Genomic DNA, 227,145 nt, shown 5'->3' with positions numbered 1-227,145 from the left:
CGCTGGGATACCCCACGAGGACACTTCGTCCATCAGGTGCCTGCCGTTGACTTCGTCGATGTGCACGCCGGCGCCTACGTGCAGGGACAGCTCGCGGTCGGCGTGCTCCCATGCTGCGGTGGGGACCACATCGTAGGCCGGCGCCAGTCGCACGGTTCCGCGGTCGATGGTCAGCCCGATGTTCCGGGCGTGCATGTCGCAGTTCCCCAAGGCCAAGTTCACGGTCAGGTATTTGAGCAGGAGTTCGCGCTCTCGCGGAGGATTTGAAGCGTTGTCGGTGAGGACCTGGGCGATTAGCTTCAGCGTGGGGGATTTCTCTGCGGGTTTCTGGTACTTCTGCTTCATGCCGAGCGCTTGGCAGAAGTCCTCCTGGTGGATGCGCCGCACAGGTTCGGATTGGGCGTCGCGGTCGTAGCGTTCAACCAGGATTGCTTTGCGGCCTTGGACGGTGATGACTTCGGCGGCGGCGGCGATTTGGCGTTTGGAGCGGCTCAGGCGCACGGAGGCTTCGACCAGCCTCAGGCCGAACAGTTCCAGCTCGGCGATGGACGGCCATTGTTCGGTGCCGTCTTCGTTCAGCCGCGCGGGTTTGAGGATGTGGGTGGTGGGGCTGCCGTCCAGGGGCATGCCGATGCGGGGTCCGTCGCGGACTACGAGCAGCTTGCCTTGGAGTCCTCCCAGGCTCACCCGGATGGAGCTGTCGATGCCGATGCCCAGGGGTGCTGTGGGCAGGTTGGTGATGGCTTTGGCCAGTTCCTCGGCGGTGGTCCAGCGGATATTGTGCGGTTCGTTGTTGGGTTCTTCGCCCAGGGGGAGCACTTGGACGGCGCCGGCGCAGTCCTTACCGTAGGCGCCGAGCATCATGAAGGTGTCCACGTGAGCGATTCTCGCCTTGTCGGCGAGCATTTTGCGGATGTCGTCTTCTGGCAGCAGGCCGTCCAGGAAGTGGACGCATTCGACCCAGGGGTAGGGTTCTTCCCGGATGGGCAGCTTGGTGGACAGCAGTGCGCTGCTGTTTTGAGCTTCGGGGGTGTACTGCAGGGAAATGGTGCCGAAGCCGTGATCGGTGATGGTGGCCGTGTGCACTCCATCGAACCATAGTGCCAGCTGTGGGTCCGCCACCTCAGCTCCTCTTGACTCGGTGGTGGATGCTGCGGGCGTTGTGGGCCATGCTGTTGCGGATGGCGTTGGTCTCGCCGGAGTGGCGCGGGGCGATGAGCAGATCCAGGCCGAGGATGGACATGATTTCGAGCAGGATGTTGGCGTTGCCGAGCTTGCCGTTTTCGATCGCGCTGATGGTGTTGCGGGAGATGCCGAGCTGGTCGGCGACGTCCTCTTGGCTCAGTCCGAGGTCGATGCGCTGTTTGCGCAAGGTGCTTCCTATGGCTTTGGGGTCGTTTCGCATGCGCCCGCCTTTCTCTTAAAGCCCATTTTATCGTGAATTAACCCCGATGACATCATAATGTACTGATTTTTGCGCTTTAGTAGGTCAGTGGCTTTAATGAGCAGAATCTTGTGCATTAGCGCATGGTGAGCATTAATGCCCAGAAATTTGATCTTTAATCACTGTGTGCCACTAAAGACCAAAAAACTGCGCATTACCGCTAAGGTGCCAAAAGGCCAGCACCACCAGCAAGCTGGTCGTGCTGGTGGTGCTGGCAATCATCATGATCGGCCTGGGTCAGCTGCCACACCATCTATTTCGGGTGATGAAAATATGAGCATCAACGACAGATCAGAAATAAAGGGTTTCAAGTCTGCGGGAGCGATAAAGAAGCCGAGATGCCAACGCTGCAATACTGCCGTTTCTAAGTTCCCGTGCGGCAAAGACGCGTCCTGCTGAATTGTGAACTCATAATTTCATGTTCCGCTTGGATTCCTGCGCAGCCTATTCTGGGGCGCTGGATGTCGAACAGAAAACGAGTACTGTGCCCAGCGGTTTTCACCGCTGGGCACAGGGCTCGAATCTTATATGCTCCACTCGGTATTCTTGGCGGACTAGAGCGTAGGCTCTTGTGCCGTGGCATTGACCGGAGCGTCCTGGATCTTGCCCGCAACGCGCAGGTTCCAGTGCTCAATCACCTGTCGGTCCGTCGACTTGGTCAACAGCGAAACAGCAATGAACGCTGCTGCCGAAGCGATCAGACCGTAGTAGATCGGCTCATTGGCGTAGACGCCGTCGAACTTGTTCTCAGCCTGGATCTCCAAGATGATCATCGTGCCCAAAGTAGCTATTGATCCTGCCGCCATGGAGGCTGTGGCCCCAGCGCCATTGCCGCGCTTCCACAGCAGGCCGCCGATGATTGCCACCAGCAATCCGCCCACCAGGATGTCGTAGGCAATGGTCAGTGCTGCGACCACGTCGTCCACCAGGATCGCCAAGGTGACCGTGACGACGCCCAGCGCCATCACCCAGATGCGGTTCGCGCGCACGTCATGCTCGGGGTTCTCATCGGTATTCACTTCCACGCGCTTGCCGAACCAGCTGGCGACAAATGGGGTGACATCGGTGCGGGCCACGGTTGCGGCGGCGATCAGCGCTCCGGAGGCGGTGGACATCATCGCGGCCACGGCTGCGGCCATGACCAAACCTCCCACCGCAACTGGCAGCAGCTGAGTGGCGACCTCGGCATAAACCACGTCCTTGTTCTCCGCCGCGCCCGCGATGTTCGGCAGCGCCACCTTCGCGGCCATGCCAATCAGTGCGCCGGCAGCTCCGTAGAAGATGCAGTAGATGCCGGCGGTCATCCCGCCCCAGCGGGCGGCCTTCGGGGTTTTGGCGGTGAAGACGCGCTGCCAGATGTCCTGGCCGATCAGCAGGCCCAGGGTGTAGACCACGAAGTAGGTGATGATCGACTGCAGCCCCATGCCGGTGAAGCTGAAGAATTCGGCGCCCATGCGCTCGCGGATGCCATCCAGGCCGCCGGCGGCATGCATGGAGAAGGGCAGCATCAGGGCGAAGATGCCGATGGTCTTGATGATGAACTGCACCTGGTCGGCCAGGGTGATGGACCACATGCCGCCGATAGTGGAGTAGATGACTACGATGGCGCCGCCGATGGCGATGGCCAGCCATTTCTCCCAGCCGAAGAGCACCACGAAAATGGTGGCGTAGGCGCTGGTTGAGGTGGCGCAGAGCATCAGCGTGTAGGCCAGCATGACGATGCCGGAGGTATTGGTTGCCGCCGCGCTGCCGTAGCGCAGGGTCAGCATCTGCGAAACGGTGAAGACCTTGAGCTTCTGCAGCGTCGGGGCGAAAGCCAGCGACAGCAGGATCACGCCTGCGCCAATAGCCACCACGAGCCACATGCCGGAGATCCCGTGCTTGTAGCCCAGGCCAACGCCGCCCACGGTCGAGGCTCCGCCGAGCACCACCGCCGCCATGGTTCCGGTGTAGAGGAAGGGGCCCAGGCGCCGGCCGGCCACCAGATAGTCGCTGCTGTTCTTGGTGCGGGATTTGCCCCACCAGCCAAAGGCCAGCATTGCGGCCAGGTAGGCGGCGACAATCGCGCCGTTGATGAATTCCATGGAGAACCTCGATGTCCGGATAAAAGCAGCGCTTACCTTAAGTAAACTTTTGTTGCATCACAGGCTACTAGCGCTGGCGCTGCCGATCAATGGAAATCGCGAACATTGCCCACCGCACTGCTCTGGCCAGCCGCAATGTGACGAAGCAAACCGTTCCATTCAGTGAAACTTTCTAGACATTTTGCACTCAAATATGATTCACATACGGCATCGTGTCACATATGCGTAGCATTCGATCGGCAATGTGTGCAATCGCAGCTTGTTTAGTACTGTTTCACGTTGACGCAGCGTTGCATCATTGGCCAGCAGGGCCGTTTTCTCCGCCGTTGCGTCAGACGATTTCTCGAAACCAGAAAGACGCCTAGAAGATGAGTGAAAATGGTCAGGGCCTGACAAAGAAGTCGGCCGGACACGTCATTGTCGACACGCTTGCCGCGCACGGCGTGGAACGCGCCTACGTGGTGCCGGGTGAAAGCTACCTGGATGTCCTTGATGGGCTGCACAACTCGCCAATCGAAACCGTGGTCTGCCGCCACGAAGGTGGAGCCACCTACATGGCCGAAGCCGAAGGCAAGATGCACCAGCGCCCCGGCATTGCCATGGTGACCCGTGGCCCGGGAGCTGCCAACGCCCACGTCGGCCTGCATACCGCATGGCAGGATTCGACCCCGCTGGTGCTATTCGTGGGGCTGATCCCGTTCGAGCACCGTGAAAAGGAAGCCTTCCAGGAATTCGATCCCAAGGCATGGTTCGGCACCGGCGCCAAGCGCGTGATGATCCTGGACCACGCCGATCGCGCCAGCGAAGTCGTCGCCGAGGCCATGTTTGCTGCCATGTCCGGACGCCCGGGCCCGGTGGTCGTCGGCCTGCCAGAAGACATCATCCGCAACGAAGTTTCCGCCGAAGTCCATCCGGAAATCCCGGTGGCTACCGGCGGCATGACCGTGACCGACTGGAAGGCGCTGAATACTGCCTTGCAGGAAGCGGATAAGCCGCTGTTCATTTTCGGCGGCAACGACTGGTCCCACGAAGGCGCCGCGGACTTCACTCGTTGGCTCGAGGAACACGACCTGCCAGCCGCTGCCGAATGGCGTTGCGAGGGTACCGTGCCTTTCAACTCGCCATCCTATGTTGGCCCGATCGGCTACGGCCGCCCCAAGCCGACCTATGACCTGCTGGAAGAGACTGATCTGCTGATCTTCGTCGGCACGGTTCCAGGCGACGTCATCACCGACGGCTTCAATGTCCGCCAGAACTGGGACAAGAAGAACTTCCTGGTCACCATCGACCCGTCGCTGCGCGGACGTTCCGGCCCGGTATCGCACCAGATTGTCGCCAAGCCCGATGTCTTCGTTCGCGACCTGCTGCTGATGGATTTGCCGGTCAAGGAATCCTGGAAGGAGTGGACTTCCCGGATGCGCGGCGAGCAGGAGAAGTTCGCCGAACTTCCACCAGCGCAGCCTTCCGCGGGCCAGGCGAGGATGGCGACCATGATGGCTAATCTGGTTGGATCCCTGCCCGAAGACGCCCTGGTGACCTTCGGCGCTGGCGAGCACACCAACTGGGCCCACCGCTACTTCCCAACCAACGGCTACGCTTCGATGCTCTCGGCACGCAACGGTTCCATGGGCTACTCGATTCCTTCCGCCGTCGCCGCTTCGCTGAACTACCCGGGGCGCCGCGTGGTGACCATCGCAGGTGACGGCGAGTTCTTGATGAATGGCCAGGAGCTGGCTACCGCTGCCCAGTACGGCGCCACCCCGCTGGTGATCGTCATGGACAACCAGCAGTACGGCACCATCCGCACCCACCAGGAACGCCAGTACCCGGAACGGGTTTCCGGAACCCAGTTGGCCAACCCCGACTTCGCGCTGATGGCGCAGTCCTTCGGCGGGTTCGGCGTCCGCGTCGAGAATGATTCAGATGTCCCGGCTGCCCTGGAAAATGCGCTGAAGGCCATTGACGAGAACAAGAAATTCGCGTTGATCCATTTGGTGGTAGAGCAGGGAGTCAAGGCCTACTAGGCACTGGGTGCGCTCAGCGAACAGTCGGGTCTGCGACGTATAATTCCAGCGGGTGTCGTTTCTAGCGATACCCGCTGGATGCTTTAACCAGCAGAGGCAACAGACCGAGACCTTCAACCGTGGAGCGGCCCTAGAATGAACGATGCCCTTATTGCTAGCCTTCTCCGGGCCGTAGAAGCAGCGCCGGACGACCATGCCCTGCGATTGCACCTGGCTGAACAGCTCGATGGTGCCGGCCGATCCGCCGAAGCGCTGTCCCATGTCAGCATCGTGCTGCAGCAGGATCCGGGGAACGCGTCCGCGCTGGGAAGGCTTGGAACGATCAGCGCGTCGATGGCCGCAGCGATGGCCCCGCAGGCGCCCGTCGAACCCGCAGCGGATGCCGCGCCGGCTGGAAACCAGCAGAACGATACGCCACCAGGCTACGACTGGGAAGCGGGTTCCAAGGAACTCGGCAGTTCGCTGCCGGCGCCCTTTATTGAAGGACGGGTCCCGCTGCGCTCAGATGCGGGGTCCGATGCCCCGGAAGCTCCCATCGAGAACCCGGCCGGAACGGGTGTCACCCTGGATGATGTGGGTGGCTTGCAGGCGGTCAAGGACCGCCTGGACGAATCCTTCCTGGCACCGATGCGCAACGCCGCAATTGCCAAGGCTTTTGGCAAATCATTGCGCGGCGGGCTGCTGCTGTATGGGCCACCGGGATGCGGCAAGACTTTCCTGGCTCGCGCGGTGGCCGGTGAGCTGAAAGCCAATTTCATGTCTGTCACCATTACCGATGTGGTTGACTCCTACATCGGTGAAACGGAAAAGCGGCTCAAGGCGATTTTCGACCAGGCCCGCAAGAAGGCTCCAACGGTTCTCTTCATCGATGAGATTGATGCCATCGGCATCCGCCGCGGTTCGCTGACTGGATCGGGCGCGTGGATGCGCCAGATGGTCAATCAGCTGCTGATCGAGATGGATTCGCTTGCGGGAAACAACGATGGCCTTTACGTTCTGGGGGCTACCAATCACCCATGGGATCTGGACGAAGCACTGCTGCGTCCAGGCCGGTTGGACCGGACCCTGCTGGTGACTCCGCCGGACGCGCCGGCACGTGAGTCCATCTTGCGGTACCACTTGAAGAACCGCCCGATTGCCGGAATCGACCTGGAATGGATTGCGGCACAGACCGACGGGTTCTCGGGTGCGGACCTGGAGCACGTATGCACCACTGCCGCCGAGAAGGCAATGATGCAATCCATCGAGCGCAACGAGGTTCTCCCCTTGGACATGAGCCATATCAGAACTGCCCTGGCGGAAATCAAGGCGTCGACTTTGCCGTGGCTGGAATCCGCGCGAAATGTGGTGCGCTTCAGCAACCAGCATGGCCGCTACGATGATTTATCCGAGTATCTGGTTTCGCAGAACATGCTCTAGAAAGCACCGGGGGAGTACACCGCATGGAATTCGAGCGACTGCATCACCGGATCACCCACCACCTGGCGATCGGACGGGAAACCGAAGCGATTGCCTTGCTGAAGGATAACCTCAACGAGCACCATCAGGTCCCTGCCTTCTGGATCCTCTATTCGTCATGCCATTTGAGCCTCAAGCAGTGGGCCGAAGCGGAGTCCGCTGCCAAAGCCGGGCTGAATTTGGATCCTGCCAACCCGGTGGCCGGGGAGTGCCTGGCCGTCGCCCTGATGCGCCAGCATCGACGGGAGGAGGCGCTGCTGGCGATCCGGCAGGTAATCGAAAAGGAACCGGAATACGGCAACGGGCACTACTGGCTGAGCATGATCACGCTCAGCGATATTCGGAGCAACGATGACAGGGTGCTGGCCCGCCAAGCCATCGAGCACGCGATTCGGCTGGAGCCGGGGAACCCCGATTACTACCAGGGCGCGGCAATTGCTGCCGAAACCCAAGATGACAACCTGGCGGCTCTCGGATTCCTCCAATCCGGGCTGCAGATCGACCCCAATCACCAGGGGCTGTTGCGGGCGGCCGGAAGTATCGGCAATGGCGAAAAAATCGTCGGGGAACAAGGCGATGTGCTGCGTGGATTGATATCCATGGATCCGATGAACGAAGGCCTGCATCAGGACTACGCGGAAACCTTCGTTGCGAAGCAAACTGCCTACGCTAATCGGTTCTGGCTTTTCACTCCGGTGCTGGCAGTTGCCGCCGCCCTGGGGCAGCGGGCTGGTGGAACCGGGGCGCTGCTGGCGATTGCCGCCACTGCCATCGTGGCCGGGCTCTTTGGATGGTGGAACAAGAAGGCGTACAGCAAGGCGGCCAGGTCGTTGCCCGCCGGCTACGCCAAGGACATTGATGCGCGCTTCCCCAAACTGCCCCGAGCCATTCGCTCCTACCGGATTGGTTGGCTCCTGAGCACGAGCGGAGCGGTCCTGGGCTGTTTCCTGCCGGTGGCTGGCATCATCGTGATGCTGCTCGGTGTGCTGGCAAGCCAGCTAGGAGCACTGTGGATCCTGCAAGAAAATGCTGGCCCGCCAAGAAAGGGCTCCGACCGCCACGAGCAACGCCGGTACCTGGTCCGGTGCAGCGGCTTGCACGCGGCTGGCTTCTGGAAGCGGGCGTGCCTGGCGCTCATCCAGCTAGTGCTCTTAGGGATTTGCTTGGCCAATGAAAGCAGGATCGCTGCCGTGCCAGCCGGATCGGTGGCCGCCGGACTGCTGGTGCCTGGCATTTCCTTGCTGGCAGCCCAAGTCCGTCTTGGATTCAAGGAAAATGCCTTTGCCTACGGGCTGGCTGTCAGCTCCTCGGCCAAAAACCGGAACTGGGCCATGCTGCGCGGCAATATCGGCGGCCTGTATTTCATCGGAGTGCATCTGTTCGCCGGGCTGTTTGCCGCAGCTGCTTCGCTGGGGCTGCTCATATCGGGAGTGGAGGGTTCGCTGGATTCGCCACCGGAGCCCCGTCATCCAAGCCAGGATAGCGTCCTCGACGAAGACTTGCTGAATCAGCTCAAGGATGTGGAAACTCCGGATTCCCAGCCCCGTGAATACTCGATCCCTTCGCTGCCGGACATGCCCGATATTCCGTCCCTCGGCGTCCCGAACCAGTGAGCAGGAACCTACGCGGAAAAGATCACAACGCCGTGGGCCTTTCTGTCTTGGCACGCGCCCGCTGAAGAAATAAGATGAATTGCTACCGATTCCCGTGAGCACTAGAACCCCAACCACGAGGTGGATAATCTGATGGCACAGATGAGCGAAGAGCTCATTGAGCAGTGGGCTGACGCAACTGCTGAAATCTACAATGAGTCCCTGACTGGCATTAATCTGAGCCGTCTGCCCGAGGCAGTGGCTCAGTACGTCGACCTATTCGCGCAGAGCGAGAACTTGACGTTCAATGGGGAGGCCACCCCCACCGATTACTTCGATAATCACCCATTCCTCGCGGTGACCGCAGTGCTCAACAGCCCAGAGGCGCTGGAAGCCCTGGATTCCGATGCGCAGGACGCGTTGGATGCGATGGTTGACTTCACCGAGGCCTGGTACAACTTCGACCTCGAGAATGAGCCGGAACTGGGTATCTCCGAGGCGGATGGCGACGACGAAGAAGACTGGTAAGCCTTCTGCCGCCCAGGGGCCGGCACCCAGCAGCGTACGCGCGCTGGGTGCCGGCCTTTGCTGCGGGCGGCCGGAAACCGGATTGCATGCCAACAGCCATGAAGCTATTCCATTTGGCCGCCGAGGGTGGCACTATGCGGATATGAGCCAGTTCAGCGTTTTCGAGAGCACCGTGGTCATTCACCTGCCGGTGCACCGTGTCTGGGAGCTGCTTACCGATTGGGCAGCAACACCCTTGTGGATCCATGGGATCGGCTCCATGCATTCGGACGACCCGCAGCTCAAGGTCGGCACCCAGCTGGTATACCGCGTTGCCGGCCATGAACGCGTGTATCGCGTCCATGACCTGATCGAGAACCGCTTGCTGATCCTGCACACTTCGGAGAATCCCGATGGGCTCTCCTACCGCTACGACCTGAAGGACGACGCGGGGCATACCGAGGTAGTGCTGCAGGTGGCAATCATCAACCCGGATCTGACGGTGGAGCAGTGCGAGGAGCTGGCGGCAAATATCCGCGAAAGCGAAGGGGACAAGCTGGACCAGCTGCGGCTGTACGCAGAGCAGGCCCCCTGAGCACCTGCGCGGCGCAAGACTATTTCGTCGCGCCGGGAGCAGGAGCCGAAGCATAGGCCGTCGAATTCTCCAGCTGGCCATTGAATAGCTGGTCCACGGTGACCGGGGTGTAGCCCTCGGCCTTCAGCTTCTCCACGAGATCCGGCAGTGCCTTGACTGAGCTCTCATGGATGTCATGCATCAAGATGATGGAGCCCGGATGGGCTTCGTCCATGGCGATGCGCACCGTTTTCTCCGGATCGTGGTGCTTCCAATCCAGGGTGTCAACATCCCACAGCACCAACGGGTAGGGCACCAGCCGGTCATAGACGGCACCGTGATTCCCATAGGGCGGGCGGAAGACGGTGGGCTCGTGGCCGGAGGCCTTTTCTACCGCTTCGCTGGTCCATCCCAGCTCATGCTGGATCTGTTCTCTGGTCAGCGTCGTGAGATCCGCATGGTCCCAGGTATGGCTGCCCAGCTGGTGGCCTTCGGCGGCCATGCGCTTGACCGCGTCGGGGTATTTGGCAATGTTCTTCCCGACCATGAAGAAGGTGGCTGGCGCCTCCGCGGCCTTCAGCTCGTCGAGCAGCCGCCCGGTGTACTGGCCAGGTCCGTCATCGAAGGTCAGCGCCACGCATCGAGCCACGGCGCAATCCACCTGCTCGCTTGCCGCGGAGCCCGTGGGCTGCGCATCGGGAGCAGGCGCTGGTGCAGGGGAACAGGAAACCAGGAATGCCGGGCCCAGCGCCAACAGCGCCAACAGGGCCAGGCGCGCCATGTCGGGCAATCGAGAAGTCATCCTTCCACCTTCCCGTCATGCCCGGTCCGTGCCCGGGAACTACACGCGAAAATCTGCTGGGAGTTTGATCAGTGCCGGCCCAGCGCCAGCTGGTCGCAACCGGTCAACTGCGCTCGCCGTCCAGCTCCGCCGGAACGGGGTCCGAGAGCGGATGCGCTATTTCGTCGCGGGCAAATTTCCCGGCCCACCATGCGATGATTCCGAACAGCGGCGAGGCGAGGCCGGCAATGACGAATATCGCCTGCAAGCTGAGCACCTGGGTCAAAGGTCCCGCCGCCGCCATGGACAGCGGCATCAGCGCCAGCGAAACGAAGAAATCCAGGCTGGAGATCCGCCCGAGCAGGTGTCCGGGAACCCGGCGCTGGAGCAAGGTGCCCCAGATGACCATGCCCACGGCGTCGGTGATGCCGAAGGCCAGCAGGATCGCGAAGAGCATCCACGCGGCATCGACGTAGCCCACCAGGGCCAGGGGCAAGGTGCCCAGGCACCAGCAGGCGGTCATCAAGCTCAAGTAGCGCCGCGGGAATTTCGCGGACGCGACCAGCAGCGAGCCGATCGCCGAACCGAGGCCGAAGAAGGCCAGTGCGAAGCTGAACAGTTTCGCGTCCCCGTGCAGGTTGCCGCTGACGATGAAGGGCAGCAGCACCTCGAAGGGCCCGATGAAGGTGAACACCGAAATGACCGAGAACAGCAGCGTCCACAGCAGCCAGCGGGTGCGCACCGTGTAGCCGATGCCTTCGCGCAGCTGCCGGAACATCCCGGGCTGTCCCTGGCCGTCAACGGGGCCTGGCGCGTTGTACGCCTGGCGGTTGGGGATCCGGCGCAGCATCAGCAGCGCCGCGAGGTGGATTACGCAGATGCCGACGATGGCGTGCGCCGGCGAGAGTCCCGCCACCACGAATCCGGCGGCCATCGGGCCCAGGGCGGTGTGCACCACCGGCCGGGCTGTCCCTTCCAATCCGTTGGCGGCCAGCAGCTGCTCGGCGGGCAGCATCTTGGGCAGCAGTGCGGAGTAGGCGGGGTAGAAGAAGGCCGACCCGGCCCCGCCGCAGAAGCCCGCGAGCATCAGGTGCCACAGCTCCAGGGCACCGGCCATGGCCAGCACCGCGGTGATGCCCATGACCGCCAGCGATAGCGCCTCGACCAGCATCACGATCCGCCGGCAGGAATGGCGGTCCGCCATGATCCCGCCGAGCAGCACGAAGCAGAGCAGCCCGGCGGCACTGGCGGTGGCCACGGCAGAAAGCTGGATGGGCCCGCCGCCCAGCTGGCGCACCTGGTAGACCATTGCCACGGCCCACATGCCGGCGGCGAAGGTGGAGAGGACAAGTGCGCTGGCCAGCAGGGCGTAGTCGCGGTAGGCGAACGGCTTGATGAGGCGCAGTGCAGAGGTTTTGAGCGCGCTCATGGAAGCTCCTGCGGTAGTGCGTAGGAACTATCATCCATCCACTGATTGAGCTTTGTCAATCAGTGGATGGTAATTAAATAACTCCGGGGACCACGCGATGGCGCGTGGTCCCCGGAGCTCGGCTTCGTGCTACTCGGCGTCGTGGTCGGTTTCCAGGATGGCCGCCAACTGCTCCAGGGCAGCTTCGGCTCCTTCGCCCTCGGCACGCAGCACTACGGTGGTTCCGTATTCCGCGCCCAGGCCCATCAGCGAGAGGATGCTGGACGCGTCCAGCGCCTCGTCCACAGGCTCGCCCTGAAGGGCGATGGTGACCTCGACCGGCGCCTCGGCCGCGGCCTCGGCGAAGATGGCTGCCGGGCGGGCGTGCAGGCCGACGCGGCTGCCGATGATTGCTGTACGTTCTGCCATGATGGCTCCTTCAGGATCTCTTGAACGGTTGATTACGGTAAATTCGGGGGGCCTAGAGGCCGAATCGGTCCAGCTCGCCCAGCTGCGCGCGCACGGCAGTGCGTGCCGCCTCGGCCGACTCGGCGTCCAAGGCCAGCTGGGACAGGCGCTGCGCAGTGGGCAGGTCTACGGTGCGCAGCACCGCGGCAACCGGTGCCAGCGCCCGCTTGTTCATGGACAGGGTGTCCACTCCCAGGCCCACCAGCACCACGGCCAGCGCCGGGTCGGCGGCCGCTTCGCCGCACACCCCGACGGGTTTGCCGCCGGCCGCCTGCGCACCGGCGGCGGTGGCGGCCACCAGGTGCAGCACTGCCGGCTGCCAGGGGTCGTTGAGCTCGGCCAGGGCACCGAGCTGGCGGTCCGCGGCCATGGTGTACTGGGTCAAGTCGTTGGTGCCGATGGAGACGAAATCGCAGCGCTGCAGGATCTGGCCTGCCAGCACCGCCGCCGAAGGGACCTCGATCATGGTCCCGGCGGTGGCCAGGCCAGCGGCCTTGGCCAGCTGCGCGAATTCCTGCGCTTCGGACGCAGTGGAAATCATCGGCGCCATCACCCAGATTTCGGCCTGGTGCTCGCCGGCGGCTTGCGCGATGGCCTGCAGCTGGCGTTCGAGCACGCCCGGGCTGGACAGGTCGGTGCGGTAGCCGCGCACGCCGAGGGCCGGATTCGGCTCGCTGGCATCGGTCAGGAAGGGCAGCGGCTTGTCCGCTCCCGCATCCAAGGTGCGCACCACGACCTTGCGGCCGGGGAAGGCGGCGAAGACCGCACCGTAGGCTGCCACCTGCTCGTCATGGGAGGGCTCCTTGTCCTTGCCCAGGAAGCAGAACTCGGTGCGCAGCAGGCCCACGCCCTCGGCGCCCGCCGCGGCGGCCAGCTGCGCGTCGTCGCCGCTGCCGACATTGGACAATAGCGGCACGCGGTGCCCGTCGCGCAGCTGCCCGGTGCCGGAGAACTCCGGCAGCGCCTCGCGGTTGGCGTAGGTGGCGGCCAGGTGCTCTTCGGCCTCGCCGGGACCGGTGATGACCAGCCCGTCGATGCCGTCCACGAAGACATGGTCCCCGTCGGCCAGTGCTGTGGTGCCGGCAGCGGCCACGATGGCCGGAAGGCCCAGCGAGCGCGCGATGATGGCGGTATGCGATTGCGGCCCGCCATCGGAGGTGACCAGCGCCAGGACCTTGGCCGGATCCAGCGTCGCGGTATCGGCCGGAGCCAGGTCCACCGCGGCGAGGATGAAGGGCTGGTCCGAGTCCGGGATGCCCGGGGCGGGCACGCCGCGCAGCTCGGCGACGATGCGCGAGCGCACATCGAGCACATCCCCGGCGCGTTCGGCCATGTAGCCGCCGAGCGCCGACAGCTGCGTGGCGACCGCGTCGGCGGCCTCCCAGATGGCCGATTCGGCGCAGGTACCCGATGCCACCAGCTTGGTGGCCGACTTGAGCAGCGTGCGGTCGCTGGCCATCAGCGCGGTGGCCTTGAGCACGGCTTGGGCATCGCCGGTGGCCTGCGCCGCGCGTTCCTTGAGCTGCGCGGCGACCGCCTGCGTGGCCTCGGCCAGGCGCAGGGATTCGGCTTCCGCGCTGGAACCTGCTGGCAGGGGCGCGCCGTCGGCGGGCGGGAGGATGGGGTCGGGCATGCGGCGCACGGATCCGATGACCCGTCCGGCGCTGACGCCTACTCCGGTGAATTTCTGGCTCATGCTGCGGCCTTTGCCTCTTCAGCGGCCCGTGCGGGGGCCTTGCGGACATATTTCTTCAGGATGATCACCAGCGCCGCGGAAACCAGCGTGCCGATCACGGTGGCCACCAGGAACATCGGCCAGGTGCTGTCCATCGCGAAGAAGACGAAGATGCCGCCATGCGGTGCCTGGGAGAGCACATCGAAGCTCATGATCAGCGAGCCGGTGACCCCGGCACCCACCATGGAGGCCGGGATGACGCGCAGCGGGTCGGCCGCGGCGAAGGGGATGGCGCCTTCGGAGATGAACGCGGCACCCAGCAGCCAGGCCGCCTTGCCGTTTTCGCGTTCCGCCCCGGTGAACAGCTTCGGGGACACCGCGGTGGCCAGGGCCATCGCCAGCGGCGGAACCATGCCGGCAGCCATCACGGCTGCCATGATCATCAGCGGGGCCGGGTTCTCGGCCACCGAACCGGCGCCCAAGCCGGCTACCGCGAAGGAATAAGCGACCTTGTTGATCGGCCCGCCCAAATCGATGGCCATCATCAGGCCCAGGACCAGGCCGAGGATCGCCGCCGCGGTGCCGGACATGCCCGCCAGCCAGCCGTTGAGGGCTTCGGTGAGCTGGGCAATCGGCCCGCCAAGGAACAGGAACATCAGGCCCGAAGCGATGATGGAACCGAGCAACGGCACGATGACCACTGGCATCAGCCCGCGCAGCCAGCGTGGCACGGTCCAGGAATTGATCCAGCGGCAGGCCAGGCCAGCGATGAGTCCGCCAATGATGCCGCCAATGAATCCGGCACCCATGAAGCCTGCCACGGCACCCGCGGTGAAGCCCGGGGCGATGCCCGGACGGTCGGCGTAGGCATAGGCGATGTAGCCTGCCAGCGCCGGAATCAGGAAGGACATGGACAGGGAACCGATCTTGAACGCGACGGCGCCCAGATAGGCGCCCAGCGGACCGAACGGGGTATCGAGCTGCGCCATGATCTCGGCACCTGGCAAGTTGAACAGGGTGCTGGAACCCAGCACGCCATCGGCCACGTTGCTGATCGAGTACCCGCCGAGCAGGAAGCCCAGCGCGATGAGCAAGCCGCCGCCGGCGACGAACGGGATCATGTAGGAGACGCCGGTGAGCAGCGCGCGCTTCAGGCCTGCGCCGAAGGATTCGCTGCCGCCGGATTCCTCGCCGGATGCGGCGGCACCGGCGGGAACGCGGCGCGCCTTGGGATCTTCGGAGGCGGCGATGGCGTCATTGATCAGCTTCTTCGGCTCGTCGATGCCGCGCTTGACCGGAACCTGGATCACCGGCTTGCCGGCGAAGCGGCCGCGGTCGCGCACATCGACGTCTACCGCGAAAATCACGGCGTCGGCGGCTTCGATGACCGCCGGGTCCAGCGGGGTGGAACCCGAGGAACCCTGGGTTTCCACCGCGAAGCCGACACCCATTTGCTCGGCGGTCTGGGCCAGCGAATCGGCGGCCATGTAGGTGTGGGCGATGCCGGTGGGGCAGGCGGTGACCGCGACGATCGACTTCTTCTTGGGGGCGGCCGGAGCAAGGGAGGCAGGAGCCGCGGCCGGAGCATCGGAAACCACCGCGCGCACCAGTTCCACGATCTCGGCTTCACTGGCTGCTGCCCGCAGGGAGGCGGTAAAGGACTTCTTCACCAGGGCGCGGGCGAGCTTGGAGAGCAGCTTGAGGTGGGCCTGGTCGGCGCCATCGGGGGCGGCAATGAAGAACACCAGGTCGGCTTCGCCGTCCTTGGCGCCGAAGTCCACCGTCGGTTCCAGGCGGGCCATGGCCAGGGTCGGCTCGGTCACCGCAGCCGAACGGCAGTGCGGGATGGCGATGCCTCCGGGCACCCCGGTAGCGGTCTTGGCTTCGCGGGCCTTGGCATCGGCGGCCAGGGCGGCGGCGTCGGTGGCGCGCCCCTGGTTGGCCACCAGCAGGGCCAGCTTCTCGATGACCTCGCTCGTGCTGTTGCCAAGGTCGGCATCGAGCAGCACGAGCTCTGCAGTGATTAGTTCACTCATGACTCGGTTCCTTGCGTTGAAGTAAGTTCGTGGACGGTGACGGCGCCAACGGTGAGATCGGATTGGGTCGGGATGGTGGAGCCGGGCAGCTGCGTGGCGGCGGCCCCGTAGGCGACGGCATTGCGCAGCCGTTCAGGGGCGCTGGCCCCTGCAGCATCGGCCAGCAGGTAGCCGGCCAGCGAGGAATCGCCAGCCCCCACGGTGCTGCGCGGGGTGATCGGGGTGTGCGATCCGTGCCAGACACCGGCCTTGGTGACCAGCAGTGCGCCCTGCGCCCCGAGGGTGGCCAGTACCGCGCCGACGCCTCGGTCCAGCAGCTGCTGCGCGCAGCCGGTGGCCAGCTCGCGGGAGCCTTCCAGTGCCGCCTCGCCGTAGCCGCCCGCCAGCTGCGCCAACTCCTCGGCATTGGGCTTGACCAGATCCGGGATGTGCTGCTGGCTGTGGGCGAAGAGCTCCAGAAGCGGTGCGCCGGAGGTGTCCACGGCGATCTTCGGGCACTTCCCGCCCAGGGCCGCCCTCAGCTTTGCGGTCAGCTGCGCATAGAAGCTGGCAGGAACTCCCGGCGGCAGCGAACCGGCCATCACCATCCAGCTGGCGCCGGCGGCGGCCTCGGCGACCAGGTCGCCGAGATCGGCCAGCTGCTGCGCGTCCAGGGTAGGGCCTGGCTCATTGATCTTGGTGGTGGTGCCATCGGGATCGGTCAGGGTGGTGTTGGTGCGCAGCGCTTCGGTGATCGGCAGGTTCCGGTGCGCCAGCTGGTCGCGGGACAGCGCGGTAATCAGCGGGTCGGTGCCGGCTCCGGGCAGCACTGCCAGGGTGGGAACACCGGCCGCGGCAATGGCGCGCGAGACGTTCACTCCCTTGCCTGCCGCCTGGACGTGGCTGGAAGCCGCGCGCTGCACGGCGCCGGGGGCCAGTGGCGCGCCTAGCTCGATGGTCTTGTCCAGCGCCGGGTTGACGGTCAGCGTGATAATCATGCGATCACCACCTCGACATCCGCCGCTTCCAGCGCAGCGGCAAGTTCAGTGCCGGGTTGCTGGTCGGTGACCAGGGTGTCGATGTCTTCGAGCCGGGCGAAGCAGACCAGGGTTTCCTGGTCGAATTTGGATCCGTCGGCCAGCAGCACCACGCGGCGGGCACTGGCGACCAGGGCGCGCTTGACGGCAGCTTCCAGCGGGTCCGGGGTGCTCAGGCCGAATCCTGCATGCAGCCCGTTGGTGCCGATGAAGGCGATGTCGGCCCGGTACTGGGAATACTCCTGCACGGTGCGGGCTCCGCTGGAGGCGCCGGTGATGCCGCGGACCCGCCCGCCGATCAGCTCCAAGGCGACATCCGGGCTGTGGACCAGCACCGAGGCAATGGGCAGGGCGTGGGTGATAACCACCAGTCCGGTGCCCGCGGTGCTCTTGAGCATGCGTTCGGCCAGGATTTCCGTGGTGGTTCCCGCGTCGATGATGACCGAGGCATCGGAGACCGGCAGCAGGCTCAGGGCGCGCTGGGCGATGCGGGCCTTGGACTCGGAATGGATGGCGGTGCGCACCACGTAGCTTTCCTCGCGGGTGCTGGCTTCGGTGATGGTGACCGCTCCGCCGTGGACGCGGCGCAGGTAGTTCTCGGATTCCAGCTGGGCCAGATCCCGCCGCACGGTTTCCCGGGTGATATCGAAGCGCTGCGCGAGCTGGGCGACGGTTACTTTCCCGTCAGCTTCCAGCTGCTCAACGATCAGCCGGTGTCGTTCTTCGGCGAACATTCTTGCCTCCGCAATTCCTCATGACCTGCAACACATTGATCTGTGTTTCCATGACTTTATGCCCGATTGTGTGGCATCGTCAAGTGAAAATCCGGGGAATATTTGGCTTTAGTTGGTTTTGAGTGGGTTTGCTAGGGGTTATGCAGAATCAACGGTGGGGGATACGCGCAACCCAAGCAGCGTGCGACTTGATTCTGTCCTCCTGAAATCGCCATCTGTGCGGCCTCAGTTGACTGGAAACCCAGCTAATGAGCAAGACGTCTGTACGGCCAGGAACCAGGGCGGGCAGTTCATGAATTCGACAGGAATCATAGGTTGCTGGGCGAATGAGTTGCGTCAGGACGACGTGCCTGGATCAAGCCATGCCACTCTCCGCGCTTGAATGCGTTCGGTCGAGTTGGCTGAAATGCAACAGCCCTTTGTGCATTCCTTTTCTCCTCGGATGTTACTCTGCCAAGGTATAACTTCGACCGGAACAGCATGGGGGCGATCTGAGGTCAGCTCTGATATTTGCACTAGTGGGCGTCTGTTAAAGTCTTTCCGTTGGATTGGCATTTGGCGATGGATTCGTTATTGCGTTCTTGCAGGCTTCCTAGTTGCATTGGGGTCGAATTTACCATGACGGTGAAAACCATGGGGCCCACCGGCAATCTCGGATCGGCGTCACTGCCGTCGAAGCCAGAGGCCCGCAGCTCGAGGTTGTATTCGCGAACTTCGTCGGAGAGTTCGATTGTTATCTAGTTCGAGCGTTCCTCCCAAACCAAGTACATGATCACCGGAGTAGCATCGGGGAAGTATCGCGTCGAGGGCTGTATCGAATTCGGGCCGGCCTACCAGAGCACCGAATAGCTCGTGATGAATCCAGTGGTCATCGCAGCGGAATCGAATGACGAGGAAGCCCTGGACTTGGCGATCGGCGGCCTTAGCCTTGATTGATCCGCGAGGGGATCCGAAGAGACTGGTTATGGAGTCCTTGAAAAGCCTCTCGCGACTAATAGGGCCCGCATGATCCAACGATATTAGTGCGACACATAGTTGGGAGATTCTAGGACTAGTGAGTTCTCAAGGATTCTCGGCTGGGGAGCGGTGCCCGGCGAGACTTCTCGCAACCATGGAGTTGCAATATGTCTCTGGATGGGTGTCGAATTCTTTTGTCATTGACGAACTTGATTGGTGATTACTGAGCACTCTCAGTCAGAATTAGCGCAGCTCGATAGCCATCTGACTCGAGACAAGACATTGCTTCTAGTTGCTGGAAAGCTATCGGTAGGCAGGTAGCATCCACCCAGCTCTCCCCGCTACTAACATCGACCCAAGAGTCCTCGATGAGAATGACGGGACGTTCCGTGGAACCAGCCGTTCCATGGCAGAGTAGCCAGTGCGGAACATCGTAGCCGAGCATCTGCTGCAATGACACCAGCAACAAGACGCGGGCACCCTGACTTAATACTTTGTGAATCTGTGAGATTTCCATACGCATAGAGGTCACCGGCAACCCGGTAGCTTCTGCACGGCGGCGCGAGTCAGCCTGCAAGATGCCCCGCCAACCACGTTCAACCTCGGGATAATAGTCGACGATTACTGGCTTATCGGTATCCAAAGACACCTGAACTGAGCTTGCTGGCCAGCGCTCAGCGATGGCCAGCCCGAGCCCCACGGGTTCGCAAGCCATGAAATTAGTCGCTTGACGCCACAGTAACAACTCGGCGGTACGTAGGCGATCCATCGTTGCAATGCTCATCGTTTCCCCGTGCGCGGCCAGCGCGGAAACCGCCGCGCAGGTGAAGTTCTCGCTTTGCTGGTAGTGCGAGGTACGCAGATATCGGGCTGGATGTGACCAGTGCACATAGCCGAATTTTGGAATCGATACCGAAGCATCTGTGGTGAAGCGTGGAGCAGGCAACGACTGGAAACCCATTTGTTCAGCCAGGTCTGCTAGCCACGGTTCTCCCGACCAGCTTTCCCATTTCACGCAGGCCAGATCTTTTTCCCTGGCATAGTCCAGCACCGCACGGACGAGCTCTTCATATGCAGCTGTGTCGCGGGCAAGAACCCCAGAGATCTTCACGTATGCAGTCGCCGAACGGGCGGTAAGCAATGCGGCACCGAGTATGGTGGCATCTGATGACTGTATCGTGAGCAGCCGAGCGTTGACCGTTGCCATGAGACTTTCCCACGGACCTGATATGGAACCCAGATGCCGTAGTTGCGCCGGGTGCTGCTCGGGGTCAAAGGCCTGGATTCTCGTTTGCCGGGCAGAGCGTTTCGCCATGATTCCTTACTATTAGGTGGGGTGGAGGCGGAGTCGGTTAGGATCCTCGCTTAACACCTAGCCGCGTGATCGGTACAAAAGCCAAATGAAGTACGGGGAGCCGAGCAACGACACGATCAGACCGGCGGGAATCTGTGCCGGCGCGATTGCGGTACGGCCCAAGGTATCGGCCAGGCAAACTAGCAAGGCTCCGAAAACCATGGACACCGGGATCGCCCGGTGATGGCGGGAACCCACCAACGACCGCGCCAGATGCGGGGCGATGAGTCCGACGAAGCCAACCACACCTACGGCCACGACGCTGAGTGCCGCAAGCAGCGCGGCAATGGACAATGAGACTAATCGGATGCGAATGGTCTTGACGCCCAGCACCCGGGGCAGGTCTTCGTCGATGGCTAGCAGGTCCAGTTTGCGTCCCATGAGCAGTACGACCGGAAGAGCTAATGCCAACACCGTCAGAACAGGTAACACGTCTGCGAACTGACGTCCATAAGTTGAGCCAGACAGCCAGGTGTAGATGCGCGGAGTTTCCCACGAATTAATGCTCAGCAGCAGGTAGGTGGTGACCGCAGAGAGCGTGTAGCCTGCACCGATGCCGATTAGCACAAAACGTTCAGGGGAGAATCCTCGACGCCAGGCTAGGGCGGTGATGGCAGCGAAGGTCGCGAGCCCGGCAATCACCGCAAAAATCACCAGTAGCGAGCGGGAACCGCCAAAGGCGGTGACCACTACACCCGCGCCCAGCCCTGCCCCCGCGGTAATACCCAGGATTCCGGGCTCGGCCAATGGGTTGCGCACGGCGCCCTGCACCAAACAACCAGCCAGTCCCAAGGCGGCTCCGGCACCCAGCGCCGCGCTGGTCCGTGGTGCACGTTCGGAGAAGGCGCGGGCAATGAGCTTGGGCGCATCATCCTGGAACCACAAGGCGAGATCTCCCAGCTTGAGTAACATGCTCCCGGCCAAAAGGCCTAGAATCACCGCTCCCAACAGCAAACTGAATCCCAGCGTCATGGTGAGAATGAATCGGCGGTTGCTACGCAATTTGCTTGCTACCTGTAACGGGTTGCGAGAGCTGGAAGCTTCGGGCAGTCGCATTGCCAAGATGATGATCAGCACGCCGCCCAGGATCGCGGTGGGAACTCCAGTAGGAATGGAAGCCGCACCTTGCGCACCGAGCGAGGCACGAAGCGAAACATCGGCCAGCAGGATCAGTAGCGCACCAATCAGGCCGGTGGCGGGGAGCAAGAACAGTTGACGGCGCAACACTACCAGGCGGCGCGACAGCAGTCGGGCGAGCACGGGGGCGCCAAGCCCTACAAAAGCAATCGGGCCGGACAGCGAAACGGAAACGCCGGTGAGCAGAACAGCACACAGGACGGCCAGAGCGCGGGTTGAGCGCACCGGGATGCCGAGCACCGCAGCGTTTTCATCACCCAAGGACAGGACATCCAGTCGGCGAGAGAGCAAGAGGCAGATGGCCAGCACCACCAAGATCACTGGCAGACTGCGCAAGAATGCATCGAGATTTAGTTGGGCCAGCGACCCTGAACCCCAGGCATACAGTCCAGTCGTATTTTCCTTGAACAGCAGCAAGATGATTCCGCTGCCTGCTTCCAACGCCATGGCGATGGCTGAGCCAGCGAGGATCAACCGGGTGGTGGCGGTTCCCGCGCTGCGCCCAGAGATAGCCAATACGATCCCGGCGGCGAGCAGCCCGCCAGCGAATGCGAGAGTGCTGGAAGCCAGCGTGGACATGCTTATTCCCAAGGCAGCAGCCACGCTCAACGCGAAGAATGCACCTGAGGTGACAGCCAATGTGTCCGGCGAGGCCAGCGGGTTGCGGGTGACGGATTGGAGCAGTGAACCTGCTACCCCCAAAGCCAGACCAACGGCGGCACCCGCACAGAGGCGCGGTAGCCGGGAGCCGGTGAAGATCTCGGCGGCTCCCACCCCTCCGATACGGGTGTCATCTCCGGTGAGTGCGCGTAGCAGTTCACCCAAACCAATACCAGAGGTCCCCTGGGTGAGGTGCCAAGCACCCACCAGCAGTACCGCTGCCGCTAAGGCGGCTAGCAGACCTAGGCCAGTGGCGAGACGGGTACCGGTGACCGGCGCGGGGGAATAACCAAGGCCGGTCATTTGGATGCCGACCCCGCTGTCCACGATGTGTCGCTCTGCTGATTTTTCAGCGGTTTTCATTTCAGTTGTACGCTACTTGGCTTCCGAGGCGGAGGTCAGTGCATCGGTGAAGGCATCTACCGCTTGACTGGTGGATTTCGGCCCGCCGGCACCCCAGATGTTTGGGAACTGGAAGGTCCGGCCTTCCTTGACTGCGGTCAAGTTGTTCCAGATCTCGCTGGATTCCAGCTCGGTGGTCCACCCGGTGCCTGCGTCGTTGGAGTAGAACAGGTTGACGTCGCCAACGCCCGCTAGGCCTTCTATGTCCGTCTGGGCCAGCCCGTATTCTTTGTTCACGCCGCCGGATCCGAAGGACTTGTTGATGTCATCGTTCCAAGCTGGGCTCAGGCCCAGTTCCTTGCCAAGCTCTGTGAACAGAGCCCCATCAGTGTATGGGCGAATCGTCAGGTTGGAGCCGTCAACCCAACCGTCGAAGAAGAGGAAGTCGGTGGTTTCCAACTTCACCTCGGAGACTTCCTGTTTTTTCTGCGCCAAGTGGGCGTCGAATTCGTTGAGCACTAAGGCAGCACGCTCGGTGCGGCCGGTGGCTTCGGCGACCTGTGAGAAGACATTTTTCATGTTGCCGATGGGATCCGCAGAATCGTTGCCCTTGACCGCCAATACGGGAACGTCGCCCTTATCAAGCTGCGACAGCACGGGGTCTTCTTCACTAAAAGCGTCCACGATGATTAAGTCGGGGTCCAGCGCGTAGATCGAATCCAGATCTGGCTCGCCACGTTCACCCACCGAAGCGACACCCTCAGGCAGCTCCTCTGCAGTGACGTAGGTGCTATATCCATCTGGGGAAGCGACGCCCACCGGAGTGACGCACAAGGTCAGTACATCTTCAATTTCCTGCCATTCGAGCACCACCACGCGCTCGGCTGGTTTATCCAATTCAAGTGTGCGACCCAGATCATCGGTCATAGATACCGGATCTGTGCTAGTGGCGGTGGTGTCATTCGCGCAACTTGCGGATGCGGCAGCGGGGCTCCGTTCGGCACCAGCGCTGCTAATGTCCGTGGTACCGCAAGCGGTGGCTGAGAACAACAGTGCTAGAGCGGCCGCTGAAGTGACTGCATTTCGAGCGAGTGTAGGCATAGGTTTTCCCTTGTAATTATATGTTTCGGTGGTAGAAAGAAAGTGGTCAGCTCATCCGGTGGCGGCTAACCGGTTCGATGCGCAACAATCCATTCTGCTTATCAGAGAGGACCTGCACAGGGATCTCATAGACCTCCGAGAGGTTATCTGCTGTGAGGACCTCAGCGGGGGTTCCTGAGACGTATACCCGGCCGTGTTTCATCAGCACCAGCCGATCAGCCAACGCGGCGGCTTGATTCAGGTCATGCAGGACGATGCCGATGGCTAGCCGATCTTGACGGGCCAGATCATGGACCAGATCTAGGGTCTCGACCTGATATCTCAAGTCGAGGTGATTGGTCGGCTCGTCGAGAAGCACCACATTGGTTTGCTGTGCCAAGCACACGGCCAACCAGACACGTTGAAGTTCTCCACCGGATAGTTCCCCAGCTGCCTTCCGGGACATCGAGGTAGTGCCAGTCAGTTCCATGGCCGAGGCAATCGCCGCATGATCCGCATCGGATAGCCCCGAGAAACCGCGCCGATATGGATGGCGACCGAAGGCGACGATATCTGCCACGGCTAACCCTTCCGGGGTGGCGTGGGACTGCGCGAAGAGCGTAACTTCGTGGGCGAATGTTCGTCCATTCAGCGTGCTAATTTCGCGGGCCTCCCCGTGAGAATTGGAGAGCGTGATCACCCCCGCGGCGCGCTCATGCAACCTTGCCATGGAACGGAGAAGTGTGGATTTCCCGCTGCCATTGGGTCCAATGAGTGCGGTGACTTCACCCGGGGATAAACGGATGGAAGCACCGTCCACTACAGTGCTTTTGCCGTAGCGCAGTACTACCTCGTGGGCGAGCATCGTTCCGGCTGCGGCGGATGCTGCTCCGGACGCCACGTCTAGCATGCGTAAGGAACGGATTGAATACGTCCGATTTGAATAGGTATTTTCACTTAGGTAAGTCTAAGTTAACTAATCGATGTCAGCAATCGATGATTTCTGACAGTGCATCCGGCTTTTCGGTCACCTATTCACATTTGCTAAGGCGAATGTGCCAGGTGTGGAGCCCAAGGTGCGTCGAAAAGCGTCGATAAAAGTACTCGGCTGCGCGTAGCCCAGCATTTCAGAGATGTCTTGGACGCCTTCACCGTTGGTGAGCAGCTCCAGGGCGCGATGAATTTTCACCGCTTGACGCCACTGGGCAAAGGATAAGCCGGTTGCTTCGCGGAAGACTCGCGTGATGGTTCGTGAGCTGATTCCAGCATCTACCGCCCATCGCTCGAGAGATCGGTTATCCGCAGGGTTGGCTAGTAAACGGTTGGCAATGCCATGGATACGAGGGTCATCGGGCAAGCGCAGCGCTAGCTGATGAGCTGATGGTTTGAGTACGTCGAAAACTACAGCCTCCGCACGCGCTCTGGCTTCTTGGCTCAGTTCCCGACTGGATAAATGGACCAGCAACGACTTAAGCAACGGTTTCATGTCGATCACTGTAGGGGTACTGAATGGGGTGGTGGTTCGTTCAGGGGAAAAGAACGCGCTGAAAAGTTCTACATTTGCGGTCAGGCGTCCACCGTGCAGCGCTCCGGACGGAATCCACAGACCATGACCCTCGGAGACCGTAAAAATCTGTCCTTCGATTCGAGCGGTGAGTGTCCCATCTTGGGTCCATAAGAGCTCATGGGCCAGGTGCGAATGAGGCTCCCACTCCGTAGAGACATCAATGGTGTGCGTTTCGCTCAGAATCACAAATGATGAGGTCGCATCGCTAGGCAAGGCAGTTGCTTGCACTAGAGCAGTACCTGGTTCACGGGACCAAGTACCAAGCCCGATGGTCGAGGTAGGAGGGGAAGTCATATTTGCAGTATAGAAAGTATTCGGCATGACATAGCAGGTTTCATGTTAGTTCTACCGAACCCCTTGAAGAACGGTTCAATAATCGCGTGCCAAAATTCTACGGATCGGCTACTAAACCAAATACATTTCACCCCCAACTGGTTCAATCAGGAATCTAGGCTGCGTTCGGTTACCCACAGAAGGCTATTCCAGTGTGTAGTACTCAAGCATGTCATCACGTTTTTCCAGTCTGAATCCTCGACTGGTGAGCAGTCGGGTTGAAGCAGTGTTAGCCGGAGCTACGCGGGCACTGAATTTCGTAATTCCGTATATCTTGGGAATTGAAATCAGGGTGCTATCGAGCACGGCTCCACCAACTCCTCGCCCCCATTGATCTGGAGATACCCAGTAACCGACCTCCACGCAACTTTCCTGCCGGGTGCAAAACACGAGGCCCACTGCTGCATTTGCTTCAGTAGCTAGGAACCATCGAGAGCCCCCCACAGTGTCGAGTGGTTCATGTTGGAGGGATTGCTTAACGCAGGCGTTGATGGTTTGCCGGTCCCATGGCTCCCCATACCCAATAAAACGAGCTACACGTTCATCCGAGGCCATGCTGGCAAAGAATTCGGTGTCTGCGCTGCGAAATGGACGCAGGGTAATTGATTGTGAGCGCGACATCCAAAGCCTTTCGATGTCGTAAATTTAAAAAACTCTTAAATGCATTAAACAGTACTAGACGTACCTATGGCGCTCTTATTTCAAATAGAGGTCAATGAGCGCTCAGAATCCCGCGCCGACCGCGCCGAGCGTCCCATAGCGGAAACCGAAGAACACGGCCCAGTGAAACGGTCCACAACGAGAACCTGCGCAAAGAACTGTTGAAGGTGAAACGGGAGAACGGCTTCATAAAAGTTGTCGGTGCCTATCGCGCCTCGAACAGTAAGGAGTAAGCGCGGTCTTAGACTTCATCGAAGCCCACATAGGCGAGTATCCAGTGAACTGGATGGGCAGGAAACCCAGAATTCCAGGGGCAGTCACTACCGATGTCTGAACGCCTGCCAAGAGCTGAGCGAAGCCTAAGTCCTGCGAGCACACCGCACGAAACTGCTCCAGGACGAGTGTGAGGCGTCCAACCAGGTCGCCGGTGGCGGACAATTAGTGGATTTGATCCGCAAAAACCATGAGGAAGACATCTCGACATCCACGGTGATGTCGCTCATGAAAGAGCTGAGAATCCGGGCCAGGCGGATGAGCGCCTTCAAAACCACGACCGTGCGTGAGCGCCAATCCCGGACGGTGCGTATAGAAAACCATAGGGTCGACAATCTCGGCATGCCTGACTTCCGCTCCTCGCGGCTTGCGGCGAAACTGTTAGGCGATATTGCCTGCCTGCGCGCCGGTGAAGGCTGGTTGTATTTGGCGACGGTGATCGATTTGAATTCGCGACAGATCGTGGGCTGGTCAATGGGTAAGAACATGTAAACGTAGTTGGCCATTGACTCGAGGGGGCTTGCTGCGTCGCAGGCGTTCATCCAGTTTGGTAGTGTGTTCCATTCAGACCGAGGCCCCAATGTACCTCGGCGCGTTCCAGAGGTGGTGTGCTGCGCACAGGGTGCGGTAGTCGACGGGACGCGCCGGGGTGTCCCTGGGATAATTCCGTCGCCGAGTCAGCCTTCTGGACGACCAAGAAGGAAATGTTCCACCACAGGTTCTTCAGCAGCAGGGTGGCTGCGTGTGCCGCAGTGAAGGAGTGCATCGCGGTTTGGTACAACCGGAAGCGCCCGTATACGGCAAATGGCGGAGTTAGCCCCAGGCGGTTCTGGACTCATATCAGGAAAGGGATCCTCTAGCTTTGACGGCTTGAGGAAATGTACAAAAAGATCAAAGTTCGTGTCCCAAAAACTTGACCAGCTCAGGCGCAATGCTATTGCGAGATGCTGGAATGTTCTCGGGCCAGGGGAATTGAGTTTTCATATAGCAGTGCGGGCGGGATTTTTCTTCTTTCGTTCGCGCTCGTAGCGAATCGAAATCGATTCTCTCTGCCTGTTTTAGGGTTTGGGTCGTTTGGCCTTGCGTTGCAGTGCTGTGGTTTGCAGATTTTTCGATCTGTGATTGAACGCGTCGAGCACTTCGGGGCCACACCCACGGCATGCCGTGGGCCAATTGCGTCGACCATGGTTCGTTAGAGGTCTTGTTCTTCCTTCGGAATGCTCCGTGCAAAAGTTCAGCGTCGTTGACCAAACCGGCCGATTCCGGGGAATTGCCGCAGAAAAATGGGTGCATGCAACGCAATGTTGCATGCACCCATTTCCTGGAATCTTGGACTCCCTAGGCAAGTACCTGGCGCTTGGAAGAAATCACGCCGGTGTTGAATCCAGCCAGGCGCAGGCCGCCGTGGAAGCGCGCGTGCTCGATCTTCACGCAGCGGTCCATGACCACATTCATGCCCGCGGCCTCGGCGCGCTGGGCCACTTCCTCGTGCCAGGATCCCAGCTGCAGCCACAGTGTTTTCGCGCCTACGGCCAGAGCCTCGTCCAACACGGTAGGCAGGTCATCGTGCTTGCGGAAGACCTCCACCAGATCCGGGGTTTCCGGCAGATCGGCCAGCGACTTGTACACCGGCTGGCCCAGGATCTCATCGAGTACCGGGTTGATGAAGTACACCTTGTACTTGGAGGAGGAGAGCAGGTAGGTAGCCACGAAATAGCTGGCGCGCGATGGCTTGTTCGAGGCGCCGACAATGGCGATGGACTTGGTGTCGCGCAGGATCTCCAGGCGCTGTGCGGCTCCCGGGCCTTCCCAAGTGGTTTCAACGGCAGCCATTAGATTGCTCCCTTCGAAGCGGTTGGCAATGCGCAGGCGGAACCGTCATAGGCCGGTGCCTCGAACCCTGCGGCGGAACCGGCAATCACTTCCTGCGAAGCGGCCAGCGCCTGGTCCAGATCCCAGAGAATATCCTCGACATCTTCCAGCCCTACCGACAGTCGGATCAAATCTTCTGGCACGCCCGCGGAGACCAGCTGCTCGGCGCTCAGCTGCTGGTGGGTGGTGGAGGCCGGGTGCAGCACCAGGGTGCGGGCATCGCCGATGTTGGCCAGGTGGCTGGCCAGCTGCAGGGCCTCGATGAACTTCGAGCCGGCTTCGCGCCCGCCCTTGACCCCGAAGCTGAAGACCGAGCCGACGCCCATGGGCAGCAGCTCCTTGGCCTGCGCGTGCTGCGGGTGGGACTCCAGGCCCGCGTAGTTCACGTAGGTCACGCGCTCATCGGCCTGCAACCAGGCCGCGACCTGCTTCGCATTGGACAGGTGGTTGTCCATGCGCTGCGGCAAGGTCTCCAGGCCCTGGAGCAGCTGGAATGCGGACTGGGCCGGCAGGGCCGGTCCGAAGTCGCGCAGCTGCTCGCTGCGCAGCTTGGTCAGGAAGCCGTACTCGCCGAAGTTGTCCCACCAGGAGACGTTGCCGTAGCTGGCTACCGGTTCGGTCATGGTGGGGAACTTGCCGTTGCCCCAGTTGAACTTGCCCGACTCGATGACCACGCCGCCCAGGGTGGTGCCGTGCCCGCCGATGAACTTGGTAGCCGAGTGGATCACGATGTCCGCGCCGTGCTCGATAGGGCGCAGGATGTACGGGGGAGTGAGCGTCGAATCGACCACCAGCGGGAGATTGTGGCGGTGCGCCACCTCGGCCAGGCCCTTCAGGTCAGCGATGTCGCCGGACGGGTTGGCCACAACTTCGGTGTAGACGGCCTTGGTGTTCTCCTGGATCGCCGCTTCGAAGTCGGCGGGATCATTGGAGTCGATGAAAGTGGTGTTGATGCCGAAGCGGCGCAGCGAGACATCCAGCTGGGTGATGGTGCCGCCATAGAGCTTGGAGGATGCCACGATGTGGTCGCCTGCCTGGGCCAAGGCCGCGAAGGTGACGAATTCCGCGGCCATGCCCGAGCCGGTGGCTACCGCTCCGATGCCGCCTTCCAGCGAAGCCATGCGCTCTTCGAAAGCCGCCACGGTCGGGTTGCCGATACGCGAGTAGATGTTGCCGTACTTTTGCAGGGCAAAGAGGTTGGCCGCATCGTCAGCGTCCTTGAAAACGAACGAAGTGGTCTGGTAGATCGGCACTGCGCGTGAGCCGTGCTCGGCATCGGGGGTGCCTCCGGCATGCAATGCGCGGGTGCGGAAACCAAACTTGTGATCTGCCATGGTGGCTTACGACTCCTTGTCGACTGGGGTTTCGCGTGCACCGCAGGGCGGGCCGCGATCGAGGCAGGAATCCCGGAATCAATGTCGCTTCCTGCCGTGGTCCAACGGGTAAGCGGCTGCATCGTTTCTGGCGGTAGCACCGTATCCACCGGATGTGGCAGGTTGCTGCGGCGTCATCGAACCAGATCTCTCAGCCGCTCGGGATGGTGTAATAATCTTCGCAACATGACCGTTCGTGACCCAACTATGAGTCGTAACGTTGCGTATTGGAGCTGATATCGGAGATTCTTCGATACCTGTTGCCCCGGTTAGGCTGGATTCATGGATACTTCTCTGGCATTGGTTCGACACGGGCAGACAGACTGGAACCTTGCAGGACGCTTGCAGGGACGAACCGATATTCCGTTGAACGATACCGGGCGCGAACAGGCTCGCGAGGTCGGACGCAGGCTCATCGGCCAGAATTGGTCGCTGGTACTTGCTTCACCCTTGGAACGTGCCCAGGAAACTGCCGCGCTGATTGCCCAGCAGATCGGGGCTGAGACGGGGAACGCTGTTCCGGAACTCATTGAACGCGGCTTCGGCCCGCTGGAAGGCCGGATCATGGCCGAGGTCAGCGAAGCGGAATCGGCTGCTGCCAAGGACCTGCGTGAGCCGCGTGCCCAGATCTTGAGCCGTGCAGTGCCAGCGCTGCTGGACTTGGCCAGCAGGCATGCCGGGCGCAAGGTCATGATTGTCAGCCATGGGGCCACCATGCGCACCATCCGCGACGCATTGGCCGGAACCACGGATCCCCAAGGCGTGGAAAATGGCGAAATGCTCCACTTGGACTTGATCCGCCTTGAGCAGATCGCCAGCGAATTGGATCTGGTGGCATTCTAGGAATCCATGGGGTCTCTGCGAGAAGTAAATTTTTTTTCGTTCACGCCTCACAAAATGGTCTCCTCGTACGTTTACATGGTGAGAAGCCATGAAGGCGCAAGAATTCCAGGAGAGCCATGCAAGCACCGTTCGAGCGGATAGTCCAGGACTATGGACTGAACGTCCTGCGCGTTTGCCGTGCCCTGCTTGATGAGCACCGCGCGCAAGACGCCTGGTCCGAAACGTTCCTCGCCGCGCTCAAGGCGTACCCGCAACTGCCTGAAGACGCCAATGTCCTGGCATGGCTAGTGCGTATTGCCCGGAATAAAGCCATTGACGAGTTGCGCAGGAACAAGCCGGAAATCCTCGTCGGCCAAGACGTGGACAGCCTGGCCCCATCGGCCCAACGGCCGGATCTGCAGTTGGAAAACCTGCAGCTGTGGCATGAGGTGAACCAGCTTCCTGGCAAGCAGCGGCAGGTGGTGGCCTACCGCTACCTGGGCGGAATGAGCTACGCGCAAATTGCCGGAATCCTTTCCGGCACCGAAGCTGCCGCCCGGCGTTCGGGGGCCGATGGGATCAAGAATCTGCGGGCCCGGATGGATGACCAAGAACTATGGCGGGAGCAGCCATGAACGGAAAAAATTATCGGCAGCAGGCTACGGCCGCTGAAGCGCAAATCCTCGACTCGCTGCAGGGCCGGCTCGTTGAACGGGCCCGTGCACTGGAACTTGTTGATGTTGCCTATCGCGTGGTCGATAGCCCCGTGGGGGCCTTGCTGCTGGCCAGTACCGATGCCGGGCTGGTGCGGGTCGCTTTTGAATCCGAAGGCCATGACCGGATTCTGGAGGTGCTCTCGGAAAGGCTCAGCCCGCGGATCCTGCGCGACAAGTCGAGCTTGGATGGTGCCGTCCGGCAACTGGATGAGTATTTCGCGGGCCAACGGCATGGCTTCGATCTTCCGGTGGACTTGCAGCTCTCCACCGAGTTCCGCCGCCAGGTGCAGCTGGAACTGGGTCATATCGATTACGGGCGTACCTTGAGCTACGCCCAGCTGGCGCAGCAGATCGGCAAGCCGAAGGCGGTGCGGGCCGTCGGTTCAGCCTGCGCCACCAACCCGATTCCCATCGTGCTGCCCTGCCATCGGGTGCTGCGCACCGATGGTTCATTGGGCGGCTACCTGGGAGGCTTGGAAGCCAAGTCCGAGCTGCTGAAGCTGGAGAACCCGGACTTCGCCAGCGGCGCCGCGACGCTGTTCTGACGGGCAGTTCCCGCATGAAACAAGTGCTGGGCTGCTGCCTCCCTTGCGGGAAGCAGCAGCCCAGCACTAATTGCTACGGGCTTGCAGCCCAGCAGCTGCTACTTGCTGCGCAGTTCGAAGCGATCTGCGTCCATGAGCTTGGCCCAAGCGGAGGCGAAGTCATTGACGAACTTCTCCTTGGCATCATCCGAAGCGTAAACCTCGGCCAGTGCACGCAGCTCGGAGTTGGCACCGAAGACCAGATCCACGCGGCTACCGGTCCAGCGGCCATCGGTGGTGGTGTAGGTCTGTTCGTCAGCGGACGGGGTCCATTCCAACCCCAGCTCCAGCAGGTTCGCGAAGAAGTCGTTGGTCAACGCGCCTGGGGTGTCGGTGAAGACGCCCAAGTTGGAGCCGTCCCAGTTATTGCCGATGACGCGCAGTCCACCGAGCAGTACGGTAGCTTCCGGTGCCGAGAGGCCCAGCAGATTCGCGCGGTCGATCAGCAAGTACTCGCTAGGCAGCTTGACGAAGCCCGAGTCGTAGTTGCGGAATCCGTCGGAAACTGGTTCCAGCCATGCGAACTGGTCAACGTCGGTTTGCTCCTGGGTTGCGTCTACGCGGCCCGGGGTGAATGGAACCTCGACCTGCTGGCCAGCTGCCAGGGCTGCCTGCTCGACTCCGACGTTGCCGGCTAGGACAACGACGTCCGCGAAGGAAGCCTTGATCCCGGAAGTGGCGTTGAAGTTGTCAACAATCTCTTCCAGCTTGGCAATTACCGGCTTGAGCTGTTCAGGCTGGTTCACGCTCCAGGAGACCTGTGGTTCCAGGCGGATGCGGCCGCCGTTGACGCCGCCGCGCTTATCCGAGCTGCGGAAGGTCGAAGCGGCCTTCCAAGCCGTGGATACCAGCTGCTGGACGGTCAGTCCCGAATCGTTGATCAGGGCTTTAAGTGCGGCAACTTCAGTTGCACCCAAGGTGGTCTGCGGAGCTGCTGGCAGTGGATCCTGCCAGAGCAGGTCCTCAGCAGGAACCTCTGGGCCGAAGTAGCGGGACTTCGGGCCCATGTCACGGTGGGTCAGCTTGAACCATGCGCGGGCGAAGGCGTCTGCGAACTGGTCTGGGTTCTCCTTGAAGTTCTTGGAGATCGGGCCGTAGACCGGGTCGAAGCGCAGGGCCAGGTCGCTGGTAAGCATGCGTGGCTCGCGGTGTTCCAAGGTCTCGAATGCAGGCTGGACCAAGCCGGCTCCGCCATTGTTGACCGGGCGCCACTGCTTGGCGCCTGCTGGGGATTCGAACAGTTCCCATTCGTAGGCGAAGAGGATGTGGAAGAACTCGTTGTCCCAGCGGGTTGGGTGGTAGGTCCAGGTGACTTCAAGACCCGAGGAGACGGTGTCCGCGCCCTTGCCGGTGCCGTGGCCGTTCTTCCAGCCCAGTCCCTGCATTTCGAGCGGAGCTGCTTCTGGATCCGGGCCGATCTTGTCATCGGCATGCGCGCCGTGGGTCTTGCCGAAGGTGTGGCCACCGGCGATCAGCGCGACGGTCTCCTCGTCGTTCATGCCCATGCGGCGGAAGGTTTCGCGGATGTCTACGGCCGAGGCCAGCGGATCCGGATTTCCGTCAGGACCCTCAGGATTCACGTAGATCAGGCCCATCTGCACTGCTGCCAGAGGAGCATCCAGGTCTCGCTTGCCGGTGTAGCGTTCGCTGTCCAGCCAGACCTTTTCAGGGCCCCAGTAGACATCGTCATCTGCTTCCCAAACGTCCTTGCGGCCGCCGGCGAAACCGAAGGTCTCGAAGCCCATGTCTTCCAGAGCCACATTGCCAGCCAGCAGGATAAGGTCGGCCCAGGAAATCGACTGGCCGTACTTCTTCTTCACTGGCCACAGCAGGCGGCGAGCCTTGTCCAGCGAAACGTTGTCAGGCCACGAGTTCAGCGGAGCGAAGCGCTGCTGGCCTGCGCCGCCGCCGCCACGGCCGTCGTGCGAGCGGTAGGTGCCTGCGGAGTGCCAAGCCATGCGGATGAAGAACGGGCCGTAGTGGCCGAAGTCTGCTGGCCACCAGTCGTGCGACTGGGTCATGATTTCGGTCAGGTCGGCTTTTACTGCCGACAAGTCGAGGGCATTGAAGGCTTCAATGTAGTCGAAGTTCTCGTCCAGCGGGTTGGAAACCTGCTGGTTCTTGGCCAGAATCCTCAGATTCAGCTTATTCGGCCACCATTCGGTGTTGGCATTGCCCTGGGTAGGGTGAATTCGACCCGCGCCGCCAACTACTGGGCACTGACCTGCAGTCATCTCAGACATGTGCTCTTTCCTTCCGGATTGTTTAGGGTTTATCTGGTTTTATCCATCGCACAGCAGCTGCGCTGATGACGATGGCAAATCTAGGGGTTTACTTAGACAGCAACTATGCGTTCGCAGCCTGGCAACCCGGGCAGGTGCCCCAATAGATCACTTCGGCTTCATCAATGCTGAACCCGTGGTCATTGGAAGCATGCAGGCACGGGGCGCCGCCGACAGCGCAGTCGACGTCCGCCAGCTTTCCACACTGGCGGCACACCACATGGTGGTGATTGTCGCCAACGCGGGCTTCATAGCGGGCGGTATGGCCCTGTGGCTGTATCTGCCGAATGACACCCAGCTTCGTGAAGAGCCTGAGTGAATCGTAGACAGCTTGGTGCGACACATTGGGGTGATCTTCACGGACAGCCGAAATGATGGTTTCGGTATCCGCGTGCGGGTGCGCTGCGACGGCGGAAAGTACCGCAACGCGCGGTTGCGTGACCCGCATCGATGCCGCCTTCAGCACCTGCTCGATCCCTGCCTGTGATGTCATGTACCCAGCATGCCTGCTTATTTTGAATCAGTCAAGATAAGTTCCAGTGTATTTCACGTTAAAAGTTGGTGGACCCCGGTTCGCTGGTTGGATCAATGGCTCATTAGTAAGTATTCCGTAACCGACATGTTCAGGCATGACGTGCTTCCGGGGAGAAAAATTGCGGAATCATAGAGATTTCACCAGGAATAGGAAAGGCAATAATGAGCGATTTTGACTCCAAGAATATTTCCGGTCATTTGATGATTTCGCGGGGGCAAGGAGTGGAAAACTCCATGGGGCGAGGAAGCTCACATAGATGGTGATGCCAGCGTAAACAACGTGATCCTGGGGCGGCGGAGGTCCGAAAATGGCGAGAAATCAAGGAACAGATTTGACCCTTGATGAGATGTCGACCATGCTGGAAAAGGCCCATTTTGGGATTTATCGTGTCAAATTCGTGCTAAATCGGGTCAACTCGCAGAAATAATTCGCGGGATATCAGCGGAGAATAGCTGTTTCTTTCAGGCTGCTCCAACGCTAGATTTAGACACAACGGACCGACACCCGAAAAGCAATTCGCAATCAATCACACTGCATGGCGATCGTTTACTCGAGAGGCGATGGCTCGGCAGATTCCGCCCGGATCTTCTCCGCGGGATCTCACCAGTGAAGGAAGAACGCAATGAAGCAGACGGATCAATCAATCGTAGACCTCGTCGAGGAACTGCATTCAGTTCGTCACAGACGACCTAAGAAGTACTCACTTTCCGGTACGGATTACTGGGTATTCGGAATTGCCGGCGTTCTAGCGCTGGCATTTATCATTTGGGGTTTCGCTACCCCGGAAGGGCTGGGCAAGGCCTCCAGTGCGGCCCTTGATTGGGTTATCACCAACACTGGCTGGCTTTTTGTCATCGCTGCCGCGGTTTTCGCGGTCTTCGCCATCGTCGTAGCGGCCAAGAACTTCGGACGCATCCCGCTGGGCAAGGACGGCGAGACGCCAAAGTTCTCCACGGTCTCGTGGATCTCGATGATGTTCGCAACCGGCATGGGCATCGGCTTGGTCTTCTACGGCGTAGGCGAGCCGCTGTACTTCTACATGTCGCCTCCTCCGGGAACGGTGGAAGGTTCCACCAGTGATGCCCTGAGCACCGCCATGGGCACCACGCTCTTCCACTGGACCCTATTCCCATGGGCCATGTACGCCATCGTTGGCTTGGGCATGGCTTACGGCAGCTTCCGGCTGGGACGCCCCCAGCTTTTCTCAGCCATGTTCAGCTCGATCTTCGGCGACCGCGCCATCCATGGTTGGGGCGGGCGCACCATCAATATCCTGGCCATCATCGCCACCCTCTTCGGCTCGGCTTGTTCGCTGGGTCTGGGCGCATTGCAGATTGGCGGCGGCATCCAGGCCATCGGGATGATGGAGAAGGTCGGCTCCGGCGTTCTGGTTATCATCATTGGCATTCTGACGGCATTGTTTGTCGCTTCTGCCGTTTCCGGCATCGAGCGAGGTATCCAGTGGTTGTCCAACACCAACATGGTATTGGCATTGATCATCGCATTGATCGTTTTCATTGGCGGCCCAACTCTGTTCATCCTGAACGTCATTCCCAATGCCATTGGCGCTTTCATCGGCGACTTGCCGGAGATGGCTTCGCGTACGGCTGCCGGCGATGGCGCAATGTCTGATTGGCTGTCCTCGTGGACTGTCTTCTACTGGGCATGGTGGATCTCTTGGAGCCCATTCGTAGGCTTGTTCATCGCCCGCATTTCCCGTGGCCGCACTATTCGCCAGTTCGTCACCGGCGTGCTGCTCGTTCCATCCAGTGTCACCCTGATTTGGTTTGCAATCTTCGGCGGTGGCGCAATCGGTATTCAGGAACGCGCTGAACGCTCCGGGGAAACCGGGGAAAAGCTGGCCAGCATTGTTGACGGCGTACCAGATATCGACTTCGATTTGATCCTCTTCGACATGCTTGGGCGCCTCCCGCTGTCGGGCTGGATGGCTACCGTGCTGATGGTCGTCACCGTGCTGCTGATTGCAATCTTCTTCGTGACCGGCGCAGACTCGGCCTCGATCGTGATGGGTGCGCTCAGCGAACGCGGCGCTGAAGAGCCATCCAAGAAGGCCGTGATCTTCTGGGGCGTGGCCACCGGCGCTGTGGCCGCGGTGATGCTGCTGGCTGGCGGCGATCATCCGGCGGAGGCATTGACCGGGCTGAAGAACATCACCATTGTTTCGGCGCTGCCATTCGTGATTGTGATGCTCCTGCTCTGCGTGGCGTTGTGGAAGGACCTGAGCAAGGATCCGCTGGTGCTTCGCGGCAAGGTGGCTCGAAAGGTCCTGGAGCAGTCCGTGGGCCAAGCGGTTGACCGCCATGAGGGCAGCCAGTTCAGCTTGATGACCACCGAAATTCCTTTGGTCAGTGCCGAGGGCAAGGCCTCCGAAGGGAAGCTCTTCGCCACCGAAGCCGCCGCTGACCCGGTGCAGGACGGCAAGAACACTGCGGCCGATGGCCAGAGCCAGAAGCCAACGACCGGGGATTCCTAACCGGCAAATCAAATGAAGCTTCTTCCCCCGCCGGGGAAGAAGCTTCATTTGTTTAACCCCAAGGGGCCTGGGAGCAGCGATTAGCCGCGCGCGCGGCAGATCGCGTTGATCTCCGGAATGCACGGCTCATTCTGCAGGCTCGTTGTGTCGCCGAGCGTGGTGCCCTCGAACAGCTGGGTGAGCAGGCGGCGCATGATCTTGCCCGAACGGGTCTTGGGCACATCTGGAACCAAGACGATTTCCCGCGGCTTGGCAATCGGGCCGATCTGCACCGCGACGGTATTGCGGAGTTCAGCAATGAATTCGGCCTGCCGTGCAACGAGCTGCTCGTCAGGCGACTCGGCAACCAGGGTCTTGTCCAGCGGTACCACGAAGGCAGTTGCAGCGTGTCCGGTCTTGGAATCCGGGGTGGGGCAGACGCCGGCTTCCACCACGCCGGGGTGGGTGACCAATGCCGATTCGATTTCAATGGTGGAAAGCCGATGGCCGGAAATATTGATCACGTCGTCGGTGCGGCCCAGGATGTAGATATCGCCGTCCTCATCGAAGCGGGCACCGTCGCCAGCCAAGAACCAGCCCTGCTCTACGTATTGTTCCCAGTAGCTGGTGTAGTAGCGCGTCGGGTTGCCCCATACGGTACGGGCCATCGACGGGCCAGTGCGCGTGATGACAATATTGCCCTGCTGGTTGGCCGGCACGCTCAGGCCGCCATCGTCAACAATGTCCACCGAGATGCCCGGCAGCGCGCGTGCGGCGCAGCCTGGCTTGAAATGTCCATCGGTCGGCAGGGGGGAAAGCACGGTCGCGCCGGATTCGGACTGCCACCAGGTGTCAACCATCGGCAGTCCTGCTTCGCTGTCCCGGCCGATCTGCTGGCGGAACCATTTCCATGCCTCGGGATTGACGGCTTCACCCACAGTGCCGCCGATCTTCACCGAGGACAGATCGTATTGAGCGGGGATGCCGTCCGGGAACCAGCCCATCAACGAGCGGACCAAGGTGGGAGCGGTGTAGTAGCTGGTGACCTTGTAGCGTTCAATGACCTCGAAGTGGCGGCCCGGGTGCGGGGCGTTGGGGACGCCCTCGTAGATTACCTGGGTGACGCCATTGGCCAACGGGCCGTAGATCTCGTAGGTATGCGCGGTGACCCAGGCGAGGTCGGCGGTGCACCAGTGCACGTCCTTGGCGCGCTGGGATTCGTCCGGGTTGGCGAACAGCAGGTTGTAGCTGGTGGCCGCCTGCGTCAGGTACCCGCCGGTGGTGTGCACCAAGCCCTTCGGCTGGCCGGTGGTTCCCGAGGTGTACATGATGAACAGCGGTGTTTCCGCATCGAATGCCTGCGCGTGGTGCTCGGTGGACTGGGTATCAACCACCTCATGCCACCAGATGTCGCGGCCTTCGGTCCACGGGATTTCGTCGCCGGTGCGGCGGATAACCAGGACCTTTTCGATTTCGTTCTCGCCGGCAACGGCCGCATCGGCGTTGCCTTTGACCGGAACCGAAGTGCCGCGGCGGAACTGGCCGTCGGTGGTGACCAGGACCTTTGCCTTGGTGTCCTCCACGCGGAACCTCAGCGCTTCGGCGGAGAACCCGCCGAAGACCAGCGAGTGGATGGCGCCGATGCGGGCGCAAGCCAAGGTGATGACAATTGTTTCAATGAGCACCGGCAGGTAAATGACCACGCGGTCGCCCTTCACCACACCCAGGGATTCCAAGGCGTTGGCTGCCTGGGAGACCCGCTCCTGCAAATTCTTGTAGGTGACGGCTACCCGGTCTCCGGGCTCGCCTTCGAAATACAGTGCGACCTTCTGCCCGCGTCCCGCAGCTACATGGCGGTCGGCGCAGTTCACTGCGGCGTTCAGCTTGCCGCCGAGGTACCAAGAAATTTCCGGTCCGCGCTTGGCATCCGGATCGGCCGGAATGATGCGGCTGGTGGTGTGCCACGGGATGTCCCAATCCAAGAGGTTCGCCGCTTCGTCCCAGAATTCCTGGCGTGCTGCCTCTGAAACTTGAGTTGAGGTTGTTGCCAATTCGGTGGTCATCGCAAACTTTCTTTGGTGAGGGGTAGCTTTGTCAGCGGGTACTAGCGGGTACTAGCGGGTATTAGCGGGTCCGGTTTCAGGTCCAGCGCTTGATAGCCCAGCGTTCTGCTATCGACAGCAGGGCATCGGTGATCTTTCCAAAGACGGCCAGCAGCACGATGGTCATGATCAGGCGGTCCAATCGGCCGTTGTTCTGCGAGTCGGTGAGCAAGAAGCCAAGGCCCATTGACGCGCCGAGGAGTTCGGCTGCGACCAGGAAGAGCCAAGCTTGGGCTAGTGCCAAACGCAGGCCGGAGAAGATCGAAGGGACCACTGCGGGCAGCTGGACGGTGCGCAGCAGCTTCAATCCCTTCAACCCGAAGGAGCGGGCTGCTTCGACCAGGTGGGCATCGACATGGCGCAACGCCAAGGCGACGGTGGTAAAGACCGGGAAGAAGGCACCAATGATCACGAGTGTGACCTTGGAATCTTCACCCATTTTCATCCAGAGCACCAGCAGCGGAACCCAAGCCAAGGAAGGGACTGCACGCAGGGCGCTGATGCTCAGTCCCAGAAATGCATCTGCCAATTTGGACAGTCCGACAAGCGCACCCAGCGCCAAGCCCAGCAATGATCCGAAGGCGAAACCGAGAAGAACACGCTGAGTGGAGATGCCGATGTGCTTTCCGAGTTCGCCATCCTGGAAGAGCTCAATGGCAGCAGAAACCACTGAACCCGGAGTTGGCAGTGTCCACGGAGCAACGATTCCGGTAACGGTGACAAATTGCCACACAGCCAGGGTGGTCAGCGGCAAGACCAGCGCAAGCAGCCATTTCGGGGCACGCAGGATCGTTGCGGCCATGCTGGCCTTCTGCTTGGCAGGTGTTTGGCTTCCGCGGGTTCCAGCCACGTTAGAGGGACTCATGGCTGGTTACTCTCCGGAGATCTTTGTTGCGTCTGCCTTGACGGCAAACTGGTCATCGATGAGGGTTTCCAGAGCTTCATCAACGGATTCCTGCTCCGAGACATCGCCGCTAGCGACCAGCGTGGGAGCAATCTTGCTCAGGACTCCAGTGAATTTGGCGTCGGGAACTGCCGGAACGTCCAGATTGGAGCGTTCCTCAATGACGGTGGCAGCAACTCCTGGTTCGAGCCCTGCTACGTCGGCCAGGATTTCTGCGGTTTCCTCGGGATTGTCAGCTGCCCAGCCACGAGCCTTTTCGTAGGCATCGACAACGAGCTGGGCGAGTTCGGGGCTCTGCTCAATGAAGTCTTCGCGAGCGTTCAGCGCACCGTAGGTGTTGAAATCCAAGTTCCGGTAAACCAGTTGCGCGCCGTCTTTTTCGGCAGCGGCCATGATCGGATCCAAACCGCTCCAGGCATCAACCGAGCCGTTGGCCAGGGCGGTACGTCCATCGGCATGCTGGAGGTTCTGCAGCTTGATGTCAGCTTCACTCAAGCCCGCGGATTCCAGCGCCTGCAGCAGGAAGAAGTATGGGTCGGTGCCCTTTGTAGCGGCCACGGTCTTGCCAGCGAGATCTTCAACGGACTCGATTTTCGAGTCCTTATCCACTACCAGGGCCGCCCATTCCGGCTGCGAATACAGTGCGATGGTCTTGATGGGTGCACCGTTCGAACGGTTCAGGAGCGCAGCGGAACCGGCTGTGGAACCAACATCGATTGCGTCGGCGCGAAGAGCTTCATTGGCCTTGTTGGAACCAGCGGACTGGATCCATTCGACATTTACGCCCTGCTCCTTGGCGGCTGCTTCCAACCATCCCTTTTCCTTGAGTACCAGGCTCAGCGGGTTGTAAGTGGCAAAGTCGATGGACAGGGTCTGACCATCCGAGGAGGCTGTAGCGTTTTCGCCAGCACAGCCGGTCAGGGCAACTGCGCCAACGATCAAGGCGGCGGCGGACAATGCAGTGCGGCGGGTGAGACGGTTCAAAAGCATGGAGAATCCTAGAATTGTGCGTGCAAGCGGTGTAGGTGAAAAGGCAAAGGGGACGAATGGTTCGGGACCCACGGCGTGGCCGGGACTAATGGTTGGTTGGGTCGACGCCGAGCAGGCGCAATAGGTGCAGGCGATCTGCAACGAACTTTTCATCGGTATGCCGGCGTGGATGCACAGCTGAGATGGACAGATCCTCGATGACGCCCGCTGCACTATGCCCAGCGCCTCGCCCCAGAACAATCACGCGGTCAGCCAAAGTCAACGCCTCGTCCACATCATGGGTCACCATGAGAACAGTGGTGGGGAACGATGCGTGAATCGAGAGCAGCAGATCCTGCATCTTCAAGCGTGTCAGCGCATCGAGGGCGCCGAAGGGTTCATCAAGAAGCAATACACCCGGGCGCCGAGCCAGCGCGCGAGCCAGCGAAACCCGTTGCGCCATGCCTCCGGAGATCTCGCGTGGGCGCAAGCTGGCTGCATGGCTCAGACCGGTCAGCTCGATCAACTCATCGATCAGCGAGTTGCCGGCGCGCTTATCGGTTTCCGGTGCCAGGCCCAGTGCAATGTTCTGGCGAACCGAGCGCCATGGCAGCAGCCGGGGCTCCTGGAAGGCAACGGCGCATAACTCGTTGATGCCGGTGACCTCGCGGGTGCCGGTGCGGATGGTGCCGGTGGTGGGGTGGTCCAAGCCCGATACTGAACGCAGCAGCGTGGATTTTCCGCAACCGCTGGCTCCAAGAATGGCCACGACTTGACCTGCTGGAATTTGCAGGTTGATATCGGTCAGAACGGTGCGGCTTTCCATCTTGGTGGTGAAGGTTCGCGACACGTTGCTGAACTGCACGTCCAGGGCGCTTGAAGCTGAGGCAACGGGAGCTGCCTCGGGCGCTGCAAAGGAAAGAGTCATGTTCATCTCCATCGTTCCTGGCGGTAGCACCGGCCTGCAGAGCAAAACTCCAAAGGTGGTTGCTGCGGCGTCGTGGAGCCAGATCTCTCGGCCGCTCGGGATGGTTACGTGTCCATTACAACGAGTCGAACGATTTGAACGCAAATCTTGCGTAATATGAAAAAATCTTCGACAACTACGTCACATTGCCCAGAAATTTCGTTATTTATTTTATTGCAGGCCGGTTTGCTCGACATTAAGCAAAACTTTGCAACTCATCTTCGGCAGGACGCGGATTAGGCTGTGAAATTTGAAGATGGGCACTGCCGGCACTGGGACGAAATGTGACTTCGCGGGTTGGAAACGCCGGTTTATTACCGTTACAAATGAATTACGACCCATCCAGAGCGGCTGAGAGATCTGGCTCCACGACGCCGCAGCAACCACCCCAATAGCGGGACGGTGCTACCGCCAGGACCGATGGAAAGAATTGAGAACCCTGATGCCTATTGGTGAATCGCACAATGCCCTCGGACTGGACTTCAACCAGCTCAGTGACCCTTCGCAGGCCACCACAATGGACCTGGACAAGTTTGAAGAACAGCTGCCGACCAGGCAATTGCTGAAAATCACCCCCGGACCAAGTGCGGATGAGCAATACGACCGGCTGGCCGAAATTTTCCGTCCCGTTTTTGCGCAGATCGCCGCGACAGCCAAGGACCGCGACTTGAACCGCGTGCTTCCTTTCGAGCAGGTAGGCCTGCTGAATCGCGAGCGTTTCGGTGCGCTGCGCCTTTCCGTTGCCGACGGGGGCTACGGCGCACGGCTGGTGGATGTCTTCCGTCTGCTCATCGAGCTGTCCGAGGCGGACTCCCACGTAGGCCAGCTGTGGCGTGCGCATATCGCATTCGTCGAGAACGTCTTGGCGCTGGAGGACGAAGAGCTGCGCAAGAAGTGGGTCGCTCGCATCGCTGCCGGGCAGATTATCGGCAACGCCTACACCGAACGCGGTGGCAACGCCCTGGGCACCTTGAACACCAAGGCCAGCACCGTGGACGGGCGCTGGGTGATCGACGGTGAAAAGTACTACTGCACCGGCACCATTTTTGCCGACTGGACCACCGTTGCCGTGGCCCACCCGGAGCTCGCCGGCCGCCAGATCGCCGTGGTCTCCACCCAGCGCAGCGGCGTCAAGATCCTCGACGACTGGGATGGGTTCGGCCAGGGCCTCACCGGAACCGGCACTACCGAATTCCACCAGGTCCCGGTGGATTGCTTCATGCCGCAGCAGACCAATGACTCCGAAGCGGCGATCTTCCAGCTGGTGCTCATGGCCGTGCAGGCAGGCATCGCCCGCGCCGCATTGAACGACCTGCGTCACGCGGTGCAGGCACGCACCCGCATCTTCACCACTGGAACCGGGGTGCCGGTATACCAGGAACCCCAGGTCCTCCAGCTGGTGGGCGAAGTTTCCGCGGAGTCCTTCGCTGCCGACTCCGTGGTGATCGGCGCAGTCCTTGAAGTTGAAGCCGCCTTGGGCGATCCGGGACTGAACGACGAGGAACGCTACGCCGTATGCGAGCTGGCCGCCAACCGCGCGCAAACCGTGGTGCAGCCACTGGCCATCGGCGTGACCAGCAAGCTCTTCGACGCACTGGGAGCCTCTTCCACCAGAAGCGGCTGCAACCTGGACCGGCATTGGCGCAATGCGCGCACCATCGCCACCCATAACCCGGCGATCTACAAGGCGCGCATCGTCGGGGACTACGAGATCAACGGGGTCCAGCCGCAGCGGCTGTCCGTCACCGGCGAAGATTCGACCCAGCGGGCTTGAGGGCCTGCGACGTAAACCAGCAACTTTCCACGATTACCGACCTATGGGGGCAAAGCCATGAGCGAGAACAAGCGCGAGATCCTATTCAACGCATTCGACATGAACTGCGTGGTGCACCAGTCGCCGGGCCTGTGGCGCCATCCGCAGGACAAGGCCTCGACCTACAACACCCTGGGCTACTGGACGCACCTGGCCAAGGTGCTGGAAAAGGGGAAGTTCGACGGACTGTTCCTCGCCGACGTGCTGGGCACCTACGACGTGTACAAGGGCACCAACGTCACCCCGCTGGGCTCCGGCGCCCAGGCACCGGTCAACGACCCGATGATGCTGGTTTCCGCCATGGCCGCCGTGACCGAGAACCTCGGCTTCGGCGTCACCGCGGGCACCGCCTATGAGCACCCGTACGCTTTCGCCCGCCGCCTGGCCACCCTGGACCACCTGACCAACGGCCGCGTGGGCTGGAATGTCGTCACCGGCTACCTTCCCTCGGCCGCCCGCAATATGGGCCAGGAAGACCAGATGGAGCACGACGAGCGCTACAACCACGCCGATGAGTACCTCGAGGTGGTCTACAAGCTGCTCGAAGGCTCGTGGGAAGACGACGCGGTGCAGAATGACAAGGCCACCGGCGTCTACACCGACCCGGCCAAGGTGCACCCGATCGAGCACGAAGGCAAGTACTTCAAGGTTCCGGGCATCGCCATCACCGAGCCGTCCACCCAGCGCACCCCGGTGATCTACCAGGCCGGCGCCTCCAAGCGCGGCACCGAGTTCGCCGCGTCGAACGCCGAAGCGATCTTCGTCAATTGCCCCACCCGCGACCTGCTGAAGGAAGCGGTCAGCAAGATCCGTGACGCTGCCGAGGCCGCCGGGCGTGGCCGCTACGACATCAAGGTCTTCGCCATGCAGACCATCATTACCGCCGAAACCACCGAACTGGCCCAGGCGAAGTTCCAGGACTACAGCTCCTACGTGGATATCGAGGGGTCGCTGGCACTGCTGTCCGGCTGGACCGGCATCGACATGTCCGTCTACGGCCCCGACGATGTCATCGGCGACGACGTGAAGTCCAACGCCATCCAGTCCTCGGTGGAAACCTTCAAGAAGGCCAGCGGCGATACCGGCAAGCCGTGGACCATCCGCCAGCTGGCCGAATGGATCGGCGTGGGCGGATTCGGCCCGGTCTCCGTCGGTTCCGGCGCCGAGGTAGCCGAGAAGCTCATCGACTGGGTGGAGTACACCGACGTGGACGGCTTCAACCTCGCCTATGCTGTCACTCCGGGCACCTTCGAGGACATCGTCGAGTACGTGGTTCCCGAGCTGCAGGCGCGCGGGGTCTACAAGACCGAATACACCGAGGGCTCGCTGCGCCACAAGATGTTCGGCGCCGGCGACCGCGTGAAGGACACCCACCGCGCAGCCCGGTACAAGATCTCCAACCGGATGGCCGCGCAGGCCTGATATGTGCCCGTAATTGTCAAGTAGGCATGGGTTAGCACCCGCTCGGCTGGATTGCCGAGCGGGTGCTTTTCACCTCCCTGATCGACCCGGTGGTGCGGCGTGTCTTGGTGACGCGTGGTCAGTCTGACATACGCGGGTTGGTTACCGCATGACCCTGTTTCGGCGAGAGCAACCAGCTTGTCTAGGATCGAGCGTGGCACCTCTTGGGATGCTGCTCATAGGCCTTCCGCTGATGCGCTCTTCACGCTGCATGCTCCACTTGGCATGATATGAGAGGCGAGTCTTGCAGAATTATTCGTCCATCACGGCCAATGACCAGCACCAACCGGCAAGTTCACGGGCAATCGCGGTGCACGCGACGGTGTGCTTCTTCTTGTGGCTGGCCAGGGTATTCCACCGCTGGTTCAGGCGCCGATTCCCGGCATCGCCCCGTGCCGCTGCCTGGGCCGATGCCTTGGCCCACCGGTCGGTCATGGTTTTCCCCGGCTGGTACCGCGGTTTGTGATGCCATGCAGCCTCGACGAGCAGCCGGCGGGCATGGGTGTTCCCGGTCTTCGTGATCCCGCCCAAGGACCTGCTGGTCCCCGAGGAATATTCGCTGGGCACCAGGCCAAGATAGGACGCAATGGTGCGGCCGGTGAATCGATCCCAGTCACCGAGCTCGACTGCGAGAGCGAACCCGGTCAGGGTGTTGATGCCACGCAGGCAGCACAGCCTGTTGGTCACGGCAGTGAACTGGGATTCGGCAGCCATCTTGCTGATCTGCTCATCGAGCCGGTCACGCCGGGCAAGACCGAAAGTGGCCGCATCGAAGGCAGCGTCGAAGGCCGCTAACGTTCCGGTGCCAAGGCTCGCGAGCTCGTTCTTCCTGATACGCCGCAGCCATGCCTCATGCCTGGAGCCCCAGCACGTACTGCCGTCATAGATGAAGCTATGGCGCAGCAGGAGCTTCGAGAGCCGATGCCTGCACATCATCAGCTCAACTCTGGCGTCCTCGCGTGCTCGGACGAGGTCTCTGGCGGATTCCTCGGCGAGCGTCGGCACGCGCACTGCCACGAGTTCATCGACTTTGATCAGTCGTGCCAGCAGCAGGGCATCGCGGGCATCGGTTTTGACCTTGTCCCCGGAAGGGCGCAGGAGCTTCGACGGGGCCGCGACGGTCACCGGGTAGTGCATGCCCGCGAGGGTGCGTGCGAGGCTGAATCCGGTAGGACCGGCTTCGTAGGCGACCGCGACGGGTCCGTGGTCGGCAGCGATCCCGTTGATCCATGTCGTGACGGCTTCGTTCCCGCCGGGGAGTTTCGCTTCGAGGACTTCACCCGTGCGGGTGTCGAGGGCTGTTGCGCGGATGGATCGTGCGTGCACATCCAGTCCGATCGCAGTACGCTGGGTAAACATCAGGGCCTCCGCTGCATGTCGGCATCCCCGAGCCGTTCTCGGGGATGATCCACGAATCTGCACCGTGAGGCCCTGATCCGCAAGAGGCCTGGCGAAAAAACCTCTTACTCATAGGGTCTAGGGGCATCGCCTGCTAGCGCAGCAGACAGCGGCCCCCGGCACCTTCGAATGAAGTTGCCGGGGGCCGCCGTCTGCCTGCGGGCCTATTCGGTTGGCTGCAGCACCATGGCTGAACCGCCGCCGCGCCTCGTGGGCTCGGCCGCGGCGGTGAGTGTGCCGTCGGCAGCGATTTCCACCGCTTCAACCGCCCCGATTTCCGCCTGCGGAGTGAAGGAATCCCCAGCTGGCGCGAGCTTGTGCCCGAAGGCTTCGAGCGCCGAACCATGGACTTGGATGAACTCCGGTTCCGCGGTGACCACTGCCGTATTGCGCTGGGAAGCACGTGGAGCGGCGATGGCTTCGCTGATGTCCATGCCCAGATCAATGCGGTTCACCAGGGTCTGCAGCACCGTGGTGATGATGGTTGAACCACCGGGGGAGCCGATGGCCAGCACCGGCTCGCCGTCCTGCAGGACAATGGTCGGAGCCATCGAGGAACGCGGGCGCTTGCCAGGTTCAATGCGGTTCGGATCCTGCGGGTCGTACACCGTGGAGAAGTCGGTCAGCTCGTTGTTCAGCAGGAAACCGCGATCGGGGACCACCATGCCCGAGCCGCCGGTCTGCTCGATGGTCAACGTGTAGGAAACGGCATTGCCCCAACGGTCCACGACCGACAGATGGGTGGTGGAGATGTTCTCCGTATCCTGCTCCACTACCGGTTCGCTGGTGGCCGCAGGGCATTGGCCATCATAGTTTTCCAAGTCGCCCGGAGCGACCGGCTTCGTTGCGGCCTGATCCGGATCAATGGCGCAGGCACGATCCGCGCCGAATAACTTGTCCGTCAAGGTCCGTGTCGGGACGCTGGTGAACGCGGGGTCGCCGACGTACTTGCCGCGATCAGCGTAGGCGAGCGCAGTTGCCTCGAAATAATGATGCAAGGCATCGGGTTCTTCCATGGCTGGCAAATCGAATTCGCCCAGAATGTTCAGAGATTCGCCGATGGTCGTTCCGCCACTGGAAGAAGGAGCCATGCCGAAGACGTCGTAGCCCCGGTAGTCCACCTTTGTCGGTGCCTGCTCCACCACTTCGTAGCCGGCCAGGTCGGCGGTGCCCAGCTGCCCTGCGGGAACCGGGAGGGTGGTGTCTTCGCTCTTTGGCGGCGCCTGTACCGTTTGGGCGATGTCGGCAGCCAGTTCGCCCTCATAGAATCCATCAATGCCTTGCTTGGCCAGCATCCGGTAGGTGTGTGCGAGATCCGGATTCTTGAAAATGCTCCCGACTTCCGGAGCATCTCCGCCGGGCAGGAACAATTCGCTCGTGGAGGTGAACGCGGCGAACCGTTCCTTGTTGTCCAGGGTCTGCTCGCGGAACGTCTCGTCGATGACAAAGCCGCGTGAAGCGATCTGGGTTGCCGGCCGCAGAACCTGTTTCAGGTTCTGCGAACCCCAATTATCCAGTGCGCGCTGCCAGGTGGCCACTGTCCCGGGCACGCCTACTGCCACACCACTGGTGACCAGTTCCGGGGTGAAGTTATACGGTTCGCCGGTTCCAGGATCGATGAAGGCATCATGCCCAATGCCTGCCGGGGCGGTTTCGCGGCCGTCGATGGTGCTGACCTTGCCCGACTTCGCATCGTAGTGCATGAAGTATCCGCCGCCGCCAATGCCTGCGCTATAGGGTTCGGTGACGCCCAGTGCCGCCGCGGTTGCCACAGCCGCATCGACAGCGTTGCCTCCCTTGCGCAGGATTTCGATGCCGGCAGCGGTGGCTTCCGGATCGACCGACGAGACTGCGCCTCCAGTGCCGATGGCGGTCGGGTCCTTCTGGGTGTGCCGTGGTTCGGCGCTCGCCGGAAGCGCTGAGAAAGCTCCCAGGCCCAAGGCGATGGCTGCCGCGCAGGCAACTGATCTTAAACGTACTCGTGGCATGCTTTGATCTCCTCTGCAGGTGGGGATGAAGTATGCGCAAATTTACGGGAGCGGGAACTCGCCGCGCGGTTGTGACACGCAGCACCATGGGTTTGCGCGGCAATTTCGGCATTGCCGCGCGAATATTCCGGGTTGTGACGCGTTAAAGCGGCGGGCAGGCACCGCGGCCTCGATCGCCGCCAATGCCTGCCCGCTGGAACCCTAGTGCACCTGGGCTACTTGTCCAGGTTGTCCTTGATGACTTTGCCCAAGGAAGCCGGGGCGCGGCCGATCAGCTGAGCCAGCTCCCCGGAGTCCACTTCCAGCGCTCCTTCTCGAATGCGCATGTCGGTATCGACGAGGATGTGCGCGAACGGTCCGGGGACGCCGGCATCAGCGTAGATCTTTTCCAGTTGCCCTGGATCCATTTCCTGGTAGGCGATGTCCTGGCCGGCGGCAGCGCCAACCGCGCCAGCAAGCTGGGCGAGGGTGAATGGCTTATCGCTGCCCAGCTCGTAGATCCTGCCGTTCTGGTCCTCCTCGGAAAGCAGCACGGCCGCAGCGGCATCCGCATAGTCTGCACGGGCGGCAGCGCTGATCTTGCCATCGCCGGCGGCACCGAGCACCGTGCCGCTGTTGAGGTAGCCCATCAGCTGGTCGGTGTAGTTCTCGATGTACCATCCATTGCGCAACAGCACGTAGTCGATGCCGGATCCGGCCAGCAGCCGTTCGGTGGCGATGTGCTCGTCGGCGAGCTTCATGCCGCCGGACAGGGCGTTGGCAATTGAGGTGTAGGCGATCAGCGAGACATCCACGTGCTTGGCCGCGTTGATGACGTTCTCATGCTGGGCAACGCGCTGGCCCACCTCGCTGGCCGAAATCAGCAGCAGCTTGTCTATGCCTTCGAGTGCGGACACGAGAGTTGGCTGGGCGTTGTAATCGGCAACGCGGGTTTCCAGGCCTTTGCCTGCCAGTGGTTCCAGCTTCTGCTCGGAGCGGCCAATGGCGACCAGATCACCGGCATTCGCCCCGCGCGCCAGCAGCGCGTCGATGACTAGATTTCCAAGCTGTCCGGTGGCACCGGTAATTGCGATCTTCATGGGGTCCTCTCGTTGGTCTGCATCTGCTACAACCACCGTAGGCATCGCTGAATTCCCCACCCAAGATTGCTGGCACAAGCCAGCGAGAGATGGGCAGAAACTGCAAGGCTTTCGTCACAAAGAGGGGAAGTAGCGAAATGTGTCAGATTGCTACGTGGATTATTGCGTGATTTCAGCGTGGATCCGTCCGGACTATGACTTGATGACGCCGATTGAAGTAACGTTTGCCGGCCTGCGGGCGTGGACTCCAGACTTGAATTGTTCGGCTCGTACAACCGAACGCACACCATCCAGAGCGACTGAGAGATCTGGCTCAACGACGTCGCAGCAACCACCCGAGAGGGAGCGGTGCTACAGCCAGAACCGATGGAGTACTTTCACTTCGCGACGGAAAATCTGTGGAACGCAGATGATTTTCGCGAAGTGCGCTCCGCATAACCAAGCACCAAGGGAGCGATGATGATTCGTCTTGAAAACGTAACGACCGCCTTCGGCAAGGGCCAAGATCAATTCACGGCCGTCAAGGATGTCTCGCTGGAAATCCAGGCCGGAACCATCCATGGAATTATCGGATTTTCCGGTGCAGGAAAGTCAACGCTATTGCGCAATATCAATTTGCTGCAGCGTCCCACGTCGGGCCAGGTCATCGTGGATGGCGTCGAACTGACCGGGCTCAGTGAAGGAGACCTGCGAAAGCAGCGTCATGAGATCGGGATGATCTTCCAGCACTTCAACCTGCTGAACAATCGCACCGCGCAACAGAACGTCGAGCTGAATCTGAAGTTCGCTGGTGTTCCGAAAAAGCAACGCCGTGAACGTGCGCTGGAAGCGCTGTCCATAGTGGACCTCGCTGACAAGGCTGCCGCCTATCCAGGACAGCTTTCGGGCGGCCAGAAACAGCGCATCGCCATTGCCCGCGCGCTGGTCACCGAGCCCAAGGTCCTGCTGTGCGATGAGCCAACCAGTGCCGTGGATCCTAGAACGACAACGTCGGTGCTGCAATACCTCAGTGACATCAACGCCAGCCTTGGCATCACCACAGTCATCGTCACCCACGAGATGAACGTTATTAAGGCCATTGCCGACAAGGTTTCGGTCATGGAAGACGGAGCGGTAGTTGAAGAGTTCGCCCTGAGTTCGTTGCGAGAACCAGGCTTTGAACCAGTGACGCCAATCGGCCGCTACCTGATCAGTGACGAACTCACGCTTAACCGCCAGCCAAAGCAGGACCAAGCCGTCGCTGCCACCGTAGCCCGCGTATAGAGAACCTGGATTACCAATGAATTTCACGTCAGTAGTGCTAGCCACGAGCAACGGCAACGCAGCAGCTTTCAGTTTTGACCGCATCATCGAACTTGCCCCGGAAATCTGGGTCGCCATGGCGCAGACCTTTGCGATGCTGCTGGTTTCCATCCCGATCGCGATTCTCCTGGGAACCCCGCTGGGCATTTGGCTTTACTCGATGTCTCCCAACGGTTTGCGCCCACGTCCGCGACTGCACCGAATCGTTGACGGGCTGGTCAATACAATCCGTTCCTTCCCATTCCTCATCCTGCTGATCGCCATCATCCCGTTCACCCGATTCGTTGTGGGAACTACCATTGGCACCGCGGCGGTTATCGTTCCGCTGACCATCAACGCGATCCCCTATTTCGCCCGGTTCGTGGAGCAGAACATCAGCCAGCTTGGCAATGGCGTTGTCGAAGCAGCACAGGCCATGGGCGCCACCCGGGGACAGATCATCCGTGAAGTGCTGCTGATCGAAGCCAAGCCTGCACTGCTGTCTTCCATCACCATCATGACCGTCAGCTTCATCTCGTATTCGGCCATGGCCGGACTGGTCGGCGGAGGCGGTATCGGCGACTTCGCAATCCGCTACGGCTACTACCGCTATGAAACCGGAGTCATGCTGCTAGCCATCGTGTTGATGATCCTGCTGGTGCATGCAGTTCAGTTCGTCGGAACTCGGCTATCGCGCGCCGCTGACAAGCGCTAAACACAAAACCCGCTCAACTCGCATTTCAGCAAAGGACAACACCATGGCATTCTCTCGCCGCACCTTCTTAACTTTCACCGCCGGCTCCGCCGCACTCCTCGCGCTGGCTTCTTGCGGCCTGGCAGGTGGACAGGCCGCCGGCACCGGTGACAAGACCATCAAGGTTATTGTCACCGAATCTGCCCCATCGCAGGAACCAACCAAAATCGCACAGAAGCTGCTGGCCGAAAAGGGCTGGACTCTGGAGGCTACCTATGTCACCGACATCGTGCAGCCGAACCACGTGGTGTCCAATGGCGAATACGATGCCAACTTCTTCCAGCACGGCGCTTACCTGGAACAGTTCAAGAAGGATCAGAACGTCGACGTGGAGCCGGCCTTCTACATGTACAGCTCGCCTGCCGGCGTGTATTCGAAGAAATACGACGACATCAAGGACCTGCCCAACGGTGCGACCATCGCACTGCCTGTGGATACCGCCAACAACGGACGCGCGCTGGCCCTGTTGGATAAGGCCGGTGTCCTGAAGGTAGCTGAGGGCAAGAGCGTGATTCACTTGTCGCAGAACGACATCCTGGAGAACCCCAAGGGCTTCAAGTTCGTTGAGGTAGATCAGCAGTCGCTCTCAAAGACCCTGCCTGACGTGGATGCCGGGTTCCTTTTCGCCCGGCTCGGCGCCGAGATCGGACTGAACCCGAAGGACGCACTGCTCTTTGAAGAGGAAGAAGAAGCGCTCCCGTACATCAACATCATCGGCGCAAAGCCAGGGTTTACGGACACCGAAAAGGGCAAGGCGCTGGAAGAGGCCTACCACTCCGATGAGGTGCGCGAATGGTACGCGAGCTACCTCGACGGTGCGTTGGGCACTCCTTGGGACCGCGATCTCGAAGCGGACTTCGCCACCTGGAATAAGTAGGCCCTTGGCCCCACGACGCTGAACTTCGGCGTTGTGGGGCTCCACATTTTCCGACTCCTTTACTCAAAGTATCGACGTTCTGCAGGGAGAACCCATGACGATGATCGCCGCGCCCGCAATCGAAAGCCGCTACCAGGAACTTCTGGAGCGATTCCAAGCGGTCTTTGCCAGAATTGCTGAAGGAAGCTGTGAACGCGAGCAGCAGCGCATCCTGCCGTTCGAGCAGGTGCAGTGGCTCAAGGATGCCGGTTTCACCACGCTGCGCGTGCCAGAAAGCCATGGCGGTTCGCCTATCAGCCACGAGCATCTGTTCCGCTTGCTGATCGAGCTGGCCGCGGCGGACTCGAATGTGGCGCACCTGCTGCGCAGCCACTTCTCCTTCGTCGAAACCATCTCCCTGCAGTCGGCAGAGTTCCAGGACCGCTGGTTCCCGCGTGTGCTTGCCGGGGAAATCTTCGGCAACGCCGCGACCGAGCGTGGCGGCAATGCCCTTGGCACCACCAATACCAAACTGGTCCGGACCGGGCAAGGCTGGGTGCTGCGCGGCGAGAAGTACTACACCACTGGCTCGATCTTCGCCGATTGGGTAGTGGTCATGGCGACCACCGACGGGATTGAGGGGCGCCAATACGCCATCGTCGATCGCCATGCCGAGGGCGTGGAGATCCTTGACGACTGGGATGGCTTCGGCCAGCCGCTGACCGGTACCGGCACCGCGATATTCACTGACGTTGCGGTGGAAGAAGCCAATATCATTCAGCGCAAGATAGCTTCCACCCTCGAACCTGCCTTCTTCCAGCTGTGCCTGCTCGCCGTACTGGCAGGTATCGGCAAGGGGGCCCGCAATGCCGCAGCAGGCATCGTTGCCAACCGCACGCGAACCTTCAACACCGGCTCCGGTGCGCTGTTCAAGGATGACGTGCAGATCCAGGAACTTGTCGGCCGTTTGGCGGCCAATGTCTTCGCTGCAGAGAGCATCGTGGTCACCGCAGCCCGGGAACTGGATTCGGCGCTCGACGAGGATCTGGGTTTGGACCCGCAAGCGGCCTACCTGCGCGCAGAGCTTGCCGTCCAGCAAGCCCACGTGGCCACGCCGAAGCTGGTCCTGGACGCCACCAGCGAGCTCTTCGACGTCACCGGGGCCTCGGCGATTTCGACCTCCAAGTCGCTGGACCGCTTCTGGCGCAATGCCCGCACGGTGGCCACCCACAATCCGGTGGCCTTCAAGGCACGCTCGGTGGGGGACTACTTCATCAACGGCACCATTCCTACTGGTTTGAACTCGATCGGCGAAGCAAAGGCAGGAAAATAATCATGGGTACTTTCAACGAACGCCCGCGCTTGCTGCTTTCGGCCTTCTTGATGAACACCTCTAGCCACATCCTTGGCGGAATGTGGCGCCACCCCGAAGCGCAGCAGCATCGGTTCCATGAACTGGGCCTATGGGTTGACTTGGCCAAGAAGCTGGAAGAGGCCAAGTTCGATTCGCTGTTCTTCGCTGACGTGGTTGGCCTTTACGGCGAGCATGAGGGTGGTTGGGCATCGCACGTACGAAAGGGACTGCAGGTCCCCAGCCATGATCCGCTGGTCCTGCTTTCGGCATTGGCCGCCAGCACCAAGGACATCGGCCTGGCGATGACCAGCTCGGTCATCCAATCCCATCCATTCCAGTTTGCCCGGCAGATCTCCACCCTGGATCATCTCTCGCAGGGGCGTGTGGCCTGGAATATCGTCACCAGCGTACTGGAAAATGCGCACCGCAATTTCGGCGGGAAAGAACTGGTCGGGCATGATGACCGCTACGGTTGGGCCGAAGAATACGTGGACGCCGCCTACAAGCTGTGGGAGGGCTCCTGGGAAGAGGATGCCTTGCTGGCCGACAAGATTTCCGGAATCTACGCAGATCCGGCCAAGGTCAACAAAATCAACCACCGCGGCGACTACTACTCCATTGACGGTCCGCACCTGGCACTGCCAAGTGCCCAGCGCACCCCGTTCCTGTTCCAGGCTGGTTCGTCGGCACGCGGTTCGCAGTTCGCGGCCACTCACGCCGAGGCGACCTTCCTCTTTGCCCCGCACGCACAGTACGTGGCGAAGAAAAATGCCCAGCTGATCGAGCACCTGGCTGCTGCCGGACGCGGCCGCGATGACATCAAGGTCTTTGCCGGCTTGTCCTTCCTCGTCGGTTCCACCGAAGCTGAAGCCAAGGCATTGGAAGCCGAATACGAAGAGTACCTGGACTTGGACGCCATCATCGCGCACATCGGCGGCGGTATCGGAGTGGATCTGGGCGGACTGGATCTGGATACCCCGATCGGCCAGATCCAGACCGAGGGTGCGCAGGGAGTACTTGAAGCAGCCCGGGCTTCGGTGCCCGGCGGCAATCCGACCCTGCGCGACTTGGCCTACTACCGCGCCAAGGCACAGCAGATTTCGGGGACCCCGGAACAAATTGTCGATGAGCTCGAACGCTGGCAGGATGCTGGTATCGATGGCCTGAACGTGATGAATCATGTTCTTCCCGGCTCCTACGACAACTTCATTGAAGGAGTGCTGCCCGAACTGCGCCGCCGTGGCCTGGCCCAAAGTGGATATGCAGAGGGCAGCCTGCGCCAGAAGGTCTTTGGCCGTGGCGATTACCTGCCCGCGCATCATCCGGCGGCTAAGCACCGCGGGGCGTTCTCGCAGAACAGCGCGGCAGCCACTGGGAAAGCGGTTCAGCTGCAGCAGTGAATTCCGAACGCTTGGAAGGCCAGCGGTGTGAGCGGTTCCTGCCAATTGGACGTACTTCAGTACCTGGACGCCAAAAGTGCCAGCAACGCGGTATCGTGTCGTGCATGGACACGCAGCACGTAAATAATTCGGCAACAATCCGCAGGCTGTTGAGCACGCCTGGACGCTGGGCGGTTGTCGGGCTGACCAACAACCCAGCTCGCGTAGCTCCGACCATCGCCCGTTTCCTGCGTGATGAACTGTCGATGCAGATTATTCCCGTGTCGTTAGGCGCGGAAACTGTAATGGGCGAACCGGGCTTCGCGAAGCTTGCTGGCATTCCAGGCCCCATTGACGTGGTGGATTGCTTCGTGAACTCTTCCAAGGTGGGAGACATCGTTGACCAAGCCATTGCCGTAGGAGCGAAGGCGGTGTGGTTGCAGCTGGGCGTCATTGACGAAGCTGCCGCCCGACGGGCCAAGGATGCGGGACTGGACGTAGTAATGGATACCTGCCCCAAGATCGAGTACCCATTTCGCTAGCGAGGCATTGATGGCAACAACAGCTGGGCAAGAAGAATTGGAAAATGCGTGGGCGCAGCTGTGCCTGCGCATGCCGTGCGCTTACGCCGATTACCCCTTCGGCCCTGACAGCACCGTATTCAAGGTGGCGGGCAGTGATCCGGGCAAAGGCAAAATATTTGGGCTGCTCATGCACCTGCAAGGCGAATTAGTGCTGAACCTGAAATGCGAACCGGCTCTGGCAGACCAGCAGCGCAGCGAGCATCCGCAGATCACCGCGGGCTATCACATGAATAAGAAGCACTGGAATTCGGTTCGTGCAGGACTCGACCCGCAACTGATGGGCGAGCTCATCGAGGATTCATACGATTTAGTGGTCGACGGCATGCCCCAAAGGGATAAAGAATACATTCGTTTGCAAGGCGCAATTAACAAGGGAACCCTAGACTAGAGACATGTACTTCATCGTTGTTAAATACCAAGTAAAGCCAGAATCCACCCCGAACTTCATGGGCCATGTCGCTGAATTCACCGCGGCAACCCGCGCCGAAGAGGGCAACATCTTCTTCGATTGGTCCGTGAGCGTCGAAGACCCCAACGAATTCGTCCTGGTTGAGGCCTTCCGCGATGACGAAGCCGCGGCAAACCACGTGAACTCCGCCCACTTCGCAGCCGGTCTTGAGTCCATGCGACCACACCTGGTCTCCACCCCGAAGATCGTTTCCCGCAAGGTAGACGGCGAAGGCTGGGATTCCATGGGCGAACTGGTCATCGACTAAGTTATTGGGACAAAGGCAAAGGGAAGAACCTCTTGGTTCTTCCCTTTGCCTTTATCTTTGCCCTTGGGCTCTAGCGTCCGGCCTTGTTGCCGAAGCGGCGTATCAGTACCAAGGCGATGCCTGCCAGGACAACGACACCGGCGACGATGCCGATCCAGCTGGTGCCGAATCCGGTATCAGCTAGGTCTTCGGAGTCCCGGTTCTGGGAATCATCCTTCTGCTCATCCTTAGGCTCGCCAGACGAGTCAGGGGACCGGGTCGCGTCCCCAGTTGGCACTGGCGAACTGGTAGGTTCTTCGGTCGCGTCGTCGGTTGCATCCTCAGATGGTTCCGGCGAATCAGTTGGATCCCCGGTTGGCTCATCCGAAGGATCCGGCGACTGCGTTGGCGCAACAGGCTCTTGCAGGACCGCGCGGCCCAGCGGAGCCGGCTCAACAACGTCATGTGCCTTGAAGTAGTTCACGGTGGCGTCCAAATCGATCTGGCCGGAGTCAGCATGATCGGTGCCGGCGGCAAACGCGGCGAAGTTATCGCCACCGGTAGCCAGGAATGCATTGGCTGCGACACGGAAGGTTGCTTCCTCGTCCAGTGGCTCGCCCTTGAAGGTGATGTCCTTGATGTGCTCGCCCTGGGCAGCGTCCTCGACGTAGGTGTAGGCGAGACCCTCGGAAATACCCAGATGCAGCTTGTTGCGTTCCGATCCTGCAGGCTGCCACTGCTGCTCCAAGGCCTCGCGGATCTGCGCCCCGGTGAGGTTGAAAGTGATCAGGGTGTTGGCGAATGGCTGGACCTCGGCTGCGGCCTTGTAGGACACTGTGCCATCTTGGCCGTAGAGCAGGTCGGCACGCAGGCCGCCTGGGTTCATGAATGCGATCTCGGCTGGTTCGCTGGCGAAATCCTCATTAGAGGTAGCCCATAGGTGGATGTCGGCTACGGTGTTGCCCAGGGTGGATTCAACGCCTCGGTCCTGGCCGGGTTCTTCTCCACCACGAAGGATGTCTTCAGAGATGGCGCCGATCTTCACGCTGCCGACCACTTCAGCTTCCGCTTCAGCGGCGCTAACGATTTCTGCGACCTCGGCATTGGCATCAAAGTTGCCCACCCATTCGCCGTCAGCGCCCTCGGTTGCCAAGGCGATGCGCTCGGTAGCGGCCTCGGTGACTTCGCCAGTCTCAGGATCTACCTGCAAGGAAACCTTGCCCAAAGTGGTGCCGTACTGGTGGGACTGGATCACCGGGCGGCCCGCGATTTCGCAGTCGTAGGACTGGTGGGTGTGGCCCGAGAAGATCGCGTCGATCTCGTTGCTGGCCTCGCGAACGAGCTCGCCATAGGCGCTGTCTTCTTCGGCAATATCTGCGCACTGATCGCCAGCGGAACCGTTGTGGGTCAGCAGCACCACTACATCTGCCTCGCCGTTCGCTTCATCGCCATCGGAGAGCTGCTCAGCTACACGGTTCGCTGCTTCCAGTTCGCTGCCGAAATCCAGGTCGGCGATGCCAGCTGGGGAAACCAGTGAAGGCATGTCTTCGGTAACGGTGCCAATGAAGCCCACGGAAATACCGGAGATCTCGCGGATCGCGTATTCCTGGAGGGCAGGAGCCGTGGTGCCCTTTTCATAGACATTGGCGCCCAGTGCGAAGTCTGCGCCGTTGACACCGCTGGAATCGGCGTAGCTGTCGATGACGCGTCCGGTCAGGTCCGCGAATCCCTTGTCGAACTCGTGGTTGCCTACTGCCGAGACATCCAGGCCGCCAGCACCCAGGGCAGCGATGGTTGGTTCGTCATCCTGCGAGGCGGAAGCGAAGGTTGAGGCGCCGATGTTATCGCCGGCGGAGACGAATAGGGTGTTTTCGTTTTCTGCACGCATTCCATCTACAGCACCGGACAGCACAGCAGCGCCGGCAGAGCTTCTGTCAGCAGAAATGCGGCCATGGAAGTCATTGATGCCAACTAGATCAATGGTGACGGCTTCAGTACCCGCAGCTGGCGACAGGGAAGCACTGTGCGTGGATGTAGCCTGAGCTGTTGCGGCACCGGTGGCGGCCAGCGAAATCGTTGCCAGCGAAGCGAGACCGAGTTTTCTTATCTGCCTGAATGCAGGCATGGGTACTCCTAAAAGTGACGAGTGTGACAAGACATATGTCTATCGCATCTGAATGAACCTGTCGATGCTTTGGCGTTAAATTTAGGTGCAGAAGTACAAGTACTGTCGGTTATTCAACAGAAGCAACCTCCCAGCCATAGGCCAAGAGGTTGCTTCTGATTAGAGGAGTATGCAGTTATTGCTGACGCTTATGCCGCGGGTCACCTGCGGTGACGGTGGAAGTTCCAAGGATCGCACTCAGCAGCAGCATGGCTGCTCCAATGAACATGAGGGTGGAGACGACCCAGCAGGCAGTGGCTGCCTCGCGCTGCGTGGTGGTCAGTGCAAAACTGAAGATGCACACGCTGGAAACCAGTAGGAGGACTCCGGGGATTCGTGTCTTCATCATGCGCCCTTGCAGTAGAGGATCAGGCCAAGCCATCGCAGAACATAATCGCTAACGTGTTGAATAATATCCATTTTGCCACAAGTCCATCGATTTGACGATAAGCCTTAAGGTGGATGTTTCCGTGCGATGTCCTGCGTACGGCTATGAGGCCCGGCGAAGCTGCCTGACTGCTAGATGCAGGATTTGAGGATGTTCCCGATCGCGGTGTGCTCTGCCTTGGTCATCCAAACGTCGTATTTGGCTTTTACCTGGGTCTGCCGCGAGACGTAAGTGCAACGGAAGCTCTTGTTGGGTGGCAACCATGATGACGCGTCCTTGTCGCCTTTGGAAGCATTAGTGGGGCCATCGGAAGCCAGCAGATTCAGCGGGTCATTGGCAAATTCCAAGCGGGTCTCGGCATCCCAGCGCTGCGCGCCCTTTTGCCAGGAATCGGACAGGGCGACAACATGGTCGATTTGCACGGAGGTGCTGGTGCCTTGGCCGCGCTTGAATTCGATGGTCTTGCCCGTGTAGGGATCATCGAACGTTCCGCTCAATACAACGCAGGGTCGCGTGGCCGGTTTATATGTCACGTCCACCAAATCGCGCGAGAGGATGTCGTTGCGCGCATCGCATCCATTGCGGTCCGGATCTTTCCATCCCTTGCCGAATTCCGCTCTGTCGTAGCCGGTTTTTGGTGCGCGGCCTTTGACCGTAACTTCATTGAGCAGTTCAAGGGATTCTGCGTAGATATCAAGTTGTTCTGCGGTGCTTGGCGTCGGTGCGGCTTGGGCATCAGGAAGGGGCGGGAACTCAATGGTCTCCAATGAAGAGCACGAGCTCAGAGCCAGGGTGGACAGGAGGGCGAACAAAGATAAGGTGCGACGCAGCGAACGCATGCGGTAGTACTACTCCTAAGGTGGCTGGTGCTTGAGCTAGAAGATGCTCTGACTTGAACTATAGGCAGTGGAGCGGACCATTTAGCCGTCCATGATCCGTGTTGTGGCGTGAGGTCGGATGTACCGGCTTCAAGGAATGCTGCTACTCGAGCTCAGAAGAGCCCAGACCTGGAAAATCGTGTTCGAAATAGTCCAAGATCTTCTGGGTTGCGTAGTAGTCCAGAAGGTGGGCAGTGGTGAGCGGGAAGACGCTGCCGCTCTGCACCGATGGCAGCTGGGCTAATGATTCATCCGAGGTAAATGCCGTGGTCGCTTTCTTGTTTGCGGCCAAGAGGAAGGTGGCATCTCCAGTGAGCGTTGCTGGCAGATCCCTGTAGCTGACGAAACTGAAATCTTCCCTTGGCTGTGTGGAAGTGTCGAACTTCTTTGGCGTGGATACCACCGTGAAGCCGAGTCCTCTGAACAGCTGCGCATGCGGCCCGGTGGTTTTAGCGATCGGGGATATGCCATGGGCTGCGTAGGAAATGATTGAAGCCGTGGTTCCGGATGGGATTGCCAGCATGCTTCTCAGTGCTGAAACCCGTTCGTTAATGGCTGCAGTGTTCTGCTCTGCTCGTTCTTCGGTACCAGTGGCTTCCCCGAGCAACTTTGAAAGTTCGTTCCAGTCCTTATCTGCGTAGTCCACGACAATGGTTGGTGCAATCTTCCTCAGCGCACCTACGTTGTCGACTTCGGAGTCTGCTCCTGTTGCCGCCACGATGATGAGGTCGGGTTTCTGGTCCTCGATTTCTTCCAGATCGAACTTCCCGATCTCGTAGAGCGGATCAACTTTGCGGTCCGAGGCAACATCAGCCCAATGCTTGAAGAAACCGTCGCCATCGGTATCAGGCCCCGCCGGCGCCGTTGCGCTGGCAATGACCGGCGCGTCCAGGGCCAGCAGTGAACCCGTGAGTCCTACCGAGGTCGAGACGATACGTTCAGGTTTTGCCTGGATCCGTATGGGGTCATGCATTGAATCAGTCAAGGTGCGTGGCCAATGCCCGGCTTCAAATGCCGCGGTGCCCGCATCTCTCCCTTGCTCGTCAGGTAACGCCGCGCAAGAGCCAAGGGAAAAGGCCAAGATGCCAAGGCACAAGGCAACTGCGATTCGGGACAAGCTGGGACGCACTAGGATTCTCCTGGGCCGACGGCCAGAAAATGGCTAGGCGGCATTGAACGGCAATGAATTACTGGAAGTCTTTCCGAACCTATTTTATGTTCCACAGACACGGGCCCGTGCGCTGGTACAAGAACAAAAGGAATCAGAGTGGCATCGCAAACGGTTATTTCCTGCACAGGGTGGAGCCTTCAGGGAAAGCTGGCTTCCCCTCAAGCAGCGAGTGGGTGAAGGCGACAAGATCTTCATTGAGTGCCGAGTCTGCCCCGACGAGCGGCATGTGGTCCAGTCCGGAGTACTCGAGGTAACCAATCTGGGCATCCGGGGTGCAAGAACTTCTGAAGAACTCGCGCTGCATCGAGGGCAAGACCAATGAATCAGCAGCGCCCTGGGCAATGAACGCCGGGTAGCCCGCCGGAACGATGGACGAATTGCGTTTCAGCACCGAGTGCAGCTGGCCGTCGAGAGCCTCGGAACTGAGAATCGGTTCGAAGAGCTGGCTGGCCTGGGCCAACCCGGTCAGCGCGCCCGTACCGGAAAAGCAATTCTGGGATAGCTGGTTTACCGCCATGCGAGAACGGGTCGTCAACCGCTCGTCGATGCCCAGATCCGGATACAGCTGGTTCCAGCTGGCGGCAATGTAGCTGGAAATGATTTTTCCCGCCGCGGTATCAGCAACCGACTCGGCCAATTCCGGAAGGTTGGTTGCCGGGGCCATGGCGGCGATGCCGAGAATCTCCAGGTTCGGAGCGTAGTCCCCGGCGGCTTCAGCCGTAGCCAGAGCCGCATGCCCGCCCTGGGAATGGCCCCACACTACGCTGGACTGTCCTAGCCGGACTCCTCGTGAATGCAGGTCTTGCAGCTGACCTGCAGCAAGAGTCGCGTCAAGCACCGCGTACGCCTCGGCAGCCGGAATCAAATAGGGATGAGGGCCGGCGGTGCCCAAGCCGACGTAATCGGTAGCGACTACTGCCCATCCGCCAGCCAACATGGTTTCACGGGCAGCAGCTGGACCATCATCATAAGGATTCGGTCCCATGGACAGCGCGCACTGGGACATGACGCCCTTGGTCCCATTGGCCCATGAGATGACAGGTAGGGTTCCCGTGGCGGACTCGGCCACGGTCACCACGCCCGAAGCTATTGCAGGAGAGCCATCGTGACCTTGCGTCGTATACAGAATTCGCCAGGCGAGAGTGTTCGGCGGAGTGCTCTTGGCCAGCGGTTCAGCGCGCAGCAACTGGCCATGGGCAGCAGGAACGCTAGCTGGCGGCAAATAGAAATCATCCGCGGCGGCCGTATCGCTTTGGCTATGCAGAAAAGCGGTGATCGTTCCGAGCCCGAGCACGGCGACGAGGCCAATGGCGCTCAATCCTGTCAGGCTAGCGCTACGCGCAGTGCGGAGCCAGCCAGGAATTGCCGGAAGGCGAGGCCGGAGAAAAGACCACAAGCAGTGGACTCCCAAAAGGAATAACCAGCCGCCGAAAGCGACGCCGAGCACCCACAAGGAAAGCCTGGGCCAAAACATCACCAGAGCCGCGCCAAAGACACCGGCAAGTGCTGTGAGAGCGCCGCGGAAGGAATACTGCCGCTGCCCGCGGAGCACCGCTGCCAGTCTGAGCACTCCGCCCAGGAGAAGAACCAGTGAAGTCGCCAAAGCCAGGACCGGCAAGCTGGCGCGATGCCAGAGCGGGAGGGCGACCCCGCTGAGCACCAGCAGGCCGCCCGAAAGCATCACTGGCCAGCGGCGAACGGAGTCCTGTTGAGCCTCGGCAAGGCGCACCAGGCCCGCAATCAACAGGCCAGCGCCCAGCAGCCAAATGATCAGCCGGACCGCGCTCGCCGAGTTGAGCATCAGGACGAGTCCGAGGGCAATCAGCAAAACACCGCCGAGAAAGCGCGCGAAATTGCTGGTGCAATCGGGCTGAGCCATGGACACTCCTCGGATAACCAGTGCGGATGCGATGCTTCCAAGGTTATCCGGAGTTAAAGAGCTTGTCCCTGTGCGTGCCGTTGTGATGCTGCGGATCACTCTGATCCAGCTTTTAGCGGCGTAATCTCCCCTCGCGCAGGGTCCAGTAAGAGGAAATGTGGGAGGAACGCTTGTCGAGGTGCCAGTGCCGCGCAACTTGGCTGATCTCTTTAACCGTGGAACGCTCGGCATGAGCGATTAGCCCAAGCCGCAGAGGGGGCAGCGGCAAGGAACGGAGCTCATCGGCCAGCAGTGAGCTGCGGCCCGCCGGAACGCCGTCACGCGGCAGCCAGCGTAAATCAACGCCTGGAGGATGTTTCACGTCAAACATTGCGTTCTGATCGGCAACTTCGAGCAACGCTAGACCGCGCGCATCCGAGGGCAATGCTTCGAGGGCTTTGCAGATCGCCGGGATGCCTGCTTCATCCGCGGCCAGCACGTAGTAGTCGGCATTCAGCGACAATGATGACTTGCTCCGTGAGGGGGAAATAACCAGTGGGTCCCCGGGCTGCGCTGTCCCGGCCCAATGGCCAACAGTCCCAGGCTCCCCATGAACTACGAAGTCGATCGCAATTTCCGGCACAACCGCGTTGATCCAACGTATCGTGTACGACTTGGAACGCGGAACCTGGTCGCGGGGCAGGCGCTGCCGCAAGGCGCGCAGATCATAGGGAGGCTCTAATCCGAGGGCGGGGTCAGCGGCAAAGACTTTCACGTATTCATCAATCGCCCCGTTGGAACGGTAGCCATCCAGATCGGGGGCGCCAGCGATGATGCGCACCATCTGGTCGTTCAGCTGTTCTACCCGGGTGATGGTCAGAATGTGCTGATCCACCTTTTCCCTTGACGGATCCAGATATCCCAAGGCGGGGGTGTGCTGGGCCAAGGGCTCCTCGTAGGTTTCCGAGTAGCTGCGCGTCTGCGCAGGAGCAAATGGCTGCGGGGCAAGCTGCTGCGCGGGCCCCTGCGCCGTTGAGTGGTGGTAGTGCTTGAACGAGGTGCGCAGTGTCTTATCCAGGACTTTGCGTGCCGCGGTGAGTGCCGCCGCGGCGCCGGCACGTTCGGCAGCGGCCAGCAATTCGTCGGTTTCCTGCTCGTTGATCACAGAGCTGTTGCCGATGTTCCGGTACAGCTGCTCTTTGGCCATCGCGTATCCTGCCTTTGCCCCGGCCTTTTCGGCCTGAGCGAGGATTTCCAGGGTGAGCCCTTCCCTTGGCGTCACCGTGTACTGCGGACCGTAGCTCTTGTACTTGTGGTGCTTAGACATGGTGTGCCCCTAACCCGGCCGGTGTGGGCACCAGCCTGTATGCCTGAGTATGGGGTATATCCGGCGTGGAAAACAAGTAATTTCAAGCTGGAGGGCAGGAAGTGTTCAAGGCCTGGGGTTCGTGCCATTTCCAGCGCGGAATTCCGGGGATTATTCGATATCCGATTCATTCGACATGGGGCATATCCGCTCACTAAAATCAGCTTCATGTCTGATACCTTGCCACCGTGCCCTGAATGCTCCAGCGAGTACACCTACGAAATGGATGCCCTGCTGGTCTGCCCAGAGTGCGCACATGAATGGAACGCTGAGGCCGAAGTAGCCGAAGCTGTCGAAGCAGTGATCAAGGATGCTGTCGGCAATGCGCTGCAGGACGGAGATACCGTCAGCATCACCAAAACCATGAAGGTCAAGGGCGCGCAGAGTGCGCTGAAGGCCGGAACCAAGGTGCGCAATATCCGCTTGGTCCAAGGCTCTGGCGACCATGATATCGCCGCCAAGGTGGACGGCTTCGGCCAGATGGAACTGAAGTCTTCCATCGTCAAGAAGATCTAGGCGTTCCGCCCGCAGTTCCTCAGGCTCCCAGCATCTACGGATGGTGGGAGCCTTTAGTGTTCCATGCTGCTTGGCACGTGCCGCGGCATGCAAGGTGCTCGGCTGCGTCGCCGGCGGGAATCCTCAGGCCATGGGCTAGGCGGCAGAAGAATCCTGCTGGCTCTTCTTCTTGGCGTACGAACGGGCCGCCCGCACGCGATCACCGCAACGCGTGGAGCACCAATGCCGGCGGCCATGGGTCTTGAGCAGGTAGCGGGTGCATGGCTCGGCTTCGCATTGGGCCAGCAGGCCCGCTTCTTCGCTGCTCAGAAGTGCTGCGGCGTCCTCGGCAAGTCGCGACATGGCGTGCTCGGTCAATTGCGTGGCGGGGTGTTCCAATGCGCGGAAGAATCCCTTGCCCGGCTCATGGTGCAGCAATGGGGTGCTCGGTGCTGCCAGCAGTGCGGCGTTGATGCCCTGCAGCACTTCCCGGGCCACGGGTGTGCCCGTGGCGATGGCATGGAAAGCTTTCCTGATCTGGCTGCGAAGGGTGACCAGCCGATTCTGGCAATAGCTTTGCAGCGCCGCTTCCTGGGGCACGAGACCCCGCACGATGAGCCATTGCGTGGTGTCCGCCGGGCTAGCCAGCGCGTCGAAGCTCTTGCCGCCAGGCAGCTGGATTTCGCTGTTGGCCAGATCGATGCTGCAGTGCTGCGCGGTTCCGGGGCTCGGGGGAAGGGGCATCTGGGACATGTTCCTCATGGTATCAGTATTGCTTTACCGTGATCACCTGCTAGTGTGTGTATCACGGTAAAAAGTAGAAATAACATGAGAAAAGAGGTTGGCCTTGCAGCCAGTGCCACGATTCGGCTCCGCTCCCTTCGCCCTGTCGGTTCACACCGGAGGCGGACCCGGTGTAGGGCAAACCGCCCAAGATGGCCTGCAGGACACCATCGATATCGCCAAGGCTGCGGATCAATCCGGATATCACCGTTTCTGGATGTCCGAGCACCATGCCATGCCCGCGCTGTCCGTGGCATCGCCGCTGCTGATGATGGCCCGGCTCACCGCCGACACCCAGCGGATCAGGTTGGGCGCGGGTGGAGTGATGCTGCCCAACCATGCGCCGCTGGTGGTCGCGGAGCAGGTTGGCATGCTCGAAGCGCTGGCTCCGGGGCGCATCGACCTGGGTGTCGGGCGCGCGCCAGGTACCGATGGGGCCACCGCGGCCGCGTTGCGCCGCGGAACCGGAGCCAACGAAACCTTCGACGAGCAACTGGCCGAGCTGGTGGGATTCCTGAATGATGATTTCCCTGCAGGGCACCCCTACAGCGAAGTCCATGCAGTGCCCGGCCCGTGGCAGAACGAGCAGAACCGCCTGCCCGCACCGGAAACGCAGACCCCGTTGTGGATCCTGGGCTCCTCGCCGTATTCGGCGCAGCTGGCCGCGCGGCTGGGCCGGCCCTACGCCTTCGCCTTGCAGTTCGGCGATGCCGATATCGACACCGCGCTGCGCATCTACCGCGAGAACTTCGTGCCTTCGGCAGTGCTCGACCGTCCGTACGTGCTCATCAGCCAAAGCGTCATCGCGGCCGAGGATCCAGAATACGCCCGTGCCGAGGCCTCGACCATGGCGATGGCCATGCTGCGGATGTTCAAGCGTGAACCCTTTGCACTGCTATCCGCCCAGGAGGTCGCAGGATATCCGGCCACGCTCAATGAGCGAGCGATCATTGACATGTACACCAACCGCACCCTGGCCGGCACGCCTTCCGAAGTGGCCCAGCGCCTGGAAGCGCTGCAGCAGCGGACCGGAGCGGATGAGTTGATGATGGTCCTTGGCAGCCACACCCCTGGCGCAGCGGTGCAAACCGTGCAGCTCATGGCCCAGCACTACCGGCCGGCTAAATAAAACCTGAAACACCCGGTGCCGTATGGCGCCATCTCGACACATCGGAAAGAGGAACTCACTATGTCCGCACCACGCAGAGCACTAATCGTCATCGACGCACAGCAGGAATACTTTGATGGCCTGCTGCAGATCCAGTACCCGGATCGCGAGCAGTCGGTAGCCACCATCGCCAATGCCATGGACGAAGCGGCAAAGGCCGGGATCCCGGTGGTTGTCGTGCAGCACCAAGCGCCCGAGGGATTCCCCGTCTTTGCCCCGGAATCCGCTACCTATGCCCTGCACCCGCAGATCCAGGATCGGATGGAAGCTGCAGAGCACCAATTCTCCAAGAACTATGCCAGCATCTTCGCGGGTACAGGCCTGGAAGAGTGGCTTCGCGAGCGTGAAATCACCACGTTGACCCTGGTGGGCTACATGACCAATAACTGCGTGATCGGTTCTGCCGCGGCTGCCGAACCGCTGGGGTTCACCGTGGAAGTGCTCTCCGATGCTACCGGCGCGATCGAAATTGTCAACGCTGCCGGTTCCATCCCCGCCCAGCAGGTGCATGAAACCCTGATGGCCGTGCTGAATTCCAGCTGGGCTGCGGTGGCCCCGACCGCTACCTGGATCGAGGCAGTGGCCTCGGGTGCTGCACTGCCCGGCGATAACCTCATCGAATCAGCTGCTCGTGGCCGTGCCGGCCAATAGCCAGGTGAGCGTCCTGTAACTGGCGGATCGCATCTTGCAAAGGGTGTGGTCCGCCATTTTTCATCTCCGGGCTGTCCGGGCAAAGGTTGACGGAAGCGGCCTGCGGGAACAAGACTCGTGCTAGGACAAGACGGCGACAGCTAGGGGATTATCGTGGGTTCGGCAAACGCGGACGGAAAGCTCGATGCGATCGTGATCGGGTGGGGCAAAGGCGGCAAGACCCTGGCAGGTACCCTGGCCAAGGCAGGACAGCGGGTGGCGGTGATCGAGCAGTCCTCCCAGATGTATGGCGGCACCTGCATCAATATCGGTTGCGTGCCGACCAAGGCCTTGATCCATGATGCCGAATCCCGGGATGGCGCCGGATACGACCAGCAGGTCTTCCAGGAGGCCGTCCAGCGCCGGGACAAGCTCACCGCCATGATGCGCGCCAAGAATTTCTCCATGCTCGACGACCTGGAGTCGGTGCTGGTGGTCAATGGCAAGGCCGCATTCACCGGGCCTCGAAGCATCAAGGTCAGTGCCGGTTCCGAAGAGCTGGAACTGAGCGCAGGGAAGATCATCATCAACACCGGCGCGCTACCTGCGATCCCGGACATCGAAGGAGCGCAGATCGGCGGGCGGGTGCATGACTCCACAACGATCCAGCATGCCCAGCTGCCCAAGGCCCTGGCTGTGGTGGGCGGGGGATATGTCGGCATCGAGTTCGCCTCGATGTTTGCCCAGTTCGGATCGAAAGTCACCGTGCTGGATCGCGGGAGCCGTGCGCTGTCCAAGGAAGACCCGGATGTGGCCGGGGAAGTCCAGGCCTGCCTGGAAGATGCCGGAGCCGAGATCATCAGTTCGGCTTCGGTGCGTTCGATCAGCCAGGACGAGCAAGGCGCCACCGTCAGCTACGAGCGTCGGGGCGAGGTGCACCAGCTGCAGGCGGATGCCGTGCTGATTGCGCTTGGGCGCGTGCCGAATACTGCCGGTCTGGGGCTGGAAGCCGCCGGGGTCCAGACGGGCTCCCGCGGGGAAGTCGCGGTTGACGAGTTCCTGGCCACCAATGTCGAGGGCATCTATGCCCTGGGCGATGCCAACGGCGGACCCCAGTTCACCTATGTCTCGCTCGATGACCACCGGGTCTTGGCCAGCCAGTTGCTGGGAGACGGATCACGCAGCACCAAGGACCGGGTTGCTGTTCCGTACACCATCTTCACCACTCCGCCGCTGGCTCGCGTTGGCTTGAGCCAAGAGCAGGCAGCGCAGCAGGGGTTCCAAGCCAAGATCGCGGTGAAGAAAGTTTCCGAGATCGCCGCGATGCCGCGCCCCAAGATCGTGGGCGACCCGCGGGGCATCATCAAGTTCGTCATCGATGCGCGCAGCGACCAGATCCTCGGAGCGGCGCTGATGCACGTGGACTCCCAGGAGGTGGTCAACCTGGTGGCATTGGCCATGCGGCAGCACATGACTGCCGCTGAACTGCGCGACCAGATCTTCACCCACCCCTCGTCCACCGAAGCGCTGAACGAGGTGCTCGCGCAGCTAGGCTGAGGCCTGGACCTGCGCGGCATCGATGAGTTCGGCGAGCTCGGCCCGCGGCTTGTTCGCGCCGAAAGCAGGCTGGCCCGGCTGCAGGCGCAAGCCTTCAGCCAAAGGGCCGATCGGCAGCGGATCAAAGCCGAAATCATCAACGATCAGTGCTACCTGATCGACGTCGGCGCCCAGATCACCGGCGATCGCGATGGCCTTGCGGCGCTCGGCGCCGGCTGGACGGGACTCGTCCTCGAGGTCGTGGTAGCCCATGTGGTTGAAGGCCTTGACGATCCGCGAACCTGGCAGGAACTCCTGGATCAACTTGCTGGTGGACACCGTGGGGTCGTTCAGGTCCTCGTGGATGCCGTCGGTTTCCCACCAGTAGTTCATGGCATCGATAACCAGCTTGCCTTCAAGCTCGGCAGCCGGAATATTCTGGTACTTTCCCAGAGGCAAGGCCAGTATGGCAATGTCGGCTTCCCGTGCGGCGGTTGCCGGATCCACGGCCACGGCACCCGGAGTCAGGATCTCAATGGTCAGGGCAATGGCGCCGGGGTCGCCGGAACCGGCGATGAGCACCTTGTAGCCGGCCTGCAGGGCGCGGCGGGCCAGGACCGTGCCGATCTTCCCGGCGCCCAGGATGCCGATGGTCTGCTGTGTCATTTTCTCTCCTTCAGGCATGTCTTCGAATCCGGGTTTAGCTCTCGGCAAGCATTTCGCGCACCAACGGGATGACCTTCTCGCCGTAGAGTTCCACTGCACGCAGGCGGGCGCTGGCTTCTACTGCGCCGCCCGAGTAGATCAAATCGAAACGGCCGATATCCAAGGTCTTGATGGTCTTGGCGATCTTGCGCGCCACGGTTTCCGGAGAGCCCACGTACAGCGATCCTTCGCTGATTTCGTGCTCGAATTCGCCGCGGCTCATTGGGCTCCAGCCGCGGGTGGCGCCGATGCGGTCGCGCTGCTCCTTGTAGGCGTCGAACATGTGCTCGCGGGCCAACTCGTCGGTTTCTGCGACGAAGCCAGGTGAATGCAGGCCCACCGGCAGGGTTGGGTGCCCGAACTGGTCGTTGGCCCGGCGGTACAGGTCGATGTAGGGTGCGAAACGCTCGGGGGAGCCGCCGATGACTGCTAGCATCATGCGGAATCCGTAGTGCGCCGTGCGGATGACCGACTGCGGGGAACCGCCCACTCCCACCCAGGTGTTCAGGCGGCCGGACTCGGTCTTCGGGAAGACTTCCATGTCGGTCAGCGCTGCACGCTTGGTTCCCTGCCAAGTCACCGGCTTTTCGTCGAGCAGCTTGTGGAACAGGTCGATCTTCTCGTCGAAGAGCAGTTCGTAGTCAGCCATGTCATGGCCGAACAACGGGAAGGACTCGGTAAAGGAGCCGCGGCCCAGCATGACTTCGGCACGGCCGTTGGACAAGGCATCCACAGTAGCGAAGCGCTGGAAGACGCGGACCGGATCGTCGGAAGACAGCACGGTCACGCCGGATCCGAGGCGGATCCGCTCGGTCGCCGTGGCAATGCCCGCCAGAACGGTCTCGGGGCTTGAGATGGCGTATTCGGGGCGGTGGTGCTCGCCGACAGCGATCACATCGACGCCGGCCTGATCGGCCGCGATGGCTTCCTGGACCGTGGCGCGGATGCCCTGGGCATGGGTTACCAGCTTGCCTGACTTGTCGCTGGGTACGTCGCCAAAGGTGTCGAGGCCGAATTCGATGTTCTCGAAGGCGTTCATTGCGTGCTCCCTGTAGTCCAGAACTTTGTTGATGCATCAATCATGACTCAAAGTTATTGACGTGTCAACTATATCCGGAGATTGCGCCTCGACCGGTCTCCAGCCCAGCCGCACAGGCGCCAGAACGCATCGGACTCGGGGCTGGAGCAGACCTTGGAGCACTGCTTAGCGCCACATCATCCAGGCATGCAAAACGGCGGCTCTCCTCGATGAGGAGAACCGCCGTCCAGGGGTGGGCCAGAAACTAGCCGAAGTACTTCTTCATGGTGCCCTCGGAAGCCTCGCGCAGCTCGTCCACCGAAACGGTGAACTCGCCCTGGACTTCCAGGACGCCGGACTGCGCATCGACAATGCCCATGCGGGCCACGGTGACACCGCGGGCACTGGTCATGTCGTTGAAGCGGACCTCTTCGCTGCGTGGAACGGCAACCAAGGCGCGTGCCTGGGACTCCGAGAACAGCGCGGTGAAGGAATCGATGCCGTCACGCTGCTTGATCTCGTCCAGGGCCACGCGGGCGCCAACGCCGTAGCGCAGGACCATCTCGGACAGCGCTGCAAGCAGGCCGCCCTCGGACAGGTCGTGCGCGGCGTCGATCATGCCGTCGCGGCTGGCGTTGATCAGGATTGCGCCCAGTGCCTTCTCGGCAGCCAGGTCGACCTTTGGCGGCAGGCCGCCGAGGTGGCCGCGCAGGTTGGCGAACTCCGAGCCGTCCAGCTCATCGGCGGTGGTGCCGATCAGGTAGATGGCCTGGCCGTCGGCCTCTTCGCGCCAGCCCGAAGGGGTGCGGCGAGCGACGTCGTCGAACTTGCCCAGGGTCGCCACCACAGGGGTTGGGTGGATGGCCTTGTCGCCGGTCTGGTTGTACAGCGAGACATTGCCGCCGGTGACCGGGACGCCGAGCTCCATGCACGCATCGGACAGGCCGCGGATGCCCTCGGCCAGCTGCCACATGACATCCGGGTCCTCTGGGGAGCCGTAGTTCAGGCAGTCCGAAACCGCCGCAGGGATCGCACCGGAGGTGGCGACGTTGCGGTAGGACTCGGCCAGCGCCAGCTGGGCGCCGGCATACGGGTCCAGGTAGGTGTAGCGGCCGTTGGCATCGGTGGCGATGGCCACGCCGAGTCCGGTGGACTCGTCGATGCGGATCACGCCGGCATCATCCGGGGCGGCCAGCGCGGTGTTGCCGCCGACGTAGCGGTCGTACTGGTTGGTGATCCAGGACTTGTCGCACATGTTCGGGCTGGCGATCAGCTCCAGGGCGGCGGCCTTCAGCTCTTCGCCGGTAGCTGGCAGGTTGGCGCCGGCTTCCGAGGACTTGAAGGTGTCAGCCTGCAGCGCATCCTGCCACTGCGGGCGGGCATACGGGCGGTCGTAGACCGGGCCGTCGTGGGCGACGGTCTTCGGGTCCACATCCACGATGACTTCGCCATTCCAGGTGATGATCAGCCGATCGGTGTCGGTGACCTCGCCCAGCCAGGAGTACTCCACGTTCCACTTGGCCATGACGGCCTCGAACGCTTCGATGTTCTGCGGGGTGACTACGGCCATCATGCGTTCCTGGGACTCCGACATCAGGATTTCGCCCGGTGTCAGGGTGGAGTCGCGCAGCAGCACGTTGGTCAGCTCGACCTGCATGCCGCCTTCGCCGTTGGAAGCCAGTTCGCTGGTGGCGCAGGAGATGCCTGCGGCGCCCAGGTCCTGGATGCCCTCGACCAGCGAGGCCTTGAACAGTTCCAGGCAGCACTCGATGAGCACCTTCTCGGCGAACGGGTCGCCCACCTGCACCGCAGGGCGCTTGGAGGGCTTGGTGTCGTCGAAGGACTCCGAGGCCAGCACCGACGCGCCGCCAATGCCATCGCCACCGGTGCGCGCACCGAAGAGCACGACCTTGTTGCCCACGCCCGAGGCGTTGGCCAGGCGCAGATCCTCGTGGCGCAGTGCGCCCACGGCCAGTGCGTTGACCAGCGGGTTGCCCTGGTAGATCGGGTCGAAGACGGTTTCGCCGCCGATGTTCGGCAGGCCCAGCGAGTTGCCGTAGCCGCCGATGCCCGAGACCACGCCGTGCACGACGCGCTGCGAGTCCTCGTGGTCGATCGCGCCGAAACGCAGCGGATCCATCACGGCGATCGGGCGGGCGCCCATGGAGATGATGTCGCGCACGATGCCGCCGATGCCGGTAGCGGCACCCTGGTACGGCTCGACGTAGGAAGGCGAGTTGTGGGACTCGATCTTGAAGGTCACGGCCCAGCCGTCGCCCAGGTCGGTGACACCGGCGTTTTCGCCCATGCCGACCATCAGGTCCTTCTTCATTTCCGGGGTGACCTTCTGGCCGAACTGGCGCAGGTGGTTCTTGGTGGACTTGTACGAGCAGTGCTCGGACCACATGACCGAGTACATGGCCAATTCAGCGGCGGTCGGACGACGGCCCAGGATCTTCACGATCTCGGCGAACTCGTTGTCCTTCAGGCCCAGCTCTGCCCATGGCAGTTCTACATCCGGGGTGCCCGCTGCGTTATCGACGGTGTCGATATTGAATTCCTTAGTGGCTTCCTGGCTCACTTTTTGCCTCCAACAAGGTGGGTCAGAACGCTGGTGAAGAATGCCAGCCCGTCGGTGCCGCGGTGGTCCGGGCCGAAGCCGGCCTCAATGGCGTGCTCCGGGTGCGGCATCAGGCCGACAACGTTGCCGGCCTTGTTGCTCACGCCGGCGATCGAGCGGCGCGAGCCGTTCGGGTTCCAGCCCACGTAGGAGAACGCGATGCGGTTTTCAGCTTCGAGCTCGTCCAGGACCTTCTCGTCGGCCACGTACTGGCCATCCTGGTTCTTCAGCACGATGGTGATTTCCTGGCCTGCTTCGAAGCCGTTGGTCCATGCGGTCTGGTTGTTCTCCACGCGCAGCAGCTGATCGCGGCAGATGAACTTCAAGTGGTCGTTCTTGATCATCGATCCGGGCAGCAGGTGCGACTCGGTGAGGATCTGGAAACCGTTGCAGATGCCCAGCACGGGCAGCTTGGCATGGGAGTTCGCGGCATCTGCGATCTTCGCCATCATCGGTGCGAAGCGGGAGATCGCGCCGGCGCGCAGGTAGTCGCCGTAGGAGAAGCCGCCGGGGATCACCACGGCGTCGACATCCTGCAGGTCGGTGTCGGCGTGCCACAGGGACACCGCTTCGGCACCGGCTGCGCGCACGGCGCGAGCGGCGTCGCGGTCATCGAGGGTGCCCGGGAAGGTCACCACGCCGATGCGCGCTCCGGAAAGTTCAGTGCTTGGCGTTGAATAGTCGCCAATCAGGGGAAGTTCGGCGCTCATTAGTCTTCGAATACCTCGACGTTGACGACATCTTCGATCACCGGGTTGGAAAGCAGGGTTTCTGCAGCCTCGCGAGCCTGGGCGAGGATTTCTTCGGTCACCTCGCCGTCCACGGACAGTTCAAAGCGCTTGCCCTGGCGGACAGCTTCGAAGGAGGTGAAGCCTAGGCGGGGAAGAGCTCCCGCGATGGCCTTGCCCTGAGGGTCAAGGATTTCTGGCTTGAGCATGACATCTACAACGATGCGGGGCATCCGGCATATCTCCTGTTGGCGAGGTTAAGTTAAATGCCACACGGAGATGCCGTCTCACACCAGGGGGATTTGGCGCTCCGCGAGCTTGCCTTCATAGTCTACCCGTGAATGTGATGGGGAAAACGTCCCTGTGCGCGATAGCACCGATATCCTGCGGTTTAAGTCATGTGATCTTAGGCTCACGGGTTGTCGAAGCGCGCTCGACGCGTATGCTGAAACTGTGAAAAATGCTAGTCAAACCGTCTGCGCCTGCCGAGCCCTGGACGCTGTGAAGCCGTCCTACGAAAACTGCTGCAAGCCCTTGCATGACGGAAGGGAAGATGGCTCCTTGCTGCCGCAGACCGCGGAGCAGCTGATGCGCTCACGCTACAGCGCCTTCGTGCTGGGGCTGTCGCAGTATTTGCTGGCGACCTGGCATGAGAGCACGAGGCCCAAGGAACTGGACGTGGATTCGCAGATGCGCTGGACCGGCTTGGAGATCATTTCAACCCGTGCTGGCGGCGCGGCGGCCTCCCGCGGGGTGGTTGAATTCGCTGCCAACTATCGCGACGGCCGGCATGAAGCGCAGCAGCATGAGGTCAGCACCTTCGTGAAGCAGGACGGCGCCTGGTTCTACCTCGACGCCCTCTAGGACTCAGCGCTTGGCTGCGGCCTGCAGCATGGTCAGCATCTGGCTCTGTTGGCGTTCACGCGCTAGCTTGAATGCATCAGAACCGGAGTGGTCCTCCAAATGCGGGTCTGCCCCGTTGATAATCAGCAAACGCGCGATGGTGATGGCATTGGCGGTGCCCTGGCCCAGGACAATGGTTTCGTGCAGGGCCGTCCAGCCCAGGTCATTAACCTGGTCTACCGGGATATCGGTGCGGAGCAACTGGCGCACGGCCTGAACCCGGCCATTCTCGCTGGCGACGGTCAAGGCGGTCCCGCCCATGCGATTTACCGCCGTGAGGTCGGCCCCGCCGTCAATGAGAAGCTTCAGCGTTTCAACCTGGCCATTGGCGCTCGCGCGCAGGAACGGCGACTCGTAGAAGTCGTCCTTCTTGTCGGGATCCGAGCCTGCTTCGAAGAGGGTCTTGGCGATGGCAGGGTTCTTGTTGATGACTGCACGCATCAGCGCGGTGCGACCGGCCTCGTCCTGCGCGTCGAGGTCAGCTCCATCCTTGAGTGCTGACTTGACGTCCTTCAGCTTGCCTCGATTCACTGCAGCGAACAGCTGCGTGGTGGCCTTGGACATTTCGGCCGCTGAACTGGGAAGCGCCTTGATGGAGGCACCAGTGTTGGCACCCGAGGCCAGGGGCGACAGCGATGTCTTGGAGCTTTCGGGCTTGGCCGGAGTGCCGGCGGGCTGCTTGGCTGAATTGCTCGGAGTCGTGGTGGGAGCAGTGGCATTGTTCCCGGTTGGAGCCGGAAGCGGGACGCTGGAGCTTGCTGCGGCCTTGCTCGGAGCGGGCAGGGATTTTTCGGTGGCACTGCTGGAAGACGGGGCGGGAACCGGGGTGGAAGAAACTTCATGAGCCTGGGGTGAAGAAGCGGCGCAACTCGTGCAGGCGCCGATCACGGCAGCAAGGGGGAGTGCAAGCAATGCAATGCCACGGCGATGCGTGGATAGCCCGGTATGAAGTGCCATCTGTCCTTTCGCGGTTAAACAACCCTTCCCCGTATGGCTTTCGCATCATGCAGGGATTCTGCTCAGTAACTTTTGATCAATTGAGAGCTTAGCGGCCAAAGCTGAAAATTTGCGGTCAATCAGCGCCAAGATTTCTCTGTGCTCGGTGCCGGCCGATCTTCGCTAAAATCATAAGCACCATGGAATGCCTTTACTTTTCTGCCTCCCGTTGCCGCTCATGCACCTTGATGACGGTGCCTTACGCCCAGCAACTGCAATCTAAGGTGGCGGATTGCCAGCAGCTGCTGGCCGGCTTCCCGGGCCTGGAATTCCTTCCGCCCCAAGCCAGCAGCGAACAGGGCTTCCGCAACAAAGCCAAAATGGTCATTTCCGGAACCACCGGCCAGCCGACCATCGGCATCCTGGATGCCGACGGCCACGGTGTCGATCTGCGCAACTGCGGAGTCATCGCAGCACCGCTACGTGCCGTATTCCCGGTCATCGAGCAGTTCATTCATGATCTGAAGCTCATTCCCTACGACGTTCCCAAGCGCAAGGGCGAACTCAAGCATGTGATTCTCACCCTGTCGGATACCGGTTCGGTGATGGTCCGTTGGGTATTGCGCACCAAGAAGCATTTTGTGGCACTGCGTGATTCGCTGCCGCAATTCCTTGAGCAGCTTCCACGCCACAGCGTGGTGTCGGTGAACTTCTTGCCTGAGCACAAGGCAGTGCTGGAAGGCGAAGAAGAAATCATTCTTACCCGCCGAACCACCTTGGAATTCGGGCTGAACGGCGTACCGATGCACCTGCGCCCCCAGGGCTTCTTCCAGACCAACAGCGAGATCGCTGCCGCCTTGTACCGGCAGGCCCGCCAATGGATCAACGATGCCAACCCCGAAAGCGTTTGGGATCTGTACAGCGGGGTGGGTGGTTTCGCACTGCATTGCGCTACCGAGGACCGTACCGTGTACGGCATCGAGACCAGCGGGGAAGCCGTTGAATCGGCAAAGACCAGCGCCAAGACCATGGAGCTGGATGACATCCATTTCAGGGTCCAAGACGCAACCGAATTCGCGCTGGGTGCCGGCTGGGCGCCAGAGGCGGTAATCGTGAATCCTCCGCGCCGCGGTATCTCCGCAGAGCTATCGAAGTGGCTGAACGAGTCCGATGTCCAGCACATCATTTACTCCAGCTGCAACGCGAAGTCACTGGCCAGGGACCTGGAGCGTTTGGAGAACTACGCTCCGCAGCAGGCTCGCGTCATGGACATGTTCCCGCAGACCAGCCACTACGAAGTCATCGTGAAGCTGGAGCGCAAGGCCGCCTAGCGATCCAGGGTTGCGGTGCGTCGGTCAAGGCGGCCGACAATCTCGTCAACGATGTGCGGGTCGATATTCGGTTCGCGGCGGGCCTTGAGCAGCTCGTCGCGGGCGGCTTCCAGGGCGATGGCCTGGATCGAATCGGCCTTGGCGATCACCGCGCGAATCTGCGTGTACTTTTCGTCCGAGATCGCATCGTGCGGATCCGGGTCCTTGGCCAGGATGGTATGCAGCGAGTTCATGCGCCGGCGCACTGCCTGCTGGTAATTCTCCGGCAGCTCTTCGAGCTGCACGTTCTTGCGCAGCGCCGCCAGTGCGACAGCCTCGGCGCGGCGGGCCAGGGCCCGGCGGGCACGCTTGGCATCTTGCTCGTTGTTGCGCAGCTTCAGCACGCGCATCAGCGCTGGCAAGGTCAGGCCCGGGAGCACCAAAGTGCACAGCAAGACGGAGCAAGCGGCGACCACCACGAAGTTGCGTCCCTCGATGGCCGATCCATCCGCTGCGACCTTGGGCAGTGCCAGGGCCAAGGCCAAAGTCGCCAGCCCGCGCATGCCGCACCAAGTGAGCACCAGCGCATCCTTGCGCGCAGGAATCTTGGGCTTGCTGCGGTTGGGCAGGTAGTAGGTCGCCAGCATCCACAGCGCACGCACTGCGATGACCACGAAGCAGATCGCGGCGATGCCCGGGATGAAGCCGATCAGGTTGCTGCCTTCCTCCTGGATCACCTGGTTCATCTCGATGCCCATCAAGCCGAAAGCCAGGCCGGTGGCCAGCAGCTCGAGCACTTCCCAGAAGGATTGCCGGGTTAGGCGTTCGGCAGAGTCCTGGGGGCGGTCCCGCCGCACCATTTCAAGGGCCGTCACCACCACTGCGATGACCCCTGAAATATGCAGCTCCTCCGCAATCATGTAGACCGCATAAGGTGCCACCAAGGTGGCCGCGCAACGCGCTGCCAGGTTGGGAACGAAGCGGTTCAAGGCGCCGATGGCCCAGCCCATGGCCAGACCCAGGACTACCGCCCCTGCGGCACCGAGCAGGAACTGCGGAATGATTTCGAGTCCGACTTCCGAGCCATTCAGGGTTGCCTGGACGGCCAACTGGAAGATCACGATGGCCATTGCGTCGTTGAACAGGCCCTCGGTTTCCAGCAGGGACGTCAGGCGCCGCGGCATTTTCACCTTGGTGGCAATTGCATCCACCGCGACCGGGTCAGGCGGGGCCACTACTGCGCCCAACGCCAATGCCAGCGGAATGGAAGCGATGGGGGAGAAGGCCAGCGCGGTAGCGGCCACGGTGCCTGCTGTCACCACGATGAGCACCACGGCCAGCCGGATCAGGGCCTTCCAGCGGAAGCGGAACACCGACCAACTGCTGCGCTGGGCCGTAGCGAAAAGCAAAGGCGGCAAGAAGATCGGCAGGATCAGCTCGGGCTCAATATGCATTTCGGGCATGAACGGCAAGAAACCTGCCAGCGTCGCGAAAATCAGCATCAAGATCGGGTAGGGCAATTTAATGCGTTCCCCGATGCCGACAATCAGGATCGTGGCGAATAGCAGCGCGATAACCAGCAGGAAAAACTCCATAGTCTTACTATTCTAGTTTCTCCGCGCAGTTATTCAGGGGTTATCGACTCATGTTTTCACGGAACCGAGTAGAAACGAGGCGGCATCCCAACGATCGATGGCGCAGCCGTTATGCCGGGAAAAGCTCGTATTCACCGTCTCGCCGTGCAGGGTTCCGCTTATTTCGGCCCGTTGCGGTCCACCGTATATTTCGGTGCAGATTTCCTGGGGATCAACTTCTCCGGCAATGGCACCGGGTTCAAGCTCGAGCTGCAAGCAAGCTTTGGATGCGTTCGGCAATGTGCTGGATTCAGCGGCTTGTTCGCCGGTGCATTCCAGGGAGTACTGCTGTGAAATTTCGCTGCCGTCATCGCGAATGGTGATTTCCAATTGGGTCTGCGGCCCCTGTCCGATGCTGGTGGCGCAGGAAGCCAGCGAGAGGCTCACGCAGCCGAGCGCGATACCGGCCGGAATCAGGCGAAGGCCCCGTGCAGTAACCATGGATCAATCTTGCCTGCGGCCGCGAATAAGTTCTAGTCTTCCGGGAAGATTGGCAGGTTGTTGGCGACTTCCAGCAATTGATTGCGCAGCGAGTCGGCACGCTGGGCAAATTCCTTTTGCAATCTCACGTACGCGGCCTTGCCCTCGGGAGTTTCAATGCGGATGGGTTCATGGCCCCAATCGCCCAGATCATAGGGGGACGCCTGCATATCCATGGTGCGAATGTCCCAGGCGAGCTCGAAGCAGTCCATGACCAAGTCGCTTGGCACCGCAGGGGAGAGCTTATAGGCCCACTTGTACAGATCCATGTTGGCGTGCAGGCAACCGGGCTGTTCCAGGTCGCGCTGGGTTTCCCTGGTCGGCTGCAGCTCGTTGAGCTCGATCGCCTGGGGAGTGTAGAAGCGGAATGCATCGAAGTGGGTGCAACGGATCTTGTGTGTTTCCACCACTTCGTCGGTTCCCTGCGCACCCAAGCGCAGCGGGAGGTATTCATGGCGGATGCCGTTGGCCTCGGATTTGTAGGCCATCGCCCATTCATGCAGGCCGAAGCAGGAGAAGTTTCCTGGCCGCTGCGCGGTGCCGGCCAGAATGATGCGGGCGAACTCGATGGCCCGGGCACGCGCCTTGCCGAATGCCTCCGCATCGAAGTGGTATCCCGTACCGTGGCCGGTTTGGACTCTGCGGTAGAACTTCCACTCGCCGCGTTCTTGGGCCGCGTCTCCGGCTAGAACCACGTTCATCCCTGGATGCCAGCGGTAGAGCTGGCCCGGCTTTTGCGTGTAATAGGTGAACAGGAAGTCCTCGATGGGATGCTTCTTGCCCTTCATCCGCCGTTCCACGAAAGGTTCGCCAAAGGCCCGAGCCCGTGCTTCATGCTCAGCGGCATGCGGCATCCACTGCGAGGGTTCCAAAATGGCGGCGGTCAGAGGCATACTTCTAATTATTCAATTCATGGGCCGATGAAACCAGTTTGGTACGCCAACTCACACTTCTCGCAAAGGGGTACGCCATGGAAATCCTGCCTCCCTGGGAACCGCCAATGAGCGGCTCCGACCAGCAGCATCTGTTCGGGATGCTTGACAGGCTGCGCGCCACTTTCAGATACAAGGCCGACGGGCTGGACATCGAACAGCTGGCAACCAAGTTGCCCAGCAGCCAGCTCAGCCTGGGCGGATTGCTCCAGCATCTTGCCCTTGTCGAAGATGAGAAATTCACCTACTTCATTGCCGGGCAACGACCTGAAGTCCTCCTTGGGTTCACTGCCAACGGGCGCGAGCACTTCGTGGTTGATCTGGAAGAGGATCCGGAGAATCTTTATCAACGCTACGACCGGGCCGTGGCCAAAAGCCGAGGAATCCAGCAGTCCGTTATCGAGGAAAGGAAGCTGGACACGGGCTCGGGGTTGGCCTTCGAAGGCAAGCATGCGTCGATACGCAGAATCATCTGCGACCTGATTGAAGAGTATGGGCGGCATGCAGGGCATGCGGATCTCTTGCGTGAAGCCATCGACGGGCGGGTGGGCGAGGATCCTCCCTTCGACTATCTTCCTGCATGGTATGCCTAGCTTTCTGGTTGCATTGGCAGCCGCTTCGGGCAACAGCCGGTCCGTTAGTTGTCCGCAATCAAGCTCTGTCCAGAAGTTCTTGTTCCTGCTCCAAGTCTGCCGGGATAGCGTGCTGCAGGAAACCGAGGGATTCATTGCGGCGCCGGACCAGACATTGCGACGGAATCCAGCAATTTCCCATCCTCGGGAACCGGCCTGCCTGAAGCCTCTAGGATGGGGCCATGAACACTGAGCGCTCCAGCCAACTTCCGGCATCTGCATCCGTTGTCTTTGACTGGTTCTCGCGACCCGGGGCCATGCAGCGGCTCTTGCCACCGTGGCTTCCGCTGAAGGTCATTGAAGAAGCCGGTTCGCTGAAGGACGGGACGGCCGTGCTGGGCCTTCCCGGCGGAGTGCTGTGGAATGCCAAGCACCAGCCTGAGGGGTTCGCGGAGAACCGCAGTTTCGTCGACCAGCTTGAACCCGAAGGGGTTCGCGGCCTTCCTGCCCGGGTGGTGCAGTGGCGGCATGAGCATTACTTCGAGCCCGCGGGCGCGCAGTGCACGACCGTGGGTGACTGCATCCAGTCGAATATGCCAGGACGGCAGATCGAATCGATGCTTGCATACCGCCACCGCCAGCTGGCAGACGATTTTGCCGCACACCAGCGGGCGGCGCAGGCCGGGTTGAAGCCGCTGGTGATAGCGCTGACCGGTTCAAGCGGATTAGTCGGACAGGCTTTGTGCGCCTTCTTGTCCACCGGCGGGCACCGGGTCGTCAAGCTCGTGCGGCACGAGCCGGAATCGGCAAGCGAACGGCGCTGGAATCCGCTGGATCCTGACCCGGGCCTGCTCGATGGCTGCGACGCGGTCATCCATTTGGCCGGAGCCAGCATCTTCGGCCGGTTCAGCCAAGCGCATCGGCAGGCAATTCTCTCCAGCCGCATCGAACCGACCCGATCCCTTGCCCTGCTGGCGTCACGTTCAGGTGTCCGGACCTTCATCAGCGCTTCGGCCATCGGATTCTACGGTGCTTCAGCCGGACCGCACCCATTGGACGAGACCGATTCCCCGCGGGCCGGGACTCCGGATTTCCTGGCTGACGTGGTGGACCGCTGGGAACGTGCGGCGAATGCCGGGGACAGCGGCATGCGCCGGGTGCAGATCAGGACCGGTATCGTGCTGAGCCCCAAAGGCGGGATGCTCGCCGTTTTGCGTCCTGTATTCTCCGCAGGCCTGGGCGGTCCCCTTGCAGGGGGAAAGCAGATGCTTTCGTGGATCGGGCTTGATGACCTGCTGGACATCTACCATCGCGCGCTCTGGGATTCGCAATTGGCAGGTCCGGTCAATGCGGTGGCACCGCAGCCGGTGAGCAACGCCGAATTCACCAGGGCCTTGGCGCGCGCAGTGCGGCGGCCTGCCATCATTCCGGTTCCTGCCGCGGCTCCCAAATTGCTGCTGGGAGCCGAAGGGTCCCACCTTCTGGCCATGGCCGATCAGAAAATTGTCCCGCGCAAATTGCTCGATGCCGGTCATCAGTTCCGCAATGAGCGCATTGAGCTGGAACTGGCTCATAGCCTGGGCAGTCGTTAGGGGTCGGCGACGCCCGCTGGCGATTAGGAGGCAAAGCAATTATTGTTAGCTTGGCTAGATAAAAGCTAATCTAGGTAATTGCTTGCGACTGCCAGCTCCGGGGAATTTTGCCCATGGCGGCAGTTGCCCGAGAAGAAAGCGTGGACGATCCCGATGGGAAACATGCAGGTAGCGCCGTTTGATGCAGTTGTGCTGATGTCCTTTGGCGGGCCGGAAAAGCCCGAAGATGTTCTGCCCTTCCTGCAAAACGTTACCCGGGGACGAGGGATTCCGGACGAGCGCCTTGAAGAGGTGGGCGAGCACTACTACATGTTCGGCGGAAAATCTCCGATCAATGAGCAGAACCAGGCTTTGCAGCAAGCCGTTCAAGAGGAATTCGCAGCCCGCGGCATCGATACGCCACTGCTCTGGGGGAACCGGAATTGGGAACCGTACCTCACCGAAGTGGTCGGAAACCATGCGCGCAGGCACGGCTCGAGAAGGTTCCTGGCCATCGATACGTCGGCCTACTCCTCATATTCCTCGTGCCGGCAATACCGTGAGGATTTCGCCGGAACTGTGGCGGCACTGCAAGAAGAGGGCCTCGAGGTGGTGATCGATAAAGTCCGGCAGTACTACAATCATCCGGGATTCGCTCATGCGCAGTTGGACTGCGTGCGGAAGGGATTGAAGGAATTCAAGCAGCTCGTCGGCGGCCTGGACCGCAACCGGCACAAGATCCTATATGTCACCCATTCGATCCCTACTGCGATGCAAGAATCATCGCAGAAGTTCACCGCCGGCTACCAGCGGCAGCATGAGGAGCTCATGGCCTGGATTGGCGGGGAACTAGCTGGTGAGGAGCAGCTGGATGCCGAACTGGTGTACTGCTCCCGTTCTGGATCCATGCACACTCCCTGGTTGGAACCGGACATCAATGACCGCATGCGCGAGCTTGCGGAAACTGGAACTGAGGGCGTTCTGGTTGTACCCCTCGGATTCGTTTCGGACCACATGGAGGTCAAATTCGATCTGGATACCGAAGCGGCAGATACCGCGCGCGAGTTGGGGATGGCGTTTCTCCGTGCCGGCAGTGTTGGCACCTCACCGTCGTTTGTCAGCGGCTTGGTCGATCTGGTCCTGGAACGGGCAGCGCAAGTGCGTGGCGAGCAGCCGGAGTCATCGACCATCGCCGGAAGCAAAGCGCTGGGCCCGGGCAGTGGCGCCTGCTCCCTGAATTGCTGTGAAGGCACTACTAGGAAAAATACCGTTCCGAATTGGAGCGCCGGCATGCCTGCAAGCTAGGCCGGCAGCAGGCTGGTGGCCGATCCCGGGAATCCTTTTTCGCCGGCCATCACGGTTGGCCGGCGAATCAGCGAAGCTGGACCGGTTGCGGATAGATGCCGGAATCCGTGCGATCCGGATGAAGGAACCGGGTGGAGCTTTGGGGACTGCGATGAATGAATCCTGTCCACCGGATCCGTATTCACTGCTCGCGCGGCCAGCGGACACTTGCGGCAAGGAGCAGTGGCGTCCTAAGTGCTTTCGTCGTCAAAAGGGGCCGGACCGGAGGGTTCTGGCGGTGATGATGAACTCCTGGTCTCGGGTCCCCTTGAGCGGGCAGAATCCGGGAATCCTTGGGCAGGCGGCTCTTCGAGTTGATCTCGCAGCGCTTCGCTGATGATCCTTCGAGGATCATATTGCCGCGGATCGAACTTCTTCAGATCCATGTCCGCGAAATCCTCGCCAAGCTCCTCGCGGAGTTGTTCCTGGGCACCAGAGGCGAGTCGGCGCAACTCGCGAATCAGCGTGGCTAGTTTCCTTGCGTAGTCCGGCAATTTTTCAGGTCCGAGCAGCACGGCCGCCAAAATGGCCAGCACGATGAATTCATTGCCATTGATGCCTGCAATGCTCACTGTGAATCACCTCGCTGCAAGGGACGCGGTCAAACGGAATTGGCAGGTGCAGCCCAGCCGGAATACGAAGGCCAACAGCCGCGGGCAAACGGAGATTCGCCTGGCAGCCATCGCGGCATGGCAGGATTTTCCGGTGGCGCGGCCTGCCCTTGGGGCCGGCTCAGCCGCAGAGTTTCTGGTCTGCTTTGCGGCTGTTCACCTTGACGGGCTGCTTTTCTGGCCGCCCCAGGTTTTGGTAATCCTGGCCCAGGATCAATTCGATGCTTTCGACATCGGCGACTGTTGCCTCGATGTCGAGATCGACTGCCTTGGCGAATGCGTCGGCTGTTTTCCTGGCTGCATCAGTATCCGGAATCAGCAGCCGTGTTTGCGCCTGCAAGGACGCCGCGGTAGTGATTGAAGTGACGGTGAAGCCTTGCTCCGTGGCTTCGTTGGCGAATTTGCCGGCCAGTCCGCTCACTCGCGCTGCGTTGGCTATGCTGACAGGAAGCTGCCGGGCGGAGGTTTTCGCCGTGGCAGTTTCTCCTGCATCGGATTCGGAGCCGGATTCGGACTCGGAATCCGGATTCACCGGGATGTCTTGCTTGATGCGTTCAAAGATGAGGGTCGCGTCGGGAGCCGGGACAACCCGGTTGGCGTTTGATGGTGCAGGCTGGGTCGGCATGGTCATGAAGGTGATCTTGTCCGTGGGAACGTCCTTGACCCGCGCAGCCAATCCTGCAAGTTCCGGTAGCGAACTCAGTTCCGGGTCAACGGTCATCGAGGAGGTAATCGCGTCAAGGAAAGAGTAGAGCCGGTCCGGGCGTGCGAGAACTTCCTTGCTGGTGGCACGCTGGACTATTGCGGACATGACCTTCTGCTGGTTTCCGAGCCGAGCGAGGTCGCTTCCATCGCCAACGGCATGGCGGGTCCTGGCCAGGGCAAGCGCATCGGTTCCGTCCAGCTCCTGCAGCCCGGCTGGAAGATCCAGGTTCGCTTTCGGATCGGTCATTGGCTGGGCCAGGCACACGCTGACTCCGTCGAGTGCGTCGATGATTGAAATGAATCCCTCGAAATCCACCTCAATGAAGTGGTTCAGGTGAACTCCGGTGAGCGTTTCCACCGCGGCGACAGAGCATGCGGGACCGTAATTCAGCGCAGAATTGATCATGCCGTATCCTCCGGCATAGGCGCCGGACCCGGTATCCGCGCAGGCCGGGCGCTGCAATACGGTATCGCGTGGGATCTGGACCGCCTCGATGCGCTCGTTGCCTGGCGACAAGTGGACAAGCAGCATGGAATCGCTGCGTCGGGAACCGTTATCCGTGCCGAAGCCGGTGGAGCTGAAATCCCGGCTATCGGAACCGAGCACCAGCAGATTCAGGCCTTCGCTGGAGTCCGGGACATCCGCTTCAGACGCCCTGAGCGCCGAGACGGAAATATTTCCCTGCAGGCGCAGGAAGGCAATGCTGGTCGGCACAACTACTGCTAGCACCAGCGCCGCTGCAATGATGGCAGCTACCCGGCGCCGCGGCCGTTTGGAACTACGCCTGGCAGAGGAAGGTGTTCGTTGGGAATTCACGATCTTGCTCTCCTTGGTAGGACCATGGCCGGATTACCCATCAAGCTGACCACGTGGAACGCCGCTGGAACCAATAGCATGATTGATTAGAGCCATGCATGCAGCGCATGAAAGGCCGATTTCGCGCGCAGGTTCAGGAGAGCGGAAACCGCCTGGAGATCTCTGTCTCAGAGGTATTCGAGGAATTCGCCCAGCGCCGGATTGCGGTATTCTTCGCGGCGGTAGATGACGCCCAGGGGCCTGCTGGCTGGCAAGCTCAGCGGGACCTGCTTGCCGCCGAAGATCACTGCGGTGCTGGCCATGATCCGTGGAACCAAGGTGATGCCGCCGGCGGCGATGCCCAGATGGACCAATGCGTCGCGTTGCGTTGTGGTGATGAGCCGCGGAGCGGTGGCCTTCAAGCTCCGGTAAACTTCGTCGGTGATCTTGCGAATCGACGTGCCCTGGGGGAGGGTGGCCAGAGTCAGGGAATTGAGCAATTCAGTGCTTAGCCCAGTGTCCGGGTCCACCTCGGTATCCTCGGATACGACCGCCGAGAATTGCTGATCGCGCAGGGATTTGCCGATGAGGTCCGCGGGGATGCGCTCGTTCACGCCAAAAGCCACATCGGCGCGATTCAGGCGAAGCGCATCGGCAAGCTGCTCGTCGTCCTCCACGCTCAGGATCTCTATCCGGACACCGGGGTGCTGGCGATGGAAGGGGCCGATGTATTCGGGCATGATTCCTCCAACCAGGGAAGGCAACCCCGCGATGCGCAGGGATCCGGTGGCCAATGCACGCGTGGAAGAGGCAATGGTTCCGATCGCGGCGACTTCACGCAGTGCGCGGCGGCCGGCAGGAATGATGCTCCGGCCAACCTCGGTCAGCACCATGTCCCTTCCAGCGGCCCGGAACACGGGCATGCCAAGAGTGCGCTCCAACGCACTAATGCGCCGGGACAAGGAGGGCTGGGAGATACCAAGGATATCCGCGGCGGCGGTGAAGGAACCATAGTCCACAATCATGACAACCGCTTCGAGCTGGGCCAGGGAGATGCTGTTGTCCAGAGGTTCTCTTTCCATGCGCTGGAGCCTTCCTTTGCGTCGGGAGAAGACGGTCGAATTCGCGGTGTGGCCCAGTGGCGTGTCCATCCGGTCCAGGGGAAGCACGCGCTGTGCACGTCTTGCCCTGCCTCCAGTTTTTCACGGGAAACTGTGCTTGCTGAACCGGCGCCCTGTGCAGACCGTCAATGGCTGGCGGGAAGAAGCAACTGGGTGCTCGAATAGCTGGATGCGGCAGCCTCCGGCGGGCTGCCAACAGGGTCAGCCCGGGTTAAACACCGGACTCCGTGCCACCCGCTTGGAAATGTCCGGGTGGCACGGAGCCTGGCTGACGACGGACCTTTGGTCCTGGGGCGTTAGCCCATGTGGATGACACCAAGGAGCATGCCCGAAGCGAGCATGACCAAGGAGACCACCAACGCACGCCACAGCACCTTTTTGTGGTGATCGCCCAAGTCCACACGAGAGAGCGACACCAGCAGCAAGATGGCTGGAACGAGCGGAGACTGCATGTGCACTGGCTGTCCGGTGATGGAGGCGCGAGCCATATCCACCGCTGGTACACCGAAATGCGCGCCGGCTTCGGCGAGAACTGGCAAGACACCGAAGTAGAAGGCGTCATTGCTCATCAGGAAGGTAGCTGGAATCGAAATCAGCCCGGTCAGTACTGCCATGTATGGACCCATGGAGGTAGGAATGACATCCACCAGCCACTGGCTCATGGCATCAACCATGCCGGTGCCGGAGAGCACGCCGGTGAGCACTGCCGCGGCGAGCACCATGGAGACCACGGCAATGATTTCGCTGGAGTGCGCGGCGATCATCTTCACCTGGTCGGAGACCTTGGGGAAGTTGACGATCAAGGCGATCGCGGTACCCACCATGAACAGGTAGGGCAACGGAGTGACATCGACTACCAGCAGCACCATGATGGCGACGGTCAGTGCCAGGTTGAAGTAGAAGGTCTTGGGGCGCAGGGTCTCGCGATCCGGATCCAGGACGGTGCCGTCCAAGGTGGAAGCTTCGGTGCCATCGCCCTTGCGAGCCACGGATTCCAGTACGGCCAGGTTGCCTCCGGCAGGGGAAGTGCCAGCAGGGCTCTTTCCTCCGGTTGGGGTGGAAACGTTGCCGCCACCGAGTTCGGTGCCCCAGATTTCCGGACGCTCGCGCTGCAAGCGGCGGCGTTCGGATACGCCCATCTGCCATGCGAACAGGGCAATGACAATGAGGGAAATTCCCAGCGCAGGGAGCATCGGCACGAAGATTTCCGAGGCGTCAACGCCAAGTGCCGCTGCCGCGCGGGCCGTTGGGCCGCCCCAGGGAACGATGTTCAGCGTGCCATTGGTCAGGCCTGCAACACAGGTCAGGACCACAGGGCTCATGCCCAGGCGCTGGTAGATCGGCAGCAGAGCCGCGGTAACCACAATGAAGGTGGTCGAGCCATCGCCATCGAGGGAAATTACGCCGGTGAGCAGCGAAGTGCCCATGACGACCTTGGCGGGGTCGTTGCCCACTAGCTTCTGGATGCCGGAGACCAATCGGTCGAACAAGCCGACGTCGATCATGATGCCGAAGTACATGATGGCGAACATCAGCAGGGCTGCGGTACTGGACATGTCCTTGACCGCGTCCATGACCATGTCGCCAAGGCCGAATCCAGCACCGGTGAACAAGCCGAAGATGGTTGGAACCAGAATCAATGCCAGCAGCGGCGTCATGCGTTTTGTCATGATCAGCACCATGAAGGTGGCGACCATGAGGAATCCGAGTACAACGAGCATTGACCCGACCTCCATTTCAGTGTGAGTGAATCCTTAGTCCCCACAAGCTAGGAGGGGCACCCATTCAAGGTACGTGTCGGTGCTCACTTTGCGCGTCTTGTGCTTATTGTTGAAGGCTTAAGTTCTTTGCCAACTTTTTGCTCATTAAAATCACGAGAGTGGAAAGATGGGTTTATGCTGGGTGGCATGTTCCGTTCTGGCGCCGGCACCCGGCATTTCGCATCACGCATCATGCGGCTTCAATTTCTGGTCGTAGGTGTTCTGATTGTTCTCGTTACCGCCGGAACGCTTTTCGCCAGCTATGACCGCGTCTATTCAAAAGCCGAAGATACCTCGCTGACCATAGCTCGTTCGGTGGCCGTCTTGCCGGAAGTAGTTGAGCAGGTCTCGCACTATGCAAAGCTGGACGAGCTGGATGCCAAGGCGCTCGCCGATGGAAAACTGCAGCAACTGGCAGGCGCTGTCATTGGGCAAGAGCAAGCGTATTTCGTGGTGATTACCGAGGACCGCGGACTGCGCTTGAGCCATCCGAACCCCGAGGAACTGGGCCAAATGGTTTCTACTGACCCGGTGGCGCTGGAAGGCATTGAAGCGGTCTCCCGGGAACACGGAACCCTTGGTGAATCGGTGCGCGCCAAGGTCCCGGTCTACAGTAACGCGGGTGCGGTCATCGGAGAGGTTTCCGTGGGCGTGACCACTGACTCCTTGACCGGGGCACTGCTTGGGTCCTTCGCCTGGATTGTATTGCTTGCGGTGATTTGCGCAGCCTTGGCAGTGCTTGCCGGACGAGTCACCGTACGCCGTTTGAAGCGCCAGACCCTTGGGCTGGAACCGGCCGAAATTGCCCAGCTTGTCAGGGACCAGCAGGCCGTGCTCTACGGTGTTACCGAAGGTGTCATGGGCATTGGCGCCGATAGCCGGATTACCGTGCGCAACAGGGCCGCCAGGCAATTGCTGGGACTGCCGCACCGCACCGAATTGGAAGACGTGGTCGGCCGCCACTTTGAATCCGCTGGTTTGGATCACCGGCTGGTCAGGGCGATCAAGGAATGCGACCCGGCACCGGTGCGCTTTGCGGCCAATGGCAACTCGCTCATAGCCCGCGTGACCAAGGTCGACCGTGACGGAGTGGACCTCGGACTGGTCGTGCTGCTCCATGATGTCACCACCCTTGAAGCGCTGGGCACCAAACTCGATGCAGTCCAGGACATGGCCGATGCGCTGCGCGCCCAGCGCCATGAATTCGCCAACCGGATGCACGCAGTCCTCGGGCTGATCAACTTGGGCAAGATCGAACAGGCAGAAGACTACCTGCGTGAGGTGATGGAATCCGGGCCGAAGATCGCTCAGGTTCCCGGGCTGGAGGCCATCCAGGACGCTTACCTCTCGGCGTTTATTTCGGCGAAGGCGGTGCGCGCCCACGAACAAGGCATAGAACTGAGAGTGTCTGCCCAATCCATGCTTTTCGGACACATCGCCTCGGCCCACGATGCCCAAGACGCCACCGCAGTCCTGGGGAATCTGCTGGATAACGCCTTCACTGCAGCTCTTTGCACAGATGCAGAACCCTGGGTGGAAATCGACTTGCTCTCCGAAGGGAACACCTTGCACATAGCCGTGGCCGATTCTGGACCCGGCATTACCACCGACGAGGATATCTTCACCCGGGACGTCAGCACCGGATCCCATCTGGGCGGTGATCATGGCCATGGCGTCGGATTGCCGCTGATCAGACGGCTCGCCCAAGCCCGCAGCGGGGACGTCTGGATAGCGGACCGCGGGACGGATGGTTCCGGGGCAGTTATCGCAGCAAGATTGCCGGCCGTACTGGTCGAGCCAGCCAATACGGAAAACGACGAGATTGAAGGAGCGCAACATTGAGCGAGAATTCCAGCGGCAACTACCGGGTGCTAATTGTCGATGACGATTTCCGGGTAGGAGAGCTGCACGCTGAGATGGTCAACGCCATTCCCGGGTTCCAGGCCCTGGAGCCTGTGCAGGATCCGCGTGTTGTGCCCAAAATGGTGCAGAGCCTGAAACCTGATTTGGTATTGCTGGATCTCTACCTGCCGCATGTCAGTGGAATCGAGCTGCTGAGAGAACTCGATGTTGATGCGATCATGATTTCCGCGGCGATTGAACCGAAGAACATTGACAAAGCGTTGCGCTCGGGCGCACTGGCGTTCATCATCAAGCCCTTTGAGGCCAAGACCCTGGCCGCCAAGCTCAAAGGCTGGGCTCGCTATCGTCGCCAATTGACCGGGACCGCGGAGTTCAACCAGCAGGGCGTGGACCGGTTGTACCGGGCGCTCCAAGGGGGCGAAGAAACCAACGCATCGGTGGGTGCCGCCCCCACCGAACAGGCAGTTCTTTCCTGCGTCAAGGATGCTACCGAACCCATGAGCGTCGCCGAGGTCGCGGAGGCAATTGGGGTTGCCCGTGCGACAGCGCAACGGTATTTGGCGGCGCTGGTGGCCAATGAATCCCTGGAGCTGCAGCTTGGATACGGAACTCGTGGCCGTCCCGAGCACCGTTACGTGGCACGCTAGCGGCTCGGCCTCCTAGGTTGCGTCCCAGACCTTTCGGTAGAACGACGCCTTCCGCTCATCGGGTTCGATTCCGTACCCGGCGTAGACATGTTGTTCGAAACCAGGCCCGTAATTCCACTCGGTGCTCCATGCGGCAACGGCGAGATCCGCCCAGCGGTCTCCAAGACCCAATTTCCCCATATCCACATGCGCGCTGAAATCATGGCTGTCGGTGATGATCGTGTTGGGCAGGCAAGCATCGCCATGGCAGACCACGAGATCAAGCTCCGGGACTTCAGCCAGCAAAGCAGCTTGCTCCCGGGCAGGCAGGTGCTGGATGCGGGATTCCAGATCCCAGCTGAAGGGGCACTGGTCGACCGGCAGCCGATCGTGCAGGTGGCGCAGACCGGCGCCCACTGCAAACGCGGATCGCGCCGGATCGCTTTTGCCAAGCTCGCTGACTGCACTGTGCCCGGGCAATGCTGCCGTGACGAGCAGCTGGCCGTCAGCATATTGACTGCAGGAGAGCACTTCAGGAACTCTGATGAATTGTCCAGCCCACCTCATGCGCTGGGCTTCAGCCAGGAGATCGCCGTCCTCTGCGGGAGGGCATCCCGGCGACCACTTGGCGAAGCGCATCTGCTCGCCCTGTCCAATCCGGTATGTTATCCCGCCTAATGCGTTCTGCCAGATACCCTCGATTTCCGCCTGGCCGGCTGCAGTGCGCACAGCCGGAGGAATTGGGTGGCCAGCGGCCGCCGGGCCAGAAATGACTTGAGGTGAACTCATTTTTCCAGTCTGCCAGTAATGGGCGTGCTTTGGAGTTCAGGATCTCTGGATTCGTGGCGTGGACTGGACACGAATGATTTCTCTTGGTGTTCATCTGGGCTCAAGGAAATGGCTGATCAACTCGTGAACACTGAATCCCATGAATAATATTTCGCGACGCAAATTGCTCACCGGCGCCATTGGCGCAGGTGCATTGACCTTGGTTGGGCCCACTGGAGCAGCGCTGGCTTCCAGCAGTCCCCGACTCGTGCGTTCCCGCCTGGGATTGACCAGCGGATTTTCCATGGGGGATGTCTCTGCCAGCAATGCCGTACTCTGGGCTCGCAGCTCCGGGGAAGGCCGCTTGCGCGCGCAGCTGCGTGCGGTGGACGAAGCAGGGGAAATCATCCGCGGCCGTGGATCCTTCGCCAAGACTTTGCGCGGTGCCTACGCCCGCGAGGCCACTGACTTCACTGCAAAGATCAATGCCGAGCATCTGCCTGCCGGTACCCGTTTCGCAGTCAGCATCGGTTTCGAGGACGATAACGGCACCCTTGGCGAGACTCAGAACGGCTGGTTCAGCACCGCACCGGCGTTGACCGGTCGCCGCAACCACGACGCCTCCCGTGCCCAGAGTTTTGTGTGGTCCGGCGACACCGCTGGCCAGGGCTGGGGCATCAACGAAGAAATCGGTGGCATGCGCGCCTACGCGGCCATGCATGCAACCAAGCCGGACTTCTTCGTGCACAGCGGCGACACCATCTACGCCGACGGCCCGATTGCCGCAGAAGTTGTGGAACCGGACGGTCAGATCTGGCGCAACTTGGTCACCGAGGAAGTCTCCAAGGTGGCCGAAACCCTGGCCGAGTACCGTGGGCGGCACCGCTACAACCTGATGGACCACAACGTGCGTGCCATGTATTCCGAGGTTCCGGTGATTGCCCAGTGGGATGACCACGAGACCCATAACAACTGGTGGCCGGGTGAGATCATCGAAGATGAGCGCTATACCGTGCGCGATATCAACACCCTTGCCGCCCGTGGCCGCCAGGCCTGGCAGGAATACCAGCCGATCGCCGACCCGCGCGCCATGCGCGCAGGCACCGGATTCGAGGCGGCACGCATCTACCGCAAAATCTCGCGTGGTCCAGCAATGGACCTGTTCGCATTGGACATGCGCAGCTACAAGTCCGAGAACACCACCGGAATGGAAGAGAAGTCCACTTCAATTCTCGGCGAAGAGCAGCTGAATTGGCTAGTCGATTCCTTGGCCAAGTCCAAGGCAACTTGGAAAGTCATTCTCAATGACCTGCCGCTGGGCATCATTGTTCCGGACGGCAAGGCGCAGGAATCAATTTCCAACGCAGACCACGGCGCACCACTAGGCCGCGAGCTGGAACTTGCCCGCCTGCTCAAGGCCATCAAGGACCGCGGCATCAAGAATGTCGTCTTCCTGACCGCGGATGTGCACTATTGCGCGGCGCACCACTACTCTCCAGAGCGTGCTGCCTTCAGCGAGTTCAATGAGTTCTGGGAATTCGTGGCCGGTCCAGTCAATGCCGGTTCTTTCGGGCCGAACCAAATGGATGGCACTTTCGGACCACGTGTGGACTTCTCGCTGGCTGGCAGCACCAACCAGTCGCCGCGCGATGGCAAGGGCCAGTTCTTCGGCCACGTCGAGCTGGATGAGCAGGACCTGTTCACCGTCACGCTGCGCAATGGCTTGGGCGAAATCGTCTATACCAAGACACTGGAACCGAATAAATAGCAGTTAACTAGGGAGAACGCCTGCGAAACAGTAATTGTTTCGCAGGCGTTCTCCTTATCAGCTTGGCGGCGCTTAGCGGCCGGTGCCGCCGTAGACGGTGGCTTCCACATCGGTATCCAGATCGAACGCGGTGTGGATAGCGCGTACTGCATCGTTGAGCTTGTCGGCGTCGGTGACCACGGAGATGCGGATCTCTGAAGTGGAGATCATGTCCACGTTCACGCCCGCGCGGTGCAATGCCTCGAAGAAGGTGAAGGAGACTCCTGGATTCGAGCGCATTCCGGCACCGATCAGCGAGAGCTTGCCAACCTCGTCATTGTGCTCGATTTCCTCGAAACCGATCTCCGGCTTCGCGGTGTTCAGTGCTTCAAGCACATGCTTGGTCTCGGTCATCGGCAGGGTGAAGGAGATATCGGTGGCACCCGAACCGCGGGTCGAGATGTTCTGCACAATCATGTCGATATTGGCCTGCGCAGCGGCGATAACCCCGAAAATCTGTGCTGCTTTGCCGGGGATGTCCGGAACGCCAATGATGGTGACCTTGGCTTCGGAGTGGTCGTGGGCGACACCTGAGATGATTGGCTGTTCCAAGGGTTCTCCCTCTTGAATTTTGATTTTGTCTTCGGGATCCGGGAGCACCCAGGTGCCCTCGTTGGTGCTGAATGAAGAGCGCACGTGCAGCGGCACGCCGAAACGGCGGGCGTATTCCACGCAACGCAGGTGCAAGATCTTCGAGCCGCTGGCGGCCATTTCCAGCATTTCTTCACTGGTGATCTTCTCGATCTTCTTGGCCGAGGCGACCACGCGCGGGTCGGCGGTGTAGATGCCGTCCACGTCGGTGTAGATTTCGCAGACATCGGCGCCCAGCGCTGCGGCCAGCGCGACGGCGGTGGTATCCGAGCCGCCACGGCCCATGGTGGTGATGTTCTTGGATTCCTTGCTCATGCCCTGGAACCCAGCGACGATGGCGATGAATCCGCGGTCGATAGCACGGCGTACGCGCTGTGGGGAGACCTCCATGATGCGGGCTTTGCCGTGGGTCGAGTCGGTGATCAATCCTGCCTGTGAGCCGGTGAATGAAGCGGCCTGCTCGCCGAGCTGGTTGATCGCCATCGCCAGCAGCGACATCGAGATGCGTTCGCCAGCGGAGAGCAGCATGTCCATCTCGCGGGCTGGTGCATCATCGGTAAGCTGGCCTGCCAGGTCTAGCAAGTCATCGGTGGTGTCGCCCATTGCGGAAACAACGACAACGACGTCATGGCCCTTGGACTTAGTATCAATAATTCGGCGCGCTACACGCTTGATGCCTTCGGCATCTGAAACGGAAGAACCGCCAAACTTTTGAACAATTAGGCCCATGGGCACTCACTCCACCTGTTGAAAGCTGTGCCTCGCCGCCGGTGCTTTTTGATGGAACTGTGGCGCGAGACATCTACCAGATAAATATTGTGACAGCTACGGGGCGACATGTCCTAGTTGTGAAGGTAACCATTGGTCATATTGCCTAGGAACCTCAATGCAGGTTGTTGAAAAACACTGGCTACCCCTTGAATTCAGCCAAAATTTGTCGCCAAAAGCTCTTCCATCCAGACACCTGTTCAGGTGTTCCAGCCTTAGTAATGTTTATGGCAACCGAGGTTTTTCCACCTTTGAGGCCAATGTCTACCTGTGTCTTGGTTCCGTCGCTGAAATCAGCTCGCCAATAGCGCCATCGCTCTGAGCCGCTGGTGCGTGCAGGTTCGGAAAGCTGGTGGCCGTTGAACTCCTGGCGCCCCTGGACGCAGGCGATCCAGCGTTCCAGCGCGGTATCCAAATCAGCATCGATGGTGCTGCTCACCGAACCTTGGAAGGTGCCGTCTTGGGATTGGCCGGGCAGGCGTCGGCCAATGTGCTGCTCATAAGCTACAGCCACGGATTGAGCCCACCAGCCCGGAGTATCGACGGTTGGGGGCATGTGGGTGAAAGCCAGTTCGGCTATCTGCTTGTGCGTAAGTTGATCGGCTCCGCCAGCGCGCAGTTTGGCGCACCACTGATCCCATTCAATGCCGGTGGCCTTGGCGATGGCCGGGAGGTTGCTGCTTTTTGTTGCCATGAGGACAGTCTAGGGCGGACTTGGAGCTGTCGGTACTCCGAAGCGATGCGCCGGGCCCGCAGGAGCCTGCCGCTTTCCTGCGGGTCCTGCATCAGCGGAAGCAGCCTCTGAATCCATTCGTTCTGCGTCATGTCGCGCAGGCCCGCGGCATCCATGATGCCTGCCCATTCCTTCCACTCTTGAACCAGTGCGGATTTCGATTTTCCCTGATCTGCCCAGTGAAGTGCTCATGTGCCGAAACCTGGCAAGCTCCAACAACAAGGTGGCCGCGGCGCCGCTGTTTGGCGCCGGGGAATGGGCCGTGAGCGAGGGCGCTGTGCGAAGCCGTGAACTGCCGGTGCATGTAGTGGGCTTTAAAAGCCCCTGGCCGGTCTTCTCGGTAATTCCGAGAAGACCGGCCAGGGATTGGACTGCTTTAGAGGGACTTGATTTCCAAATTCAATCGGCTCAGGAGGTCGATGAGTGCCGACAGATCCTCATTGTCCCAATTGGTCATGCGCGAGCGGAGCTCTGTACGCCACCCTTGGAAGCATTCATGCCACCTTTCAACCGCAAGCTCGGTAGGCAGGATGTGGAACACCCTCCGGTCTTCCGGGTCGACTTCACGCTTGACCAGCGCCAGCTGTTCCAGCTTGGTGATCATGCGCGATAGCGCAGCTTTATCGACCAGCAAGTGTTCGCAGATTTCAGACTGGGTGATGCGTTGGCTGCGCAGAATCATCCCGAGCACGGGCAGGTATCCCGGGGTGAGCCGGCTGTCGAGCCGAGTGGCCAGTTCCCGCTTGGCACGCGCCGTCAGCGCGATCAGTGAAAATAATTCCTGTTCGGCTGACGCATAGAGATCGGGGCGTTGAGCGGCGGGAACGTCTTCGGCTTTGCTTGAAACCTGCACCGGATCTCCTAGTTGCCAGCTGGCGTTTCTGCCTTGGCTGCGTCCTGGTCCTCAGCAGCCAGCTCCTGCATGCGTTCACTTGCAGTCTGGGTCTTCAGCGACTGGTTGGGGATCAGGCAGACAGCCACGACGATGAGCAGCGACAGCGGAGCGGCAATGGTGAACAGCGAAGGCACTGCGTCGCCGTAGATGGACTCGAAGATCACGCGGACCGGTTCAGGCATCGCTGCAACTGAAGGCAGGGTGCCCGATCCCAATGCTGCGGTCAGCTCCTTGGCTTGGTCGCCCAGGGAAGCCAGGGCTGCGGCCAAATCGGATTGCCGGTCGGCGATCATGTTCGGCACAGTGGTCGCCAGTATGGCGCCCAGGCCTGCGGTACCCGCAGTGCCGCCCAAGGTGCGGAAGAAGTTCACGGCCGAGGAGGCTACACCCAGTTCCTTGACGTGGACCGAGTTCTGCACCACCAGCACCATGTTCTGCATGACAAGGCCCATGCCGGCGCCGAGGATGAACATGTAGGCGGCGACCAACGCGTAGTTGGTGTCGTAGTGGATGGTTCCCAGCAGGAACAGCCCAACGACGATCAGCACCGAACCGGTGACTACCAGTGCCTTCCACTTGCCGGTGCGCGAGATCATCGCACCGCCGATGGTGGAGATGACCAGCAGGCCGCCCATCAGCGGGAAGGTCATCAGGCCGGCCATGGTGGCTGATGCGCCACGGGCCATGATCATGTACTGGCTGAGGAACACCGAGGTGCCGAACATCGAGACGCCAACGGCCAGCGAGGCGATGACCGCGAAGGTGAAGGTGCGGTTCTTGAACAGGCCCAGGCTCAGCAGCGGCTCGGAGGACTTGGCTTCGACCAGAATGAACAGCGCCAGCAGGATTACCGCACCGGCAATCATCAGGTAGCTGGTCGTCGAGGCCCACTCGAACTGCGAGCCGCCCAGCGACATCCAGATCAGCAGCAGCGAGACGCCGGAGGAAAGCAGGACGATGCCCCAGTAGTCGATCTTGACCTTGCGCTTGGCCATGGCCGGAAGGTGCAAGGTGCGCTGGATCAGGATGACCGCAGCGATGGCGAAAGGCAGGGCGATGAAGAAGTTCCAGCGCCAGTTGATGGTGTCAGTAACGAAGCCGCCGATCAGCGGGCCGCCCACGGTGCCAACGGCCATGACCGCGCCGAACAGGCCCATGTACTTGCCGCGTTCGCGGGGGGAGAGGAAATCGGCCATGACGATCTGCGCCAAGGCGCCTACGCCGCCACCGGCCAGGCCCTGGATAACGCGCATGGTGATCAGGAAGCTGGTGTCCTGCGAGAAACCTGCGGCGGCCGAGGCCAGCACGAAGATGCCAAGCGAGATCTGCAGCAGCAGTTTGCGGTTGCCCAGGTCGGCGAGCTTGCCCCAGATCGGAGTAGAGATGGTGGTCGCCAACAAGGTGGCGGTGACCACCCAGGTGTAGGCGGTCTGGCTGCCGTTGAGATCGGAGACGATCACTGGCAGCGAGCTGGAAACGACGGTGCTGGCCAAGATGGAGACGAACATGCCCATCAAAATGCCCGTGAGGGCAGTGAGGATTTCGCGGTGAGTCATCTTGGGCTTGGCGACCGGTGCGGTTGCGGTCATGGAAGCTCCAAAAATTTAGGGTCAGGCATAGAGGGCCTGAATGGTTGATTGATATCAACTATACGGCGATAGTTGACTATTATCAACTAAGCGTGTTTCACCCCACATCACCGTGCTGGCATAGAAAAACGCCCTGCGCTCAAGCCGGCGAACCGGAAGAGTGCAGAGCGTTCCAAGGCAACCAGAACTACTGGCTGCGACGGCTATCCATCTCGGGGACTACCGGATGCGAAGGCCCTTCGCCAGCGTTGCTGGAAGAAACCGGCGCACCGCCAACGTGCAGCAGGCGAGGTTCGGATAGCTGGGCTTTCGGCTTCTCTGCAGCTTCTCCGGACTGATCTTGCGGCGCCTGCTCCTCGGATCCCTGCTTCTGGGCCTTGGCGCGGGCCGGACCCGGCGCGGTGCGGCCGGCAGCGCGACGTCCCTCGAAGGCGCGGGCCAGGGTCACTTCATCGGCGTATTCCAGATCGCCGCCCACCGGCAGGCCGGAGGCCAACCGGGTGATGTGGATGCCCAAAGGGGCTAGCGCGCGCACCAGGTACACGGCGGTGGCTTCGCCCTCGAGATTCGGGTCGGTGGCCAGGATCAGTTCGGTGATCGAGTCATCGGCCAAGCGGGTTACCAGCTCGCGGATGTGCAGCTGTTCCGGGCCAATGCCTGCCAGCGGATTAATGGAACCGCCGAGCACGTGGTACTTGCCGGAGAACGCCCGGGTGCGCTCAATGGCCAGGACGTCCTTGGACTCCTCCACGATGCAGATCTTGGTGCCATCACGGCGTTCATCGCGGCAAATGGCGCAGGTTTCCTGCTCCGAGATGTTGAAGCAGATCTCGCAGAACTTCACCTTTTCCTTGACCAGCTGGATCGAGGCGGCGAGCCGGGTCATGTCCTCGGCATCGGCGTCTAGAATGTGGAAAGCAATGCGCTGAGCCGACTTCGGGCCGATGCCAGGCAAGCGACCGAGCTCGTCGATCAGTTCCTGTACAGCACCTTCGTACACGTGCGCCTACTTTCTAGCTTGCTTCAATACCGTGAAATTGTTCCGTGGTACACCCTAGTGTCTCACTCCGACAGTTCGCCGTGGTGCCGGCTACAAGCTTCGTTTGATTTCCACTACATTCCCGTTGACGTCGCGCTGCTCGATGACCATGCCGCCGAGCAGGCGTTCCACGGCTGGAACACCGATCAGTGCCGAATCCTCGACCTCGATATCATCGTCGCTCGGGACAAATTCCTCGGGCTCTTGCACCGGAGCAGGCGCGGGAGCCGAAGCAGGACCGCCCCAGCCGCGCGCCGCCTGGGCAGGCGCCGGGGCACTGGGTGCGTTCTTCGCCTGGTCCATCAGCTGCTGGTATCGGCTCATGCGGCCTGAGGCCGCCGGTGCCGAGTCCGCAGGATCCGGTGCCGGTTCAGCCTGTGGAGCGCCCCATCCCGGAGCGGATTCAGGGGCCGGCTGCGGGGCTGCCGGGGGTTGCAGCGGTGCGGCCGGCTCCTGGCGAGGCTGTTCCTGATGCTGGGGGCGGACCTGCGGCTGCGTTTGGGCAGTCCGCGGCGCCGGGGCTTCCGGAACCGATGGAGCTGATGGCGCCATAGCTTGTGGAGCCTGCTGCCCGGATTCGCCAACCGCTAGATTCCCGAAGGAATCGGTGGTGCTTTCCGGGTGCAACGGGGTCGAAGAAACCGGACGTGCAATGTTCGGAACACCGCCCTCAGCCTGGCGCGCCGTCATGCCAGCAGTCATCCGGGGCTTGGGAGCCACCGGAGGCCCACCGAAACTCCGTGGTGCACTAGCCGCCGGCGCTGGCACTGCCGGGGTCGGCTGCGGAGCCACGGCCGGGACCGGAGCCTGTTGCTGCGGCTGCACCTGCTGCGCTTCCGGAACAGAACCAGCTGGCACGTAGTACGGGTCATCTGGGAACGGTGGCTCGTCGAAGTAGGGTTCATCCGCTGGAGGCGGGACGTCATCGTAGGAGCTGTCGTACCCGTCATGGGCGCGTGGTGCAGGCGCGACTGGTGCCGAGCTTGGCACAGCGGATACCGGACGCTGCTGCGGTGCCGGAGCGGCAGCTTGGGCCCGTGCCGCAGCGCGCGCAGCCGCCCCAGCAGAACTTACAGCCTTGGTGAACTTAGTTGGTGCTGGGGTTGGCGCCGGGATTGGCCGGCGCTCACCTTTTGGGGAACCACCACCGTTGGGGTTGGAGCCGCCTTCGGTGAGGACCACTTCGATCGGTGCACCGGTGACCTGGGACAGAACCCCGGTCAGCGTATTCATCAGATCCGGCCGGTTGCGCAGATTCACGATTGGGCCAGTATTGCTGAACGCCAAGGTGAGGGTGCGGCCATCGAAGCCTGCCACAGAGCCATAGGTGGCAACCATGGAATGCAGGACGCGCGAGCTGCCCTGCAACTGCTGCAAGATCGTTGGCCACGCTTGCTGGAACATCGCCACCGGTGAGCCGGTGTCCTGTGGTGCTGGCTGGCTCTGCGGCATCCCGCTAGGGGCACCATGTTGAGGTTGCTGAGCACCCTGTTGTTGCTGTTGCTGTTGCTGTTGCGGTGTTTGAGCGCGTTGGGCTTGTTCTTGTGCGGCGCGCTGTTGTGCTTCGCGTTCAGCTTGTTCGCGTTGGGCTTGTTCTTGCGCCTGGTGGGCAGCATGGCGCTGGGCATCCACGCCAGCCTGGCTAGCTTCTGGTGCCTGTTGCGGCTGTGCCGACTGCGGCGCCTGCTGTGGCTGTGCCGACTGCGGTGCTTGTGGTGTTCGGTTGGCAGCTGCACGACGTGCGAATTCGGCCATGGCAGGATTTTGCTTCACGTCATCAATGGAGACCCCGGTGCCGAATGACAGGTCTTCACCGCTGGAAGGATCGGGAACCAAGCTGAATGGTGCCACGCCTTCCGGACGAGCTGCCGGAATACTCGGACCAGGCTGCACCTCGGTGGTCACCGAGTAGTTTTCGCCCTTTGGACCCCAAGTTGCGCCCCAGTCAGCGGCTTCACCAGTGTTCAGCGACGCTGCCGCGCCTGGATCCAGCGGAGCATTTGGATCATCATCATGTGGCTGTGGCTGTGGCTGTGATGGCGCGGACTGCTGAGGATGCGTTTCCTGCGGGGCAGGAACTGGCTGCTGCATTTGCGCTGGAGCCTCGGGAGCCTGCGGTTGCGGCTGGGCATGATTTGGCTGAACCTGGGGGGCCTGTTCGCCAGCCACTGGTTCGCCCTGCGCTTCAGCCGGTTCGGGTGCACCCTCACGACGGGATTTGGCGGCGGCCAGGGCTTCGCGTACTGCGGCAGCACCCTGACGCGCGGCGCCCGGGTTAGGAGTGGCGTTCATTGAGGCACCAGCACTTGCAGCGTCGTTCTCATCAAGCGCAGGCAGCGCTCCACCGGTCATCGCATGGCGCTCCAACCGATCCAGCCGAGCGGCAAAAGCGCTGTCGGAATTCTGCGAACCGGGCAGCATCAAGCGCGCGGCCAGCAATTCCAGGTGCAGACGAGGCGAAGTTGCGCCGGTCATCTCGCTCAGGGCCTTGTTGGTGACATCGGCCCATCGCGATAGTTCGCCTGCACCGATCAAGCCAGCTTGCAAGCGAAGGGATTCAAGCTGGTCTTCTGGTACGCCGCGCAAGATCTTCTCCAGGCCTTCTGGCATGGCCTTGGCGATGATCAGATCGCGGAAGCGCTCCAGCACATCTTCAACGAAGCGCCGGGGATCCAGACCGGTCTGGATGATGCGGTCAATCGCACCGAACAGACCAGCGCCATCGGATTCGTGCAGCGACAAGGTGACCTCATCGAGCAGTGTCGAGTGGGTGTAGCCCAGCAGTGCAATGGCCGTCTCGTAATCCAGGTTGCCATCGCGGGCACCAGCGATCAGCTGATCCAGCACCGAAAGGGTGTCGCGGACCGACCCGCCGCCAGCACGGATCACCAGTGGCAGTACGCCTTCGGCTACCGCGACGCTTTCGCGTTCGCAGAGCACTTGCAGGTACGCCAGCAATGCCTCTGGCGGAACCAGGCGGAATGGGTAGTGGTGGGTACGCGAGCGGATGGTGCCGATGACCTTTTCCGGCTCGGTAGTCGCGAAGATGAATTTGATGTGCGCCGGTGGCTCTTCAACGATCTTCAGCAAGGCATTGAAGCCTGCCGCCGTGACCATGTGGGCCTCATCGATGATGAAGATCTTGTAGCGGTCGCGAGTCGGCGCGAAGGTTGCGCGCTCGCGCAGATCGCGGGCATCATCGACGCCGCCATGGCTGGCTGCGTCAATCTCGATGACGTCCAGCGAACCCGGGCCACCATTGGCAAGGTCCACGCAGCTTGGGCAGGTGCCGCAAGGAACGGGCGTAGGGCCCTGCTCGCAGTTCAAGCAACGGGCCAAAATGCGGGCAGAAGTCGTCTTGCCGCAACCGCGCGGACCGGAGAATAGGTAGGCGTGGTTGACGCGGTTCTTCTCCAGCGCCGTCATCAAGGGCGCAGTAACGTGCTCCTGGCCGATAACGTCGCCAAACGTATCGGGACGATATCTGCGATATAGCGCTGTACTCACACCGGTTCCCTATCAGTTGCCTGATGCTTTAGGCATCAGCTGTTGGACAATATTCAATGGTTCGACGGTCCACGGTTCACGTGGCAGATTCGCCGGATCGAAAGCTTCCAGGGCTGCCTGCAAACTTGTGCTGGGCAAGCCCAATGACTCTAGCAAAATCGCCACAACGTTGGCTGGATGCACACCTTGTTCGGTGATCTCTTCGAGTGTTACTGCACCGTCGCGTTTAGCCAAGCGCTGGCCCTTGGTGTTCAGTGCCAGCGGTACGTGCGCGTAGGCCGGGACCGTGTAGCCCAGTAGCGTTGCCAGATAGGCCTGCCGCGGCGCAGAAGAGAGCAAATCATCTCCGCGCACGACCTGGTCGATGCCTGAGAACGCATCGTCGACGACAACCGCAAGGTTGTAGGCGGGAGCTCCATCGTTGCGGATCAGGACGAAATCATCTACCGCACCGGTGTAATCGCCGAATAGTTCGTCATGAACAGAAAATTCGTTCACTTCTGAACGCAGTCGCAAGGCGGCTGGACGGTTCTGTGCTTTAGCCGAGCGTTCGCTGGCGCTCAGATCGCGGCAGGTTCCCGGGTAGGCGCCGGGCGCAGCATGCGGAGCACTTCCGGCTTCGGCGATGTCCTTGCGCGAGCAGAAGCATTCATAGACCAAGCCGCGGGCCTTGAGCCGTTCAACGGCCTGGAGATAAATCGGAAGGCGGTCGGACTGTCGGAGAATTTCGCCGTCGAAATCAAGGCCCAAGGACGATAATTCAGCAATTTGGGTGGCTTCGGCGCCGGAACGAACACGATCCAAGTCTTCAATGCGCAGTAGGAATTTGCGTTGCGAGGAGCGGGCGAAAAGCCAAGCGAGGATGGCCGTGCGCAAATTGCCAAGGTGGAGTGGCCCCGAAGGGCTAGGGGCGAAACGGCCAGCGCCCACGTGGACTCCATTCGGCTTGCGTAAGAAAGTAAAAGACCCCTCATGCACCTGCCAGAGCCCATCTACCCTTGCTACCTTCCGGTCCTGGGGGAGTTCAACAGGATGACACCACACGAGGGGTCACCAAAAATACTACCCGAGGTTGGCGCTTGGATGAAAATCGGCAGGCGTGCGCTTGCTCTCAGCTTGCAAATCATGGCTCGGAGATCTTGACCAAAAATGCTGTTCGTCCTCAGCCGGTCGCTTCTTCAGGCGGTTCTAGCCACCCAAGTACGCGTCGAACGCGGTCATTGAGCTGGACGGTAGGCAACATGGGCGTCTGCTCCTTCTCGAAGTCGAAGTTCTGGACGCTGGTGACGCTGCCGGGAAGCTCAACACAAATCATGCCGTTGGGGGAGCGCCAGTTCACTGAACCGTCCGGAAGATAGGTGGCTTGCCATCCCAGCACGTGCTTGAACATCTGATGCCGCTTGCACAATAAATGCGTATTGCTGCGCGTGGTGTGCCCGCCTTTTGCCCATGCATCGATGTGGTCAATCTCGGATGCTTCGGCGGGCCGATTGCACCCGGGGAAGCGGCAGACGATATCCCGATTTCGCAGCAGATCACGCAGCGCCTTGGACGGACGGTACTTTTCGCGGCCCACGTCTATAGCTGCCCCTGACCAAGGATCGGTGAGCACCTTGATGAAAGACGGGGCGTCTTTTGCGATTAGCAGCGCTGTCCCTACTGGGATCGGCCCGTAGCCCTCAAGGTCAGCTAGTGCGCGTTTAGGGTTGGCCAGCATTTCCAGCGCAGGAATCGTGACAGCTACACGAGCTTTGAGCGGGGTCCCTTCGGTTGCGGGCCAACCATCGAGCAACGCATCGCAAACAATGTCCAGCCGTCGTTGCTGTTCGGTCCGATTATCAGCTGGATCAACATTGCGTACGGCATGCCAATTGACGGTATTGATAATGCCCAACGCCTTTTCCACCGGCAGATGCAGCTGAATCACGCTCATTCCATTGGCCTCGTGCCAATAGGTGATCTTGCGGTCCTCCGCACCTTTCTTGTGGCGTTCTTCAATGGGCTTTGGATGCAATCGCTCACGCATTTTCCTGGCACGTAGGGCTATCGCGGAGTCAGCGGCCTGCCGCGCTATCGGCAGCAAGGTTCGTTGCATTAGTGCCACGTCCTCGGGTGCCAGATCCTGAGAGTGCTTGACGATCTCCTGCGCGGATCTGGTCGTGATCTCACCGACGCTCAGGGCGTCCAAAGTGTCTGCGGAAAGATGGCGCAGTCCTTCGGCGAAGAACAACTTGTCCTGGACTTTCTTTTCCGAGGAGCGCATTGCCACCGATGCCTCGGCAACAAAGGAAGAACGGATCAGCGACTCGTCGGAGCGATTGACACCGTAGAAGTAGGCAGAATGAGTTTCAGCTGTTTCTTCCGTTGTGCCGGGGTCATCCAGCAGCGGCTCTTGGGTTCCGTGGCTGATCGTCTCGGCGACCGAATACTCGTAGCTATCGGCCAACACCGCTGCCTCGGCAGCATCCAGCATGCTGTGCAGCCGGGCAATGGTCTTCAGCCGCTCCAGGCCCTGGGCGGATGCAGTGACCGGCGACTGGTCATAAAGGTTTATGGCGGTAGCGGCGATCTGGGTAAAGAGATTGTCTTTGTCCAGGTTCGCGGCCCAAAGACCATCGATTCCGGGGATACTCCTTGTCCCGGGCGGGCTGATAGGCAGTCGGCGAGGGTCGTCTTGGCTGTGAAATACCTCTCTTTTACTCATGTTTACAGTATTGATCTGTTCAAACGGCAGCCTTTGGAGAAAAGATCGGGATGGTGAAAAGGTGCAAAATTACCGAATTTCAGGGGTTTGACGCCTCAAGAATGAGCTGGGAAGCAACGTGGAAACGTCCGATTCGTGATTGAGCGAGAATTTAGATATGCTTGATCCTGCTCCACGGAGCAAACTGAGGAGGATTCGCCTAGCGGCCTATGGCGCACGCCTGGAACGCGTGTTGGGTTAACGCCCTCAGGGGTTCAAATCCCCTATCCTCCGCCGAATGTAATGTCCCGGCTCATCGTGAAAACGATGAGCCGGGACATTATTTTTTTGCGCTTACCGGCATTGCCAGAACCTGGCGGGTAGTATCCGTGGCAACTGTTCAGCAATCTTTCAGCAAGGTAAGACTATGGCAAGTGTATTGAGCGAAATCGCCGTCGACTGCGCGAACCCGATGCTGGTGGCGAGGTTCTGGTGCGAAGCGCTGAATTATGACGTATTGGAAGAAGAAGCCGGCTTGGTCAGTATTGGGTCCAAATCCCAAGGCCCGGGCGGGCTGAAATTGACGTTCGCGCAAGTGCCCGAAACCAAGAGCATCAAGAATCGCCTCCATCTGGACCTGCGTCCTCAAAACGCCCAGCAGCAAGAAGAAGCTGATCGCCTGATCTCTTTGGGGGCCAGCTACGCCGATGTGGGCCAGCGGGAGGACGAGAGCTGGATCGTGATGGCTGATCCTGAAGGCAACGAATTCTGCGTGCTTTCCGGCGTCGAATAAGCGAGGCGCTTTAAATGCCTATTGGCGCCGGGCCGGTAATCTCTCACCAGCTCGACGCCAACAGGTTTTGCGTGTGCAGCTCCTGATCCCTGCAGAAGCTCACGGCCTAGGCGCTTTTGCGCCCCTTGGCCAGCTCTGGGTAGTGGATGGCCGCGGTCTGCGGGTGGGCTCGCAGCCATCCCTTGAGCACGTTGGCGCCGTAGGAAGCCAGCATTGGGTTTTCCGGATCATCGGAGACGCCGCGAGCTTCGGCAGCCAGCTCGGCTGGCAGTTCGACCTTGTCGATCACTGCATCCAGTCGAGGGGAGTAGAAGAACGGCACCGAGTAGCGGTCAACGCCAGCTGGTGGCGCAATGACGCGGTGGATGGTGGCCATCAGGTAGCCGTTGGTCGCGACTTCGAGCATCTCCCCGAGGTTCACTACCAATGCACCCGGGGTCGGCGGCACCTCGATCCACTCTTCCTGGCCGTAGGGTTGCACCTGCAGCCCTCCAACCTGGTCCTGCAGCAGCAGGGTGACGAAGCCGTAGTCGGCGTGCAGGCCAACGCCCTGGTTGCCCGACTCTGGTACGACGTCGCCCGAAACGTAGTGCACCAACTTGCCCATCCATGACGGGGTGTTGGCGAATGGCTCGTCGAAGTGGCCTTCGGGCAAGCCCAGCCCCACAGCGATGGCCGAAAGCAGCTCGTGGCCGGTTTTGTTCATCAGCTCGGCCCACGCCATGGCGCGCTCTTCGAGCTGGGGGAAATCGGCAGGGAACTGGTTCGGGCCCTGCAGGTTCAAGTACGGCTTGTCCTCGGGAACGACCGCCAACGTCTCGCGTTCCGGTCCGTAGTCGATCTGTTCGCGGGCATCGGCGCGGCCGCGGGTGATTTCGGTGCCCATCCGGGTGTAGCCGCGGAACTGGGCGCTATTGCGGTTATCGAGCTTGATTTTCTGCTCAACGGGCTTCTGGAAGAATTCTGCGATGGTGTCGAGCAGTTCCTGGTCCTGCCCGGCATATGCGCTGTATCCGACGATCTGGAAGAAGCCGACGCGGTGTGCGGCGTCGCGAATCGCGGCAACGAAATCCTTGTTGAAGGAGCCGTCAGCATTGCGTGCGGTAGAAATATCGAGCAGTGGGATCTCGGTGACTACGTTGTTCATAAACCCAGAGTGCACCTTATGACGCGATTGTTACCAGCTAAAGTTACGCCCGGTTCCTCCAAGTTTCCCTTGGCGTAACAATCCTTGCTTTTTCGCACTGCGTGTCTGATTATTCGCATTCGCGTGTAGCATTCGCCCGGCAACTGCGCGGCGAGTCCGGCTGCCACCCGGCTCAATCGGCGCCGTCTCGGGAGGTGGCCTTCCTGCGGCCTGCCAACTAGCGCCTGATCTGCAGGTCTGTGGGTCTGGAGAGTTTGTCCGTATGCTTGAATAGTGATTTTTCGAGCGGTAGGTGAAGGCCGTCCATACCCGGACCACGGCTATTCTTCGGCGCGTGATTGGAGCGGACTTCCCCCGCAGCAAGTGAAACTAGCTGACTTGGTCACCACCAAAGCCACCTTGGATCTTGAAACATTGCTCTCTGAGGATTCCACCTTCTATGGCGACTTGTTCCCGCATGTAGTGCGCTATCGGGGCGTGTTGTATCTGGAGGATGGGATGCACCGCGCGCTGCGCTCGGCGCTTCATCATCGCTCGGTAATACACGCACGCATATTGGATCTGGACGCTAGTTAGATAAGCTAGCGCCACGAGGATGACGATGACGTCGCCTTCAGGCCAGCAGCTGCCGAAGGCTGACCAGAGCAAGGTGGAATGATGCGTGATCGCGATGACCCGGGGCAATGGCACGGTGCGCATATTGTCGACGAGCAAGAATTAAGTTTCAGCTCGGACGGCCAGGCTAAGCGGCGTGCCCGCAAACGCCAGAACATTGTTTTCTCCGTGATGGCCCTGCTGGTGATCGCGGTTTTGGCCGGCGCCGTACTCGTTTTCAATGGAACGCTGAAGTTGGGTGGCGAGCCTGTCGCCGTTGCGAGCCCGAAGCCAAGCGAGACGAAAATCGAAAACCCCAAGTGCCCGGCCATCGATTTCAAGTACCAAAAACCTTCAGATGTCGAAATACGCGTGCTGAACACTACCGATATTTCGGGTCTTGCGGGTGACACTGCCGAGGCACTGGAAAAGCGCGGCTTCAAGATTTCGTCGCTGACTTCCGGGTGGAAGTCGCTCTCCGAAACCACTGGCGCGGTCATTGCCGGGCCTGATGGCTATGCCCAGGCTTTCACCGTGCAGCGCCAGATCCCCGGCATCGTTTTCATCTACGACGAAAAGAAGTGGGGCAGCCGGGTGGACCTGGCGCTGGGGGAGAAGTTCGACGGCCTGGAAAAAGAACGCAAGCTCGATACTTCTGAAGGCAAGCTGGTCTGCAGCAAATAGCTGGCTACGGGGTCTGCACATCTCCGGAATGCACTTGGGCCAGCGCATTTGCGAAGACCTCGGCTGGCTGGGCGCCGGAAATGCCGTACTTTCCATCAATGATGAAGAAAGGAACACCGCTGATGCCCAGCTCGCGTGCCTGGACGATATCTGCGTTGACTTCCTCAACGTAGGATCCGGACGAGAGCTTCGCACGCAGTTCCCCGGTATCCAGCCCCAGCGTTCCGGCCAGTTCGAGCAGCGTTTCTAGGTCTCCAGTGTTCAGGCCCTTCTCGAAGTGGGCAGAAAGCAGCGCTTCCTTCATCTCGTTTCCGGCACCATGCTTCTTGGCGTATTCCAGTACGCGTAGTGCAGTGAAGGAATTAGCGACCTTCAAGTTGGCGAAGTCGTAGTTCAATCCTTCAGCAGCAGCCTGGGCGGTGACATGGTCAAGCATTTGGGCGACCTGTTCCTGGCCCAGTCCCTTCATCTTGGAGAGGTATTCGGCCTCGCTGCCGTCATAGTTCTCAGGCAGGCTCGGGTCCAGCTGGTACGAGTGCCAGTAGACATCCACGTTCTGGGAGTATTCGAACGCCTCGACACCCCGCTCAAAGCGGCGCTTGCCGATGAAGCACCAAGGGCAGGCAATATCGGAGAAGATATCCACGCGGATGCGCTTGTCTTCCGGGGACTGGACAGCAGTATTTTCGCTCATGCTTGAGGTAACAACTTTTGCTCACCGGGCATTCCTTATTCGCAGCTGCTGATTTCGGGGGAGATAATGGCAGGGCTCCTACGGAAACCGGATGGTGCTGATGGCGAGAGAAAGCAGGGCAAGTGGCAAAGAACCTTCGATGGCGCGGAATCCTCTTCGCCGGAACGATTACGGCGATGGCAGGCTTTGTTGATGGCGTCGGATTCGTGCACTTCGGCGGCTACTTCCTCTCCTTCATGTCGGGAAACTCCACGCGTTCCTCCGTGGCGCTGATGACAGGGGACCTTGCCGGATGGGCGATGGCGATGTCCTTGGTGGGCTGCTTTGTCGCAGGTGTCATCCTCGCAACGCTGGTTACCTTCCGGCTCGATAGGCTGCGCCGGCCAGTGGCCATGTATTCCAGTGCGGCACTGCTGCTCGCTGCGGCCATCTCCGGGAATTTCTTGCCGCAGCTGACGGCTCTTCTGCTGGCCGCCGCGATGGGCGTGGTCAATGTTTCCTACACTCGTTCGGGAGAGGTTTCCCTGGGCCTGACGTATATGACCGGCACGTTGGTCAAGCTCGGGCAGGCACTCGGTGGAGCAATCATCGGGTTGGCCACCGGGTCGGACCGCGGCGGCTACCGGATGCTATGGATGCGCTACGCAGTGCTTTGGCTGATGATCACCATGGGTTCCCTGGGTGGCGTCTTGGCCTACCTGCGGCTGGGGCTCGGCAGCTTGTGGATCGTCGCAGGCGGCATGCTCGCGTGGGCCAGCCTGGCGTTGTTCCAGGAGCTGCGCACACCCCATGGCCTGGAGTCGCCCTCGGAGCCTCAGGCCGGAACCTCCACCGGGACCAAGTAGAAAGACATAAAAAATATGCCTGGCTTCGCTTTATGCGAAACCAGGCATATTTTATTGCGCGGTGGCTAACTCAGCAAGGAGTCGCTGTCCTGCTTGATTGGCGCCGCTGGGCGTACCAGCAGCTTGAAGAGCACGGCCAGAAGCACGAGCCATGCGATTCCGGTGTACAGGGCTACACGCGTCGTCGGGCTCAGGGCCAAGAGCACGACAACGAAGACCATGAAGGCCAAGGCGATCCATACGGCAACGGTGCCGCCGGGCACAGCGTATTCGCGGGCAACGGCCGGTCCGCGGCCCGCCGCGGCTTCCTTGCGTCGCATGGCCAGGTACGAAGTCAGAATCATGATCCACACCCAGACGGTGGCGAAGGTAGCGATGGAAGCGATGATGGTGAACAGCGACTCCGGGAGCAGGGCGTTGAGCACCACGCCGACCAGCAGCACAATGGCCATGATGACCACGGTCATCCACGGCACGCCGGTACGCGAGATGCGGCCAAAGGACTTCGGAGCATGGCCGATCTCGGACATGGCGTAGAGCATGCGGCCAGCCCCAAAAGTATCGGCGTTGATTGCCGAAACGGCTGCGGTGATCACCACGGCGTTGAGCACGTGGGCGGCGGCCGGGATGCCCAGGCCGTCGAAAATCTGCACGAATGGCGAAGCTGAGCCGTCGATCTGGCGCCAGTCAAAGAGCATCATGACTACGGCCAGCGAAGCTACGTAGAAGAGCAGGATGCGCCATGGCACGGTATTGATGGCGGCTGGAACCGACTTGGCAGGATCAGCTGCTTCACCAGCGGTGATGCCGATGGTTTCGATGCCGCCGAAGGCGAACATCACGACGGAGAACGAGAGCAGCAGGCCCACGAAGCCGTTGGGGAACAGGGTGCCAGCGCTCATCAGGGTAGCGATGCCGGTTGCGGTTTCGGTCTCAGGGGCGTTGAAGCCGAAGATGATCAGGGCGGCGCCGCCAATGATCATGGCGATAATTGCGGTCACCTTGATGATAGCCAGCCAGAATTCGGTTTCACCGAAGACCTTGACCTTCATCAGGTTGATCGAAGCGATCAGCAGGACGACCGCCAGCACCCAGATCCACTGCGCCACCTGCGGGAACCAGAAGCCCATGTAGATGCCGAACGCGGTCACATCGGCGATCGCGACAATGGCCATTTCAAAGGCAAAAGTCCAGCCGGTGACGAAGCCGGCGAAGCGGCCCAGGTAGCGCGAAGCGTAGTGAGCGAAGGATCCGGAAACCGGATGCTTGACAGCCATCTCGCCCATGGCACGCATGACGATGAAGACGGCAGCGCCGCCAATCATGTATGCGAAGAGGACGGCAGGGCCAGCAGCCTGGATAGCAGAAGAGGAGCCGTAGAAAAGGCCCGTTCCGATAGCTGAGCCGAGGGCCATGAAGCGGATGTGGCGGGCAGTCAGCCCGCGGGCGAGAGACGCCTTTATTTCGTTCACGATAGTAATGCTCGGATCCTATAAGGGGTGCGTTCGATGGGGACGGGCCCGCGCCAAAGGCAGGGCACAGCCGTGAAAATCCTATGCGCTCCAGGCAGCCATGACGCGCTTAAGTGTTGCAGATCCATCGTGAGCTTGGCCACCAGCGGTTGCTGTTGGCCACCTGCCGGGTGGGAGAATGGGCCTATGAAACTAGGATTCGTCCGCCACGGACAGACGCAATGGAACCTCGAAGGCCGCTTGCAGGGTTCCAGCGACATCCCCCTGAACGATACCGGGCGAGCCCAAGCCCGCGAGGCTGTCTCGGTGCTGGACGGCGGCCAATGGGACGCTATCGTTTCCTCGCCGCTCTCGCGGGCACGCGAGACGGCACAGATCATTGCCGACGGGCTGGGACTGGAACTTGGTCCTAGCTACGACCTGCTGATCGAGCGCGACTACGCCCAGGGCGAGGGCATGGTTGAGACCGAAGCGCTGGCGCTATGGCCGGACAAGAACGGTGGTGGAATTGAACCACTGGAATCTGTAGTTGACCGTGGCCTGCGCGCAATCAACCAGATTGCAGCAGACTACCCGGGCAAGAACGTCGCGGTAATCTGCCACGGCACCATTATCCGCTACACGCTCTCGCACTTCGCCGGCTACAAACTGGACACCATCCGCAATGGCTCGGTTGCCATTATCGGCAATGAGCCCGGCGATTGGCAGCTGGAACTGGTCAATGACCAGGTGCCCAGCAAGGTCGCGGGCTAAGCCGCACTAGATGCCGGAAGGAACAATCCGGCGGATGCTGGAGGCCACCAGCGAATCACGCTGCCGGTTCTTGACGACCGCAAGCCATGAGCCCAACGCCATGTAGGCCTTGGAGCGGATCTTTGGCGAGGAGAGGAACACGTCGTGCAGCGCGCCGGGCAGGCGCACCAAATGCAGTTCCCGGCCTAGGTCGATGCTGCGCTGGGCGACGACCTGCACATTCAAGGCCACGTCGGCGCGGGTGGCGGTGTCGTGCCAGCGAGGCAGCAAATAGTCTTCCGCCGAAAGCATCACCAGGGTGGGCATCTGGAGATCCAGCCCCTTCTTCACCTTGGCTTGCGCATTGAAGACGGCAGAGATGAAACCCGCGGTGAGCTTGAAGCCGTTGACCGGGCGCCAACCCAGATCGTAATCCCATTCGCCGGAAAACTGGCTGGAGACCGTGCGGGTGTAGAACCCTGGATCCACCGTCGGCAAGAAGCGGTGGGGGTTGCGGCTGCTGGCCGCCTGGACGATCCTCGCCAAGGCGGTGCGCCCGATCTCGCTGGCCTGGAATTCCAGCCACGGGCTGTTCAGCGCCAGCGCATCAACTTTCTGCGGGTTGGCTGCCGCATACAGAGAAGCGCTGAGCCCGCCAGTGGAGTGGGCGAGCAGGACAAAGCGGGTGCCCGGATGCGCGCTGGAAATGATGCGGTGGGCCGCGTCGAATTCCTCGAAGTACTCCTCCAGATCGGTGGTGAAGCCCGGGCTTCTGTGCTCGGCGATTTTGGTGGCCTGGTCTACCGGCAAGTTCCGTCCATAATGGCGCAGGTCCAGTGCGTAGAAATCCGCTCCGGCTTCGCTGAGGAACTCGGCGAGCTCTTCTTGGAAGAAGTAGTCCGACCAGCCATGCACATAAAGCACCGCGATCCCGCGCAATGGCGGCGGCAGGCGCAGCGTTCTGCGCGGACGGTGCCTGATCAACGTCGCGGTCGAACCGTCCGACATCGGCAGCGGCCGTTGCGAGAAATCCTCGCCCAGCAGATCGGGCTGCCACAGGTCCTCGGCCGGGTTCTTGAACTGGAAAGCCATGGCTACAGCCTAGCCACCGCACACGCAAAACGGCATCCACCCGCTGGACTGGTTACCAACGGATGAATGCCGCTTTGCGTGGCCGACGTTCAGGGACGACTGTTTTCTATCGGCCGGGTCTCGGGTACTGCCTAACCTGCCATTTCCAGGGTGCGGGCTGGCGCATCCAGGTAGCGCAGGTAGGCGTTCTTGGTCAGGAAGGTCGGGAAGTCATCGCGCAGGGCGCAAGCTTCGAAGATTTCCACGGCTTCCTCGAAGCGATCGCCCTCGAAGCGCTCCAAGCCCTCCATGGTCTCCTCGGCCAGTTCCTGGACCCAGCGACGGGTGATGATCTCGCCCTCATCGGTGATCGCCGACTGGTGGATCCACTGCCACAGCTGCGAACGGGAGATCTCGGCGGTAGCAGCATCTTCCATCAGGTTGCGCAGCGCCACAGCACCGTTGCCGCGCAGCCAGGACTCGATGTAGCGGATGCCGATCTCGATGTTGTCGCGGATGCCGCGTTCGGTGATCTTGCCGGTGACACTCTCGATGTTCAGCAGGGCCGGGCCGGAAACCTCGACATCTTCGCGGGTGCGCTGCAACTGGTTGGGGTTCTCGCCGAGCACCTCGTCGTACACCTCCCGGGCAACCGAAACCAGGTCGGGATGGGCAACCCAGGAGCCGTCGAAGCCATCAGCTGCTTCGCGGGCCTTGTCCTCGCGGACCTTGCCGAAGGCCAGCTCGTTGATCGAGGCGTCCTTGCGGTTGGGAACGAATGCGCTCATCCCGCCGATGGCCGAAGCCCCGCGGCGGTGGCAGGCACGCACCAGCTGCTCGGTGTAGGCCCGCATGAACGGGGCGGTCATGGTCACGGTGTCGCGATCCGGGAAGACGAAGCGCGGTCCGCGGGAACGGAAGTTCTTGATAATCGAGAAGATGTAATCCCAGCGGCCAGCATTGAGCCCCGAGGAATGCTCGCGCAGCTCGTAGAGGATCTCTTCCATCTCGAATGCGGCGGTGATGGTCTCGATCAGCACGGTGGCACGGATGGTGCCGCGCTCGATATCCATCAGATCCTGGGCCATGTTGAACACGTCGTTCCACAACCGTGCTTCCAGATGGTTCTCCAGCTTCGGCAGGTAGTAGTACGGGCCGCGTCCGGCTGCCAGCAGGCGCTTGGCGTTGTGGAAGAAGTGCAGTCCGAAGTCCACCAGCGCACCGGACATCGGGGTGCCGGCAACCAGCAGGTGCTTCTCCGGCAGGTGCCAGCCGCGGGGACGAACCACGATGGTTGGCAGCTGCTGCAGATCGTAGCTGTTCAGCTTGTACTCGCGGCCATCCGGTGCGGTGAAGTCCAGGTCCTGATCCAGCACCCGGATCAGGTTGACCTGGTTCTTGATGACGTTCTGCCAGGTTGGCGAGGAAGCATCCTCCATGTCGGCCAGCCAGACCTTGGCCCCGGAATTCAGCGCATTGATAGCCATCTTGCGTTCGATCGGGCCGGTGATTTCCACCCGGCGATCTTCCAGCCCCGGTGCGATCGGGGCGACCTGCCATGAATCGTCTTCGCGAATAGCGCGGGTCTCGTCCAGGAACTTCGGATCGCGGCCATTGGCAATGCGCGCCCGGTTGACCTGGCGGCGCTGCATCAACTCGGCACGGCGCGGTTCGAATGCGGTGTGCAGGGCCGAAAGGAAGTCCAGGGCCTCGCTGGTCAGGATCTGCTCCTGGTAGCGAACGGGGGTAGGGGTAATGGTGATGTTGTTCAGGGTGATGGGGGAGTTCATGGCAGCGTCCTTAAAAATCTTGGAAATGGTGCTGGTGCTAGCCGGCGCCTTTGCCAGCTAGCACCATCGACCCATCAGGGTCTAATGGAATTGGCCTTCTTCGGTGGATCCCACCAAGGCCAGGGTTGAGGCGTTAGGGTTCAGCGCCGTGGAGATCGCATCGAAGTAGCCGGTGCCGACTTCGCGCTGGTGCCTGGTGGCGGTGTAGCCGGCGGCCTCGGAAGCGAATTCGCGTTCCTGCAATTCGACGTAGGCGCTCATGCCGTCCTTCGCGTAGCCGGAGGCCAGGTCGAACATCGAGTGGTTCAATGCGTGGAATCCGGCCAGGGTGATGAACTGGAAGCTGAAGCCCATGGCGCCCAATTCGCGCTGGAACTTGGCGATGGTCGCATCGTCCAGGTGCTTCTTCCAGTTGAACGACGGCGAGCAGTTGTAGGAAAGCATCTGGTCCGGGAAGTCCTTTTTGACCGCTTCGGCGAACTTGCGGGCCAGCTCCAGGTCAGGGGTGCCGGTTTCCATCCAGATCAGGTCCGAGTACGGTGCGTAGGCCTTGGCCCGGGCGATGCATGGCTCGATGCCGTTGGTGACCTTGTAAAAGCCCTCCGGGGTGCGCTCGCCGGTGATGAACTGCTGATCGCGTTCATCGACATCCGAGGTGATCAGCGTTGCCGCTTCAGCGTCGGTGCGGGCGATAACTACGGAAGGGGTGCCAGCCACGTCGGCGGCCAGGCGGGCCGCGTTCAGGGTGCGGATGTGCTGCTGGGTCGGGATCAGCACCTTGCCGCCGAGGTGGCCGCACTTCTTTTCGCTGGCCAGCTGGTCTTCCCAGTGGACGCCCGATGCGCCAGCGGTGATCATGGACTTCATCAGTTCGTAGGCGTTCAGCGGGCCGCCGAAGCCGGCTTCTGCATCAGCGACGATGGGGACCATCCAGTCTTCGACGGTCTGGATGCCTTCGGAGAACTCGATCTGGTCTGCACGCTGCAATGCGTTGTTGATGCGGCGCACGACCTGGGGAACCGAATTGGCCGGGTACAGCGACTGGTCCGGGTAGGTCTGGCCTGAAAGGTTGGCATCCGCTGCTACCTGCCAGCCCGAAAGATAGATGGCTCGAAGGCCGGCCTTGACTTGCTGCACTGCCTGGTTGCCGGTCAGTGCGCCCAACGCGTTGGTGTAGCCGCCGGTGGGGGTTTCCTCGGTGAGCTGCTTCCACAGCTTCTCGGATCCGCGTTTGGCCAGGGTGTGCTCTTCCTGGACCCGGCCCTGGAGCTTCACGACGTCGGCAGCGCTGTAGTCGCGGCTTACGCCGTTCCAGCGGGGGTTGTTTTCCCAGTCGCTCTCGATGGCTGCGATGCGGTTGTCGATCGAGGTTTCGTTGGTGTTTTCAGTAGTCATTGCCTTGGCTCCTTCGCACAAGCTGCGGGTTCATGTCGATCGGAAGGTGATCTTGTGAACTTCTTCGTGACAACTACTTTTCCGCAGGTGCGAGGGCTTCAACAGAGGTTTTTCGAATTAAGATTTCCATTTCTTCACAAAAATGGAAATTTATCGCTTCTTGCGCTGAATGTGAGTCAAGGCATGGAAATTTGCCGATATTGAATCAATCCCTAGCGAAGAAGAGTGAAATTTAACAGCAAGCCTGGATAAGGGCGAAGCCAAAGCAGACCGATTCCGGGGTCTGCGAGAATCGGCGAATCACTGATGAACTGGGATTTTATGGAAACCGCAGGTGCTGATTCGCCACGGCAGGCGTTGTGTATCGGGCCAGGAAACGTGAAGTATCAGAGTCTGGACTGGTAGCTGGCTTTTGCCAGATGGGGGCCTGGACTTGTCGCTATGGCCGATATTCTTGGCCGGCAGTGCAGTTTCTGAGTGCGAAGATTTATGGATCTTGCGACCATGGCTGATTGAGCCGGAACTGGCTAGGGCTGGTCGAAAGAAACCACAGCCATGAAACCGCGGCCGGAGATGCGTGGTTCACCGGCGTCAGAGCCAACGACGGTGTCACGCAGGTTCAGCGACTGTTCGCTGTCGCCGAGCAAGAGCTTGGCGGAGCCCTGGACCAAAAGGCCCAGTTGCCCATCAAAGAGGTATTGCTCGCGCTTTTTGGACAGCTCGACAATGCGAACGGTGGCTCGTACCTGCTCTGGAACGGCGGCCACGTGCACGATGAGCAGTTCTTCGGCGGGCTGGCTCGCCCGGACAGAATTTCTCGTTTCGAATTTCAACGGGCGCAGCGGTTCCAATCCGTGCTCTTGCCCGTCTACATCCAGCTGCACGAAATCGCCGGTGATCAACGTGAAGACTTGAGCCGAAGGCGACGGAGTGAAGGCTGTAGATTTCTCGATAGAGCGAATCGACAGTTGCCAGGTTGATTCCCGCAGTTCGCTGGACCGCAACGTTCCGTCCTGCGCCAGAATGCCGCTCGCAATGAGCCGGACCTGCCCTAGCTCCCATTGCTTCTTGGTGCTTTGCGCCAATTCGAGAATGGAACCCGGTGCAAAAGATGCTTGTGCTTCGCTCATGGGACGAGTCTACTTGCCGATGACCAAGCGAAGTTGTTCAACCAGCTGGGATGTGGGCAGCGAGGCATCAAGGGTGATCCAACCGTGCACTTGCGCAAGGCGCAGATACTCATCTCGACTGTCCCTGAGATACTCCATGCTTTCGTCGTCTTTGCCACGGGAATTGATCCGCTCAAAGGCAAGGATGGGGTCGATGTCGAGCAGGACAATTCTCGCGTGCTCGGTACTTTTCGCCGCAAGCCAGGGGAGGAGCAGTCCCGGAGGATGGCCGCGTAAGCGCCGCAGCACTAATTGGCAATACAGGTGCCGGTCCATCACGCTGAGTCCGGGAGAGCGGGCCGCGAAAAGCATATTGCGGGCAACATTGAAGCTGCGAATGGAAGTTTCGAAGAAATCCTGGGTGAAAGTCGGGAACGTGATTCCCAGGGCGCGAGAGAATTTGGTAAGCCAGCTCCGCGCGGCGACGTTTGCGAGCCTACGAGCCTGAATGCGATCGTTGCGTAGCTGCTGTACTAAAGCTTCAATAGTGGTGCTTTTGCCTGCGCCATCGGTGCCGACGATGACCAAAGTCCGGGGTGGATCGTGGGCATGGCGCGGGGCCGGTAGGGGGCGGGTGGAGACTGCGTGCATGGTGCTCCTTGCGGGATCTCTTTGTAGTTTCAACGTTTGCGCTTCGCTGAAGATTCCGCAGAAAGGCTGTGCATTTGTTGAGAGTAGCTCGCCGGGGAAGCAAGGAAAGAACCGTGAATATTTGCTTTCGCGTCCCTGCTGGGCGATTGAATTACGGGTTGAATCCGGAAGATCTAGAAATTTTCACGATCCTTGGCATAACCTTGTCATGTGACTGCAACCACATGGAATCGCTCAGTGAACTCAGCCGGCAATGGCGCTGGCAGCGAAGATACAGAACTCGACGCCATTGCTCTCGGCCGCAGAATCCGCTTTCTGCGCAAGGGCAAGCAACTGACCTTGGATGATGTCTCGGCGCTCGTTGACACCGCGCCGAGCCAGTTGTCGCTGATTGAAAACGGCAAGCGCGAACCGAAGCTATCGCTGCTTAAGTCCCTGGCTGGAGCCATGGGGGTTGGAGTCGACGATCTGCTGGGCACCGAACCGCCATCGCGCCGTGCTGCTTTGGAGATCGAATTGGAACGTGCCCAACGCGGTCCACTGTACGAGTCCTTGGGATTGCCTACCGTTCGTGTTGGCACGCGTCTGCCCATGGACGTCCTGGAATCCCTGGTGGGACTGCAGCATGAATTGGAACGCCGCCTGAACGAGCAGGCCGCGACCCCTGAAGAAGCCCGTCGGGCCAATACCGCGTTGCGCCATGAGATGCGCCAACGCAACAACTACTACAAGGATATCGAGCAGGAAGCCGCCAAAGTCCTCTCTGCAGTTGGCCACGATTCAGGGCCGCTCTCGCATCATCGTGCAGCAGATATCGCCGAGCATCTGGGATTCAGCCTGCGCTTTGTGGGCAATCTTCCGCATTCCACGCGTTCGGTGACTGACCAGAAGAACAAGCGTATCTATCTGACGCAGGCGAACCGCTCGGAACATGATCCTCGTTCGGTGTTGCTGCAGGCGCTAGGGCATCACGTATTGGGTCATAGGACTCCAACCGATTATTTCGATTTCCTCTCGCAGAGGGTCGCGACCAACTACTTTGCCGCGGCGTTGATGATGCCGGAAAAGTCCACGGTGGACTACTTGCGGCGAGCTAAGAACAACCGTGAGTTGGCCATCGAGGATCTGCGCGATGCTTTCGCCGTGTCCTATGAGTCCGCAGCCCACCGGTTCACCAACCTTGCCACCGAGCATCTGGGGATGACCTGCCACTTCCAGAAGGTCCACGAATCGGGCATCTTGCACAAGGCTTATGAGAATGACCGAGTGAACTTTCCAGCCGATCACACCGGTGCCATTGAAGGCCAGACCATTTGCCGGTATTGGACAAGTCGCGTGGTCTTCGAGCAGATGGATAAGTTCCGTTCCTTCGAGCAGTACACCGATACCGTCAATGGGACCTTCTGGTGCACGGCGCGCACCGAGCGCCATTCCTCGGGGCTGTACTCCTTGTCCATTGGCGTGCCTTTTGAGCATGTGAAGTGGTTCCGCGGGCGGGATACCAAGGAGCGCTGCCAATCCACCTGCCCGGACGAGAACTGCTGCCGCCGTCCACCTGCTGACCTATCCAGCCAGTGGTTCGGCAATGCGTGGCCGGCTACGCGCGCCAATACCCACTTGCTGGCGGCCATGCCAACCGGAGCCTTTCCCGGGGTAGACGAAACCGAGGTCTACCGATTCCTGGAAAAGCAGGTGGACTAGGACCGTTGGACTATGCGATGTGCTTGGAGATGAAGGCAAGAGCAGTTTCCGCCAGCCACGCGCCATCCTGGGCAACGGTGCGGCCGGAGCGGGCTACCTTGAAGGAATGGTTGCCACCTTCGAACCAGGAAAGTTCGCTGTCCTGGTTCAGCTTGCTGGTGACTTCTTCCATCTTTTCGGGGTTGGCAAAGGGATCGCGGGTGCCTTCGAGGAAAAGCATCGGCACCGCAATCGGGTAGAGATGCTCATCGCGTAGCTTCTCTTCCTTCTTAGGCGCGTGCAACGGGTACCCCAGGAAGATCAACCCTGCCGATGGCATGCCCTCGGCAACTGACAGGGAAGCGATGCGCCCGCCAAAGGACTTTCCCGCTGTGAAGATTGGCAGGCCTTCAGCCAAGTTTTCTTCAACCCAACGGCGGACCTGGTGCCACACTGCGACCGCAGCTGGCGCTTTATCGGGAAACTTCTTTCCAGCGTCCATGTAGGGGAAATTAAAACGCAGGACGCTGGCACCCAGATTCGCAGCGGCTAGCGCAAAGCCGGCCATGAAGTCATGATCCTTTCCAGCACCTGAACCGTGTGCGAGCACGATGACGGCCTTCGCCGCCTTTGCGCGGTCCCAGAGCGCGCTGAGTTCCAGGTCTTCGTATGGAATGGAGAGTTCTTGGGTCATAGGTACCACCCTAGGGGCTGAGGGCCCATCAACTGATCATGAAAGGAAATGAACTACATTTCCCAGTCCTTGCGGAGTGCCGTATCGGTGTCATCGCCATTTCTGGCCAGTACCGTCAGCTTTTCAACTTTTTCGCCGGTTGCCGCACGCTCGTTGATCTTGAGCATCATATTTCCCGAGACGAAGATCGATGCGGGCATGTCGTATTTGCCGTCGATCCATGGACCGTCTGCGAGGGTGACGACGAGTTCGCCAAGCGCAGGCGACTCGACTTTCTCAACGTAGGCGTGGGGGTCAGCGGGCAGGCATGTGCGGTAGATTTCCAGCTCAGTGATTTCAGCGCCGCATAGGGATTTGTAGGTATCGTTCATGGCGGACAGCCACTGCGTGTACTTTTCCGAGGCCCAGGCTTTGCGGTCCTCGGGATCGGCACCAGTACGAGCCCGGGTGAAAGTTCCTGAGTTATTGCCGTCTTCAGTAGCGAAGGTGACGGATTCCAATTCCGGCGAGGCCTCGCCTACGCTTTCGAACATGATTCGGCCCATCATGCGCAGCTCATCCTCGTTGGTTTCGTAGCTTTCCCGCATCTGGGTTCCAAACTTCATGCTGTTATCCAAGAAGATATTGATGGCACCAGGTGCTGGAGATTCCCAAGAAGTCATTAGGTTGTAGGGATACAAGAAGCCTTTGGTGGACTTGATGCCAGAGTTTTCTTTCCACATCTCAATTTTGGAATCTGCCCAGGCCTGTCCCGAATTGGCGTTGGCGTCCAACTCCGCGGGTCCAGGCTCGGGGGCGGTTTCACCGGGTTCACCGGTTTCGGACGCGGGCTGTGCCGCCGGAGTGGAGCCAGCGACGGAAGCCGCCGTCGAATCGGCTGGCGCTGCTTGTTCGGGAGCTGCATTGCACCCTGCTAGAAGCAAAGCCAACGATGACAGGGCAATGACCGAACGGGTGCGCAAGAATAACTCCTCATTATCGATGAATGGTCAGTCTATACAGGCCAGGCAGCGAAGGGAGAGCTGTTACGAGAATTTGGCAAAGGTCCGGATCGCACCGGGACGGAAATCCGACGCTTCCGTGAGCCCCATGGATTCGTAGAAGGCACGTTGCCCGGGTTCATCATCGGTGCTCAGGACCAGCTGACGCACATGCTCATATTTCACTAGTACGGCAGAGAACAAAGCACGGCCTACGCCGGTGCGATGCGTAGATGGACGCACCAGGATGTCCTGGACGTAGCAGATGGTGGCATTATCCGAGACCACGCGCACAAGGCCGATTAACTGGTGGTCTACGTCGTAGGCGTAGATTACGCATGCTGAATTCTTCAGGCCCTCAAATAGTACGTCTGGGTTGTCTGTATAGGCGCTCCAGCCCACCGCGTTGTAGAGCGAGAGTATTTGTTCCTCGGAAGGCACCTTAGTGGTGGAGAGTTCCATCGAGTCCTTTTACTGTTGCGGGGAAACCGAAAGGATCTCTGCGTTGCCCAGCAACGGATGCTTCACCAGTTCTGTTTCCAATGCGTGGATGATGGCTTGGGCGGAGTCGCCGTTGTAAACGAACACCGGGCCATCATGCCGGTAGTAGACATCCTCATGCCATCCGATTTCGCCGTCACCCAATGCATGCTGCAGGGCCCTGACTGTTGGCTCCAGATCCGATTCCGATTCGGCCCCAAGCCTGGTTCGAAGCAAAACGTACTCACTGCCGCCTACTTCGGTGCGTTGTCCATCAATAATCAGCCAGGAACCATGCCCAAGTCCTCCATCGATGAGCGAAGAGAGCAATTCGGAAAACAGCTTCTTCGGTTCGGGGGTGGCCACTTCAAGGTCAATGTCGCTGGAGATCGGCTCCTCGGCCGCGTCCAATGTGGTCTTGGCGCTGATGATGGTTCCGGAAGACTTGTATTTGGGCAACAATGTATCGAGCAGGCCCGCTTCATGATCTTTGCGCAGGCGTTCGGTCATCGGCTGGGCAAAATGGATCTGCACCCGGTGAGTCGAAGCCTCCGATGATTTCCTGGCGAACAGCGACATGTCCTCAGTCCTCGTGTGGGTCGGAAATGCAAAAGACGATTCCGTAAGGATCGCGCATAATGGTCCAGCCAAAACTGGGATCTTCGGTGTGGTCCTCAACGCGTGTTGCGCCAGCGGCTGTGCAACGGGCGACTTCCTGCTCGCGGCTGGTGCTTGCTTCCAAGTCGAGATGAACCCGGTTCTTGCCGGCAGTGATCTCATCAACTTTTTGGAACCCCAACCTCGCGCTGAAGCCAGGGACGCTGATCATGGTGAACCCCGGGTACTGGCCCAGATATTTCCCGCCCAGAACAGCCCTCCACCAAGCCGAGGCAGCTTTCTCGTCAAGGGCATCAAGGGTGATCATTCCAATGTTCGCCATGCAGTCAAAGGTACCGGGAGTCTTCCTGCTTAGCTAGAGGTTGACTGCATTTCTGCAGCTGACTAACGCACTTTCTAAGTGAAGAAAAGGGGCTTGCTTGGCCGGGACGGAAGTCCCGAGCAAGCAAGCCCCTTTATGGGCTATGCCGGCCTAGCTATCGAAGTAGTTTGGCGCGTGCTCGTTGTGAGCAGGTGGAGTCGGCATCTCGACTTTCTTCTGCACCTTCAGCATGCCAGCGGCGTAGTCCACCGAAACGGTGTCACCAGCGGCAAGCGAATCACTGATCAGCAGGTCGGCAATGGCATCCTGTACCTTGCGCTGTACCAGCCGGCGCAGCGGGCGGGCACCGAACTCGGGGTCGTAGCCTTCGTTTGCCAGCCACTGCACGGCAGCGTCGCTCACCTCCAGCTTCAGCTCCTGGTCCATTAAGCGAGCTTCGGTCTCGGCGATGACCAGCTTGACGATCTGGCCAATCTCGGACTGCGAGAGCTTGGAGAACAGCAGTACCTCGTCCAGACGGTTCAGGAACTCTGGGCGCATGAACTCGCGTACCTTGCCCATGACCTTGGCCCGGATTTCTCCAGCCTCGCTGGTGGCATTGGCGGAGGTGAAACCGAAGTTTCCGGCCTTGTTGGCCAAGTACTCGCCGCCGAGGTTGCTGGTCATCAGGATCAGCGTGTTGGAGAAATCGACAGTGCGCCCGGCTGAGTCGGTCAACCGGCCGTCATCGAGTACCTGCAGCAGCACGTTGAACACGTCCGGGTGGGCCTTCTCGATTTCATCGAGCAGCACGACCGAATACGGGTTGCGGCGGATCTTCTCGGTCAGCTGGCCGGGCTCGTCATGGCCGATGTACCCCGGAGGTGCTCCGATCAGGCGCGCCACGGTGTGCTTCTCACCGTATTCGCTCATATCGACGCGAACCAGCGATTCGGCCGAACCGAAGAGGTTTGCAGCCAGGGCCTTGGCCAGTTCGGTCTTTCCGACGCCGGTGGGACCCAGGAAAAGGAACGAGCCGATGGGGCGACCTGCTGGCGACATTCCGGTACGGTTGCGACGCACGGCGCGTGCCACAGCGGCAACGGCATCGTGCTGGCCGATGACCGAAGCATGCAGGGAATCTTCCAGCGAAGCCAAGCGTGCCTTGTCATCTCCCGAGATGCGCGAGGTGGGGATGCCGGTGGATCGGGAGATCACTTCCGAAATCTGCTTCTCATCCACTACCCGGGTGACCCCTGCATCGCCGGCCTCCTCAGCAGCCTTGATGCGCGCGGTCATCTCCACGATGTGGTCACGCCATGCGCCAGCTTCTTCGAATCGTTCCTCGCCGATAGCGCGTGACTTCTCACGCTCGGCGTCTACCAATTCGGCACGCAGGGACTGCACATCCTCGGCATCTCCGGCAGCGATGGACCGCCGGGCACCGGCGATATCGATCAAGTCGATGGCCTTGTCAGGAAGCTGGCGGTCGTTCAGGTAGCGGGCAGAGAGCGTCACCGCGGCCTTGAGCGCTTCGGGGGTGTACTGCACCTGGTGGTGATCCTCGTAGGATTCGCGCAGGCCGTCCAAAATGGCCAGTGCAGTTTTCTCCGACGGCTCGGCGACAGTAACCTTGCCGAAGCGCCGAGCCAGCGCGCTGTCCTTCTCCACCTTGCGGAACTCATCGAGCGTAGTGGCGCCGATCATGTGCAGCTCGCCACGCGCCAAACGCGGCTTGAGGATATTTGCGGCGTCCATATTGCCGGACTCGCCAGAGCCTGCACCGACCAGCAGATGCATCTCATCGATGAATATCAGCACCTGCCCTTCGGCTGCGGCTACCTCGTCGAGCAGGCCGGTGAGCCGCTGCTCGAAATCTCCGCGGTAGCGGGTTCCGGCGAGCATGCCCGGAAGATCAATGGAGATCAAGGCCGCATTGCGCAGTTGGGCTGGTACCTGGTCATCGATGATGGCGCGGGCCAGGCCTTCGGCAATGGCGGTCTTGCCCACGCCGGCCTCGCCAATCAGCACAGGGTTGTTCTTGGTGCGACGGGCCAGGATTTCAATAACCTGATCCAGTTCCTCCTTGCGTCCGATCACCGGATCAATCTGGCCGTCGGAGGCCAGCAGGGTCAGATCGGTTCCGTAGCGTTCGAGCATGGACACGTCGGACTCGGAATCGGACTGGTTCTGGGTATCGTTTTGGCCACGCTGGGCCTGCTCCATGGCGGCTTGCTGCAAGGACTGGCCGGTGATGCCGTGCTGCGCCAGGAGCTGGCTGACCGGAGATTCCGGGTTGAAAACGAAGGCCAGGAAAAGATGATCAGGATCGATGTAGGTCGAACCGTAGTTACGAGCAACCTGATAGGCGTCAAAGAGGCTGCGCTGAGCTGCCGACGATAGGTGGGATGGTTTCTCGCCCTTCTCCTGGGACTTGGGCATGCGCGCGATGGCATCTGCACTCAAAGCCTCGATGTCGATACCCATGGCGGTCAGGTGCTCGCCGACTGGTTCGGTGCGCAGCAGAGCCATCAGGAGGTGCAGGGAATCAATCTCGTCGTGGCCATGCTCCTGGGAAATCGCTGCCGCGGTGGCTACCGCTTCGTGGGTGCGGGCGGAAAGCAGGCGCGTGAGGTCGATGGGACGTGCTGCCTGGGCACGTGAAGACAGGAATCGAGAGAGGAATTCCTCAAACGAGCCATCTGACGGTGCGCCGAAAAATGCTGGCAAGTGAGCCTCCTAATAGAAACTTGAGCGGTCTATGCTCATGTTCAACGCATATGGCGCGCAGATATTCCCGAACCAGCCGGGCAAGGTGTCAAAGAGGTTGACTTCACACTAATAGCTGGAAAGCAGGCGCTAGTCTTTCGGGATTTCGATAAGGCCCATACGCGCGGCCGCAACCAGGGCCTGGACCCGATCGCGAACATTCAGCTTAACGAAAATCTTCGCCATATGGGTTTTAACCGTGGTTTCGGAAATAGTCAGAGTTCTTGAAATCTCGGTATTGTTTAGCCCGCGTGCGAGCAGTTTTAGAATCTCGAATTCCCGATTGGTAATTCCCAAGTCATAGGCCAGTTCTTGAATGTCTTGGGAATTATCCCGGTAAGCTTCGCGAACCGCAGAAACTAGATCAGAAGAAACCGACGGGGAAATGGCTGCAGTTCCTTGGTGAACGGCATGGATCGCATGAATAATTTCATCTGGTTCAGAGTCTTTTACCAAGTATCCGCTGGCCCCAGCGGTCAGTACCGGAACCAGATAGTCGTCCGAAGAAAAGGCGGTAATGGCAAGCACTGAGGGGCTGTCTTCGGCAGATTTGATTGCTTTAGTAGCGCTAACCCCGTCCATTATCGGCATCTGCAAATCCATGAGCACAACGTCCACTTGATTGCCGCTGCAATACTCGACGGCGGCCTGTCCATTTTCAACAGAATTAACCGTTACAATTCCGGGGTCTGTTGCTAGGATTGTGCCCAACGCATGCCGAATTAGAGGTTCATCATCGACAATAAGGACCTTTATTTGTTCCATCTGATTCCTCTGATTCGATGCGGGTGGCCTCATGTTGGCCTGTTCACCTGAAAGTATATAAGTTGATCTGATGTGGAGTTTGTTATGAAGGGTTTGAAAATGCTGGCCGTAGCAGCATTAGTTCTGGCACCATTGACCGCCGTGGCAGCTCCTGCATCTGCCGCGAGCTCTCCAGCCTCCAGCAGTGGCAACGTTGCTACTCCTGCTGGCTTTGGCTCAGCCTTCTCGGAGTGGTTCTGCAAACGCTACGGCGTCGCCTGCCCATAACGCGGTTTATTTGACTTGATCATCTGAGCCGGGAATTATTCGGCATATGAATGGACGACTAAAGGACACCCTGACCAAGCTCTTCGCTGGTCGGGGTGTCATTGTTTGGACTGGTATTGCGGTTCTGATCGCGGTTTCCAGTAGCGAGTTCGTGACTCTGCTGGAAGACGGATTTAGTGGTTCGTCGGATATTTCGGTTCGAGGCGCGTTGCTCGGCGTTGGACTGTGCGCAATTCTTGCGCTTGGTCTTCGCTGGGTTGCCGTATCCGTCGGATTGTTTGTGGCAGTTGCCTATTTCTTCCTCACGGACGGCGCCTTGTTCTTCTGGACTGTCGTTTCATTCATGATTTTTTCGGCGCTGGCAGCTACGGCCAGTGCCATGAGTGTTAGGGCCTTATTCCTAACCTTGTCCGCAGCGTGGATGGTGCAGTTCGGCGTCCAGTCCGGGCAAGACGCGGTTCTGCTTGTCGGGATTGCCCCGTTGACGGCGATGGCGTTCTTCTTAACGAGGAATATTTACTTGCTGCGCGAGAAGAACGAGCTCGCTCTTCGGCAAATGCATACGGTCAAAGAGCAGACTCGTCTTGCTGTCGACCGGGAGCGAAAGAACATTGCCCGGGATCTGCACGATATTGTCGCGCATGACATCACGGTCGTGGCCATGCAGTCGAAGGCCGCGAAATTCGCAAACGATGGGCAGAAGGCCCTCGAAGCTCTGGATGTCATCGCCAAACTGAGTACTGAGACGTTGCACGATTTACGCCTGATGCTCAATGTCCTGAGGGCTGATGGGACCATGGCAGATCCCTCGTCCCAGGGCATTGATAAGCCGGCCGCTACTACTGTTTACGCGCTTCAGGGTGCAGAACTTTTCGTTCAGAGGCTAAAAGAGGCAAATTTCGAGGTGAGCTCCACCACTGACGAGAAAATTTCCGAATTGCCCCGTTCTGCACAGACTGCGATTTATCGGGTCATGCAAGAAGGTACAACAAATGTGATAAAGCACGGTGCCTTGGGCGGGAAGTGCACCTTCGAACTCACGGTCCAAGGGGCAGAGGGCATCCTGGAAATTACTAATCAGATGGGGAATTTCGACAAGAAGGCGAGTGGGTTGCCCGAAGGCGGGACAGGCCTGATTGGCATGGGTGACAGGATGCGTGCATTTGGTGGAAAGTTTGCAACCAGTTCCGAAAACGGTGTTTGGGCACTGCGCGCAAGCATCCCGTTCTGACCCCTACCCTCCTACTAAAGTATGATTTCGGATTTTCGCAGGACGCGATAAGTTAGACATGTATCGGTGAAGACCGATCACCGGGAAGGTACTTGGTGGTGTTTTGCGAGTGGCATCACTAAGGATCCGAGGGTGATTAAAAGGTACGTTGCATTGCGTAAACGGACTGATCTTTCATCGGCGCTGTGCCCCCATCGCACGCCGTTGTCTGTCAGTAATGCAACGTACCTTTTATAACTTAAACCCAGCCCGTGTTTCTGCGTTCTGCCTCACACCTCAGGTCGGAATGGGCCTGCGTGGCGTGGTGTTGCGCCTATGGAGAGCATTTCCTGTCTGGGAAGCGAGCGCGCATGAGTACCCAGGCAGATACGGTTGTTTGGCAACAATAAGGCCTGGCCGTGGAGCCTAAGGGCGGCTTTGATAGCAAGACGGCAGATGCTGCGATCAACGCAGAAGCAACCGCAGATTCTTTGGCCGTGAAGGCCGGCGAACCAAGCGGGCCCCATGGTTCGATCGCCTGCCGTGGCACGACGCCGAGCTGGCCACGCGCATCGGCTAGTCGATGAATCAACGGCAAAGGGTGCGAGAACTCGAATTAGCTCTCGCACCCTTTGCCGTTGCTGGTGGTCTAAACCTCGGAAGCCTCTGCCTCTTGGGTGTCTTTCAAAACATGATCAGAGACCTTGGCCAGCGCTCGTTCCAGTGAAGAGCGCAAGACCACAGGAATCGTGATCTCGTCATTAATCTCGACAAGGCCTTCGCGTTCAAAGACGCGCAGCAGGGACTCGACCTGGGGGACAACCTCCTCAAGGCTGGCAATCAGGTGATGCTGCTCGGCGGGAAGGTCATCTTCGGTCGGAACTTGCAACGCGAACTCGGCACGTGGCGGTGTCGATGATGCGGCATTGCTCAACACGCCGGCCACCATCTCGGCGATCTGCGCCTTGCCCGGCTGCTCCAAGGTGTTGATCAGGATGTGCGAGTAGAGAACCTCTGCAATCAGCTCCTTGACCAAGCGGGCGCCTTGTCCGCTGGATGCCAGCAGCGCATCGCTGAGCGACTCGGTTGGGGTTGCGTTCGGTTCCTGGTAGCGCAGCATGGCCGTGCCGATCAGGGCGTCCCAGTATGCCGATAGGCGTGGAATGTCGGCCAGCGAAGAAACGGCAGTGCCGTCTTCCGGCTCCCACTGGGCATCCTCTGGAACGCCGGCGGATTCATCGACCTTGACGAACAGGCCCAGCGCGCTGGCCGCATCCTGCAGCGTATCGCCGGTGAGTACGCCAGCTGGGGTGGTCGGCTTGCCTTCGCCAACCCAGCTGATCAACTCGCGAGCCGCAAAAACGAAGGGCATCGCTTCGAGGCTGCCGTTGGCCTCATCATCTTCGAGATAAGGTGCCACGATGGGTGAATCGCCAGCCATGCGGGAGAGGAATTCGAAAGTCTGCTTGAAGTCATCCACGCTTCCGCCGAAATTAGCGGTCGTGCCCAGGAAAGTCAGGTAATGCTTGAGGATCGCAGCGCTGGCTTCCGAAACTTCCTTGCCCAGCGACGTCAAGTGGCCCAGCTGTTCACCCAGAATCGTCGGATCCAGGGTTTTGACGTCAACGCTCTGGCGCAACTGGGCATGCACGGTCAGCAGGGTAGTGAGCCCTTCGAGCGCTGCGCGGGTCTCGCTGGCTGCCTGGCCCTCTTCGTGGAAGTGGCGGAAGAGCGAGGACTTGAATGGCTGAAGAGCTTGGCGCACTTCAGATTCAAAAGGCACGCTGCTGGCGCCGGAACGGCGGGCTGGATGACCCTGGGCAGGCTTCTTCTTGGCTGGTTTACGTGAGGCCATGAGTGTGGTGCAGTTCCTTAGAAATGGCTGATCGGCGGGATTGGTAATTCGCTTCTCTCCAGTCTACGCAGGACGCGCTGGAGGCGAAGTTCCCGATGGGCGATAGTGATGCAGCCTCTGGGGAAAGTGCCCGTACGGGAGGAAGTACTTGTTGAAAGTTCGGAATATGCAATCATTTACCGCAAGAAACACGAACCTCCTGCCGGTGTGGTGGCGCTCACCGTCGAATCGTCAGGACGCGTTGATTTTCCCTGGGGATCGCGCGACAGTGAAGACATGCGGGCTCGTGTGGAGAGGCCGTCGAAATGCTAGGAGAGTGGATCATGGCTGGAGTAGGCGTGCCAGATCATGTCGTTGTTGTAGGCGCTGGCTTTGTTGGCCTGTCGACCGCTTGGTACCTGCAGGAAGCGGGCATTAAGGTCACCGTCGTGGATCGCGGCGGCGTCGCGTCCGGTTCCTCTTGGGGTAACGCCGGCTGGTTGACCCCAGCGCTGACCCTGCCCATCGCGGAGCCTGCAATTTTCAAGAACGGCCTGAAGATGATGCTCGACCCGGCATCCCCGCTGTACATTCCGCTGAAGGCCGATGCCAAGTTGCTCCGCTTCCTGATCGGTTTTGCCTGGCACTCGACCCCGAAGAAGTGGGAAGAAGCCATGCGGGTCTACTCGGAAATCGGCGCGACCGGTTTGGATGCCTTCGACGAAATCGCGCAGGCGACTTCGGCAGGGCCGGGAGTGCAGGAGCCGACCAAGCCGGCAAATCCATTCTTGACCGGTTTCACCTCGCTCAGCGACCGCGATGCGCTGCTGCATGAATTCGAGATGATCGAGAAGACCGGCGGCGAAGTTGATTACGAATTGCTCACCGGCGACGAGTTGCGCGGCATCGAGCCGACCCTGTCCAATAAGGTCGCTGCGGGCGTAGCCATCAAGAACCAGCGCTACATCAACCCGCCGAAGTTCATGGATTCACTGGCCGAATCCGTCATCGCCCGCGGCGGCGACATCATCGGAGCCTTCAACGTCACCGATGTGCGCGACAATGGCGGCTCGGTCACCGTCATCGGTTCCGAAGGCCGTTCAATCACCGCGGATCACGTGGTGCTGGCTACCGGTGCTTGGATGACCGACATGGCCAGCAAGTTCGGTGTGAACGTTGTGGTTCAGGCAGGCCGCGGCTACTCGTTCACCGTGGAGCCGGAACACATGCCAACGCACCCGATCTACTTCCCGACCCAGCGCGTTGCCTGCACCCCGCTGGGCGATCGCTTCCGCATCGCCGGCACCATGGAATTCCGCGACGCCAACCACAAGCTGGAGCCGAAGCGCATTGAGGCCATCGTTGCCGCTGCGACCCCGGTCTACCAGGGGATTAACTGGGAGAACCGCAAAGAAGAATGGGTGGGTGGACGCCCATGCACCGCGGACGGCATGCCACTCATTGGCCAGACCGGATCCTCGCGCGTGTCGGTTGGCGGTGGCCACGGCATGTGGGGCGTTGCGCTGGGACCGCTGACTGGCAAGATCCTGGCTGCCCAGATTGCTGGCCAGGAGGTTCCAGGCATCGCCCGGCACTTCAACCCCTTGCGCAAGGGGTTCTAGACGTTTCGGTCCACACCCGGAACGAAATAAAAGAACCGGCTTGCGGTGCATCATGGCGATGCGCTGCAAGCCGGTTTTCCTTTAAGGCTGTCTTTTACGCGCTTTAGGCGTGACGGGTTGATGCCCCGGCAAGGATCGCGCGGTAGCCTTCGGCAAATCCCGGATACTGCAGTTCAAGCCCGCTGGCTAGCAGCTTGGAATTATCGACCCGGCGGTCGGCAGCACGTCGAGCCGGGGCTTGTCCTGCCTCTTCCGGCGCAGGCAAATGAAGTTCCTTGGCCAAAAACTGGTAGACCTCGCCTAGCTGGGCTGGGGTGCTGTCACTGGCCAGGTAGAGGCCAGCGGCTTGCTCTCCCAGCGCCGCAACGTGAACGATGGCCGCGGCCAGGTCATCGCGGTGGATGCGGTTGGTCCAATGCGAGCCCGCGGGAATCTGTGCGGCTCCGGCAGTGACGTGATCGATGAGCCGGGTGCGGCCCGGGCCGTAGATTCCCGACGCCCGCAGGATTGTTACCGGCAGGCCGCTGCCGGCGAGCGCTGCCTCGGTGTGCGCAAGGACCTGCGCGGTGGGGCTAGCTGGGGCAAGCGGTGCTGATTCGTCGACGAGTTCTCCGTTGGCGCCGCCCATCACTGCGGTGGAGGAAACGTAGATAAGCCGGCGAAGATTGGGGCATTGGGCTGCCAGCCGGGAAGCCAGTTCTTTGGCGACCTGCAGATAGCCGCGCGTGTAGCCATCGGCATCGCGGGTGGCTGGCACGGGAGTGAGCACGACGATTTCGGTCTGCGGATCGATGCTTGGCCACTGGACGGCATCGAGCAGGTCTACGCTGTGGCCGGTAAATCCTGCGGGCAGCTTCTGGCTGTTGCGCCGCCAGCCGGTGACGCGATGGCCCTCCTGTTGGAGCCGCAGTCCTGCCTCGGTGGCGACATCTCCGCAGCTGACCAGTAATACTTTCACGAGACTCCTTTGGCGCAATATGTCCTCGGAGGCGAATCCCCCTACCCATAGACTAGAACCTTTAGGCCAGCGTGGCATGCGCGCGGAGGAAGGGGGCCAGGTGCAGTCTTCGGTGCGTTGCGTCCTGTTCTGCGTGGTTGCATTGCTCTCCATGCTCGGCGAGGGCATGGCGGTCTTTGCCTTGACCCTGGAATCCGCGGATCAGTTGGGGTCCTGGGGCGTAACCGCGTTGTTCCTCGCCGGCTTGGTTCCGCCGATCCTTGCCGCTCCGGCTATAGGGCGTTGGGTGGACGGGTCAGCCCTTGTCCGGGTGTGGATCCTGTACCTGTGCGTGCATGTGGCGATTTTCGCGGTGATGGCCATTGCCTCCAATATCTTCGCGAGCCTCGCCTTGATGCCTGTGGCCAGTATTTGCGCGGTGGTTAACGGAGCGGTCATTTTCAAGATCATTCCGCGCATCCGCGGAGGCTTCAGCATTGCTCGTGCCAGCAGCTTCCTTGTCGTAGCGACGACCCTGGCGGGAATCATCGCGCCGACGATAGCTTCACTCGTCTTCGCGAAAGCGGGGATCGGCGCGGTGCTTTGGTACGCGGCGGCAGGATTCCTGGCACTGGCCCTGGCGGCCATCTTCCTGTCCCGCTCGCAAGCCGCCAACGGGAAAGGAGCAGACGCAGGGAACGAGCCGGATCCGGGTGGACCGGTATCGCCCGGTGGAGCTGCATTGACGCGCAATCCACAATTGCGGATCTTGCTGCTCCCGGTGGCAGTGATCGTGCTGTTTACCGCAGCAGAAGGCGTTTCGGGGGTGTTCTACCTGCGCGGGATCACCGATAACGACACTGGATACGCGGTATTGCTCGGTGCCTGGTCCGTGGGCGCAGTGTTCGGTTCCCTGCTGGGAGGCAATCGCCGCTTCGGTACCCGAAGCGCCTTGCCGATTCTGCTCGGTGGAGGGCTGGTGGGCGCCGCGATCCTCACGGAAGGGCTCTGGTCCAACGCGGCTGGCCTGGCCTTGGTGTTCCTTGCCGGCGGGCTGGGCAATGGACTGCACAATACCGGAGTGCGAACAGCCATTTACGAATACGTGCCGGAATCCCGCCATGGCGCTGCTTGGGCGCAGCTGCGGATGCTCATCAACATCATGGTCGCATTGGGCTATCTCATCGGCACCCCGGGATTGCTGGTTGGCCCGGCCAGGGCAATTATCGTGATCTCCGGTGCCGCGACGCTGCTGGTTATCGTTGTATCCGCCGCGCTGTACAGCTGGAAAGCGCAGGCCAGGGTCCATGGGAGGACCTCTGCTACGGAATCCCGGGGGTAGCGCGCTCGCCGGAAACATGAAGGTTGCTGGATAACGCGCTACAATTCAAGTATTCGAATATTTGTACTAGAAAGTGGTGGGGTGTGGCTGAAGAACAGGAGCTGATGCCTCCGGGAGCAACCCAAGGGCCGGTCCAAGCGGTATCCGCGATGGGTTTCCCCTCGCCAGCACGCGATTATTTTGACGGCGGACTGGACCTGAACCGGTTGCTGGTCCGTGACCGTGTCTCCACTTTCATCATGCGCGTCTCGGGCCACGCCATGCGGTCAGCTGGTATCTTCGACGGCGATGAAGTGATCGTGGACCGATCGCTGGCCGTGCGCCACGGCTCTGTGGTCATCGTCAACCTCAACGGGCAGATGCTGGTGCGCCGCTGGCAGATTGACGGCCACGAGGTTGGGCTGCTCAGCGATGAATCGCCCCTGCCCGTGGTACTGGCCGAAGGCGATGAGGTCAGTGTCTTCGGCGTCATTACCAGGTGCCTGCATCATGTCCGCTGACCACGTATCCCTGGTGGACGTCAACAATTTCTACGTCTCCTGCGAGCGGGCCTTCGACTATTCGCTGCGCAATCGTCCCGTGGTGGTGCTGTCGAACAATGACGGCTGCGTGGTGGCCCGTTCCCAGGAAGCCAAGGATCTGGGCATTCCTACTGGAGAACCCTTCTTCAAGGTCCAACGCTATATGGACTCCCACAACCTTGCGGTGCGGTCAAGCAACTATGAACTGTACGGGGACATTTCTGCCCGGGTCATGGAATTGCTCGGACGCTTCGGGACCTGGCACGAGGTGTATTCCATCGATGAATCTTTCGTCGGCCTGGAAGGCAACCTGGAGCAGGTGCGCAGCACCGCGGCCCAGATCCGTGCCGCCATTGACAAGACTATTGGGGTGCCAGTCTGCGTGGGTGTCTCATCCACCAAGACCCTGGCGAAGCTGTCCAACCATATTGCCAAGCACAATCCGGGACTGGGCGGAGTCTGCGTCCAGCAGCTCATGGATCCCGAGGTCCTGGGCAGTATCCTGAACCGGGTTCCAGTCACCGATGTCTGGGGTGTGGGCCGCAAAACCGGTGCCAAGCTGGCAGCCATGGGCATTGAATCCATCGCGGACCTGCAAGCGGCTGACCCATTGGCGATCCGCAAGAAGTTTTCTGTCGTCTTGCAGCGCACGGTCTTCGAACTCAACGGGCAACGTTGCATCGGTCCGGTGGAGGAACGCGCGGACCGCGGCCAGGTCATGTTCACCCGTTCCTTCTCCACGCCGGTGCGCACCTATGAAGCGATGGAAGAAGTCATGTCCATCTATGCGCAGAAGGCTGCCGGTCGCTTGGCGCGCGAAGGCCTGTACGCTTCATTGCTTACCGTCACCGCGGGCACCAGCCGCTTCGCCCGGGGAGAAGCCTCATTCCCCAGTGCCCAGGTGCGCCTGTCGCGTCCGACGCGGGATCCCATCGTGCTCAGCAAGCTGGCAATTGCCGCGATGCGGGATCTGATGAAACCGGGGATGGACTATGTTCGCGGGGGAGTGATCCTCTCCGGGCTCAGCGATTCTCCGGGCGAGCAACAGCTGGACCTCTTTGGCCAGAGTCCCGATCCGGCTGCCGAGGAACAAGAAAACGTCTCGTCGGTAGTCCAGGACATCTCCCTGCGATTCGGTGCCAAATCCATTGGACTGGGGCATGCCGGAATGGCCAAAATCCCTGAATGGTCGATGAAACGAGAGCATATTTCGCAGCGCTACACCACCGACTGGGATGAACTGCTGGTGGTGCGTGCCTAGCGTTCTGCCAACGGCAAAAGGTTCTCGGCTCTTCGGCAACTTCGCAGTTTACGGTGGGAGGATGATCTCATGACTACCCGTGCCAAGCAGCTCATGTCAGTCGGAATCCTGATGACGGTGATGCTCGCTAGCTGCAGTGCGCCGAATGCCCAAGAAGCAGCTTCGAGCACGTCCGCTGGCAGTTCCAGCAGCCCGAGCAGTACGAGGACTCCTGCGCAGCAGGCAACTCCCAGCCCGTCCGGCAACTCCGGGGCCGAAGAAAGCCCATCGCCTAGCCGCAGCCAGGAACCCTCGCTGCGCCAGCAAGCAGAAGCGCTGGCCGACGAGCTGAGCGCCAGCGAACAGGCAGCGAGCCTCGTGATGGCCGGTGTCGCGGCAACAGGAGCAACCGCTGCGGAAATTTCTGCGATGAAGAAGCAGGGAATTTCCAATGTCTTCCTGCGTGGCCGTTCGCAACTGCCGGTGAAGCAGACCGCCGCCCAGGTCCAGGAAATTACCCAGGGCTTGGAGTCCGGCATTCCCGGGCAATTGCCGGTCTGGGTGGCCACCGATCAGGAAGGGGGCTTTGTCCGGGTGCTCCAGGGCCCCGGTTTCACCGAACTGCCGACTGCGTTGACGCAGGGAGGGTGGCCTGTATCGAAGCTGGAGCGTGAAGTGGGCGCCGCCGGGAAAGAACTGGCTGAAGCCGGCATCAACGTGAATTTGGCTCCGGTGGCGGACGTTGTTCCTGCCAGTATCGGCACCGGCAACGCACCCATCGGCTACTTTGGCCGCGAATACGCGCATGACGCCTCGGGGGTCTCCAAGGCCATTTCGACGGTGAACGAAGCGCTGCGCTCCGAAGGCGTGCAACCGGTAGTCAAGCACTTCCCTGGATTGGGCCGCGTCGCTGGGAACACCGATACCAGTACCAAAGTGACCGATACGAAGATCGATGCGGACTCCAGCGATCTGCAGCCATTCGAGCAGGCTATCGAGCAGGGCAAGTCCTGGGTCATGGTCTCCAACGCCCGCTACTCCCGGCTCGATGGAAAGAACGATGCACCGTTCTCTTCGAAGATCATCACCGGATTGCTGCGTGAGCAAATGGGGTATGGGGGAATCGTGATTTCCGATGATCTCTGTGAAGCCAAGCAGGTCGGCTACCTGCCGGTGGGCGAGCGCGCAGTGAAGTTCGTGGCCGCCGGCGGAACTGTTCCGCTATGCGTTAAATCGGCTCCGGCCATCACCATGGCGAAGGCCCTGGCCGCCGAGGCCAAGGCCGATGGGAAATTCGCGGCCAAGGTCAGAGAAGCCGCAGTACTGGTTCTCGAAGAGAAGCTGCGCATGCAATAAGCTGCACGGCTGGATCTTAAAGGTGTAGGCCCGGGGCTCTTCCTTACTCGCTAGGAAGTGCCCCGGGCCTGCTCTTGGGAGGTGGAAGGCCTACTTCTTGCCCTTCTTCTTTCCGTCAGTTACTTCCAGAACCTGTGCACGGTCATCATTGCCGTTGTGCAGGTGAAGCAACAGTGCCTTCGATGCCTTGGTGCTGTCTGCAACGGTCACCGGGATCTGAGTACCGGACAGATCGGTGAACAAGGTGCCTTCTGCACCGAAATCAACCTGTGGCGCTGCCACGTTGAAGTCGATCCAGTCGGTCTGGTCAACCGGGATCATCGAGCCGTTCTCATCGGTGTTGTACCAGGAGTAGCCCAGCACACGGTAGGAGATCTCCGACGAATCCTCATCGAGCCCCAGGGCTGACAGGGAGATCGGGAAGACCGCTGCATTGGTGTCGAAGGTGTTGGTATCGACATCGCCGAGCATGCCGTTCACCGGCTGCAGATCAACTTGCTCGCCGGTGGCGAGGTTGAAGGTTGCTGCCAGGTCCAGGTCGACTTCGTCGAATGCGGCGTTGAAGGTAACGAAGTCGGCTTCGCCGTCGCCATTGGTATCGATCTCGACATCCAGCTCGGTGCCGCCAGCCAGGTGGGCCCAGTTGGCCCAGGTGGAGATGCCGACGTTCAGCAGGCCGTCAGTCACACCGGTGCGGGCAGCGGTGCTCGATGCGCCAACGTGCTGCAGGTCCACGGAACGGGCCGCCGGGATGCTGTCCAGCGAATCGTCGCCGCGTTCACTCGAAGCACCCAGTTCGAAGGCGCCGAGCAGGGAGGTGACCGAAGTAGCGCCCTCGCCAGCAGTGATGTCCTTGCCCTTCAGGCTCAGGGTGGTGGTATCCGCGCCCTTCTTCATCTTCTTGAGCTTGCCCTCCATGTCAGCAGCCAGCTTGGGTGCTGCCTGGACTGGAATGCGCAGGGTCGGAGCATTGCTGGCAGTCAGCTCGACGCGACCGCTGGCATCGGCAACCCAGGCACGAGCCAGACCGGACTGGCTGGTAGCCATGGTTGGATCGATGGTCTTGGCCCACTGCTGCGGGTCAACGCTCAGGGTGACGTTCAGCTTGGCGCTGCCGCCGGCCGGCACGGTGACACTGCTGCGATCCAAGGTGAAGCTTGCGCCTGGGATCTCGGTAGCGGCCACGTAGTTGGCGTCGTAGCTCTGCGCCTTGCCGCTGGTGTTCTCAATGGTGATTTCGCGCTGCGCGCTGAACGGCTTCTTGCCTCCCAGCTCGATAACGCCGAAGACCACGCTGGTCAGATCCGCTGCCTCGGAATCGTAGGCGAAAGCAGGGCTCTGGAGTGCTGCATCGGCCATCACGCGACCGGAACCAACACGGTTCGGACCGTAGGCTTCGCCATTGGCAGCCTTGATGTCGGTGGCCGCGGTGTTCATGATGATGCTCTTGGCTTCATATGGGGTGTAGTCGCTGTCTTCCAGAACCAGCGCGGCGATACCAGCAACCAATGGAGTGGCCATCGAGGTACCGGTCATCACGGCGGTGCCAGTACCGGTGCCCACGCCAACCGAGCCGATCTGCGTACCTGGGGCAGCCACATCCGGCTTGACCACGCCGTTGGAACCGTGGACGCCACGCGATGAAGAGGAATTCAGCGTGTCTGCAACGCCGGACTCGCTGGAGGAACCGCCAACGAATTCGGGGGACAGGGTAACCTGCAGCCTGCCAGCTTCAGCTGCTGGGCGCAGCTTGTTCGACTCGTCCAAGGTGAACTGCGCACCCGGGATGGTCGCGTTGCCGGCGATGCCTGCATCGAACAGGTTGCTTTCTGCATCCAAGAGGACACCGGTGGCACCGGCGGCTTCAGCGTTGTTGAAGCGGGCGCCGGAACCGCAAGGGAACTCGCCGTTCTCGCTCCACTGCAGCCAAACCCACTTGCCTTCCAGTGAACCTTCTTCGAATGCGTCGCAACCGAATGCGTTATCGGCCGGAGCCATCACTGCTTCTCCGGACAAGGCGGCCGGATCAGCATTGGTGTAGTTGAAGTTCGCCGAGTACTGGCCCGAGGCCGAACCGGCGACATTGTCGGGACCATCGACCTGGATCTTGTCCAGGGTGACGTGCGAGCCAACGGAGTTGGCTACGGTCAGCGAGGAACGCGAGTTGCCCGGCGAACCGCCCACGTCGGTCACATCGCCGGCATTGCCGGAAGCGACAACCGAGAGGATGCCGGCTGCGCTCAGGGCGTCGACAATGTCATTTTCAGGGTCGTTGGCCGGGGAATGATCCGAACCAAGGGACATGTTGACCACGTCGGCGCGGTCCGAGAAGTCGCCGTCGCCGTTCGGATCAAGTACGTAGTCCAGTGCTTGGCCAACCACGGAGGAGGAGCCGCCGCAACCGAAGACGCGGATGCCGATGAGCTGTGCGTCAGGGGCCGAGCCCGGGCCGACCTTCATCTGCGCCAGCGCGTCGGCGTCCAGCGAGGAATAGTCCCCGGTGAAGGTCGAGCCATCGGCGTTGACGCCATAGCCTGCGGTGGTTCCGGCAACGTGGGAGCCGTGTCCGGCAGCTTGGCAGTCAAGCGGGTTAGGGTCCGGATGCGGAATTGGCTGGTAGGTGGGATCGTCGGAGTCGGCGTTGTAGTCATCGCCAACCAAGTCCCAACCGCCAATGAACTTGTTGGTGTCGATCAGGCCCGAATCTGCACCGGGCAGCTCATCGGAAGCCTGGGCTTCCTTGTAGCCTTCCAAGGTGCCCGGGCCGCCGAAGCTGGCATGGGTGTAATCCACACCGGTATCCAGTACAGCCACCTTGACGCCGTCGCCGGTCTTGTCCAGGGACTTCCATGATTCCAGGGCGCCGGTGTCAACTACCGAGCTGCGGTTGGAGGGCTTCTTGGGAACGATGGAGCTGATCTTGGCAACGTCGCTACGCTGTGCAAGCTTGCGCAGATCAGCGGCATCACCGGTTAGTGCGACACCCTGCAGTGCGTTGTGCGTGGTGTAGATGACCTTCGAGTTGGCCTCGGCTGCCAGCTGCTTGCCCTTGGCCTTGACCTCCTTGCCGATCTTCTTGACCTTGGCAGTGTCCTTCTTCTTGCCGGACTTCTTCACCGTCTCGAAGGCGCCATCACCCTGGAACTGAACGAAAACAGACACTTCACCAGTTGATTTGGCAAGAGGTCCGGAGACTTTCAGGTTGGACAGCGCTGATGAACTGGTGATTGGCAGGGACGCGGCATTTTCGCCGTCGCCTGGTTGGGGGATTCCTGCTGCGCTTGCCGGTCCTGACAAGGTAACAGCCAGTGCAAGCGCAGTGGCTGATCCCAAAATCAGGCGCGGCACTCTCTGCGTGCGGCGAGTGACCATGATTCTCCTAGCTGGGCTGGATAGCGGTGCTGCTCCCGTCATGGGCGGGCGACATAAAAGCGGTGCGAGCCTTGATGATCGTCCGGGGTAAACGTCCGCTAGTGCGAATACCCATAGCTGGAATCTTAGGTGACGTAGCTCATATATCAAGGGGTTATTGAATAGTAACCTTTGGCTGGATATTGTGCTGGCTTGGGAATTTCACAATAAAATCCGCGAACCACTGCGACAAACCCGCCCAGCAAGGCCTGATGGGCCCGTCCATTTTTGAGAAAATTTGGACGCTTTGTTACTCATCAGTTCACTACTTGCTGGGCGGGCGGCGCCGGAATCGGCTTGAAGGCTGCGGTTGCCTAGAGGCGGTTCAGGAAGCTATGCACGCGCTCGTCGAGCAGCTGGATGCGCTCGGCAACGACAACCATTGGGTCCGGGTAGATCGGATTCTTCGGAGGCGGGATCCGCACATTGCGGGAGCACTCGAAGTTCAGGCAGATCAATGTCCCCAAGGTATTGCCGTCACGTCCAGCCTGGCCAGCGCGCTTGGTCGTCCACATGCCTACCGCGCAGGGGATGTTCACATCGCGGCACATCTCGCACATCGTGGCGTTGGTCGGCTTGCGGCCACCGTCGGTGGGGCGCAAGAGGATGCCGCGGGTCTGCCCCGCTTCGTCGGTGTGGAGCAGGTAGCCGCGCTGCATCATTTTCGGGTCGCGCCAACCCAGGTACTCCAGCGAATCCCACTCGAGGGAGGCGAAGTTTTCGGGCAGGGTCAATTTCTTCGCTTCTTGGCGGCTGGCGTTGATGAAGGAAGAGCGGATGGTTTTTTCGGTCAATGGCTGCATGGGAAATCCTCAAATAGTCCGCACGCGCTTCATGGGCGCACGGAATCACGAATCGTCAAGGTGTTGAGGTCTGCAAGGGAACGAAAAATTGGGGGCACTGGAACATTGCCTAAGGCAGAAGCCTTAAGCGGAAAATGTGTTGCCAACCCCGTTCGATACGCAGACGAACGGGCAGAGCGTCAAAGTGGCTTGCATAGCCGACCGCTCCCTCCTGTGGTTCTCCACGCATTGATTCTGAGCACTTCCGGAATAACCATAACAAGTGCGGTTGGCTTAGGCCAATGACTGGGATCACGGTTAAAGCAGTTTGCTGGCCACCGCCGTGAACGGCAGTGGCCAGCAAACACTCCAGCAGCCAGGGCCTAGCGGCGGCCGCCCTGCCAGAGCGCGTCAAACGGGGTGTTGCCAGAAACGCGGTTGCGGATGCCTTCGGTGACAAACGCCTTGGCTGTGCGGGCTGCCTCCAGCGGGGTAGCGCCCTTGGCCAGCTCTGCAGTTACGGCTGCGGCCAGCGAGCAGCCCGCGCCGGAGACCGCAACTTCGCCGATCTTCTTCTCGCGCAAGACCTCGAGGGTCGTGCCATCGTAGAAAACGTCCACGGCGTCTTCGCCAGCGATGCGGACTCCACCCTTGGCCAGGACCGCCGCGCCGGAGACCTCGTGGATCTTCTTGGCGGCTTCGATCAGATCATCTTCGGTGGTGATCTTGATTCCCGAGAGCTGTTCAGCCTCGAAGTGGTTCGGGGTGACGAACGTAGCCAAGGGCAGCAAGGCAGCTTTGAGGGCTTCGTCGGTGTCCAGTGCGTGGCCTGGTTCCTGGCCCTTGCAAATCAGCACCGGGTCCAGCAGTACGTTGTCCCACTGCTGGGAATTCAACGCGGTGGCAACGGTGTTGATCGTTGCTGGCGAGCCCATCATGCCCAGCTTGACCGTGCTGAGCTTGTCCTCGTAGCAGGCCTGGATGGCTTCGAGCTGATCGGCAATTACCTGCTGGTCAACGGGAACGAAGCGGTGGTTCCAGGAGTCCTTGGGATCGAAGGAGACGATGCAGGTCAAAGCCACGATGCCGAAGGTTCCCAGTTCCTGGAAGGTCTTCAAATCGGCCTGGGCGCCTGCGCCGCCAGTGGCTTCGGAACCAGCGATGGTCAGGGTCATGGCTGGAGAGGCAGTGTTTGTATTAGTCATAGTCTCAATTGCGGGTAGTGCGGGTAGGGAATGGGATTAGCTGTGCTGCCAGAAGCTGAGCGTGGTCGCTTTGGACCAGCCTTCGGGAAGCTGCTGGGCGTGTTCTGCGGTGGCTACCAGCAGCAGCCAGGGCAGCCCGTGGCCGAAAGCTGCGCCTGCAAAGTTAGCCAGTACCGCGCGGCGAGCCGCATCGGGATCAGCGGGGGAGAAAAGGTCCGGGTCGGTAAGCAGGCCGTAGTTTTCGCCGTAGCGCATGCGTCCTCGGGCGACCGGACGGTCGAAGTCGGTCACCTCAACGACGTCATAGTTATCCATTGGAGCCTCGAAAAGCCCGGACGTATCGGCGAGCTTGACTACCTGCTCGACGTCGTCGGGCTTGCCGGCCAGCAGATGCATGGTCGTGCTTTGCTGCCAACCCGAAGTGGCGAGTTCTGCAGCGGTGCTGTCGTTGGGAGTGCCCAAGAGGATCAAGCGCTGCGCGTCCTTTGGCGCGGACCAGGAAGCATCAGGCCAGTAGCGGAGTATTTCCACGTCTTCGCCGTCTTGATTCACCGAACGAATCTCGTGCTGGTTCGGGAAGGAAGCAATGCGATCACGCAGCGTGGCGTAGTCGTGGGTCCAGCTTGGCAGTGCTCGTGCCATTGCGCTCATAGTGCTGCGTTCTCCTTTGGTTCGCTAGGGATCACCTATCGGCATGTTTGACTTTACGCCTTAAGACGCGGTGATACGGAACTCTGTGTCAGGGTGTATGCCGACGCGCGCAATCCGCGGCTTTTCAGGAGGCTTTCGGCCGTCTCAGCGGTGAAGGATCTGCCATGGACACCTCGGCAATCCCTGCTGGCCCTGGATCCATCAGTGCCAGCACATCTTCAAAGAGCGAGCGCACCACAGGCAAGCGGCAGAGCACCGCGAACTTGGCGGCAACCGGTGCCATGTTCTTCATCAGAAGTCTGGATCGGCGCTGCTGCGGCGACTGGTCGAAAGCCCACGCCGAGAAGATCTGGCGGGAAACCAGCAGTAAGAACTTCGGCAGATCGCGTCGTATGCCCAATGGGGGCAACGGGCGGGATCCGGAAACGACCTTCTCCCATATCTCCAATTCAATGCTGGAAATCTCGTCGTTGCCCATATCGCGCGCGAGCATCAGACGCAGGAACGCAGGCCCGAAATCGTGATAGGGAGCCAACGCTTCGACGCCCGTGTCGAGTACTGCGCGGATGTTGGCTTCGAGGGTATTTCCCTCTGCGAGCATCCCCGCGCAAAGATCATATTGCTCCCTGCGCAGGTTCAGCAGGAGCTGGGCAACGATCTCCTCTTTGGACTTGAAGTAGTAGTACGCATGCGACAGGGAAACCCCTGCGTTCGAAGCAATGGCACGCATGCTCGAGGCTTTATATCCGTCCGTGGCAAAGCACTCCAAGGCAGTTGCCAAGAGCTTGGCTTGGGTCTGCTGGCCTTTTTCGGTGCGTGGTTGCGTTGTCATGGAGCCTTTGGATGGAAGTGGGTGGATCCGATTCTACCAATTATTTGAACGCGTTCAAAAAAGGAAAATTTTCATGCTGATGTACGGGAGGACGGTCACTGCACTATTTGTTTCCTCGAATTTATAGTTCGAAGACATTCAAGTGAGATATGAATTTTGGAATTCTTTGATTTCTGAAACATGGTTGGTCTTCAACAGGTGAGAACGTGGCCGCAGTTATGCATGGGATACTTGTTGCGTAAGTGCTAATACAGCGGGACAGCGCGCAGGCATGGAACCTTCACCCTTTTGATTCGTGGGCAGGGCCGTGCCTTTTAGCGATGTTCTGGCGAACCACTTTGACAAGGAAAATTTCATGGGCGATTCCAACGCCAGCAACAATCTGATTCGAACCAAGAACGCGGTTTTCGCTTCTTCGGGTTCTCCCTACTTCTCCACGGTGCTCACCTTGATGGGCGCGGTCGTGATTCTTTCGAATATCGGCGCCTCCAAAGGTGTCAGCTTCGGTCCGCTGATCACCGATGGCGGTTTCTTCCTCTTCCCGCTGGCCTACATTCTGGGCGACGTCATTGCGGAAGTCTACGGATTGAAGGCGGCTCGCCGTTCAATTCTGGTGACTTTCGCCTTGGCATTCTTCGCAGTGTTCTGCTTCTGGGTCATGATCCAATTGCCATCAGCCGAGTTCTACGACGGGCAAGACGCATTTGAGCGCACCCTTGGCCCGATCTGGCAGATCGTCGTTGCCTCCGCCTGCGGCTTCCTGGTGGGGCAGCTGGTCAACTCATGGGTGCTGGTCAAGCTCAAGGAACGCACCGGCGAGCGTGGGCTGATTCTCCGCTTGATCGGCTCCAGCGGTGTTGGGGAGTTCCTGGATACCCTGATCTTCTGTGCCATTGCAGCGCCAGTTATCGGCATCGCCGATGCACCGACATTCATCAACTACGTGGTGGTGGGCTTCATCTACAAGACTGCCGTGGAGGTCCTGTTTGTTCCGGTGACCTCGATGGTCATCAAATGGTTCAAGAAGCGCGAACCTGGCTACAGCCAAGCGGCCGTCGCAAGCTAGTGATCCTGTGGGCATCATCCGTGAGGGCGATGCCCACAGCTGTATCCGGACACTAGAATCGATGGCATGCAGACAGGTCAAAGCGCTGAAGTTCAGCTAGAAGCACGCGACTTGACCATTGGCTATCCCAATCGCGTGATCTGCGGGCCGATCAACCTGCAGCTGGCTCCCGGTGCTGGCTTAGGAATTATCGGTGCCAATGGCAGCGGAAAATCAACACTGATCCGCACCATCCTGGGACATCTCATTCCGGTGGAAGGCACCGTCGAGTTCCAAAGCCTTCCCGTGAATGAAAGCTCGGAGCATTTTCGCCGTACCGTCGCAGTACAGGTCACCGACGGCGCCTTCTTCGAAGAACTCACCGTGCGCGAACATCTGGAAATGGTCGCTCGTGGACACGGACTGGATGATTGGGCCCAGTTAGTCCAAGCAGAACTCGACTTCTTCGAAATCACTGCTGCTGCCGATCACCTTCCCGGCGAGCTGTCTTCTGGCCAGCGCCGTAAGCTGCTGCTCGCCGCGGCCTTGATCCGTCCGGCAGAACTGCTGATTCTTGACGAACCGGAACAACGCCTGGACCTGCGTATCAGGCAGAAGCTGTACCAGCGGCTTGCCGGGGTACGCGCCAGGGGAACAACTTTGCTAGCGGTGACCCATGATCCGCTGATGGTGCGAAGCTGCGTGGACCAAGTGCTGCTTCTGGATGAAGACGAGGGTGAACTGCTTGATCCGCAGGCAGGGGCGCAGTGGCTTGAGCGCTAGCCGGGTTGCAAGCCATGCCGTTGATTTCAATCCTCGAGAACTGGTCAATAGAGCCAAGAAGCGGCGGAATTTCTCCGAGAAATTCGACAGCTTTTCCGATGCCTATGTCTGGGTGCTGGCCGCGCTGGTGGCGTTGGCCTACCTCTTCAGCGCACTCTTTGGCATGCTGTTTGTGCTCTTGGGCGAGGGCGTAGCGCACCAAAAGCTGCCCAGCGCCGTCTGGCGCTTGCAGGACCTCTCTTTCGTGCTATTGGCCTTGGCCGGCTTGGCAACCTTTCGGCTCATGCTCTACCTGGGGCCTTGCGGGCTCAGTGCGGCCAAGGCCGACTGGTGGCTGCCGCTACCGGTCAAGCTCCGGGCTATCCGCCAGCCGACTTGGCGAAATGCGGTGCTCATCGGTCTTTTCGCGAGCAGCTTTGCCGGTGCGTTGTGGCTGATCGTGATGCTGGGGCTGGCCGGATCGCTCCCGGTACCCGTTGCAGTCCTTGGGCTCGCCTGCTTCGCAGTGGCCGGTGTCGGGCTTGCCAACGCGGCCACGGCGATCCAGGGGAAGAACCACCAAATAGCTGCGCGACGGATCTGCGACTGGGTGGGCCTCGGGCTGCTCATCGCCTTGGCCGTGCTGTGGATGCTCTTGATGTTCCAGATTCCTTGGGCCCAAAGCCTGGTTGGCGCTATGGCTGCGGCCACCTTGAAGCCGGCTGCCTGGGTGCTCGCCTTGCTCGTTATCCTGGTACTTAGCGGCGCGAGTACGTACGGTGCGTTTCGCCATTTTGACCAGATTCCGGGCCAGGCGTTGCGTTTTGCCGGAGAGCACCAGCAATTCGCCGTGGGGGCTTTGATGCAGGGCGACTCGCGAGGCCTCTCGGCTCCGGCGACATCCGCTATTAGCCGCAGGCGCGCACGCGGTGGCAAGCTCACCGCCAAGTTGCCGGTGGCGTGGCGCATTCTCTGCCTCCGTTTGCTGAGGGGAGGCCGTTGGCATTCGGTGGCCGGGTTCCTGCTCCTGGCTTTCGCGTTGGCCGCCACGGTTCAGCGAATTGCCAACCCGCTGAGCGCAGCGGCCTTTTACCTGGTGCTCTGCCTGGTTCTCACCTTGAGCATTTCCGCGACCATTGCACCGCTCGTTTCCGAACGGCAGCTCACCCAGCTTCTAGGGATTTCGGAACAGCGCCTGATGCGGGCAGCAACGCTGTATGCAATGCTCTTTTCAGCCACCGCCTTGCTGTTCTTGACCGGCGGGCTGGGAATGCTGGGCATGATCCAGCTGGATCGCATTTGGCTTTGGATCGCCGCAGGCCTGGTCGCCGCGTTGGGGTGTGCTGCGGCAAGCAGTGCCCACGCCAGCAGGGAAGAACGGGACTGGGATGCATTACTCGGGGGAGCCACCAGCGAGTCGGCCGTGGCCACGTATCTTTTCCTGGAAACAGCGACTTTCCTTCGGGCAGCTGCCACGTTCTCGCCAATTTTCTTCTTGGTGCTCAGCCCCGGTACTCCCATTCCCTTGTTGCTGTGGATCGCGGCAATGCTCTTTGGTGCAAGTGCCCTGGTTCAAGTTTCCGGCAGGAAGCTGGGCGCGGGGGCGTAGGTAGTCTTGGAGGATGAACGATTTGATTTCCATCCACGAGCCCGATGGGCTTTCCGCAGAATTGCTCTACTCAATACTGAAACTGCGTGCCGAGGTATTCATCGTCGAGCAGCGATCGTGCTACCCGGACATCGATGGCCGCGATCTGGATGCCGGCACTGTGCATCTGGTGGCCACCGAGAACGGGAAAGTGCTGTGTACTGTGCGAATCATGGACAGCGCAAGCGGCACTCCGCGCATTGGGCGGGTTGCAACGGCCGCAGAAGCCCGAGGCCGGGGCCTGGCCGGGGAACTCATGCAGCGTGCCGTGGCGCTTTGCGCTCCGGAGGCGGAGATCCAGCTCAGCGCCCAGACCCAGCTGGAGGGCTGGTACGGAAAGTTCGGTTTCCTCCGCTCCGGAGAAGACTATGACGACGACGGGATCATGCATTTGCCGATGACCCGCGCAGGGCAGGGCGTTTCGGCCTAGAAAAGCCCGAGGCTTCGATTCTCCTTGCACTGCCCCGTGCGTGGAGAATCGATGCCTCGACTGCTTTGCGGCCCTTGGCTACAGGGCGGCCGGCTGGCCCTGCGGATCCGGTTCGCCGGCGTAGTAGCTGGAGAGCACCTTGTCCTTGAGCTCGAAGAAGGTTCCGTCCTCGATCGCCTGGCGCGCGGATTCAACCAGCGAAACAGTGAACTGCTCGTTGTGGATGGAAATCAACGTGTGGCTGAGCAGTTCCTTGGCCTTGTACAGGTGGTGAATGTACGCACGGGTGAAGTTCTTGCAGGCATAGCACTCGCAGCCTTCCACCAGCGGAGTGAAATCCCGCTTGTAGCGTGCGCCGGAAAGATTGAAACGGCCCCAGGGGGTATAGAACGCCGAGTTGCGCGCAACGCGAGTGGGCGAGACGCAGTCGAAAGTATCGGCACCATTCTCAATCGCGGTGAAGACGTCATCCGGCTCGGAAATGCCCAGCAGGTGGCGCGGCTTGTTCTCTGGAAGCTCTTCGGCGCACCAGCCGACGATGGTTCCCAGATTTTCCTTCTCCAAGGCGCCGCCGATGCCGAAGCCATCGAAGGCCATGGCCCCCAGATCCTGGCAGGCCTTGCGGCGCAGGTCCTCGTACTGGGCGCCCTGGATGACGCCGAACAGGGCCTGGTATTCCTTGCCTTCGCGGGAATCGGTCAATGCAAAGTGCTCGGCAATGCAGCGCTCGGCCCAGCGCCGGGTGCGCTCCAGGGACTCGACCTGGTAGCCGCGGGAATTCTGCAAGGTGGTCAGCTCGTCGAAGGCGAACATGATGTCCGCGCCGATCCGGTGCTGCACGCCCATGGAGATCTCAGGGGAGAAGCGGTGCTTGGTGCCGTCGAGATGGGACTTGAACCAGACGCCGTCCTCGTCCACATTGGCCAGGCGTTCCTTGCCCGGGGCCACGGCGTCGTCCGGACCAGACTGGTCTACGGACTTCATGTCGATGACCTTCTTGAAGCCCGAGCCCAGGCTCATGACCTGGAATCCGCCGGAGTCGGTGAAGGTCGGCCCCTGCCAGCCCATGAACTTGCCTAGTCCGCCAGCTTCATCGAGGATATCCGCGCCTGGCTGAAGATACAGGTGGTAGGCGTTTGACAGCACAGCCTGCGCGCCAAGCTCCTGAACCTGCACCGGGGTGACTGCCTTGACGGTAGCTTTGGTGCCTACCGCAATGAACGCGGGCGTCTTGACGTCGCCGTGCGGGGTACGGATAACGCCGGTACGTCCCAACATCGGGGAACCGTCCGGAGCGGTCAGCCGGGTTCCGACTTCAAAGCCGAATTCATCCTGGCGGGCATGCGGGGCACTGGGGTCAAAGTTCTTTTCGGACACGTACCAAGTGTGCCGTATTAACCGCGCGGTGAGGAAAACGACAGGGGCAATGTGCGCCAAAACCTAACGCTTCACAAGGCAAAGCGCGAATAATGGAGCGTACGTGTTGTGTCCAACGCGACGGAAGGAAGATGTGGGTCTGGAGAATCTGAAGGAATCCGCCAAGGCGCTCATTACGCTGGGGCCTGCCCGCAAGGACCATTGGATCGGCCTGCGCACCGGCATCGGTGTTTTTGCGCCTCTGATCACGCTCTTCGCGATTGACCGGCTAGACCTTGTGGTCTTTGCCGTGTTCGGCGCCTTTACCGGCGTGTATGGGCGCGTGGACGGCTACTGGAACCGGTTGCGGATGCAGGTGCGTTCCGGGGCCTTGTTCTTCGCGGTAATCGCTCTGGCGCTGGCCGCTTCGCACTGGTGGATCGACCATTCGGACCCTGGAATCAAGCAGTGGCAAGTAGTTGGCGCGACGACTCTCGTGGCCGGTGCCTGCTCGGTGCTGGTGGGTTTCATGCGGCTGCGGCCCGGCGGTTCGCTGTTCCACATCTTCGCATTTGCGGCAATTGCCTCCATCCCCGTCCCCGCGCCAATCGGCGAAGCCCTGCTCGTGTCGGCCTTGACGATCTTGTTGTCGGTAGCCATCGGTGCGGCCGGTGCACTCGGGCAGTGGACCAGCTTGTGGAAGCGCACCCCGCTGCCGCCACTATCGGATAACGTCCGCAAGGCCATCTGGTGGGAAGGGCTGTTCTACATCCTGACGGCCGGCGTGGCCGGTGCCTTGGCCAATACCGTGGGCAGCAGCCTGGAAGCCGGGCACAACTACTGGGCGATGGTGGCCGCGGTGGTTCCCCTGGTCGGGCACACCACGACCTTGCGCATCCGGCGCGGCGTGCACCGAATGCTCGGCACCCTGGCAGGCATGGTCCTGATGGCGATCTTGATCTTCCTGAACCCGCAGGTCTGGATCCTGCTCGCCTTCATCGCCATTTGCCAATTCATGGCCGAGCTGCTGGTCATGCGCAACTATTTCCTGGCGCAGGTTTTCATTACCCCGATGGCGCTCGTGGGCGTCTCGCTGGTGACGGGCCTGAGCGGCTCGGTGATGTACGACCGCGTGGTCGAGACCCTGATCGGCTGCACCGTGGGCATGCTCGGGGTGCTCTTGGGAAGCTGGGTTGGATCGATCATCAAGCGCCGGCAGGGAATCATTCCAAGCAATGGGCAGCAGGGCTAGATATTCACTCCGACATGGGCTAATGCCTGACGAAGAATATTTTCTCGACCGCCAGCGAACTCGCCCTGGATGTCCGAGCTGAGCGCTTCGCTGGGCGAAAGCCAGGTCAGCTCCAACGCATCGGAGCGAGGGCTGGTCTCGCCGCGAACCGGCACGATGTAGCACATGGATACGGCATGCTGGCGATCATCGGTCAGGCCGGTTTCGCTCGGTGCCGGGAAGTATTCTGCAACGGTGAATGGCACCGGTGAAGCCGGAAGCTGCGGAAGCACCATGGTGCCCAGGTCCTTTTCGATGTGGCGGATCAACGCGGCGCGTATGGTCTCGCGGTACATCACTCGCCCCGAAACGAAGGTGCGCAGCATGCGCCCGTCATCATCGCCGGTGAGCAGCAGGCCCACCTCGTTGACGTAGCCCAGCGGGTCCAGGCGCACGGGAATGGCCTCGACATAGAGCATGGGCAGGCGCTGCCGTGCCTCGTAGAGGTCTTCTTCGGAGAGCCATCCAGGGTATGGGTCAGGAGTGCGCACGTTCATGGTTCTATCTTCGTACACAAACCCTCGACATTCCGTGAAGCTGGATCTGTGTTGCCGAACTCACCTATAAGGTTTCCTGCACCCCTAGTGCACCGCAATCCCAAGCGATAAAATCGATAGAGCTATTTGAACTTCCTTGCCCAGCGAAGCAGCCGCAAGCGTCAGATAGCGTTTCCTTTTTCCGAATCCTCGTGGAAGCAGATTCCTGCCGTGACGAACGCTCCAGAACGACTGAGCAAACAGAACTTCACCACGATTGCGGTGCTGATTGTTTCCAGCTTCGTGGTCATCCTGAACGAGACCATCATGAACGTGGCCCTGCCTGTTCTGATGGATGAATTCAATGTCACCGCTGACGCAATTCAGTGGCTGTCAACCATCTTCATGCTGACTATGGCCGTGGTCATTCCAATGACCGGCTTCCTGCTTCAGCGGATGAGCATCCGCAATGTCTTCGTCTTGGCCATGGGCCTGTTCACTCTGGGCACCCTGCTGGCTGCCCTCGCGCCGGGCCTGAGCGTCCTGCTGGTGGCCCGTGTGATCCAGGCCAGCGGCACCGCCATCATGATGCCGCTGCTGATGACCACCATCTTGCATCTGGTCCCTGCTGAGCGCCGCGGCGTGCTGATGGGCAATGTCTCCATCGTGATCTCCGTAGCCCCGGCCATCGGCCCGACGGTATCCGGACTGATCTTGCAGTACCTGTCGTGGCGATTCATGTTCATCGTGATCATCCCGATCGCGGTAGCAGCTCTGCTGATTGGCACCCCTCGACTGTCCAAGGACGTTGACGGCGCCTCGACGCCGCTGTCCATTCCTTCGCTGATTCTGGCCATCCCGGGTTTCGGTGGCCTGGTCTACGGCCTCAGCGGCTTGTCGGTTGGCGTCACCCCGCTCAACCTGGGCATCCTTGTTGGCGCGATTCTGTGCCTGCTCGCTTTCGTTTTCCTGCAGCTGAACCTGCAGAAGGAAGACAAGGCGCTGCTGGATCTGCGTCCGCTGAACTACAGGGCTTTCACCCTTTCGCTGGTGCTGATGATGTTCTCGATGATTTCGCTGTTCGGCGTGATCATCCTGCTGCCGATGTTCTTCACCAACGTGTTGGGCATTGAAACCCTGACCACCGGTTTGATCATGCTCCCGGGCGGTCTGCTGATGGGTGTCCTGGCGCCATTGGTCGGAAAGCTCTACGACAAGGTCGGCGCCCGTCCGCTGATCGTTCCCGGCGCCCTGGTGCTGCTGGTTTCGCTGCTGGGCTACGCGGTGGTCCTGGATGTGGACACTCCGATCTGGCTGCTGGTGGTCATGCACCTGGTGATGAGCTTGGGCCTGGCCTTCATCTTCACCCCGGCCTTCACCACTGCGCTGAACCCGCTGCCGCACAGCCTGCACTCGCACGGTTCGGCCCTGCTCTCGACCTTGCAGCAGTTGGCCGGCGCCATGGGCACCGCCCTGCTGGTTGGCGTTGTCGCCTCATCCACCGCCGCGAAGATCGCAGCTGGCAGCGATCCGCTGACCGCTTCGGTCGAAGGCTTCCAGCCTGGCTTCCTGATCGGTGCCGGCTGCAGCATCGGCATCGTGGTGATCGGCTTCCTGCTTGGGGGCAAGAAGAAATCGGCTGGAGTCGAAGCCGAGCCTGCGACGGTTCCGAGCCACTAGGCTGCAGGACAGTGCAAGAGCCGCTGGATCCCATCGCGGGGTCCAGCGGTTTTTCCATGCCTGCGGCCAAGATTCTTCGCCTCCACGCAACTGGCCAGTAATGTAGATCACAAGACCACTGTCTACAAAGGGGTAAACATGCAGTTGCAGGATTCAGTCGCTCTGGTCACCGGCGGCCTATCGGGATTGGGACGTGCCACGGCGCAGAAGCTGGCCACCGCGGCCAGGCATGTGGTGGTTCTCGACCTGCCGCGTGAGGATGGCGATGAAATCGCCGCCGAGATCGGCGCGAATGTCCGCTTCGTGCCAGCTGATGTGACTGACGCGCAGCAGGTGGCTGCCGGCATCGAACGTGCCAAGGAACTTGGCACCCTGCGGGTGCTGGTCAATTGCGCCGGTGTGGCAACACCGGGCAAGGTGCTGGGCCGCGAGGGAGTGCTGCCGCTGGAGCGCTTCGCCAAGGTGCTGGACATCAATGTCAACGGCACCTTCAACGTGATCCGCCTGGCCGCAGAAGCCATGGCGCATAGCGAAGCGCTGAGTGATGAGCAGGGGAGCACCGAACGCGGGGTCATCATCAACACCGCGTCGGTGGCGGCCTTTGACGGCCAGATCGGGCAGCCGGCCTATGCGGCCTCCAAGGGAGCAGTAGCGGCCATGACCCTTCCGCTGGCTCGCGAGCTGGCGAACCACCAGATCCGCGTCATGACCATCGCACCGGGCATTTTCCACACGCCGATGATGGCCGGCCTGCCGCAGGCTGCCCAGGACTCGCTCGGAGCCCAGGTGCCGCATCCTTCGCGTCTTGGACGTCCGGAAGAATACGCGGCATTGGTGGAGCACATCGTGGCCAACCCGATGCTCAACGGCGAAACCATTCGCCTTGATGGAGCCATCCGCATGACGCCACGCTAGGCACCCGTGGCGGGCGCGGCCAGTCCTAGAACTCTATGGGCTTGCCGCGCTGCGCACGGTGCTCGGCATGGCTGATCTGGAACCGGCGGTTCTCGGCCATCAGGAAGACCAGCAAGGCCATGAAGATCCAGACCGCGCAGACCCACAGCGGCGCGGACTCATTGAGCCAGCCCTGGATTGCAGCGGCGATCATGCAGATTCCGAAGCCGCTGGCAAAGGCGTGGCGGCCGCGCTCCGAGTGGGCGAAGGCGGCGGCAACCACTGAAATTCCGGCCGCCACCACCACAGCAAGAAGTCCCTGCCCGCCGTCATTCCATCCGGCGGCGGCAAACCAGAGCTGCAGGGCATAGACCAGGCTGGAACCGGCAAAGAAGCTTACCGGGGCATCGGTTGCCCAGCGCTCCATGCGGTTTCGCGCAGTATTCCTGTTCAGCTGGAGCACGCCGTACAGGGACAGCAGCGAAGCAATGGTTGCCAGGATGGCAGCGCTGATGACCAAGAACCCGGAGGCCAGGGTGATGGCGCAGGCCATCATCGCTGTGGCCGGGATCGAATAAAGGGAAATGATTCGCTGGCGTCGCGCCGAAAGCTGGTCGCGGCGCAGCGAAAACGCGGCACTGAGGACCAGCGCGATGGCAGTTGCCGGCCACAACACCGAATGCACCAGGCTGGTATCCAGCAGGCTGGACGGCGCGCGTCCATGCAGGCCGGAAGGCAACGCCAACGAGGTCAGCAGCAGCAATAAGCCCGAAGCGCCCAAGAGGTAGCCGCGGACCGTATCGAAAGGTTCCACTGCAGGGTTGGGGCGATGATCCGGCGCCGCGTAGGGCAACGCGAAGGAGGACCGTTCTGCCGCCGAAGCAATGGCAGACTGGGCCGACTCCACCAGGGAATCGAGTTGCGGGGTCCGCTGGTGTTCGGCCATCTTGCCTTCATCCTTACCGGTCACGGGATAATAGGCACCAGCCTAGGGCAATTCTTCCCGCGTGAGAAGGGGTTATGGGACCGACGGCGCTTCCAGTAGCCGCTGTTGCGAGCTGAAGCTGCGCGCGTGGCCGGTCAGCGGATCAGTGAAGGAAATGGTGTGCGCCAGCAATTGCAGCGGGCGCCGGTAGTCATCCGGGGCCAGATCCCACAACCGCGGATAGAACGCATCATTGATGATGCCCAGGCCCAAGGAAGCCAGGTGCACCCGCAGCTGATGGGTCTTGCCCGATCGCGGTTCCAGATCCATCAAGGCGACCTCCAGCCCGGCATGGAAACCGGTGCTCGTCCCGATCGCCTCGAGCTTGACCAGGGTCTGGGCGTTCGGTTCGCCTTCTTCCACAATGGAACGCAGCTGGCCCTTGACCTTGGCCATCCGGTTCTCGAAGAGCAGCGGCATCCGCTGCAGCAGGTCACGCAGCTCGGATTCCGGTTTGACCTGCGAATGCTCCCCATTTGGATGCAGCACCCGTCCAGTTTCCAGGCCTTCGCCCGGCTGCAGGGCGACCACCGCCTTGTAGCGCTTGGCGATCTCGCGGCGTTCGAAGAGCATCTGGTAATCGCCGCGGGTCGCCGGATTCACCGCGAAAAGAATGACCCCGGCGGTGGCCCGGTCCAGCCGGTGCATCGGCACCAAATCATCGATGCCGGTCTGGTTGCGCAGGCGCACCAGCGCGGATTCCTGGATGAAGCGTCCGCCGGGTGTGGTGGGGAGGAAATGCGGCTTGTCCACGACCAGCAGATGCTCGTCTTGGTGCAGGATCCTGGCTTCAAAGGGAATGGGAGTTTCTACCGGCAGGGAACGGTAGTACCAAATGAATTCGTGCTCGCCCAGGGGCGTCTGGCGGGTGAGCGGAGTGCCGCCCAAGCCAACGATCTGCTGATCATCGAAGCGGCGCAGGATGCCCTCTGGATCCACATGGCCGAAGCGCTCAAGCAAATAATCTGCGACAGTTGCCCACGAACCGGTCCGCGGGAGGCGAAGACGAGTTGCATTGACGCCGTTGCGCACGGGAAGCGGGGATTCCATAGCCATAGGGGCTATTCTCCCATCTTTGCCAGGACCGCGCAGGCCGCGGTCTGCTAGGTTGGTTCGATGGCCATGCGTAAATACAGCGAAGTCGACGTCTTTTCTCCCACTGCATATCTGGGCAACCCCTTGGCTGTGGTCCACGATGCAGAAGGCCTGGCCAGCGGGCAGATGCAAGGATTTGCCAAGTGGACCAATCTGGCCGAGACCACGTTCCTGATGCAACCGGAGGATCCGGCCGCCGACTACCGGGTGCGGATCTTCTCTGCCACCCAGGAATTCCCCTTCGCCGGCCACCCGACGCTGGGCTCGGCCTTTGCCTGGCTGAAGGCCGGCGGGGTTCCCAAGAAGAAGGGACGGGTCATCCAGGAATGCGCCGCCGGGCTGGTGGAGGTGCGCGTTGAGCCGCAACGGCTATGGTTCGCTGCCCCGCCGCTGACCCGCTACGAACCGGTTGCCGAATTGCTGGTGCAGCGCATCGCCGAGGTACTGGCGATTCCCCGGGAGCAGATCCAGGATGCCTCATGGCTGGTCAACGGCCCGGAATGGATCGGGGTGAGGCTCTCCAGTGCGCAGCAGGTACTGGCCTTGGACCCGGATCCCAACGCCCTGGGGACGCTGGCCATCGGGGTTGCAGGTCCGCAGGAGCCAGGGGCCGGCACGCAGTTCGAAGTGCGTGCTTTCGTCGGCGGGGACCCAGTGTGGGAAGACCCGGCCACCGGCAGCCTCAATGCGGGCCTGGCCCGGTGGCTGGCCGATTCCGGGTTGGCTCCCGAACGCTACATCGCCGCCCAAGGCACCGCGATCGGGTACCAGGGCCGGGTGCATCTGCGCGTGGAGGACGGCGTGGTCTGGGTGGGAGGCGACGTGAACAGCTGCGTGCAGGGCGAAGTCGACCTCTAGGCTTGCAGCCGCGCCCCGCCGCCTAGGCCGCTGGCTGGCAGGAAGGGCACAGGTAGCAGTCCCGCTCGGCACCGGTGGAAGCCGAGGGAATGCGCAGCAGCCCGATGCGGGTTCCGCAGCGCAGGCAGGGCTTCGACGCCCGGCCGTAGACCCACAGCGGGTCGCGGGTGCGCGGCTGCCCGGTAGTCACCCGCCGCGACCGGTCCTTGTTCACCACCAGCAAGCGGTGGGCCAGTTCGATTAATGCCGGCAGGCCGGCCACCTCGCCCACCGCGGTGAGCGGATGCACGCGCCGCAGGAACAGGATCTCGCTGCGGTAGACATTTCCCACCCCGGCCATGATCCGCTGGTCCAGCAGCGCTTGGCCGATGCCCAGCTGCGGATCGGCGCGCAGGTTGTCCAGCGCCCGTTGCGCATCCCAGTCCGGCCCGAGCAGGTCGGGTCCCAGATGGCCGACCACCTCGGATTCCTGTTCGGTTGGCAGCAGTTTCACCTGGGCGATCTCGAAGCCCACGGCCTTGGCGTTTGCTGTTTCCAGCACCACCCGGGCGGTATGCGCCGGGCGCTTCCAGCGTTCGCCTGGCGCATAGAGATCCCAGCGCCCTTCCATGAGCAGATGCGAATGCAAGGTCAGCGCAGGCTGGGCGAAGGCCGGGTTCGCAGTAGCCGGCGGCTGCAGGCGCATCAGCAGGTGCTTGCCCCGGGGGATGACCTCGCGCACCGTGTACCCGGCGACGTCCACGGTGGCCAGGGCCGGGACGCGGAAATCGGAGGCCAGCAGGATTTCGCCGGCCAGCGCCTGGTGCAGGCGGGCGGTGGCGCGGTAGACGGTATCGCCTTCGGGCATGGGCAGCGCTCCTTCGATAGCGGGTCAGCGGCGGAAGCGGATGCCTTGGGGCGTCGCATAGAAACCGGCGCCCAGCAGGGCGGCGCCGACCGGATGGCCCTGCACCGGCTGCCCGTCGACCGTGGCGATGGCGATCTTGTCGACCTGGGCGGTGCGCAGCGCGGCGACCATCGCCGTGGCGAGGATGCGCCAGGACGGCTCGGGCAGCTGCCCGAAGGTCAGCACCGTGCGCCCGCCGCGCTCCAGATAGAGGCTCAGGGCCCCGTCGAGCAGCCCGACGATTGCGCCGGCCTTGCGCCCGGGGCGGTGCCCGGTTTCGGTCGCAGGCCAAGCCAGCGCCGCGCCATAGGGGTTCGCCGGATCGGTGGAAGCCAGCACCGTGGCCACCGGCTGGCGGCGCGGGTCATCGGCCAGCTGGAATCCGCGCAGCCGGTCAATGGTGGTGGAGGTGGAGAACTGGGCGGCGCCGAGCTTCTCGACGAAGTAGCCGCGCCGGGCATGGCCAGCTTCTTCCAGCTTCGAGAGCACCCGGTAGAGCTGGCCGAAGCCGCCGGGCACCGACTCGGCGGCCACCGAGCCGCGGGTGAGCACCCCGTAGCGTTCCAGCATGATTTCCGCGGTGGCGTGGGCGCTGATCGTGGGGTCCGCTACCGGTGCGGGCAGCAGCGACCAGCGGGCCGCGCCGCGCGAGCCGCGCGCCGGCCCGCCGGCTTGTTCCCGGGCCAGCCGGTTCAGCCCGGAGAGCCGGTTCAATCGTGCGGCGCGGGCCCGCGGGGCGGGCTTGGCGATTTTGTGCGCGGTGCTTCCGCCGGCCAGGTAGCCGCGGATCGGCGCCATGGTATCCGGTGAAATGTACCCGGCCCAGAACAGCCTCCAGCAGGATTCGGCGACCTCGTGGCTGCTGGCCGCCGGCTCATCGCTGCGGTGGATGCGCCCGGCCAGCTCCTCGGCGAAGTAGGCGCCGGTGGACTCGAAGGCCTGGAGCACGCGCAGGTCCAGGGCTTGCAGCGCGCTGGCATCGGGCTGGGGAAGGCTCAGCGCTGCATGCTCGGCGGTGTGCAGCGACAGCCAGCCGTCCTTGCCGCCGGCGGCTCCGGCGCCGCAGATCAGGATATCCCCGGAGCTGCACAGCTCATCCAGCCAGGAATTCTGGTAGCCCCTCAGCCGGGCCGGGAACACGAAGGATTCCAGGGCGGAGGCGGGGACCTCGGCGCCGGCGAGCTGGGCAACGATTTCATAGGCGCCGTCGGCTCCCTGCAGCGAAGAACCGATCTGCTGCCAGGCCGGCAGGAAGCGCCCGTAGGTGTGCTGGTCCACCGGCTCCACCTCGGCGCGCAGCGCCGCCAGGGATCGGGTGCGGATGGTGCGCAGCACCGCCACGTCGCAGTATTCGTCGCCGGCCACGCCTTCGGGGACGAGCTCCAGCGGGCGGAAGGCCCCCAGCGACAAGCGGCCGGCGGCCACCAGCTGGTCGAGGACCGGGCGCAGCACCGCGACGCCCAGTCCCAGCTGCGCGGCCAGCTCCCCGAGGGTGAACGGGGCGTGGGTGCGGGCGAAGCGCGAGACCAGGTCCTGGATCGGAGCGGTGGCAGGCTCCAGGAAGGCCGCCGGGATGCCGGTGGGCAGCGGGGTGCCCAGCGCATCGCGCAGCTTGCCGGCATCCTCGATGGCCGCGTACACCAGCTGGCCGGAGCGGCGCAGGGTGAAAGCCCGGCGCGTGGAAACCAGGGCCTCGGCGTGGGCCCGGGCGCTGGCAGGATCCAGCGCCGCCTCGTCATCGGCCGGATCGCGCAGCCGGGCGGCCAGCTGCCCGGCGTCCAGCGGACCCAGCAGCCGCAGCAGGTCCGCGGCGCCTTCCATGCCCGCCAACCGGCGGTTGGCTGCCAGATGCTGCAGCTGCTCCTGCAAGGCCGAGATGACCTGCGGGTCCAGCACCTCGCGCACGTCGTTGCGCCCGAGCAATTCGCCCAGCAGCACCGGATCCAGGCTCAGGGCGGCGGCGCGGCGTTCGGCCAGCGGCGCGTCGGATTCGTAGAGGAACTGCGCCACGTAGCCGAAAAGCAGGGATTGGGCGAAGGGCGAAGGCAGCTCGGTGGTCACTTCCACCAGGCGGATGGCCCGCGAGGAGATGCTGGAGAGGATCCTGGACAGCGCCGGCAGATCGTAGACATCATTCAGGCATTCGCGCACGGTTTCCAGGATGATCGGGAAGTCCGGGTAGTTGCGGGCCACATCCAGCAGCTGGCTGGCACGCTGGCGCTGCTGCCACAGCGGGGTGCGCTTGGTCGGGTTGATCCGCGGCAGCAGCAGCGCGCGGGCGGCGCATTCGCGGAAGCGGGAGGCAAACAACGCGGAATTGGCCACCTGCGAGGTGACCACCTCGATGATCTCGTCGGCTTCGAAGGCGAAGAGGTCCGCCCCGGGCGGCTCATCGTCCATGGCGGGGATGCGCAGCACGATCCCGTCGTCGGCGGCCATCGCCGAGGCGTCCAGCCCCCAGCGTTCGCGGACCCGCGCGCCGACGGCCAGCGCCCACGGGGCGTGCACGGCCAAGCCGAACGGGGAGTGCAGGATGACCCGCCAGTCGCCCAGTTCATCGTGGAAGCGCTCGACCACGAAATTCTGGTGGTTGGGCACCTGGCCGGTGGCCCGGCGCTGCTCGTCCAGGTAGTTGAGCAGATTGTTCGCGGCGAACGGATCCAGCCCGCTGCCGTGCAGCACTTCGGCCGCTTCGGTGCGTTCGCTGGCCAGCAGCTTCGTGGTGAATTCGCCCAGCGCCGCCCCGAGTTCCACCGGGCGTCCCAGCCCGTCGCCGTGCCAGAAGGGCAGCTTTCCGGGCTGGCCGAAGGCCGGGGTGACCAGCACCCGGTCGTGGGTGATGTCCTCGATGCGCCAGCTGGTCGCCCCGAGGGCGAAAATGTCTCCGACGCGCGATTCGTAGACCATTTCCTCGTCCAGCTCGCCCACGCGCTTGGGCGCCTTGTCATCCTCGGATCCGGCCAGGAAAACCCCGAACAGCCCGCGGTCCGGGATGGTGCCGCCGGAAATCACGGCCAGGCGCTGCGCCCCGGGCCGGGCGGTGAGGGTGCCGGCATCCCGGTCCCAGATCAGCCGCGGCTTGAGCGTGGCGAATTCATCCGAAGGGTACTTGCCCGAGAGCATGTCCAAGGTGGCCAGATAGGCGCTGCGCGGCAGCTGCTGGTAGGGGGCGGCGCGGCGCACGGTGTCGAACCATTGCTCTACGTCCAAGTCGTCCATGGCCACCGCGGCCAGGGTCTGCTGCGCCAGCACATCCAGCGGGTTGGCGGGGATCACCATCTTCTCGATGGCTCCTTGGCGCATGCGGGTGACCACCAGGGCGGTGGAGAGCAGGTCCGCCCGGTGCTTGGGGAAGAAAGCGCCCCGGGAGACCGAGCCGACCTGGTGCCCGGCACGGCCCACGCGCTGCAGCCCCGAGGAGACCGAGTTCGGGGATTCGACCTGGATCACCAGATCCACCAGCCCCATGTCGATGCCGAGTTCCAGGGAGCTGGTGGCCACCACGGCGCGCAGCTTGCCCAGCTTCAGGTCTTCCTCGATCTGGGCGCGCGAATCCTTGGACACCGAGCCGTGGTGGGCACGGGCCAATAACGGAGCTTCCGGGTGCGCGGCAGCGGTGGAGCCGGCCTGGGCCATCAGCGCTGCAGGGGTGGAGGTGGCTGCATCCTCGGCGCTGAATCCCTCGCGTTCGGCGTAGATTTCGTTCAGCCGCCCGGTCAGCCGCTCGGCCAGCCGGCGGGAGTTGGCGAAGATGATGGTCGAATGGTTGTCCAGCACCAGATCCACCAGCTGGTTCTCCACATGCGGCCAAATGCTCGCCGATGCCGCGGGGGAGGAACCCGGACCCAGATCATGCGCTCCGGCCGCGGAAGGCAGGTCGGTCATGTCTTCCACCGGGACGCGCACCGCCAACTCCCATTTCTTGGTGGACGGCGGGCGCACGATGTTCACCGGGGCGGATCCGGCCAGGAAGCGGGCCACTTCTTCGGGCGGCTCGACGGTGGCAGAGAGCCCGATGCGCTGGGCCGGGGCGGGCAGCAGCGCGTCGAGCCGTTCCAGTGACAGGGCCAAATGGGTTCCGCGCTTGGTATTGGCAATCGCGTGGACCTCATCGATGATGACGGTGTGCACCTCGGCAAGGGACTTGCGTGCTTGGCTGGTGAGCATCAGGTACAGCGACTCGGGCGTGGTGATCAGGATTTCGGGCGGGTCCTTGAGCAGCTTGCGCCGGTCGTTGGCCGGGGTGTCTCCCGAGCGCACTCCCACCGACACCGACGGCTGGGACAAGCCCATTTCGTGCGCGGTGGCGCGGATGCCAGCGAGCGGAGAACGCAGGTTGCGCTCCACGTCGACCCCGAGGGCCTTCAGCGGAGAAATGTAGAGCACCTTGGTGCCATTGCCTGCTGGATGATCGGCATCGGAGTCCATCCCCGGCAATGCTGGAGCGTCAAGTTCCGCGTGGTGCAGCCGGTCCAGTGCCCAGAGGAACGCGGCCAGGGTCTTGCCCGAGCCGGTAGGCGCGATGACCAGGGTGTGCTTCCCGTCCGAGATGGATTCCCAGGCGCCACTCTGGGCAACGGTGGGCGCGGAGAAGACGTCGGTGAACCACTTGCGGGTGGCTGCGCCGAACCGGGACAGGACATCGCTCATGGAATCGATACTACGGTCTGCGAACGACAAGATCGGCCATTATCCGCCCGCCGTGATCTCCCGCAGGGCCGCCACATGGCTGACATAGGCCCGGCGTCCGGATTTGGTCAGCGAAACGCGCATATGGCTGCGCCCCAGCTTGGTGAACCGCTCGATGCCGATATACCCGGCATCGGCGAGCTGCTTGAGGTGCTTGCTCAAGACGGAGTCGGCGACATCGAGGATGCCGCGAAGGTGCGCGAATTCTGCCCACTGCACCGGGGCGAGGCTGGCGCAAATGCGCAGCCGGATGGGTGCATGGATCAGCTCGTCGAATTGCGCATTGCTAGATGGCTTGTTCATTTCCATCCTTGATGCGGGATTTGATGGTTTCGCGGCGCATGATCCACAGGGAACCGGTGAAGACAGCGGCCAATGCGAGGAATTTGGGTATCGCGAACAGCCAAGTCTGGGGAATCCAGAAGGTGCACAATTGCAGGGCGAGCATCATGAACAGCATGACAGCGATGTATTTGCCCGAGTGCCTCAATGCAGGGCGGGACTTGGGCCGCTGGCGCGACCAGTAGGCGTACCAGGCGATCAATGGCACATAGAGCACCGGCGACCAGCTCCAAAGGGCGATGTCGATGACTCCGTAGAGCGAAAAGATTGCCGCCGTGACGATGCCCAGGACAATCATGAATGCCCCGGGGGGCTTCGGTGGCGCTGACGGTGCCGCTCGCGGCTTCTTCGGCCGCGGCGAGTTGGGAAGCGGCTTCGCGCTCCGAGGGGATCTGCGAATTGTTCACCTGGCTAGGCCGCCATTTCCTGGGCATCTTGCACACGGTCCTTGTCCCATGCCGTTTGCGCGGAGGAAAGCAAATGCCATAAGGCGGTGCAGGAAACGACTAATTTCGCACCGATGCTCCAAGGGTCCTCGGCGACCCAAAAGCGCAGGCACATCACGATCATTGAAGCCAGGAACGCGTACCAGCCGTAGGTTGCCGAGCTGCTGAGCAAAGGGCGCATCTTGGCGCGGCTGCGCATAATCACGTAGTGCACGAGGGCTGCAACGACAGCCACCGCGAATAACGCCAGAGCCATCTTTGGCGAAAGGACATGTTCAAGACTCATCGCGGTGCTCCCGAGCACCACGTACACGAAGAGGGTGGCCCGGGAAGAAGTGCCGGCAGCGACCATCTTGTTCGAGGCCTGGTCCGCGGAGGCCAGGCGCTCCGCGGCGGTCAGCTTGTCGATTCGTTCTTGCCCCTCAGCCATGATTTCCCTACTTTCCGTTATGAAAAGTCTTGTCTTTCCAAGTTGGAAAGTCAAGGGAATGGCTTAAACGTGATGGTACTTCCCGCCTGCCAGGATGTCCTGCGCGCGGTAGAGCTGCTCGGTGAGGATCAAGCGCACCAGCTGGTGCGGGAAGACCAGCTTCGAAAGCGACCAGATGAAATTGGCCCGCGCATGCACGGATGCGTCCACGCCGTACGCGCCGCCGATGATGATCACGACACTGCGCGAAGCATCAATCGGGGTGCGCAAAGTATTGGCCAACGCAGGGGAGTCCACGTTCTTTCCGCGCTCATCGAGCAGAACCACGAAGTCGCGGTCATCGATTTTCGCCAGGATGCGGGCCGACTCCTCGGTGCGGGCCGCGTCGTTCTCGCGCGAGGAATGGTTCAGCAGCTGCCAGGTGAGGTCGAAGGGCTTCTTCAGCCGCTTCCCGTAGCGGGAAATACCCTCGTCCACCCAGGATTCGTGTTTCTTGCCAACTGCCAGCACCTTGATCGTCATGCTTCCATTGTTCCGCATCGATCGAGTTCAGCGCTTCGCGCCCATCCCGATACGATGGAAGCCATGCGATCCTCATGGTATTTCCGGCAAGGCCAACGTTCCCGCGGCGCACAGGTGCTATGGATCATTTTCGGGCTGGTCGTCGCCATGTTCTACTTCACCCGCAGGGTGCTGGTCTCCCTGCACGCGGGCGGATGGGCCAAGGATCTGGACGCCCCAGCCTACCAATGGGCACTGGAGCACCAGTCGCCGTTCCTGTTTGCGGTCTCCGACTTCCTGTACTTCTGGGGATCCACACCGGGAATGACCATGATCATGCTGGTGATCACCTCATTGCTGTGCTGGAAAACCCGCAGCGCGTGGCCGTTGGCGGCCATCGCGTTCACTGCACTGGTCTCGGTCCTGCTGACCGTTATTCTCAAGACAAGCCTCCAGGTGCCGCGTCCCCAAGGCGTTCCCGGAGGCCCGGCGCCGCCGCAGACCTTTTCGTTCCCCAGCGGGCACACGCTGAACTCGGCCGCGCTGATCGGCATCGCCAGCTACCTGGCGATCATCTACGGGCTGCGCCGCTACGCGTACCTGATCTCCATCGTCGCGGCGCTATTCGTCCTGGCGATGGGAGCTTCCCGAATCTACATCGGGCACCACTGGGTCTCTGACGTGCTGGTGGGGTTGCTGATCGGGGCCGCATGGGCCGCCGTCGTGGCGATCCTGCACTACTACTTCGTGCCGCGGCCGCAGGTCCCTAGGCCAGCACCCGGATCGGTGCGCCGCTAGCCCACGCGCGGATGTCTTCCACCGCGTCGCTGTAGAACATCTCGAACTGCTCGATGGTCACATAGCCGATATGCGGGGTGGCAATCACGCCCCGGGTAGCGGCCAGCCGGTCCTTGGCCGGCAGCGGTTCCACGTCGAAGACATCCACCGCGGCCAGGTGCAACTGCCGGCTGTCCAGCGCGTCGATGAGCGCGTCGGTCTGCACGATCCTGCTGCGCGAGGTGTTGACCAGGATGGAATCGGGACGCATCCACGCCAGCTGCTTGGGTCCGATGACCCCGGTGCTGCGCTCCGAGAGCTTCAGGTGCACGGTGACGATGTCGCTGGTGGAGAACAGCTCGGCTTCGGAGACCAGCTCCACGCCCACTTCGGTGGCGCGGGCCTTGGTGAGATTCTGGCTGTAGGCGATGACCCGCATGCCGAAGGCCAAGCCGACCTTCGCAACCTTCGCTCCCAGATTTCCCAGGCCGTAGACGCCCAGGGTCTTGCCGGACAGGCCCAGTCCGAAAGTGGTCTGCCAGCCCGAGCCAGCCGCCAGCGGGCGGTCCGCGGAAAACAGCTCCACGTCCAGTCGGCGCGCGGCGCTGAGGATCAGCGCCCAGGTGTGCTCGGCGGCATCGGTAGCCACATAGCCGGTGTGGCTGACCACGATGCCCTGGTTCTTGGCAGCCTGCAGGTCGATGGATCCGTTGCGGCGGCCGGTGGTGACCAGCAGCTTCAGGTTGGGCAGGGCATTGAGCCGGGCGGCCGGGAAAGGCGTGCGTTCGCGCATGGCGACGATGGCGTCGAAGGGCTGCAGCGCCTGGACGACGGTGCTGTCCTCGTGGCCCAGGTGCTCGGTGAAGACAGTGACTTCGGCGTCCAGGGCGACGGCGAGGCCGTCGAAATCGGCCAGCGAGCGGGCCACGTTGTGGTAATCATCCAGGATTGCAATGCGCATGGATTCATCCTAGGCACCTTCAGCCGATGCTGTCCCACTGTGGGCGTAACAAAAAGCTGGTGCCTGCTCATTGAACTGCTCCCCAAAAGTTGGACTGAAAAAGTCACAACAACTTTTGGGGAGTTTTTCATGCACGCACGAAGGATGACGCTACCCGATGACCGTGAAATCCAATTCCTCGGTGAAAGAACGCCCATGCACGTCGGTGGCAGTCACCGTGGCGGTGTGCGCCCCGACGGAGAGATCATCTGGCAGTTCCAAGCGCCACAAGTGGCTGGTCTTCTCGGCGAAGCCGCCGCCATGGACGAATTGCTCGGCGATGGCCGCCGGATCCGAGTACTCGGCGCCTGACAGCGGGCGTTCGCCGGCCATTTTCTGCGTCCGCTCGGCCGCAACCGGGTCCTGTCCGTCGATGGAGACCTCGACAGCGGAGCCGGTGCTGCCCATCCAGAAGTTCGTGGTCAGCCAGGTGTCCTCGGCCAGTCCCTGCCGGCTCACCGCCAACGGGTCATCCAGGGCCGGAACCGTGCCGCGCTCCTTTTCCAGATTCTCCTCGTACCACTGCCGGTACGCCGGGGTGTTCAAGCCCAGGGACATCTGCTTGCTGGCATCCCCGCCGGTCACGGTGAAGCGCTCGGTGATCCTGGTGTTCTTGATGTCCAAGGTGAGCACTCCCGGAGGGGTCCCGTCGCGCTGGATGGAAGTCGGGTAGCCGTTCTCGATAACCCGTCCGTCATACCACTGCCCGGAAATGGCCGGGACAGTCAAGTGCGTGAACGGCAGGCCTGCCTCGCCGACCTCGTCGCGCCAGCCATCCATCAGGTCCCCGGCGCGCAGGTTCTCTGACATGTGGGTGTGCCCGCCCAGGGAAACGACCTCGCGTCCTTCCAGCAATTCGTAGATCTCCCGGACCTGCTTGGTGGAATGCTCGTCGCTGTAGAAGAACTCCAGCAGGGGGCTGTGCCCGGCCAGGACGATGGCCTTGTTCTCGGGTACCTCGGCCAGGTCCGCGCGCAGCCACTGCAGCTGGCGCTTGCCCAGATCGTAGGTGTAGTCGCTCTTCTTGGCCGGAACCGCAGTCGGGTAATCGATGGTGCTCAGGGCGATGACGTGAGTCTTGCCCGTGTCGTAGGAGTAGTACTCCGGACCGAACTGGGCGCGGAAGGAATCGTACTCGTGCTGCCCGTCCAGCGAGTCGTAGTCGATGTCGTGGTTGCCCGGCAGGAACCGGGCCGGACCGTTGAGCATGGAGGACAGTTCTCGGGTCTGGTGGAAGAAGTTCAGGTCATCGCCCACGAGGTCGCCGATGAACAAGGCGCCGCAGCCGGTGTAGTCGGTGCGGGCCGCCAGATCGGCGAAAGCGCCTTCCCTGGCGTACTCGACTTCCTGCTGGGTATAGGTCTGCACATCCGCACCGATGACGCAGCTCTGCTCGGGCGATTGCGTGGCGCTGCTGGCCACCAGCGGGAAGTTGACTGCCTCGGGCAGCGGCCCGGTCGGGGCGATGCCGTCGTACTTCAGGTCCGGGGAGCCTTCAGGCAGGTGGGTGTAGAAGAATTGGGCGACGTTGTCGTCGTCGACCGGAACCTGGAAGCCCCGGGGCTGGGTGACGAACGCGGTCATGTTGTTGTATGCCGGAAGTTCGTAGCGTCCCTGCCCATCGGTGGCCACGACGTCGCGGCCGTTGGAAACCGTGACGTTCGGTAGGCCAGGCTCGTTGGCATCCTGCGTGGAGTTCTTGTTGCGATCCTCGAAGACCACTCCGTCGAGCGTCTCTTGCGCGGTGCCGCTGCGGCCAGTTCCTGCCGGGATCACCTCGACTGACCCGCGGTAGGCCGAGGAGCTCCAGTCCGCGGCGGACTTGGCTGCCGGCACTGCCTCGAGTTCCGGGGTGGCGCCGATGAATGCGGTGGAAGCTGCAATGGCAACTAGGCTTCCGGCGGTGAGATGCAGTGGGGTGAGATGATTGGTTTTGCCGGGTCGAGCGAAGATTTTCACGAACGTTCCTCCGGGTGGGGACAATCTGCCGGCCCCTTGGCCGGCCGTCTTCCACGGTGCCAATGGCAGGTGAATTGCAACCCCTGCTCAGGTAATGTCTAATAATCGATCCCGTAAATAGTTATCGACTGTCTTGGCGGGATTTACTGTTTTCGAACCAGTGAAATGAAGTGGCGCGGATGGAACTAGTGCAGGCGCTCATGGCAGGCGCACGCGGGCGCAGGATGCTGTGGGAGTTCGCCACTGCCAGCGAAGAGAAGCTGCTACCGGCGTTCGGGGAGCATCCGCTGCATGCGGCGATGTTCTACGCCGCGTATCACGTGGCGGTAGAACGCGGCGAAAGCGTTGGCCTGTTTGGCGCGGATGAATCCAGCATGCCCGAAACCAGTGTCCAGCAGATCGCCCGGCGCCTGGACGGCACCACTTTGGTTCCGGCCACCGCAGCGCTGCTGCAGCAAGCGCTGGTCCGCTCGGTCGACAGTGCCCGCTATTGGCAGGAACCGGATGGGGAAGACACCCTGCTGGCGTTGCCGGAACTGGCCGCGCCGCTTGAGCGCGTGGCCCGGCACCTGGCGGACAGCGGGCTCGCGGCCTGGTGGCTGGATCCCGTGGATCTGCGCAACCAATTCCAGGTCGAATTCGACCAGCATGACCCGCAGGGCAGGACGCAGGCTCCCGGCAGCAATGCCCTGGGCCTACTGCAGGAGTGGAGGGCCGGCATCCTGGCGACCGAAGCCCGCGATGCCGCCGAAATGAGCAGCACCCCGCTGGGCAGCTTCAGCGGGGAATGGTGGTCCAAGCCCAGCAGCCGCCTGCCCTCCACTACCGGTGTGTTCCCAGACCGGGAGCCAGTGGGCCTGAGCTGCGTGGAAGACGGTTTTGGATGGGAGCAAGCCAGCGTCAGGTTCACGAGCGTGCCTCCCGCAGCCAAGGTGCTGGAGATCGCCACGGCCGAGGACTGGATCCGGCTCTGCCGCGAGCACGGCATCGAGGTCACCGCGCACAAGCGCCACGACTGGTACCTGTCCACCGGGCGCGACGGCGCATGGAAGATCCCCGACTGGCTGGCCGTGGCGCGCGATTACGACGGGGTGCATCTGGGTATCGGCGCCTATCTGGCGCTCGCCGGGCAATGCCTCGACATCGACGAGAAGTACGCCAGCGTGATTGCCGGGTGGGACCCGGACCAGGCGTTCTGGTTCACCGATGAGCTGCGGTGCTACGGGTCGGCCCGGGAATGGATCTGCAAGGACGCCAACGACGAGGATGCACGCTGGGTGCCTTCCGGCGATGGCCCAAGTTCATGAGCCGTCACGGGCGCAGTAGCCAGCCCGGGTTTCTGGTGCAATGGGTTCCATGAGCGAAACGACAAACGATGAACTGGCCGCGGCTACCGAAGTCATCTTGCAGCTGCGCTGGTCGGACCAGGACGCCCTGGGCCATGTGAACAATGCGCGCATCGTGACCCTGATGGAAGAAGCCCGCATCCGCTGGACGCGCGAGGACGGGACAACAGGCCGTTTCGAATTCGGCACCGTGGTGGCATCGATCCAGATCGACTACCTGCGCCCGCTGTACTACCAGCCCGAGATGCTCATCCGCATGGGCATCAGCCGGCTGGGCAACAAGTCCTTCACCGTGCGGGGCATCGGTTACCAGGACGGGCAGCCGGTATTCGACTCGACCACGGTCATGGTGCCGCTGGCAGCCGATGGCATCTCGTCGCGCCCGCTCAACGAGCTGGAGCGCAGCTGGCTCGGCAAATCGCTGATCCCAGCACGCAGCTAGGCTTTGGGCACCGGTCCCTGGCCGTTGAGCAGCGCGGCCAGATCGCGCAGCTTCGCTTCGGAGTCCGAGCCCGGCTCGGTGGTGTAGATGAACAGGGTCTGGTCTGGTGCCCCGGTCACGTCCAAGGCCTCGTAGTTGACCTCCAGATAGCCCACCTGGGGATGGTTGAACCGCTTGATCCCGTCCCGCCGCTCGACCACCCGGTGATCGGCCCACCAGGTGCGGAATTCTTCGCTGTTCATGGACAGCTCTCCGACCAGCTGCGCGAGCAGCGGATCATGCGGATGGCGCCCGGCATCCAGGCGCAAGGTGCCGACCATCGAGGCGGCGATCTGCTCCCAGTCGGCGTAGCGCTGCCTGGCTTCGGGATCCAGGAAGGCCCAGCGGATCAGGCTGCGGTGGCGCACCGGCTTGGCGAGGAAGTCGGTGAGCAGGCTGGCGGCCAGCGCATTCATGCCCAGCACCTCGGTACGCCGTCCGCGGATGAAGGCCGGATGCCCGGTGAAGGAATCCAGCAGCTGATGCAATGAGGGGCGTACCCGCTGGATGCTGCTCGACGGGCTGTTGCGCCCGGAGCCGGACACCGAGCGGGCCAGGTTGAATAAATGCCCGGCGGCCGTCTCATCCAGTTCCAGGGCCTTGGCCAACGCGCCGAGCACGGATTCGGAGGGGCGCTTGTGCCGGCCCTGTTCCAGCCGGGTGTAGTAGTCGGTGCTCACACCGGCCAGGACCGCGACCTCTTCGCGGCGCAGCCCAGGCACGCGCCGCCGGGGGCCGCCATCGCCTGCCGGGCTGACCAGGGCCCGCCGGGCCTTGAGGAATTCGCCGAGCTCGGTATTGGAATTCATCCCTGCATTCCTTTCATCCGCGGGCCGCATCGCCCCGGTCTTATCCTAGCCCTGCGTACCTTGGGATCTGCAGCCAGAACTATCCTAGGAATGCCATACCCCGGATCAATACGCCACGCCCTACGGCCCCTGGGACCGTGCAATGGTGGTGGACTATTAATGCCAATGCCAATGCCAATGCCACTGCCACTGCCACTGCCACTGCCACTGCCACTGCCAATGACACTGCCACCATCGCCCAGGAGCGCACATGCCCAAACCAGCCAATGACCTGCCGACCCGCGAATCGACTCCAGCAGCTGCGGGAGCACCGCGCGAACCGCTGCTGGAGCGGGCCGCGCAGCGGCCTGCCGGAATTCGCGACCTGCTGCGCGACGTGGGCGGGGTGTATGCCAGCAATGGCGTGATCGGGCTGGTCTTCTCCGCTTCGGGCCCCATCGCGGTCACCCTTGCGGTGGGTGCCGCTGGCGGGCTGTCCCAGGCCGAGATGGCTTCCTGGGTCTGCGGGATCTTCCTCTCCGCCGGGTTGGCGACCATCGTGATGTCCCTGCTCTACCGCCAGCCGCTGGGATTCGCCTGGTCCATCCCCGGCACGGTGCTGCTGGGTCCTTCGCTGCAGCACCTGTCCTTCCCCGAGGTGGTCGGGGCGTTCTTCGTCTCCGGGGTGCTGGTCCTGGCCTTGGGCGCTACCGGGGTGGTGCGCCGGATCATGGCGGCCATTCCCATGCCGATTGTGATGGCCATGGTGGCCGCGGTCTTCTTGCGCTTCGGCACCGATATCGTCTCGTCCACCCAAGCCAACCCGGTGGTGGCCGGCCCCATGGTGCTGGTCTTCGTCCTGCTCGCTGCGGTGCCGGCGCTGGGCAGAAGAATTCCCCCGGTGCTGGGCACGCTGATCGCCGGGGTCATCGCGGTGGCCGCCAGTGGCCAGTTCGCGTTGGACGCAGCTGGCGGGCCCGTGCTGGCCACCCCGGTGTTCACCGCTCCGGAATTCACCTGGGCTGCGCAGCTGGAACTGGTGGTGCCGTTGGCCATCATCGTGCTGATCGTGCAGAATGGCCAGGGTGTCGCGGTGCTGCGCTCTGCCGGGCACCGGCCCCCGGTCAATGCCTTTGCGCTGGCCTCGGGCGGGTTCTCGATCCTTAATGCCTGCTTCGGCGCGGTGTCCGCCTGCGTCACCGGGCCAACCAACGCGTTGCTCACATCATCTGGCGAAAAGCACCGCCAGTACACCGCAGCGGTGGTCTATGGCTTCCTGTCCCTGCTCTTCGCCCTGTTCGCTCCAACGCTGACGCGCTTCATGCTGGCCACCCCTGAGGCTTTCGTGCTGGCCTTGGGAGGCATCGCCATGCTCAAGGCCCTGCAGCAGGCCTTTGTGACGGCCTTCGCCACCAAATTCACCCTGGGCGCCCTCGTGACGTTCGTGGTGACCATTTCCGGCCTGGACCTGTTCAACATCCACGCCGCCTTCTGGGGCATCCTCATCGGATATGGCGTCTCCCGGCTCATGGAACGCACGGACCATTCGGCCGCTTCCGGGCACTAGCGGCAATGGCCCTCACCCTGGCCAGCTGGCAGTTCGTGCCGAGCCTGCGAGCTGGCCTAAGCTGGCGGTAGCTTACATCGATCTTTTCGGACAGGACGGGCATGGCCACGGGCAGCATGTATCGGGTGGGAGTACTGGGCCACGGGGCGATCGGCTCCGTGGTGGCGGAGCAACTGGCAGCCGGGACGGTGCACGGTGCCCAGCTCGAAGGGGTGATCCTTCGCCGTCCGCAAACCGGGCTGGAGCATGAGCAGCTGAGCTGGGAGTCGGCCCTGGAGCGCTGCGACCTGGTGGTCGAATGCGCGGGCCAGCAAGCCCTGCGCGAGAATGCGGTGCGCATCCTGGCCTCCGGGGTTGACCTGCTGGCCAGTTCCATGGGAGCGCTGGCTGACCCGGAGTTCGCCGCGCAAGTGCAGGCCGCCGGACCAGGACGCTTGTCCAGCACTGCCGGGGCCATCGGCGGATTGGACCTGCTGGGCGCGGCTGCCCGGATGGGCGGCATCGACCAGGTGCTGGTGACGACGCGCAAGCTGCCGGCCACCTTGGTGCAGCCGTGGATGGATGCGCAGCGGCGCGGTGAATTGGAGCAGGCCGCCGGACCGGTAGAGGTATTTCGCGGTCCAGCCGCGGCAGCGGCCCAGGACTTCCCGAAGTCATTGAATGTGGCCGCGGCGGTGGCGTTGGCTGTGGGGGATTGGGATGCGGTGACAGCCAGATTGATCGCCGATCCGGAGGCAGGCCTGACCGAGCACCGCATCGAGGCGCGCGGCCCAGCCGGCGAGTACAGCTTCTCGATCAAGAACCACCCCTCGCCACGCAACCCGCGCACCAGCGGCATCGTCCCGTGGGCCCTGCTGCACTCGATCCGGCAAGCCGCGGCGGCGCGCCGCTAGCGGCGCGGTGCCACGGCTATTGGCCTTCGGCTGCCGGGTACTCCTCCAGCACCTTCTTGCCGATCTTGAACGCCACGTTCGCCGCCGGAACGGAACAGTAGATGGCGCATTGCAAGAAGACTTCCTTGATTTCTTCGGGAGTCATGCCGTTGCGCAGGGCCGCGTGCACATGCATTTCCAGTTCTTCCCAGTAGCCGCCGGCGATCATTGCGGTCAGCGTGATGGCGCTGCGGGTAGTGCGCGGCAGGCCGTCGCGGGTCCAGATGGTGCCCCATGCGTAGCGGGTGATCATTTCCTGGAATTCGTCGGTGAACTCATTCGAGTTCCTGGTGGAACGCTCAACGTGCTCGTTGCCCAGCACCTGGCGGCGTACTTCCATGCCGGCATCGTAGGTATCGCCGGGAAGGCGCGGTGAATCAGCCATTTCTGCAGGTCCTCGCTTCTAGTTGGCCAGCAAGAACTCGGCCAGCAAGGCCGCGGTCTCTTCGGGTGCTTCGGCCGGGGCCAGGTGGGCGGCCGAATCGATGACCGCCATGGTTCCGCGGGGTGCATTTTCGGCGATGAACTCCGCGTCTGCCGGAGGGCACACCTGGTCCTGTGCGCCGTTGATGGCAATGATCGGGTCGCTGGTTGAAGCCAGCTGCCCGCGCACGTCGAATCCTGCCAAGGCGCCGCAGGCGTGGGCGTAGGCGAAGCGGTCAGCGTTCTGCAGGCTGTGCAGCAGCTCGGTGCTGATCACCGGCTCCTTCTCGATGAATCCCGGTGCGAACCAGCGCTCTGCAGAACCGGCGACCATGGTCGGGGTGCCGGCCTTGGCGACCAGCTCGGCACGGTCGGTCCATCCTTCGGGGGTACCGATCTTCGCCGCAGAGCAGATGGAGGACAACGCATTGAAGAAGCCGGCGTGGTCCACGGCCAGCTGCAGGGCGGTGGCCCCGCCGATCGACACTCCGGCGTAGTACAGCTTGCTGCCCTCGGAGATGACGCCGTCGGCACGCAGCGCCTCGACGGCCTTGGTGACGCCGGTAGCCAGTTCGGCCAGCGAGAAGGCTTCGGTGGACGGCTTGCTTTCGCCGTGCCCCGGCAGGTCCCAGGCGATGACCTGGAACTTGTCCTTGAGGTAAGGCAAGGCCGGAGCCCACAGCGGCAGGGCCGCAGTGCCCAGCGAGGGGCCGACGATGAGGGTGGGAAGTGCCTTGTCGGTGTGCAGCAAGGAGGGGGTTAGTTGCGGGACTGCCATGATTCCTTCCGTGCCGAGTAATCGGCGAGTACGGTTTCGGTGAAGCGATCCGCGGCACCGAGGTAGCCAGCTGGATCGAATAATTCGTAGAGGTCCTGGTCGTTCAAGGCATGCACGGAGATTTCCAGGCGCAGCAGATCGCGCAGGGAAATGCCCTCGTCGAGGCTGCGGCGCACCAAGGCCTGGATGGCCGGTTTTCCGCCGACCACCAGATCAGCCAGGGCGGCAGCGAGTCGTTCGGAGAGCACGGCATCTCCGCCCAGGGCGAGGTTCCGCTCGATGGCAGCGCGATCCACTCCCAGGCCGTTGGCCAGGAACGAAGCGTGGAATGCCGCCCCTGATGCCAGCCGGGCCAGTTCGCGCAGGGCACTCCATTCGGCGTGCCAGCCGCCATCGGGGCGTTCATCCACCGCGGTGCCGGCAGCAGTGAACAGGGTGGAGAGCAATCCGGGGGCGCTGAATGCCGCATTGCGCAGCAGTACCGAGCGCACCGGGTTCTGCTTCTGCGGCATAGCCGAGGAGCCGCCCTTGCCGGCCTCGCGAGGTTCGGACAGCTCGCCGATTTCCGGACGGGAGGCGGTGAGCACATCAGCGCCCAGGGTCCCCAGCGCGGCAATGGCCGCACCCAGTGCGGAGCCAAGCTGGAGAATCGGCATGCGGTTGGTGTGCCAGGGCGTTCCCGGATCCTCCAGGCCCAGCAGGGCCGCCAGATCCGAGGACAGCGACTGGCTTGTGGCCGTTGTCTCCGGCTGGCCGGAGAGCAGCTGCTCCAGGGAGGCGAGCGTGCCCACCGCACCGCCCCATTGCAAGCGCAGCTGCCGCGCCGCGGCATCCAGCTGCTGCTCGGCATCCAGCACGGCCGAGAGCCAGCTGGCCGCTTTCCAGCCCAAGGTGGTGGGCAGCGCATGCTGGGTCAGCGAGCGGGCAATGCACACGGTCCCGCGGTGGGCCTGCGCCAGGGCAGCCAACCCGCCAGCGGTGCTGCGCAGATCTGCCAGCGTGAGCGTGAGCGTCTTGGACAGGACCAGCATCAGCGCTGTGTCGATGATGTCCTGGCTGGTGGCACCGCGGTGCAACGCGGTGCCCGCAGTTGCCGCGGCCCCGTCGTGCTTGAGCAGGTCGCGCATCATGCCCAGCAGCGGGATGAGCGCATTGGCCCCATCCGGTGTCCGGGAGGCCAGCAAGGCCAGGTCGTAGCGGTCCACGCTGGCCACCTCGCGCACGGCCTGCGCATCCTGGACGCTGCACAGGCCGGCATCCGCCTGGACCTGCACCCATCCGGCTTCGGCATCCAGCATGGCTTGGACGAAAGACGCATCGCTGGCCAAGGCCGCGGCCGCAGTTCCTGCCCAGGCGGGGGCCAGCACGCCGTAGTCTGCGCCATCCATTCGGTGCCTCGATTCTTAGCTGTTGAGCGTATAAGCCGTCTATCTAGAACTGTAGTGCCCGGCAACGGGCAACACCCCGCCGGGCGCTCCAACGCCCGTAACAGTGCGGGCGCTGGGGCAATCCAGCGGGGTGTCGCGGTGGCAACTAGCTCTCGCGCGGGTAGGAGAGGAACACCGTTTCGTTCCCGCCTTGCAGGCGGATATCGAAGCGCAGCGAGCCGTCGTCTTCGCGAGCAGCAATCAGCGTTGCGCGTTCTGCTTCGCCCAGCGATGACAGCAACGGGTCTCTAGCCAGCGCTTCGGTGTCCTCCGGCAGGTAGATGCGGGTGAACAGGCGATTGAGCAGGCCGCGGGCGAAAACCGCGAGCATGATGAACGGGGCCTTGCCCTCTTCGGTAGCGCCCGGGTTCACGGTGGTGAAGGTGTAGTGCCCGGCGTTATCCACCGCCGCCCGTCCCCACCCGGTGAAGATGTAGCCGTCGCGGACCAGCGAGCCATCGCGGGAAACGACATTGCCGTTCTCGTCGGCCTGCCAGATTTCCAGCAGGGCGTCCGGAATGGCCTCGCCGTTGCCGTCATAGACCATCCCGTGCAGGCGCACCGAGCGGGGATGGGCCTGGCTGATCAGCTCATTGCCCTTCTCATAGGGCAATGCGTAGCCGTAGAACGGGCCGATGGTCTGGCCCGGTGTGGGGGCCAGCTTCAGTTCTGGTGCCTGAGCCATGCTAGTGGTCTCCCTCTTCATCTTCCATCCAGGTGCGGTTGGAGCCGGTGAGTACGATGTCCCAGTTGTATCCGGTAGCCCATTCATGGGACGTCAGCGAATGGTCGTAGCTGGCGACCAGGCGGTCGCGCGCTTCCTTGTCGGTGATCGCCTGGTAGATCGGGTCGAGGCTGAACAGCGGGTCGCCCGGGAAGTACATCTGGGTGATCATGCGCTGGGTGAAGTCGGTGCCGAACAGCGAGAAATGGATGTGCGCCGGGCGCCAGGCGTTGTGGTGGTTCTTCCACGGGTAGGGTGCCGGCTTGATGGTGGTGAAGGAGTATTCTCCGTTCGGGCCGGTGATGGCGCGTCCCACGCCGGTGAAGTTCGGATCGATCGGGGCCGGATGCTGGTCGCGCTTGTGGATGTAGCGTCCGGCGGCATTGGCCTGCCAGATTTCCACCAGCTGCCCGGCCACCGGGCGGCCGTCGCCATCGAGCACGCGGCCGGCGACCACGATGCGCTCGCCGATCGGCTCGCCGTTGTGCTGGATCGTCAGATCCGATTCCAGCGCGTGCACGTCGCGCTGGCCGAAGGCCGGGGAGTGCAGCTCAATGGTTTCCGGGTCCACATGGCGCAGGTTCTTGGTCGGGTGGCGCAGCAGCGAGGAACGGTAGGGCGCGAAGTCGATGCGCGGCTGGGTCTCGGCTTTCTTGCCCTCGACCACCGACTGGCGGTAGGCCGCATGGATATCGGCGATTTCCTGGCTGATGGATTCTTGCGAGAGCGTCGTGGCTGCGGGGTCCAGCACGGGGGAATCGCTGAACGACTCGTTAGCTGTGGTTTCGGTGCTCACTGCGTGCTCCTTTCGAAGGGGGCGTACGGGCGTGGTGGAGGAAATGCTTGGCAAGGGCGAAGGCTAAGCGTGGGGCCAGCCGGTGTAGGACTCGGCCAGGTACTGCTGGCCGAAGCGCGAGGAGGTGACCGTTTCCAGTTCGCCCAGGGCGCGCTTGGCCATGAAAGGGTCCCCGCCTACCGGGGTGTGCAGCATGGAGGTCATCCAGTAGGAGAAGTTCTGCGCCTTCCACACGCGCTTCAGCGCCAGGTCCGAATAGCCGTCCAGCAGCTGCTCGCTGCCGGTGGAGAAGTAGGAGTCCAGGGCCTCGAAGAGCACCTTCACATCGGCGAATGCCAGGTTCAGGCCCTTGGCTCCGGTGGGCGGGACGGTGTGCCCGGCATCGCCGATCAGGAACATCCGCCCGTGGGAGAGGGGTTCGCGCACGAAGGAGCGGAAGCCCAGCACGGTCTTGTCGAAGATCTCGCCGGTTTTCAGCTGGAAATTATCCGGCCCGTCCACGCATTTTTGCAGCTCGGCCCAGATACGGTCATCGCTCCAGGCATTCACGTCTTCGTTCGGGTCGCATTGGAAGTACATGCGCTGCACCGTTTCGCTGCGCTGGGAGATCAGCGCGAAGCCGTGCGGGGAGTTCGCGTAGACCAGTTCCGGCGCGGACTTCGGCGCCTCGGTGAGGATGCCGAACCAGGCGAAGGGGTAGGCGACCTTGAAATCCTTGCGCAGCGTTTCGGGCATTTGGCGGCGGGCGAAGGAGCGCGAGCCGTCGGCGCCGACGATCACATCGGCGTGCACCTCGAAGAGGTTGCCCTGCTCATCGGTGAAGCGGAACTTCGGGGTGGAGGTCTCCATGTCCAGGATCTCGGTGACTTCGCAGGAGTACCGCACGTCGCCCTGGTCGCGCTGGCGCGCCGCGGCCAGGTCAACGAAGACCTCGTTCTGCGCGTACAGGGTGACGGTGGCGTCGACCAGATCGCGGAAGTCCAGCGGGTGGGATTCGCCGTTGAAGCGCAGGTCGATGCCGGCGTGCTCGTCGCCGTGGGTCAGGACCCGTCCATCCACGCCGGACTCGGTGAGCATCTTGACAGCCTGGGCTTCGAGGATGCCCGCGCGGTGGGTGTTGCGGATGGCCTCGTGGTCGCGCATTTCCACGACGATGTTCTCGATGCCGGATGCGGCCAGCAGGTGGGAGAGCATGAGCCCTGCTGGACCGCCGCCGATGATGCCGACCTTGGTCTTGAGAATGCGCGGATTCTGAGCCATGGGACCTGCCTCGCTAGCGTCTGGACCAGAGCCGCGCTGCCGGCTGCGTTGCCGGACCGATGCATCTGGTCTAAGGAAGTAATAAGAACTTCCCTCATGATGCGGCGCATGTGATCGGGCAGACAGCCGGGTTCTCAATGAATGAGAAAAATGGGGTGCTACTCCGCGTCAGCCAGCGCTACCCGGGATAGCAGATCGCGCAGCTGCAGCCGCTCCTGCGGGGTTAGCGCTTCCAAGGTCTCGTCCTCGTTTTGCCTGGTGATCTTGCGCGCCTGCGCGTAGAGCTTCCGGCCGGCCGCGGTGGCTACTATCACCTTGGAGCGGCGGTCGCTGGGATCTGGAATTCGGGAGACTAGTCCACTGGTTTCCAGCCCGTCCACTAGTGGCACGATCTGGCTTGGATCGAGCGCGAGAAATTCAGCGAGATCGCGTTGGGTGGGGGTGATGTCGCTGCACGCCAAGGAAAGTACCGAGTAGGAACGCACCTTGAGGCCGAGTGGCTTCAGCGCATGGTTGGCCCGAGTCGAACCCAGGGAGCGCATGCGCGCCACTAGGAAGTTCAGCTCCTGAACGAGGTCGCATTTCATGAACAGTTCTTCCTTCGCTGATTTGGCGGTGATTTTGCTAGTCATCTCATTGTCCCCACTTTTCATGAAAAAATAAACCATTGACTTTCTCAAGGATTAAAGTTCTTATGTATGTAGTCAAGGTTCCCACTTTTCTTCCAAGTGGAGCAATTGAAACACCTCACCGAATTGGAGTTCTCATGTCCCTAGCAGGAAAAGTTGCCATCGTGTCCGGAAGCGGACGCGGACTGGGCCTGAGCTATGCGCAAGAACTGGCGCGTCAGGGAGCCTCGGTGATTGTCAATGATGTCGATCCTGCGGCCGTGCATGCTGCGGTTGCTTCCATTACCGAAGCCGGTGGCACGGCGGCGGGAGTTGCGGCGGCGGTAGGTACGACTGAGGCCGCGAAGGTGCTGGTTGCCGGCGCTGTCGAGAACTTCGGTCGCCTGGATATTCTGGTCACCAATGCGGGTGTGCTGCGTGACAAGTCCCTGCTGAAGATGACCGACGAAGATTTTGATCTGGTGATCAACGTCCACTTGCGCGGCACTTTCACCTGCGTGCGTGAGGCCTACGGGTATTTCAAGGAAAACAATGTCTCCGGACGCATCATCGCAATTGGTTCGCCGACCGGCCAGCGCGGCAACTTCGGCCAGAGCAATTACGCGGCGGCAAAGGCCGGCATTGTCGGCATGGTGCGCACCTGGGCTCTGGAAATGAAACGAGCCGGGGTTACTGCCAACGCAGTGATCCCGGTGGCAGCCACCGAAATGACCAAAACCGTTCCATTCTTTGCAGCTGCCGTGGAAGCCGACGAGCGCGGCGAAGCGATGCCGGACTTCTTCCGCAAGGATCTGGGCTTTGGCACCGCAGATGATGTGGCCGGCCTGATCGCCTACCTGGCCTCGGACGCGGCTGCAGAGATCAACGGCCAGGCCATTGGAGTCGGCGGGGACCGCCTGCAGGTCTGGAGCCACCCTGAAGCTGTGGTCACCGAGCTGCACGACGGCGGATGGGACTATGAAACGCTGGCCAATGAATTCCCTGCGCGCTTCGGATCCCACCAGCAGTCCGTTGGGGAGAAGTTCCCGGAACTTCCGGAAGAACTGCGCCCGGAACCAGCCAAGTAGGGAACTGGGGGAATCATTATGACTTTGCGTTATGAACTGGGCATCGATTTCGCTTCGCTTGAAGCCATCGACATGCATGTGCACCTTGAAGTCGACGAATGCGGCCACAAGGCAATGCCGGAGGATCTTTTCGAAGCGTCGGCAGCGTATTTCAAATCATCGGAGCGTACACCCTCCATTGATCGCATTGCGCAGCTTTATCGCGAGTCGAACATGGCTGCCGTGGTGTTCACCGTTGATGCACGCACCGCGCTCGGGCATGATCCGAACTCCATTGAGGACTTGGTCCAGGGCTGCGCCCGAAATAATGACGTGCTTATTCCCTTTGGCTCGGTCGATCCCCGCCGAGGAGCCGAAGCCATCGGCGATGCGCAGTACCAGGCTGAACAGCTCGGAGTGCGCGGCTTCAAATTCCACCCCTCGCTCCAGGGATTCGATCCCAGCGATGAAGCGTTCTACCCGCTATGGGAAAAGCTCCAGGAGCTAGGCCTCCCATGCATTTTCCACACAGGGCAGAACGGCATGGGAGCAGGGCTGCCTGGCGGTCGGGGCATTAAGCTGCGTTACTCCAATCCGCTGCTGCTCGACGATGTGGCCGCGGACTTCCCGAACCTGGTCATCATCATGGCTCACCCCTCGGTTCCATGGCAGGATGAAGCGAACTCCATTGCCACGCACAAGGCCAATGTCTACATCGATTTATCCGGTTGGAGCCCCAAGTATTTCCCCAGCTCCTTGGTGAAGATGGGCAATAACGTGCTGTCGCGCAAGCTGTTGTTCGGCACGGACTTTCCCTTGATTACCCCGGAGAAGTGGCTGGGGGCCTTTGCAGAATTGGAGTTGAAGGACTCGGTGAGACCGGGAATCCTGAAGGGCAATGCACTGCGCGTGTTGGGGATAGAAGAATGATCCAACCGGCAGCAACTAGTGATTTCTATGGATTCAAGGACCTGCTCACCGACGCTGAGCGTGCGGCCCTGGACCGTTTGCGTTCCCTTTTGGCAGAACATGTGGGTCCGATAGTCGATGACTATTGGGAACGCGGAGAATTCCCGGAACAGATCGTGGCACCGCTGATCGATGCTGATCTGATGAACCCGGCCGAAGTGCTTGCCACGGGCCAGAAGCCTTCCGCGCTTTACTCGGGCTTCCGCAATTTCGAGCTGGGACGCATGGATGCCTCCGTAGCGACTTACTACAACGCGCAGTCCGGCCTATTCCGGACCACCGTCAACCTGGGTGGAAGTGCGGAGCAGGTAGCCGTGCTTGAGCCGCGGATCACATCTTTTGCCTGCAAGGGAGTGTTCGCCCTGACCGAGCCAGAACACGGTTCGGATATTGCCGGAGGGCTAGCCACCTCGGCCAAGCAGGAGCAACGCGATGGTGTGGCTGGCTGGGTGATCAATGGGCAGAAGCGCTGGATCGGGGGCGCGAGCCAAGCGGACGTGCTGGCAGTATTTGCCCGCGACGCAGCCGATTCGCAGATCAAATGCTTCTTGGTTCCAACGGACGCGCCGGGCATGGAAATCAGGAAAATTCCGGGAAAGACCAGCCTGCGCATTATGCAGAACGCCGACATCGAGCTGGGGAATGTCTGGGTGCCAGCCAGCGGGCGACTGGCCAAGATCAACTCCTTTGCCGACGTAGCGGCCTGCCTGCGCAACATGCGCTCGGACGTCGCCTGGATTGCCACAGGCGTTTGCTTCGGCGCGTACGAATCGGCTCGCGACTACGTTGCCAGCCGTAGCCAATTCGGCAAGCCGCTGGGTTCATTCCAGCTGATCCAGGAAAAGCTGGCGCATATGCTCTCCAACGCCACCGCGAGCCTGGCTTTGGTGGTGCGGCTGACCCAGCAGCAGGAAGCGGGCATCTACCGCGATGAAAACTCGGCCATGGCCAAGATGTTCACCGCACGCATGCTACGCGAAACGGCAGCCCTCGCCCGAGAGGTCTGCGGCGGCAACGGCATCTTGCTGGAGAACAACGTAGCGCGCCACCATGCCGACGCCGAAGCGATCTACTCGTACGAAGGCACACACGAGATCAATTCACTGATTATCGGACGCGCGATTACCGGCGTCAGCGCATTCCGCTAAAGCGGCATTCGCGAACTCGAGCAACCAAAGAACCCATCTAGAGGAGAAATATCATGGCACCAACCGTTTTGGATTACGCAGACCTCGCCAGCGCCCAGGGCAAGGACCTGGGCTACAGCGAATACCGCGTGGTCACACAGGAACAAATCAACACCTTCGCTGACGCCACTGATGATCACCAGTGGATCCACACCGATCCGCAGAAGGCCAAGGAGGGCCCTTTCGGCGGCCCGATTGCCCACGGCTACCTTACCTTGAGCCTGCAGATTGCGTTCTGGACCGAGCTTTTCGATGTCACCGGTGTGAAGACCAAGGTGAACTACGGCCTGGAAAAAGTTCGATTCCCTTCGCCCGTACCGGTGGGTTCCAAGATCCGCATGAAGGCGGTTATCGCCGAGGTGGAAGAGGTCAAGGGCGGATACCAGATTGCAGTGGACCAGGTCATCGAAGTCGAAGGCGGCACGAAGCCGGCCGTGGTCTCCCGGGGCCTCTACCGCTTCTACGCCTAGGTAAAGAGCCAGCTGAGCTAGAGCCGCAACGGCAACGTACGACCTAATGAAAAGAGTGGCAGATGTTGAATAAGGGGTTTGGCAACTGGATTCACCGGCGTCGGATGAAATCCGCGCAGCAGGTTGCGGTGATTCATGCGGGAGTCGGCTTGAGCTACGCGCAGCTGGCAGAACGCATCGACAAGCTCAGCAGTGCCTTGGCGGCCAGCGGAGTCGCCCGCGGTAGCCGTGTAGCGTTCCTTGGCGCCAACCATGCTGCGTACCTGGAAACCATGTTCGCCGTTACCCAGCTTGGGGCGTTGTTCGTTCCTCTCAATGTGCGTCTGGCGCCGCGGGAACTGAACTTTGCGCTGCGCGATTCAGGCAGCGAGGTGCTGATCTATGTCGAGAACTTCGCCAGCGAAGCGCATGCATCCATCGAAGGCAGCCCGGTCAGTATCGCCTGGGAAGTCGCTTCGGTTCCGTGCGCGGACTCATCCTATGAACGGGCCCTTCAGGCAGGGCGCAGCGGTCACGACGATATCGCCGTCGAGTTAGAGGATCCAGCCATCATCCTCTATACGTCGGGCACTACCGGAACGCCGAAGGGCGCGGTGCTCACGCATGCCAACATGACGTGGAATTCCTACAATGTCATCGTTGACTACGATGTCACCAGCAGATCTGTTGTTTTGCTCATTGCACCGCTCTTCCATGTAGCGGCGCTGGGCATGGGCGCCTTGCCGATGCTGCTCAAGGGAGGAACAGTGGTCCTCCAGGAGCGTTTTGATCCCGCTGCCGTGCTGGATGCGGTGGAGCGCTACCAGGTCACCCAGCTCTCGGGCGTCCCAACGACCTTCCAATTGCTAGCCGAGCATGAAAAATGGGAGGAAACGGATTTGTCTTCATTGGAGATGCTCACCTGCGGAGGCTCCGCTGTGCCGCTACGTGTCCTTGAAGCCTATGAAGCGCGTGGGCTCGGATTTAGTGGCGGCTATGGCCTGACCGAAACTGCGCCCGGCGCCACCATGCTCCAGGCAATGTACTCCCGACCGAAAATGGGTTCGGCCGGCCTGCCCCATTTCTTCACCGACATTCGCATCGCGGACTCGCTGGGCAATGAGGTGCCAGCCGGCGAGGTTGGCGAGATCCTGATCAGCGGCCCCAACGTGATCAAGGAGTATTGGGGCCGTCCCGAGGCTACCTCAGGGGCGTTCCATGAATCTGGCTGGTTCCGTTCCGGGGATATCGGCCACGTGGATGAAGAAGGCTTCCTGTTCATCTCGGACAGGCTTAAGGACATGATCATTTCCGGCGGGGAGAACATCTATCCTGCCGAAGTCGAGCAAGCCATTATGGGACTACCTGAAATTGAATCGGTGGCAGTGATTGGCGTCCCTGACGAGAAGTGGGGCGAAGTCCCGCGTGCAGTCATTGTGCTGAAGTCCGGTAGCTCTCTGGGCGAAGAGGATGTTGTGGCGTATCTCGACGGACGCTTGGCGCGCTACAAGATACCGCGCACCTCGGTCTTCCTGGATGAGTTGCCGCGCACCGCAAGCGGCAAGATACGCAAAGCCGACTTGCGCAAGCAGTTCAGCTGAGCGCTCCACGGCTTCGTGGCGGATTCCGTGGCCTCACGTTTGCATAAGTGCAAGATACCGCCCATACGCAGAGAATAAATCATCATAAAATCAACCATTGACATTCTCAATAGTTGGCTTAGTCTTGAATTGTGGTTCAAATCACACACTTTCTTCGACCCGCCACTCGGGGTTGCGGCAATGGCTTTCTAGGGGGAAATATGAAAAAGCGCTGGTCTACACTGCTTGCAGGCGCAGCGGTCCTGTCACTCGGCCTGGTGGGCTGTGGCGGAGGTTCGCTGTCCGGCTCGACAGAATCAGAGGGAAGCACATCCGCCGCCGCCGAGGATGGCTCGCTCACCAAAATCACCGTAGGCATTCTGCCAATCGCACCGTCGGTTGCAGTGCAGCAGGGTATCGACGCCGGGACCTTTGAAAAGCATGGCCTGGATGTAGAACTGAGCACTTCCAACGCCGGTGCGGCGATGCTCCCAGCGGTATCCACCGGAGAATTGGCCATTGCCGTGGGCAATCCGCTATCGGTGATGACCGCTGCGGACAAAGGCCTGGACATGAAGATCGTCACCGGCTATTCCGCTTCCAAGGCTGATGGGGAGGATGTCAATGGAGTAGTTGTGCGCAAGGACTCGGGCATCGGCGGCTGGGAAGATCTGGCTGGAAAAACCACATCGGTCAACGCGTTGCGTACCCAGGGCGACCTGACGATTATGGAATCCGCAGAAATGGCTGGAGCCAATCCGAAAGACCTGAAGTTCAGCGAAATGCCTTTCCCGGACATGGAGGCGCAGCTGGATCGCGGCAACGTTGACGCCGTCTGGCTTCCAGAGCCGTTCCTCTCGCGTGCTTTGGGCGATAAGGACAACGAACTGCTTGGCTATCCAAACCAAGAAGCAATTCCGGGGCTGCCAACCATGGTGACGTTCACCAGCGGCCAGTTCGCTGAAGAGAATCCGGAAGTCATTTCCAAGTGGAAGGCAGCTATGGCGGAAGTGCTGCCGGCCTCCGATAGTGATCCGGATGCCGCCAGGGCCATGTTGCCAGACTTCATCAATATGGATGCCAAGGTAGCCGAAGGCTTGCTCATGGAAACCTGGGAAGCGGAAACCCCAATTGAGGAACTGGCAAAGCTCGGAGATCTGGCCGCCAAGTTCGAATTCCTGGAGAAGGCCCCAGACATGAACAACCTCATCGCCAAGTAATTCCACAACTTCACGCTATTGCTGCTGCGGTTCCAGATTCCGGACGCCGCAGCAGCAATGACACTCAATTGGGGGTAGTTGCCATGAAACACTCGCTCAAGCTCGCACTCGCTTCGCTATCAGTCCTCGCGCTTGCTGCCTGCAGCTCCGGTTCGCCTAGCGGCGGCTCGGCCGGGGAAGATGCTGCAGGATCAGATGGCTCGCTGGAAAAAATCACCGTCGGGGTAATCCCCATCGTCGATACCGCACCAATCTGGCTGGGAGAATCCAAGGGCTTCTTCGCTGAAGAAGGCCTGGACTTGGAAATCGAAACCGCAACTGGCGGTTCGGCTATCGTCCCGGGCATCCAATCCGGGAGCTATGACTTCGCCTTCTCCAATCTGATCTCGGTAATGGTCGCCAACGACAAGGGACTGGACATGAAGTTCGTCGCCAATGGCATCTCCACCACAGGTGATGTGAAATCCGACGTCGGGTCCGTGCTGGTCAAAAATGATTCCAAGATTTCTTCGCCCAAGGAGTTGGCCGGCAAGAAGGTCTCGGTCAATAACCTGTCGAACATCGGCGATACCACCATCAAGTCAATTGTCGAAGAAGACGGGGGAGACCCGGCAAGCATCGAGTTCGTCGAGGTTCCTTTCCCCGATGCTCCTGCTGCACTGGAAAGCGGCATCGTCGATGCCGCCTGGATCCTGGAGCCGTTCCAGAGTTCGGCCTTGGACGCCGGAGCGAAAATGCTCTCTGCGAACTTCGCCGAATTCGATCCGGAGCTGGATGTTGCCGGCTACTTCACTTCTGCGCAGTACGCCCAGGAAAATCCCGAGGTGACCGAGAAGTTCACCAAGGCGATGGACAAGTCGCTTCAGTATGCGCAGGAGAACCCTGACGAGGTCCGCGAAGTTGTCGGAACCTACACCAAGATCAGCGAGGAGGTCCGCGCCGATATGGTGCTGCCGCGCTTCCGCCCTGACTTCAACCGCGAGGCCGTGCAAGAACTCGGCGATGCGGCACTGAGCTATGGCACCCTGTCCAAGCCAGTCGACCTGGAGAAGCTCCTGCCATGAGTGCCATCACTAGCACAGCGCCGGCTGAGGCGCGCCAAGCCAAGCGCAGGAAATCGGGCTCGAAATTCCCCAATGGCTTTTGGGGATTGATTGGCATCGTGACCTTCCTGGGGATCTGGGAACTGGTCCCGGCTCTTGGAATTGTCGAGGCGGCTTACCTGCCGCCCGCCTCCGAAGTGCTGATGACGCTGTTCGCTGATCTTGCCTTGACCGCCTTCTGGGTCGCGGTGGGGGAAACCATGCTGGCATGGTTCATCGGCCTGGCCGCAGCGGTGCTGCTGGCGCTGGTACTGGGCTTGGTAATCGGCATGTCGAGCTTCCTGCGTCGTGCGACCAACTCCACCATCGAGTTCCTGCGTCCAATTCCGTCGGTGGCATTGATCCCGCTCGCGGTGCTTTTGTTCGGCACGAAAATCGAATCCTCGCTGATGCTGATCATCTATGCCTGCTTCTGGCAGGTGCTGATCCAGGTGCTCTATGGAGTTGCAGACGTGGATAATGTGGCGATGCAGACCGCGAGATCCTATAGATTCTCCCGGATCCAGCGCATCCGCGACGTCATCTTCCCGACCATGCTCCCTTACCTGATGACTGGCATCCGGCTGGGCGCTGCCGTGGCACTGATCCTGGCGATTACTGCGGAACTGATCATCGGCGCACCGGGTCTGGGCAAGGAAATCCAGCTGGCGCAGTCAGGCGGCGCAATCGCCGGAATGTACGCGCTGATTGTTGCCACCGGCCTGCTGGGCGTGGCAATCAACCTGTGCATGCGCATCATCGAAAAGCGCGTGCTTTCCTGGCACGCCTCAGTCCGGGGAGAGAACGCCGCATGAAACTCCTGAAGTCGATTTCCTTCATTCTGGCATTGCCGGTTCTGCTCATCCTCTGGTGGGTCGCGGCAACCCTTGGTGGAGCGAGCTTCTTCGTTCCTACCCCGGCAGACTTGGGCAAGACCTTCATCGAGACCTGGGTTGGCGAACGCATGTTCACCGACGTCCTGCCAAGCGTCCAGCGCCTGGTTCTCGGCGTGCTCGGGGCCATTGTGCTCGGTGTGCTGCTCGGGTTGCTCGTCGGCATGAACCGCACCGCCCGGGCGATTACCGAACCGGTGTTCGAGTTCTTCCGTGCTTTGCCGCCGCCGGTGCTGATTCCGGTGCTGATGCTCTTGGTTGGCATTAACGACGGCATGAAGATCGCGGTGATCATCTCCGGCGCGATTTGGCCGGTGCTGCTGAACACCATTGAGGGCGTTCGCGCCATCGATCCGGTGCAGAACGAAACCAGCCGCTCCTATGGCATCAGCGGTTTAGCCCGGATTCGCTACCAGGTGCTGCCAAGCGCCACCCCGACCATCATGGCTGGCATCCGCCAGTGCTTGTCGATCGGGCTGATCCTTATGGTCATCTCCGAGATGTTCGCATCCTCCTCCGGGCTGGGCTTCGCGATCGTCCAGTTCCAGCGTTCCTTCGCCGTACCGGAAATGTGGTCCGGCATCGTGGTGCTGGGCCTGATCGGGGTCATCATGTCATTTATATTCCAGTGGATCGAACGCCGCGTCCTGCGCTGGTACAACGGTCTGAAAGAGGTTGAAAATGCTGTCTAGCCAGAATGGAACCGCCGGCGGGCGCACCCTGCCAGAAGGCGAAGCGCTGCTCTCGGTCCGGGGGCTGAAGAAGGTCTACCACACCGACGGCGGCGATATCGAAGCGGTCCGGGACCTCACCTTTGACCTGGGGCATGGCGAGCTGGTGTGCCTGGTCGGTCCTTCCGGTTCGGGCAAGACCACATTGCTCAAGTGCATTGCCGGCTTGCTGGGCGCCACCAGCGGCGAGGTGCTGCTGGACGGGCAGAAAGTCACCGGACCGCCGAAGAAAATGGCCGTGGTCTTCCAAGAATACGGCCGGTCGCTGTTCCCGTGGCTGCGCGTGGCGGACAATGTCGAACTGCCGCTGAAGAACGCCGGCGTCCCGAAGGCCGAACGCAAGAAATTGGTGGACGATGCGCTGGAAGCCGTGGGGCTGAGCCATGTGCCCAAGTCCTACCCGTGGCAGCTCTCCGGCGGCATGCAGCAGCGCGTGGCGATCGCCCGCGCGGTGGCCTACCAGCCAGAGGTATTGCTGATGGATGAGCCATTCGCGGCCGTTGATGCGCAGACCCGCGCAGACCTCGAGGACCTGATCCGCAATGTCTGGAAGAAGCTGGGGGTCACCGTGCTGTTCGTAACCCACGACATCGACGAGTCGATCTACCTGGGCCAGCGCGTGATCATCTTGTCTTCTTCGCCAACCGTGGTGCAGGAGGATATCCTGATCGATCTGCCGGCGGAGCGCGACCAGCTGGAAACCCGGTCGCTGCCGCGATTCACCGAGCTTCGCCACCATGTCTACGCGGAAATCCAGAAGGCCAAGCAAGGGCATCGCCCCGAAGAGGCCAAGACGAAGTTCTTGACGAATCCCAAGTAGCGCTCTGAGCCGCCGATCCGTGCCGGGTCGGCGGCTTTATTGCGCCGGCCGGCAGCCTAGGGGTTCAGCAGGTCGATGAGTTCCAGCCCGCGCGTAGCCCACTGGATTTCAGCTTCTGCCCGGGCGATCAGGCCTTCATAGGTGAATCGTTTGTAGGCAACAGTGGCTTCCCACTCCTCGCGCGGCGTGTTCTTCAAGCGCTTGGTGAGCATGGAGTTGCTGCCTTGCTCCAATTCCGCGATGCGTTCTTGCCATTGGTTGAGCAATGACCGGTGATGAGCGATATGCCCGCGCATCTGCTCGCGCGCGGCCTCGGGTTCCGCCCATTCCAGGTAGGCAGCCTTGAGATGCGCGGGATCGCGGGTGCGTGCGTACTCCAGGGGCGTGTTCATCCAATCCTTGAATTGGGTGACGCCATCCCGGGTGATGGTGTATTGCCGTTTCTTTCCGCGTGGACCCCAAGGCACATCCTGCCCTGCAATGAGACCTTCGGATTCCATGCGTTTCAGCTCGGGGTAGATCTGCGAATCCGGGGCGTGCCAGACGTGCCCGACCGACGATTCGAAGACTTTGTACAGGTCATAGCCGGTCATTGGTTCAACTGTCAGCAGTGAAAGCAGCGCGTTGCGAAGACTCAAAACCGCCCCTTTCCAGAAATGTGTTGCGTATCACTATCTATATAGCTAGTCTAATGGCATGCGAACTATCTATGTGCATAGATAGTTTCTCATATTCCGCCTTTGGGCAAACCACATATTGGATCCGCCATCGCCGAGCACTGCCGGGTCCGCAATCGAGAGGACCGTCATGACCGAGGTTGCCGCCAAGAGCACCACCACCGCCAAGATCATGGACCATCCGCTGAATGCCTGGTACGTAGCCGCCTGGGATCACGAGGTCACCCGCAAGCCGATGTCGCGCACCATTGCTAAGCGCCCGGTTGCCCTGTATCGCACCGAAGTTGGCAAGGCCGTTGCACTGGCTGACTCCTGCTGGCACCGCTTGGCTCCGCTATCCATGGGCAAGACCGTGGGAAAGGACGGGTTGCAGTGCCCATACCACGGCATCGTCTACAACTCCGCTGGCCGGTGCGTCTCGATGCCGGCCCAGGAAACCATCAATCCTTCGGCTACTGTTCCTTCCTTCCCTATTGTTGAGCGCTACCGCTATGTCTGGATCTGGATGGGCGACCCCACCTTGGCCGACCCGGAGCTGGTCCCGGACATGCACCAGATGTCTTCCGAACAATGGGCAGGCGACGGCATGACCATTGCCGCCGATTGCAACTACCAGCTGATCCTGGACAACCTGATGGACCTGACCCATGAGGAATTCGTGCATTCCTCCTCGATCGGCCAAGATGAGCTGAGCGACTCGGAATTCATCACCACTCATGTAGGCAACAAGGTCACCGTCACACGCTGGATGCACAATATCGACGCACCGCCATTCTGGCTGAAGAACATGCGCGACAAGTTCCCGGGTTTCGAAGGCAAGGTGGACCGCTGGCAGATCATCCACTTCGAAGCGCCGGCAACGATTACCATTGACGTCGGCGTAGCCAAGGCTGGAACCGGCGCGCCTGAAGGCGACCGCAGCCAAGGAGTCAATGGATTCGTCATGAACACGATCACCCCGGAAACTGATCGTTCCTCGCATTACTTCTGGGCGTTCATGCGCAACTACTGCCTGGACAGCCAGCTGATCACCACCCAGCTGCGTGATGGGGTGCATGGGGTCTTCGGCGAAGACGAGGCGATGCTCAAGGCCCAGCAGAAAGCCATTGATGCCAACCCGGACTACGAGTTCTACAACCTGAACATCGATGCCGGCGGCATGTGGGTTCGCCGCATTCTTGACGGCATGCTCGCCGCCGAAGCCAGCCAGTCCGTCCGCGCCTAGCCGGCTCCCGCGTTCAAACTGAAAGGTTGGTGCCAACGCAATGGCAGCGACAAATATTGAAGTCTGGCAGGAAGCGGAAGTCACCGGCATCGCAGACGTGGCCGATGGGATCAAGCGCATCGAGCTTGCCCCGCAGCTGCCAAAGCGAGCCGAGCCTGGCTCGCACATAGATTTGAAGGTGCAAATCAACGCAGAGGATGCCAAGCGCTCCTACTCTGTGGTCGAGTCGAGCGCTGACGGAACAACGCTGGTGATCAGCGTGCTCAAGGCTCCGCTCTCCCGTGGAGGATCGACCTATATGCACGAGCTGGCAGTGGGAGACCGTTTGCAGATCACCCAGCCATTGCAGAACTTCCCGCTGCGCGTGGGTGCCAAGCACTACATCCTCTTGGCTGGCGGTGTCGGCATTACCGCCATGGCGAATATGGCTTCAGTGCTCAAGCGTTTGAATGCCGACTACACACTGGTGTTTGCCGGCCGCAAGCGTTCGGCCATGGCCTACTTGGCACAGCTGGAGGCGGAACACGGTTCTCGGCTGGAAGTGCACGTGGACGATGAAGGCACGTCCCTGTCGGTCAACGAGCTGCTGGAACGTGCCGGCGAGGAAACCGAACTGTACATGTGCGGGCCGATCCGGTTGATGGATGCAGTTCGCCGTGGCTGGGCAGAACTCGAGCTGGATCCATCGGCGCTGCGCTATGAAACCTTTGGCAACTCGGGCTGGTACGACCCGGAGGAATTCATTGTCCGGGTTCCCAAGCTGAACCTGGAAGTGACCGTTCCCCAAGGGCGCTCCATGCTCGAGGCCTTGGAGGACGCCGGTGCGGACATGATGTCCGACTGCCGCAAGGGCGAATGCGGTTTGTGCGAGGTGCGCATTACCGAAATCACCGGACGGATTGACCACCGCGACGTGTTCTACTCCGAACGGCAGAAACGCCAGTCGAGCAAGATGAACTGCTGCGTTTCGCGAGCCATTACCTCCCAGACCGGTGCCAAGGCCGATGCCGCCCGCACCGGCGGACCCGCCGTGGTCACCATCGAACCGAACTAGCAAATTTCCCATCTTGGCACCCTCGCCGGCGGACCGAAACGGTTTCGCGGGCGGCTTGGTGCACCCTAAAACTGGAGATAGTTCCCCATGGACATCAAACAGAGAATTGAAGATTCACCGATGTCGGCCTTTCAATGGCTCGTCGTCGCAGTCTGCACCTTCTTGAACGCCCTCGACGGTTTTGATGTGTTGGCCATGGCCTTTACCTCAAATCAGGTTTCCGAAGAATTCTCGTTGAACGGCGCCCAGCTGGGCGTACTGCTCAGCTCAGGCCTCTTTGGCATGGCTGCCGGCTCATTGTTCCTGGCTCCATTCGCCGACCTGTTCGGACGCCGTCCGATGCTCTTGGGAACCACCGCGCTGGCATCGCTGGGCATGTTCCTCTCAGCCACCGCGGATTCCATGGCGAGCCTTGCCATCTGGCGTATCGTCACCGGCCTGGGAGTCGGCGGCATTCTGGCGTGCACCAACGTGATCACCAGCGAATACTCCAATGGCCGCTGGCGAGGCATGGCGGTCAGCATCTACACCGCCGGCTACGGAGTCGGCGCCACCTTGGGCGGCATGGCGGCGGTCTCGCTGCAGGCCCATTACGGTTGGCGCTCGGTCTTCATTTTCGGAGGAGTGCTGACGATGGTCGCCTTCCTGGCTTTGCTGGCCGTCGTCCCCGAATCCGTTGACTTCCTGCTGACCCGGCGTACTGCGCGAACCGCCGAGAAGCTGAGCAAGCTGGCACGCAAAATGCACCTGGGTGCCGAGAACGTGGCCCTGCCAGAACAGGGCAGCTCCGCATCTGGCCGAAGCCGCAACGCAGTCCTTGCGCTCTTCTCACCGGATACACGCCGGGTGACCGCGGTGATCTGGGTGGCCTTCTTCGCGGTGATGTTCGGCTTCTACTTCGTGAACAGCTGGACCCCGAAGCTGCTGGTAACCGCGGGCATGACCGAAAGCCAAGGTGTGGTCGGCGGCCTGATGCTGACCCTCGGTGGCACCTTCGGTTCCCTGCTCTTCGGCGCTTTGACCACCAAGTGGGCCGTTCGCAAGGTGCTCATTGCGTTCACTGTACTTTCCTCAGTGCTCATGGTGGTGTTCATCTCGGCGGCAGGCATCCTTGCACTGGCCTTCGTCCTGGGTGTTCTGGTTGGCATGCTCATTAACGGTTGCGTAGCCGGCCTCTACACGTTGACGCCGTCCTCCTATGCACCGCAGTCACGTGGAACCGGCGTTGGCTGGGCTATTGGCATCGGCCGTTTCGGCGCGATCCTGGCTCCACTGGCTGCCGGCAGCCTGCTTGACGCCTCGTGGACCGCCGCCCAGTTGTACCTGGGCGTAGGCATTGTGGTGCTGTGCGCGGCAGTTGCGTTAATGATGCTGCGCGGCGGCGCGTCGCCTCACGCCCCGGAGAAGGAAACTTCGGATTCGGCAAGCACGAATTCCGCCAGCTAGGACATTTCTCAGCGGAGGGGCGGCGCCAACGGGCTTCGCCCCTTCAGCGTTTTAATGGCGCGTTTAGTCGGGGAGCGGTCAGTCTTTGATTCGCAGTGGCCACCTCGGATCTGGGCGGGTACTGGCCAAGGAATGGCGCTGCAGGCAGTGACTTGGGAGGTCCTGGTTCCAGAAGGCAAACGAATTAGAAGGACCACGATGGATCCCATCCAATCATGGCCGGCACGTGGATGGTGTGCGGCGTCCGGGTTCAAGCGAAATTCTCGGTCGCACGTGGACAACACTGGCGGGCTTGCCATCGAGACGAAGCCGGCTTGGCGCTTCATCATGAACAGATCCGCTCTTGGACTCTGGGGACGAGCCGCGCCTCAGGAAGAGCTCGGGGATGAAACCTGCCTGTTTGGGCAAGGCAGTGTCCGGTTGCTTGGCGGCAAGAGCGGCCGGCCAGGTCTGCCTGGCGGTGATGATGCACGAAATGCGCCTGGGCTGAGTGCTTTTCGGATAGTGCACCCGCGGATGAGTCGGGAACTGAAGTAGTCCGTGCCGTTGGATGGTGGAAACCAGAATGGCCCTGGCTACGACATTTTCATCCCGGAAGATCTCAACACGTTACTTGATCTGGAGCTACCTCGTTATCTCGCTCGAAACCGAGATCGGAGAGCAACCAACCACTTGTTTTCCGCCCGTTGTCGGAAGAAACGCAGACCAATTCATTGGTGGCATCAACTCCACAAGGAGTTCAGAGAAGTGCGATGGTCTCGGAAGCTATTGACTGCTTGCATTGCCAGTGGATGTAGCGCGTGTATCGAACAGCGGGATCCTGATTACGCCTAGCGGTTGTCGCCCAAATGCATTGCACGGGAAATGCCCCGGGCTGCGGTGCGTAGCGCCAGAGCTGCGGACTGCAGTGTTCCAGAGTCGCGGGGAACAACCACCGAGATAACCGCAACCTGATAGCCCGCCTCGTCGAGGATCGGGGCGGCGGCACCGGTGGTTTCCGGGTCGATGAATCCGTCGAACGAGGCGAATCCGTTGCGACGGATCTCCGCCATTTCTGCGCGGAGTTCAGGATGGGTGGCGGTCATCAGTTCGTGGTGGCGTTCCAGGAACCCGTGAATGGTTTCCGGCCGCGAAAAGGCCAAAAGTGCCATGCCCATCGAAGTTCGGTGCACAGGCATGCGTCCGGCGACATTCGCCTGATTGACAACAGAGCCGGGCCGCGAGAGACGCTCGATGATCAGCACCTCATCCTGGTGCAGTACCGAGAGCTGGGTATTTTGCCCCAGCAGCTGGTTGATGTCCTCCATGAACGGCAATGCCGCGGTGCGAAGGTCCTGGGTGGCAGCGCTTCGATTGGCTAATTCCCAAAGGCGCAAACCCAGCCGCACCTGGCCAGACCCGTCTCGTGCCAGCAAGTCATGGGATACCAATTCATCGAGCAACCTGTACATGGTTGCTTTGGGGATGTCGGCACGCCGGGCCAGGCTGCTGACGCTGAGCGACTGATTGTTGAGATCAAAGGAATTCAGGATCCGAACCAAGCGGTCCAGCATAGAGTCCCCACTGGGCGAATTGGCCATGGAACTATTTTAGGGCAGTGGCTGCTTCGCTTCTCCTGCATCCAGGTGAGCGGCTCTGCGCTTTAGTGCAAGCAGGGTTCGCTATCGCGCCGAATTTCCCTTGTTCGGCCAGAGTTAACGTGGAATTTTTCCAGCGATTCTCATTGAAAAGAGTAGCCAAAACGTTATTTGAATAGTGGTCGTATTATCGAAATGCTTGATGTAATGTCGTTTTTGAACGCGGAAAAAACTCCACGAAGGCGGCGGCAATGGTTCGAAATCATCAAATAAAGCTTGCAGCTTTGATGGCTGCATTGACGCTGGCAGCCAGCGGTTGCGTCAGTGCATCCCAGGGAGGGGCCGGTGATCCTTCTGCTGGCACGGTGTCGCCCACGCCGAGCTCCCCGGAGCAAAATGCTGAAGTTCCGCAGCGCCCGGCGGTCCTCAGCGAGAAATCCGAGGAAGGGCTGGAAGGTGCCGTGGAGTATTGGGTGCAGCTGCTGAATTATGCGGTGGCGAGCGGTGACACCGCCGCACTCAAAGGCTTCTCGGCAGCGGACTGCACCTTATGCCAGGAGCTAATCGCCCAGACTGACCAGGCCTATGCCAATGGTGGAAGTATTGGCGAAGGCGAATTCAGGGTTATTGAAACCATGAGCACCTTGGACAAGTATCAAGCATCGCCGGGCGAGCCCAAGGTTATGTTTGCCAGCTTTGGAATAGAGCGAGCCGCTGGCCTAGTACTCGGTGCAGATGGAAAGGCGACCAGCGAAATTGAGCCGGTTTCCTGCATGGATTTTGAAGAAAATTGGGATGAGATCGCTTATGACGAGGATGGAAACTTCATTGGATCCATTTGCTCGCTAGCTGTGCAGGATCCGGCGTTCGACGAGTCTTCCGGATGGCAGCCGCTGAATGTCGCGGTTAACGCGCAATAGCAATATGTGACTTGGAGAATGCCCTGGCTGCTTCGGCAGCCGGGGCATTTTTGTGCAGGGAACCGGGCGGACCGCAACGGAAATCTATTGAAGGTACGGATATCAACTGCTAAAGTTCATTGTACGAACTTAAGTTCACGATGTGAACATACCGCAGCGATGGAGCAGTGAGACGATGCAGCAGGCCTACCTATACGACGCAATCCGCACCCCCTTCGGCAAGATCGGCGGCGCGCTGTCCAGCCACCGCCCCGATGACCTGGCCGCCCACGTGGTGCGCGAGCTGGTCGCACGGGCGCCGCAGCTGGATGTCGCGGATATCGACGAGTCGATCTTCGGCAACGCCAACGGCGCCGGCGAGGAAAACCGCAATGTGGCCCGCATGGCCACCCTGCTCGCCGGGTTGCCGACCTCGCTGCCGGGCACCACGATGAACCGCCTGTGCGGCTCCTCGCTGGATGCCTCGATCGCGGCTTCCCGCCAGATCGCCACCGGCGACGCGGACCTGGTCCTGGTTGGCGGCGTCGAATCGATGAGCCGTGCTCCATGGGTGCTTCCCAAGACCGAGCGTCCTTTCCCGATGAGCAATCTGGAACTGGCCAACACCACCCTGGGCTGGCGCCTGGTCAACCCGGCCATGCCTGGGGAATGGACGGTATCGCTGGGCGAGGCCACCGAGCAGCTGCGCGAGAAGCACGGCATCTCCCGCGAAGACCAGGATGAATTCTCCGCGGCATCGCACCAGCAGGCCGCGGCCGCCTGGGAGGCCGGAAAGTACGACAACTTGGTAGTTCCGGTTCCGCCGGCGAACAAGCGCGGCACCCAAGTCACCCGCGATGAGACCATCCGTGCTGATTCCACCGCAGAAACCCTCGCCAAGCTGCGCACCGTGTTCCGCACCGGGGAGAATGCCACGGTGACCGCTGGCAACGCCTCGCCGATGAGCGACGGCGCCTCGGCGGCCTTCATCGGTTCCGAGCGCGGCGGCGAATTGCTGGGCGCCGATCCGATCGCCCGCATCGTCTCCAACGGCGCTGCCGCGCTGGATCCGCAGTTCTTCGGCTTCGCCCCGGTGGAAGCCGCCAACAAGGCTCTGGCCAAGGCCGGCCTGAAGTGGTCGGATATCGCCGCGGTCGAGCTGAACGAGGCATTCGCGGCCCAGTCCCTGGCCTGCATCCGGGCCTGGGACATCGACCCGGCCATCGTCAATGCCTGGGGCGGGGCCATCTCCATCGGCCACCCGCTGGGAGCCTCGGGCCTGCGCATCCTGGGTACCGTCGCCCGCCGCCTGGCAGAATCCGGCGAGCGCTACGGGCTTGCCGCGATCTGCATCGGCGTCGGCCAGGGCCTGGCCGTCGTCGTCGAAAACGTGAACGCAACCAAGTAGCTTATAGAAAGGCAGCATCATGGCACCACGCATTGCCACCTCGGCCGCGGACGCCGTCGCCGAGATCACCGACGGCGCCACCGTCCTGATCGGCGGCTTCGGCAACGCCGGCCAGCCGATGGAACTGATCGACGCGCTCCTGGACTGCGGCGCGAAGGACCTGACGGTCGTGAACAACAACGCTGGGCAGGCCGACGCCGGCCTGGCCCTGCTGATCAAGGAACGCCGGGTCAAGAAGATCATCTGCTCCTTCCCGCGCCAGTCCGACTCATGGCACTTCGATACGGCCTACCGGGCCGGGGAAATCGAGCTGGAGCTGGTGCCGCAGGGCAACCTGGCCGAGCGCATCCGCGCCGCCGGCGCCGGCATCGGCGGGTTCTTCACCCCCACCGGCTACGGCACGCTGCTGGCCGAGGGCAAGGAAACCCGCATCATCGATGGCAAGGGCTATGTGCTGGAAACCCCGATCCACGCCGATTTCGCGCTGATCAAGGCGCTGAAGGCCGACACGCTGGGCAACCTGGTGTACCGCAAGACCGCGCGGAACTTCGGCCCGATCATGGCCACCGCGGCCAAGTCGGCCATCGTGCAGGTGGACGAGGTCGTCCAGGCCGGTTCCATCGATCCGGAAAACGTCATCACCCCGGGCATCTTCGTGGATACCGTGGTGGAACTGGGAGGGGAAAAGTAATGAGCGCAATGACCACCACCGAAGCAAAGCTCACCCGCGATGAAATGGCGCAGCTCGTGGCCGCGGACATCCCGGCCGGAGCATTCGTGAACCTGGGAATCGGCCAGCCGACCAACGTCTCGAACTACCTCACCAAGGAGCAGGGCGTCACCCTGCACACCGAGAACGGCATGCTGGGCATGGGGCCGGTGGCCACCGGCGAGGACATCGACCCGGATCTGATCAATGCAGGCAAGATCCCGGTCACGCAGCTGCCCGGGGCCTCCTTCTTCCACCACGCGGATTCCTTCGCGATGATGCGCGGCGGCCACCTGGACGTTTGCGTGCTTGGCGCCTTCCAGATCTCCAAGGATGGCGATTTGGCCAACTGGCACACCGGTGCCGAAGGCGCCATTCCTGCCGTGGGCGGCGCCATGGACCTGGCTATCGGCGCCAAGGCGACCTGGGTGATGATGAGCTTGTTCACCAAGGCCGGGGAATCCAAGCTGGTTGAAACGCTGAGCTATCCGGTCACCGGGCTGGGCTGCGTCTCGCGGATCTACACCGAAGTGGCCGTCTTCGAGCTGCGCGATGCCAAGGTCTTCGTGCGCTCCACCCATGGCATCAGCTTCGAGGAGCTGGCCGCCAAGGTCCCGGTGGAACTGACCCAGGCCTAGAAGACCCAGTAGATTAGTGGGGTGCGCATCCGAGTCTTGGAAGTGCGCCCCGCAATCATTTCCAGCGCGCAAGGAGCACGGTGAGCGAGCAGGCAGCAACAACCACATCGGTCCAGTCCCTGGCCCGCGGCTTGGCGGTCATCAGCAGCTTCGATGCCGATCACGCGTCGATGACCCTCTCCGAGGTCGCCGCACGCACTGCCCTGTCCCGGGCCACCGCCCGGCGGTTCCTGCTGACCCTGGTGGAGCTGGGCTATGTGCGCACCGACGGCAAGCATTTCGAGCTGACCAGCAAGGTCCTGCAGCTGGGGTACTCGTACCTGTCCAGCGCCACCTTGCCGCAGCTGATCGAACCGGTGCTTGAGGAACTCTCGGCTGCTGTGCATGAATCGGCCTCCGCTTCCATCCTGGACGGATCGCAGATCGTCTACATCGCCCGGGTGCATACCCGTTCGATCATGCGCGTGGGCATTTCGGTGGGCACCCGCTTCCCGGCGGCCAACACCTCCATGGGCCGGGTGTTGCTGGCCTACCAGCCCGAAGAAATCAGCGAGGCGGTGATCGCCGCCGGCGTGCACTCGGTGACAGGGCTGGGGATCGATCGCCCGGATCCGCTACGCGTTGAACTTCAGCGGATCCGTACCCAGGGCTATGCGGTGGTAGACCAGGAATTGGAGATCGGCCTGCGCTCGGTGGCGGTGCCGGTATTCAGTGCCGATGGCACCGTGGTCGCCGCGATGAACGTGTCGATGAGCGTGCGTCCCGATACTACGCAGAGCGCCGAACAGGCAGCCGAGGTGGTCTTGCCGCAGCTGCTCGAAGCTGCCGCGCAGGTACGCGAAGCCCTCGCCGCCAGCCGCTAGTACCCGCGGGGGTCAGGCGGTGGCCGGATCCCATTCGATGCCAGCACACGTGGTGATCGCGGCGAGCCGCGCAGGCCAGCACCAGTTGCTAGGGCTCGCGCACGTCCCGGCGGATCGGGTGCCCTTCGGGTACCTGCACCAGCACGATTCTGGTGCCGTCGGGATCCTGGATCCATGCTTCGATCAGGCCCCAGTCCTCCTTGCGCGCCTCGCGCTGCACCGTCGCACCGCAGGCCGCCAACTGTTCCAGCTCTGCCTGCACATCGCGCACCTGCACCCACAGCACCAGCGTGGACGGCATCCCTGGCGGCCGGTGCCCGGAGACTTCCAGCAGGCCATTGCCCAGGAAGAACACCAAGCCCGGCTGCTGTGCCGGACCGAATTCCCGGGCCACGGCTAGTTGCAGCACATCTCGATAGAACTGCTGGGTTGCGGCCAGGTCAATTGGCCGCAGCAGCACCCTGCTGGAAAGAACGTCCATGGCCACCAATCTAATAGCTGGCAGGCGCTCTGCCTAGGTGCGAGCCAAGGCGCATCCCGGCATCGGCACGCACGCCAGGATGCGCCGATTCCCGCTTACAGGTAGCAGGAAGGGCGGTAGCCTGGATCGGCCGGACCATCCGTGTTCAGGGCGTTGAGCACCCAGCGGTGGACTACAGGATCATGGTGGTCCTTCGAGTAAAAGATGGGAGACACTTGCTACTGGCCGGTAGTAACACGAAATGATCACAGTAATTTTGGTTTCTGTCTAGGGTTTTCTGGCGACAAGGTTTTGCGTGAAGTAGGATGCGTTCCCGCCAGATTGCGCGAATTTTCCATGGAATGCCCGCAAGCCTTCGCACTAGCTTGAAGCCTGCTTTAGGCCGGAGTTATCCGAGGTGACTAGCTGGTTTTTGAGGCTCGCATGTGGTGGCCGGCAGAAGGGCGAGCGGGACTTGGGTGCGCTTCGCTTCAGATTTTCTGAGCGGGTGGCGCCCGGGGTACTGTGACGGATCGCGGTAATGGAATTTACTTGTATCTTCAATCAATTACGGTATGCTTGGCTTATTGAACCTTGTTGGGAACGCCGCCGGAAGGCTGCGATTCCACCATCGGGAACCGCCCGCAAACAACTTATGAGGAGTTGGCCTGCTATGAGCAACCTGTTGAGCGATGTGCGTTCCGCCAATTGGAGCAGCACCCCGGAATCCGGTGCCGTGTTGGTCTTCCTGCATGGCTTCGGCTCCAATGAACACGACCTGGGCTCGCTCGCCGAACCGCTGGGATTGGATCTGCCTTGGGCTTCGCTGCGCGCTCCGCTGGAATTGGGCCACGGCGGGGCCGCCTGGTTCCAGATCACCACTCCGGGCGTCCCCGACGCGGCGCCGGTGCAAGCGGCCACCGCGGCGATCTGGGCCTGGATCGATGCAAATGTAGACACCGCCACCAAGATCATTCCAGTCGGTTTCTCCCAGGGCGGGCTGATGGCCAGCCAGCTGCTGCGCACCCGGCCCGAGCGGGTGCTGGCCACCACGATCCTGGGCGGATTCGTCTTAGGCGGCACCCAGTCAGCCGATGAAATCATCGCCGCGCAGCGTCCAGCAGTGTTCTGGGGCCGTGGCACCGAAGACCGGGTCATTGCCCCGGTCGCCATTGAACGCACCACCAAGTTCCTGCCCGAGCATTCGACCCTGACCGCCCGCACCTACTCGGGGTTGGCCCACGGGATCAACATGGATGAACTGAACGACGTCCGCAGCCATATCACCGCGCAACTTGACCTGATACCGCTGGGCAAGTCCTGAAGCACGGCTGGCGGGCAGCAGGGCCCGCCGGCCGGGATAACCTTGTGCCATGGACAATGTTGAGCAAGCACTGGGCAGAATCCGCGCGGCTATCGAGAAGCTGCACCTCGCAGCGGCCCAGGACCATGACGCGCAACGCGCCCATGCGGCTCGCTGGCTTGATGGCCTCTTTGAGGATATCGAAAGCCGAGAGCAACTGCGAGAGGCTTCCCGGAAGGCCTTGGAACTCTACCGCGGCGGCATGGGGTCCTTCCAGGATGTGGGAACCGCGGTCATGGATGACGCGGTGAGCGGACTGCGCCGAGCCTTGGGCTCCGCGCGCTCCTGGCTCTTGCGCAGCTAGGAGCGGCATCTGGCAGGGAGCAATCCCCGCGGCGCGTGCCGCTACGCGGCGACGGTTTCCTCGACGTCCCGGATCCTGGCATTTTCATCGGCCACGCGGGTTTTGCGCACGCTCCACGCGTGGGTCAGGATGACCAGCAGGATGCCGGGGATCAGCCAGAGGATTAGCCGCAGGAGATCCATGCCGATGGACTGCCCGGGGAAGTAGACGAGGGTCTGCACTGCGTGCAGCCACCCGGCGCCATTCCAGAAGGTATTGAGTGCACCGTAGAATCCCGGCTGCATTTGCGGCTGGAAGATCCCGCCGGAACTGGTGAAATTCAGTGCGACGAAGCACAAGGTCAGCGTCGGGGTGGTCCAGTGGCGCAGCAGTGGATGCAGGCCCAGGCCCAGCAGGGTGATGCCGGCGGCGTAAACCCAGGAAATCAGCCAGATGCCCGCGTAATGATCCTCGATGATCCGGTAGACCGGGCCCGCGATCAGCACCGCGATTGTGGCAACCACCGCTGCGGCAACCGCCGCCATGGCGAAGCGCACGGGCAGCTTGACCTTGCCCATGAACCCGGCCAGCGGCACGGCGCTGGCGTAGCCGCCAATGCTCAAGGCGACCAGCAGGAAGAACAGCCCCTGCCCGGTGGTGTCCTGCTCGCCGGTGGGCACGACATCTTCGATGCGCAATGGCTGGCCTTGTTCGTAGGCCACGTCCAAGAAGACTTTCTGGGCGATATTCGCCGAGGTTTCCGACGCGGCGCTAGAGCTGTAGAGCGTTGCCGTGCCGCCGCTGGTTTCGTAGGCGGCCACGAGCTCGCGCTGCTCTACCAGTTTCCGGGCCTGGTCCGCATCGGCGACGGTGCGCACATTCAATGCACCGTCGGACCCATCCTGCAGGGTCTGGGCGAAAACCTTGGATTGCGCGGAATCGCCCACCACCGCCACCTGCACGTTGTGCGGACTGGGCGCGTGGAAGGCCCCCAGATAGAACAAGCCCATGATGGCGCACAGGAAGAACGGGATCAGCATGGTCAACACGAGCTTTCCCCAGCCCAGTGGTGCCGGCTTGGCTGCGGGGGACTTCTTCATGGCCGGATTATCGGCATGCTTGGAAGCGGGGGATTGGCGCGGGGCGTTGTCGGTGAGAGTCATCAGCATTAAAGAATACGCTTAATGTTGCATGATGCAACATTGAGTGCCCGGCAAAGCCCTGCGTACTAGACTCGGAACATGGGCAAGGAACAGCGGGAAGCCGATATCCAATCGATCTTCCATCACATGCAAATGATTACCCGACGTGCCAATACGCGCTCACGCCAGCTGGCCGAGCCGCTGACACTCGTGGAGCATTCCCTGCTGCGCTTCATTGCCGATACTCCCGGAACCCGGGCCACCGACATTGCCGAGGCGTTCTCGCTGAACCGCTCGACAGTCTCCCGGCAGGTAGGCACGCTGCTGGACTTGGGATATATCGCCTATGACGATGCGGAATCCGGGCGCGGTCGCGTAGTGGAACTGACCGGCGTGGGCCGCGAGCGGCTTCAGGCTTCCGCCGCCGTGCACCGCGCTGCGGTAACCGATCGTCTAGAGGGCTGGAGCGAAGAGCAGATCTCGGCCTTTGCCGAAGCCTTGGAACGCTATAACGTTGCCGACTCGCAGTAGGTCCAGGGAAATCTGCAACTTGCCCTAGGCGATCCTGGCGAAACGCGGGCCGTTGTAGCCATCGCGTTCAACGTGTTCCGCAAACATCTCCAGCGGCCGAGCCCAGAAGCTGTAGTCGTCGTAGAGCTTGCGGTAGAAGACCAGCGGCTCTTCGGTTTCGCTGTGCTTCCCCACGGCCAGCACCTCGTAGCGCTGGCCCTTGAAGTGCTGGTAGATTCCGGGTTCGATGCTCAACCTGGTGGCCTTTCTGATCAATGATGGTGCTAGAGAACTTACCGCGGGCCGTGCCCGGTGCCGCCGCTGCGCTGGACCAGCAGGTGCTCCAGGATCGGATCCAGGACGGCCAGCCCGTCTTTCACTCCGCCGGTGGACCCGGGCAACGTGATGACGAAGCTGTTACCGGAGAATCCTGCAACCCCGCGGGTAATGATGGACAGTGCGGTGGTCGCTTCTCCGCGCCGGCGGATGGCCTCGATGATTCCGGGCAGCTGGACATCCAGCAGCGGGGCAACCATTTCGGGGGACTGGTCATCGGGTGAGACCCCGGTCCCGCCGGTCACGATCACGACCTGCGCGTCATTGGCCAGCAGGTCGTCCACGGCAAAACGCACCGGCTGTCCGTCGGCCACCACCGTCGGCTCGCCAGTCTCGAAGCCGCGCTCGGACAGCCACCGGGTGATCAGCGGGCCGGTCTTGTCTTCGGCGGAGCCTGCTGCGGCGGTGGTCGAAGCGACCACCACGGCCGCCGTGCGGCTAGTCTCCACGAACCCAGTCACCGCTCTTGCCGCCGGACTTCGCCAAAACCTTCACCGAGCGGACCTCGGCGTGCTTGTCCACGGCCTTGACCATGTCGTAGAGGGTCAGGGCCGCAACGCTGGCCGCGGTCAATGCTTCCATCTCCACCCCGGTGACGCCCTTGGTGGTGACCTGGGCGGTGACGCGCACGGCGGATTCCTCGGCGGTGAAATCGATGGACACCTTGGAAATCGGCAGCGGGTGGCACAGCGGAATCAGTTCCCAGGTGCGCTTGGCCGCCATGATGCCAGCGACCCTTGCGGTGCCCAACGCCTCGCCCTTGGGCAACTGCCCGGTCATCAGCATCGGGACAACATCCGGGCGGGTGGCGAAGATGGCTTCTGCGGTGGCCACGCGCTTGGTGACGGCCTTGTCGCTGACATCGACCATATGGGCGCTGCCGTCTTCGCGCAGGTGGGTGAGTTTCTCAGACATTCATGCTCCAAGTTTCGATGCTTTGGCCGGCAGCCAACTGGCTGACGCCTACCGGAATATGCACCAGCGCATCGGCGCGGGCCAGATCGTGGACCAGGTGGGATCCCGGATCCAGGATGGTGACCTGGCCATCGCGGATCAGCGCTCGGCGCACCTGGTGCTTGTGCTCGGGGGAACTGGCATCGGCTGCCAGCGGGTAGTGCCTGGGCAAGGGCTCTGGCAGGGCATTGAGCTGTCGCAGCAGCGGGGCCAGGAACAGTTCTGCCGATAGCAGGGCACTGACCGGGTTGCCCGGGAAACACAGTACCGCTGCCTTGGCCAGTCGGGCGAAGCCTTGCGGGCCGCCGGGCTGGATGGCCACATGATGGAAAACCCCGCCTAGCGGCGACAGCGCTTGGCGGACCACCTCATAGGCTCCAGCGCTGATGCCGCCCACGGTCACGATCAGGTCAACCTGTTCCTGCAAGGCATCGATGGCCAGGGCGAAGCGCTGCGGATCATCGGGCAGCTGCAAGGTGCGCACCTGCACCTGGTAGCGGCGCAGCCAGGCTGCGAGCATAGGGGAATTCGAGTCCGGGATCTGGCCCTGGGATCGCTGCCCATCGCTGAGCTCATCACCGGTAGTGCACACGGCCACCTTCAAGGCCCGGCGCACCGGTATTTCACGCAGCCCGCTGGAAACCAGTGCGGCAATCATGGTCGGGGTCAGCCGGGTTCCGGCCTTGGCCACCAAAGCGCCGGTTTCGAGATCAACACCGGCGGGGCGGATGAAGCGGCCCACGGCGCTGGGGGCCGAGAATTCCGCGTGGCCGCTGGGGGTGCCAAAGCCGGCACGAACCAATTCCGGGAAAGCGCCAGAGCCGCTTTCCTCGATGGGGATGACAGTGTCAGCACCCAGCGGGATCATCGCACCGGTCATCACCGGACTGATTGTGCCTTCAGCCAGGGGTATTTGCCGGTCGCCGGCGGCAGCGGTGAAACCCAATGGCAAAGAGATGGGGGAGTTAGGCGAGGCTGTTGCCAAGTCCGCACTGCGCGCAGCGTAGCCATCCATCTGCGAGTTGGTGAACGCAGGGATGGGCAAAAGGGCGTACTGGTCCTCGCTGAGGATTCGATCGCTGGCCTCAGGGCTATCGACGGGCAGCACTTCTCTGTCCAGACAGGCGAAGACCGGGGACAGCAGCTCTTCAAGTTCCGTGCGATGGCTTTCCAGAGTGCAGGACATGGACTATCCGCCTGCGAACGGCGGCAGGACATCCACGGTCAGATCGTCGGCAGTGCCCAGCTCGCCGGCATCGCGGCGCACCACGCCGTTGATCAGGAAACTTCCGGCGCGCAAAACCTGGGCCATTTCAGGTCCGTAGGAATCGATCAGTTCGCTACGCAGCCCGGCGAGTGTATCGGGGCGTTCCCAGCTCTCCTGCTCGCAGCCCGCTGCTGCCGCCGCGGCAGCGAAGTAGCGTATCGTAATCTTCGACATGACTTCATGCTATCGCGCCTAGGCGATAAGGAGCACGATGAAAAGCGAACGCGATTTTCCCGCGCTTGTGGCCCCCGGGCCGCCACTGAGCGGCGAACAGGCTGCACGAGCTGCACGCCAACTCTCGTTGCCCGGATTTGATGACACTGCGCAGCGCAGGCTGGCTGCCGCCCGGGTACTGGTTATCGGCGCGGGCGGACTAGGCAGCGCCAGCGTCCCGTATCTGGTCGGAGCGGGAGTAGGCACCATCGGCATCGTGGATGATGACGTGGTGGAGCTATCCAACCTGCACCGCCAAGTCACGCACACCACCGCTAATATCGGCTTGGCCAAGACCGCTTCCCTGGCGCAGGCCGCCACGGCGCTGGACCCCAATGTGAAGATTATCGAGCACAACCTGCGCCTGGATTCATCGAACGCGCTTCAGATCTTTGCGAATTATGACCTCGTCATCGATGGCAGCGACAACTTCCCGACGCGGTACCTGTCCAATGACGCCGCGCAGCTCACGGGCATCCCGCTAATCTGGGGATCGATCCTGCAGCATCATGGACAAGTTTCCGTGGCCTGGCATGAGCACGGCCCGGGTTACCGCGACCTGTTCCCGGTCCCGCCTGCCCCGGGCACCGTGCCGGATTGCGCCGCCGGGGGCGTGCTGCCCGGATTGTGCGGAACCGTCGGTTCGCTGCTGGCTACTGAAGCCTTGAAGCTGATCGCCGGAATCGGTGCCCCGCTGGTGGGAAAGGTGCTGATCTACGATGCGCTGGCTGCCAGCACCCGCACCCTCGAATTCTCCCGGGACCCCCGAGGCGCTGAAGTCACCGAGCTGATCGATTATGTGCTTTTTTGCTCGGGAACGCTGCCTGAAGCTGAAGGCATCGGCGCCGAGGCGCTCGCCGAAGCCCTAACTGGTGGTGCAGCACCTGTCTTGTTGGATGTGCGCAATGATGACGAACGCGCACAACAGCACATCGCCGGTGCCTTGCATCTGCCCCTTCCTGAGCTGGAAGCAGCTGTTGAATCCGGCACAGATCTGAAGCAGATCCCGGCACAGGTAACGGTCTACTGCGCACGCGGTCCTCGCTCGCAACGCGCGGCCGCCTTGCTCGCTGGCCGGGGCATCAAAACAAACTATCTTGAAGGCGGGCTTCCCGCACTGGCCGCGGTGGCGCCGCAACTACTGGCCGAACCCGCAACAACCGAAGGAACCCGCTCATGAGCTACGCGTTGATCACCGAGGAACCAATCGATGAGGCCACAGTCCGCGATGCCGTGCAGTCTGATACCACCGGTGCTGTGGTGCTTTTCCACGGAATCATTCGCAACCACGATGGTGGGCAGTCGGTGAATTCCCTGGACTACTCGCATCACCCGCAGGCGCAGGACTTCCTGGAGAAGATCATCGCCGAGGAAGAAGAGCGCACGGGCTTGAAGCTTTCGGCTGTGCATCGTGTGGGTCCGCTGAAGATTGGTGATGCCGCTTTGGTGGCTGCCTCGGCAGCAGCGCACCGCAAGGAAGCCTTCGATGCCATTGAGAACCTGGTTGAACGCATCAAAGCCGAAGTTCCAATCTGGAAGAAGCAACACTTCACTTCCGGCAGCTCCGAGTGGGTTGGACTGTAGGCCGGACCTACCTAGCGAATACGTCTAGTGAGGAACGGAAGTTACGTTTTGACTGAGTATCGTCCCGGCTCAGGGAGCAGGACCGATTACAAGGAAGTGATGCCGGGAGACGTCCCTCGCGGTGAATTCCTGTTGTCCAGGCTTCAACAACAATGTTTGCCGCTTCCGGACGTGGATTCATCGATCTCGACGATGCAACGAGCTCTGGGGTATTCGACGCGGAAGATGCTTTCCAATCAAGATTTACGCAACTTGGCTCTCGACTACCTGCTGGTGCTTCGCGGCGTTGAGCTCGGCAGGGCCAGTCAAAACTCGGCGATTTCGAATGTCGCGAGTGCGGTCGTTGCCCTGTGGAGTGGGCCGGCAATTGAACAGTCAATAGACGACGTCTTGTTGGCGATTCATGCGTATTTTTGGCTTGAAAATACCAATGCTGTTGCATTGTTAGAATCTCTGGAACGTTAGATCCGTTTGGACTAAAGGCTTGCTTCGCGAGTTTTCGGTCTGTTTGGCAGACACAGATAATTTGAATTCCGATAGTCTTTCGGCATGACGCTTCAACCCGACACCATCGCGACCATCCGACAATCCTGGGCATCGATCCTCGGTGTTTCGGTAGAAGCATTGGCACGAGGAGAAGATCGCGTTTATCGCGAGAAGAACGATAGCGCCGTGCTTATGTTCGTATCATTCTTTGGCACCGGGATTTTGGTCGGCCCCTCGTGGGCAATAGAAGCTGGTCGAGAGCTACCCGACTCGGAACTAGCCAGCCACGAGAAACTTTTAGAACTCAGTGCTCCTTATGGTGGGCGGGCTCTCGGGGAAGCGAAGCTGTACTTTAGTGATTCAGCGCCAATGGTGTCTGGCTCCAACGCCAAGGTAAGTCATGCGCGAGTGCACGCTGTTGATCTTGAAACAGCCTGCCCAGCCGAAGACGCTGCAGAAGTCGGCTTGAGCGAGATGGAGAATACCTTTATCTTGCTCAGCGATTCTGAGCACCAGCCGCGACCTTTGGCAGGTGCTGGTTATGACGTGTGGGAAGAAAAACTGGCCCACCTTGGCGCGCTCGTATCACCTGCCAGTCGGCGCAGTGGACTCGGTTCTCAAGCTGTCGGCATTGCTCAAAAGCATGCAATGGATGCCGGGCTGATTCTTCAGTGGCGCGCGCACGTTGATAATGCCGCGTCAATCAGAACGGCGCTGCGCGCTGGGTTTGAGTATGTGGGGACCCAAACCACCGTAATTCTCGAGAATTAGCGCGCAGCTCCGAAGTTCAGCTGGCGGTTCGCTTAAAAGCGATCGCTGCCAGGGCTACAGCTTGATCTGAGAGCACCGACTCATCAAAGACCACCCGTGGTGAGTGATTCCACTCGGCCTCCTCGGCGGTCATTTCCGGTGGAGTGGTCAGCAATGCGATGAACGTGCCGGGTACTTCGTCGAGCACAAACGCGAAATCCTCCGAGCCCATCATTGGCGAAGGCATTACAGCCACGCGCTGTTCACCATAGATTTCGCGCATCGTTGTCAGCGCCGCCTCCGTCTCGGCGGGATCGTTCACGGTCACCGGGTAGAGCGTTTCAAAGCTCACATCAGCAGTGAGTTCATGGGCTGCCGCCACACCGTTGATGACTCGTGGCAGTCCTTCTTCCAGGACAGCCAGCGATTCATGAGACATGGTGCGGATAGTGGCCGCCAGCTCGACGCTCTCCGGGATGACGTTGATTGCACCGTCTCCGGTGGACAGCCGGGTGATCGAGAGTACCACCGGGTCGAAGGCATTGAATCGTCGAGTCACGAAGCTTTGCAAGGCCAGGACGAGTTCGGCCGCGGCAGGAACTGGATCCAGGGTCTGGTGAGGCTGCGAACCGTGTCCACCGCGCCCTTTCAGCTTCACTGTCAGCTGGTTCGAGCCAGCAGCTACTGGACCACCTCGTGTTGCGAAGACTCCTCGTGGGCCGGGTCCCACATGGATCGCGTAGGCAGCAACTGGAGGGTCTCCGGCTGCGGCGAGTAGTCCCTCTTCAAGCATGATCTTCGCTCCGCCGTGGCCTTCTTCGCCTGGCTGGAACATGAAGATGACCGAGCCATGTAGTTCACTTTGATGAGCCGACAGCACCTTGGCTGCGCCCACCAGTCCCGCGGTATGCAGGTCGTGGCCGCAGGCGTGCATATTGCCGTTGGCAGAGGCGAAGTCCAGATTGGTCGCTTCGAGAATCGGCAAAGCGTCCATATCGCCGCGGAGCAGGACTGTCGGGCCGGGCAGTTCTCCGCGAAGCACTGCAGTGACCGAACTGGTGCGGGTGCCGGTAGTGATTTCCAGCGGCAACCCCTCAAGCGCGTCGAGCACCTTCTGCTGAGTGCGGGGCAGATTAAGTCCGAGCTCGGGGTCCGCATGCAACTCACGGCGCAGTTTAATCAGATCGGGAAGTATGGTTTGTGCATCAGCGGTAAAGTCGGCAATGGACATGAATCAGCCTTTCGTAGGCGTCGTCGACAGACGGGCGGAGAGCCTCAGGGTACGTAGAGATGACTATGCCGATGATTCAAACTTTAAGTAATTACTAATCAAAGCATTTACTCCGAACGATTTGAATGTTGTTAGCACGCGAGTGACTATACGCCTCGCGGTTGTGTCGCCGTCAAGCTCTCAAGACGCTTTTTGTTGCATCTCACAACTTTCGCAATCAGGAGCCGAGATTCTCCGTCCAAGAATCGAGTAGGTCTCGCAGTTCTGCCGGGTGGACGTCGCTGACTTTGGCCAAGGGTGAAATGATGTGAAGTTTTTCTAGAAGCCAATGCGGTACTTTTAGTGGAACCTCTCGCTTGATCAGCGTGAACGTCGCGAAAACTATCGCTGTTTACTTCTGTGATGCCGCATTCAATTATGGGGCGGTTACGGGGGCATAAGGCTCGGTGAGCCGCACGAAGAACACTGCGTTAAAGAATCATTATTCGTATTTCTCGATGATGTTCGTTGAGTGTAGAGCCAAGACAGTACTTGAGATTCAATTTGAATGGTGTCGGGGGCGGGGCAGGCTCAACGAAGAATTAGCGCCGCCGGCATGCCTGCTCGTCCACGTTTTGCAGTTAACTTCTTATTGCAAATTAGAGGTGTCAATGTCCAAAAAGGCTCTTTGCATTACTGAGTAGTGCGCATAGGGAGTTAAAGATGGAAACGGACCGGTAACCTAATCTTCTCGTTCGGTAACGGGTAGTGTCGATCAGGTTGATGCATTGGTTATGGATACCGAGACCTGGGGGTGCCCCTATGTTCTGTGTCAAGCTATTTTCAACTCCGGAACATCATAGAGTGAGCCATCCCGGAGCATCGCAAACAGGACCGTGAGCCGTCGGTGGGCCAAAGCGATGAGCGCTTGGTTATGGCGTTTACCCTGGGCCTGCTTCCGGTCATAGTACTCTCGGCTGGTCGGATCAAAACGGATGGAAGTACACGCCGAAAGGAAAAGCGCCCGTTTCAAGCGCTTGTTCCCTGAATGGCTGACGCGTTCGGACTTGATAGAGGTCCCTGACTGGCGCGTGGTCGGAGCCAAACCAGCGTAGGAAGACAGTGCGGCAGCACTGGTGAAGGTCTTGCCGGAGGTCTCGGCGATGACGATCGCACCGGTCCTGACGGCAACCCCCTGCATCGAAGTCAGGACCGAGTAAAGAAGGTGAGCCGCCAGCATAGCTTCGAGGTGCATGGCCACGTCCACTCGTTGAGCGTGCAGCGAGATCATTTGCTTCGCCAGGTGCGGTATGACTAGGCCTGCGGCCTCAGTGCCGACCACGATGACGCTCTGCTCCTCCAAAGCGTCAATGATGGTTGAAGCCCAGGCGGTGTGCCGGCGAGCACTATATTTCTTCAACTTCGCATCGATCCGCACTTTGCCAGCATGCTTCAGTTGCGCTGGAGTGGGCCAGATAGCGAGGACTTCAAGGACGGCGTCGTGTTCCAGCCACGGGCCGAGGATACGTTCGAGTGGCGGGTGGATTTGGGCGAATAGCCCGCGGATCCTGTTGCTGGTTTGGGTGATCTGCCTGGCTAGATCCAGATCAAATCCGGTGAGCATGCCCAGGGTGGCTTCATCCTCATCAGAGACCTGGATGCTGCGCAGCGTGTGCGTCATGGTGCGGGCCGCGTCCGCGATGATGAACGCGTCTTTTTCGTCGGTTTTCGCCGTGCCAGGATACATATCTGCGATACGCCGCATCGATAATCCGGGCAGATAGGCCACCGGAATACCGAGGTGCTGGGCGACGGCAACAGCGAGGGCTCCGATGGTAGCTGGCTGATCCACGACGACCAGGACGGTGCCTTTGGCACTGAGATTCTGGTAGACCGAGACGAGTTTGGCTTCGTCGTTGGGCAGGGTCTTGTTCCATATTTTGGTGCCGTCCTTGGTGACGGCGCAGGCCCAGTGGTCGGTTTTCCCTACGTCCAGGCCGAGGAAAATATCGATATCCGCGGTGATCATGACTAGTGCTCCTTTGAACTAGTTCTTGTTCAAGGTCGACCAACCGTCGGTAGCGAAGTCTTACATCCACGTTATGACAGGCGTCCAGTGTCTTGGCGCCGCGCCCCTAATCAGCAATCACCACGCTGCCATCCCAATCTCGGTGGCAACACCCCCTATGATCATTGGTTAGACAGGGGCAAGACACCATGCCGAGATTGGTCGGCCGACAGTCCCTATGATCCTCTTTTTAGGGACTATCAAAAAGATAACGGGGCATGGCTTCATGCGGACCGCTCGCGGGCTGATGCGGAATGCAATAGCATTTCCAGCCATCAGTGAATCTACTTAGGCGTTCCCTTGGGGTCGTACTGGGAGGGGATTTCGTCTTCGGATGCTGACTAGATTCGGGTAAGGCGGCGATCCTTTATTCGTAGATCAATGGGCTTTAAGAGTGACTACCAGGTTATTTTCGTCAAGCGGGTTCCTGTAGATTGCGGTGAACTTGTGAATGGAAAACCATAAGGTTATGGCTGCAATAATGCTGCTAAGGAAGCCCGCGGCGAGGATTTCATCATTATTTTGAGTGAGAACCGGAAAGCCGGAGAAACAAGCAACCGCGAAAGAAGCCAACAAGATCCCAGCAGTGGCAAGGGCAAGACACTTCTTTACATGTTTAAATAGTCTTACTTCGAAGAGTGCCGGGTCGTAAAATAATCCGATCTTGGTCTTTGTGCGGTGAACCTGAAGGGTCAATAGTTTTTGCAATGTAGCAAAAATTCCAAATGTGGCCGCAAGAGCGTAGACGCCTGTAAATGCCACCAACTGCCCCTCCGCTGACACTGGACTAAGTATGAATCCTTTGAAAAGAACGCTTGTTGCGAATAGCCATAGAGTTAGAAAGCAAAGAGAACCAACTGGTAGAGCGAACTTCCATCCAGGGACTCGCTCAACGGCGTAAACCAGCGACAAGGCATTCTGGTAGTGATCGGATATCGTCTCATCTTCCTCGGATCGCAAGGAGGCGGTTTTTCGATCTGGTCTCCCCAGAAATCGGCCGCTTTCCGTGCCCTGGCGGCCGCCGTGAACTGTGCTGCTGTTACGAATAGACCAACAAGAGCAACTGTTGTCGTGATAATCTCTGTCAATTTATCTCCTGTCTTGGAGTCATTATGCACAATTGAAACTAGAGGATGAAATTTTTGACGAGCGATCACCCATAATTTGGTCAAACGGGCCGATGGTCTTTGGATACGTTTCAAGAAGGTGCCCGTTGCGAGCTTTGTCAAATAATGAGTATCTATGGTCGGACCTGTTTGCGGGGGAGATGACCCGGAGGAGTTACTTGTCCCAGTTTTGCCGTTGATCGGTATCAAGTTTCAAAGGCCCCATTCGATTTAGCTCGGATTGGCCAACGTAGTGGATGTTGAACGATTGTGACCGTTCGTGCAGATTAGCTGTGTAGTCATTTGAAGCCCCCGGAAATCATTGCAGCCGGTGTTGATTTTTTGAGTGACGTGTTTGTGACCGTCTATTATCGGCGCTCGTCTCGTTGGAATTCGAGAGAGAGCGCGCAAGTTCCGCCGGATTGCGTGTCCAGTGGATCAATAAGATATCCGGAGACTTGCTTTCGGATTCATTGGGTTTTCTTCCACGTTCGAACACTGACCGGGTGCATCGTCCACGCGAATGTCATAGTTCGGGAGGGGATTTAACTACGATTTCATGAGCGTAAGGGCTAACGGCCTGCGTGCGTTGTACAGAGATCCTCCGGAGCTTGGTTTTAGCGACAGGGCTCTGACGAAAGGTTCGCTATCCACGAATCGACTAGCTCTCGCAGTTCTGTCGGCTGAACAGCGCTGACTTTGGCCTGACTCATCGCCAGCCCGAACGCGGCCCAGTTAAGGTTCATATTCTCCGTGCTCACTAGGCTGTTGTCGTCGTCGATTTCTTCGATCTGGAACCAGCGGCCGATCAGCGGCTCCAGTTGTTCTGCGCTGGCATGCACCCGCGCACTCACATCTGGTTGTCCGCTGCCACGCAGTCCAGCACGAACGAAGCTTGATGCATCGCCACCTGGCACCTGTCGGGGTGTGAAGCGCAAGGCCCTGGGTGTTGGGTTCTGTGCGCGGTCCACGCGGAAGCTGCGCCAATCATCGCGGTCCAGATCAAAAGCCACGAGATAGTAGCGGTTGCCAACATTCACCAACTGGACCGGTTCTACCCGGCGTGAAGTTGCTGCTCCCTTGGCATCCTTGTAGTCGAAAGCGATTCGTTCATGATCACGGCAGGCTTGGGCGAAGGCCACTAATACTGCCGGATCCACGGGATCCGAGGCGGAAGACTGGGAATTGAGCGGGATGGTGCTCGCGGTCAAGGCCTGTGCCCGTTTACGCAGCCTGGCCGGCAGCACGGGTACCACTTTCCCCAATGCTCGCAGCGCCGCTTCAGCCAGAGCGGAGGACCCGCCATGCACGGTGGATTGCAGCGACGCCACCAGTGCCACCGCTTCCTCATCGTCGAGCACCAGGGGAGGCAACGCGGTGCCGGAGGCTAACTGATAACCACCTCCCACACCGCGATCGGCCTGCACTGGGTAGCCCAAGTCACGCAACCGGTCGATGTCCCGGCGAACGGTGCGCAGGCTGACGTCAAGGCGTTCTGCGAGCTCGTCTCCGGACCAATAGCGATGGGTCTGCAGTAGCGAGAGTAAGCGCAAGAATCTGGTACTGGTACTCATACGATAAGTCTGCCTTGATTTAGGACAAAAACTGGCACTTTTCACTTCTATTCTGGTTACTACCAGCTGGAAATACCGGCTGCAGCTTATGCCAGGAGGCAATCATGAGCACCATGGCCATCACCAACACCAAGCTCACCGGAGAACGCGCCGACCTGTTCCAGACCCTGGCCAACGCGAGGCATTTTTTGCGTTTTACGGTCCAAGGCTTGAGCGATGAGCAGGCGGAGCAGCGAACCACCGTGAGCGAGCTGACCCTCGGCGGGTTGATCAAACATGTCAGCGCAGTCGAAAAACAGTGGCAGGAATTCATGGTCAAAGGCCGGGCAGCCATGGCGTGGGACGGTGCGGATTTCAGCCAGATGCCACCCGAAGCGATCGAAGCATTCCATAACGAATTCCATATGCAGCCAGGAGATACTCTCGACGCGGTGCTGGAAAACTACGCTTTGATTGCCGACCGCACCGATGCGCTGCTGGCTGAGCTGGATCTGGACACCGTGCACGAGTTGCCTTCGGCCCCATGGTTTGTCGATATCCACTGGTCGGTGCGCCGCACCTTGCTGCACATCATCGCCGAGACCACCCAGCATTCAGGGCATGCGGACATCATCCGCGAATCCCTGGATGGGCAGAAGACCATGGGATAACAACAGGCGGCAATCAAACTTCTAGACAAAGTCACCGTACGGTGACATCATTTGAATATGAAAACCCCATCGTTCACTGTCGGAAGCCTGGCGGATAAGATCCGGACCCAACGTGGTTTCCTAGGGCTGACCCAAGCTGCCTTGGCAAATTCGGTAGGGGTTTCGCGTAAGTTCATCGTTGACTTGGAAGCAGGGAAAGAAACGGTGGCTCTGGGATTAGTGCTTAGGGTTCTGAAGAGACTTGGGTTTGAGGAGCCTGGGCTACGCATTATTAATGACAGGGGCGCTGAAATAGCTGAGGACTTCCGACAGACCCTGGAAGCCAAAAATTTCGAGTTCGCACTGCGTCTCATCAGTGAATATTCGACTGAATCTCTTGAAGCCGGGCGTCCACTCTTGGCACAGTCGCCTGAATTGGAGGACTCGCAATACCAAGTGGCTCTGGCGGCCATAACTAAGTGGATTGCGGGCCAGACCAATACGCCAGTCCCGCAGTGGACCTCGGACATTGTGCGACCAACGGAACCCGTGTTCCTCTCGGAAAAGTTGTATCCGGTAGGGGAGAAGATGAAGGAGCTAATTCGCGCTGAGACGCCTCCAGCACTTCAAGAACTGAATGTGTGGATTCGACAACGGAGCTTGGGAACAGCATGAGTAGAACGGGCTTGGGAAGAAACAGAGTCGTTGACCTGCTCGCAGAACTCGAACGGCGCCTGAACGAACAGGGACTCAACGTGAGAATTAGAGTCGTCGGGGGCTCGGCTATGCTTCTTCACGGCCTGATTGATCGTGCTACGGAAGATATCGATGCTTACTACTCGCATCGGACAGAAGTCGAAAAAATCATAGAGGCGATGGCGGCCGAACACGGTTTGCCTAAAAAGTGGTTGAACTCTAGTGCAGCCGCTTTCATCCCCGACAATGCCTCTTGGGCTCCCGCGCCGGACTCTATTCTTTCCGCAGTCGAAGTTGCTGATTTGCCGACTTTGACCGCCATGAAGCTGGCGGCGGAGCGCGACAAAGACATTCTTGATTTAGGGCACCTGGTCAACGCTTTAAGACTCAGCGACACCAGCGAATTACTTGAACTCGCCTATGACAAGTATGGAGAAGACTCAATTCCGTTGTCTGGGAGTCGGCAAAATTATGAGATTGTCGCAGAAGAGGCCATAACCGTCGCACGGCGTCTAAGAAGCAACAAGAACCCCTAGCCCCCGATATAGGACATTTCGATGCGCTTGCGGTTGCCCGGGGTCAGCGCCGCACGCAGCTCGGAATAATTGTCGTCGCGCTTGCGCCAATGCCCGGTCAGCGCCTTGGCAAGATCCTCGTCGCTGATCCCGTCGCGCATCAGCTGGCGCAGGTCATAGCCCGAGCCGGCAAACAGGCAGGTGTACAGCTGGCCTTCGGCCGAGACCCGGGCGCGCGAGCAATTGCCGCAGAAGGCATTGGTGACGCTGGATATCACGCCGATCTCCCCGGCTCCGTCCTGGTAGCGCCACCGGTTGGCCGTTTCACCCGGTTCGGTTTTGGTCACCGGTTCCAGCGCCCAGCGCTTATTGACCATGGCCACGACCTCGGAGGAGGGCAGCACCTCATCCAGCTTCCAGCCGTTGGTGGTGCCCACATCCATGTATTCGATGAAGCGCAGGATCGCCCCAGTGCCGCGGAAGTGCTCGGCCAGCGACAGGATCTCCGAGTCATTGACCCCGCGCTTGACCACGGTATTGATCTTCACCGGGCCCAGGCCCACTTCACGGGCCACGTCGATGGCGTGCAGTACCCGGGAGACCGGGAAGTCCACGTCGTTGATGGCCTTGAACTTCTCGTCATCCAAGGAATCCAGGGAGATGGTCACGCGGTTCATCCCGGCTTCCTTCAACGCAGGTGCGAGCACCGGCAGCGCCGACCCGTTGGTGGTCATTGCCAGATCCACCGGCTGGCCCTCGGGGGTGCGCAGCTTGGCGAGCATGCCCACCAGGTCCACGATGCCGCGGCGCAGCAGCGGCTCGCCGCCGGTCAACCGCAGCTTGGTGACCCCCAGCGAAACGCTGACGCGGGCCAGCCGCTCGATCTCCTCGAAGCTGAGCAGCTCGGAGCGCTCGCGGAAAACGAAGTCGCGGCCGAAGATCTCCTTGGGCATGCAGTAGACGCAGCGGAAATTGCAGCGGTCTGTCACCGAAATCCGCAGGTCATGCAGGGGCCGTCCACGGGCATCGCCCAGGGTGCCGGCCGCTTGTGCTTTCATACACTCCACAGTAGCCCCCGGCACCGTTGCGTGGAAGACGGTTAACCTGAAAGTAACAAATCAAGTACGCAAAATGGATCGGCTCCGGTTGGCTCGACGGTAGCATTGGCACCAGCCCCCGATTTCAAGGAGATCCCATGCAGCACCGCCCGTTTCCACGGTTCCGAGCCCTTGCCGGGCTCGCGGCGGCCGTGCTGGCTTTGGCGGGCTGTTCGGCCAGCGGCTCTTCCGATCAGGCCGCGTCCGAACCCATCACCATCTCCGCGGCAGCCTCCTTGCAGAGCGCCTTCGAACAGATCTCCGAGGAGTTCACCGCAGAACATCCGGAGGTGCAGATTGCCAGCATCTCCTATGACGGCTCTTCGACCCTGGCCACGCAGATCCTTGAAGGCTCAAACGTGGATGTCTTCGCCTCGGCAGATGAACGCAACATGCTGGAGGTGACCGAGGCCGGGTTCGGCCACGAGCCGGTGATCTTCGCCAGCAACACCATGGTGATCGCGGTGCCGCAGGAGAACCCGGCGGATATCGATTCGCTGGAAGACCTTGCCGGGGCCACCACGGTGCTGTGCGCGCAGCAGGTGCCGTGCGGCTCGGCCTCACACCAGCTGCTCCAGGCCCAGGGCGTCGAAGTGGTCCCAGCCAGCGAGGAGCAGAATGTCACCGCGGTGCTGCAGAAGGTGGCCGCCGGCGAAGCGGATGCCGGACTGGTCTACGCCACCGATGTGCTGGGTGACGAAAACGTCGCCGCGATCGTTCCGGAAGGAGCCGACGAGGTAGTGAACACCTATCCGATCGCCACGCTGGGCGAGAACCCCGGCGCACAGGGCTTCGTGGACTTCGTGATCAGCGAGCGCGGCCAGCAAATCCTGGCAGAGCACGGTTTCGGCACCGGGGCTGCGCAGGCCAATGGCTAGCGATACCGGGGTGCGGGTTCCCGGCTTCGTCATTGCCCCGGCCTTGCTGGGCGTGGGATTGCTGGTGCTGCCGCTGCTGGCGCTTCTCACCCGTGCCAGCTGGTCCACGCTGGTGGCCGATGCCACCAGCCCTCAAGCCCTCTCGGCGCTCTGGCTGAGCTTGCGCACCGGGGTGGCGGCCACCGCCCTGTGCGTGCTGCTCGGCGTGCCGCTGGCGGTGCTGATGGCGCGCAGCTCGGCCCGGGTGGCCCAGCTATTGCGGGCCTTGATCGCCGTCCCGCTGGTGCTTCCGCCCATGGTCGGCGGCGTGGCCCTGCTCTTCCTCTTCGGGCGCACCAGCCCCATCGGACAATTCATCGATTCCATGTGGGGGATTACCCTGCCTTTTTCCACCGCCGCGGTGGTCATTGCCCAGAGCTTCGTGGCTCTGCCCTTCCTGGTGCTCTCCGTGGAAGGATCGCTGCGTGCCGCCGGCGCCGGGTACGAACAGGCCGCCGCCACCCTGGGCGCCGGGCGCTGGATGGTGCTCACCCGCATCACCTTGCCGCTGGCCGCTCCGGGCCTGGTGGCCGGGGTGATCCTGTGCTTCGCGCGGGCCATCGGCGAATTCGGGGCCACCGCGCTGTTCGCCGGCAATGCGCCGGGGGTTACCCAGACCATGCCGCTGGCCATCTACACCGCGTTCAACGGGGCCGGAACCGGACGCGACTCGGCAGTAGCCCTATCGATCCTGCTTCTGGCCACCGCGGTAGTGGTGCTGCTGCTAGTGCGCGCCTGGCGTCCGGGAGCCTTGAAATGACATTGAAGGTTGCGCTGCGCGTGCCGCGTACCGGATTCGACGTAGACGTCGAATTCCAGGTGCCTGCCGGAAGCACGCTGGCGATGATGGGTCCCAGCGGCTCGGGCAAGTCCACCATTGTGCATGCGATTGCCGGGATCCAGAAGATTGCCGAGGGGCGCATCGAGCTTTCCGGTTCCCTGCTGGCCGACGCGAAGCAGCACCGCCCGCCGCACCTGCGCGAGGTAGGCCTGCTGGGCCAAGACCCGCACCTGTTCCCGCACCTGGATGCGCTGAAGAATATCGCCTTTGGCGCCCGGGCCGGGGGACTGGACAAGGCTGCCGCCAAGGCCGTGGCCGCCGAATGGATCGGGCGGCTGGGACTGGAAGAAATCGCCACCCACCGGCCCGAGGCCCTCTCCGGCGGGCAGCGCCAACGCATTGCGCTGGCCCGGGCCTTGGCCGCCCAGCCCAAGATCCTGCTGATCGACGAGCCCTTCGCCTCGCTGGATGTCGAAGCCGCCATGGACATGCGCGCATTGGTGCGCGAAGAGCTGGAACGCACCGCCACCAGCGCCATCGTCGTCTCGCATTCGGCCGCCGACACCTTGGCGCTCGCCGATGACCTGCTGGTGCTGGAACGGGGAAACATCATTGCGCAGGGAACCGTCGAGCAGGTCTTCGCCGATCCGGCCAACCGTTTTGTGCGCGCAGTGGTGGCTACCTTGCCAGCGCAGCACCCCAGGAGCATCCAGGGAGAGCAGCCATGAGTACCGTCAATGAACCCGTGGAACTTGAAGTGCACCGCGCGCGGCTGCTGTCGCAGGTCGTGCCGTTGGCCCCGCAGCAGATCGAGGTGGCAGGCGGTTTCGCCCTCCTGCACGGCGCGGTGCTGGCCGAGGATGCCACCTCCACGCACCCGTTGCCGCTGTGGGACAACTCGGCGATGGACGGCTATGCGGTGCGCTCCGAGGATACCGCTGAGGCGCCAATTGCCCTGGAAGTCGTCGGCGAAGTGCCCGCGGGCAGCGGCTGGGACCCGAAGCTGGAACCGGGCCAGTGCGTGAAGATCATGACCGGTGCTCCGATCCCGACGGATGCCGATGCCGTGGTGCGCATCGAGGATACTTCAGCCGCTGCAGATGGCTGGGATGCCGCCACCGTGCAGATCCATGGACCGGTGCCAGCAGGCAAGGACATCCGCCGCAGCGGCGAGGACAAGGCCGCCGGTGACCTGGTGGCCTATGCCGGCGAGCAGCTCACCGCGGCCCGTCTTTCCGCCTTGGCGGCAGCCGGTGCCAGCAAGCTGTCGGTGCGCACACAGCCCAAGGTGGCCGTGCTGGTCACCGGGGCGGAATTGCTATCGCCCGGGAAAACGCTGTCGCGCGGGCAAATCCCGGAAACCAATTCGCTGCTCATGGCAGGGCTCCTGGCTGAATCCGGCATCCAGGCAGCTACCGTGGTGCACTGCGTGGATGACACTCAAGCGGTCCGCGAACAGCTGGACCTGCTTGGAGCAACCCATGATGTCGTCCTGAGCACCGGGGGAGTTGGTCCCGGTGCCTATGATGTGATGCGCCAAGTGCTGGAAGCAGAACCTGAGGTGCAGGCAACCCGGGTGAAGATCCGCCCCGGGCAGCCGCAGTGCGCAGGCCGCTTGGAGGGCGGCGCGATGGTCTTCGCCCTGCCGGGCAACCCGGTCAGCGCGGCGGTCAGCTTCGAGCTGTTCGTGCGCCCCTGCCTGCGGGCCATGCAAGGCCACCGCGAGGTGCTGCGCCCAACTTTGCGCGCCATCGCCGCGGTGGGATGGAAAGCCGCAGCCGGACGCATGCAGGTCATCCCGGTAGTCTTCGAGCATGGGGAACAACTGCGGTGCGCCCCGGCGGTCCAAGCCAGCAGCATTTCCCATTCGGTGGGCGGCTTCGGCGCCGCCCAAGGCTACGCGCTGGTCCCGCCTGGCATCGAGCGGGTCAACCCGGGCGATGCGGTCGAAGTGCTGAGGATGATTCCATGAACACGCTGGAGCTCGCCGGCTTCGATGCCCTGGTACTGGCTGGCGGCAGGGGGACCCGACTCGGTGGCGACGGCAAAGCCGAAATTGAGCTGCACGGCAAGCGCCTGGTTGACCGCGTGGTCACCGCGGCCCGCAAGACCGGCGCACGACGGGTAGTGGTGGTCGGCCCGGAATCCACTGGTACCAAGGCTGACGCTGTCATCCGGGAAGACCCGCCATTTGCCGGTCCGTTGGCGGGAATCGCCGCCGGGCTTGCCGAGCTTGCCGCCAGCGGCAATGGGGAATGGACCATGGTGCTGGCCTGCGACCTGCAACGGCCGGTTGCCGTGGCCAGCGCATTAATCGGTGGCTTTGGACAACGTGCAGATGACGGCCTGTTGCTGGTTGACGCTGAAGGCCATGCCCAGTGGCTGGCAGGAATCTATCGCACCTCGGCACTGGGTTCGGTCTGCGCAGAGCTGGGCGAGAACCTGGTCAATGCCCCGGTGCGCCGAGCCTTGAATCAGCTGCAGCTGGCGCGGGTGCCGGTGGATGATGAAACCAGCAGTGATATTGATACCCCGCAGGCGTTGGAAAGCGCCCGCCAAAATCGAAGGAAAGCCATGGCACAGCATCTACCGCCAGAAGCACTGAATGATTGGCTGGAAGCAGCCGCCAAGGAATTGGGCTTGGACTCCAGCGAAGTGGATATCGCTACCGTGCTTGATGTTGCCAAGCATGTAGCTCACGAGGTGGCCCGACCAGCGGCACCCCTGAGCACCTTCCTGCTCGGCCTCGCCATGGGCAGCGGCAAGGGAGACTTGTCCGGGCTGTCGGAGCAGTTGGTTTCTCGTGCCCACCGCTGGGCCGATGAGCATCCTGAAGGAACAGCGTAAGCCATGAATCCCTTGAGACCGCAGTGCAATACCAGTGAAATTGTGCGCAAGGTTGGAGCGAATTGAAGAGTGGCCCTTTTCGATTTGTTGCCGGACTGACCGCTAATTGCAGATCCTGGGAGTGCTTCGAGGCGTGCGCCTTTTCACCGAGCCCTGACTTAGGCAGGAAATCAAGGAAGCTTCGTTAATTTGAATACCGGGGATTCAGTAATCGCCCGATTCCTGGTCGCGATTGTCTCGCAGGACGAGCAGACGACCAGAATGCGCCATTTGCTTGCAGGGGCGCTAGTGGACTTTCGGCAACGCTTCCTCCGCGTGGAGGCGAGTCCGGTCGGCAATCTTGATGATCCGGTCAATCACGGTGCGTGTGCTCACCCGAGTCCGTGCTTCGGGCCTGGTCAAGATGTCGATATGGCGGCCGAGGGAGAGGTCTGCCAGGGGACGCAGCACTACGTGCTCGCGGAAATATGGGGTCAGCCCCGTATATCGAGGCAGCAACCCAAGCATGCGGGTTTCGGCGATGATCGCCGCCACCAGGTTGAACTCATTGACGCGATGCGCGATCTGAATCGGGTTTCCGGCACTGGCAAACATCGCTTGGACCAGCAACGGTTCCAGTGCGAATCCCTCGTGTGCTGCGACCCAGGTTTCGCCCACCAAATCGGCCAAGCGCACCGTTTCCTGCTGAGCTAACGGGTGTTCCCGGTGGAGTGCCACGTCGATCGGCTCTTGTAGGACGGGCGTGACGTGCACCCTGTTGCCCGGCCATGCAGCTGAGGCCAGCGGGCGGTGGGCGATGACCAGATCATGGTTCCCGACCAGATCGACGAACCCGTTGATAGACACGTCTTCGTCCCGGCAATGCACCATGGGGCCGTCTGGATCGCTCAGGCTGCTGGCGATGAGCGGCGGAAACCAGGCCAGTCCGGCACTGTGGAAAGCGGTGACCGAAACGGGCTCTTGACGTGCCAGCAGGTATTCGGAGACGGAATTCTCTGCGCGTGCGAGAGACTCCAGTACTTCTCCGCCGGCGTCGGCCAACCGCTCCCCAGCGGGGGTGAGCACCAGCACGCGGCCGCGCGGCTCGGTCAGGGCAACTGGCATCCCGCGTTGCAGCGCTGCAAGCTGCTGGGATACGGCAGACGGCGAAAGGTGCAGAGCCTGGGCTACTGCAGTTACCGAGCCCCGGTCCCTGAGCTCGCGCAGGGTTCGCAGGTGATGCACTTCCATGAATCTTAGCTTACGGGATAGTGAAGACACTGGCCGTTGTTCTGCATGGTTTGCCTTCCTAAAGTGAAAGCATGCCAGAAAATCCCCGTGCGACCCATCGCTTTCTTCCCGATATAATCCTGATGATCATCGCAATCATGTGGGGCGGGAGCTACCTGGCAACCCAAGATCTCGCGATGGCCTCGTCTGCTGCCGCGGTGATGTGCGCCCGTTTCCTGCCCGCAGCGGCAATCTTGCTCTGCGTGAATCTCGCCCGCTCCAACATGCGGCTCCGGGACTCGACTTTGCCCGGAGTCCTGCTCGGGACCATGCGAGCGGCGACTATCGCTTTGGAAACCATTGGTGTCACGCTCACAAGTGCTACCAATGCCGGACTTATCATAGCCCTTTCCATTCTCTTCACCCCGTTGCTCGAATCCGCACTCACGAGAAGACGGCTTTCCCCGTCTCTGGTCTCCAGTGTTCTTCTTGCACTGGTCGGAATCACGCTGCTCGTGGGTGGGCAGGGATTTTCCGGGGCCAATCTGGGTGATGGCCTGATGCTCCTTGCGGCGGTAACCCGGGCCCTGCTCGGTGTTGCCGAGGCACGGTTTACCATTGGCAGGAACGCTGATGTGCTGGGACTAACCACGGTCGAGATAGTGTTCGGAGCTGCGATCTTCGCCGCGTGGGGCGGCAATTCGTTGCTGGAGCATCTTCCGGGTTTCAGCATCGAAAATTGGCTCACCATCGCCTATCTGTGCCTGGGCTGCACCATCTTCGCTTTTCTCGGGCAGCTGTGGGCCACTAAGCACACCTCGGCGTCACGTGCGGGCATGCTTCTTGGCACAGAACCAGGATGGGCACTGCTGGCAGGAGTGCTCCTGGCCTCAGATCCGATAGGCGCACTCGGATATGCGGGCGCCGCTGTACTCCTGGGGGCCACGTGGTGGGGTGCGCGTGCTGAACAACGCTGGCGCGGAAGCGGCCCAACGGCCAAGGAAGGCTTGGCACCGGTGATTGGGCCAGCTGACGGCAACTGACCCGGCAAGGCGATATCCATCCTGTCCCGGGAGCTGCGAATGCTGCACATACGGGATGTACTCCTATTCGTATTCTGCGTTTGCGCGTGCAACCTGTAGCCGCCGTTACGGGGGAAACCACGGCTCTCCTTGGACCTGCACCCGAGGCCGGACTGAATAATGGCGTAATGTCCCCACCTTTCGATCTTGCAAGTAGCCGGATTTCCCTGAAACCGTCCTGCGAACGTCACCTTGATGCTCGGGCTTGTTACCTAGGCGTCAGAGCGAGCGGTCACTGCTGTGCACCGTCCTGCAGCGGCCTATTTTCCTGTTTCCATCGCGGCATTAGACTCGGCTCATGCCAATTGATAAAAGTGACCGCGGCGCGCTGCTGCGCGAATATCTCAACGATGCCCGCGAAGCCATCTTGTGGAAATGCGAAGGCCTGAGCGATGCCCAAGCGCGAACGCCCATGACCTCGACAGGTACCCACGCCATGGGGCTGCTGCTTCACCTGGCCGTCACCGAATCCGGGTATTTCATCGAATGCCTGGGCCGCGAAATTCAGAATCCGATTATCCGGAGCATCTCCGATTCCGATGACGCGCAAGCAGACTTCCTCCCGCCACCGGGGATGACTCTGAATGATGCAGTCATGTTCTACAAGGAAGCGATTGCCGCAGCCGATGGAGTGCTTGACGAGCTGGAGCTGGGTTCACCGGCTGTAGTGCCATGGTGGGGAAAGCATCGGCACACCACGGTGGAACGGCTCCTGGTGCATATGATCGCAGAGTCGCACCGGCATGCCGGGCACTTGGATATCGTCCGGGAGCAGCTGGACGGTTTCGTCGGTCTACGGCCATCGGCACCTAACTTGCCAGAGCTCACTGCCGACCAGTGGGAAGAACAACGCTTGCAGATGAAAAAGCTAGCCGAGAACGCCTAGTTCTTCCGGCGTGTTGATTCTGTCGTCCGGCAGGCTTGCGGCGGAGATCCCCGAACCAGAACCCTGCTGGACATTTTGAAATAAGGGACCTGTGACTCCCCGGCACTTCAGTTCGTCGATTGAGCGGCTGCAATGGTGGGGAACCACGTGCAGCTCAAACCCAACATCGACCTAGCGCTAGCGGCAATGCCCGATGCCGAATGCATGGCTCCTGGCGCGAAACCGATGAGGAACGGACTGTGCTCCCGGCCAGGCCAGCCGCTGCTGTTGGTATTATCAAGCAATGCCGAGCGTGATAGAACAAGCAGTTTGCTACGTCGTCCAAGACGATCACCTGCTGGTCTTCACGCATTTGCAGCACCCTATGCGTGTCACCGGAGTCCAAGTGCCGGCTGGAACCCTCCAGCCGGGTGAAACCCCCGGTCGAGCGGCCGTACGTGAGCTCTTCGAGGAGACTGGAATAGAAGGCTTCGTTACACGAGACCTTGGAACGATGGCCTATGACTTACGGCCCATGAGAGACGAAATTGCTAACCGGCACTTCTTCGAACTCAGTGTTCCCCGGCAAGATCTTTCACGGCGTTGGATAGCCGGTGAACAAGATCCCTCGCATGGCGGCACACCCGAGTCCTGGGAATGCTGGTGGCTACCACTGGCACAGGCGCACGTCCTGGCAGCCGGGCTCGGTGCCATGCTCGGGAAACTCAGCGACGAGTCGAACCCTGTCCTCAGCTGAGCAGGAACGCCGCATCGTCATCGGTATGATCTATCCATGAACAGTTCCATGGACGAATCCGAGTCCCGCACGGTCCGAATGTTTCCGGACCATGCGGATACAGTTTTATGGTTTCCAGACCCGGTTCCCTATGACGCGGCAGGGCTGTCGCCCGAACTGGCAGCCGATCTTGCCGGATGGGAAGAGCTCTTCTATGAAGGCCTGGACCGTGACTACGAATGGAACTCAGCGGAGCTCGGTCGCGAGTTCTATGCCCAAGGATTACTGCTGGCACAGCGTATAGCCGATGAACTCGGCAACAAGTTCATCATCGATTTGAGCGCTCAAGACGATGACTGCCCTGCGCGCAGCTTCCAGGCGAGCGGTACAGCTCAGAATCCTCAGGCTGCCGAAGCTTTCGAGGCTTTTGTCGTGGAAAACAACCGGTTCCAAGCGGACGTTGCCGAAGCCCGGGAAAGGGCTCTGCGTGGGGAGCATCCTGGTTGGTACGCCTATGCGCCGCTGTCGCAAACGGTGTTTGATCCGCAAAATCCCGAGCGCAAGTAGCCCTCAGGCTGTCCCGAGCCAGCTTGATCTGTACGGGTGGATTCTCGGCTGCAGCCCGAATGCGTGACGCGCATTGGGGTGCAGGCCGGGAATCTTCAGACGGTTGCGGCACGGCGACGGGCGACTGCGAAGAACACGAGGGTTGCCACCGAGCAGACCACGATTGCCACGATGCTGGCTTCGGGTCCAAAGGCTCCTCCGGACAGCCAGTCCGGTCCGCTGATCACTGCGGTGACCAGCGAATCGCGCGCCTCGGATCCCGAGGTGACCGAGCCGAAAAGGCCGGTGGTCGCGAAGTTCCAGCCGAAGTGCACGCCGATCGCCAGCCAAAGCGATCCGGTGGCAAGGTAGGCGGCGCCGAGCATGATTCCAGCTTCGATCATGATGGCGAAGGCACCCCACAGCGACGCGTCCGGATTCACCAGGTGGACGAGCCCGAAGAGGATTGACGAGACGCTCAGCGCCACCGTGGTACCCCAACGGCCACGCAGCAGGCGGAAGACCACGCCGCGGAAGAACACTTCCTCCGACACCGCAACCGCGCACATCATTCCGGCGACGGCCAGCATTCCGGAAACGGAGCCCCAGCCGGTGATCGTGTACGCGCCGAAGAGGGCAAGGAGGCCCACTGTGGCCCCGGACATCAGCACCCCGAGCCCCGTTCCGACCAGCACATGGCGGACGGCGTTGCGCCTCGGGAATTCTTCTGCCTTACGGCGTTCGACTCGTTGTCCCGCAATGCTGAACAGGCCGATCATTGCCACGGCCAGGATGGGTCCGATGATCAAGGCTG

Annotated in this window: 207 protein-coding genes, 1 tRNA gene, 1 other RNA gene, 2 pseudogenes and 4 riboswitches (2 of these 215 only partly in view); of the genes and pseudogenes, 95 read left to right on the top strand and 116 right to left on the bottom strand. The window is 61.2% G+C overall.

Annotation, left to right across the window (positions count from 1 at the left end; genetic code table 11):
• The 3 genes from ACP3TE_RS06040 to ACP3TE_RS06030 all read right to left on the bottom strand — a co-directional run.
• Positions 1–1,122: the 5' portion of a HipA domain-containing protein gene (locus tag ACP3TE_RS06040; RefSeq protein WP_133834949.1), read on the bottom strand. It extends 165 nt beyond the left edge of the window; only the first 1,122 of its 1,287 coding nucleotides appear in the window; it begins with the start codon at positions 1,120–1,122; its stop codon lies off the left edge, out of view.
• A 1-nt stretch (position 1,123) separates the two neighbouring features.
• Positions 1,124–1,405: a helix-turn-helix domain-containing protein gene (locus ACP3TE_RS06035; protein WP_133834948.1), complete on the bottom strand. Its 282-nt coding sequence runs from the start codon at positions 1,403–1,405 to the stop codon at positions 1,124–1,126.
• A 593-nt stretch (positions 1,406–1,998) separates the two neighbouring features.
• Entirely contained in the window at positions 1,999–3,528 is a 1,530-nt protein-coding gene (locus ACP3TE_RS06030) for a sodium:solute symporter (RefSeq protein WP_426735767.1), read from the bottom strand.
• Positions 3,529–3,896: 368 nt separating this feature from the next.
• Here ACP3TE_RS06030 and ACP3TE_RS06025 point away from each other — a divergent pair, with 368 nt between their 5' ends.
• From ACP3TE_RS06025 to ACP3TE_RS06005, 5 genes are all read left to right on the top strand, one after another.
• Positions 3,897–5,552, top strand: a complete 1,656-nt coding sequence (locus tag ACP3TE_RS06025; RefSeq protein ID WP_105657924.1) for a thiamine pyrophosphate-dependent enzyme — start codon at positions 3,897–3,899, stop codon at positions 5,550–5,552.
• 135 nt (positions 5,553–5,687) lie between these two features.
• Positions 5,688–6,971, top strand: coding sequence for an AAA family ATPase (locus tag ACP3TE_RS06020; protein ID WP_402697474.1), 1,284 nt, complete (start codon positions 5,688–5,690; stop codon positions 6,969–6,971).
• 23 nt (positions 6,972–6,994) lie between these two features.
• Complete coding sequence (locus ACP3TE_RS06015; RefSeq protein WP_402697475.1) at positions 6,995–8,623, top strand: tetratricopeptide repeat protein; 1,629 nt, start codon at positions 6,995–6,997, stop codon at positions 8,621–8,623.
• Between the two features lie 132 nt (positions 8,624–8,755).
• A complete protein-coding gene (locus ACP3TE_RS06010) occupies positions 8,756–9,130 on the top strand; it encodes a hypothetical protein (protein ID WP_105657927.1) in 375 nt (124 codons plus the stop codon).
• A 142-nt stretch (positions 9,131–9,272) separates the two neighbouring features.
• Positions 9,273–9,704: an SRPBCC family protein gene (locus ACP3TE_RS06005; RefSeq protein ID WP_166650869.1), complete on the top strand. Its 432-nt coding sequence runs from the start codon at positions 9,273–9,275 to the stop codon at positions 9,702–9,704.
• A gap of 19 nt (positions 9,705–9,723) precedes the next feature.
• Here ACP3TE_RS06005 and ACP3TE_RS06000 read toward each other — a convergent pair whose 3' ends face one another.
• From ACP3TE_RS06000 to ACP3TE_RS05940, 13 genes are all read right to left on the bottom strand, one after another.
• Positions 9,724–10,485: a polysaccharide deacetylase family protein gene (locus ACP3TE_RS06000; protein WP_426735764.1), complete on the bottom strand. Its 762-nt coding sequence runs from the start codon at positions 10,483–10,485 to the stop codon at positions 9,724–9,726.
• 103 nt (positions 10,486–10,588) lie between these two features.
• Entirely contained in the window at positions 10,589–11,893 is a 1,305-nt protein-coding gene (locus tag ACP3TE_RS05995) for an MFS transporter (RefSeq protein WP_105657930.1), read from the bottom strand.
• A gap of 129 nt (positions 11,894–12,022) precedes the next feature.
• Positions 12,023–12,301: an HPr family phosphocarrier protein gene (locus ACP3TE_RS05990; protein ID WP_105657931.1), complete on the bottom strand. Its 279-nt coding sequence runs from the start codon at positions 12,299–12,301 to the stop codon at positions 12,023–12,025.
• Positions 12,302–12,353: 52 nt separating this feature from the next.
• Positions 12,354–14,036 carry a phosphoenolpyruvate--protein phosphotransferase gene (ptsP, locus tag ACP3TE_RS05985; RefSeq protein ID WP_402473721.1) on the bottom strand — a complete coding sequence of 561 codons (1,683 nt, stop codon included), beginning with the start codon at positions 14,034–14,036 and terminating at the stop codon, positions 12,354–12,356.
• On the bottom strand, positions 14,033–16,051 hold the full coding sequence (locus ACP3TE_RS05980; RefSeq protein ID WP_402697480.1) for a PTS fructose transporter subunit IIABC: 2,019 nt from the start codon (positions 16,049–16,051) through the stop codon (positions 14,033–14,035). The genes ptsP and ACP3TE_RS05980 overlap by 4 nt, the downstream gene beginning before the upstream one ends.
• On the bottom strand, positions 16,048–17,028 hold the full coding sequence (locus ACP3TE_RS05975; protein WP_402697482.1) for a 1-phosphofructokinase family hexose kinase: 981 nt from the start codon (positions 17,026–17,028) through the stop codon (positions 16,048–16,050). Before ACP3TE_RS05975 ends, ACP3TE_RS05980 begins: the two co-directional genes overlap by 4 nt.
• Positions 17,025–17,801, bottom strand: a complete 777-nt coding sequence (locus ACP3TE_RS05970; RefSeq protein WP_105662630.1) for a DeoR/GlpR family DNA-binding transcription regulator — start codon at positions 17,799–17,801, stop codon at positions 17,025–17,027. Before ACP3TE_RS05970 ends, ACP3TE_RS05975 begins: the two co-directional genes overlap by 4 nt.
• A 1,177-nt stretch (positions 17,802–18,978) precedes the next feature.
• The gene (locus ACP3TE_RS05965) at positions 18,979–19,965 is read right to left on the bottom strand and encodes a peptidase C39 family protein (protein ID WP_332595360.1); all 987 of its coding nucleotides are present in this window, start codon (positions 19,963–19,965) and stop codon (positions 18,979–18,981) included.
• Between the two features lie 165 nt (positions 19,966–20,130).
• The gene (locus ACP3TE_RS05960) at positions 20,131–22,272 is read right to left on the bottom strand and encodes an iron ABC transporter permease (protein ID WP_402741726.1); all 2,142 of its coding nucleotides are present in this window, start codon (positions 22,270–22,272) and stop codon (positions 20,131–20,133) included.
• A gap of 12 nt (positions 22,273–22,284) precedes the next feature.
• Positions 22,285–23,148: an ABC transporter substrate-binding protein gene (locus ACP3TE_RS05955; RefSeq protein WP_286134247.1), complete on the bottom strand. Its 864-nt coding sequence runs from the start codon at positions 23,146–23,148 to the stop codon at positions 22,285–22,287.
• Between the two features lie 250 nt (positions 23,149–23,398).
• Positions 23,399–24,241, bottom strand: coding sequence for an ABC transporter ATP-binding protein (locus ACP3TE_RS05950; protein ID WP_105657938.1), 843 nt, complete (start codon positions 24,239–24,241; stop codon positions 23,399–23,401).
• Between the two features lie 117 nt (positions 24,242–24,358).
• Positions 24,359–25,192, bottom strand: coding sequence for a helix-turn-helix transcriptional regulator (locus ACP3TE_RS05945; protein WP_402697485.1), 834 nt, complete (start codon positions 25,190–25,192; stop codon positions 24,359–24,361).
• Positions 25,193–25,375: 183 nt separating this feature from the next.
• Entirely contained in the window at positions 25,376–25,852 is a 477-nt protein-coding gene (locus ACP3TE_RS05940) for a GNAT family N-acetyltransferase (protein ID WP_105657939.1), read from the bottom strand.
• 111 nt (positions 25,853–25,963) lie between these two features.
• Here ACP3TE_RS05940 and ACP3TE_RS05935 point away from each other — a divergent pair.
• Positions 25,964–27,038: pseudogene (locus ACP3TE_RS05935) on the top strand (IS3 family transposase); the annotation flags it as partial.
• Between the two features lie 464 nt (positions 27,039–27,502).
• On the opposite strand, the gene ACP3TE_RS05930 reads toward ACP3TE_RS05935, so the two are convergent.
• Together ACP3TE_RS05930 and ACP3TE_RS05925 are read right to left on the bottom strand one after the other, a co-directional pair.
• Complete coding sequence (locus ACP3TE_RS05930; RefSeq protein WP_402697489.1) at positions 27,503–27,997, bottom strand: CoA-binding protein; 495 nt, start codon at positions 27,995–27,997, stop codon at positions 27,503–27,505.
• Positions 27,997–29,370, bottom strand: a complete 1,374-nt coding sequence (locus ACP3TE_RS05925; protein ID WP_402697491.1) for an O-acetylhomoserine aminocarboxypropyltransferase/cysteine synthase family protein — start codon at positions 29,368–29,370, stop codon at positions 27,997–27,999. Before ACP3TE_RS05925 ends, ACP3TE_RS05930 begins: the two co-directional genes overlap by 1 nt.
• A 115-nt stretch (positions 29,371–29,485) precedes the next feature.
• Positions 29,486–29,580, bottom strand: a riboswitch (SAM riboswitch).
• Positions 29,581–29,691: 111 nt separating this feature from the next.
• Here ACP3TE_RS05925 and ACP3TE_RS05920 point away from each other — a divergent pair.
• The 3 genes from ACP3TE_RS05920 to ACP3TE_RS05910 all read left to right on the top strand — a co-directional run bounded on the left by ACP3TE_RS05920 (position 29,692) and on the right by ACP3TE_RS05910 (position 31,492).
• A complete protein-coding gene (locus ACP3TE_RS05920) occupies positions 29,692–30,252 on the top strand; it encodes a histidine phosphatase family protein (protein WP_133834309.1) in 561 nt (186 codons plus the stop codon).
• Between the two features lie 116 nt (positions 30,253–30,368).
• Positions 30,369–30,866: an RNA polymerase sigma factor gene (locus ACP3TE_RS05915; protein ID WP_105657949.1), complete on the top strand. Its 498-nt coding sequence runs from the start codon at positions 30,369–30,371 to the stop codon at positions 30,864–30,866.
• Entirely contained in the window at positions 30,863–31,492 is a 630-nt protein-coding gene (locus ACP3TE_RS05910; RefSeq protein ID WP_332595235.1) for a methylated-DNA--[protein]-cysteine S-methyltransferase, read from the top strand. Before ACP3TE_RS05915 ends, ACP3TE_RS05910 begins: the two co-directional genes overlap by 4 nt.
• A 98-nt stretch (positions 31,493–31,590) precedes the next feature.
• Here ACP3TE_RS05910 and katG read toward each other — a convergent pair whose 3' ends face one another.
• Positions 31,591–33,774, bottom strand: a complete 2,184-nt coding sequence (gene katG / locus ACP3TE_RS05905; protein ID WP_332488326.1) for a catalase/peroxidase HPI — start codon at positions 33,772–33,774, stop codon at positions 31,591–31,593.
• Between the two features lie 103 nt (positions 33,775–33,877).
• Positions 33,878–34,306: a Fur family transcriptional regulator gene (locus ACP3TE_RS05900; RefSeq protein ID WP_105657951.1), complete on the bottom strand. Its 429-nt coding sequence runs from the start codon at positions 34,304–34,306 to the stop codon at positions 33,878–33,880.
• 664 nt (positions 34,307–34,970) lie between these two features.
• Here ACP3TE_RS05900 and ACP3TE_RS05895 point away from each other — a divergent pair.
• Positions 34,971–36,842, top strand: a complete 1,872-nt coding sequence (locus ACP3TE_RS05895; protein WP_426735758.1) for a BCCT family transporter — start codon at positions 34,971–34,973, stop codon at positions 36,840–36,842.
• A gap of 80 nt (positions 36,843–36,922) precedes the next feature.
• On the opposite strand, the gene acs is transcribed toward ACP3TE_RS05895, so the two are convergent.
• From acs to ACP3TE_RS05875, 4 genes are all read right to left on the bottom strand, one after another.
• Positions 36,923–38,884 carry an acetate--CoA ligase gene (acs, locus tag ACP3TE_RS05890; protein WP_426735756.1) on the bottom strand — a complete coding sequence of 654 codons (1,962 nt, stop codon included), beginning with the start codon at positions 38,882–38,884 and terminating at the stop codon, positions 36,923–36,925.
• Positions 38,885–38,960: 76 nt separating this feature from the next.
• Positions 38,961–39,725: an ABC transporter permease gene (locus tag ACP3TE_RS05885; protein ID WP_404598735.1), complete on the bottom strand. Its 765-nt coding sequence runs from the start codon at positions 39,723–39,725 to the stop codon at positions 38,961–38,963.
• A gap of 69 nt (positions 39,726–39,794) precedes the next feature.
• Positions 39,795–40,817, bottom strand: coding sequence for an aliphatic sulfonate ABC transporter substrate-binding protein (locus ACP3TE_RS05880; RefSeq protein ID WP_404598736.1), 1,023 nt, complete (start codon positions 40,815–40,817; stop codon positions 39,795–39,797).
• Positions 40,818–40,902: 85 nt separating this feature from the next.
• Entirely contained in the window at positions 40,903–41,724 is an 822-nt protein-coding gene (locus tag ACP3TE_RS05875) for an ABC transporter ATP-binding protein (protein ID WP_332488317.1), read from the bottom strand.
• 5 nt (positions 41,725–41,729) lie between these two features.
• Positions 41,730–41,831, bottom strand: a riboswitch (SAM riboswitch).
• A gap of 267 nt (positions 41,832–42,098) precedes the next feature.
• Positions 42,099–42,190, top strand: a riboswitch (SAM riboswitch).
• A 15-nt stretch (positions 42,191–42,205) separates the two neighbouring features.
• On the opposite strand from ACP3TE_RS05875, the gene ACP3TE_RS05870 reads away from it, so the two are divergent.
• On the top strand, positions 42,206–43,537 hold the full coding sequence (locus ACP3TE_RS05870) for an acyl-CoA dehydrogenase family protein (protein ID WP_426735753.1): 1,332 nt from the start codon (positions 42,206–42,208) through the stop codon (positions 43,535–43,537).
• 57 nt (positions 43,538–43,594) lie between these two features.
• A complete protein-coding gene (locus tag ACP3TE_RS05865) occupies positions 43,595–44,998 on the top strand; it encodes an LLM class flavin-dependent oxidoreductase (RefSeq protein ID WP_332498882.1) in 1,404 nt (467 codons plus the stop codon).
• A gap of 291 nt (positions 44,999–45,289) precedes the next feature.
• Here the strand turns inward: ACP3TE_RS05865 and ACP3TE_RS05860 are convergent, their stop codons facing one another.
• From ACP3TE_RS05860 to ACP3TE_RS05850, 3 genes are all read right to left on the bottom strand, one after another.
• Positions 45,290–46,396: an IS110 family transposase gene (locus ACP3TE_RS05860; protein ID WP_426734885.1), complete on the bottom strand. Its 1,107-nt coding sequence runs from the start codon at positions 46,394–46,396 to the stop codon at positions 45,290–45,292.
• A 203-nt stretch (positions 46,397–46,599) separates the two neighbouring features.
• Complete coding sequence (ggt, locus tag ACP3TE_RS05855; protein ID WP_426735751.1) at positions 46,600–48,423, bottom strand: gamma-glutamyltransferase; 1,824 nt, start codon at positions 48,421–48,423, stop codon at positions 46,600–46,602.
• Positions 48,424–48,638: 215 nt separating this feature from the next.
• Complete coding sequence (locus ACP3TE_RS05850) at positions 48,639–49,502, bottom strand: NAD(P)H-binding protein (protein ID WP_332731004.1); 864 nt, start codon at positions 49,500–49,502, stop codon at positions 48,639–48,641.
• A gap of 283 nt (positions 49,503–49,785) precedes the next feature.
• Positions 49,786–49,875: riboswitch (SAM riboswitch) on the top strand.
• Between the two features lie 83 nt (positions 49,876–49,958).
• Between ACP3TE_RS05850 and ACP3TE_RS05845 the strand changes: the two genes are divergently transcribed.
• The 8 genes from ACP3TE_RS05845 (at position 49,959) to ACP3TE_RS05810 (ending at position 56,426) form a co-directional block, all read left to right on the top strand.
• Positions 49,959–50,765, top strand: a complete 807-nt coding sequence (locus ACP3TE_RS05845) for a methionine ABC transporter ATP-binding protein (protein ID WP_286134248.1) — start codon at positions 49,959–49,961, stop codon at positions 50,763–50,765.
• Between the two features lie 16 nt (positions 50,766–50,781).
• On the top strand, positions 50,782–51,498 hold the full coding sequence (locus ACP3TE_RS05840) for a methionine ABC transporter permease (RefSeq protein ID WP_105657960.1): 717 nt from the start codon (positions 50,782–50,784) through the stop codon (positions 51,496–51,498).
• A gap of 43 nt (positions 51,499–51,541) precedes the next feature.
• Positions 51,542–52,414, top strand: coding sequence for a MetQ/NlpA family ABC transporter substrate-binding protein (locus tag ACP3TE_RS05835; RefSeq protein ID WP_105657961.1), 873 nt, complete (start codon positions 51,542–51,544; stop codon positions 52,412–52,414).
• Between the two features lie 94 nt (positions 52,415–52,508).
• Positions 52,509–53,726, top strand: a complete 1,218-nt coding sequence (locus ACP3TE_RS05830; RefSeq protein WP_426735748.1) for an acyl-CoA dehydrogenase family protein — start codon at positions 52,509–52,511, stop codon at positions 53,724–53,726.
• A 2-nt stretch (positions 53,727–53,728) separates the two neighbouring features.
• Positions 53,729–55,147: an NtaA/DmoA family FMN-dependent monooxygenase gene (locus tag ACP3TE_RS05825; protein WP_426735746.1), complete on the top strand. Its 1,419-nt coding sequence runs from the start codon at positions 53,729–53,731 to the stop codon at positions 55,145–55,147.
• Between the two features lie 104 nt (positions 55,148–55,251).
• Positions 55,252–55,668 (top strand): CoA-binding protein, encoded by a 417-nt coding sequence (locus ACP3TE_RS05820; RefSeq protein ID WP_426735744.1) that lies wholly within the window; start codon positions 55,252–55,254, stop codon positions 55,666–55,668.
• A gap of 10 nt (positions 55,669–55,678) precedes the next feature.
• Positions 55,679–56,098: an MmcQ/YjbR family DNA-binding protein gene (locus tag ACP3TE_RS05815; protein ID WP_105657964.1), complete on the top strand. Its 420-nt coding sequence runs from the start codon at positions 55,679–55,681 to the stop codon at positions 56,096–56,098.
• Positions 56,099–56,102: 4 nt separating this feature from the next.
• Positions 56,103–56,426 carry a putative quinol monooxygenase gene (locus ACP3TE_RS05810; protein ID WP_105657965.1) on the top strand — a complete coding sequence of 108 codons (324 nt, stop codon included), beginning with the start codon at positions 56,103–56,105 and terminating at the stop codon, positions 56,424–56,426.
• Between the two features lie 70 nt (positions 56,427–56,496).
• Here the strand turns inward: ACP3TE_RS05810 and ACP3TE_RS05805 are convergent, their stop codons facing one another.
• The 6 genes from ACP3TE_RS05805 to ACP3TE_RS05780 all read right to left on the bottom strand — a co-directional run bounded on the left by ACP3TE_RS05805 (position 56,497) and on the right by ACP3TE_RS05780 (position 64,191).
• Complete coding sequence (locus ACP3TE_RS05805; RefSeq protein WP_426735742.1) at positions 56,497–58,530, bottom strand: 5'-nucleotidase C-terminal domain-containing protein; 2,034 nt, start codon at positions 58,528–58,530, stop codon at positions 56,497–56,499.
• Between the two features lie 175 nt (positions 58,531–58,705).
• Positions 58,706–58,918 (bottom strand): hypothetical protein, encoded by a 213-nt coding sequence (locus ACP3TE_RS05800; protein WP_105657967.1) that lies wholly within the window; start codon positions 58,916–58,918, stop codon positions 58,706–58,708.
• 170 nt (positions 58,919–59,088) lie between these two features.
• On the bottom strand, positions 59,089–59,796 hold the full coding sequence (locus tag ACP3TE_RS05795; RefSeq protein ID WP_426735740.1) for an HNH endonuclease family protein: 708 nt from the start codon (positions 59,794–59,796) through the stop codon (positions 59,089–59,091).
• 142 nt (positions 59,797–59,938) lie between these two features.
• Positions 59,939–60,964 carry a Fe2+-enterobactin ABC transporter substrate-binding protein gene (gene fepB / locus ACP3TE_RS05790; RefSeq protein WP_332595207.1) on the bottom strand — a complete coding sequence of 342 codons (1,026 nt, stop codon included), beginning with the start codon at positions 60,962–60,964 and terminating at the stop codon, positions 59,939–59,941.
• Positions 60,965–61,118: 154 nt separating this feature from the next.
• Positions 61,119–62,885: a lipase family protein gene (locus ACP3TE_RS05785; protein ID WP_426735737.1), complete on the bottom strand. Its 1,767-nt coding sequence runs from the start codon at positions 62,883–62,885 to the stop codon at positions 61,119–61,121.
• 112 nt (positions 62,886–62,997) lie between these two features.
• Positions 62,998–64,191: a siderophore-interacting protein gene (locus tag ACP3TE_RS05780; RefSeq protein WP_426735735.1), complete on the bottom strand. Its 1,194-nt coding sequence runs from the start codon at positions 64,189–64,191 to the stop codon at positions 62,998–63,000.
• 207 nt (positions 64,192–64,398) lie between these two features.
• Here ACP3TE_RS05780 and ACP3TE_RS05775 point away from each other — a divergent pair, with 207 nt between their 5' ends.
• Positions 64,399–64,746, top strand: a complete 348-nt coding sequence (locus tag ACP3TE_RS05775) for a zinc ribbon domain-containing protein YjdM (RefSeq protein ID WP_332595209.1) — start codon at positions 64,399–64,401, stop codon at positions 64,744–64,746.
• A 135-nt stretch (positions 64,747–64,881) separates the two neighbouring features.
• Here the strand turns inward: ACP3TE_RS05775 and ACP3TE_RS05770 are convergent, their stop codons facing one another.
• The gene (locus ACP3TE_RS05770) at positions 64,882–65,478 is read right to left on the bottom strand and encodes a CGNR zinc finger domain-containing protein (protein ID WP_133834332.1); all 597 of its coding nucleotides are present in this window, start codon (positions 65,476–65,478) and stop codon (positions 64,882–64,884) included.
• Positions 65,479–65,581: 103 nt separating this feature from the next.
• On the opposite strand from ACP3TE_RS05770, the gene ACP3TE_RS05765 reads away from it, so the two are divergent.
• The 3 genes from ACP3TE_RS05765 to ACP3TE_RS05755 all read left to right on the top strand — a co-directional run bounded on the left by ACP3TE_RS05765 (position 65,582) and on the right by ACP3TE_RS05755 (position 68,863).
• The gene (locus ACP3TE_RS05765; RefSeq protein WP_332488435.1) at positions 65,582–66,637 is read left to right on the top strand and encodes an LLM class flavin-dependent oxidoreductase; all 1,056 of its coding nucleotides are present in this window, start codon (positions 65,582–65,584) and stop codon (positions 66,635–66,637) included.
• Positions 66,638–66,697: 60 nt separating this feature from the next.
• The gene (locus tag ACP3TE_RS05760; RefSeq protein WP_105657973.1) at positions 66,698–67,327 is read left to right on the top strand and encodes an isochorismatase family protein; all 630 of its coding nucleotides are present in this window, start codon (positions 66,698–66,700) and stop codon (positions 67,325–67,327) included.
• Between the two features lie 153 nt (positions 67,328–67,480).
• A complete protein-coding gene (locus ACP3TE_RS05755) occupies positions 67,481–68,863 on the top strand; it encodes an FAD-dependent oxidoreductase (RefSeq protein WP_105657974.1) in 1,383 nt (460 codons plus the stop codon).
• On the opposite strand, the gene ACP3TE_RS05750 is transcribed toward ACP3TE_RS05755, so the two are convergent.
• The 5 genes from ACP3TE_RS05750 to purS form a co-directional block, all read right to left on the bottom strand.
• Positions 68,855–69,526 (bottom strand): NADPH-dependent F420 reductase, encoded by a 672-nt coding sequence (locus tag ACP3TE_RS05750; protein ID WP_105657975.1) that lies wholly within the window; start codon positions 69,524–69,526, stop codon positions 68,855–68,857. The two genes, ACP3TE_RS05755 and ACP3TE_RS05750, sit on opposite strands and share 9 nt — an antisense overlap.
• A 16-nt stretch (positions 69,527–69,542) precedes the next feature.
• Entirely contained in the window at positions 69,543–70,586 is a 1,044-nt protein-coding gene (locus ACP3TE_RS05745; protein WP_105657976.1) for an LLM class flavin-dependent oxidoreductase, read from the bottom strand.
• Between the two features lie 244 nt (positions 70,587–70,830).
• Entirely contained in the window at positions 70,831–73,146 is a 2,316-nt protein-coding gene (gene purL / locus ACP3TE_RS05740; RefSeq protein WP_105657977.1) for a phosphoribosylformylglycinamidine synthase subunit PurL, read from the bottom strand.
• Positions 73,143–73,895, bottom strand: coding sequence for a phosphoribosylformylglycinamidine synthase subunit PurQ (gene purQ, locus ACP3TE_RS05735; protein ID WP_105657978.1), 753 nt, complete (start codon positions 73,893–73,895; stop codon positions 73,143–73,145). The genes purL and purQ overlap by 4 nt, the downstream gene beginning before the upstream one ends.
• Positions 73,895–74,146: a phosphoribosylformylglycinamidine synthase subunit PurS gene (gene purS / locus ACP3TE_RS05730; RefSeq protein ID WP_102598679.1), complete on the bottom strand. Its 252-nt coding sequence runs from the start codon at positions 74,144–74,146 to the stop codon at positions 73,895–73,897. The genes purQ and purS overlap by 1 nt, the downstream gene beginning before the upstream one ends.
• 220 nt (positions 74,147–74,366) lie before the next feature.
• Between purS and ACP3TE_RS05725 the strand changes: the two genes are divergently transcribed.
• Positions 74,367–74,777, top strand: coding sequence for a YchJ family protein (locus ACP3TE_RS05725; protein WP_181148880.1), 411 nt, complete (start codon positions 74,367–74,369; stop codon positions 74,775–74,777).
• Between the two features lie 3 nt (positions 74,778–74,780).
• On the opposite strand, the gene ACP3TE_RS05720 is transcribed toward ACP3TE_RS05725, so the two are convergent.
• The gene (locus ACP3TE_RS05720; protein WP_105657979.1) at positions 74,781–75,773 is read right to left on the bottom strand and encodes an ankyrin repeat domain-containing protein; all 993 of its coding nucleotides are present in this window, start codon (positions 75,771–75,773) and stop codon (positions 74,781–74,783) included.
• 179 nt (positions 75,774–75,952) lie between these two features.
• Here ACP3TE_RS05720 and ACP3TE_RS05715 point away from each other — a divergent pair, with 179 nt between their 5' ends.
• Complete coding sequence (locus ACP3TE_RS05715; RefSeq protein ID WP_105657980.1) at positions 75,953–77,083, top strand: methyltransferase domain-containing protein; 1,131 nt, start codon at positions 75,953–75,955, stop codon at positions 77,081–77,083.
• Here ACP3TE_RS05715 and ACP3TE_RS05710 read toward each other — a convergent pair.
• The 3 genes from ACP3TE_RS05710 to ACP3TE_RS05700 are packed head-to-tail and all read right to left on the bottom strand — an operon-like array spanning position 77,080 to position 80,069.
• Complete coding sequence (locus tag ACP3TE_RS05710; RefSeq protein WP_105657981.1) at positions 77,080–78,657, bottom strand: cation:proton antiporter; 1,578 nt, start codon at positions 78,655–78,657, stop codon at positions 77,080–77,082. The two genes, ACP3TE_RS05715 and ACP3TE_RS05710, sit on opposite strands and share 4 nt — an antisense overlap.
• Positions 78,658–78,705: 48 nt before the next feature.
• On the bottom strand, positions 78,706–79,137 hold the full coding sequence (locus ACP3TE_RS05705; protein WP_105657982.1) for a hypothetical protein: 432 nt from the start codon (positions 79,135–79,137) through the stop codon (positions 78,706–78,708).
• 32 nt (positions 79,138–79,169) lie between these two features.
• Positions 79,170–80,069 carry a 3-methyladenine DNA glycosylase gene (locus ACP3TE_RS05700; protein ID WP_105657983.1) on the bottom strand — a complete coding sequence of 300 codons (900 nt, stop codon included), beginning with the start codon at positions 80,067–80,069 and terminating at the stop codon, positions 79,170–79,172.
• Between the two features lie 77 nt (positions 80,070–80,146).
• On the opposite strand from ACP3TE_RS05700, the gene ACP3TE_RS05695 reads away from it, so the two are divergent.
• The 3 genes from ACP3TE_RS05695 to ACP3TE_RS05685 all read left to right on the top strand — a co-directional run bounded on the left by ACP3TE_RS05695 (position 80,147) and on the right by ACP3TE_RS05685 (position 83,556).
• Positions 80,147–80,701 carry a DinB family protein gene (locus ACP3TE_RS05695; protein ID WP_105657984.1) on the top strand — a complete coding sequence of 185 codons (555 nt, stop codon included), beginning with the start codon at positions 80,147–80,149 and terminating at the stop codon, positions 80,699–80,701.
• 221 nt (positions 80,702–80,922) lie between these two features.
• The gene (locus ACP3TE_RS05690; protein WP_105657985.1) at positions 80,923–82,272 is read left to right on the top strand and encodes a TIGR01777 family oxidoreductase; all 1,350 of its coding nucleotides are present in this window, start codon (positions 80,923–80,925) and stop codon (positions 82,270–82,272) included.
• Between the two features lie 153 nt (positions 82,273–82,425).
• Complete coding sequence (locus tag ACP3TE_RS05685) at positions 82,426–83,556, top strand: ferrochelatase (protein ID WP_105657986.1); 1,131 nt, start codon at positions 82,426–82,428, stop codon at positions 83,554–83,556.
• A gap of 230 nt (positions 83,557–83,786) precedes the next feature.
• Here ACP3TE_RS05685 and ACP3TE_RS05680 read toward each other — a convergent pair whose 3' ends face one another.
• From ACP3TE_RS05680 to ACP3TE_RS05665, 4 genes are all read right to left on the bottom strand, one after another.
• Entirely contained in the window at positions 83,787–84,167 is a 381-nt protein-coding gene (locus tag ACP3TE_RS05680; protein ID WP_286134254.1) for a twin-arginine translocase TatA/TatE family subunit, read from the bottom strand.
• Positions 84,168–84,327: 160 nt separating this feature from the next.
• Complete coding sequence (locus ACP3TE_RS05675) at positions 84,328–85,728, bottom strand: LCP family protein (RefSeq protein ID WP_146112293.1); 1,401 nt, start codon at positions 85,726–85,728, stop codon at positions 84,328–84,330.
• A 167-nt stretch (positions 85,729–85,895) separates the two neighbouring features.
• Positions 85,896–86,789, bottom strand: coding sequence for a LysR family transcriptional regulator (locus ACP3TE_RS05670; RefSeq protein WP_105657988.1), 894 nt, complete (start codon positions 86,787–86,789; stop codon positions 85,896–85,898).
• 335 nt (positions 86,790–87,124) lie between these two features.
• On the bottom strand, positions 87,125–88,549 hold the full coding sequence (locus tag ACP3TE_RS05665; protein WP_105657989.1) for a CitMHS family transporter: 1,425 nt from the start codon (positions 88,547–88,549) through the stop codon (positions 87,125–87,127).
• Positions 88,550–88,735: 186 nt separating this feature from the next.
• On the opposite strand from ACP3TE_RS05665, the gene ACP3TE_RS05660 reads away from it, so the two are divergent.
• Together ACP3TE_RS05660 and ACP3TE_RS05655 are read left to right on the top strand one after the other, a co-directional pair.
• Entirely contained in the window at positions 88,736–90,430 is a 1,695-nt protein-coding gene (locus ACP3TE_RS05660; protein WP_332488422.1) for a sensor histidine kinase, read from the top strand.
• Complete coding sequence (locus ACP3TE_RS05655) at positions 90,427–91,098, top strand: response regulator (RefSeq protein WP_105657990.1); 672 nt, start codon at positions 90,427–90,429, stop codon at positions 91,096–91,098. The genes ACP3TE_RS05660 and ACP3TE_RS05655 overlap by 4 nt, the downstream gene beginning before the upstream one ends.
• A 12-nt stretch (positions 91,099–91,110) precedes the next feature.
• On the opposite strand, the gene ACP3TE_RS05650 is transcribed toward ACP3TE_RS05655, so the two are convergent.
• Positions 91,111–91,866 (bottom strand): phosphotransferase, encoded by a 756-nt coding sequence (locus ACP3TE_RS05650; RefSeq protein ID WP_426735725.1) that lies wholly within the window; start codon positions 91,864–91,866, stop codon positions 91,111–91,113.
• Positions 91,867–92,005: 139 nt separating this feature from the next.
• Between ACP3TE_RS05650 and ACP3TE_RS05645 the strand changes: the two genes are divergently transcribed.
• A complete protein-coding gene (locus ACP3TE_RS05645) occupies positions 92,006–93,613 on the top strand; it encodes an alkaline phosphatase D family protein (RefSeq protein WP_426735723.1) in 1,608 nt (535 codons plus the stop codon).
• 72 nt (positions 93,614–93,685) lie between these two features.
• Here ACP3TE_RS05645 and ACP3TE_RS05640 read toward each other — a convergent pair whose 3' ends face one another.
• The 9 genes and pseudogenes from ACP3TE_RS05640 to ACP3TE_RS05600 all read right to left on the bottom strand — a co-directional run bounded on the left by ACP3TE_RS05640 (position 93,686) and on the right by ACP3TE_RS05600 (position 105,478).
• Positions 93,686–94,972: an aspartate kinase gene (locus tag ACP3TE_RS05640; protein WP_105657993.1), complete on the bottom strand. Its 1,287-nt coding sequence runs from the start codon at positions 94,970–94,972 to the stop codon at positions 93,686–93,688.
• Positions 94,973–95,153: 181 nt separating this feature from the next.
• Positions 95,154–95,705, bottom strand: a complete 552-nt coding sequence (locus tag ACP3TE_RS05635; protein WP_426735721.1) for a hypothetical protein — start codon at positions 95,703–95,705, stop codon at positions 95,154–95,156.
• A 415-nt stretch (positions 95,706–96,120) separates the two neighbouring features.
• The gene (locus ACP3TE_RS05630) at positions 96,121–96,597 is read right to left on the bottom strand and encodes a MarR family winged helix-turn-helix transcriptional regulator (protein ID WP_105657995.1); all 477 of its coding nucleotides are present in this window, start codon (positions 96,595–96,597) and stop codon (positions 96,121–96,123) included.
• Positions 96,598–96,605: 8 nt separating this feature from the next.
• On the bottom strand, positions 96,606–98,228 hold the full coding sequence (locus ACP3TE_RS05625) for an MFS transporter (RefSeq protein WP_426735719.1): 1,623 nt from the start codon (positions 98,226–98,228) through the stop codon (positions 96,606–96,608).
• Positions 98,229–98,637: 409 nt separating this feature from the next.
• Positions 98,638–99,228, bottom strand: a pseudogene (gene recR / locus ACP3TE_RS05620) (recombination mediator RecR); the annotation flags it as partial.
• Positions 99,229–99,318: 90 nt separating this feature from the next.
• A complete protein-coding gene (locus ACP3TE_RS05615) occupies positions 99,319–102,774 on the bottom strand; it encodes a DNA polymerase III subunit gamma and tau (RefSeq protein ID WP_426735718.1) in 3,456 nt (1,151 codons plus the stop codon).
• 12 nt (positions 102,775–102,786) lie between these two features.
• Entirely contained in the window at positions 102,787–103,704 is a 918-nt protein-coding gene (gene gluQRS / locus ACP3TE_RS05610) for a tRNA glutamyl-Q(34) synthetase GluQRS (protein WP_105662409.1), read from the bottom strand.
• 28 nt (positions 103,705–103,732) lie between these two features.
• Positions 103,733–103,829: signal recognition particle sRNA small type (gene ffs, locus ACP3TE_RS05605), an RNA gene on the bottom strand.
• A gap of 107 nt (positions 103,830–103,936) precedes the next feature.
• On the bottom strand, positions 103,937–105,478 hold the full coding sequence (locus tag ACP3TE_RS05600; RefSeq protein ID WP_426735716.1) for a DUF222 domain-containing protein: 1,542 nt from the start codon (positions 105,476–105,478) through the stop codon (positions 103,937–103,939).
• Positions 105,479–105,666: 188 nt separating this feature from the next.
• Between ACP3TE_RS05600 and ACP3TE_RS05595 the strand changes: the two genes are divergently transcribed.
• Together ACP3TE_RS05595 and ACP3TE_RS05590 are read left to right on the top strand one after the other, a co-directional pair.
• Positions 105,667–105,751 (top strand) — tRNA-Ser (locus ACP3TE_RS05595).
• 133 nt (positions 105,752–105,884) lie between these two features.
• A complete protein-coding gene (locus ACP3TE_RS05590; protein ID WP_105659190.1) occupies positions 105,885–106,250 on the top strand; it encodes a VOC family protein in 366 nt (121 codons plus the stop codon).
• Between the two features lie 106 nt (positions 106,251–106,356).
• On the opposite strand, the gene ACP3TE_RS05585 is transcribed toward ACP3TE_RS05590, so the two are convergent.
• Entirely contained in the window at positions 106,357–107,397 is a 1,041-nt protein-coding gene (locus ACP3TE_RS05585; protein ID WP_105659189.1) for an isopenicillin N synthase family dioxygenase, read from the bottom strand.
• A gap of 273 nt (positions 107,398–107,670) precedes the next feature.
• Here ACP3TE_RS05585 and ACP3TE_RS05580 point away from each other — a divergent pair, with 273 nt between their 5' ends.
• Both ACP3TE_RS05580 and ACP3TE_RS05575 read left to right on the top strand, forming a co-directional pair.
• Entirely contained in the window at positions 107,671–107,973 is a 303-nt protein-coding gene (locus ACP3TE_RS05580; protein WP_105659188.1) for a type II toxin-antitoxin system VapB family antitoxin, read from the top strand.
• Between the two features lie 78 nt (positions 107,974–108,051).
• Positions 108,052–108,675, top strand: coding sequence for a LytR C-terminal domain-containing protein (locus tag ACP3TE_RS05575; protein WP_400343083.1), 624 nt, complete (start codon positions 108,052–108,054; stop codon positions 108,673–108,675).
• A gap of 4 nt (positions 108,676–108,679) precedes the next feature.
• On the opposite strand, the gene ACP3TE_RS05570 is transcribed toward ACP3TE_RS05575, so the two are convergent.
• Positions 108,680–109,369, bottom strand: a complete 690-nt coding sequence (locus ACP3TE_RS05570) for a DsbA family oxidoreductase (protein ID WP_332730632.1) — start codon at positions 109,367–109,369, stop codon at positions 108,680–108,682.
• 122 nt (positions 109,370–109,491) lie between these two features.
• Between ACP3TE_RS05570 and ACP3TE_RS05565 the strand changes: the two genes are divergently transcribed.
• Positions 109,492–110,214: a YoaK family protein gene (locus ACP3TE_RS05565; protein WP_426735712.1), complete on the top strand. Its 723-nt coding sequence runs from the start codon at positions 109,492–109,494 to the stop codon at positions 110,212–110,214.
• A gap of 65 nt (positions 110,215–110,279) precedes the next feature.
• On the opposite strand, the gene ACP3TE_RS05560 is transcribed toward ACP3TE_RS05565, so the two are convergent.
• The gene (locus ACP3TE_RS05560) at positions 110,280–111,686 is read right to left on the bottom strand and encodes an amino acid permease (RefSeq protein WP_426735710.1); all 1,407 of its coding nucleotides are present in this window, start codon (positions 111,684–111,686) and stop codon (positions 110,280–110,282) included.
• Positions 111,687–111,872: 186 nt separating this feature from the next.
• Between ACP3TE_RS05560 and ACP3TE_RS05555 the strand changes: the two genes are divergently transcribed.
• On the top strand, positions 111,873–112,439 hold the full coding sequence (locus ACP3TE_RS05555) for a histidine phosphatase family protein (RefSeq protein ID WP_332594869.1): 567 nt from the start codon (positions 111,873–111,875) through the stop codon (positions 112,437–112,439).
• Positions 112,440–112,445: 6 nt separating this feature from the next.
• On the opposite strand, the gene ACP3TE_RS05550 is transcribed toward ACP3TE_RS05555, so the two are convergent.
• The 5 genes from ACP3TE_RS05550 to ACP3TE_RS05530 all read right to left on the bottom strand — a co-directional run bounded on the left by ACP3TE_RS05550 (position 112,446) and on the right by ACP3TE_RS05530 (position 118,434).
• Complete coding sequence (locus ACP3TE_RS05550) at positions 112,446–113,510, bottom strand: alpha/beta hydrolase (RefSeq protein ID WP_388024536.1); 1,065 nt, start codon at positions 113,508–113,510, stop codon at positions 112,446–112,448.
• 131 nt (positions 113,511–113,641) lie between these two features.
• Positions 113,642–115,279: a malate synthase A gene (aceB, locus tag ACP3TE_RS05545; RefSeq protein WP_426735707.1), complete on the bottom strand. Its 1,638-nt coding sequence runs from the start codon at positions 115,277–115,279 to the stop codon at positions 113,642–113,644.
• An 81-nt stretch (positions 115,280–115,360) separates the two neighbouring features.
• Positions 115,361–116,674, bottom strand: a complete 1,314-nt coding sequence (gene aceA / locus ACP3TE_RS05540; RefSeq protein WP_426735705.1) for an isocitrate lyase — start codon at positions 116,672–116,674, stop codon at positions 115,361–115,363.
• A 527-nt stretch (positions 116,675–117,201) separates the two neighbouring features.
• A complete protein-coding gene (locus ACP3TE_RS05535) occupies positions 117,202–117,804 on the bottom strand; it encodes a HutD family protein (RefSeq protein WP_426735703.1) in 603 nt (200 codons plus the stop codon).
• A gap of 9 nt (positions 117,805–117,813) precedes the next feature.
• Complete coding sequence (locus ACP3TE_RS05530; RefSeq protein WP_426735701.1) at positions 117,814–118,434, bottom strand: thymidylate kinase; 621 nt, start codon at positions 118,432–118,434, stop codon at positions 117,814–117,816.
• Positions 118,435–118,671: 237 nt separating this feature from the next.
• Here ACP3TE_RS05530 and ACP3TE_RS05525 point away from each other — a divergent pair, with 237 nt between their 5' ends.
• Entirely contained in the window at positions 118,672–120,135 is a 1,464-nt protein-coding gene (locus ACP3TE_RS05525) for a helix-turn-helix transcriptional regulator (RefSeq protein ID WP_181148926.1), read from the top strand.
• Between the two features lie 10 nt (positions 120,136–120,145).
• Here ACP3TE_RS05525 and ACP3TE_RS05520 read toward each other — a convergent pair whose 3' ends face one another.
• From ACP3TE_RS05520 to ACP3TE_RS05490, 7 genes are all read right to left on the bottom strand, one after another.
• The gene (locus ACP3TE_RS05520) at positions 120,146–120,808 is read right to left on the bottom strand and encodes an alpha/beta family hydrolase (protein WP_426735699.1); all 663 of its coding nucleotides are present in this window, start codon (positions 120,806–120,808) and stop codon (positions 120,146–120,148) included.
• Positions 120,809–120,861: 53 nt separating this feature from the next.
• A complete protein-coding gene (locus tag ACP3TE_RS05515) occupies positions 120,862–121,413 on the bottom strand; it encodes a hypothetical protein (RefSeq protein ID WP_426735698.1) in 552 nt (183 codons plus the stop codon).
• 420 nt (positions 121,414–121,833) lie between these two features.
• Positions 121,834–122,250, bottom strand: coding sequence for a GNAT family N-acetyltransferase (locus ACP3TE_RS05510; RefSeq protein ID WP_426735696.1), 417 nt, complete (start codon positions 122,248–122,250; stop codon positions 121,834–121,836).
• Positions 122,251–122,259: 9 nt separating this feature from the next.
• A complete protein-coding gene (locus ACP3TE_RS05505) occupies positions 122,260–122,847 on the bottom strand; it encodes a hypothetical protein (protein ID WP_402735295.1) in 588 nt (195 codons plus the stop codon).
• A gap of 4 nt (positions 122,848–122,851) precedes the next feature.
• Positions 122,852–123,208, bottom strand: coding sequence for a VOC family protein (locus tag ACP3TE_RS05500; protein ID WP_133834356.1), 357 nt, complete (start codon positions 123,206–123,208; stop codon positions 122,852–122,854).
• Between the two features lie 150 nt (positions 123,209–123,358).
• Complete coding sequence (locus tag ACP3TE_RS05495) at positions 123,359–125,917, bottom strand: ATP-dependent Clp protease ATP-binding subunit (protein WP_426735693.1); 2,559 nt, start codon at positions 125,915–125,917, stop codon at positions 123,359–123,361.
• Between the two features lie 129 nt (positions 125,918–126,046).
• Positions 126,047–126,721: a response regulator gene (locus ACP3TE_RS05490; RefSeq protein ID WP_105658609.1), complete on the bottom strand. Its 675-nt coding sequence runs from the start codon at positions 126,719–126,721 to the stop codon at positions 126,047–126,049.
• Positions 126,722–127,034: 313 nt separating this feature from the next.
• On the opposite strand from ACP3TE_RS05490, the gene ACP3TE_RS05485 reads away from it, so the two are divergent.
• Complete coding sequence (locus ACP3TE_RS05485) at positions 127,035–128,219, top strand: sensor histidine kinase (RefSeq protein ID WP_105662420.1); 1,185 nt, start codon at positions 127,035–127,037, stop codon at positions 128,217–128,219.
• Between the two features lie 628 nt (positions 128,220–128,847).
• On the opposite strand, the gene ACP3TE_RS05480 is transcribed toward ACP3TE_RS05485, so the two are convergent.
• A complete protein-coding gene (locus ACP3TE_RS05480; RefSeq protein WP_105662421.1) occupies positions 128,848–130,053 on the bottom strand; it encodes a hypothetical protein in 1,206 nt (401 codons plus the stop codon).
• A gap of 323 nt (positions 130,054–130,376) precedes the next feature.
• Between ACP3TE_RS05480 and ACP3TE_RS05475 the strand changes: the two genes are divergently transcribed.
• Positions 130,377–131,654 (top strand): NAD(P)/FAD-dependent oxidoreductase, encoded by a 1,278-nt coding sequence (locus tag ACP3TE_RS05475; protein ID WP_388024518.1) that lies wholly within the window; start codon positions 130,377–130,379, stop codon positions 131,652–131,654.
• Positions 131,655–131,757: 103 nt separating this feature from the next.
• Here ACP3TE_RS05475 and ACP3TE_RS05470 read toward each other — a convergent pair whose 3' ends face one another.
• Complete coding sequence (locus ACP3TE_RS05470) at positions 131,758–132,612, bottom strand: NAD-dependent epimerase/dehydratase family protein (RefSeq protein WP_426735690.1); 855 nt, start codon at positions 132,610–132,612, stop codon at positions 131,758–131,760.
• Between the two features lie 76 nt (positions 132,613–132,688).
• Here ACP3TE_RS05470 and ACP3TE_RS05465 point away from each other — a divergent pair, with 76 nt between their 5' ends.
• From ACP3TE_RS05465 to ACP3TE_RS05450, 4 genes are all read left to right on the top strand, one after another.
• The gene (locus tag ACP3TE_RS05465; protein WP_426735688.1) at positions 132,689–133,933 is read left to right on the top strand and encodes a hypothetical protein; all 1,245 of its coding nucleotides are present in this window, start codon (positions 132,689–132,691) and stop codon (positions 133,931–133,933) included.
• A gap of 83 nt (positions 133,934–134,016) precedes the next feature.
• Positions 134,017–134,433, top strand: a complete 417-nt coding sequence (locus ACP3TE_RS05460; protein WP_105658603.1) for a LexA family protein — start codon at positions 134,017–134,019, stop codon at positions 134,431–134,433.
• On the top strand, positions 134,423–135,715 hold the full coding sequence (locus ACP3TE_RS05455; RefSeq protein ID WP_332594866.1) for a Y-family DNA polymerase: 1,293 nt from the start codon (positions 134,423–134,425) through the stop codon (positions 135,713–135,715). The genes ACP3TE_RS05460 and ACP3TE_RS05455 overlap by 11 nt, the downstream gene beginning before the upstream one ends.
• 69 nt (positions 135,716–135,784) lie before the next feature.
• Positions 135,785–137,050 (top strand): glycoside hydrolase family 3 N-terminal domain-containing protein, encoded by a 1,266-nt coding sequence (locus ACP3TE_RS05450; RefSeq protein WP_426735686.1) that lies wholly within the window; start codon positions 135,785–135,787, stop codon positions 137,048–137,050.
• Between the two features lie 90 nt (positions 137,051–137,140).
• On the opposite strand, the gene ACP3TE_RS05445 is transcribed toward ACP3TE_RS05450, so the two are convergent.
• From ACP3TE_RS05445 to ACP3TE_RS05425, 5 genes are all read right to left on the bottom strand, one after another.
• Entirely contained in the window at positions 137,141–140,212 is a 3,072-nt protein-coding gene (locus ACP3TE_RS05445) for a S8 family serine peptidase (RefSeq protein ID WP_426735685.1), read from the bottom strand.
• A 563-nt stretch (positions 140,213–140,775) separates the two neighbouring features.
• A complete protein-coding gene (locus tag ACP3TE_RS05440) occupies positions 140,776–141,264 on the bottom strand; it encodes an FBP domain-containing protein (RefSeq protein WP_105658599.1) in 489 nt (162 codons plus the stop codon).
• A gap of 362 nt (positions 141,265–141,626) precedes the next feature.
• On the bottom strand, positions 141,627–142,448 hold the full coding sequence (locus tag ACP3TE_RS05435; protein WP_332487402.1) for a hydroxymethylpyrimidine/phosphomethylpyrimidine kinase: 822 nt from the start codon (positions 142,446–142,448) through the stop codon (positions 141,627–141,629).
• A gap of 36 nt (positions 142,449–142,484) precedes the next feature.
• Positions 142,485–143,099 (bottom strand): hypothetical protein, encoded by a 615-nt coding sequence (locus ACP3TE_RS05430; RefSeq protein ID WP_365943045.1) that lies wholly within the window; start codon positions 143,097–143,099, stop codon positions 142,485–142,487.
• A gap of 124 nt (positions 143,100–143,223) precedes the next feature.
• Positions 143,224–143,931 carry a TetR/AcrR family transcriptional regulator gene (locus tag ACP3TE_RS05425; protein ID WP_365943046.1) on the bottom strand — a complete coding sequence of 236 codons (708 nt, stop codon included), beginning with the start codon at positions 143,929–143,931 and terminating at the stop codon, positions 143,224–143,226.
• A gap of 355 nt (positions 143,932–144,286) precedes the next feature.
• Between ACP3TE_RS05425 and ACP3TE_RS05420 the strand changes: the two genes are divergently transcribed.
• The 4 genes from ACP3TE_RS05420 (at position 144,287) to ACP3TE_RS05405 (ending at position 147,816) form a co-directional block, all read left to right on the top strand.
• Positions 144,287–144,997, top strand: coding sequence for a queuosine precursor transporter (locus ACP3TE_RS05420; RefSeq protein ID WP_426735683.1), 711 nt, complete (start codon positions 144,287–144,289; stop codon positions 144,995–144,997).
• A 66-nt stretch (positions 144,998–145,063) separates the two neighbouring features.
• Positions 145,064–145,759, top strand: a complete 696-nt coding sequence (locus ACP3TE_RS05415; RefSeq protein ID WP_105658594.1) for an ABC transporter ATP-binding protein — start codon at positions 145,064–145,066, stop codon at positions 145,757–145,759.
• Positions 145,749–147,347, top strand: a complete 1,599-nt coding sequence (locus ACP3TE_RS05410; RefSeq protein WP_426735681.1) for a hypothetical protein — start codon at positions 145,749–145,751, stop codon at positions 147,345–147,347. The genes ACP3TE_RS05415 and ACP3TE_RS05410 overlap by 11 nt, the downstream gene beginning before the upstream one ends.
• A 13-nt stretch (positions 147,348–147,360) precedes the next feature.
• Positions 147,361–147,816: a GNAT family N-acetyltransferase gene (locus ACP3TE_RS05405; RefSeq protein ID WP_332594861.1), complete on the top strand. Its 456-nt coding sequence runs from the start codon at positions 147,361–147,363 to the stop codon at positions 147,814–147,816.
• A gap of 78 nt (positions 147,817–147,894) precedes the next feature.
• Here the strand turns inward: ACP3TE_RS05405 and tgt are convergent, their stop codons facing one another.
• On the bottom strand, positions 147,895–149,193 hold the full coding sequence (gene tgt, locus ACP3TE_RS05400; protein ID WP_105658591.1) for a tRNA guanosine(34) transglycosylase Tgt: 1,299 nt from the start codon (positions 149,191–149,193) through the stop codon (positions 147,895–147,897).
• 133 nt (positions 149,194–149,326) lie between these two features.
• Here tgt and ACP3TE_RS05395 point away from each other — a divergent pair, with 133 nt between their 5' ends.
• The gene (locus ACP3TE_RS05395) at positions 149,327–150,424 is read left to right on the top strand and encodes an FUSC family protein (protein ID WP_426735679.1); all 1,098 of its coding nucleotides are present in this window, start codon (positions 149,327–149,329) and stop codon (positions 150,422–150,424) included.
• On the opposite strand, the gene ACP3TE_RS05390 is transcribed toward ACP3TE_RS05395, so the two are convergent.
• A complete protein-coding gene (locus ACP3TE_RS05390) occupies positions 150,421–150,960 on the bottom strand; it encodes an NUDIX hydrolase family protein (RefSeq protein WP_105658590.1) in 540 nt (179 codons plus the stop codon). The genes ACP3TE_RS05395 and ACP3TE_RS05390 overlap by 4 nt on opposite strands.
• Positions 150,961–151,170: 210 nt before the next feature.
• Here ACP3TE_RS05390 and ACP3TE_RS05385 point away from each other — a divergent pair, with 210 nt between their 5' ends.
• Together ACP3TE_RS05385 and ACP3TE_RS05380 are read left to right on the top strand one after the other, a co-directional pair.
• On the top strand, positions 151,171–152,619 hold the full coding sequence (locus ACP3TE_RS05385) for an MDR family MFS transporter (RefSeq protein ID WP_426735678.1): 1,449 nt from the start codon (positions 151,171–151,173) through the stop codon (positions 152,617–152,619).
• 138 nt (positions 152,620–152,757) lie between these two features.
• Positions 152,758–153,534 carry an SDR family NAD(P)-dependent oxidoreductase gene (locus ACP3TE_RS05380; RefSeq protein ID WP_426735676.1) on the top strand — a complete coding sequence of 259 codons (777 nt, stop codon included), beginning with the start codon at positions 152,758–152,760 and terminating at the stop codon, positions 153,532–153,534.
• Between the two features lie 25 nt (positions 153,535–153,559).
• On the opposite strand, the gene ACP3TE_RS05375 is transcribed toward ACP3TE_RS05380, so the two are convergent.
• Positions 153,560–154,459, bottom strand: coding sequence for a hypothetical protein (locus ACP3TE_RS05375; RefSeq protein WP_426735674.1), 900 nt, complete (start codon positions 154,457–154,459; stop codon positions 153,560–153,562).
• Between the two features lie 72 nt (positions 154,460–154,531).
• Positions 154,532–155,554 carry a pseudouridine synthase gene (locus tag ACP3TE_RS05370; protein WP_332487417.1) on the bottom strand — a complete coding sequence of 341 codons (1,023 nt, stop codon included), beginning with the start codon at positions 155,552–155,554 and terminating at the stop codon, positions 154,532–154,534.
• A 60-nt stretch (positions 155,555–155,614) separates the two neighbouring features.
• Between ACP3TE_RS05370 and ACP3TE_RS05365 the strand changes: the two genes are divergently transcribed.
• On the top strand, positions 155,615–156,451 hold the full coding sequence (locus ACP3TE_RS05365) for a PhzF family phenazine biosynthesis protein (protein WP_332594857.1): 837 nt from the start codon (positions 155,615–155,617) through the stop codon (positions 156,449–156,451).
• Between the two features lie 22 nt (positions 156,452–156,473).
• On the opposite strand, the gene ACP3TE_RS05360 is transcribed toward ACP3TE_RS05365, so the two are convergent.
• The 6 genes from ACP3TE_RS05360 to ACP3TE_RS05335 all read right to left on the bottom strand — a co-directional run bounded on the left by ACP3TE_RS05360 (position 156,474) and on the right by ACP3TE_RS05335 (position 163,766).
• Positions 156,474–157,298 (bottom strand): DNA-formamidopyrimidine glycosylase family protein, encoded by an 825-nt coding sequence (locus ACP3TE_RS05360; protein ID WP_105658584.1) that lies wholly within the window; start codon positions 157,296–157,298, stop codon positions 156,474–156,476.
• Positions 157,299–157,322: 24 nt separating this feature from the next.
• Positions 157,323–161,987: an ATP-dependent helicase gene (locus ACP3TE_RS05355; RefSeq protein WP_426735672.1), complete on the bottom strand. Its 4,665-nt coding sequence runs from the start codon at positions 161,985–161,987 to the stop codon at positions 157,323–157,325.
• 39 nt (positions 161,988–162,026) lie between these two features.
• Positions 162,027–162,329, bottom strand: a complete 303-nt coding sequence (locus ACP3TE_RS05350) for a transcriptional regulator (protein WP_105658582.1) — start codon at positions 162,327–162,329, stop codon at positions 162,027–162,029.
• Positions 162,313–162,666: a hypothetical protein gene (locus ACP3TE_RS05345; RefSeq protein ID WP_426735670.1), complete on the bottom strand. Its 354-nt coding sequence runs from the start codon at positions 162,664–162,666 to the stop codon at positions 162,313–162,315. The genes ACP3TE_RS05350 and ACP3TE_RS05345 overlap by 17 nt, the downstream gene beginning before the upstream one ends.
• 113 nt (positions 162,667–162,779) lie before the next feature.
• The gene (locus tag ACP3TE_RS05340) at positions 162,780–163,244 is read right to left on the bottom strand and encodes a hypothetical protein (protein ID WP_426735668.1); all 465 of its coding nucleotides are present in this window, start codon (positions 163,242–163,244) and stop codon (positions 162,780–162,782) included.
• 63 nt (positions 163,245–163,307) lie between these two features.
• Positions 163,308–163,766 (bottom strand): 23S rRNA (pseudouridine(1915)-N(3))-methyltransferase RlmH, encoded by a 459-nt coding sequence (locus ACP3TE_RS05335; protein WP_426735666.1) that lies wholly within the window; start codon positions 163,764–163,766, stop codon positions 163,308–163,310.
• A gap of 63 nt (positions 163,767–163,829) precedes the next feature.
• Here ACP3TE_RS05335 and ACP3TE_RS05330 point away from each other — a divergent pair, with 63 nt between their 5' ends.
• Positions 163,830–164,543: a phosphatase PAP2 family protein gene (locus ACP3TE_RS05330; RefSeq protein WP_332727251.1), complete on the top strand. Its 714-nt coding sequence runs from the start codon at positions 163,830–163,832 to the stop codon at positions 164,541–164,543.
• Here the strand turns inward: ACP3TE_RS05330 and ACP3TE_RS05325 are convergent.
• Both ACP3TE_RS05325 and ACP3TE_RS05320 read right to left on the bottom strand, forming a co-directional pair.
• The gene (locus ACP3TE_RS05325; protein WP_426735664.1) at positions 164,512–165,483 is read right to left on the bottom strand and encodes a D-2-hydroxyacid dehydrogenase family protein; all 972 of its coding nucleotides are present in this window, start codon (positions 165,481–165,483) and stop codon (positions 164,512–164,514) included. The two genes, ACP3TE_RS05330 and ACP3TE_RS05325, sit on opposite strands and share 32 nt — an antisense overlap.
• 150 nt (positions 165,484–165,633) lie before the next feature.
• Complete coding sequence (locus ACP3TE_RS05320; protein ID WP_426735662.1) at positions 165,634–167,481, bottom strand: calcineurin-like phosphoesterase C-terminal domain-containing protein; 1,848 nt, start codon at positions 167,479–167,481, stop codon at positions 165,634–165,636.
• A gap of 179 nt (positions 167,482–167,660) precedes the next feature.
• On the opposite strand from ACP3TE_RS05320, the gene ACP3TE_RS05315 reads away from it, so the two are divergent.
• Together ACP3TE_RS05315 and ACP3TE_RS05310 are read left to right on the top strand one after the other, a co-directional pair.
• Positions 167,661–168,788 (top strand): hypothetical protein, encoded by a 1,128-nt coding sequence (locus ACP3TE_RS05315; RefSeq protein WP_426735660.1) that lies wholly within the window; start codon positions 167,661–167,663, stop codon positions 168,786–168,788.
• A gap of 49 nt (positions 168,789–168,837) precedes the next feature.
• Positions 168,838–169,269 (top strand): acyl-CoA thioesterase, encoded by a 432-nt coding sequence (locus ACP3TE_RS05310; protein ID WP_013347817.1) that lies wholly within the window; start codon positions 168,838–168,840, stop codon positions 169,267–169,269.
• Here the strand turns inward: ACP3TE_RS05310 and ACP3TE_RS05305 are convergent.
• On the bottom strand, positions 169,266–170,117 hold the full coding sequence (locus tag ACP3TE_RS05305; protein ID WP_133834382.1) for a helix-turn-helix transcriptional regulator: 852 nt from the start codon (positions 170,115–170,117) through the stop codon (positions 169,266–169,268). The genes ACP3TE_RS05310 and ACP3TE_RS05305 overlap by 4 nt on opposite strands.
• A 250-nt stretch (positions 170,118–170,367) precedes the next feature.
• Here ACP3TE_RS05305 and ACP3TE_RS05300 point away from each other — a divergent pair, with 250 nt between their 5' ends.
• Together ACP3TE_RS05300 and ACP3TE_RS05295 are read left to right on the top strand one after the other, a co-directional pair.
• Positions 170,368–171,663, top strand: coding sequence for a benzoate/H(+) symporter BenE family transporter (locus ACP3TE_RS05300; RefSeq protein WP_426735658.1), 1,296 nt, complete (start codon positions 170,368–170,370; stop codon positions 171,661–171,663).
• 101 nt (positions 171,664–171,764) lie between these two features.
• Entirely contained in the window at positions 171,765–172,556 is a 792-nt protein-coding gene (locus tag ACP3TE_RS05295; RefSeq protein ID WP_332595435.1) for an aspartate dehydrogenase domain-containing protein, read from the top strand.
• Positions 172,557–172,572: 16 nt separating this feature from the next.
• Here the strand turns inward: ACP3TE_RS05295 and pcaC are convergent, their stop codons facing one another.
• The 7 genes from pcaC to ACP3TE_RS05260 all read right to left on the bottom strand — a co-directional run bounded on the left by pcaC (position 172,573) and on the right by ACP3TE_RS05260 (position 178,635).
• A complete protein-coding gene (gene pcaC / locus ACP3TE_RS05290; RefSeq protein WP_426735655.1) occupies positions 172,573–172,980 on the bottom strand; it encodes a 4-carboxymuconolactone decarboxylase in 408 nt (135 codons plus the stop codon).
• An 18-nt stretch (positions 172,981–172,998) separates the two neighbouring features.
• Positions 172,999–173,796, bottom strand: a complete 798-nt coding sequence (locus tag ACP3TE_RS05285) for an alpha/beta fold hydrolase (protein WP_426735654.1) — start codon at positions 173,794–173,796, stop codon at positions 172,999–173,001.
• Positions 173,778–175,184 carry a lyase family protein gene (locus ACP3TE_RS05280; protein ID WP_426735652.1) on the bottom strand — a complete coding sequence of 469 codons (1,407 nt, stop codon included), beginning with the start codon at positions 175,182–175,184 and terminating at the stop codon, positions 173,778–173,780. The genes ACP3TE_RS05285 and ACP3TE_RS05280 overlap by 19 nt, the downstream gene beginning before the upstream one ends.
• Positions 175,185–175,329: 145 nt before the next feature.
• The gene (gene pcaG / locus ACP3TE_RS05275; protein ID WP_426735651.1) at positions 175,330–175,908 is read right to left on the bottom strand and encodes a protocatechuate 3,4-dioxygenase subunit alpha; all 579 of its coding nucleotides are present in this window, start codon (positions 175,906–175,908) and stop codon (positions 175,330–175,332) included.
• A gap of 1 nt (position 175,909) precedes the next feature.
• Entirely contained in the window at positions 175,910–176,743 is an 834-nt protein-coding gene (pcaH, locus tag ACP3TE_RS05270) for a protocatechuate 3,4-dioxygenase subunit beta (protein WP_426735650.1), read from the bottom strand.
• Between the two features lie 63 nt (positions 176,744–176,806).
• Positions 176,807–178,003, bottom strand: a complete 1,197-nt coding sequence (locus ACP3TE_RS05265) for a 4-hydroxybenzoate 3-monooxygenase (RefSeq protein WP_426735648.1) — start codon at positions 178,001–178,003, stop codon at positions 176,807–176,809.
• 158 nt (positions 178,004–178,161) lie between these two features.
• Positions 178,162–178,635 (bottom strand): MarR family winged helix-turn-helix transcriptional regulator, encoded by a 474-nt coding sequence (locus ACP3TE_RS05260; protein ID WP_105662440.1) that lies wholly within the window; start codon positions 178,633–178,635, stop codon positions 178,162–178,164.
• A 134-nt stretch (positions 178,636–178,769) separates the two neighbouring features.
• Here ACP3TE_RS05260 and ACP3TE_RS05255 point away from each other — a divergent pair, with 134 nt between their 5' ends.
• The 10 genes from ACP3TE_RS05255 (at position 178,770) to ACP3TE_RS05210 (ending at position 188,609) form a co-directional block, all read left to right on the top strand.
• Complete coding sequence (locus ACP3TE_RS05255; RefSeq protein ID WP_426735646.1) at positions 178,770–179,699, top strand: SDR family NAD(P)-dependent oxidoreductase; 930 nt, start codon at positions 178,770–178,772, stop codon at positions 179,697–179,699.
• An 18-nt stretch (positions 179,700–179,717) separates the two neighbouring features.
• Complete coding sequence (locus ACP3TE_RS05250; RefSeq protein ID WP_402735311.1) at positions 179,718–180,608, top strand: amidohydrolase family protein; 891 nt, start codon at positions 179,718–179,720, stop codon at positions 180,606–180,608.
• Positions 180,605–181,795, top strand: a complete 1,191-nt coding sequence (locus ACP3TE_RS05245; protein WP_133834391.1) for an acyl-CoA dehydrogenase family protein — start codon at positions 180,605–180,607, stop codon at positions 181,793–181,795. Before ACP3TE_RS05250 ends, ACP3TE_RS05245 begins: the two co-directional genes overlap by 4 nt.
• A gap of 53 nt (positions 181,796–181,848) precedes the next feature.
• Positions 181,849–182,304, top strand: a complete 456-nt coding sequence (locus ACP3TE_RS05240) for a MaoC family dehydratase (protein ID WP_105662444.1) — start codon at positions 181,849–181,851, stop codon at positions 182,302–182,304.
• A 62-nt stretch (positions 182,305–182,366) separates the two neighbouring features.
• Positions 182,367–183,884, top strand: a complete 1,518-nt coding sequence (locus ACP3TE_RS05235; RefSeq protein WP_426735643.1) for an acyl-CoA synthetase — start codon at positions 182,367–182,369, stop codon at positions 183,882–183,884.
• Between the two features lie 200 nt (positions 183,885–184,084).
• Complete coding sequence (locus ACP3TE_RS05230) at positions 184,085–185,083, top strand: ABC transporter substrate-binding protein (protein ID WP_105662446.1); 999 nt, start codon at positions 184,085–184,087, stop codon at positions 185,081–185,083.
• Positions 185,084–185,166: 83 nt separating this feature from the next.
• The gene (locus ACP3TE_RS05225) at positions 185,167–186,147 is read left to right on the top strand and encodes an ABC transporter substrate-binding protein (protein ID WP_426735640.1); all 981 of its coding nucleotides are present in this window, start codon (positions 185,167–185,169) and stop codon (positions 186,145–186,147) included.
• A complete protein-coding gene (locus ACP3TE_RS05220; protein WP_426735638.1) occupies positions 186,144–186,980 on the top strand; it encodes an ABC transporter permease in 837 nt (278 codons plus the stop codon). The genes ACP3TE_RS05225 and ACP3TE_RS05220 overlap by 4 nt, the downstream gene beginning before the upstream one ends.
• A gap of 41 nt (positions 186,981–187,021) precedes the next feature.
• Positions 187,022–187,750 (top strand): ABC transporter permease, encoded by a 729-nt coding sequence (locus tag ACP3TE_RS05215; protein ID WP_426736201.1) that lies wholly within the window; start codon positions 187,022–187,024, stop codon positions 187,748–187,750.
• A complete protein-coding gene (locus tag ACP3TE_RS05210; protein WP_102598621.1) occupies positions 187,740–188,609 on the top strand; it encodes an ABC transporter ATP-binding protein in 870 nt (289 codons plus the stop codon). Before ACP3TE_RS05215 ends, ACP3TE_RS05210 begins: the two co-directional genes overlap by 11 nt.
• Before the next feature lie 56 nt (positions 188,610–188,665).
• Here the strand turns inward: ACP3TE_RS05210 and ACP3TE_RS05205 are convergent, their stop codons facing one another.
• Positions 188,666–189,247, bottom strand: coding sequence for a PadR family transcriptional regulator (locus tag ACP3TE_RS05205; protein WP_102598620.1), 582 nt, complete (start codon positions 189,245–189,247; stop codon positions 188,666–188,668).
• Between the two features lie 169 nt (positions 189,248–189,416).
• On the opposite strand from ACP3TE_RS05205, the gene ACP3TE_RS05200 reads away from it, so the two are divergent.
• From ACP3TE_RS05200 to ACP3TE_RS05190, 3 genes are all read left to right on the top strand, one after another.
• Positions 189,417–190,511, top strand: a complete 1,095-nt coding sequence (locus tag ACP3TE_RS05200; protein WP_426735635.1) for an aromatic ring-hydroxylating dioxygenase subunit alpha — start codon at positions 189,417–189,419, stop codon at positions 190,509–190,511.
• A gap of 40 nt (positions 190,512–190,551) precedes the next feature.
• A complete protein-coding gene (locus ACP3TE_RS05195; RefSeq protein ID WP_332487471.1) occupies positions 190,552–191,565 on the top strand; it encodes a PDR/VanB family oxidoreductase in 1,014 nt (337 codons plus the stop codon).
• 120 nt (positions 191,566–191,685) lie between these two features.
• Positions 191,686–193,011 (top strand): MFS transporter, encoded by a 1,326-nt coding sequence (locus ACP3TE_RS05190; RefSeq protein WP_426735633.1) that lies wholly within the window; start codon positions 191,686–191,688, stop codon positions 193,009–193,011.
• Positions 193,012–193,841: 830 nt separating this feature from the next.
• On the opposite strand, the gene ACP3TE_RS05185 is transcribed toward ACP3TE_RS05190, so the two are convergent.
• Positions 193,842–194,591 carry an IclR family transcriptional regulator gene (locus tag ACP3TE_RS05185; protein ID WP_133834397.1) on the bottom strand — a complete coding sequence of 250 codons (750 nt, stop codon included), beginning with the start codon at positions 194,589–194,591 and terminating at the stop codon, positions 193,842–193,844.
• Between the two features lie 248 nt (positions 194,592–194,839).
• On the opposite strand from ACP3TE_RS05185, the gene ACP3TE_RS05180 reads away from it, so the two are divergent.
• The 5 genes from ACP3TE_RS05180 to ACP3TE_RS05160 all read left to right on the top strand — a co-directional run bounded on the left by ACP3TE_RS05180 (position 194,840) and on the right by ACP3TE_RS05160 (position 199,105).
• Entirely contained in the window at positions 194,840–195,508 is a 669-nt protein-coding gene (locus ACP3TE_RS05180) for a DUF6318 family protein (protein ID WP_426735631.1), read from the top strand.
• Between the two features lie 175 nt (positions 195,509–195,683).
• Positions 195,684–196,895 (top strand): thiolase family protein, encoded by a 1,212-nt coding sequence (locus ACP3TE_RS05175; protein WP_426735629.1) that lies wholly within the window; start codon positions 195,684–195,686, stop codon positions 196,893–196,895.
• 19 nt (positions 196,896–196,914) lie between these two features.
• Positions 196,915–197,586 (top strand): 3-oxoacid CoA-transferase subunit A, encoded by a 672-nt coding sequence (locus ACP3TE_RS05170; protein ID WP_332728708.1) that lies wholly within the window; start codon positions 196,915–196,917, stop codon positions 197,584–197,586.
• The gene (locus ACP3TE_RS05165) at positions 197,586–198,242 is read left to right on the top strand and encodes a 3-oxoacid CoA-transferase subunit B (RefSeq protein WP_105658562.1); all 657 of its coding nucleotides are present in this window, start codon (positions 197,586–197,588) and stop codon (positions 198,240–198,242) included. The genes ACP3TE_RS05170 and ACP3TE_RS05165 overlap by 1 nt, the downstream gene beginning before the upstream one ends.
• An 80-nt stretch (positions 198,243–198,322) precedes the next feature.
• Positions 198,323–199,105, top strand: a complete 783-nt coding sequence (locus tag ACP3TE_RS05160) for an IclR family transcriptional regulator domain-containing protein (protein ID WP_365943073.1) — start codon at positions 198,323–198,325, stop codon at positions 199,103–199,105.
• Between the two features lie 88 nt (positions 199,106–199,193).
• Here ACP3TE_RS05160 and ACP3TE_RS05155 read toward each other — a convergent pair whose 3' ends face one another.
• Entirely contained in the window at positions 199,194–199,586 is a 393-nt protein-coding gene (locus ACP3TE_RS05155; RefSeq protein ID WP_105662458.1) for a VOC family protein, read from the bottom strand.
• Between the two features lie 652 nt (positions 199,587–200,238).
• Here ACP3TE_RS05155 and ACP3TE_RS05150 point away from each other — a divergent pair.
• Entirely contained in the window at positions 200,239–200,889 is a 651-nt protein-coding gene (locus ACP3TE_RS05150; protein ID WP_426735626.1) for an alpha/beta hydrolase, read from the top strand.
• Between the two features lie 49 nt (positions 200,890–200,938).
• A complete protein-coding gene (locus ACP3TE_RS05145) occupies positions 200,939–201,232 on the top strand; it encodes a DUF6966 domain-containing protein (RefSeq protein WP_105658559.1) in 294 nt (97 codons plus the stop codon).
• 41 nt (positions 201,233–201,273) lie between these two features.
• Here the strand turns inward: ACP3TE_RS05145 and ACP3TE_RS05140 are convergent, their stop codons facing one another.
• Positions 201,274–202,374, bottom strand: a complete 1,101-nt coding sequence (locus ACP3TE_RS05140; RefSeq protein WP_426735624.1) for a hypothetical protein — start codon at positions 202,372–202,374, stop codon at positions 201,274–201,276.
• 78 nt (positions 202,375–202,452) lie between these two features.
• Between ACP3TE_RS05140 and ACP3TE_RS05135 the strand changes: the two genes are divergently transcribed.
• The gene (locus ACP3TE_RS05135; RefSeq protein ID WP_133834408.1) at positions 202,453–202,884 is read left to right on the top strand and encodes a MarR family winged helix-turn-helix transcriptional regulator; all 432 of its coding nucleotides are present in this window, start codon (positions 202,453–202,455) and stop codon (positions 202,882–202,884) included.
• Between the two features lie 24 nt (positions 202,885–202,908).
• Here ACP3TE_RS05135 and ACP3TE_RS05130 read toward each other — a convergent pair whose 3' ends face one another.
• Genes ACP3TE_RS05130 through ACP3TE_RS05110 form a run of 5 tightly spaced genes read right to left on the bottom strand, consistent with a single transcriptional unit; the run spans position 202,909 to position 205,594 of the window.
• Positions 202,909–203,118: a DUF1653 domain-containing protein gene (locus ACP3TE_RS05130; RefSeq protein WP_013347838.1), complete on the bottom strand. Its 210-nt coding sequence runs from the start codon at positions 203,116–203,118 to the stop codon at positions 202,909–202,911.
• 38 nt (positions 203,119–203,156) lie between these two features.
• Positions 203,157–203,648, bottom strand: a complete 492-nt coding sequence (locus ACP3TE_RS05125) for a MogA/MoaB family molybdenum cofactor biosynthesis protein (RefSeq protein WP_133834409.1) — start codon at positions 203,646–203,648, stop codon at positions 203,157–203,159.
• A complete protein-coding gene (moaC, locus tag ACP3TE_RS05120) occupies positions 203,638–204,114 on the bottom strand; it encodes a cyclic pyranopterin monophosphate synthase MoaC (protein WP_332487502.1) in 477 nt (158 codons plus the stop codon). Before moaC ends, ACP3TE_RS05125 begins: the two co-directional genes overlap by 11 nt.
• Positions 204,107–205,339, bottom strand: a complete 1,233-nt coding sequence (locus tag ACP3TE_RS05115) for a molybdopterin molybdotransferase MoeA (protein WP_426735622.1) — start codon at positions 205,337–205,339, stop codon at positions 204,107–204,109. The genes moaC and ACP3TE_RS05115 overlap by 8 nt, the downstream gene beginning before the upstream one ends.
• 3 nt (positions 205,340–205,342) lie before the next feature.
• Complete coding sequence (locus ACP3TE_RS05110; protein WP_133834412.1) at positions 205,343–205,594, bottom strand: MoaD/ThiS family protein; 252 nt, start codon at positions 205,592–205,594, stop codon at positions 205,343–205,345.
• Between the two features lie 37 nt (positions 205,595–205,631).
• Here ACP3TE_RS05110 and ACP3TE_RS05105 point away from each other — a divergent pair, with 37 nt between their 5' ends.
• The 4 genes from ACP3TE_RS05105 (at position 205,632) to ACP3TE_RS05090 (ending at position 208,474) form a co-directional block, all read left to right on the top strand.
• The gene (locus ACP3TE_RS05105; RefSeq protein WP_133834413.1) at positions 205,632–206,813 is read left to right on the top strand and encodes a ThiF family adenylyltransferase; all 1,182 of its coding nucleotides are present in this window, start codon (positions 205,632–205,634) and stop codon (positions 206,811–206,813) included.
• Positions 206,810–207,217, top strand: coding sequence for a molybdenum cofactor biosynthesis protein MoaE (locus ACP3TE_RS05100; RefSeq protein ID WP_426735620.1), 408 nt, complete (start codon positions 206,810–206,812; stop codon positions 207,215–207,217). Before ACP3TE_RS05105 ends, ACP3TE_RS05100 begins: the two co-directional genes overlap by 4 nt.
• 48 nt (positions 207,218–207,265) lie before the next feature.
• Positions 207,266–207,682 (top strand): hypothetical protein, encoded by a 417-nt coding sequence (locus ACP3TE_RS05095; protein WP_133834415.1) that lies wholly within the window; start codon positions 207,266–207,268, stop codon positions 207,680–207,682.
• Positions 207,683–207,766: 84 nt separating this feature from the next.
• Positions 207,767–208,474: a GNAT family N-acetyltransferase gene (locus ACP3TE_RS05090; protein WP_133834416.1), complete on the top strand. Its 708-nt coding sequence runs from the start codon at positions 207,767–207,769 to the stop codon at positions 208,472–208,474.
• Positions 208,475–208,490: 16 nt separating this feature from the next.
• Here ACP3TE_RS05090 and ACP3TE_RS05085 read toward each other — a convergent pair whose 3' ends face one another.
• The 5 genes from ACP3TE_RS05085 to ACP3TE_RS05065 all read right to left on the bottom strand — a co-directional run bounded on the left by ACP3TE_RS05085 (position 208,491) and on the right by ACP3TE_RS05065 (position 214,411).
• Positions 208,491–209,684 (bottom strand): M20 metallopeptidase family protein, encoded by a 1,194-nt coding sequence (locus ACP3TE_RS05085; RefSeq protein ID WP_426735618.1) that lies wholly within the window; start codon positions 209,682–209,684, stop codon positions 208,491–208,493.
• Between the two features lie 811 nt (positions 209,685–210,495).
• The gene (locus ACP3TE_RS05080; protein ID WP_426735616.1) at positions 210,496–211,692 is read right to left on the bottom strand and encodes an IS110 family transposase; all 1,197 of its coding nucleotides are present in this window, start codon (positions 211,690–211,692) and stop codon (positions 210,496–210,498) included.
• A 417-nt stretch (positions 211,693–212,109) separates the two neighbouring features.
• Positions 212,110–212,514 carry a hypothetical protein gene (locus ACP3TE_RS05075; RefSeq protein WP_426735614.1) on the bottom strand — a complete coding sequence of 135 codons (405 nt, stop codon included), beginning with the start codon at positions 212,512–212,514 and terminating at the stop codon, positions 212,110–212,112.
• A 53-nt stretch (positions 212,515–212,567) separates the two neighbouring features.
• The gene (locus tag ACP3TE_RS05070) at positions 212,568–212,960 is read right to left on the bottom strand and encodes a hypothetical protein (RefSeq protein WP_426735612.1); all 393 of its coding nucleotides are present in this window, start codon (positions 212,958–212,960) and stop codon (positions 212,568–212,570) included.
• A gap of 494 nt (positions 212,961–213,454) precedes the next feature.
• Positions 213,455–214,411 (bottom strand): helix-turn-helix transcriptional regulator, encoded by a 957-nt coding sequence (locus tag ACP3TE_RS05065; RefSeq protein ID WP_426735610.1) that lies wholly within the window; start codon positions 214,409–214,411, stop codon positions 213,455–213,457.
• A 104-nt stretch (positions 214,412–214,515) separates the two neighbouring features.
• On the opposite strand from ACP3TE_RS05065, the gene ACP3TE_RS05060 reads away from it, so the two are divergent.
• The 3 genes from ACP3TE_RS05060 to ACP3TE_RS05050 are packed head-to-tail and all read left to right on the top strand — an operon-like array spanning position 214,516 to position 216,272.
• Positions 214,516–215,061, top strand: a complete 546-nt coding sequence (locus ACP3TE_RS05060; RefSeq protein WP_166650882.1) for a DinB family protein — start codon at positions 214,516–214,518, stop codon at positions 215,059–215,061.
• 57 nt (positions 215,062–215,118) lie between these two features.
• Positions 215,119–215,715, top strand: coding sequence for a helix-turn-helix transcriptional regulator (locus ACP3TE_RS05055; RefSeq protein WP_133835082.1), 597 nt, complete (start codon positions 215,119–215,121; stop codon positions 215,713–215,715).
• Entirely contained in the window at positions 215,712–216,272 is a 561-nt protein-coding gene (locus tag ACP3TE_RS05050; protein WP_133835083.1) for a DUF6036 family nucleotidyltransferase, read from the top strand. Before ACP3TE_RS05055 ends, ACP3TE_RS05050 begins: the two co-directional genes overlap by 4 nt.
• Here the strand turns inward: ACP3TE_RS05050 and moaA are convergent.
• Entirely contained in the window at positions 216,269–217,309 is a 1,041-nt protein-coding gene (gene moaA, locus ACP3TE_RS05045) for a GTP 3',8-cyclase MoaA (protein ID WP_426735607.1), read from the bottom strand. The two genes, ACP3TE_RS05050 and moaA, sit on opposite strands and share 4 nt — an antisense overlap.
• Positions 217,310–217,446: 137 nt before the next feature.
• Here moaA and modA point away from each other — a divergent pair, with 137 nt between their 5' ends.
• Genes modA through ACP3TE_RS05020 form a run of 5 tightly spaced genes read left to right on the top strand, consistent with a single transcriptional unit; the run spans position 217,447 to position 221,893 of the window.
• A complete protein-coding gene (gene modA, locus ACP3TE_RS05040) occupies positions 217,447–218,226 on the top strand; it encodes a molybdate ABC transporter substrate-binding protein (protein ID WP_426735605.1) in 780 nt (259 codons plus the stop codon).
• The gene (locus ACP3TE_RS05035) at positions 218,219–219,025 is read left to right on the top strand and encodes an ABC transporter permease (protein ID WP_426735604.1); all 807 of its coding nucleotides are present in this window, start codon (positions 218,219–218,221) and stop codon (positions 219,023–219,025) included. The genes modA and ACP3TE_RS05035 overlap by 8 nt, the downstream gene beginning before the upstream one ends.
• Positions 219,022–219,774 carry an ATP-binding cassette domain-containing protein gene (locus ACP3TE_RS05030; protein ID WP_426735602.1) on the top strand — a complete coding sequence of 251 codons (753 nt, stop codon included), beginning with the start codon at positions 219,022–219,024 and terminating at the stop codon, positions 219,772–219,774. Before ACP3TE_RS05035 ends, ACP3TE_RS05030 begins: the two co-directional genes overlap by 4 nt.
• The gene (gene glp / locus ACP3TE_RS05025) at positions 219,771–221,018 is read left to right on the top strand and encodes a molybdopterin-binding protein (protein WP_332489268.1); all 1,248 of its coding nucleotides are present in this window, start codon (positions 219,771–219,773) and stop codon (positions 221,016–221,018) included. Before ACP3TE_RS05030 ends, glp begins: the two co-directional genes overlap by 4 nt.
• Positions 221,015–221,893 carry an NTP transferase domain-containing protein gene (locus tag ACP3TE_RS05020; RefSeq protein ID WP_332489269.1) on the top strand — a complete coding sequence of 293 codons (879 nt, stop codon included), beginning with the start codon at positions 221,015–221,017 and terminating at the stop codon, positions 221,891–221,893. Before glp ends, ACP3TE_RS05020 begins: the two co-directional genes overlap by 4 nt.
• Positions 221,894–222,178: 285 nt before the next feature.
• On the opposite strand, the gene ACP3TE_RS05015 is transcribed toward ACP3TE_RS05020, so the two are convergent.
• Entirely contained in the window at positions 222,179–223,123 is a 945-nt protein-coding gene (locus ACP3TE_RS05015) for a LysR family transcriptional regulator (RefSeq protein ID WP_332489270.1), read from the bottom strand.
• A gap of 122 nt (positions 223,124–223,245) precedes the next feature.
• On the opposite strand from ACP3TE_RS05015, the gene ACP3TE_RS05010 reads away from it, so the two are divergent.
• From ACP3TE_RS05010 to ACP3TE_RS04995, 4 genes are all read left to right on the top strand, one after another.
• The gene (locus ACP3TE_RS05010) at positions 223,246–224,145 is read left to right on the top strand and encodes a DMT family transporter (protein ID WP_332731106.1); all 900 of its coding nucleotides are present in this window, start codon (positions 223,246–223,248) and stop codon (positions 224,143–224,145) included.
• Positions 224,146–224,482: 337 nt separating this feature from the next.
• Positions 224,483–225,070, top strand: coding sequence for a DinB family protein (locus ACP3TE_RS05005; protein WP_332489272.1), 588 nt, complete (start codon positions 224,483–224,485; stop codon positions 225,068–225,070).
• A gap of 283 nt (positions 225,071–225,353) precedes the next feature.
• A complete protein-coding gene (locus tag ACP3TE_RS05000) occupies positions 225,354–225,806 on the top strand; it encodes an NUDIX domain-containing protein (protein ID WP_332489273.1) in 453 nt (150 codons plus the stop codon).
• Positions 225,807–225,842: 36 nt separating this feature from the next.
• Entirely contained in the window at positions 225,843–226,352 is a 510-nt protein-coding gene (locus tag ACP3TE_RS04995; RefSeq protein ID WP_332489274.1) for a hypothetical protein, read from the top strand.
• 95 nt (positions 226,353–226,447) lie between these two features.
• On the opposite strand, the gene ACP3TE_RS04990 is transcribed toward ACP3TE_RS04995, so the two are convergent.
• Positions 226,448–227,145, bottom strand: partial view of a CPBP family intramembrane glutamic endopeptidase gene (locus ACP3TE_RS04990; protein WP_332595196.1) — the 3' portion only. 133 nt of this gene lie beyond the right edge of the window; only the last 698 of its 831 coding nucleotides appear in the window; its start codon lies off the right edge, out of view; its stop codon occupies positions 226,448–226,450.

It is taken from the genome of Glutamicibacter sp. 2E12, from assembly GCF_050030965.1.
In the GTDB taxonomy this organism is placed as follows: Bacteria; Actinomycetota; Actinomycetes; order Actinomycetales; family Micrococcaceae; genus Glutamicibacter.
This window is presented reverse-complemented; position numbering and strand designations above follow the sequence as displayed.

Bases quoted from the DNA above. Each gene is read 5' to 3' on its own strand.
- ACP3TE_RS06035 (WP_133834948.1), bottom strand. From the start codon at position 1,405: ATGCGAAACGACCCCAAAGCCATAGGAAGCACCTTGCGCAAACAGCGC.
- ACP3TE_RS06030 (WP_426735767.1), bottom strand. From the start codon at position 3,528: ATGGAATTCATCAACGGCGCGATTGTCGCCGCCTACCTGGCCGCAATG.
- ACP3TE_RS06025 (WP_105657924.1), top strand. From the start codon at position 3,897: ATGAGTGAAAATGGTCAGGGCCTGACAAAGAAGTCGGCCGGACACGTC.
- ACP3TE_RS06020 (WP_402697474.1), top strand. From the start codon at position 5,688: ATGAACGATGCCCTTATTGCTAGCCTTCTCCGGGCCGTAGAAGCAGCG.
- ACP3TE_RS06015 (WP_402697475.1), top strand. From the start codon at position 6,995: ATGGAATTCGAGCGACTGCATCACCGGATCACCCACCACCTGGCGATC.
- ACP3TE_RS06010 (WP_105657927.1), top strand. From the start codon at position 8,756: ATGGCACAGATGAGCGAAGAGCTCATTGAGCAGTGGGCTGACGCAACT.
- ACP3TE_RS06005 (WP_166650869.1), top strand. From the start codon at position 9,273: ATGAGCCAGTTCAGCGTTTTCGAGAGCACCGTGGTCATTCACCTGCCG.
- ACP3TE_RS06000 (WP_426735764.1), bottom strand. From the start codon at position 10,485: ATGACTTCTCGATTGCCCGACATGGCGCGCCTGGCCCTGTTGGCGCTG.
- ACP3TE_RS05995 (WP_105657930.1), bottom strand. From the start codon at position 11,893: ATGAGCGCGCTCAAAACCTCTGCACTGCGCCTCATCAAGCCGTTCGCC.
- ACP3TE_RS05990 (WP_105657931.1), bottom strand. From the start codon at position 12,301: ATGGCAGAACGTACAGCAATCATCGGCAGCCGCGTCGGCCTGCACGCC.
- ptsP (WP_402473721.1), bottom strand. From the start codon at position 14,036: ATGAGCCAGAAATTCACCGGAGTAGGCGTCAGCGCCGGACGGGTCATC.
- ACP3TE_RS05980 (WP_402697480.1), bottom strand. From the start codon at position 16,051: ATGAGTGAACTAATCACTGCAGAGCTCGTGCTGCTCGATGCCGACCTT.
- ACP3TE_RS05975 (WP_402697482.1), bottom strand. From the start codon at position 17,028: ATGATTATCACGCTGACCGTCAACCCGGCGCTGGACAAGACCATCGAG.
- ACP3TE_RS05970 (WP_105662630.1), bottom strand. From the start codon at position 17,801: ATGTTCGCCGAAGAACGACACCGGCTGATCGTTGAGCAGCTGGAAGCT.
- ACP3TE_RS05965 (WP_332595360.1), bottom strand. From the start codon at position 19,965: ATGGCAACGGTCAACGCTCGGCTGCTCACGATACAGTCATCAGATGCC.
- ACP3TE_RS05960 (WP_402741726.1), bottom strand. From the start codon at position 22,272: ATGAAAACCGCTGAAAAATCAGCAGAGCGACACATCGTGGACAGCGGG.
- ACP3TE_RS05950 (WP_105657938.1), bottom strand. From the start codon at position 24,241: ATGCTAGACGTGGCGTCCGGAGCAGCATCCGCCGCAGCCGGAACGATG.
- ACP3TE_RS05945 (WP_402697485.1), bottom strand. From the start codon at position 25,192: ATGACTTCCCCTCCTACCTCGACCATCGGGCTTGGTACTTGGTCCCGT.
- ACP3TE_RS05940 (WP_105657939.1), bottom strand. From the start codon at position 25,852: ATGTCGCGCTCACAATCAATTACCCTGCGTCCATTTCGCAGCGCAGAC.
- ACP3TE_RS05930 (WP_402697489.1), bottom strand. From the start codon at position 27,997: ATGGCTGCCGTTGAAACCACTTGGGAAGGCCCGGGAGCCGCACAGCGC.
- ACP3TE_RS05925 (WP_402697491.1), bottom strand. From the start codon at position 29,370: ATGGCAGATCACAAGTTTGGTTTCCGCACCCGCGCATTGCATGCCGGA.
- ACP3TE_RS05920 (WP_133834309.1), top strand. From the start codon at position 29,692: ATGGATACTTCTCTGGCATTGGTTCGACACGGGCAGACAGACTGGAAC.
- ACP3TE_RS05915 (WP_105657949.1), top strand. From the start codon at position 30,369: ATGCAAGCACCGTTCGAGCGGATAGTCCAGGACTATGGACTGAACGTC.
- ACP3TE_RS05910 (WP_332595235.1), top strand. From the start codon at position 30,863: ATGAACGGAAAAAATTATCGGCAGCAGGCTACGGCCGCTGAAGCGCAA.
- katG (WP_332488326.1), bottom strand. From the start codon at position 33,774: ATGTCTGAGATGACTGCAGGTCAGTGCCCAGTAGTTGGCGGCGCGGGT.
- ACP3TE_RS05900 (WP_105657951.1), bottom strand. From the start codon at position 34,306: ATGACATCACAGGCAGGGATCGAGCAGGTGCTGAAGGCGGCATCGATG.
- ACP3TE_RS05895 (WP_426735758.1), top strand. From the start codon at position 34,971: ATGAAGCAGACGGATCAATCAATCGTAGACCTCGTCGAGGAACTGCAT.
- acs (WP_426735756.1), bottom strand. From the start codon at position 38,884: ATGACCACCGAATTGGCAACAACCTCAACTCAAGTTTCAGAGGCAGCA.
- ACP3TE_RS05885 (WP_404598735.1), bottom strand. From the start codon at position 39,725: ATGGCCGCAACGATCCTGCGTGCCCCGAAATGGCTGCTTGCGCTGGTC.
- ACP3TE_RS05880 (WP_404598736.1), bottom strand. From the start codon at position 40,817: ATGCTTTTGAACCGTCTCACCCGCCGCACTGCATTGTCCGCCGCCGCC.
- ACP3TE_RS05875 (WP_332488317.1), bottom strand. From the start codon at position 41,724: ATGACTCTTTCCTTTGCAGCGCCCGAGGCAGCTCCCGTTGCCTCAGCT.
- ACP3TE_RS05870 (WP_426735753.1), top strand. From the start codon at position 42,206: ATGCCTATTGGTGAATCGCACAATGCCCTCGGACTGGACTTCAACCAG.
- ACP3TE_RS05865 (WP_332498882.1), top strand. From the start codon at position 43,595: ATGAGCGAGAACAAGCGCGAGATCCTATTCAACGCATTCGACATGAAC.
- ACP3TE_RS05860 (WP_426734885.1), bottom strand. From the start codon at position 46,396: ATGTTTACCCAGCGTACTGCGATCGGACTGGATGTGCACGCACGATCC.
- ggt (WP_426735751.1), bottom strand. From the start codon at position 48,423: ATGCCACGAGTACGTTTAAGATCAGTTGCCTGCGCGGCAGCCATCGCC.
- ACP3TE_RS05850 (WP_332731004.1), bottom strand. From the start codon at position 49,502: ATGAAGATCGCAATTACCGGTGCCACCGGACAGCTTGGAAATCTAGTC.
- ACP3TE_RS05845 (WP_286134248.1), top strand. From the start codon at position 49,959: ATGATGATTCGTCTTGAAAACGTAACGACCGCCTTCGGCAAGGGCCAA.
- ACP3TE_RS05840 (WP_105657960.1), top strand. From the start codon at position 50,782: ATGAATTTCACGTCAGTAGTGCTAGCCACGAGCAACGGCAACGCAGCA.
- ACP3TE_RS05835 (WP_105657961.1), top strand. From the start codon at position 51,542: ATGGCATTCTCTCGCCGCACCTTCTTAACTTTCACCGCCGGCTCCGCC.
- ACP3TE_RS05830 (WP_426735748.1), top strand. From the start codon at position 52,509: ATGACGATGATCGCCGCGCCCGCAATCGAAAGCCGCTACCAGGAACTT.
- ACP3TE_RS05825 (WP_426735746.1), top strand. From the start codon at position 53,729: ATGGGTACTTTCAACGAACGCCCGCGCTTGCTGCTTTCGGCCTTCTTG.
- ACP3TE_RS05820 (WP_426735744.1), top strand. From the start codon at position 55,252: ATGGACACGCAGCACGTAAATAATTCGGCAACAATCCGCAGGCTGTTG.
- ACP3TE_RS05815 (WP_105657964.1), top strand. From the start codon at position 55,679: ATGGCAACAACAGCTGGGCAAGAAGAATTGGAAAATGCGTGGGCGCAG.
- ACP3TE_RS05810 (WP_105657965.1), top strand. From the start codon at position 56,103: ATGTACTTCATCGTTGTTAAATACCAAGTAAAGCCAGAATCCACCCCG.
- ACP3TE_RS05805 (WP_426735742.1), bottom strand. From the start codon at position 58,530: ATGCCTGCATTCAGGCAGATAAGAAAACTCGGTCTCGCTTCGCTGGCA.
- ACP3TE_RS05800 (WP_105657967.1), bottom strand. From the start codon at position 58,918: ATGATGAAGACACGAATCCCCGGAGTCCTCCTACTGGTTTCCAGCGTG.
- ACP3TE_RS05795 (WP_426735740.1), bottom strand. From the start codon at position 59,796: ATGCGTTCGCTGCGTCGCACCTTATCTTTGTTCGCCCTCCTGTCCACC.
- ACP3TE_RS05785 (WP_426735737.1), bottom strand. From the start codon at position 62,885: ATGGCTCAGCCCGATTGCACCAGCAATTTCGCGCGCTTTCTCGGCGGT.
- ACP3TE_RS05780 (WP_426735735.1), bottom strand. From the start codon at position 64,191: ATGTCTAAGCACCACAAGTACAAGAGCTACGGTCCGCAGTACACGGTG.
- ACP3TE_RS05775 (WP_332595209.1), top strand. From the start codon at position 64,399: ATGTCTGATACCTTGCCACCGTGCCCTGAATGCTCCAGCGAGTACACC.
- ACP3TE_RS05770 (WP_133834332.1), bottom strand. From the start codon at position 65,478: ATGTCCCAGATGCCCCTTCCCCCGAGCCCCGGAACCGCGCAGCACTGC.
- ACP3TE_RS05760 (WP_105657973.1), top strand. From the start codon at position 66,698: ATGTCCGCACCACGCAGAGCACTAATCGTCATCGACGCACAGCAGGAA.
- ACP3TE_RS05750 (WP_105657975.1), bottom strand. From the start codon at position 69,526: ATGCCTGAAGGAGAGAAAATGACACAGCAGACCATCGGCATCCTGGGC.
- ACP3TE_RS05745 (WP_105657976.1), bottom strand. From the start codon at position 70,586: ATGAACGCCTTCGAGAACATCGAATTCGGCCTCGACACCTTTGGCGAC.
- purQ (WP_105657978.1), bottom strand. From the start codon at position 73,895: ATGAGCGCCGAACTTCCCCTGATTGGCGACTATTCAACGCCAAGCACT.
- purS (WP_102598679.1), bottom strand. From the start codon at position 74,146: ATGCCCCGCATCGTTGTAGATGTCATGCTCAAGCCAGAAATCCTTGAC.
- ACP3TE_RS05720 (WP_105657979.1), bottom strand. From the start codon at position 75,773: ATGGCACTTCATACCGGGCTATCCACGCATCGCCGTGGCATTGCATTG.
- ACP3TE_RS05715 (WP_105657980.1), top strand. From the start codon at position 75,953: ATGGAATGCCTTTACTTTTCTGCCTCCCGTTGCCGCTCATGCACCTTG.
- ACP3TE_RS05710 (WP_105657981.1), bottom strand. From the start codon at position 78,657: ATGGAGTTTTTCCTGCTGGTTATCGCGCTGCTATTCGCCACGATCCTG.
- ACP3TE_RS05705 (WP_105657982.1), bottom strand. From the start codon at position 79,137: ATGGTTACTGCACGGGGCCTTCGCCTGATTCCGGCCGGTATCGCGCTC.
- ACP3TE_RS05700 (WP_105657983.1), bottom strand. From the start codon at position 80,069: ATGCCTCTGACCGCCGCCATTTTGGAACCCTCGCAGTGGATGCCGCAT.
- ACP3TE_RS05695 (WP_105657984.1), top strand. From the start codon at position 80,147: ATGGAAATCCTGCCTCCCTGGGAACCGCCAATGAGCGGCTCCGACCAG.
- ACP3TE_RS05690 (WP_105657985.1), top strand. From the start codon at position 80,923: ATGAACACTGAGCGCTCCAGCCAACTTCCGGCATCTGCATCCGTTGTC.
- ACP3TE_RS05685 (WP_105657986.1), top strand. From the start codon at position 82,426: ATGGGAAACATGCAGGTAGCGCCGTTTGATGCAGTTGTGCTGATGTCC.
- ACP3TE_RS05670 (WP_105657988.1), bottom strand. From the start codon at position 86,789: ATGGAAAGAGAACCTCTGGACAACAGCATCTCCCTGGCCCAGCTCGAA.
- ACP3TE_RS05665 (WP_105657989.1), bottom strand. From the start codon at position 88,549: ATGCTCGTTGTACTCGGATTCCTCATGGTCGCCACCTTCATGGTGCTG.
- ACP3TE_RS05660 (WP_332488422.1), top strand. From the start codon at position 88,736: ATGTTCCGTTCTGGCGCCGGCACCCGGCATTTCGCATCACGCATCATG.
- ACP3TE_RS05650 (WP_426735725.1), bottom strand. From the start codon at position 91,866: ATGAGTTCACCTCAAGTCATTTCTGGCCCGGCGGCCGCTGGCCACCCA.
- ACP3TE_RS05645 (WP_426735723.1), top strand. From the start codon at position 92,006: ATGAATAATATTTCGCGACGCAAATTGCTCACCGGCGCCATTGGCGCA.
- ACP3TE_RS05640 (WP_105657993.1), bottom strand. From the start codon at position 94,972: ATGGGCCTAATTGTTCAAAAGTTTGGCGGTTCTTCCGTTTCAGATGCC.
- ACP3TE_RS05635 (WP_426735721.1), bottom strand. From the start codon at position 95,705: ATGGCAACAAAAAGCAGCAACCTCCCGGCCATCGCCAAGGCCACCGGC.
- ACP3TE_RS05625 (WP_426735719.1), bottom strand. From the start codon at position 98,228: ATGACCGCAACCGCACCGGTCGCCAAGCCCAAGATGACTCACCGCGAA.
- ACP3TE_RS05600 (WP_426735716.1), bottom strand. From the start codon at position 105,478: ATGAGTAAAAGAGAGGTATTTCACAGCCAAGACGACCCTCGCCGACTG.
- ACP3TE_RS05590 (WP_105659190.1), top strand. From the start codon at position 105,885: ATGGCAAGTGTATTGAGCGAAATCGCCGTCGACTGCGCGAACCCGATG.
- ACP3TE_RS05585 (WP_105659189.1), bottom strand. From the start codon at position 107,397: ATGAACAACGTAGTCACCGAGATCCCACTGCTCGATATTTCTACCGCA.
- ACP3TE_RS05575 (WP_400343083.1), top strand. From the start codon at position 108,052: ATGATGCGTGATCGCGATGACCCGGGGCAATGGCACGGTGCGCATATT.
- ACP3TE_RS05570 (WP_332730632.1), bottom strand. From the start codon at position 109,369: ATGAGCGAAAATACTGCTGTCCAGTCCCCGGAAGACAAGCGCATCCGC.
- ACP3TE_RS05555 (WP_332594869.1), top strand. From the start codon at position 111,873: ATGAAACTAGGATTCGTCCGCCACGGACAGACGCAATGGAACCTCGAA.
- ACP3TE_RS05550 (WP_388024536.1), bottom strand. From the start codon at position 113,510: ATGGCTTTCCAGTTCAAGAACCCGGCCGAGGACCTGTGGCAGCCCGAT.
- aceB (WP_426735707.1), bottom strand. From the start codon at position 115,279: ATGAACTCCCCCATCACCCTGAACAACATCACCATTACCCCTACCCCC.
- aceA (WP_426735705.1), bottom strand. From the start codon at position 116,674: ATGACTACTGAAAACACCAACGAAACCTCGATCGACAACCGCATCGCA.
- ACP3TE_RS05535 (WP_426735703.1), bottom strand. From the start codon at position 117,804: ATGAGCGAAGCACAAGCATCTTTTGCACCGGGTTCCATTCTCGAATTG.
- ACP3TE_RS05530 (WP_426735701.1), bottom strand. From the start codon at position 118,434: ATGCACGCAGTCTCCACCCGCCCCCTACCGGCCCCGCGCCATGCCCAC.
- ACP3TE_RS05520 (WP_426735699.1), bottom strand. From the start codon at position 120,808: ATGACCCAAGAACTCTCCATTCCATACGAAGACCTGGAACTCAGCGCG.
- ACP3TE_RS05515 (WP_426735698.1), bottom strand. From the start codon at position 121,413: ATGAAGTTTGGAACCCAGATGCGGGAAAGCTACGAAACCAACGAGGAT.
- ACP3TE_RS05510 (WP_426735696.1), bottom strand. From the start codon at position 122,250: ATGGAACTCTCCACCACTAAGGTGCCTTCCGAGGAACAAATACTCTCG.
- ACP3TE_RS05505 (WP_402735295.1), bottom strand. From the start codon at position 122,847: ATGTCGCTGTTCGCCAGGAAATCATCGGAGGCTTCGACTCACCGGGTG.
- ACP3TE_RS05500 (WP_133834356.1), bottom strand. From the start codon at position 123,208: ATGGCGAACATTGGAATGATCACCCTTGATGCCCTTGACGAGAAAGCT.
- ACP3TE_RS05490 (WP_105658609.1), bottom strand. From the start codon at position 126,721: ATGGAACAAATAAAGGTCCTTATTGTCGATGATGAACCTCTAATTCGG.
- ACP3TE_RS05485 (WP_105662420.1), top strand. From the start codon at position 127,035: ATGAATGGACGACTAAAGGACACCCTGACCAAGCTCTTCGCTGGTCGG.
- ACP3TE_RS05480 (WP_105662421.1), bottom strand. From the start codon at position 130,053: ATGGCCTCACGTAAACCAGCCAAGAAGAAGCCTGCCCAGGGTCATCCA.
- ACP3TE_RS05475 (WP_388024518.1), top strand. From the start codon at position 130,377: ATGGCTGGAGTAGGCGTGCCAGATCATGTCGTTGTTGTAGGCGCTGGC.
- ACP3TE_RS05465 (WP_426735688.1), top strand. From the start codon at position 132,689: ATGCGCGCGGAGGAAGGGGGCCAGGTGCAGTCTTCGGTGCGTTGCGTC.
- ACP3TE_RS05455 (WP_332594866.1), top strand. From the start codon at position 134,423: ATGTCCGCTGACCACGTATCCCTGGTGGACGTCAACAATTTCTACGTC.
- ACP3TE_RS05450 (WP_426735686.1), top strand. From the start codon at position 135,785: ATGACTACCCGTGCCAAGCAGCTCATGTCAGTCGGAATCCTGATGACG.
- ACP3TE_RS05440 (WP_105658599.1), bottom strand. From the start codon at position 141,264: ATGCAGCCATTGACCGAAAAAACCATCCGCTCTTCCTTCATCAACGCC.
- ACP3TE_RS05435 (WP_332487402.1), bottom strand. From the start codon at position 142,448: ATGACTAATACAAACACTGCCTCTCCAGCCATGACCCTGACCATCGCT.
- ACP3TE_RS05430 (WP_365943045.1), bottom strand. From the start codon at position 143,099: ATGAGCGCAATGGCACGAGCACTGCCAAGCTGGACCCACGACTACGCC.
- ACP3TE_RS05425 (WP_365943046.1), bottom strand. From the start codon at position 143,931: ATGACAACGCAACCACGCACCGAAAAAGGCCAGCAGACCCAAGCCAAG.
- ACP3TE_RS05420 (WP_426735683.1), top strand. From the start codon at position 144,287: ATGGGCGATTCCAACGCCAGCAACAATCTGATTCGAACCAAGAACGCG.
- ACP3TE_RS05415 (WP_105658594.1), top strand. From the start codon at position 145,064: ATGCAGACAGGTCAAAGCGCTGAAGTTCAGCTAGAAGCACGCGACTTG.
- ACP3TE_RS05405 (WP_332594861.1), top strand. From the start codon at position 147,361: ATGAACGATTTGATTTCCATCCACGAGCCCGATGGGCTTTCCGCAGAA.
- ACP3TE_RS05390 (WP_105658590.1), bottom strand. From the start codon at position 150,960: ATGAACGTGCGCACTCCTGACCCATACCCTGGATGGCTCTCCGAAGAA.
- ACP3TE_RS05380 (WP_426735676.1), top strand. From the start codon at position 152,758: ATGCAGTTGCAGGATTCAGTCGCTCTGGTCACCGGCGGCCTATCGGGA.
- ACP3TE_RS05375 (WP_426735674.1), bottom strand. From the start codon at position 154,459: ATGGCCGAACACCAGCGGACCCCGCAACTCGATTCCCTGGTGGAGTCG.
- ACP3TE_RS05370 (WP_332487417.1), bottom strand. From the start codon at position 155,554: ATGGCTATGGAATCCCCGCTTCCCGTGCGCAACGGCGTCAATGCAACT.
- ACP3TE_RS05365 (WP_332594857.1), top strand. From the start codon at position 155,615: ATGGCCATGCGTAAATACAGCGAAGTCGACGTCTTTTCTCCCACTGCA.
- ACP3TE_RS05360 (WP_105658584.1), bottom strand. From the start codon at position 157,298: ATGCCCGAAGGCGATACCGTCTACCGCGCCACCGCCCGCCTGCACCAG.
- ACP3TE_RS05355 (WP_426735672.1), bottom strand. From the start codon at position 161,987: ATGAGCGATGTCCTGTCCCGGTTCGGCGCAGCCACCCGCAAGTGGTTC.
- ACP3TE_RS05350 (WP_105658582.1), bottom strand. From the start codon at position 162,329: ATGAACAAGCCATCTAGCAATGCGCAATTCGACGAGCTGATCCATGCA.
- ACP3TE_RS05345 (WP_426735670.1), bottom strand. From the start codon at position 162,666: ATGATTGTCCTGGGCATCGTCACGGCGGCAATCTTTTCGCTCTACGGA.
- ACP3TE_RS05340 (WP_426735668.1), bottom strand. From the start codon at position 163,244: ATGGCTGAGGGGCAAGAACGAATCGACAAGCTGACCGCCGCGGAGCGC.
- ACP3TE_RS05335 (WP_426735666.1), bottom strand. From the start codon at position 163,766: ATGACGATCAAGGTGCTGGCAGTTGGCAAGAAACACGAATCCTGGGTG.
- ACP3TE_RS05330 (WP_332727251.1), top strand. From the start codon at position 163,830: ATGCGATCCTCATGGTATTTCCGGCAAGGCCAACGTTCCCGCGGCGCA.
- ACP3TE_RS05325 (WP_426735664.1), bottom strand. From the start codon at position 165,483: ATGCGCATTGCAATCCTGGATGATTACCACAACGTGGCCCGCTCGCTG.
- ACP3TE_RS05315 (WP_426735660.1), top strand. From the start codon at position 167,661: ATGGAACTAGTGCAGGCGCTCATGGCAGGCGCACGCGGGCGCAGGATG.
- ACP3TE_RS05310 (WP_013347817.1), top strand. From the start codon at position 168,838: ATGAGCGAAACGACAAACGATGAACTGGCCGCGGCTACCGAAGTCATC.
- ACP3TE_RS05305 (WP_133834382.1), bottom strand. From the start codon at position 170,117: ATGAATTCCAATACCGAGCTCGGCGAATTCCTCAAGGCCCGGCGGGCC.
- ACP3TE_RS05300 (WP_426735658.1), top strand. From the start codon at position 170,368: ATGCCCAAACCAGCCAATGACCTGCCGACCCGCGAATCGACTCCAGCA.
- ACP3TE_RS05295 (WP_332595435.1), top strand. From the start codon at position 171,765: ATGGCCACGGGCAGCATGTATCGGGTGGGAGTACTGGGCCACGGGGCG.
- pcaC (WP_426735655.1), bottom strand. From the start codon at position 172,980: ATGGCTGATTCACCGCGCCTTCCCGGCGATACCTACGATGCCGGCATG.
- ACP3TE_RS05285 (WP_426735654.1), bottom strand. From the start codon at position 173,796: ATGGCAGTCCCGCAACTAACCCCCTCCTTGCTGCACACCGACAAGGCA.
- ACP3TE_RS05280 (WP_426735652.1), bottom strand. From the start codon at position 175,184: ATGGATGGCGCAGACTACGGCGTGCTGGCCCCCGCCTGGGCAGGAACT.
- pcaG (WP_426735651.1), bottom strand. From the start codon at position 175,908: ATGGCTCAGGCACCAGAACTGAAGCTGGCCCCCACACCGGGCCAGACC.
- ACP3TE_RS05265 (WP_426735648.1), bottom strand. From the start codon at position 178,003: ATGGCTCAGAATCCGCGCATTCTCAAGACCAAGGTCGGCATCATCGGC.
- ACP3TE_RS05260 (WP_105662440.1), bottom strand. From the start codon at position 178,635: ATGACTAGCAAAATCACCGCCAAATCAGCGAAGGAAGAACTGTTCATG.
- ACP3TE_RS05255 (WP_426735646.1), top strand. From the start codon at position 178,770: ATGTCCCTAGCAGGAAAAGTTGCCATCGTGTCCGGAAGCGGACGCGGA.
- ACP3TE_RS05250 (WP_402735311.1), top strand. From the start codon at position 179,718: ATGACTTTGCGTTATGAACTGGGCATCGATTTCGCTTCGCTTGAAGCC.
- ACP3TE_RS05245 (WP_133834391.1), top strand. From the start codon at position 180,605: ATGATCCAACCGGCAGCAACTAGTGATTTCTATGGATTCAAGGACCTG.
- ACP3TE_RS05240 (WP_105662444.1), top strand. From the start codon at position 181,849: ATGGCACCAACCGTTTTGGATTACGCAGACCTCGCCAGCGCCCAGGGC.
- ACP3TE_RS05235 (WP_426735643.1), top strand. From the start codon at position 182,367: ATGTTGAATAAGGGGTTTGGCAACTGGATTCACCGGCGTCGGATGAAA.
- ACP3TE_RS05230 (WP_105662446.1), top strand. From the start codon at position 184,085: ATGAAAAAGCGCTGGTCTACACTGCTTGCAGGCGCAGCGGTCCTGTCA.
- ACP3TE_RS05225 (WP_426735640.1), top strand. From the start codon at position 185,167: ATGAAACACTCGCTCAAGCTCGCACTCGCTTCGCTATCAGTCCTCGCG.
- ACP3TE_RS05220 (WP_426735638.1), top strand. From the start codon at position 186,144: ATGAGTGCCATCACTAGCACAGCGCCGGCTGAGGCGCGCCAAGCCAAG.
- ACP3TE_RS05210 (WP_102598621.1), top strand. From the start codon at position 187,740: ATGCTGTCTAGCCAGAATGGAACCGCCGGCGGGCGCACCCTGCCAGAA.
- ACP3TE_RS05200 (WP_426735635.1), top strand. From the start codon at position 189,417: ATGACCGAGGTTGCCGCCAAGAGCACCACCACCGCCAAGATCATGGAC.
- ACP3TE_RS05195 (WP_332487471.1), top strand. From the start codon at position 190,552: ATGGCAGCGACAAATATTGAAGTCTGGCAGGAAGCGGAAGTCACCGGC.
- ACP3TE_RS05190 (WP_426735633.1), top strand. From the start codon at position 191,686: ATGTCGGCCTTTCAATGGCTCGTCGTCGCAGTCTGCACCTTCTTGAAC.
- ACP3TE_RS05185 (WP_133834397.1), bottom strand. From the start codon at position 194,591: ATGGCCAATTCGCCCAGTGGGGACTCTATGCTGGACCGCTTGGTTCGG.
- ACP3TE_RS05180 (WP_426735631.1), top strand. From the start codon at position 194,840: ATGGTTCGAAATCATCAAATAAAGCTTGCAGCTTTGATGGCTGCATTG.
- ACP3TE_RS05175 (WP_426735629.1), top strand. From the start codon at position 195,684: ATGCAGCAGGCCTACCTATACGACGCAATCCGCACCCCCTTCGGCAAG.
- ACP3TE_RS05170 (WP_332728708.1), top strand. From the start codon at position 196,915: ATGGCACCACGCATTGCCACCTCGGCCGCGGACGCCGTCGCCGAGATC.
- ACP3TE_RS05165 (WP_105658562.1), top strand. From the start codon at position 197,586: ATGAGCGCAATGACCACCACCGAAGCAAAGCTCACCCGCGATGAAATG.
- ACP3TE_RS05155 (WP_105662458.1), bottom strand. From the start codon at position 199,586: ATGGACGTTCTTTCCAGCAGGGTGCTGCTGCGGCCAATTGACCTGGCC.
- ACP3TE_RS05150 (WP_426735626.1), top strand. From the start codon at position 200,239: ATGAGCAACCTGTTGAGCGATGTGCGTTCCGCCAATTGGAGCAGCACC.
- ACP3TE_RS05145 (WP_105658559.1), top strand. From the start codon at position 200,939: ATGGACAATGTTGAGCAAGCACTGGGCAGAATCCGCGCGGCTATCGAG.
- ACP3TE_RS05140 (WP_426735624.1), bottom strand. From the start codon at position 202,374: ATGACTCTCACCGACAACGCCCCGCGCCAATCCCCCGCTTCCAAGCAT.
- ACP3TE_RS05135 (WP_133834408.1), top strand. From the start codon at position 202,453: ATGGGCAAGGAACAGCGGGAAGCCGATATCCAATCGATCTTCCATCAC.
- moaC (WP_332487502.1), bottom strand. From the start codon at position 204,114: ATGTCTGAGAAACTCACCCACCTGCGCGAAGACGGCAGCGCCCATATG.
- ACP3TE_RS05115 (WP_426735622.1), bottom strand. From the start codon at position 205,339: ATGTCCTGCACTCTGGAAAGCCATCGCACGGAACTTGAAGAGCTGCTG.
- ACP3TE_RS05110 (WP_133834412.1), bottom strand. From the start codon at position 205,594: ATGTCGAAGATTACGATACGCTACTTCGCTGCCGCGGCGGCAGCAGCG.
- ACP3TE_RS05105 (WP_133834413.1), top strand. From the start codon at position 205,632: ATGAAAAGCGAACGCGATTTTCCCGCGCTTGTGGCCCCCGGGCCGCCA.
- ACP3TE_RS05100 (WP_426735620.1), top strand. From the start codon at position 206,810: ATGAGCTACGCGTTGATCACCGAGGAACCAATCGATGAGGCCACAGTC.
- ACP3TE_RS05090 (WP_133834416.1), top strand. From the start codon at position 207,767: ATGACGCTTCAACCCGACACCATCGCGACCATCCGACAATCCTGGGCA.
- ACP3TE_RS05085 (WP_426735618.1), bottom strand. From the start codon at position 209,684: ATGTCCATTGCCGACTTTACCGCTGATGCACAAACCATACTTCCCGAT.
- ACP3TE_RS05080 (WP_426735616.1), bottom strand. From the start codon at position 211,692: ATGATCACCGCGGATATCGATATTTTCCTCGGCCTGGACGTAGGGAAA.
- ACP3TE_RS05065 (WP_426735610.1), bottom strand. From the start codon at position 214,411: ATGAGTACCAGTACCAGATTCTTGCGCTTACTCTCGCTACTGCAGACC.
- ACP3TE_RS05060 (WP_166650882.1), top strand. From the start codon at position 214,516: ATGAGCACCATGGCCATCACCAACACCAAGCTCACCGGAGAACGCGCC.
- ACP3TE_RS05055 (WP_133835082.1), top strand. From the start codon at position 215,119: ATGAAAACCCCATCGTTCACTGTCGGAAGCCTGGCGGATAAGATCCGG.
- ACP3TE_RS05050 (WP_133835083.1), top strand. From the start codon at position 215,712: ATGAGTAGAACGGGCTTGGGAAGAAACAGAGTCGTTGACCTGCTCGCA.
- moaA (WP_426735607.1), bottom strand. From the start codon at position 217,309: ATGAAAGCACAAGCGGCCGGCACCCTGGGCGATGCCCGTGGACGGCCC.
- modA (WP_426735605.1), top strand. From the start codon at position 217,447: ATGCAGCACCGCCCGTTTCCACGGTTCCGAGCCCTTGCCGGGCTCGCG.
- ACP3TE_RS05035 (WP_426735604.1), top strand. From the start codon at position 218,219: ATGGCTAGCGATACCGGGGTGCGGGTTCCCGGCTTCGTCATTGCCCCG.
- ACP3TE_RS05030 (WP_426735602.1), top strand. From the start codon at position 219,022: ATGACATTGAAGGTTGCGCTGCGCGTGCCGCGTACCGGATTCGACGTA.
- glp (WP_332489268.1), top strand. From the start codon at position 219,771: ATGAGTACCGTCAATGAACCCGTGGAACTTGAAGTGCACCGCGCGCGG.
- ACP3TE_RS05020 (WP_332489269.1), top strand. From the start codon at position 221,015: ATGAACACGCTGGAGCTCGCCGGCTTCGATGCCCTGGTACTGGCTGGC.
- ACP3TE_RS05015 (WP_332489270.1), bottom strand. From the start codon at position 223,123: ATGGAAGTGCATCACCTGCGAACCCTGCGCGAGCTCAGGGACCGGGGC.
- ACP3TE_RS05010 (WP_332731106.1), top strand. From the start codon at position 223,246: ATGATCATCGCAATCATGTGGGGCGGGAGCTACCTGGCAACCCAAGAT.
- ACP3TE_RS05005 (WP_332489272.1), top strand. From the start codon at position 224,483: ATGCCAATTGATAAAAGTGACCGCGGCGCGCTGCTGCGCGAATATCTC.
- ACP3TE_RS05000 (WP_332489273.1), top strand. From the start codon at position 225,354: ATGCCGAGCGTGATAGAACAAGCAGTTTGCTACGTCGTCCAAGACGAT.
- ACP3TE_RS04995 (WP_332489274.1), top strand. From the start codon at position 225,843: ATGAACAGTTCCATGGACGAATCCGAGTCCCGCACGGTCCGAATGTTT.